We start from the raw sequence: 230,686 nt of genomic DNA, 5'->3' as shown, positions 1-230,686 counted from the left end.
AACCAACCCATCTGTATAAACACGCAACGGCAGGAATACTAGGTTTTTGAAGTTCCCTTTTGTGTAGTACATTTAGCCCGTATTTTTGAAATTGACAGACCCATCTTCTACTGTTTTTTCGTAGGTCTGGCATTTGTTAGTAAACAGTGGAAGTTAATCTTTTGCTGTCCCCCTTTAGTTTACAAGTTGCCTAACGCAGTGCTACCCTATGGAGAAAAAACAAGCTCCCATTAGCTTTACCATTGAAAAGAACTATGATTCAGAGTTTTGTGGCAGTATTCCGCTGCACTTAGTAAACCTGATTCAACCCCATGGAGTGCTGCTTACCCTAAACACCCAGAACCTGGAGGTTGTACAGGTAAGCGAAAACGCGGAGCAGCTTTTGGGCATTCCGGCCTCACAAATTCTGGAGCAACCAATTTCCCGTTTTCTACCAGACCAGCAGTTTAAAGACATCAGGGAGAAGGTGCAGGGACTAAGCAGTCAGGTGAAAATACCGTTTAGCCTCACCTTTCTGGTGCTGGGGGCAGAGAAGACCTTTACCGCCCTGGTGCACCCCAAAGAAGAGTATGTCTTGATTGAGTTGGAAGACAACCAAGACTCCTCTACTAAAGACTCTTTTCTGGAATTATACCAGCAGATCAAATACCTGACCTCTCTCATTAAACAAGCCGAGAGCACCAAGGAAATAGCCCAGATCACGGTAGAAGAATTGAAAAAACTTTCGGGTTTTGACCGGGTGCTGGCCTACCAGTTTGACCCGCAATGGAACGGAATCGTTATTGGCCAGGCCAAGGAAGAAGACATGGATGATTACATGGATCTTCGGTTTCCGGCCTCAGACGTTCCCAAACAGTCAAGGGATCTGTACTTCAGCAATCCCTACCGGTTAATCCCCACCAGGGCGTATACCCCCGTGCGTTTAACCCCGCTCATCAACCCCATTTCGCAACGCTTTACAGACCTTTCTGACTGCAACTTGAGAAGTGTGGCTACTGTGCATTTAGAGTATCTGGCCAACCTGCAGGTCATGGCGTCCATGTCCCTGCCGCTAATCATTGACAACAAACTTTGGGGGCTTATTTCCTGCCATCACAAGAAACCCAAAAACCCCAGCTACGAGCTACGCTCGGCCATGGAGTTATTGTCTGGCATCGTTTCGGGGCAGTTAGCGGCAAAAGAGCGCGAAAAAACAATGGGCTTGCGGGCGCAATTACGGGGTATCCATGCGCAGTTGCTGGAGCAACTGTACACCACCCCCTCCTTCTCTGACGGTTTACTTTCTGGCGGTACCAGCATTCTGAAGCTTCTAAACCTTTCAGGCGCGGCTGTGTTGTTTGAGGGCGGTGTCTGGACAAGTGGCGACACCCCTGCTAACCAAGATTTGAAAGAATTGATTTTTTGGCTCCGCCGGAATAAAACGGACAGGCTTTATGCCACAGATACCCTTCCCCAGCAATACATGCGGGCACGGGACTACAAAGACGTGGCCAGCGGGCTTATTGCCTTGCCCATCAATGCCGAGCAGGGCGAATATATTTTGGGCTTCAGACCCGAAGTATTGCAGACGGTGAGTTGGGGAGGTGACCCTAACCGAGCCATCCAGATGGAGCCTGACGGTAAGACCTACCATCCCCGCAATTCATTTGCCACTTACCAGGAAACGGTGAAGCATACTTCCCTCCCCTGGCTGGAAGAAGAAGTGGAGGCGGCTGAAACATTAAGGAGCGCTGTCTTAGAAAAAATCATCAAGGAAAGATATTGAGGACACCGCTTTCCCAGTTATTTCTATTAGGACAGAATCAAAGAAAGAGTACGCATGGTAAATGTAAAGCAGGCTGAACATCTCCCTAAAACGGACCATTACCTTATCGGGATTGGGGCCTCAGCAGGTGGGTTGGAAGCCATTCATAAACTGTTTGACCATTTCCCAAATAATTCAAGCTATTCGTTTGTCATCATCCAGCACCTTTCGCCAGACCACAAAAGTCTGATGGCCGAACTGCTTTCCAAGCACACCCAAATGCGGGTGCAGGAAGCCGAGGATGACATGGTGACCCGCCCCAACTGCATTTACGTGCTGCCCAGCGGAAAGCAACTGACCGTGAAAAAAGGACGGTTGCGCCTTGTAGAACAGATCAGGAACCGTGAACCCAACTTTGCCATTGACGTCTTCTTTGAATCCCTGGCCAAAGACCGTGGCCGGTACGCCATTGGCATTGTGCTTTCGGGTACCGGTACAGACGGGACCAAAGGCGTTAAAATGATTAAAGCGGCCGGAGGCATGATCATGGTCCAGGACCCCGCCTCGGCCAAGTTTGACGGCATGCCCCGCAGTGCCATTGAAACAGGGGCCGTAGATTTTGTTTTTCCCCCAGAACGAATGCCCCAGGAAATATTGGAGTTCACCCGCCAAATCCCCTTGGTTCAGACCTTGATTGAGCGGAACAATGATGACATAGAGAACGATGAAGTCTTGCAGGAAATTCTGGACCTCATCTGTACCCATACCCAAACCAATTTTAAGAACTACAAGCAAGGCACTATCTACCGCCGCATCAAAAAGCGGATGGATATATTAAAGGTGTTGGACTTGCCCGGCTACTTAGCCTACATCCATGAAAACCCGGCAGAGATAAAGCACCTTTGCCAGGAATTCCTGATTGGCGTTACCCGCTTTTTCAGGGACCCAGAGGCGTTTGAGATCTTGGAACGGGAGGTGATTCCGCAGATTATCGTGGATGTCCCTGAAAATGAGACCGTGAAGGTGTGGGTGACGGCGTGTAGTACCGGGGAAGAGGTGTACTCTATTGCCATGCTGTTTCAGGAGGCTTTTCAGAAAATGGGCCGCGAACCGCAGGTAAAGTTGTTTGCCACTGATATTGACCAAAGGGCCATCCGGCAGGCCTCTCAAGGTGTTTATCCCGCCTCCATCAACAAAGACGTGTCTGAAGAACGGCTTCAGCAGTTTTTCCACTTCAAGAACAACCGCTACACGGTTAAAGAAGACATCCGTAGGTTAGTGGTTTTTGCCCAGCATGACCTGCAGAAGGACCCGCCCTTCAGCCGCATTGACCTGATCACCTGCCGGAACATGCTCATCTACCTGAACCCAGACTTGCAGAAAAAGGTAATGTCGGTGTTTCCGTATGCCTTGAAGCTGAACGGGTATCTCTTTCTAGGGCCTAGTGAGCACATCGGGGACCTGAAAACCTACTTCGCGGAGAAGAACCGTAAATGGAAGTTCTTCCAGAAAGTAAAAGATGGCAAGGGGCACCAGCAGACGTATGGCGTAAGTACCCATTCACCAGTCAATTCCCAAGACGGTCTCCCCTCTTACCGCAACGCCCAGGCTCTGCGGTACACAGACTTGTTCATGGATTCCGTGGCCGAGGACTTGAAACTGGCCGGGGTGTTCATTGACGATAATTACCAGCTGCTGCACGGTATTGGCGATTTCAACCGCTTTCTAAAACTACCTGAGAAGCGCCTGCAGCTGAACCTGCTTAAGATGGTACCCAAGGAATTGGCCGTCACCTTGAGCGTTGATATCAGAAAAGTGCTCAAAAACCACAAAACCGTGTCAAGGCAGGTAGTGGTGAACATTGACTCCAAAAGCCAGTTGGTGCAGTTGAAGGTGAAGCCCATCTCGGTGGAGAAAGACCTGCCCAAAGTGCTGTTGGTGTTGCTCCAAGAAATAGGAAAGGTAAACCCTTCGCTCAAGAACCTGAAACCGTCGTTGGTGTCAGAGGCAGACACTGAGTACTTCCACCAGCTTTCCGTTTTGGAGGCCGAATTGAAAGAAGCCCGCGAAAGCCTGCACCTGACCGTACAGGACCTGAGCACCTCTAACGAAGAACTGCAGTCTACCAACGAGGAGCTTATGTCTTCCAACGAGGAACTGCAAAGCTCCAACGAAGAGATGCAGTCTTTGAATGAGGAATTGCATACCGTCAACTCAGAGCACCAACTCAAGATCAAGGAACTGCAGGAACTCAACGAGGACCTGGACAATTACATCCGGAGCTCCAATATTGGGCAGCTTTTCCTGGACCATCACCTCATCATCCGAAAATTTACGCCTTCGGTAAAGGAGTTGATCAACATCATTGACATAGACCTGGGGCGGCCTATCCATCACCTCTCGCACAACTTGAAGTACTCTCGCTGGCTGGAAGACATCCAGAAAGTGAACAACACCTCCGCAGAAGTTGAGCAGGAAGTGGAGACCCTGGATGGCAAGTACTTTCTGATGCGCATCATCCCTTACCTTAAACATGACGGAAACAAAGATGGGGTGGTGCTCAGCTTTGTGGAGGTGACTACTTTGAAGACCCTCAGCAACGTGGTGCAAGGCGTCCTGAACAGTTCTTTGAACAACATCATGGCTTTTCAGGCGGTGCGCGACAAAGAAAACGAGGTCGTTGATTTCAACTGGAGTTTGCTCAACAAGCAAGCCGAGCAACTGATTGGCAAGCCTCAGGACCAGTTGCTACATACAAGTATCTTGCCTGATCTGCCTTTCCTTAAAAAGACGGGCTTGTTCAAGAAGTTTGTACAGATGGTGGAAACCGGTCAGCCTTTGCACATAGAGCAACACCTGGAGTTGCAAGGAAAGCGGGGCTGGTATGAGATTGCGGCCGCTAAAATGGGCGATGGCCTTACCCTCACCATGGCCGATGTCACCGAAAAACGCGAAAGCGAGGAAAAAATCCTGCTGGCGTACGAAGACATAAAACGCGCCGAGGAAGATTTGCTGAGACTCAACGCACAATTAGAGATAAGGGTTACTGACCGCACAAAAGAGCTTTCTGAGAGTCAGGAACGCTTCAAACTGGTTTCAAAAGCCACCAATGACGTGGTGTGGGATTGGAACCTGATCACCAATGAACTGTGGTGGAGTGACACCCTGAAACCTATTTTAGGGTATGAGCCTGAGGAAATGGGGCAAGGGATCAACGCCTGGTTCAATAAAATTCACCCTGATGACAAGCAACGGATAATCAAGGGGATTAACGAGGCCATCAACACAGGGCAAGATCAATGGGTGGAGGAGTTTAAACTTATGCGGTTTGACGGCACCTACGCCTCTATTTACAACCGCGCCTACATCTTGCACAATGAATACCACATCCCACACCGGGTGCTGGGTTCCTTTATTGACATCTCTGACCTTAAGGACACCCAACTCCGCCTGAAGGACACCAACTCGCACTTGCTGCGGGTGATAGACGATCTAGATAATTTCGTGTATACCGCCTCGCATGACCTGAAGGCCCCCATCCATAACATTGAGGCCCTGCTACGTGAGTTGCAGGTGGAACTTCCGCAGGATAGGTCAGGGCTGGTTGAAGTGGAGGAGATCATGGAAATGATGCAGGGCGCCATTGAACGGTTCAAGAAAACCATTGGCAACCTCACGGAGATCACGAAGCTCCAGAACGACCACCGCACCGAGGTGACCACAGTTGACTTAGCCACCCTGGTACAAGACGTGGTGCTTGACTTGGAACCCATGATGAAAGAAACGGAGGTGAAGCTGCAGGTAGAAGTCTCAAAATGCCCGGTTGTTTACTTTTCAGAGAAGAACCTCCGCAGCATTGTTTACAACCTGGTCTCCAATGCCATTAAATACCGGTCCCCTGATCGGACTCCGGAAGTCTCATTGCATTGTGAGCAGGAAGATGGGTTTGTAGTGCTTACCGTTCAGGATAACGGGTTAGGGCTTTCCCCAGAGCAACAGGAGCATCTTTTCTCCATGTTTCAGCGCTTCCATGACCACGTAGATGGCTCGGGTATTGGCCTTTACATGGTTAAAAAGATCCTGAACAATGCCGGCGGGAAAATCGAAGTGGATAGCCAACTGGATGTAGGCTCTACCTTTAGGGTCTACCTGAAAAAGTAAACATCTATAAGGCTGTAGGTGCCGGGTTTTAGCTTCTTTTCAAGAAAAGGAGGCTAAAATCCGGCGCTCCTTTTTGGCCCTTTCTACAGGTGAGTTAATCCCAGCGAGGACTTTTCTGAAGAAAAAGAAGCTGGTACTTCTGAGGGGTGGTACGGCAAAGTAAACGAGAAGCAAGTGCCTTTGCCGCGCTCACTTTCAACGCTCATCTGACCGCCATTCTTTTCCACAAACTCCTTGCACAACACCAAACCCAAACCAGACCCAGCTTCATTCTCCGTACCCAGGGATGACGTCTTCTTACTGATATCAAACAGGTGGGCAATGGTCTTTTCTGAGATGCCTACCCCATTATCCTGCACCGTAATTTTAAGGAACAAAGTTTGACCCTCCTGGAGGTCCTCTAATTCAGTTTTGATGATCACCGCACCTTCTTGCTTGGTGAACTTGATGGCGTTGGTGATAAGATTCCGGAAGACGGTGCTTAGCATCTCCTTGTCAGCCACCACAAATTGGTTTGGTTCAACCAGGTTTTCCAGAGCAATGTGCTTCCCTTGGGCCATGAACTGAAGGTACCCGATGCTTTCCTGCAACACCTGGTGCACTTCTAACGCCTCGGGCTGGAACGGAATCTGGTTGGTTTGGCTTCTGGCCCACAGCAGCAGGTTCTCCATCAGTTTAGAGGTGTTCTGCAAACTTTTATAAAGCAGCTGAGACAAATGCGTCCGCTTTTCCCCTGGTATTTCGGAGCTGTTTTCGGCTAACATCTTGGAAAGCTGCACCGTCGTTTGGATAGGACCGCGCAAGTCATGGGCGACAATGGCAAACAGCTTATCCTTGGCAGAGTTGGCTTCAGCCAGACTTTGCGAGGATTGGCGCAGCCTCTTGTTCTTCTGCTCCAATTCTGCTTTTTGGGCCTCAATCTGGCGATCTTGACGGTAGTTGAGCATGTTGCTGCGCCATAGAACCCAGGTAAGCCCCCACCCTATGGTGGCCGCAGAGATCCCGTTCACCCGCATAGTCAACAATAAGGAGTTATCTGGTTGGGTATATTCCAGCCCCAGGTAAAACACAGTATAAGCGACCAGAAACAATACCAACGTCCTCAAAGGGCGCACCTGCAGTACTAAGGCCGGAGCGATACAAGCCACCAGGAAGGCATTGATGGAAGCATTTACCATTTGATCAATGATGGCCAGAACCGCCCCAAAAACAGGCACGATCAGGAACATCACGGTTGTCAGAACTTGGGGAAGCCGTTTTTGAGACGGAGGGTTCTTTCGAATCCAATAGGTGATGGCGGCAATAACAGCATTGATGAGAAAAAAGGAGGAGTGGGCGTAGATAATCCCTTTTTTCCAGAGGTATTCGGTGGGGCTTCCGGTATGCAGCTGTAAGTAGAATAACAGCACGTGGGCAGCAGAAACCGGTAAAATCAGCAAGGAGGTAAAAGAAATACGCTGCAGGTTGGTTTCCTTTACTTCGGTCTGAAGGATTGATTTATCCGTCTGAGTAAGGAAGAACTTTTTACTGAGGTATTTCTTGAAATTCATTTGCCCTGCCACTTTCTCCTAGTCCTACCACATCAAATAGGGTAATTAGAAGAAATCTTTTGCAAGTTAGCAGCAGGAAAGCACTTCTCCAATGGTACTACTCAGACCTTTACACCGGGTAAGCAACTTGGATGCGTCCTTTTACTGATCACTTTTTTAAAACTGGCTTAAAAGAGCTACTTTCTCGTGTTCTTAGATTAGTGGAGGTTTCTATTTACCTCCGTTTCGATAGATTCTGACCGGAAAAAGGCGGTAATCATTCAGGTTGATGGCGTACAGAAATCCTTCCCAGTGGATAACAGGCACGATGCCGGTGGGGGTGATGCCGTTGTTGTTGGGGATGGTTACCAAGGCGTTGCCCACGTAAGAGATGTCTTTTAAGCCCAACCTTAGGGAAAGGTGGTCTATAAAGGCTTCTTTCTGGTCTTTGGAAGAAGTAAAGCCCACCTCTTTGGGTACCAGCCCGTCGCCTTTCCCCTCGGTGTAGTAGACCACTTTCTCTACCGTATTGATAGATACATCCGGCAGGTACAGGCGGGGAACCGTGGCTTTGGCTTCTCCGGCATGATAGAACTGGACGGTATTGGTAATAGGCTTTACCTGGTCAGGCAGGTTGGCCATTTTCTCCAGGCGCTTCAGGCGTTCGGCCTTGCTGTGTTGCAACTTAGCCTCCACCGTGGCCCCAGATTCAGGAGAACCGTACTGGAGCAGCTCGTGCTTCTGATGAACGTCCAAAATGGTGGTAAATGTGGTAATGAAATGGTCGGTGTTTTTGAGGTGGAACATTTCCAGTTCCTGCACTTTCTTTCTGGACACCAGGTAAGCGTGGATGTTACGGGTTTTCTCCAGAACGGCCTTCATCTTACCTGCATGCGGAGTTCCCTTGTATCGGGTATTCAACTCCTGTAATAAGGTAAGCCGGCGGTTAGATTCTTTGACGTACTCTAACTCCTGTATTCCATAATCAGCTGTATCCCCTACTACCGTCCTTTGGCCATTCACCTTCATTCCGAAAAGGGAGCGCACGAAATCCATCATTCAGAAAGTATTTTTTTAAGGTGGAGCGTCTCTATCTCAACCTGGATTTTTTCAGCATTTTTCTGATTCTCGAAGAAATTATCCAGGTTGTTTAAGTACAAATCTAAAAGGGCGTCCTGCTCTTGGGTCAGGACGCCGTTCAGAGATGTACCAGTTTTGGGTTCATCAGCCATTATTCAATCTCAATTCTTTTAGATTTGCCCAAGGTACCCAGAATTTTGCTGTTCAGTTCTTCCTGCACCTGCGCGAGTTCTTTTACGGCCTCGGCCCGCTTGCGGCTACCCTCCTCCGAGATCTTGATCACGGCATCTAAGGTTTCCACCATGTCTTTGTTTACCTTTTTAAGGGTATCCAGGTCCACAATGCCCCGCTCGTTTTCCTGCGCGGCAGTTACCACGTTGGTTTTCAGTAACTGCGAGTTTTTCAGCAGCATCTCGTTGGTGGTGTCGGTCACCTTCTTCTGAATCTCCAATGCTTTCCGCTGCTTCTCTAAGCCCAACGCAATGGCAACCTGCTGGCGCCAAACCGGAATCACCGTCACAATGGAGTTCTGGATCTTCTGGGCCAGCACATCATTGGTGGTTTGGATCATCCTGATCTGCGGCATAGACTGGGTGGCAATGGTGTGCGACAAAGTGAAATCATGCACTTTCTTCTCTAACCGCTCCTTGAAAGCTACCATATCGGCAAGCCGCTGCACGACTAGTTCATCCTGGCCACTGCTTTCCACCTCAGACTGCAAAGCTGGGATGAGTTCGTTTTCTATCTCCTCAATCTTTAACCGGCCAGCGGCAATAAGGGAGCGTACCTCATGGATATACTCCACCACCTGCTTGAACATTACTTCTAACCCCGTGGAGTCTTTCAAAACACTCTGCCGGGTCTTTTCCAACTTCACCACCACATCGTCCACGTTCTCGGCGACGGAATTGTATTGGCTGGCCAGTTGCTTGGTTTTGTCTTTGATCTTGCCCACAAACGGCAGGCGTGCGAAGAACCCGGGCTTTTCGGTCTCGTCTACCTTGATCATATTGATCTGGGCCAGCAGTTCATTGATGGCTTCCCCGGCATCACCAGAGTCTTTGGCCTTCACCTTAGACAGAAGTTCATTGGAGTAGTATCCCAGTTTGCGCTGGGTTTCCACTCCAAAGGAGCTGAGGCTCTCGGGCTTGGTGGGATCTATGGTTTTAGAGATTTCCAGGGCTTTCTGCTGGATCAGCTCTTTGTTTTCAGACAAGGTGATTTCTTTGCTTTCCATAGTATTTAGTTTCTACTGGTGGGTTGGTTCTGTAATGTATCTAACTCCTTGACAAACTCACGAATATTCTGGTGCTTTCCGTTGACCTCGTACCACTCAATCTCATGTTTCGGCAGGTACTCGCCCAGCAGTCCGTGTACTTCCTGCAAAAGGTCAGCCCCTTTGCGGGTCCTGAACACGGGGTTCTTGTAGAAGGCACTCAGGTACTGCACCTTCACCTGCCCGCCCTGGGTTACGGCCAACTCCTTTACTTCCACCACCAACTCAGACGACTTCTGGTTATCGGTGACAATGGTCTTGTACACCCCTTTCTTCTCGTCTTCCAGCACCTGGGCGCATTTCGCCTGAAGTTCCTGCAGCCTTCTCTGCAATAGTTGGTTCGGCCTGATGCGGTGCCCGTAGATGTACCCTAAAATACCACCTAGTAAAAATATGAATGCGAATGTGAATGCCATAGCTGTATGTTTTTAACCCAAAAACGCAGAAACTGCCACATTCTATACGCAGGCCTGGGTGAAAGTATCAAGGTATTCTAAACCAGGCGACAGAACGATCCTTTCAAAAAATCAATCTAAGGTTTTCTTCTCAGTAATATTTATGTTTTATAGGCTATTTGTCGATAACAATTCTTAAATATTACCATTTCGGATTAACTTTTAACGGTAAACTTAAAGAGGGGCACTACCTTCCATCAGCAACCACATTCACAAATTTGCCTTGGTGCTGTAAACTCCCATTAAATAGAATAAGTGTTTATTGATCTAAAAATTAGTAGAAGCCAAGCAAGGTGATAGACGCGGCAAGAAGCCTGCAAGAATAATAGCTACCTTTACACCTAAACCTAGAACCCATGCACCAACGAATACTGGACACCCTGAAGATTTCTAGCCTGAACGAGATGCAGGAAGCTACCCTGGCCGCGGCCCAGAAAAGCGATGTGATCCTGCTCTCTCCTACCGGCTCTGGCAAAACGTTGGGGTATTTACTATCGGTGTTGCCCCGCCTTAAGCCCGAGGTACAGGAGGTACAGGCCTTGATTTTGGCCCCTTCCCGTGAGTTGGCTCTCCAGATAGAACAGGTCTTTAGAAGCATGGCTACAGGGTTTAAAGTAGATTGCCTGTACGGCGGACACGCCACTAACCCTGAGAAACGTAGCCTGGCGCACCCACCCGCCCTGCTGATTGGCACTCCAGGCCGCATTGCCTATCACCTGCGCGAAGAGAACTTTGCCACTTCCTCTATCCAGACGTTGGTGTTGGATGAGTTTGACAAATCACTGGAGTACGGGTTCCAGGAGGACATGGCTTACATCATTGGCCAATTAAAAAAACTAAACAAACGGATCTTGGTTTCGGCAACCGACATGCCCCAGGTTCCTTCCTTTACCGGCCTCAAGAACCCAGTCACCGTTAACTTTTTACAGGAAGCTGGCAATGCCCCAGACTTGCAGGTGAAAACGGTGGAGGTGCAAAAGGGAAACAAAATGCAAGCTCTGCTGGAGGTGCTTTGTTTGGTGGGTACCGCTTCTAGCATCGTTTTCTGTAACCAGCGCGAAACAGTGGAAGCCGTAAGCGACTTCCTGCGCAGCAAAGGATTGCCCCACGGGATCTTCCATGGGGGCCTGGAGCAACCCGACCGGGAAAGAACTCTGATGAAATTCAGGAATGGTACCTACCGTACGCTGGTCAGCACTGATTTAGCCGCCCGTGGCTTGGACATCCCCGAAGTGGAATTTGTTATTCATTTCCAGGTGCCCGATCAGGAGAACTACACCCACCGCAACGGCCGTACTGCCCGCATGAACGCCAAAGGCACCAGCTATCTACTTCTGCAACCCGGGGAAAAACCATCTTACCTGACCAATATTCCGCCGGTTGAAAAACTACCCGCCAAAGTAGTGTTACCCCCTGCTTCTCCCTGGGAAACCATTTACATCAGCGCCGGCAAAAAAGACAAGGTGAATAAGGTAGACATTGTAGGCTGGATGCTGCAGAAAGGCGGCATGGAGAAAACCGACCTTGGCCGCATTGAACTGCAGGACAACGCAACTTTTGTGGCGGTTGCCAAGAATAAACTAGAAAAAGCCGTCAAGCTCCTACAGCAGGAAAAGTTAAAGGGCAAGAAAGTGAAGATTGAAAAGGCGGCTTAAAAGCTATCGTCTCTAAAATCATAAAATAAGATGGGGCTGAAGTCAAAGTTTGTTTCAGCCTGGTTTCTGCAAATGAGTTGCAAAACGGAAAAGCCTCAGGGATCAAAAAACCTGAGGCAATTACTGCAGACGTCCTTCCTCTTTAAGCCAATCAAAAATGATTTGGTCTACCGGAGAAACTTTCTCGCGGTCGGCATAGCTTAGCCAGGCAACCTCCTCTATTTCCTGGTCTGGCCTGATCGTTCCCTGGTAAGAACCGGTGTAGCAGGTCATCTTTACTTCAACGCCAGCGGGGTGGTTATCGGCCTGGGCCTGAAAGGTCCCGAAGTAGTTTACCGTCTTTTCGATCAGGTCCACCGAAAGCTCTTCCTTAATTTCCCGGGCCAGGGCAGTGAAATCGTTTTCCGCTGCTTCCCGTTTGCCGCCTGGTATATAATATTTGGTGCGTCCTTTGGTTCGCGTACTCAGGATAAAACCATCCCTGATTTCAATCCAAGCCAGCTTGTCTATCGTTTCCATCTGTTTTTTGGTTACGTGAAGCGTATGGATGAATATAGTCAAACATCTCTTTCCTGCTTCAACCCTTTCCCATTTTTTGATGGGAAAGGCAAGGTGAGCAAACCAACTTGGTTTAAGGCTTTGTTTTTAGAAATAGGCCACAAACTAAAGGATACTTATCCTCTGGCTTACTTCTTGGCTTTATGAAAGGTATTCTGATTCAAGTTCCTGATGTAAGCCTTAACGGATCTGCCTTAAATAATGGCGAGATCTGCCTGCCTTGAAACTTGAATCCAGATACTTCCTTTTAGATGGGGATTGTATTACTTAACTCCTGAGGAGATCAGGAGCCTACTTTTTTTCAGGTTTTTTCTCTGGAGGCGTAGAGGAGAAATTTCCGTTCTCGTCCACGTACATCAGCATATCCTCTAGGTTTCCACCGGTAGAGTTTTCCTGGCGCTCCTGTTTGCGCTCCTCTTTGTCTTTTCTCTTTTTAAGCTTTTTCTGCTCTAATTGCTTTTTCAGGAAACTGTTCTGTGATCTTGCCATAGTGAATGTTTTAAATGGATACTAGGTTTTCTACGCCCAACTTGCGTTTTCAGAAGAGAAAGTCAAAAAAACTTACCATTCATTAGTCAAACTTGCCATCTCAGATCCGTCTTATAAAGGCGTTTTCCTTGCAAATGGCAAGGTGTACCCAAGGCGCAACAAGAAAATACCTCTGGCACTTTCTTGTTTAGAGGAGAAATGGTGGAAGGTTGGGCGGAAAAACCTTTTCAACAGGTCTTCAAGGATTATCAGAAAACTTAGAGCCAACACCGAACTCGGCGGCGAAAGAGAGGAGATAATGATTGCTTTCCGATACAAAGGTACTCATTTCTAAGCTACCGACCTATTCACTTGATGAGCATAATTGAAGGTTTTTTAAATATAATTTTACTTTTCCTAGGTTACTTTGAACTAATGTCTACCTTTGAGGGTAGTAGATATATAATAACAACATCATGAATCAAGGAACAGTAAAATTCTTCAACGACTCTAAAGGGTTCGGTTTTATCAAAGACAACAATTCAAATCAGGAGTACTTCGTACACGTTTCTGGCTTGGTAGATGAAATCAGAGAAAACGACGAGGTAGTCTATGATCTTCAAGAAGGAAGAAAAGGACTAAACGCCATCAACGTAAAACGCGCTTAGTCTTTAGACATAAAGACATAGTACAAAAAAGCCTCTCCGGTTGGGAGAGGCTTTTTTGTATGTTCATATGTGAAGGCGTTTTAAGCCGTGTTTTAAAAAAGTTGGTTAGAAACGTTAACCTTAATTCAAGAAACACCAAACACGTACCTCTCCATAAACTCATTCCTGAACTTTCCTTCAGGATCATGCTGGAGAAGCAATCGCCTAAAATCATCCATCCGTTCATACTGCGCCTGTAACACCTTAGGCTCCATTGTAAACAGTTTTCCCCAGTGCGGCCGGGCATTAAAAGGGGCTAGTTTCTCCTCAATGAGGGGCAACAATTGCATAACCACTTCCTCGTCCTGCTTCCAGGTAAAGTGAAAGGCAACGGTGGTTTGTTTGTATTGCGGGCTCAGCCACAGCTCATCTGCTTTGATGGTCCTGATTTCAGAAACAAATAGATGCGGCGAAATCTTCTCGTGCAGTGACTCAATTGCCATGATGGCTTCATAGGCATGCTCAATGGCCACGAAGTACTCACTCTGCAATTCAGCCCCGGCGCTAGGTTTAAATCCCATTTTAAAGTGCGGTAAACGCTCGTACCACTCACCAATTTCTCCCAACTGCTCAGTAGTATTCTCCGCGGATTCACTCTCAATAGGGTGCAACTTTTGAGTAGCCAGTTTTGCTCCAAACATCTCAGGATCCATAATGGCCGGCACACCCTCCTCTACTTTACTCTTTACCCAAACCTGATTAATGTTTTGGTTTTCCCAATGGGTAAACAGGCTCACGCTGTACCCTTTGGACATGATTTCTACAAAATGATCTTGTAATGCGCGCATGGGTAGATTACGGTACACTACCTGCTTCATTTTAAAAGAAGGCACTAAGTCAAGAGTGATTTTAGTCACCACGCCTAAACTTCCGAGTGCCACTACTGCCCCGTTAAACTGTTCTCCATTATTCTGACGGGAGATATTTACCAACTCACCCGCTGCATTCATAAACTCAATAGAAGAAACAGAAGTAGCTAGATTACCATTTTGTAATCCTGAACCGTGGGTAGCTGTAGAGCAAGCGCCAACTACCGTAATATGTGGCAAGGAAGCCATGTTAGGCAAGGCGTAGCCGTTATCTTGAAGGAAGGAAGCCAACTCTCCGTAGCGCATGCCACCTTCTACAGTAACAGAATGTGCTTCTTTGTCAATAGCAACCACCGCAGCCATGTTCTGAAGTGATATGAGATTTTCGCAACTATCGGCTATTCTGTTAAAAGAGTGCTTTGAACCTAAAACCCTTATCTTATTTTTCTTAATTACAATGCAATGTATATCTTCAGTAGAAGGTGGATTATGACTTTCGATTGTACTATAAATTAGATTTCCTGCCCAATTTGTAATTCCACACTGTTTTAATTTTGTCAATCTTTTTCCCTCCTTGATAATAAATTATTATTGAGCATTTTACTACATCCAAATACTTACGCCAATGAGAATAAGGCTCTTTTCTAGTAAGAAAAGAGGACTCCTTAAGTTAGTCAAGGCTCTTTGATTCTTGCTTTATAAATATACTGAATGACTTCTAATAAATGGTACAAAATTTTTACTTATATTCAGAAGCATATCGCTCCTTAAAGAGTTAAACGATAAAAATGAAACGACTTATCTCGCTTTTTTTCTTCGTCTCGTTGCTAATCATCCTTATCTATCTTCTATTTGCCGACTTGGAAAATAAAATTCAAGCTTGTTTTCAATCAACTAATTCATTATGGACCTACTCAGTTGTTAGCTTCATATTACTGTCATTAGATGTGGTATTGCCTGTTCCTTCAAGCATTCTGATGATTCTCAATGGAAATAAGCTTGGTATTATTACAGGTTCCTGCCTATCATTAGGTGCTGGTATGACTACGTCGTCAATTGGGTTTTATATTGGTCGCAAAAGTACTCTATTTATAAATAAATTTTTTACCGAAAAAGAAATTGCAAATGGGAATAACTTCTTTAAACGTTTAGGAAACTTTTCTATTACCCTTTCCAAGTTCATTCCTATCTTATCAGAAACCATTTCTATTATCAGTGGGTGCACTGAGGTGTCATTTAGAACCTTTTTATCTTACTCATTTATTGGTCATCTGTTTGTTTCCTTAATTTATGCTTTTATAGGTCGTTTAACCCTTTCATATACTTCAAACATTGCTGCGGGCTTTATAATAGGCAGTATATTAATAATAACTTGGATATTTAGACTTGTAGAAATAGATGATATTAAAAACAAAGGATAATAGATGTACCATCAAATCTAAATACGCTAATATGAATGGCTTTTTTACCAAAAGCAATTCCACTTTCTAATTGCCTACACAATTTGATAAACTTTCCCTGACATGAAAGCTATAAGTATTACTTCTGCTGTTGTACTTTTAGAGTTCAAGACTTCCACAGCTGACTTATAGGCAAATAATTTTTTTATGAATATAAACTTGCTTTATTTGGTTCTTTTTGCTTAAAGTTTCCGGGAGCGTGATATAATCTATTTCATGATGTGTTTATAATGCTTTAGAAGCTTTGTTTTCTATTTCTTAAATGTAACTCCTCAAAATTCATTATTTTCTTTCCTGATCTTACACTGGTATATTCAAGCTACCGTTCATAAAACAACATAGCGCACCTGAATCAAAGAAGCCAAATTCATTTATGTCAGCAATTTGGAATAATTAGCTGCATTTGCAGCTATAATAGTAAAGCAATAGAATCAAAATAGTTCAATATCGAATTGCTCATGATGGTCGGCCTCAAAACTCAATGCAATATTGTTCATAGTAAAGCCTTACCAAGCTCGGAACCAAACAGACACTATACTCAGCTTCTTTAGCAAGAAGAATATACAATACAACGAGCATCGTATTGAATATCGATTTTGAATCAAAAAATATTTACTGAAGTCCACGCATTGGTGGCAGGACAATTTTTATTTCAGGGATTTTCTCCAACTGTTCTGAGACCGTTTCTATTTTTGCGTCATCTTTGATATAGGCGAAAGCCATGCGCCTAATTTTTGCGTCATCAGCATTAGGCATCAAAGGAACAGCTGCTTCAATTGAACTCCAGCTACTTATGTTCTCTAGAATGGCTATTTGCCGCTCGGGCTTTACATCAGGATTAAAGGTAATTTCTATTTGACGCATAAGTAAAGAAATCTTTCAATCTTTACCTTACTGCAAAAGTCGTAATAGGTTAAGTCTTCCTGCTCCAAAATCAGGATGATGATTAAGTCCACCCATTCCAACCACTTGATCAGCGGACTGCATTAACCTCGTACGAACGCTAGCGGGACTCATTTTTCCTTTATTAGCTAACAGTAATGCGGCTGCAGCCGCCACATGTGGCGATGCCATTGAGGTTCCATCCCACGCATGGTAATCCGTTTCACGTATTTGCGGAGCTCCAATTACCGGCTGACCGTTGGGGCCGATGACTGCTGAAAAACCAAATTGACCGGGATATGTGGGCAAAGTTGACCAAATGGCAACGCCGGGAGCCGCTATAGAGATGTGATTTCCGCGGTTTGAAAAATTAGCTACAGTATCATCCAGGTTTGTCGCTCCGACAGCAATCACCCCTGAAATCGCAGCCGGATACGAAACCGGATTGCCAAACTGTCGCTCATTACCCATTGAAGCAACTATAGTCGTTCCGTTTGCCAATAGCGTATTGAACAAAGTTCTCTCCTGCGGACTCGGGGCTCCGCCCCCGCCAATGCTTAAGTTGACGACATCTACTCTCTGTTGAATACACTCGGCGAGAGCACGGTGATACATCGCCGGATTAACATAATAGACAAATTCCTGTCGTTGAAAATCATAATCCGGCGTATCATCAAAAATTTTATATGCCTGAAGCTGACAATTGCAAATACCGTTAATACCGAAAGTATTACCGAAGAGGGCGGCAATGGTACCTGCCACATGTGTTCCATGCCCAATGATATCACGGTTTCCGGATGCGCTGGGAATTCCGGTGTAATTAAATAGGTAGCGGGTAACCCGCCCGTTCAAATCTGGATGCGTATGCTCGATTCCGGTGTCCAGAACAGCAACTTTGATGTTGTTGGCGTCTCTAAAATTGGGCAAAGCTCTTGCCTGTTGCCATAATATTTTCTGCAAATTCCACATTGTAGAAGCCGAAGGTGGAGTAGCCATAATTCCTGCACCTCCTCCTGAATCAGCAGCTTCAGTTAAATCCTTATCGACCTCAGTGTCTTTTATTGTTGTTCCTCTTTTACTGGCTGCGTGTAAATAACGTACGGGAACACGAGAGACAAATTCGATATTTGGATCTTGCGCTAGGGCAATTTGCAAATCAGAAACGTCACGGTCTCGTTGAAGTTCAATGATGCTAACTCCCTCGTTAGGATCATTTGCCTTAGGAGAAGATGACGTAGCAAGCATGGAAAGCGCACTACGGCTTTCGCCGAAAGCCATAGCTCCGGCTGACACATCTTCCGCTTCAGCTGGCGCAGATAATGGAATAATGCGCTTAATCAGACCTCCTCTTTCAAAAAATGAAAGCGCTGACATTCCCGAAGTGGCTAATGGACTGGCGGCAGTAGAATTTGCGGCTAGCATTCCAGCATGAGGCGCCATGTTGCGCATTTTTACAATGAGCTGGCCTTCATGGTATTCGGGAAGCTTTTCGCTACTAATAGCTTTTTTAATAACCATATAATCCTCTTTTTGTTTATTTATAATTGTACAAGTCTTTCCTTGAGGTTAAAAGCTCTTAAGTTTTTCTTCAAGGTTAATTAAATGGATTTAAGACGATAAGAAACCCATTTAAGAAATGCCATTGAGCAAAATACCTGAAGAACTTTTAACCAAAGCAAAATCTATCATTGTTGGAATTCCCTTCATTTACAAGTTTGTCAGTTTCAAGTGAATGATTTTTAACGCCAGCTTTCTTACCACGTATATGCAGATCAGGACGAGAATCGTACTAAAACACGATTTAAGTAACTCCATAATTGGCCCTAAATGCCTCAAAGGCATTGTTACCCATCTCAAGGACTAACTCATCGAAAGATAAGTTAGCATATTGGGCGCTAAGTTTTTTCTTAAAATCATCAGTTACTTTTTTGTCTTCTCTAAAGTTGGCTGATGTATAATCATTATATCTATATGGCCCTTGTTTATTAGGTTTATAAACATTCATGAAAATAACTTGAGATTTAACAAGCTTTGGCACAATATCTTTCCAGAAATCAACGTCAATTCCATTTTCAATTGCTACCAAGGCCCATTCTGCAAAAGAAAATTCGAAGGCGCTATCTGGCTCTCCATTCCTAATCCCTGATTCAATTAATCGCAGTTCCCCATTGGCAAATAAGTCAAACGAATTTCCTATTTCTTCAATATCCAAATGTTCATTTTTTACAAAAAATTTGTTATAAATCATCTTTTGTAAGTCTGAAAGATAAATAACCCATTCTTTTTGAACACTGGGCATTTTATTAATTGGAGGAATTTTAAAATTTATCGCAAACTGCCCCCTGATTAGCACCCTATTTGTTAAAACTCCAACTGTGCTCATAATAATTTGATTGCGTTTTTGCTTTTCTAAAGTTGGAATATCAGGATTTCTATCTACAAGTGGAGGTAGAGTTTGGTTATCATAAAAGGCGAAAAACTCATGAGCATTTTTTATAATTGGATCCTGTATTCCTTCTATAAATTTTGACCTTTTAATTTGGTTATTATAAACCTCATCTGAATCAAAACTTACAGGCGTTATTCTGTCTAATGTAAAAACCTCGGAATTAACTTTCTTTGTATCCTCCTGATAATCTACGTAATCTAATCTTGGTACTTCGCCTGTAAAATTGATAATAATTGTAGTTTCTTCATTAGGTTTTAATCCTGTTTCAAACTTTAAAACAAACCCAAAATCAGAAATCTTTTGAGCTGGTGTATTATTCCTTATTATATTAAATATTTCACTTCTGGTTGGCAATAGCTGGACATACCCCTTCTTTGTATTTTTATTCAAATTATTCCGAATTGCATAAGTTATTGATTCCATAATTGAATTTAATATAACATACAAGAGATTTAAAAATCAAACAACTGCGCTTACTTCAATAAGCTCATCTGATGGGTAAATTTGCACATGAGTGTACTTTTTACTAGTTTCTTCAACATAATGAACCTCTTCTGTAGTAATCACTTCGTTAACAGGCCCATTTGGTGGATAAACAATACGTTCCAAGAGGTAGATTAATGGGTTTATTCCTTGCGAAATCATTGGCCTTAATTCAACAGAATACCCATCTGTTCGGAATTCACAACTACCTTTTACATGGAGAGCGGGTACACTCCCGGGCATAAAGTTATGCCAGGCTGCCCATCCAGCGCATTTTCCTTCTGAATCTTGCTCATTGTTTTTATATTCATTCATACTTAAAAACTTATAAATAATACCAAACACTATGCGAAATTCTTATTCACAAAACAGATTCTTTAATTTACATTTACACTCTTCAGGACTCCTTCGATTACTCTATCCTTTGGAAGCATAGGTAAAGGCTTATCTTTAAGAGAGGGGAGTTTTTTCATTAAAGATGCATCTGCTGTATGAAGGTGCGGACCATGATGATGCCCACCCGCATCTGGCATAGGTGGTCCACTCCATCCGTCGGATAAATCAGCTTTTTTACCATTTGCTTTTTCCCATAGAGTAATTTGGTTATCAATCCACCCATGCAGTTTCCAGAAATGTTTATTAACATGACTAGACCATGGGATATACAGCCAATCGTTTGTAATATCCGTTGAATTTAAATCAGTTGGTGGCGGCCCGCTCCATCTTAGGTGCATCCAGGCATGAACGGAGAACTCTAAGGTGGTACCTAACTGATCAATTGTTTGCGTTTTTAACCAAACGGGATCAGATACCCTATTTACAATGGATTGCATCTGGTTTATCGCTTCTGTAGTTCTAGCCCATGCAGCTGGCGGCTCCGGATTATTCCAGTTGGGAACAGGCCATAAGGAATCATTATCTGTCCATGGTATAGGATCCCACCCTTCCACTTTCTCCCAGAACGGATCATTGGCATGACTTAAAATATCATCTACCATTTTAATCATTTCGCGATGCATCACCAAAAAATCAATTCCTGCCCCAAATTCATTTTCAAACCTAGGAGCTTGCCAATCAGCATCAATAAAAGATTGCTGAACTTCCTTTTCTAGTTCATTCCAAGCTTCTTTGTTTCTTACAAAGTGCCAATAATGGTGATGGGCTCTTACTCCTTCAGAAGCGAGTTGATTTTTTAATAAATTGGGTAAGTCAGGTGCAGCCATTGCTATAATATATAATAATTTAACTATTTAGTTAAGGTGGCATAAAGAAATTTTATTTTTCTTACTATTTCATATTTCAGGAACCCCAACTAACTAAACAAAAAAGAAGAAATATTCTTATTTTTGAACTTTAAACGCGATTAACCAGAAGTTTTGAGGTTTAAATTTAAACTCTCTAAAGCCTTCGACTGGATTGTCTCCATAAACATGGCTTCCTCCTATTATAAGTTTAACAGGTTTATATAGAATGAAGAAATCTAAGCTAGTTCTAATAAATGGATGCCATCTTTTATCAGTATAACTTTCTCCTATCAAATCATACCTCATTGTCGCATCGACATTAAAAAGCCATAACCCATTAGGCAGCACGGGATCATCTGGATCTGGTCTACTAGCACCAAACCCAAAAACCAGTTTACCAACTGTCCGACCCACAAATCCTTTATATTTTGTACTATCTGCATCAAAATTATGCTGCATCTCAATTCCCGCTTCTGGGCTAATGAAGGAATGGAATCTGCCTGATGGGCTAAACTTAGTCGAACTGATCCAGTTGCGATAGCCGGAACCTTGCCTAAAGTAAGTTAGCATAAAAGTAGAAGCTAGTCCACTTGAACCCTCAATCTTATCTCTTCGGTATTTAAAAGTAGTATTTAAAGTAGGTGTTGAATAATCATCAATTATTGGACCTGGTTTAGGCAAGCCAACTTTGGGAGCTTTAAATATCCATCTATGCTTATATCCAATCTGAAAATTATTAACTTCAGAATCAGTAAGATTAGTGCGATGTAATTCTGTAATTAAGTATCCAGTTTTTAATCCAGTTGGATCAATTCTTGGGAGGGTATAACCTAGTCCTAAATCAATTAAATAAGATGAACTCATATCTTTAGGTACAGTTAAGGTAAGTATGGCAGGGTTCTGCTTACTTTCATCATCGTTAAAAGATTGCCTGATTTTTAGGTTCTTGAGCCAAGGAACCTTTTCAGTCTTTTGTGTACCCTGACTCTTTACACTTAAAGTGTCTTGTGAAAATGTTAATAATGGAATTATTATACAGCATATTAAGAATATGTATCTCTTCATAATTTCAGTAGCTTTTATTCTATTTTACCTGTAACAAGTTCTACAAGATCGCCAACTGTTTCACAACCTTCTATTTCAGTTATATTAATTGTACCTCCAGGTTCAAAATGTTTAATTACTTCAACTAAATATGCTCTTAATAATACAAATTGCTCTGGTCGTATCAATAAATCTGTTAAGGTAGTGTCATCTTGAAGATCTTGTGGTTTATTAGTTCTTCCTGCAGACTTAAGAACTGAAAGCTTAACTAAATAAGGTATTGAATTAGGATCCTCTTCAAAATTGCTTGCTTTCTTTATCTGGGTGCTTAATTCTAATCCATCCTTATTGACTATTTCATTCCCTGTCTCTACATTTCTGATAGCTTTAATTATAAAGTTCACATCTTTAACGGTAATTTTTAAAGGTTTAAGTTTGTCCAAGACTTTCCTAATTTCTGCTTGAGCTTCTTCGATAGTTTTACCTTTCTTTTCTTTCTTTGCCATGATTTTATTTCGCTAAAACGTAATTATTTATATAAACTTTGTTGAACTTAAAAAGAATATAGGCTCATTCATTATTCTTCCTTTAGCTTCTTAAGCTCAGATTTTAATTTTAATATCTCCTTTTCTCTTTTAAGAGTTTCCAATTCTTTATCCTGTTCAGCTTTTAAGGCTGCTTTTTTTTCGTCTAATTCCTTTTTCCTCTCTTTTTCAAGAGAATCTGATTTAGTTTTTTTATTTTTATCAATATCTCCAATCAGAGTATTTATAGCCTTAACAGAAGTATTTGAACTTTCCAATGTTTCTTTCATTTTACTTTCATTTGTCAAACTAAACTTTTGAAGCCCACCTGTATTTTTATTAAAGTTCACTATATTACCTGTCTTGTTGAAGAAATTACCGGCAGTTAATTGGATATTTTTTAGTTCCCCAATCTGAGGAAGATAGATAAAATCATCTATTACTACCTGCTCTGCAATTGAACCATTATTTTTAATTGAAATTTTAACTCTACTTAATACAGGCTCCCTGTAAAATATTTTGTTTTTTGATGCATCTCTATCATTGACAGTGTGGTTTATCCTAAGCTTAGATGGTTCAACACTAAATTCTATTTGAGGTATTTTATTGGTGTTGAAGGTATCGTCTATTGTAGGCTTCTCTGGGTTAATTAAGTACTTAACTCCATCAAAGTTTTCTTCCTTGATAATGATGAGATATGTTTCATTAATAGTTCTTTCCCGTATTTCCACTTTTTCTACAGGATCGTTGGTTGATGGCGTTAAAAACATACCAGTACCAAGCCTTACCAAAGAGGAGGCAACATCAACAGCTCCAGATATAATGTCTTTAAGTACTGGAGTGCTTTCCATATTTAAGGATTGTAATATTCCTGCACTATTGTCATCAAACACAACCTCAAAATTTATTTGATGTATCCAAGATGTAAATTCGCTGTAATCTAATTCAAATTTTTGCTTATAGTCCGGAACTAACAATTGCTCCAAAACAACATCATCATTAATGTAGCAATCAACTGCTTTAACTCTGATTAATTCATTATCTGAATTATAAGTTAATTCCTGCTTAACTAAGTATTTAACCGTAAGCTTAAAAACTTTTTCTGGTAAGTAATATTCAATTATCTTGCTCATGGTAAAATATTTTTAGGTAGCACCTATTATCAATAAAAATTTGTTTAAAGGCAGCACTTGTAATCGCCAGAATGACATGAATCAAAGTTTTTCCACTTTATCATCAATAAGGAAGTAAGCTCCGCCACTCTCGCCACCTTGAAAAAAAATGTGAGCCTGAATAGAATCATTTACTTTTAAAATCTTCTTCAATCCTGGATGTATAAGTATTGTAATCTCTTTACCCTCCAAAGTCTTAGCCATATTTCTTAAACCAGCAACACTTTCAGACTTTTCTAATTTTATTACCCAAACGAATCCAATACCTTCCGGTCCTTTTTTAATCTCTGCTAGAAGTCCTTGAATAATGCTTTCATTTGGTGCAACAGGTACACCCTCTCTTTGGAATCCATTCAAGACTTTATTATTTTATTAAAAGTATGTAAATTAAGCAGTTACCGCAGAACCAATTTCGACATCAATCACCATGTTAGGGTCGCCTGGCTTTCCTTTAACGTCAATTGTAATTCCTGTCCATTGTCCATTTAAATTTAACGGAGGTTCTGTATTCTCTCCCAATAATCTATTTTCCTTTCCATTGATAACACTTGGATAAAGATCTTCACCATCTCCTCTGTTCCCTTGACCAAATATCTTTGCTAGGTCTCGCTGGTTATCTGCTTGTATAATTTCTACAGCCAAGAAATCTTCATCATTAACATTATCTATATTTTCATCAACTGTATAAATTGCTAAGCCTTCATCAGGCAGAAAGGTATCTTGCTTACTCCGACGTCGGTATTCCACAAAAACATACTGCCCTTCCATCATCAAAGCTTTATTTCTGATAATTACAATTCCGCCGCCTTCAGATGCAGGTTCCAAAACTATATTCTTTGTGCTTTTTGTTATTATTTTAGGGGCTATCCAGCCATGGAACATACGCAGTATTCCATTAGGCAAACATGGAGTAATACCGCTATTATTCCATGATCCAGAAGCCATAAGACAATAATTACCTAACCCATTTGATTTAAAATTCTGATTTCTGCCAGTATCATAAAAATCTGCCCAACGAGCCGCTAAGTGCCCCCATTCATGCGCACAAACTCCCATCTGGCAATCTTCAGGAACAGTTAGAAAAGTTTTTATGGATAATTTATTACTAATTTGAACATCTTTATTTAGTACCCATTTCAAGCTCCAGAAATCATCAGTACCACCTGACTCCTCTGCTCCTCTTCCAGAATGAATAATAAAAAGCGCCGTAACAAAGCCTTCGCCTAATGCATCATATCCATCGAAATCAATACCTTGTGCTAATGCTGCTTTTACAGCATCTTCTGCCATTCCTTGAGCATTATTAGGATATTCACCCATACCTGATGCATCTGCAGTATAGTAGTTACTTGTCTGTGGAAGTCTTATCCAACCGTGAACTTCACCTTGAATGTCAATTCCTGTGCTACCCCCACTAGTGTTATAATTACTAATCCGCCTATAGTATTCTGCCATACTACCTGTAGGAAAAACATCCAAATCACCAAAAAGCATTTCTTTAAAATAGGAAGCAGGTCTATTAGAACTATGTGGTCTATCTTCAAAATCTACCAGCAACACGATAGTTTTTATTACTCCTTCTAAAGGCTTTTTTGGGCGGTCTATTAATTGCAAGTCTTTACTTGGAGTACTTGATATTTTACCATCATCCAAACCACCAAAGTTTTGACTTCGTCTACTTGCGCTCCAGACATAGAAAAACTCGTCGAAGGTCAATTTTTTAGGCAATCGCCCCTCCTCTTTCAATCCTTTATACCTTACATATAGCTGTAACAGGAGCTTAGGAGATGGCGGAACCTTACAAAAAGATTTATAACAATGTAAAGTTTTGAAACTTGAAGCTTTAACTAACATGCCATCTTCATTTTAGTGAAACAAAAATTGATAGTTTAATTGAGCAAGTAAACCCATTTTGAGAGCGCTCATAAACTATCCTGAACATAGTTATCTTAATCCTTTAATTATTGCCCCATTAGCAGAATTAACTTGCAATTTCTCATAAATATGCTCCAAGTGTTTTCTAACAGTTTTATCAGCAATAAACAACTCCTCAGAAATTTGCTTTACCGCTAATCCTCTCTTTAAACATTCTAATACTTCTTTTTCTCTTTTGCTTAATACATCTAAGACTGCCGTCGATTGTTCAGGTGGTACTTTCTCTTTCCTTAAAAATCCTAATACCATATTCGCCAGTGAAGGAGAAAGTGGCAGACCACCTTCAATAACTTCGTAAATAGCGTTAAGTAACTGATGTGGTTTGACATCCTTTAGCAAATAGCCTGAAGCACCAGCTTTCAATGCCTCAAATAACTTTTGCTCATCGTCCATTATGGTAAGTATAACTATTTTTAAATCTGGGTAAAGCTTTTTCGTTTGCCAAGTAGCTTCTATACCATCTACTTCTGGCATATTTATATCCATAAGCAATACTCTAGGGATAGGACCAGAAGATAAATTTTGGAGTAAAATATTCCCATTACGAACCTCAAATAATACTTCTATTTCTTCGCTTAATGCTAGCTTATCACGGATGTCTTCACCCAGACGGGCATTATCTTCCACTATTCCAACTGTTATTTTTTTCATCAAAGTAGAAATAGGCTTTGCTTCATAATTGAAAGGTATAGCATAAAATGCAGCTTGTAAATACGGCAAATGACGTATTTTTATGCATTCAATGGGAGTACTACTTTAATGTAGGTACCTGAAGCAGATGATTCTAGAAAGAAAATTCCTCTAATTTCCTCGACTCGTTTACGCATGTTACTAATTCCAAAACCATTTGTAGAGGATACAGCAGGTAGTCCTTGTCCATTATCACTAATGGTGAGTGATGCATCAATTTGGGAGATCTCTAATGTTACACTTACCTGAGATGCATGTGCATATTTTAATGCATTGTTTGTGCCTTCCTGAGCGATGCGTAATAAGTGCATTGCAATTAAAGGCTGAACCTCAGATTTATCCTGTGAATCATGGAACAGCCATTTAAGGTTGGGCACTTCTCGATCTTCCCATACTTTCAGCAATAACCCATGTATACGCTCACCTAACGCTTCTCCGGTAATTTGTTCCTGGTCAAGTAGCCAGATAGTCTGCCGAAGTGTATGATTCATCTCACGGGTGAACTCACTTAAGCGGAGAAGTTGATCAGAATTATGACCCTTATGGTAGGCAAGCAATTCTAATCGAGAGATAAGGTGAGTAAGTTGAGAACCAAAACCATCATGTAAGTCCCGTCCTAACTTTTCACGTTGCACCTGCAATTCATTTTCTAATTGCACTGTTTTCAATTCGGCGTTATAACGTCTCTGTTCGGCTTCAATTAAAGATTGCAACAAGGAATTATAAGAAACCAGTACCTCTACTCTTTTTGTTAAGTACTGAATGTGATGATTGGTCCAACTGAGTATATTGCTCAGCATGTCAGCTACAATCATAAAATATTAAGTCAAATATTTTATTGATACTTTAAAATGTAAACAAGTAGTATGCAGAGCTTCTTAGACTAAGCTTCTGAAACGTGAAGAAGAAAAACTTGGGATAGGTTATTAGCCATATATGACTGTAAAAGAGTCGGGCGTTTATCCTTGAGGATTATTAAAGAGATACTATTTTATATCAAGTTTAACTGTTTAGAATGAATATATTGGAATAGTTTTTTTATACTTCCTTCGTTACTAAACTAAAATAACTATATTTCACCTTCAATACTTACTATTAAGTATTTATTCAGAGGTTTAGTCTATAAGCAAAAAAAGGCCTTTGTAGTTGTACTACGAAGGCCTTTTTTTATAATAAGAAATCAAAAGGAAGTAATTGTGAGTATAGAAGATCACTAGTACTTCCTTTAATAAAGGATCTACAATCTTGTTAGCTACAAACTTCCTGTTAATAAACGACAAGTATTAAGCACTAAGCTGCCAAACGCTGCAGAATCACCTTGCACGGCACTTCAGAAGTCACTTTTACCATATGCCGTTTGTGCAGGGGGATAGAGAAGAAATCACCAGCAGCTAAATGGTTGGGAGTGTCTTCTACTGTGATAGTGCAAGTGCCTTCCACAATTAAAAACATCTCTAATTCGTCATGGTGCATTTCTTCTGGAGCAACGTCCGTGAGCCAGGCAATGGCAGTGGTGGCACTAGGCGTATAGCCTATGATCTTGACAAAGATTTCATCTGCCTGGGGAGGGCGCTGCAGGTCTGCCCGATTTAGCCAGTCGGCATAGTCCTCTACTTTGGATTCTGGCGAAAGGTTGGGCGGGGAAGAGACTGGCTCGCCGTTCTGTAACCGAACCATATAATCTATGGTGGCCAACACCAGTGGCTTAACCGTGCTTTTGGGCTCAACAGCATGCGCAATCGCATATGCCTCAATGCTCCGGCGTATCTGTTCAATTTCTTGTTTGATCTCTGGGTGAGCAGCGGCCATCTGTTCTACCTCCTCTGTTTCCTGCGGGGAGGTAACGCCCATGACAAACAGCTCTAAAATCCCGGATTCTATGTAGTCAGTGATGGGGGTCATGCGGTTTTCTCGGCTGCTATGTGTTTGAAGGCCATTTTTAAACGGCTTTTAAGTTGCTCTTCAGATATACCTAAGGCTTGGGAGGCCTGTAAGCAACTGTACCCTTTGAGGTAAATCAGATCTAAGATGGCACGTTCCTGAGGCTCTAGTTGGCAAAATGCCTCCTTCGTTCGGGCATCCTTTAACAAGGTTTCCTTTGCCTCTTCGTCTTGAATAGTGGAATCAGGTTTACCCTTGGCGTTCAGTTGAAGGTATTTCGCATTTTTCTGGGCTTCCAAGGCAATCCCTCGGGCTAGCGCCAAGCTCCAGGTAAGAAACCGGTTTTGGGAAGGGTCAAAGATGTTAATTCGAGACCAGATGGTGAGAAACGTTTCTTTCAGCACCTCCTCGGCTAATTCTGTTTGAGGTACCATCCGGGAAATCATTCCCATCAACACGGGGGCGTAGGTATCATACAAAAGCCCAAAGGCTTCTTGTTTCCCCTTCCTGATGGCTTCAATCAGCTTCTCTTCTGCTACTCCACCAAACCTGCTTTCAACCATAAAGTCATTTTAAAATGGACTACCTAGACCTACACTCAAAGGTAGGCGCCTCTAAGATACACCAAGGCAGCCTATCCCGCAAGGGAGTACGTTGAGAATGGATTTGCTTCCCTCCTTTTGGTAATTTACAGATTTTCTAGGAACGTTGTTTGATCCTCCAGAAAGTGAAGCCCTTCTTTTACTTAGGCAACTCCAATACAAATTGTTTGCCGGGGGCAACGGTCAGCTTGAAACTCTTGATCCAGGGATTGTAGAGGCGCAAGGTTTTGTAATTGGTGCCCTGGTCTACAGCATATTGGGCCAGATCAGGAATGGTAGAAGTCACCGTTAAGGAACGGGTAGGAAGCGGATCATACCCCTGCTCTTTGGGCAGGTCAAAGCCATACTTCTGCGGATTGCCCAACACTTCTTTCAGCGCCAAGATGCGGAACATGTACCGGGAGGTTTCGTCGTTCAGGTACAAATCATAGTAGGAGCTTACCTTCTGCTGTTCCAAAGCCCGGTCTATCCCCCCTACTCCTCGGTTATAGGCGGCGGCGGCATTGGTCCAAGAGCCGAATTTCTTCTTGGCTGATTTCAAATACCTAACAGCAGCCAATGTAGATTTCTTTACATGGAAACGCTCGTCTACTTCGGCGTTCACCAGCAAGCCGTACCCACGGGCGGTATCGGGCATGAGTTGCCAGAACCCCGAGGCCCCGGCCGGTGACGTCACCTGGCTAAACAGACTCTCGGCTAAGGACAAGTACACAAAATCGGCGGGGATGTCATTTTCCTCCAGCAGGCGTTCAATCTCGGGCTGGTACCGTTGCATCCGTTTCAGGCCAATGAGGGTGGTCGCCTGCAAATAGGAGTTTACCAGCAATTCACGGTCTAATCGCTCGGCCACATCGGGCACGTCTAAGGGTACCGGTTCCCCGGCAAACGTCATAGAAGTAGGTAATGGAGGAGCTTTAATTACATTTCCTCTGGTAAAAGTGGTGCCAGTGCTACTTTCGGGGGCATTTCCATCTTGAAAGGATTGCTGACTGCAAAGATTTAAGGTGATGGCAATGAACCCTAATCCGCCCAGATATTTCCAAATGTTATGTGTCATACGCTTCTCCTTTCCGGCTGTTTCCTTGATTAGAATAACCTTCCTATGCACGTTTTTAGTTTAAGGTTCTTCTCCTTTAACTTCCATTCTACGTGCAATCTCCCTTGCAGAGTACAAGATACGTTCCAAAAAAGTGAGAAGAAACAGGTGTATTTATTGATTCTTAGTCTTTTATAAGTTTTTGTACTCTTTTCACAAAAAGAGCATCAAAAGCGAGCGAATAGTTCTCTAAACCTGGGTAATGACGAAGAAGCCAAGGGTGTAGAATAGCCATACAGCCCTTTAAGACTTGGTAACGTTGGTAGCTTCTAGACCTCTGACCAAATCCGAAAGTCTCCCACTGAAGAGTTTACTTCTTTCACTTCTTGAAAGTGCTTGTGGTTCAAGAAGTGCCCTCCGGCATTCGGTTAAAAGCTAAAATTTAACCCAGTAAAAACCCCTTAGTACTTAACCCAATCCAGACCTCCGCGTATAGACGGTATAATTACAAACCAACAGAACACATAAAACTATGGCTAAGTTAAAAACACTAGAAGACCTGTTTGAGCACCAACTCAAGGACCTATATAGCGCTGAGAAACAAGGTATTGCCGCGTTAACCAAAATGATTAAGGCAACCGAAGATCAGAAGCTGAAGCAGGCCCTTGAGACACACTTGGAAGAAACCAAAGCCCAGAAAGACCGTTTGGAGCAAGTGTGCGAACTGGTAGGCACCAGCCCTGGACGCATCAAATGCAAAGCCATGGAAGGCTTGGTAGAGGAAGGCGAGGAAACCATTGAGGAGGATGCCACTCCAGAAGTGAAAGATGCCGGCCTAATTGCTTCTGTGCAGCGCATGGAGCACTATGAAATTGCCGGTTACGGTACTGCCGCTCACTTTGCCGAGCGTTTAGGCCATGCAGAGGCCGCGAAACTTCTAAGACAAACCTTGGAAGAAGAGCAAAAAACCGATACCCTGTTGAACGACCTGGCCAAGAGCTACATCAACGAGAAAGCTGAATAGCTTACCTCTTGAGCATAACAGGAAAGCCTGTTCTTCTAGGAGAGCAGGCTTTCCTGTTATTAGGCCTTTCTGGTAAAACCAAGGTAAAAATATCTACCGGGCACAGGTGAGTTTAAAAGAGGAATCCCGAAATTTGGGAGAACATGTCACGTACCAATTCCCTCTCCTTTTTACCTGAGTTACCTGTCAAAGAAGCCCTGCCGCGGCTGCTTACCGCGCTGGAAGATAATTCTAGGGCTGTATTGGAAGCACCGCCGGGCGCCGGTAAAACTACCCTGGTTCCCTTAGCCTTATTAGACGCCACTTGGCGGAACGGCGGAAAAATCATCATGCTGGAGCCCCGGCGTTTGGCTGCCCGCGCCGCTGCCCAGCGCATGTCCGATTTACTGGGCGAAGAAGTAGGGCAAACCGTTGGGTACTGGGTGCGCATGGAGCACATTGTCTCTGACAAAACCCGAATTGAGGTAGTGACCGAAGGGATCTTAACGCGCCTGTTGCAGAGTGACCCGGCCCTGGAGGGAGTAGCCGCTATCATTTTTGATGAGTTTCACGAAAGAAGCTTGCAAGCCGATGTAGGCCTAGCTTTGGCGTTAGATGCCCAGACCGTGCTCCGGCCCGATCTTAGGATTTTGGTTATGAGTGCCACCTTGAATGCCACCTCCGTCGCCAACTGGTTAGAAGCCCCCGTGGTGAAAAGCGAAGGGCGGCAGTTCCAAGTGGAGACCCATTACCTTTCCCCCGCTGAGATGGCCTCCGCCGGCCAAAAACCCGCCGAGCGTTTAACGAACCTTTTACCGAAATCCATCAGAAAAGCCTTACAGGAAGAACCCGAGGGTGACGTGTTGGTTTTCCTACCTGGCATGGGAGAGATGCGGCGGGTAGCCCAAGCTTTAGAAGGCAAACTTGCTTCTAACATTGACCTGCACCTCCTCCATGGCGACCTAAACCTCACCCAGCAGTTGGCCGCGATCCGACCTGCCCCGGCAGGAAGGCGCAAGATTGTGCTGGCCACCAGCATTGCCGAGACCAGTTTGACTATTGAAGGCGTGAAAGTGGTCATTGACGGCGGCTTTGCCCGGGTTCCTAAGTTTATCCCCCGTATTGGGCTAACCACGCTGGCGACTATCCCAGTTTCCCGCGCGGCCGCAGACCAACGGCGGGGCCGGGCCGGGCGTTTGGGTCCGGGGGTGTGTTACCGGATGTGGTCTTCCGCCGATCAACTTCAGTTAGCCGACCGGCAGACTCCGGAGATTTGTGAGGCCGATTTAACCGGCTTGGCCTTAGAGCTTTCCATTTGGGGTGCTCAGGAGGTCTCTGATCTGAAGTGGCTTGATACCCCACCTGCTCCCGCCCTTTCCCTTGCCCGCGACCTTTTGATTCGTTTGGAGGCACTTGATAAAACAGGCAAAGCCACCGCACACGGGAAAGCCTTGGCGGCTCTGGGGTTGTCGCCGCGATTGGGCCATTTGGTGGTGCGCGGACATGCTTTGGGGTTAGGAGCCACCGCCTGCGAGATCGCTGCCCTTCTCTCTGACCGGGATATTCTGAAGCCGATGCAAATCTCTTGGGCTGATCCGCTCCCGGATTTAACCTTGCGGCTGGAACTACTAGACGGCCAATCACCTCCCACCCCTGGCTACGTGGTGGATGGCAACACCGTCCGGAAAATACGGGAACAAGCCCAAAACCTGAGGCAGCGCATCCGGGAGAAAAGAAGCCCCATCAATTTCGGCGCCACTGGTTTATTAACGGCCCTTGCCTACCCCGATCGCCTTGCCCAGCGGGAAACCTCCGGGCGGGTCCGGTTAATCTCTGGCCAGCGGGCGGCACTGCAAACCGAGCTCTTTGGCGAAGCGGAGTTCTACGCCATCGCCCACATGGAACTGGGCACCAAACCCCGGGTCTTGACGGCGGCGCCCGTCAGCAAGGTGGAGTTGCTCACCCATTTCGCCAACCAGATGGAACGGGTAGAGGAAGTACGTTGGGATTCTACCTCAGAAAAAGTCATTGCCCGCCAGATCACCCGAATGGGTGCCCTGACCTTGGAGGAAACTACCATCACCCAACCCAACCAGGAACTGGCCGCACAGGCATTGGTACAGGCTCTAAAAGAAAAAGGGATAGAACGCCTGCCATGGTCAGAGGAGGCCCAAAAGACCTTAAAGCGGCTTACCTTCCTGCACCAGCTAGACCCGGAGCAATGGCCTGATATCAACTTTACTGCTTTGGAAGGAACGATGGAGGACTGGCTTTTACCGCATCTGGTTGGCTTGAGAACGCTGGAACAGGTTGCCCGGCTAGACTTCAAAGAAATCTTGCTGGCTGATCTTACCTGGGAGCAGCGGCAGGAGATGGACCGGTTGGCTCCATCGCACCTGGAGGTGCCCAGTGGGTCCAGGATTGGTGTGGATTACACAGACCCTACAACGCCTGTGTTGGCAGTTCGGCTACAAGAAGTTTTCGGGATGTTGGATACTCCGCGCGTTGGGGGTGGTAGGGTACCCGTGCTCATGCACCTGCTTTCCCCGGCCTCACGACCCGTGCAAGTTACCCGCGACCTGCGAAGTTTCTGGAGCACCGGGTATTTTGACGTGCGTAAAGATTTGAGAGGCCGCTACCCCAAACACCATTGGCCCGATGATCCACTTTCTGCAGTACCCACCCGAGGAACCAAGAAAAGACCACAACCCTAATCCCGGAAGAGTTGCCTTACCTCTATCAAAGTCCTTGTCAACTAGGGTACAGATTCAGTCTTGTTTTGCCTAAAAAGCCTGAAAACAACAAAGGGGAAGCAGAAGCTTCCCCTTTGTTGTTTTAGAATAAAGCCAGATTATTTTCCAGCGTTTCTAACCTCGGCGTTAGCGCCTTCCGGACGCTCTGGTCCGTCTTTTTCGCCATCAGAGCCTTTCACTTTTACTAATTTGTTGTAAAGGCCTAATAACAAGAATGGAGCTGGCCACTGTCCTACAAACAGGGCTTCATCATCCTTTTTCATGATTTTCAAGGTAGCAGACACTGCCATGGAGCCAAGGGCGGCCCACAGGAAAAGGTCAGAAGGCAACTTGGCAGTATACTCTTCAATGCTACGAGCTACTGGTCCTTCTTTATGGTCTGGGTTGTAGTTATCAGCTGCTTCTTTGATGCTTGATACGTCCATAGTTTTAATAGATTATAATTTGTGGTACATGAGTATCAAAACGTAGGAAGCATTTATAGGGTTTGAAAATTTGAACAAGAAGTGAGGTGAATACCTTTTCCTTTCCCTGAACAAGCCCCAAAATAGGATAGCTTAAGTAGAGAAACAGATTGTTTTTACCCTTAAAAACAAAAGGGAAAGAGCGAAAAATGTGCTCGGTTTTATAAAGTAAATTTTCGGCTTATCCTTCAAAAATGGTCTTTTATATCTGGTATGATTGACGCTAAAAGCCTCTTGAAAAACAAGTCCTTCTAAAGCAAAGGGACAGCCTTATACAAGCAGGATAGAAAATCGTTTTGGTAGGCTTTCTAAGAAAAGCGCCTAAAATCAGCTTCTTTCAAAGCCCAATTTGCTTCTAAAACAATTCCAGGGTTAGCTGATCTTGATTTTTGACGGGCTTCCGTTTCAGCAATGGCGTAGGTAAAGCTGGGGAAAAAGGAGGTATTACCACTGGTTCGCCGGTAATGTGGTACACCGAGGTTTCTTCATACCTGGAGGCTACCACAACCTGGGTACCGGCTGCGTGGGAAGTGAATAGGTCTTTTACCAGGGTAGGGCAATTGTTGTCTTTAGAAAGGTGCCCCAGCAGCACGTGGCTCATGAAACTTGGCTTGTACCCGGTAAACAGATTTAGTGCTTGCCGGTTAGAAAGGTGCCCATGATTCCCCCTGATCCGGACTTTTAGGTGGTACGGATAATGGCCTTTGTCCAGCAATTCATCGTCGTAGTTTGTTTCCAGGAAAGCGGCATGGCACAGTTGGAATTGCCGAATCACGTGGTCACAGGGTGCTCCAATATCGGTGAAAACCCCAATATTTATTCCTTCTCCAGAGATGAGGAAGCTGTGCGGGTCTGCGGCATCATGAAATTTGGGGAACCCTAAAACAGAAAGCCCTCCTATTTGCACAGGTTCGTAGGCCAGAAAAGAATTTACCAGTTGGTGGTCCAACCCGAACCGCATGTTGTTGAGGGTGGCCGGGGTAATATAAACAGGAATTCTATACTTCTTGGCCAGTACGGGCAGCCCTTTGATATGGTCAGAGTGCTCGTGCGAGATGAAAATAGCTTTTACTTTGTCAATGGAAAGGCCCTGCCGTTTCATCCTGGTTTCGGTTTCCCGGCACGAAATCCCCACATCTACCAACACAGCCTCCTGCTCATTACCTATGTAATAGCAGTTCCCGTTACTCCCCGACGCCAACGATGCAATGATCAACCCCATAGAGGTACAAAAGTAAGGCAAGTTTCTCTGAATCTCTACTCCTGCTTAGAACAAGCTGTTATATAAACCTTCACCTTATTAACATATTAATTAAGGCAAAGACAAGCACCGCTCTTGAATTGGCATGCTCCTAATAAAGCCCTCTTCAGAGCTTACCTTGGCTGGGAAGATTTACGCGGAATCAGGATGGGGTCTAAGACAATGCGTTCTGGGGTAGTGCCGTAGAAATCTTTGTTCCCGATCAACTTCAGGAACAGGTGAGCGGTCTCCTCTCCCATCTTTATGGTTTGCTGGTCAACGGTAGAAAGCGAAGGTGTCACGAAGGCGCCAAAAGCTTCGTTGGCAAAGCCCATCACCCCCATCTCCTCGGGCACCTTGATTCCTCTCTCCAGTAAAACCTGCAGCGCCCCCATGGCAGTGTAATCCTCAGCGGCAAACACGGCATCCACTTCTTCTTTTCCCTCTAATACCTTCAGGATTGACTCTTTCCCGAAATCAAGGGATAGCCTGCCTTTGAAGATAAGCTTCTCCTGTACCGGAAGGTTGTTTTTCTCCAAGGCATCGCGGTAACCCCTAAAGCGCTCCTTGAAAATGGTCAGGTTACGGTCTGTGGTGAAGTGCGCGATGCTTTTGTAGCCCTGGTCAATCAAGTGCTGCGTGGCCACAAACCCGGCTTGGTAGTCATTGATGGTCACTGACGGTACCGGTAATTCATTGATGGCCCGGTCAAAGAACAACAGCGGCACCTGGCGTTTACTGATCTGCTCATAGAACTCCCGTCCCTCAATTTCCCCCGAAACAGAGGAGATGATCCCATCCACCCTGGACTGCAAAAACGTCTCAATCCCTTTCTGCTCCTGCGAGAGTGACTCACCGGTCTGGAATAGGAGCATGCTGTAACCGTTCTCGTTCATAACCCGCTCAATCCCATGCACCACCGAACTAAAGAAGCTGGTATCCAGGCTGGGCACGATGATCCCGATAACGTTGGTCCGTCCCGATCGCAGCGAAGAGGCCAGTTTGTTCTGCTGGTAATTTAGGCGTTTGGCCGTTTCCAGGACGGCTGCTTTGGTAGCCGCGCTGATGGCCGGATGGTCGTTGAGTGCCCGGGCCACCGTAGAGAAGGTCACGTCTAATTCCCGTGCAATATCATGTATGGTTGTCTTCTTCAAGGGATTTACTGCGTGCAAAAAGTACTTACCTGTTCATTTTTAAGTCCTTAAAGCTATTCAAAATACTTTGCTTTTAAAGCCCCTTTTCGCAGAAAGCGCCTCAAAGCAGAAAGACAATTTAGGCAATGACTTAAAAACAAAAACTGAGGTTTGTAGTAAAACCTTAACTATAAACTACTTAATTATTTACTTAAGATGAGCTTTTCACTAGGTTTACATCCTCTTTTTCTTAAAAACTGCCGGTTTTTAGCTCAAGGATTTCATAATCTGGAATTTTTACCTTAAACTTATGCCAACGTTGGCACAAACATCGGCAGCAGACCGGTCTATTCAGAAGTTTTGCTCTGGCCTACGTCTGACATTGGTTTGAAAATATAACGTAATATATGCTCCTATTAGGAATAGACGTAGGTACCTCCTCCATCAAAGCTTCAGTGGTAGACGCGGCCACGCAGAAAAGCCTGGCTTCGGCTCAGTTTCCAGAAACTGAGTCCAAAATCAATTCCTTGCAACCAGGTTGGGCCGAGCAGTCGCCTGAGATGTGGTGGGAGCATGCCCAAAAAGCCATCCAGAAAGTAAATGCCTCTGGTGCGTACAACCCTGCTGATATCGGTGCCATTGGGATCGCTTACCAGATGCACGGCTTGGTAATTGTGGACCAAAACCAGGAGGTGCTGCGGGAATCCATCATCTGGTGTGACAGCCGCGCAGTGCCGTATGGTCAAAAAGCGCTGGAGCACATTGGCCAGGAACAAAGCCTTTCGCGCTTGCTGAACTCACCGGGTAACTTCACCGCCGCCAAATTGGCCTGGGTAAAGGAAAACGAGCCTGAAACGTTCAGCAAAATTTACAAGATCATGCTGCCCGGCGACTACATCGCTATGAAACTCACCGGCGAGATCACTACCAGCGTATCGGCCTTGTCAGAAGGTATTTTCTGGGATTTCCAGAAAGACGAAGTGTCTGAGGATGTGATGAACTTCTTCGGTTTCAGTCAGGACATCATCCCTGAGGTACGGCCTTTATTCTCTTCGCACGGCGAAGTAAAGCCTGACATTGCCTCCTCTTTATCCCTGACGGCAGGTATCCCGGTTTCCTATAAATCAGGAGACCAACCCAACAATGCGCTTTCCTTGAACGTGCTTAATCCCGGCGAAGTAGCGGCCACGGCTGGCACCTCGGGGGTGATTTACGGGGTGAGTGACCAGTTGGTGTATGACCCGCAGTCGCGCGTGAACACCTTTGCGCACGTGAACTATGCCCCAGACTCCAAGCGCGTGGGCGTGCTCATGAACATCAACGGCACGGGCATCATGAACAGCTGGGTGAAGGAAAACATGGGGCAAGGCCTCTCCTACCCGCAGATGAACGAGGAAGCCCTGAAAACCCCGGTAGGTAGTAACGGTTTGCGCATTTTCCCATTCGGGAATGGGGCCGAGCGCGTGTTCAACAACCGCATCATCGGGGCGCAGTTCCATAACTTAAACTTTAACTTACATACCAAAGCCCATATTTTCAGGGCTGTGCAGGAAGGCATCGCCTTTACTTTCCGCTACGGGTTAGACATCATGCGGGAGAACGGCATGAACCCTCAGGTAATCAGGGCCGGAAACGCCAACATGTTCCTGAGCGACTTGTTTGCCCGAGCCTTTGTCAACGCCACCGGCGTACCCGTGGAACTGTACCAGAACGATGGAAGCGTAGGAGCCGCTTTAGGAGCGGGCATTGGAGCCAAAGCCTTTAGCTCTGCGCAGGAAGCCTTCAGCCGGTTTGAGCGCCTGAAAGTGATTGAGCCTACCCAGACCGAAGCCTACGAGGCGGAGTACCAGGAGTGGAACGCTTTATTAAAGAAACAATTAAGACTAATTTTAACACCATAAATACCAAACCATGGCAAATCTAACATTAGGAGACAAGGAGTACTTTAAAGGCATTGGCCAAATAAAATTTGAAGGGCTGGAGTCAGACAACCCGTTGGCGTACCGCTGGTACGACGAAAACCGTGTGGTAGCAGGCAAAACTTTGAAAGAACATTTCAAGTTCTCTGTGGCCTACTGGCACTCATTTAACGCCAACGGTTCTGATCCATTCGGAGGTCCTACCTTGAACTTCGCCTGGGATGAGAGCTCCGATGTGATTGAGCGCGCCAAAGCCAAAATGGACGCTGCGTTTGAGTTCATCACCAAAATGGGCATGCCGTACTATTGCTTCCATGATGTGGATGTGGTTGATTATGGCAATGACATTGTAGAAAACGAGCGTCGTTTGCAGACCATGGTAGAGTACGCGAAGCAGAAACAAGCCGAAAGCGGCGTGAAACTGCTTTGGGGTACTGCCAACGTGTTCTCGCACCAGCGTTACATGAACGGCGCCTCTACCAACCCAGATTTCCATGTATTGACGCACGCTGCCGCCCAGGTGAAAGCAGCCCTGGATGCGACGATTGCCTTAGGTGGTGAGAACTACGTGTTCTGGGGTGGTCGTGAAGGCTACATGACCCTGCTGAACACCAACATGAAACGCGAGCAAGAGCACCTGGCCCGCTTCCTGCACTCCGCGAAAGACTATGCCCGTGCCCAAGGATTCAAAGGTACCTTCTTCATTGAACCTAAGCCGATGGAGCCTACCAAGCACCAGTACGACTACGATTGCGCTACCGTGATCGGGTTCCTGCGTCAGCATAACTTATTGGATGATTTCAAAATCAACATCGAAGTAAACCACGCCACTCTGGCGGGCCACACCTTCCAACACGAACTTCAGGTGGCAGCTGACGCTGGTATGCTGGGTTCTGTAGATGCCAACCGCGGCGACTACCAGAATGGCTGGGATACTGACCAGTTCCCGAATAACCTGAACGAGTTGACCGAAGCCATGCTGATCTTCCTGGAGGCTGGTGGCTTGCAAGGCGGTGGCGTGAACTTTGACGCTAAAATCAGAAGAAACTCTACTGACCCAGCAGACTTGTTCTACGCTCACATTGGTGGTGCCGATACCTTCGCCCGTGCCCTGATCACCGCTGACAACATCCTGCAAAACTCTGATTACCTCAAAATCCGTCAGGAGCGTTACGCTTCTTTTGACAGCGGCAAAGGCCAGGAGTTTGAGCAAGGAAAACTGAAGCTGGAGGATCTACGCGCTTACGCGATTGAGCAAGGTGAGCCAACCCTGCAAAGCGGTCGTCAAGAGTACTTAGAGAATCTGATCAACCGGTTCATTTAGTCTCTTTTGCTTGGAGTTCTAACTTCCAGGTTAGACTTTAAACGGTGAAGCCTAGATTGAAAACGCCTCACCTTGAATAAACTATAAAGGAGGAACATGAGCTAGCCCCATGGTGCATGGATCTTGTTCTTCCCAAATAAGAGTTGTCTGTCAACACTCAATTTGTTTTTTCATGTACCTAAATAAAAAAGGCTGCTTCTATTGGAGGCAGCCTTTTTCTTATTCTAAATGTTACTTTTGGATAGAAACCTTTCTTTCAAACAGCCCTATTTTTAATCCTTACAAGCAGTTTTAGCCCTGATTTCTACAAACCTGGCCAAAAAGGACCTGCACAAAAAAAATCGGGCTTTTCAGGGCCCGATTCTATTTACCTTACGAAAACAAAGGTTCCATCCAGCACTAAGCTTGGTGCATGATCTCCTTCATTTTTTCAGCATCTGCCACGAATTTTGCTAATCCACTGGCGGTAAGTGGGTGTGTCAACAAGCCCAAAATCGGCTCTAGCGGACAGGTGCAGACATGCGCCCCGGCCTCAGCACATTTCACGATGTGCATGGAGCTACGGATAGAGGCCGCCAGGATTTGGGTAGAGTACCCTTGAATAGCGTAGATATTAGCAATCTGCTCAATCAACTGCACTCCATCCCAACCAATGTCATCCACGCGCCCCAAGAACGGAGACACATAGGTAGCACCGGCTTTGGCGGCCAAAATTGCCTGTCCTGCAGAGAACACCAGTGTACAGTTGGTTTTAATACCGTTATCGGTGAAGTACTTAATGGCTTTAAGGCCGTCTTTGATCATAGGTACTTTCACCACAATATTGGGGTGCAAAGCCGCCAGGATTTTGCCTTCCTCTACCATGGAATCGAAGTCAGTGGAAAGTACTTCGGCACTGATGTCACCGTCTACAATCTCACATATTGCCTTGTAGTGATCCAAAGTAGCCTGTTCTCCCTTGATACCTTCTTTGGCCATGAGAGACGGGTTGGTGGTTACGCCGTCCAGAATACCCAGATCATGGGCTTCTTTGATGTGGGCCAGGTTGGCCGTGTCAATGAAAAACTTCATAGTATGCTGTTTTTAGGTTTCTTTTTTCAATCTGATCTACCCAATCTTGTTCAGATCTGGAGTTCAATTTAAAGATAAGTTTTAAATAAATGTTATAATGACAATTATTTAAAATCTAGATTAAATCGTCTTGTTTCTTTACTCCTTTTTAGAACTAAAGGATACCAAATAGCAAGATCATCACCAATCTCGTTAAACATAAATATTCACCTAGAGACATCAATGTTGATTAAAGATTTTAGACCCCAAGCCGGAGCTTCCCTTTCTCCCAAAGCGTATTGGGCCTGATTATTTAAAAACAGGCCCAATACGCATTTACTTCGCTTGCTTTGCAGATAAGTTGGCACCCTCTGGTGGTCCCAGGTAGCTGGGTTTCAACCCACCGGCATCTACTACAATCTTCTGCAGCACCACACCAGAATCTACCATCCAGAACTTGAGCACGTGCTCGCCCGGTTTGGTTAACTGGTGTTTGGAGATGGTCAGGTTGATGTTGTTGGCCACGTTCTTGTTCCACTCGCGCTCAGACTTATCAGTGTGGATGTTGATGATCTGCGGCTTTTCATCGTCAAAGGAGATGGCATAGCGCAGCCCTTGGGTGTTATGGAAATTTAGGGTTGGAGCTAGCATCACCTGTACGTTTACCTCGCCGCCTTTCTGCAGGTACACTTTGTACTGCAGGTGCGGACTGTTTCCGCCGGGTGTCTGGCTAGGAGCAGTAACCGGTACAGTGGTCATAGCCGAAGCGGTGCGACCCAGATCCGGGATCAACTGCCATTGGATGTTGTCTCCGTTCACGGCACCGGTGAAGTGCTCTGCCTCTATGGAAACGTAGCCGTTGCTCTCCACAAAGCCCTCGGAGGGGTTGGCTGTGGTTAGCGCTGGTTCCACAGTAGCTTGTACCGTCACGCTTTTTCCTTTAGGACCCGTAATGGTCAGCGAGGCGCGCTGCGGACCGGCTGGTACGTTGGCCCAATCTACGCTCACCCACAGGCGCTGCTCTTTCGCTACGGTGCCTTTCTCCTGCGATACCTTAAGCCACGGAGCGCTGGCTTTGATGGTGTAATCAAACGGTTGCAGACCGCGGTTGAAGATTTCCAGGTAATGGCCTTGTTTCTGGTACGGCGAGAAAGCCGGCAGCAGAGCAGCTTCTTTCGCCTGCGGCCACCATTGTGCGGAGCCTTCCACGGCCACGCCCATATCTGCGGCGGTAGGAACAGAAAGTTGCTTCACTTCCGGCATCACGTCTTTTTCGGGCTGCTGCCAATAGGTGTAGCTGATGTGCGTTTGTGACATCATGTGGTTCCACTTACCGCCGGCAATGTTCTTGTGGAAATACTCCGTCAGTTCAGCGTCTTTCTCAAACAAGCGCTTCACTTTGGCAGCCATGTCATTGGTAGTGTTTCTGCCCTGGCTGGCGTAAAACCGGTTGAGCCCTGTGGTCACGTGCAGCTCGTTCAAATTCGCGCAGGCTTTGATGGGGAACAGCACCAATTGGTAGTACGCATCACGGTACTCGGCCGGCAGGGCGGCGTTGATGCGCTCCGCTTCCTGAGCCAAGCGGTTATAATCGGCTACTACCCTTTCGGCTTCCTGGTAGTTGGTGAGGCTGTAGGTGTTAGGAGACAGCAGCTCTGGCTTGCGGCGGCTGTTGTATTTAGTGTATTTAGAGAGCATCTGGGCAATAGCCGAAGCGTGCTCGGGTCCAAACTGGCGCTCGGCCCACAAGCGGGTGTATTCCTCTAGGCGCTCGGCGGGCCACTTTTCTGGGTTCCAGGCGTAATCCAGGAAGAACTCCGTGGGGAACTCCATGGGTTTGATGTCGCCCACGTTCACAATCCAGATGCGGTCGGCTTTGTGCTGGTAGGCCAGGTGCATCTGTTCCCAAATACGCGGAATGGGGTTCGTATTGAGCCATTTATAGTTTCTAGGGCCGCCCACGTAGTCAAAGTGGTAGTAGATGCCGTACCCACCGGAGTGCTGTTTTTCTCCTGGTTTTGGTAGTTTACGGATATTTCCCCAGTTGTCATCGGCCAGTAACAGAGTTACGTCATCAGGAACGCGCATGCCTTTGTCATAGTAGTCCTGCACTTCTTTGTACAAAGCCCACAGCTGCGGTATTTGCGAAGCGTCTTTGCCGGTGACCTCAGAGATGATCTTGCGCTGGTCGGCCACGATGCGCTCCAGCAACCCAATGTTGCTTTCTTCGCTCATGGGTTCGTCGCCGTCGCCGCGCATACCCACGGTCACGATGTTCTCGAAGCCGTTCATGCGTTTGATGCCGCCGGTCCAGAACTCGCGCAGTTTCTCGGCGTTGGTGTTGTAGTTCCAGGGACCGCCCCCGTTGCGGCGCCACTCGTCATGGGCGCGGGCCAGCGGCTCATGGTGCGAGGTGCCCATCACCACCCCGTACAAATCGGCGGTTTGCGGGTTGATCTTGTCATCGTCGCTGAAGGCGCTGCCCCACATGGCCGGCCACAGGTAATTGCCCTTCATGCGCAGAATCAGCTCAAATACCTTCTCGTAGAACTTGTGGTTGAACCCTCCAAACTGCTGCTTAGCCCAATTGGAAAGTGCCGGGGCTTCGTCGTTGATGAAAATTCCGCGGTATTTCACCTTTGGCTCCCCTTTGGAGTGGCGGCCTTCCTGCACATACAAGTTCTGCTGCTGCTTTACCGGCACATCGGCCCACCAGTACCACGGCGACACGCCAATTTGCTGAGACACGTCATAAATGCCATAGATGGTACCGCGTTTGTCGCTACCAACAATTACCAGGGCTTCGTCAACCCCTTTCATGGGTTTCTTCACAGTCTGCACCACAAAGGTTTCCCATTTGCCAGCCAAGTCTTTTACGTCCAGCTTTTTGCTTTTCACCAGTTGATCAATGAGCGGGCTTTTGCCCAGCGTCCCCACCAGCACCAGCGTCTTGGTTATAGGAGTTTTCTTCCCAACAGTTAGAGCAGGCTCTGTTTTGGTTACGCGCTGCACATCGGCCTGCAGGTCTTTCAGGGCCCTGATAACACCCGGAAAATCCGATTCATGGATGAAGAAAGAAGCTGTTTTACCAGACTCTGCCAACGGGAAGGCATTGCCCTTTTTCTGATTGGAGACATAGGAAACATCGTCCAGCGCGAAAGCGGCCGGAGCCACGAACAAAATAAGTAGCACCAGAATCAGCTTTCGCCAAGTGGCTTTAGGCCTGATCTGCGTTTCTGAGCTGTTTTGAGTAAAAGTGACGTACTTCATGCGGGGAAATCAATTAAGAGGGAAAGTAGTTTTTGGCGTTGTAGTAGCAGATGTCCTGCACCATTTTGCCCATCCAGGGCAGGTCCATAGGCAACAAACCGCGCTCCATCTCCTCCCCTAGCAGGTTGCACACCAACCGCCGGAAATACTCATGGCGGGAGTACGACAGGAAGCTGCGAGAATCTGTGAGCATGCCCACGAAACAGCTGATGAGCCCCATGCTGGACAAAGCATCTAGCTGCTGCTTCATGCCATCCAGGTTATCCAGGAACCACCACGCCGAACCGAACTGCATCTTGCCTTTAATGCCGCCTCCCTGGAAGTTCCCGATCATGGTGGCAAAAGCTGCGTTGTCAGCGGGGTTCAGGTTGTAGATGATGGTTTTGGTGAGGCAGTTTTCCTGTTCCAGTTGGTTGAAGAAATCGGCCATGGCGTGGATCTGCGGATAATCCCCGATGGAGTCATACCCCGTATCAGGACCGTTCACTTGCAGCATGCGGCGATTGTTGTTCCGGATGGCTCCTACGTGGAATTGCTGCACCCAGCCCTTCTGGTAATACATGCGGCCCAACTCCACCAGCAGAAAACGGGCGAAGGCATCGTGGTACTGAACCGCTTCCCGGTCATCGCCCTGCAGTACATCGGTAAACACCTTGTTCAATTGGTGCAGCGATACCTGTCCCAAGGGCAGGTTGGTCAGGCCATGGTCTGAGATGCGGCAGCCGTGCGCGTGGAAGTAGTTGACCCGGTTTTCCAAGGCTTCCAGCAGGCTGTCCAGGTTGAAGATCTCGGAGCCGGTAACGCTGGCCAGTAGCCGGATGTAGTCGCGAAACGCCTCTCCGCCGGAAAGATTCAGGACTTTATCGGGCCGGAAGGAAGGCAACACTTTGGTCTGGAAAGAAGACTCTACCAGCTGCTCATGGTACGCCAGATCATCAGTAGGGTCATCGGTGGTGCCCACCATTTCAACCCCAAAGTGCGTCAGGAGGCCTTGCGGGGTAAATTCTGGTTTCTGCAGCAGCCCGTTGCAGTGCTCGTACACCTCAAGGGCATTGAACTCAGTGAGCAACTCGTCTACCCCAAACGGGTTCTGCAGTTCCATGTGGGTCCAGTGGTACAAAGGATTGCGAACGGTATACGGCACCGCCGAGGCCCACTTCACAAACTTCTCTTCGTCTGTGGCCTTGCCGGTGATGTATTTTTCCTCCAGGCCCAGCGTGCGCAGCGCCCGCCACTTGTAATGGTCACCTGCCAGCCAGATCTGGGTCATGTTGGCGTAATTGACATTGGCCGCGATGGCCTCTGGCGACAGGTGACAATGGTAATCAATGATGGGCAGGCCTTTGGCATACCCATGGTACAGTTGCTTGCTGGTTTCGGTCTGCAAGAGGAAATCTTCATTCAGAAACGTGTTCAATGAAGGCTGCGGACTACGAGGAGCAACGGAAGACGGGAGAATGAAGCTCTCTTGCATAAGAAATTAGCTGTTACCGTAAATAGTTCTTTCAATACCCATCTCTAATCCGCGCAGCTCTGCCAGTCCTCTCAAACGACCAATGGCCGAGTAACCCGGGTTGGTGACTTTGTGCAGGTCATCCAGCATCTGGTGCCCGTGATCTGGCCGGAACGGAATGGGCTCCTGTCTCTCGCGGTTAATGGCCACCAGCTCACGCATCACGCCATACATGTCTACATCGCCGGCCAGGTGGTCAGACTCATAGAAGTTGCCCATGGCGTCTTTCTTCACGTTGCGCAGGTGCGCAAAGTACACGCGGTGCCCCACTGATTTCAGGATTTCTACCGGGTTGTTGTGCGGCCCGGCTCCCAGGGAACCCGTGCAGAAACAGATGCCGTTGGGTTCGCGGTCTACCCGCTTGATGATGAACTCCAGGTCTTCTTTGTTGGAAGCGATGCGCGGCAAGCCCAGAATTGGATAAGGCGGATCATCTGGGTGAATGGTCATTTTGAGGCCGTTTTCCTCACAAACGTCCATAATCGATTCCAGGAAGTAGGCCAGGTTCTCGCGCAAGCCCGCGTGGCCTATGTTCTTGTAGATCTCGATGCTCTGGGTTAGGTGCTCCAGCTCAATGTAGCCTTCCATGGGAACGCCCATCCGGATGATCTCGCTCAGTTCATCCAGTTGCTGCTGTGAGTATGTGTTGAATCTTTCCTTGGCCTGTTGCACCACTTCAGGCGCGTAGTCCTGCTCGGCTCCTTCTCTTTTCAGGATAAACAGGTCAAACACGGCCAGATCAGACCAGTCAAAGTAGAGGGCTTTGGCCCCGTTCCACATCTCCAGCGCCAGGTTGGTTCTGGTCCAGTCAAGCACGGGCATGAAGTTGTAGCAGATGGTCTTCAGGCCGCAGGCAGCCAGGTTGCGCAAGGATTGGCGGTAATTTTCTAAATACTGCTCATAATTGCCGGTGCGGGTTTTGATGGATTCATGTACCGGCACGCTTTCCACCACAGCCCAGGTAAGGCCGCTTTCCTCAATAATGCGTTTCCGCTCCTGGATTACCTCCAGGGGCCAAACGGCGCCGTGGGGAACATGGTGTAAGGCACTCACAATACCGGTAGCCCCGGCTTGTTTCACATCCTGCAGAGTCACTGGATCATTGGGTCCGTACCATCTCCAGCTTTGAAGTAATGACATAAAATGGTTCTTTAAATATGACTTGATCTTACCTGTTTGAGGTAAAACTGGGGTAATCTAGCACTTATTGGTTTGCCTGGGTTTTCAGGAAAATAGCCTAAAAGCACCCGCTTTCAGCTACTTTGCTTTTACCGATGCAGTGTTTTCGTAAATAGGGTCTTTGCCTTCGTAATGGAACCAGTCAAAGGTGGCTTTTCCGTTGGAGGGTTTTCCTTGGGAGGTGGCGTACATGCCCAGGGTTACACCCACAAACCCGCCAGCCGCACGCGTGCTCAGGAAGGTTCCGTCTACGTTGTCTTGCAGCAGCGTCCAGTCGCCTTCTTTGGTGCCATAGTAAAAGGCGTACTTACCGGCTTTGAAATCCACCTTCAAGTAAAGTGGCATGTTCAGGTCTTTTGGGTTTAAAGGAGCCTCGGCCAGCACGGTATTTTCCGGTGTGTTTGGCTTCGTCACGTCCTGCGACTTGCGCAGCTGCACTACTTCTTTGCCGTTTGCGATGGTTTTACCCAAGGCATAATAATGCGTCTCGCTCTGCAGGGCCACCAATCCGGCGAACTCATCGGAAGAAGCGGGCTTGAACTCCATTTTGGTGCTGGCATTGCCGTAAAGGTGCTGTTGCCTTCTGGCGATAAACGAAGGGTTATCAAGTCCGGATACCGTCTCGGGTCTTACATCCAGCGTCAGGCTTCCCGAGGGTTTGCTCAGGCTATACCACTGGGTACCTGGTGCCCGAAGCGTCAACCAGTACAAAGGCAGTTTGCTCTCCTTGAAATCTTCTCTAAACGTGAAGTTGCCATTCACCGGAAGCTTGGGTGCTTTGCCCAAGGGGAGCTTTGGCCGTTGGTAAGCGTACTGCACCTCCTCATGGCCGGGATTGATGATGGGCCAGCCATCTTTCCACTCCACAGGCGCCAGGAAAGTTTCGCGGCCGATGTTATAATGATCCTCGGTATCGTAAGGTCGGGTAGCCAGGAAAACGGCCCACCACTCGCCATTCTGCGTCTGCACCAGATCGGCGTGGCCGGTGGCTGAGACAGGATTCTTCCGATTGGCGGGCAGATGGCGCTGCGTCAGGATAGGGTTATTAGGGTTGGGAATGTACTCCCCGTTCACTTTTCTGCTTCTGAGAACTACTTCGGAGTGGTTCACGCTGGTACCGCCCTCGGCTGCCATGAGGTAGTAGTAGCCATCTTTTTTGTAGAGGTGCGGCCCCTCAATCCAGACCGGTTTTTTGGAGATGTCCACGCCCCCGTTTACCAAGATGATGGGCTCACTGGTGGTTTTAAGGTTCTTGTAGTCAAACTCCTGCATTTTGATGGTGCGGTGGCCCTCATAGAGCGGTTTGTTGTCTGGCGCATCGCTGTTGTAGATGATGTAGGCCTTGCCGTCGTCGTCAAAAAACAAGGAAGGGTCAATGCCATGCACATCTTTCAACCAGGCCGGGTTTGACCAAGGACCAGCCGGATTGGTGGCAGTCACCACAAAATTCCCACCCCTGTCAATAAGGGTGGTGACCATGTAATAGACGCCATTATGGTAAGAAATGGTTGGGGCGAAGATGCCTCGGGTGATCCGGTGCTTCTCCAGGTTAAGCTGCTCGGGCCGGTCCAGGATATTGCCGATCTGGTTCCAGTTCACCAGGTCTTTGCTGTGGAAAATGGGCACCCCGGGGAAATAAGCAAAAGTGGAAAGAATGAGGTAATAGTCTTCCCCTACCCGGCAAATGGCTGGGTCTGGGTAAAAACCTGCCAAGATAGGGTTCTTAAACTTTTGGTTGTCCTGCGCAAAGACGGCCTGGTTTAGAAGACCGAGGCAACAGGTAAAAATTAAAAACGCTCTTGTAAGAAGGCTTCTTTGTTTCATGGGTGTTTTTATAAAAATGACCACAAAGGGACTAGGGGTTTACTTTTGCAGAGGGTACTTTACTTTCATTACTTATCTGATTGGTGATATGGAAGTAATCAAAATCCACGTAACCGCCTGAGGTTTGGGTGGCGTAATTGAAAAGCCCAAACCTGTAGCCCATAAAGTGCGGGATGGTGTAGGCCATCTTTAAGGGTTGGCCAAGCTTAACCCAAGTCTTCCCATCCAAGCTATAGTAAAAATTGGCCACATCGCGGCGGTCATGGAAATCACATTCTGCTTTCAGGTACACCGTTTTCTGATGGAGAGGCACCCTTGCTTCCTCGGTTGGGCTCCCGGATTGGGCATTCACTTGCACTAGGTACTTAGCGCCCTTCTCCATTTTAACCCCAACCAACCCGTATTTCTGCTGCAGCAGGGCAAGGCCGGCGAAATCTCCTTCTTTCATCCGGGAGATATCCAGAGCGGTGGCGCCGGTGCTTTCTGGCCCAATGGTGCGTTGGGTGAGGGTGTTGCGGGCCAGCAAAAAGTCGTTGGTCACTGAGCCCGTTTTCAGCCTAAGATAGCCATTTCGCTCTGAAAAAGACCAAAGGGTATTATCTGGGTTGTGGTTCCATTGCCACACCAAGGGCAAGGCAGGTTCGTTTTTTCTACGGCTGAATTCATCAGAGGCCACAATACCGGGGATCAGGCCTTTGCTAGCGGGTAGGTTCAGTTCATCCTGCACTTTTCCATTAATGCCTAAGACGGGCCAGCCGTTTTCCCATTTTACGGGTACCAAATACGGAATACGGCCCACGGCACCATAATCCCGGAACAGGTAAGCAAACCATTCCCCGTTAGGAGTATCAATCAATCCACCCTGCGCTACGCCTTTGTCCTGCAGAACTACTTTCCCTTCATAAGGTCCGGTGATTTTATCAGCCCGATGCACTACCACGGTCCGCATGCCGTCTTTAGGCCAAGCGATGTTGAACAGGTAGTATTTTCCGTTCACTTTGAACAACTGAGATCCTTCAGAGGGAAGGCCAACGTTGGGTCCGGCCGGTGCACTCGCATTTTCAATCAATACCCGGTCAGTTTCTTCTTTGGCACCGGAAAGGTCCTCTTTGAGTTCCACTAATCTCAACTTGCCACCCCCATACACCAGATAAGTGCGTCCGTCATCATCAAAGAACAGTGTATGGTCATGGTAGGAAGGTTTAAACGAAGACACTTTCCAGGGTCCTTTTTCTATGTTTTGGGTGGTATAGATATAGGTTTTACCGGTTGTCTGGGCGAAGGTAGTGACGTAGTACGTACCCTTATGAAACCGCAGACTGCTGGCCCAGGAACCTCTTCCATAGGTGCTTTTCCCATTTTGTAGATTCAGTTCCTCCACATTGGCCAGCGTATCATAAGCATAATTGACCAACCGCCAGTTTACCAGGTCTTTTGACTTCATGATGGGCAAGCCCGGGCTCATGTGCATGGTGGTACTGCTCATGTAATAGGAATCGCCTACCCGTATCACCGCAATGTCGGGCACATCGGCAAACACAATGGGGTTTATTGCTTTTTGACCTTTGGAAGGCAAAGCCATGCTGAGGCAAAGCAGCATAAGAAAACCAATCTGTAGAAGTTGTTTTTTCATTCTTATGAATCGTTTTCTTAAAAACAGAGCTGTTTTTGAATTCACCTTTGTATGAAAGTTATTGGGTGGAGATGACTGGCAAGGTAATCATCCATGAGCAATTGGGTTTCACCACAAGTGAAAAGCCTTAGTAAAGAAAAGCAATCAATGGTACTGGCAAAGCAAAACCTTAAGGATTTCACCTACCACCCACTAAGTTTTACCTTGGTTCCAAAAAACACTACTAAAACAGAGTTTAAGAAGCTTATTAAAAAGATTGGCTGCTTCTTTAGGGCAGCCAATCTTTTTATAATGGTAATTTAAATTACATGTATTCAGGGTTTTGGTAAGCAGCCTTTTCAGCCGCGCTCATTTCCATCGCATCTAACTGCCCTTGTGGGATAGGGCGTAGATAATGGAATGGTTGGATGTTACGCGTTACTGTTATAGGCGTGTGCTCTCCGTAGTTGTTACCGCCAATCTGGTAAGTGGAGGCAAGTTCCTGCCATTTCTGGGTACGCACCAGGTCAAACCAACGGTAGCCTTCGCCATAGTACTCCCGCGAACGCTCTGCCAGGATGTAGTTAATGTCTATGGTGGTAGGTGTGGCAGCGATCATGGCAGCACTGTTGTCCTGCACCTGAGCTGTGTTTCCGTTGTTGTTCCAACGCCACTTTCCTGCCCTTGCCCGGATCACGTTGATCAGATCATAGGCACTTTTCCCTGGCTGGGTGGTAGCTCCCTTCACTGCGGCCTCTGCGGCTATAAAGTAGAACTCAGAGAACTTGGCGATGTTGAACGGACGGGTACTACCAGCGTTTGGCTGTCCTAACCCACTTCCATTATCGGTACGGTAGGTACCTAATTTCCATAGTTTTGGATAGACTATTCTGCTGATACCTCGTGGTCCAATCACGTAATCGGCTCTTCCGGGTAATTCCCCAGCCCCAATGTTGCTTTTACCTGCCCCAGTAGGATAGGCAATGGGAGTAGCTGGTTCTTCGTTCAGGAAAGTCAGGATTGGCTCACCCGGGCGAACCGGTAGATTGTTGGCATTGTACACTACCTGAGGAATGTTGTTTCCACCTCCTTTTGGCCAGTTTGCCCGGTAAACGGTAGTAAAGGTACCATCGTAGCGGGAGTCATTGGTTTTATCTGCGAAAGTGTTCTCAATCACGTTGATGGTAGGTGCCATACGCGTCCAGGGACGTCCCAAATCCTGAGAAGCTTCCCGCTGCACAGAACTGATAGGCGCGCTTCCGTCTGGATTGGTTCCACTTCTGATGTTAGTGTAGTTCCAGGTCATCATCCAGCCGGCGAAGTTATCAGGAGCCCCGCCACTTCCGAAGGTAAGGCTACCCCCGTTGTAGAACTCGCTTTTCTCAGTATGGTCAGCGTACAACAAAATTTCGCTGTTCCGGTCGTTTGATCCCAGGTTTACATCATAATAGGTATTCTGCAAACGGAACGGCCCCGGGTTGTCAATAGCGGTGGTGGCAAGGTCATAGGCCTGCTGGAAATACCACTGGGCATTATGTCCATCTGGGTCTACCCGCTGGGTGGCAGGATACGTTGGAATGTTGTTGGGGTTCTCCAACCACCAACCGTAGGTCAGGTACGCTTTTGCCAGATACAGGCGGGCAAGCGTTTTGGTAGCGCCGCCGGTTACCCGGCCTCTTTCAGGCAGATCGTTGATGGCTGTTAGTAGATCTGGGAAGATGGCTTTGGTATATACTTCGGGAACGGTATTGCGCACTGAGGTTCTTACCGGGTTTCTGTTGAACTTCAACTCCCCTGCCCCTAAATCCAGAGGCACTCCCCCGAAGGTTTGCACTAGTTGGAAATAATCAAAAGCGCGAAAGAATCTGGCTTCGGCAATGAGCGCTGGTGAAATGGTCCCTACCGCAGCCGCGTTTTCAATGATACCACTGGCGGTGTTGATGTTAGGGAAAGCAGCTCCCCAAAGAACATCGGCCCGGCTGTTGGTAGCGGTAATGTTGCCCTGGTTAGACAAGTCCATTACCCGGAAGTTTTCATCCGCATCTCTGGCATAGGTCACCTCATCGGTACCAGTGAGAGTGGCATTATAGTAGTACGCTTGTCCGTAGATGTAGCGCAGGTGTGCGTACATAGAGGTAAGCCCCCCGTAAACCCCTTTCTCTGTTTGGAAGAAACTTGGCTCGTAAATACTGCGTGGTTCTTCTTCCAGAATATCAGAGCACCCCACCGAAAACATCGAGATCACGGCCGCTCCTACAAATGCTTTTATATTAATTCGTCTCATTGAAGTCTAATTTAGAAAGTAACATTTAAACCAACCAGGTAGCTGCGCGTGGCAGGCGCGTTAGTACCCAACGTTAACAGACGTCTCTGGTAAGAGGTGGTCACTGCCGCATTCTCGTCGCCATACGAGTTGGTCTCAGGATCCATTCCGGACTCTTTGTGGTAAGGCGAGAACATCACGAATGGGTTCTGGGCAGTGGCGTACACGCGCAGTCTGTCAAAGCCAACCCCTTTCAACCAGGCATTGTTATCAAAGTTATACCCTAGTGAGATAGTGCGTATTTTCAGGTAAGAGGCGTCAAAGTACCCTAAGGTGCTGCCATATTTAGGGTTATCACCGCTCATGACACCACCTGGTTTTGGATATGTCGCATCAGTGTTCTCAGGAGTCCAGTAGTCTACTTTCACATTTCCGCGGCGTCCGCTCATCATGTTCAGGTAACCAGAAGAACCGTAAAGCGTGCTGATCAGGATACCACCGTTCTGGAAAGCACCTACCGCGCTCAGGTCAAATCCTTTGTAAGACACGCGGGTGTTGAAACCTCCCTGGAAGTTAGGATTCACGTCCATGATCTGACGGTCCTGCGGTCCGATTTGTCTTACTGGCGTACCATCTGGGTTGAAACCACCGGTGTATTTCACCTTGATCATACCCACGTTTCCGCCTGGCTCCAGAATGTTCCGGTACGGGTCTTCTTCTTGCCACAGGCCTATTTTCTCGTAGTCATAGATAACGTTAATAGGTTGGCCGACAAACCACCAGTTGGCTTCATCGCGCTCCTGGCCACCGGCAAGGGCTACCAGTTTGTTGCGGTTACCATACAAGTTCACCCCTGCTTCCCAGGTCCAGCCATTCAAGTTGTCCAGGATGACACCATTCAAGGAAAGCTCCAAGCCTTTGTTCTGGGTTTTACCAATGTTGGCCACGTAGCTGCCCACGCCGGAGGTTGGAGGCAGACCTACTCTCAGCAAGATATCGTTGGTGTTGGTAACATAATACTCCACGGTACCAGACAGTCGGTTGTTCAGGAGGGCGAAGTCTACCCCGTAGTTCCAGGTTTCAGAGAACTCCCATCCTAAGTTAGGATTAGGAAGCTCGGTTACGTACAAACCAGTTTCGTAATCATCTGGCCCGAAGTTGTAAGGTCTGGTGCTCAAACGACCAAGCGTCGCATACGGATCAATAGATTGGTTAGAAGTTTGACCATAACCGGCGCGCAGTTTCAACATGTTCACCAGTTTCACACCCTCCATGAATCTTTCTCTGGCAATGTTCCAGCCCACGGAAACAGCTGGGTAGGTGTGCCACTTATGACCGGGAGCCAATCTAGAAGATCCATCAGAACGTACCGTAGCGGTTAACATGTAACGGTCGTCGTAAGAGTACATCACCCGACCCATCCAGGACATTAAACCGCTTTTCCAGTATTGCTGGTCACCAGGGGCAACTGTGATTTCGCCGGCAGCTAACCCCAAGTTGTAGAACTGGAAAGCATCAGCAGGAATATCTCTGGCTGCTATGCGTGATCTGTTGAATTTGCTATCAGAGGCAGAGTACAAACCAACCACGTTCACGATGTGCTTTTCAGCAAAGGTGCGGTCATAGGTTAACAGGTTTTCGATGGTCCAGTCGGTAGTATGTGAGTTGCTTACCGAGGCAGTGGATGGGGTGGTAGCAGTGGCGCTGCCGATTCCCTCACCGGTATAAGCCCCGCCATTGCTCTGGCGGTAATTTAAGCCAAGGTTGGCACGATACTTCAAACCTTCCACTCCTGGGATTTGTACCTCGCCGTAAAGGGTGTTGTACGTACCAAAGGAACGAGTTTCGCTTAACCATCTATCACTTAAATCCTCCACGATGTCTCTTGAATACACCCACTGCTCGTCTAATGGCATCTTCACCGTTCTTTTCCAGGTGCCATCCGGGTTGTACGGGTTGGCAATAGGAGACATACTCAGGATACCATAAAGGCCCACGTTAGAACCCTGAGAAACGTTGTAGTTATTGTAGGTAGTGAAGCCAAAGCGAAGATTCTTGCCCACGCCTTGATCTAAAGCACCGCGCACAGAGTAACGGGTGTACTGCTGCGTTGGCACTACTCCTTTTTCATTGTAGTAACCGGCATTGAAGTTGTAGCTTCCTTTCTCAGTTCCGCCTGAAACGCCCAGGTCATGGCTGTTTACCATGCCTTTTTTGAAAAACAGGTCTTGCCAATCGGTGTTCACATCATCTGATTCATCCAAGGCATTGTTGTAGGTACCAGCCGCTTTCCGAAGAGCCACAAACTCAGGGCCGTTCATCATCGGGTATTTGGCAAACACATCTTTTATCCCGGCAAAGCTGTTGTAGCTTATTTTGGCCTCCTGGCCTTGTTTTCCCCTATTGGTAGTGATCAGAATAACCCCATTGGCCCCGCGCGAACCGTAAATAGCAGTAGCAGAGGCATCTTTCAAGATGTCAATGCTCACAATGTCATTGGGGTTGATGTCACTGATTGAACCGGCAAATGGAATGTTGTCCAATACCACCAGCGGGTCGTTGCTGGCATTCAGCGAGCGCGCACCCCGTACCCGGATTTGCATGGCGGCTCCTGGCTGGGAGGATGACTGCGAAAACTCCACACCTGGCAAACGGCCTTGTAAGGCCTGCGAAATGTTAGCTGCTGGCACCTCGCGCAACACATCTCCCTTAATGGAAGCCACTGAACCAGTTACTGCTTCCGCGCTCTGGGTTCCGTACCCCACTACAACCACCTCGTCAATGGTTTGTTGGTCGGTGGCCAAGGTCACATTGATAGAGGTTCTGTTGTTGATGGCTACCTCCTGGGTGATATACCCAATAAACGAGTACACCAACGTTCCGGTACCATTAGGTACCGAAATGGAGTAATTACCTTCTACGTCTGTAGGAGAAGCAGTAGTGGTACCTTTCAGGAGGACAGTCACCCCGGGCAAACCTGCGCCGGTGTTATCGGTTACTCTCCCTTTCACCGTCAGGTTCTGCGCCATGGCTTGCACACTTACCAGCAGAGAAACCACCAGCAGCAAGGCTAGCTTAGAGATTTCGGGCTTCCTCAGAAGCGAAATCGTTGATCTGGGATTTTGGGTAATATTACCTTTCATACATAAGTAGATTTGAAGTGTAGTGGTAGTAAGAGTAAAGTGATTGTATAATGTTGTTTACATGCTCGTTTGCCTTGATCTACTTTTTCCAGAGCGAGCACCTTCTTCTGTTTCGCTTACATTTAAAACCGATTGCATTCCTGCTGCGCAACCCTTGTCAACTATTCAACCATTAACAATTTCTCAAATAGGTTTTAGCAACTCCATCAGCAAACCCCTTCTAAAAACCACCTAAAAAGGCCTAAAAAAAGGCTATAAGTGGTACAAGCTGCGTTTTAAAGGTGTCTTCATTCCCCTAAACTCCCTTGTCACCCTACAAACATGAATATTATTTTCAAATATTACAACCGATTTCATAAACTTTTTCAAAAATATTGGCAATTGAAAACCCTATATTTTTGAATTATGTAAAACTTAGCTACTTTTAGATCAACAACATTGAAACAAAACCCTTGAGAACGGGCAGAAATCTAGTTTTCCTCTACTTACATAAGGGTCTCAGTTCTATTTCAAAAGCGTTTTTTATAAAATTGTTAAAAAACAAGGCAAGAGCAGCAGGCACGTACCAACAATTGGAGCTATATTAAAGATTAGACACAATGCAATTTTGAAACCGATTTCATACATTTGCTTTGAATGAGATTAGCAGCATGGAGAAGGACATCACTATTTATGATATAGCGCGGGAACTTGATTTGTCACCAACTACCATCAGTCGGGCACTGAATGACCACCCGGCGGTAAACAAGAAGACAAAGCAAAGGATCTCGGAGGCTGCGACTCAAATGGGGTATCGGTCAAATATGTTTGCCAGTAACCTGAGGAAACAGCGCACCAATACCATTGGCCTGATTGTGCCCAGACTGGACAGTCCATTTCATTCGGCGGTAATTGCCGGTATTGAGAAGATCGCCAACGAGGAGGGATATAACCTGATCATTAGCCAGTCCCTGGAAACCGTCCATAAGGAAATAGCCAATGCCAAGACTATGTTTGATAGCCGGGTAGATGGCTTGCTGGTCTCCTTGTCCTTTGAAACAGACACGCTGGATCACTTTGAGCAGTTCATCAACCGGGGGATTCCCGTGATCTTTTATGACCGGGTAGCCGATCATAAGAATTGCACCAGCATTATCATTGACAACTTACAGGCCGCTTACAAAGCTACCTCCCACCTGATAGAGCAGGGTTGCACCAACATTGTGCACATAACCGGTAACCTGAAGCGCAACGTGTACGCAGACCGCCTCAAAGGGTACAAGTACGCCCTTATTGATCACAACCTGCCCTTTAAAGAAAGCAACGTACTTACCGGCCAAATGACCGAGGAGGCCGGGAGGTTGGCGGCCAACCAAATTCTGGCCATGGACCCGTTGCCCGACGGAATCTTTGTCTCTAATGATACCTGCGCGGTTAGTTGCCTCAAAACCCTGAAACAGGCTGGAGTCTCTATCCCCAAGGACATGGCTATTATCGGGTTTAATAATGATTTGACCTCCAGGGTGGTAGAGCCAAATCTTACTACTATCAATTATCCTGGCCAGGAAATGGGAGAAGTAGCCGTGCGGGTGCTGCTCATGCAGATCAACGGCACCAGCGAAGGCATTCCCAGCAACACCATCAACCTGCGGTCAGATCTGGTAATCCGGGAGTCTTCTTTAAAGCGAAAAGTAAGTTCCAAGCAGAAGCTGCCCCTGGTTTAAGTTACTCCCTTTCCCGTTTAAGGACCGCTTTTTAGAAACGGACCTTCTTTCAAGATGTCTTTTCAAACCTTTTGCCTTATACCATGAGCAAGAACATAGTTACGCGTTTCGCTTTCCTGTTTCTTCTGATCTTCTGCCAGATCGCCGCGCAGGCAGAGGATGGATACCGTCTTTGGCAGCGGTATGATCTTATCCAGAACAAAGACCAACTAAAGCAATATCGGAAGACCCTGGCTTCAGTCACCGTGGAAGGCTCCTCTCCTACCCTCTCGGTAATAAAAGAGGAATTGGAGATGGGCTTGAGCGGCCTTTTAGGTTCTAAAGTTACCGTCTCCGGCAATGCCTCCACCAAAGGCGGGCTGGTGGCCGGAACCCCAGAAACGTCTTCGCTCATCAAGGACTTAGGCTTAACCCAGAAACTAACCCAAGTAGGGCAGGAAGGTTTTCTGCTCTTTTCGCAAAAACACAAAGGAAAAGCCTACACTGTTATTGCCGCTAATTCTGAAAAGGGCGTGTTATACGGCACTTTCCACCTGTTGCGGTTGCTGCAAACCCAGCAGAACATCAAAGACCTGAACGTCAGCAACAGCCCCAAGACCAAACTGCGCATCTTGAATCACTGGGATAACCTGGACCGCACCGTAGAGCGCGGGTACGCCGGCTTCTCCATCTGGGACTGGCACAAACTGCCCGATTACATTGACCAGCGCTACATTGACTACGCCCGCGCCAATGCCTCTATCGGGATCAATGGGACAGTTTTGACCAACGTGAACGCCAACTCCCTGGTGCTTACTCCCGAGTATCTGAAAAAGGTAAAAGCCCTTGCCGATGTGTTTCGCCCGTACGGCATCAAAGTGTATTTGACAGCCCGCTTCAGCTCGCCCATTGAGATTGGAAAATTGAAGACCGCTGATCCGTTGAACCCCGAGGTAAAAGCCTGGTGGAAAAACAAGGTGAACGAGGTTTACACCTACATTCCTGATTTTGGCGGTTTTACGGTGAAAGCGAACTCAGAAGGACAGCCTGGCCCTCAGAACTACAACCGTTCCCACGCCGATGGCGCGAACATGCTGGCCGAAGTTTTGGTTCCTAAAGGCGGTATCGTGATGTGGCGCGCCTTCGTGTATGACAACAATGTGCCCGATGACCGCCACAAGCAAGCGTACACCGAGTTCAAACCTTTGGATGGTACGTTCCAGGGCAATGTGATGGTACAAGTGAAAAACGGCGCCATTGATTTCCAGCCACGGGAGCCGTTCCACCCGCTGTTTGGCGCTATGCCTAAAACGCCTTTGATGATGGAGTTCCAGATTACGCAGGAATACCTGGGTCAAGGCACGCACCTGGCCTACCTGGCCCCTATGTTCAAAGAAACCCTGATGTCTGACACCTACGCCAAAGGCAAAGGCTCTACCGTGGCCAAAGTAGTGGACGGCACCCTGGACAACCACGCCATCTCGGGCATGGCCGGCGTGGCCAACATCGGGAACGACATCAACTGGACCAGCCATCCGTTTGGACAGGCCAACTGGTACGCCTTTGGCCGTCTGGCTTGGGACCATGCCTTAACTTCGGAAGACATCGCGGATGAGTGGATTAAAATGACCTTCTCCAACTCCCCTGCCCAGATAGCTCCCATCAAACAAATGATGATGGGTTCCCGGGAGGCGGTGGTGAACTACATGACGCCTATGGGCTTGCACCACCTTATGGGCTGGAGTCATCACTATGGTCCGGGTCCCTGGATCAAAGACAAACCCCGCGCCGATTGGACCTCCGTGTACTACCACCGCGCAGATGAAAAAGGTATTGGCTTTGACCGTACTAAAACCGGCAGCAACGCCCTTTCACAGTACGCCCCGGAAGTACAAGCCCAATGGGGCAACCCTACCAATTGCCCCGAGGAAGTGTTGCTATGGTTCCACCACGTGGCCTGGGATGCCAAAACCAAATCGGGCAGAACCTTGTGGGATGAACTGTGCTACCGCTACTCAGGCGGTGTGGACTCGGTAAGAGCCATGCAGAAAACCTGGGATGCTTTGCAAGGGCAGGTAGACAAGGAAAGATTTCAGCAGGTAAAACAGTACCTTGCCATTCAGGAGAAAGATGCCCGTTGGTGGCGCGATGCCTGTCTGCTGTATTTCCAGACCTTTTCCAAAAGACCTATTCCGCAAGGACTTGAGCAACCCCAGGGCACTTTGGAGGAGTATATGAAAATAGAGCCCAAATTCGCCCCTGGCATTTAATATTGCATAAAAACAAATAACATGACCCAACCCACCACTCCCGCTACCAAAACAGCTATTGTTACTGGTGGCGCTTCAGGAATAGGCCTGGCCATTGTAGAGAAGTTTATCCAGCAAAATATCAAAACCATTGTCATTGGACGGGATGAGCAAAAGCTTCAGAATGCCAAAGAGACGTTTGGCGAGCTATGCATCACCATTTCTTATGATTTAAGTGATTTAACCGGCATTCCGGCGCTGGTAGAGCGTATCACCCAGGAGCATGGCAAAATAGATATCCTGGTGAACAACGCGGGCATCAACCAGAAAAAACCTTTTGTGGAGGTAACCGATGAAGAGTTCCAGCGCATCAACACCACCAATGTAACGGCCGTGTTCGCTTTGAGCCGCGAGGTGGTGAAAGCGATGCTGCCGCACCGCGAGGGTTCCATCATCAACATCAGCTCTATGGCATCTCAGTACGGCATCCCGAAGGTAATTTCCTACACCGCTTCCAAATCGGCAATTGAGGGCATGACCCGCGCCATGGCCACCGAACTCTCCCCTATGGGCATCCGGACTAACTGCGTGGCACCGGGTTTTATCAGAACTGCTATGTCAGCTACAGCTATGAATAGTGACCCGGAGCGGATGAACAGGGCCTTGAGCCGTACTCCAATGGGTGATTTCGGTTCCCCGGCCGATGTGGCCGAAGCGGTGTATTTCTTCGCCTCAGACGGAGCCAAATACGTGACCGGCACCGTGTTGCCCGTGGATGGCGGAAACTCTATCGGGTTCTAAGCCTTTCATTTTAAATACTTTACAAATCTCACCTATTTCAGCCTTGTTTCACTAAATCAAGGCAGAAATGGGTGAGATTTGTCTTTTTCTTCAAATTTTCTGCTTCTTTATTTGTTTATGCCAACGTTGGCATTTATTATTACAGAATACATCAGCTGATTGATTACGAAGCCCATGAAAAAGAACAGATTCATAGTAGCGGCCGGAGTCGCGTTTGCGGCCTTGGGTTGCGTGGCCACTACGGTCAACCAAGGAGAGCCTTCCCTGAAACAGGTGTTCAAGGATGACTTCTACGTGGGTGCGGCCCTGAACTACCAGCAGGCCAGTGGCAAAGATCCTAAAGCCGAAGCCATCATCGCGAAGCACTTCAGCACCATCACCCCCGAAAACCTCTTAAAGTGGGGAAACGTGCATCCGCAACCTGATACCTACAACTTTAAACCCGCCGATGATTACGTGGCCTTAGGCAAGAAGTACAAGCAGTTCATTGTGGGCCATACCCTCACCTGGCACCAACAAACTCCAGACTGGGTGTTTGAATCGGAGCCCGGAAAGCCGGCTACCAAAGAGCAGCTCCTGAAACGCCAGACGGAGCACATCATGACCGTGGCCGGAAGGTACAAAGGGCAGATCAACGGCTGGGATGTGGTGAACGAGGCTCTCAACGATGATGGTACCATGCGTCAAAGCAAGTGGTACAAGATCGCCGGGGAGGAGTTTCTTTCCAACGCTTTTGCCACCGCCCGTAAAGCAGACCCTAAAGCCGAACTGTATTACAATGACTACAACCTATGGAAGCCTGCCAAAGCCGATGGTGCCGTTAAACTGGTGAAAAGCCTGCAGGCGAAAGGTCTGAAGGTAGATGGCATAGGCATGCAGGGCCACTATGGCCTGGAGCATCCTTCCATCCAGCAGATTGAGGAAAGCATCATCAAGTTTTCCAAAGTGGGCAAGGTGATGTTCACCGAAGTGGATATTGACGTGCTTCCTAACCCCAGCAATCGCCAGGGCGCAGACATTGACGCCACTTTTGAATTCGATCAGAAATACAACCTGTACACCAAGGGCCTGCCTGAGGAGGTACAGCAGAAACTGGCCAAACGGTATGCCGAGCTTTTCGCCCTCTTCCACAAGCACAGAGACAAAATCACCCGGGTAACGTTCTGGGGCGTAACTGACGCGGACTCCTGGTTGAACGACTGGCCCATCAAAGGCCGCACCAGCTACCCGCTCATATTTGATCGGAACTACCAGCCTAAGCCAGCTTTACAAGCTATTGTGCAGGCAGTCAGCAAAAAGTAAAGCTGACTTAAAGTAGAACGCTTTACCGCTAATGACAAAGAAGCCTTCCGTTTGAAGGTCGTTTTTTTGAAAAACGGCCTTCAAACGGAAGGCTTCTGCTTTGGAAGTACTTTAGTAGAAAGATTTTAGAAGCCCCTTGTTCATTAGAGCAATAGAAGGGCAACCACAAGGGATTGCCCCTACTCTATTCTACCAAACTCAATGAAGTAAGCTTCAGTAAGCTACCGTTTTGAAAATTATATTTCCTGTTGCGCCTCTTCCAATCGAATCAAGTCCTGAAGCAAGTCAAAAGACACTTCCCCCGGCTTTCCATTTCCAACCGGTTTGCCGTCTACTTCCACAATGGGCAGAATGCGTTTGGTGGTGCTGGTCATAAAGGCTTCGCTGGCTTGGGCAACATCCTCCAGGGTCACAGCTCCTTCCACCACGTTGTACTTTTTGCGGGCCAGGTCCAACACGTTTTTACGGGTGACTCCTTTTAGGATTTCCTGAGCCGGAGTTACCAGCGTGTGGTCGTCTTTGACTAGAAAGAAATTACTTCTGGGGAATTCTGAAACTACGCCTTTTTGGTGATACAAAACGTCGTCGGCGCCCTTGGCTTTCACCTCCTGAATTAACCTGATGCCCATGGTGTAGTTGATGGTTTTGGCTTCGGCCAGTTCCCGTACGTACTCATGGGTAATCACCTTGATGCCAGAGGTTAACTGAACTTGAGTGGGCAACGTGAGGGGCTGTTCAATCATCAGCAGGTTGGGCGGACCCGGATTATAGCCGTTTTCTGAATACCCGCCGGTCAAAATCATTTTCACCCCTGACTGGGAAAGGCCGTTCATCTGGATCAACCGGGTAATGGTGGCCTTCAGCTCTTCGTCCGGAAGCGGCACTTCCAACCCCATCAACTTTGCTGATTGGTGAAACCGCTGAAGGTAATCGTCCAGGAAGAGGGGCTGGCCGTTCTGCGTTTTGAAGAAGTCAAAAATGCCGTAGCCACGCTGGATGGCCAGGTCACTCACGTGCAGGTAGGCACTCTCTAAAGGCAGAATCTCCTCGTGCAGGTAGGCGTACAATTTATGGTCTGATGACATGGTGTTTCTTTAGTATTTCAAGGGTTTTATCAAGGGGTAACGCCTCCACTCTGTTCTTGTCGCGGCCGATGGTGGTGTCGGCTTTGAACAGGGAGTTGAGAATGGCTTCTTCGGTGGCTTCAATGGTGGCCATAAACAGAGGAGACATTTCATCGTTGCGCAGCAGCGTCACGGTTTGTGTTTTCTCCCGGGTTTCGTAGGGCACCCGTAATCCGGGGTTGGCTGAGAAGGCGATGACGTAATCCCCGCTGCCGTTAGAGGCGATGCCACCTGTCTTTCCCAGCCCCAGCATGGCGCGCTTGGCAATCCGCTCCAGGTTACGGGAGTCTACCGGCGCATCGGTAGCCACGATGATCATGCAGGAGCCATCTGCTTTCTCCAGAATCTGCTGCCGAAAAGAGAATCGACCCAACTCCTCTCCCACCGGGGCCCCGGCCACCTGCAGCACCCCACCAAAGTTGGTTTGCACCAGCACCCCCACGGTATAGCCGCCCATACTGGCGGGCAACTTACGGGAGGAGGTGCCTATACCACCTTTAAAGCCGAAGCAGATGGTGCCAGTCCCAGCGCCTACATTCCCCTCTTCTACCACGCCACCTTTTGCTTTCTGGATGGCTTCCAACACGTTTTTTTCGGTGACATGCCGGCCTCTAATGTCGTTCAGGCCGCTGTCGTTGGTTTCACCCACCACCGCGTTCACCGACTGCACCTTCTCGTTGCCGGGCTGTTGCAAGGTATGGGTAATGACCGCGTTCATGGCGGTGGCCACACTGAGAGTATTGGTCAACAAGATGGGGGTTTCCAGATTGCCCAGTTCCTGCACCTGGGTGGTTCCGGCCAGTTTCCCGAACCCATTGCCCACGAACACCGCCGCCGGCACCTTCTCCTGAAACAGGTTGCCTGAGTGCGGCAGAATTGCGGTAACGCCGGTTCTGATGTCGGCGCTTTTGCTCAAGGTCACCTGCCCTACTTGCACCCCGGCCACATCGGTAATGGCATTTTCCTTGCCGGTAGGCAGCACGCCAATTTTGATTCCGTATTCCCGCACCCGCTTCCGTTCCTGGGCCTGGGTAGAACTAGTTACTACTATCATCAGAAGGAAAAACAAAACAGGTTTCATTCGCAGAAGAGAGTTGCCAGGGTAAATCTATTGGTTCTGCCGGAATTATATCTGCCGAAGCTTTAAATCCATACTACTTTAAGGACAGATTTCGGGAAACTCCCCTCAAAGAAGCTTTTCATTTTTAACCCGGAAGAAGTATCTTTCTACAAAATCCAAACTGATGAACAGACGAAATTTCTTAAGAACCGGTTCTTTGGCCGGGATCACCTTATCGGCTTTAGGGTTGGGCGCCTGCGCGGCTACCCCTTCGGCCACCGCTACTGCTGATACAGGCACCAGCACCCCAACAAATGACACAAAGGCCGAAGCCACTACGGCTAGTACTGATCCTACTAATTTCCCGCTGAACGAGGTGACCATCCAGGAACTGCAACGGAAAATGCAGTCCGGTGAAATGACCTCCAAAGCCATCACCCAGTTGTACCTGGACCGCATCCAAGCCGTAGACAAAAGCGGACCTAAAATCAACTCGGTCATTGAAGTGAACCCAGACGCTCTGCAAATTGCCGAGGCCATGGACCAGGAGCGCAAAGCAGGGAAAGTACGCGGACCGCTGCACGGGATTCCGGTGATGGTGAAAGACAACGTAGATACTCACGATAAAATGTCCACCTCGGCCGGAGCATTAGCCTTAGCCGAAAACAAAGCAGCCAAAGACGCTTTCATCGTAGCCCAGCTAAGGGCCGCCGGAGCCGTTATTATTGGCAAAACCAACCTGAGTGAGTGGGCCAACTTCCGGTCTACCAACTCCTCTAGCGGATGGAGTGGCCGGGGCGGACAAACCAAGAATGCCTACGTATTAGACCGTACCCCCTGTGGCTCCAGTTCTGGTTCTGGGGTGGCTGTGGCCGCTAACTTATGCGCCGTGGCCGTAGGTACCGAAACCAACGGGTCCATTGTTTGCCCGGCCGCGGTGAGTGGCGTGGTGGGCTTTAAACCCACGGTTGGTTTGGTGAGCCGCTCAGGCATCATTCCTATCTCCCACACCCAAGACACCGCCGGACCTATCGCCCGGACCGTCACCGATGCAGCCATTCTCATGAGCGTACTTGCCAGCGTAGACCCGAATGATGCTGTCACCAAAGAAAGCACCGGAAGAGCGAAACCTGATTACACCCAGTTCCTGGATGCCAACGCCCTGCAAGGCAAACGTATTGGCGTGGAGAAGTCCTTCCTGGAAGGGCACGTAGCCATAGATGCCATGCTTAAGCAAGCGCTGGACCAACTGAAAAGCAAGGGCGCTACCATTGTGGAGGTGGAAGTGATGAAAAGCATCAGAGATGCTTCAAAAGACAGCTTTAAGATTCTGCAGTACGAGTTCAAAGACGGCGTGAACAAATACCTCTCCACCGCCAACGTAAAGGTGAAGACCCTCAAGGACGTGATCGAGTTCAACAAGCAGAACGAAGCGACCTCCATGCCTTTTTTTAAGCAGGAGATTCTGGAAATGTCTGATAAACTGGGCGACCTGAACACGAAGGAATACAAAGACGCGGTTAAGAAACAGGTTTCCGGCTCCCGGGCTGCCATTGACAAGATCATGAAGGACAACAACCTGGATGCCATCACCGGCCCAACCTATGGCCCATCCTGGTGCATTGACCTGGTGAACGGTGACTCTTTTACAGGTTATGGCATGTCTACACCAGCGGCAATTTCAGGCTACCCGCACGTGACGGTGCCATTGGGCCAGGTACAGGGACTACCGGTGGGTATCTCTTTCTTTGGGGCTGCCTACTCTGAGCCAAAGCTTTTCGGGATGGCATATGCCTACGAGCAACTCTCCAAGCACCGCAAAGCTCCTCAGTTCCTGAAAACCACCAATCCTTCATAGGTATCTGGTTTTTGGCTTGTTTTCTGAAAGGAGGACTGAAACTAAATATGCCGAATGCTTTAAAAACAGAAAGGCCTGCATCGTTGCAGGCCTTTCTGTTTTGATGGTTTAAATGTGTTTTAAATTCCTGAGTTACCTCTATTTAAGAGTCATTTTGATCAAATGGGTCAAAAATCGAAAATAAGCTAAGCTCTGGTAGCCACTGGTCTGCCGGTAGCTACTTGTTTCTTGTTTTTCTTCTTCAGTTTGTTCCACCAGATAAGGGTACCGGTAATCGGCAAGCTGGTGGCAATCAGACAGCAAAGAAAGTAGATGATCTTGGAGAACGTACCGAAGATCTCACCAAGGTGCAACCCTCTAACCGAAGCCGCGATTTTCTCATTAAACTTCTTGTCTGCGAACTTCTCCACTTTCAGCGGCTTACCGGTGTACTGGTCTAACTGCACTTTATCAGATGCTGACAAGGCAAAGAACCCACTTTTTGATTTATTCAGTACCACGGCGCCAGATGAGTCTGCCGGTAAGGAGATGCGGTAATTTCCTTCGTAGGGCAAGATCCCGTCGGTGATTTTAATGTAATCTGCCAAGGCAGGCTTTTGGGTGGTAAACCCGGGAAGGTCAGAGGAAAGAGGCTTTTCGGAGCGTTGTTTAAAGATCTGGTCACCCAAAACGGCACTGGCTCCTTCGCGGTACCAGTCAAATGACCAGCAAAGTCCGGTTAACGCCATAATCAAAAGAAGGAAGGAGGAATAGAATCCCAAGGAGTTATGCAGGTCGTGGTTGATGCGCTTCCAGTTGCCGCTGGTTTTCACCTTCAAGCCTTGTTTCCAGTTCTTCAGTTTTTTAGGGAACCAGATCACCAAACCGGTAAGGATGATGAAGACAAAGATGATGGTAGACGCTCCCACAATGATTTTACCCGGATTCAGGGCGCCAGGCTCGCCTTTCACCAATAGCGAGCGGTGCAGGCGTTCAACCGTTTCAAAGAACTCGTGGGCCGGACCTTCGGTCGTGCCTTTGATCTCCCCCGTGTATTGGTTTACCAGGTACGTTTTACCGCGGCCTCCGCCAGGGCCTCCCCCACCGGGGCCACCCTTCCCGCCTTTACCGGCGGCAGGCCCCCCCGCCATGGCTTGGGGCGCACCTTCTCTTTTGGCCTTTTCCCCCTCGGGTTTGCCACCTTTGCCGCTTTCCTCCTTTTTAAGAGTCAGGCGGTACGGTTTAGTAGGGTCTTGCGGAATCTGAAGCGCCGTTACTTTTCCTTTATGGGCAGCCTGCAGTTTCAGGATCAATTCATCTGGCGAAAGAGTGGTCGCAGTGGCGGGTACCTCTACCTTGTATTTGGCAGGCTCCAGCATCTCCTCAATCTCGGTGTGGAAGGTAAAGATGGTACCGCTAAGACAAACCAGGAACAACACTAATCCGCTGGCCAAGCCTAACCAAAGGTGGATGTCGTTGAACAATTTTCGCCAGGTGAACTCCTTTTTCATGAATGATATAACTTTATAGATAGTGTGATGATGCGATTGCTACCAGGTTTCCTTTTCACACCAAAAAGGCAAAAACTGGTGTAAAAGAGATGCTTAGACAAGGTTGGCTTAAAGCCTCACCTGTATAGGTTAGCAAACTAACCATCTATTTAGATTAAATCCAAATAATGCACACCATTAAATAACAGCATTTCACCATATTCTTTAAGTACTCATCTCTCTCTGCAGAAATATCCTGCTTTATCTTTTTTAATTAGCAGAAAGGGGCGTCAAGAGGCATTTCCCTTCTTTTATATCAAGCTTGCACTCCGTAACTTACTGCGCATTTCTATCAATCTATGCTTAAGAAACTCTTCTATTCCGGAGCTTTGCTAGCCACCTCTTTGGGGGCGGCACAGGCCCAGAACGCACCTTCCTGGTTGCGTTATTCCTCTATTTCGCCAGACGGGCAAACCATTGTCTTCACGTACAAGGGGGACCTGTACCGGGTTCCTGCCAGCGGCGGCACCGCCCTGCCACTCACCGTACATGAAGCCCACGATTTCATGCCAGTTTGGAGCAAAGACGGCAAAACCATTGTGTTCGCCTCTGACCGTTACGGCAACTTTGACTTGTTCCAGATGCCGGCCACAGGCGGTGAGGCGCAGCGCATGACGTTCCACTCGGCCAATGAGTATCCCTATGAGTTCAGCCCAGACGGTAAGACGGTTTACTTCGGGTCTACGCGCATGGATCAGGCGGCCAACCGGCAGTTCCCCACGTTTGCCTCCCCTGAGCTCTACAAAGTAGCGCTAGGCGGTGGTCGCGTGCAGCAGGTGCTGACTACGCCCGCCGAAGAAGTGAAACTGAGCAAAGACGGCCAGATCATGCTCTACCAGGACAAGAAAGGCGGCGAGAACCAGTGGCGCAAGCACCACGTCTCTTCCGTGGCCCGTGACCTGTGGAGCTTCGACACTAAAACCGGCAAACACACCAAACTTACTTCCTATGCCGGCGAAGACCGTACCCCGGTGTTCACGGATAATGACAAGACCATCTATTACCTGAGTGAGGAAAGCGGCACCTTCAACGTGCACCGCATGGCCGCCGATAAGCCCGGCACCTCCACCAAGGTGACCAACTTCGCCAAACATCCGGTACGTTTCCTCACGGCCTCCAACAACGGAGTGCTGTGCTTCGGGTTTGACGGAGACCTGTACACCCTGCAGGGCAACGGCACTCCCCAGAAAGTGAACGTGATCATCGCCACAGATGCCAAATCCAACAATGAGCGCATTGTGCCCGTATCGGGCAACGGTGTGCAGGATCTGGCTGTGTCGCCTAACGGCAAAGAAGTAGCCTTTATTTACCGGGGCGAGGTTTTCGTCTCGGCGGTGGAAGGAAACGCCACCAAGCGGATCACCAACACCCCAGAGCAGGAGCGCCACGTGAGTTTCTCGCCAGACGGCAAAACCCTGATCTACGCCACCGAGCGCGGCAAAGGCTGGAAAATCTACCAGACGCAGATCACCCGTAAAGAGGAGCCTTATTTCTATGCCTCTACCCTGCTCAACGAGACCCCGGTCATCAACAACGACAAGGAAAACTACGAGCCCCAGTTCTCACCAGACGGCAAAGAGATCGCGTTTGTGGAAGACCGCATGACCCTGAAAGTCTACAACATCAAAGACAAACAGGTCCGTACGCTGCTCACCACCAACGAGCTGTTCTCCATGCGCGACAACGACCAGTACTTCACCTGGAGCCCAGACAGCAAGTGGATTGCCTTTGACTTCTCCGAGCCGGGTTTCGCCAACGGCGAGGTAGGCCTGATCTCCGCAGACGGCAAAAGCAAAAAGATCAACCTCACCGAGAGCGGCTACCAGGATGATTCTCCTCAGTGGATGGCCGGCGGCAACATGCTCATCTGGAACAGCACCCGCGAGGGCATGCGCGCCCAAGCCAACAGTGGCGGGGCCCAGTCAGACATTTTCGCGATGTTCATGACCCAGGCAGCGTATGACAAATTCCGGTTAAGTAAGGAAGATTACGCCTTGGTGAAGGAAGCCGATGAAAAAGCCGCTAAGGAAAACGAAAAAGATAAAAAGAAGAAAAAGGACGAGGAACTGACCATTGACTGGGAAGGCCTGAAAACCCGCAAAGCCCGCCTGACCCTGCATTCCTCGCAACTAGGCGATGCCTTAGTGTCTAAAGACGGCGAGACGCTGTATTACCTGGCCCGCTTTGAGAGAGGCTATAACCTTTGGAGCACCAACCTGCGCACGAAGGAAACCAAAATGGCCGTGACCCTGAATGCCAACCGCGCCAGCATGGACTGGGACAAAGACTTCAAGAACCTGTTCCTATTGGCCGATGGCCGGGTGATCAAACTGGACCCTACCGCGAACAAGCAGGAAAACGTGGCCATCAGTGGCGACATGAACCTGAACGTGGCTGCCGAGCGTGCCTTCATGTTTGAGCATGTGTGGCGTCGCACCAACAAGACCTTCTACACCGCCGGATTCCACGGTGCCAACTGGAATGCTCTTAAAACCGATTACGAGAAGTACCTGCCGCACATCAGCAACAACTACGAGTTCTCCGAGATGCTCAGCGAATTGCTGGGCGAGCTGAACGTGTCGCACTCAGGCTCCAGTTTCTCCAACGTGCCGGTGAACGCCGATGCCACTGCCTCTTTGGGGGTATTCTATGACCCTGCTTTTACTGGAAACGGCCTCAAAATAGACGAAGTCATTCTGGAAGGTCCGCTGCAAAGAGCTGGTTTCGATGTGAAGCCTGGTATGGTGATTGAGAAAATCGATGGGGAGACTTTATCTTCAGACAAAGACTACGCCCAGTTCCTGAACCGCAAAGCGGGCAAGAACACCTTGCTGACCATCTTTGATCCGGCTACTAAAAAACGCAGAGACATTACCGTGAAGCCTATTTCACAAGGGGAGGAAAGCAGCCTGCTTTACAAGCGTTGGGTGCGCCGCAACGCCGAAGAAGTGGACCGCCTGAGCAACGGGCAGTTGGGCTACGTGCACATCCCGGGCATGAACGACCCAAGCTACCGAACCGTGTACGAAGAAGTGATGGGGAAATACGCTAACCGCAAAGGCATGGTGGTAGACACCCGCAACAACGGCGGAGGTGACCTGGTAGCCGACCTAGCCATGTTCCTGAGCGGCAAGATGTTCCTGAACTACACCACCGACAACCGTTCTACCGGTATTGAACCATCTTTCCGCTGGAACAAGCCTAGCATTGCGCTGGCCAACGAAGCCAACTATTCAGACGGCCATTGCTTCGCTTTCAGCTACCAAGACTTGAAACTAGGCAAACTGGTGGGCATGCCGGTACCGGGTACCTGTACCTTCGCTGGTTGGGAATCTCTGCAGGACAACAGCGTGCGCTGGGGCGTTCCACCACTGGGCGTGAAAGACGTGCAGGGCCGCTACCTGGAGAACCTGCAGACCGAACCAGACGTGAAGGTGATGAACGAGTACGAACTGGTGAGCAAAGGCAAAGACCAACAGTTGGAAGTAGCCGTACAGGAACTCCTGAAAGAAGTGAAGTAAACAACATACTCTTAAAGAAAAGCCCGGTTCAGCCGGGCTTTTCTGTTTTCAGCCTTTTAGCAAGTCAATCCAAAAACCTTTCTTTGTATAGTTTAGGGTTCCTTTACCAAAATAGTCCGTAAAACGGAAGGCTTCCTCCCTTTACCTAAGGTACCATGAAAGACCGAGACATCAGCAAATTTCTGAGTTTAATATTGCGACATAAACCAGAAGTACTAGGTATTGCCCTAGATACAGAAGGCTGGGCCAACGTAGACCACCTCTTGCAAAGAATGAAAGAGACTGGGCGGCAGCTATCTCAGGAAAAACTGGAGGAAATTGTCTCTACCAATGACAAGCAGCGCTTCGCTTTTAACCAGGCACGTACCCACATCAGAGCCAGCCAGGGACATTCCTTGGCCGTGGATTTAAAGTTTAAACCGGTTCCCCCACCACCGGTCCTCTACCATGGCACGGCAGAAAACCACGTGTCCGCTATTGAAAAGGAAGGGTTACAGCCGCAAACCAGGCAGTATGTGCATCTTTCTGCGGATGTAGAGACCGCCAGAAAAGTAGGTTCAAGACACGGAAAACCAGTGATCTTTTTGGTATCTAGCGGGCAAATGCAAGAAGATGGAATACCGTTTTACCTGTCAGAAAACAAGGTCTGGCTCACAGACCTTGTTGCACCAAAATATCTGGAAAAGTACAAAGGCGGATAAACGCGACGAAGGAGGTTTAAGTCTTCCTGTTTAGGGGCAGTTTTCACAAAAAGGGAGGTAACGCTGGTACCTACAATTAAAACAGGTACGTTCCATTACATTTATCCTTAGCTCTCGTTTCCAAATATAGGAAATAGACTGTATTTTAGTGAGCAGGCACTTTGGGATAACTTTCACAAACCGCTACAAATTATCCAAAAAGTCCAACACTATTGCGACACTTACTGCGTATTAGATTTAGCAAGCCTTGAAATAGAGGTGGCATAAGCCATTTTCCAGGTTGCAAACGGCCCGCCTTCTATTTATGGGCCGATCATCCCAACAAGTCATCTTTTAACTTCGGAAAGAAACGAACTGGACATGCAGGTTACTGAGAAACTAAAGACATACTACCATTACTACCAGGACTTAAAAGAGAAAGGCGGCCCCGAGGAGAATACGGAACTGTTTGAAGCCGTCATTGAACTGGAAGAAGAGATTATGGCGGCGTATGGACTTCCGCCCTCGCATACCCATCTTCAAATCTTATGGCAGTTAACGGAGATGACTCCCCTCTCTGAGGAAGTGCTGGCAGAAACGCAGGAAAGGTTAAAAATAGCCGCCACCGAGCACCTCATGGCCCCGGTAAAAACCAACTTGGAAGTACTGCAGGAAGCCAAATCCGGGAAGATGAGTGCCTTCAATGTGTTGCCTGAGATTGGCCAACCCACGCACGACTACCCTATTTTCTTGTTTGAGGAAATGTTGCTGAAGGAAAAAGCCACCCCTGAGGCAGTTTTGCAGGAAATGGAATTGGTGAAGGAACTGGACTGTTACGGCGAAGTCGCGACGTTGCTCTACTATCACAGTAAAACCTACCGGAGAACCAAAATCTACAAATCCCTGAAGCCCCACCTTCAGTTCCTGGACACGTACCTGCAGCAACTGAAGACCTTAGGGGAAAGCGAGGAGCATAGCGTCTTTGTATCCAGTCTCATCCAGAAAGATGCTGGCGAGGAGACCTCCACCGCATCGCCCATTTATCCAGAAGATGAGTTGCTGCCCCTTATTGGTATAGATCCGGCCTCCTACGCACCTGAGTCTATCCTCCTCACCGATGTTTTTGAGATGGAGGAGATAGTATATGATATCGACACAGCCGTGACGGTGAACGGAAAACTTTCAAACGGATCAGAACCCAAGGCTGTCTCCCTGGGGTTTGACTTGAAGGAACTTGCCCAAATGTTTGCTAACTACTCGGGCCAAGGAGAACAGATCCTGGAGTTTTTCGCCAATGCCCCGGAAAACTCCATCCCAGATTCACCCATCGTCATTAACCTGAAAGACAGTACCGGCAGCACTTTCCTTGCTGACCAGCATTATTTCAAAGTCTACAAGCCCTTGGTCTTGGGAGAAGACGGCAGCCACCAAGTGATGCAGGAAGAGTTTTACCTGGTAGAAGAAGTACTGGAGAGAACTTCTTATGATGAAGCGCAACTTAAAATTTCAAAGGAGTCTTTGAAGGACCTGTTTCAGCACCTCCGAGACTGCTACCAACAATATACAGTCCAGCTGAAAGAAGGAAAGGAAGATAAAAAGGCCCGCAAAGACCTAGGTCTGGAGAACCCTATCACCTTTGAACTGGCCCGGCACCTGTACACCCTTGAAAACCACGGAGGCAAAATAGATTTTGAATGATTCAGGTGCTATACCATGAGGTTTTGTCGATTTCTGTATCGCAAATACGCATCCGCAAACCTGGTTTTGAGTTCTTTCACGTTAAATGAGCTTAAAACCAGCAGAAGCCGTTAAAATTTTTAAAATATTTTCCTCCTCAAATTCAACCACTTAAAAGCCTAACCTAGTAAAAAAGGGTAAATTCCTAACTTTTTTTTCTCAAGAGGTTTTGCAGATCAAAATCATCCCTCTATATTTGCACCATCAAAACCGAAAGATGGTCCGTTCGTCTAGGGGTTAGGACACCAGATTTTCATTCTGGTAACAGGGGTTCGATTCCCCTACGGACTACAGAGTAACAATTCAAAAGCCAGAAGTAGAAATACTTTCTGGCTTTTTTGCTTTCCTGTCCGTACGAATTTGCGTACAAATTCCATTTTCTAAGCTTAATAATAAAAGCCTGTGTGAGTTGGGGCACCCTTTTCCTTCCGATCTAAACATCATCCTTAACAAAGGTTTTATTTCAGCCACTGCATATTAAAGAAAGAGTGCAATGGAAAGAGGATAAGGTCCCCAACTTAAGTTCACACGTCCTCGGAACTGAAAAGCAGGTTTACCAATGTTTTTCTCCTGATTCTGGATTAAGCTTCTACCAACTCGGCTTGATCTTCCAGTTTGAACAGCATCGCAAGTCCGTCTAACAAAGCGTCAGACTCACCCCGCCGGCACGCCGCCTTCAGTTCTAACACCGGCAATTTCATGATTTTGTTCAAGATGTTTTTAGTGACGCTTTCCAGCAGTTCCTGTTCCTGGCCGCTTGCTTTCTTTAGCGCCCGAGCCACTTCCTGCTTCCTAATTTCCTCCAGTTTATTTTTGAATTGCTGAATAACTGGGGAAAGCTCCATTTCCTTTTCCCAGGCATTGAACTCGGCCATAGACTCAGAGATGATATCCTGGACGTCCGGCACCGAAGCCAATCTTCTGGTCACCGCTTCAGTTGCCCTGTTTTTGATAGTGTCCACGTTGTACACTCTAACGCCTGGTAGAGAGACCAGATCGTCTTGAATACTGCGGGGCATGGAAAGGTCCAGGAAGAATTTGGGCTTTTGGAAAGCCTGGTCCTGGAATCTTTCCTTGCCCAAGGAGAAGCAATCGCCGGGGACCGAGGAAATCACCACGTCTGCTTGCTGTAACTCTTGGTTGAGGTCTTCCCAGTACACCGCCTGGGCATTGGCTCTTCTGGCTAAATCTGCTGCTTTTTGGTGCGTACGGTTCACCACCACAACGTTTTTGAGGCTGGTTTTTTGAAAGTTCAGGCAAACGGTGCTGCCCATCTCCCCTACCCCAATCATCAATATTCTTGGGTTATCTAACCCCTTCGTCACTTCCTCCACCAGTTCAACGGTAGCATAGGCCACCGAGGCAGCCCCGTCTCTGAAAGCGGTTTCATTGCTGACTCGTTTGTTTGTGGCAAAAATGGTGTGTAGTAACCTATGCAGAAAAGGCCCTACTGCCCCTGCCTCTGCCGCCCAAGTGTAGGCTTTCTTTACCTGGTTCAAAATCTGGAAATCACCCACCACCTGCGACTCCAACCCGATGGCCACGTTAAACAAATGCCGCACCGCCTCCTGGTGGTTCAGGATGGGCAGGAAATAGGGTGCAACGGAACTGGTGGCTAAAAAGCCCTTTTCTATGGCGATGAGTTTGACGATTTCTTTGGACAAGTCTTTATCCGCGCTGTAATACACCTCGGTACGGTTACAGGTAGAGAGTACCAACACCTCTTGGGCAGAAGTGAATTCTTTTACCTTGTCCAATAAATTCTTACACCCAATCTCGTTCAGAGAAATCATCTCGCGGATGCCGATGGGTGCATTCTTGTAAGATAAAGAAAGGGCTTTGAATTGTGGCTGCATGGTTTCCTGATTACCCTACAAATTTCGGGGTACAACCGCTGACAGAATATGACCTTTGTCATCCTTTTAGAGGACTTATATCAAGTAAACTGCTTCTTATTTAAAGAACATTAAATCTCAGTTTAGGGGCTGTTTTCGGAAAATAGGCCTGAAACATTTTTACTGTAAAACTGGGAAGTATAATCAAATACCCACTTTTGTGTTGGTTATTCACCCCATTGATAAGTAAGGAGATGATTACTCGTGCAGTTCATGGCATTCTCGAAATGTAGGGGCAATCCCTTGTGGTTGCCCTTGTCCTGTAGCATGGGAGAAGGTCCTTTAAACAACTTGGTCATCCCCCTACCCCCTTCAAAGGGGGACGGAATGCATGAGGTTTTAAGATCTTAACTAATGTATCCTGCGCTTTGTACGGAGCACCTTAGTTGCGCATTTTAATGAGCTTTTCCAGGTTGAGGATGGTGATTTTGCCGCCTTTGATGCTGATGAGCTTTTCGTCTTTGAAATCTGAAAGGGTTCTGATCACCGTCTCTTTTGAAGCCCCCACAATGTTGGCAAGGTCCTCACGGGAGATGTTCACCTGCGTGTTTTTACCTTCGTCTTGCTGGTACTGTTTCTCTACCAGCAACAAGGCTTCGGCTACCCGTTTGCGTACTGAGTTGTAGGCCAACTTCAGGAGGCGTTCTTCCCTGTCTGCCAGGTTGCCAGAAAGGATTTTGATGAATTTGTTGGCGACGTCGCGGTTCTGGTAGAGCAGCGAGTTAAAATCGTCTTTGTTGATGATACAGACCTCAGAGTCTTCCAACGCTTCCGCTGATTCACGGTAGGTTTGGTCTTCTACCAGGTCCAGGTAGCCAATGAATTCCCCTTCTTTATACAAATTCGTGATGTATTCGCGGCCTTCCTCGTTTGTTTTGTAGGTTTTGATTTTGCCTTTATTCAGGAAGAACAGAGAATGCGGGTACTGACCTTCGGCGAAGAGCTGCTGCTTTTTCTTGAAGACCGATATCTTGCGTTCATTGGAGATGAGGTTGTTGAGTTCCTGCATCCCTTTGGCCTCTTGCAAGAAATCGCTCAGCCCCTGGGCGTTCTTCTGGAAATCGGCCCGCAAGATCTCGTTTTTCTTTAGGCGCATCTCCACCGCATCCAGTAGTTCCAGGTCGTCAAAGGGCTTGATGAGGTAATCATCCGCGCCCAAGTTCATGCCCTTTCTGAAATCTTCTTTCTCTGATTTGGCCGTCAGGAAAATGAACGGAATGCCCGAGGTAGCCGGGTTCTTGCTCAACATATGCAAAACGCCATAGCCATCTAACTGCGGCATCATGATGTCACAGATGATCAGGTCTGGCTTTTCATTCTTGGCAACCTCTACTCCGGCTTTGCCATGTTCCGCCTCCAGCACTTCATAGTTAGCCAAGGACAATATCTCGGCTATGTTTTCCCGTATCTCGTGGTTGTCTTCTATGAGCAGAATCTTTTTCATACGCTGGGGTTATAAGAGAATTGAACTGTAAAAGTGGTGCCTACATTTTGCTGGCTGGTGTAGGAGAGCGCTCCGTTCATGATGTCTACGTACCGCTTCACAATGTTGAGCCCTAAACCCGTCCCTTCATAATTGGCTGCATTCTGGGCCCGGAAAAATGGCGTGAACAAATGGTTCTGGTCCGCTTCCGGAATCCCGATTCCTTGGTCCTGGACTTCAATTTTCACCTTATCTGCCTCCACCACCGTGGTTAAGTGGATTTCTTTCCCCTCGGCGGAATACTTGCTGGCGTTGGAGAGCAGGTTGAGCACAATGTTCTTGATGAGTTGCTTGTCTAAGGTAACGGTAGCTGGCGTTCCTTTGTGGTCATACCGGATGACCTGGCCCATTTTGATATATCCTTGCATCTCATCTATGATCTCCTCCATGAAGGCTTTGAGGTCAAAATCGGTGGGAACATTATAGATCTTTCCTTCTTCAATCCGGCTCAAGGATAGAAAGTCGTTTAAAATACCCGTAAGGTTATTCACCGCCGATTTGATGCGGGTCACATGTTTCTGCCGTTTGTCATCGTCTTCGGTGAGTTTGTATTTCCCTATCAAAGAGGCCGATGACAAAACGGTGCTTAACGGGGTTCTGAACTCATGCGAGGCAATGGTGACAAACCTGGACTTCAACTCATTCAAGTCTTTCTCCTTTTGCAGGGCTTTCTTTATTTCCTGCTGGGCCTCAAACAGGCTTTTGTTTGTTTCTTTCAGCTGACTGATAGTCTGAGCCAACTCCTGGGTCCGGACCGCTACTCGTTGCTCCAGCTCCGCGTTGAGCGTCTGGATTTCTGCCAAGTTTTTGGCGTGCTCCATGCTGTAGCGGATAGAACGCTCTAAATCAAAGGAAGTAAGCCGCCCTTTGATCAGGAAATCAGAAGCACCCAAACGCATGGCTTTCTCGTCTGTTTCTCGGTCAGATTGCCCAGTCAATAGAATAAAGGGAGCAACGGCGCCGTTTTGGAGGGCCTGGGTAATCAGTTCCAGCCCATCATGCGCGCCCAACCGGTAATCTACCAGATAAACGTCATGCTGTTTCAGGGCTATTTTCTTTAAAGCACCTTCAAAAGAAGGCTCCCATTCCAAGGAATACACCCGTGCCGGAATATCATGGATGATATCACTGGTGATAATAAAATCATCCTCATCATCGTCTACCAGCAACACCTTGATAGGTTCAGGATCTGTCTCTGCCATGTGCATGGGTTAGATTAGAGCTTCGGGTTTTTAGGCAGTTCTACCAAATCAAACCAATAATCGGCTAAGGTTTTGATCATTTCCACCAGGGAGGCAAACGTCACCGGTTTGGTGATAAAGGAACTTACCCCTAAATCATAGGTCTTTAAGATGTCTTCCTCGGCCTTGGAGGTAGTGAGCACCACCACCGGTATATGCTTCAGGTTCACGTCTTCTTTGATTTCCTTCAGCGCCTCGCGCCCATCTTTCTTGGGCATGTTCAGGTCCAAAAGAATGAGGCCGGGTAAAGGGTAGCCTTCCTTGTCTGCATAGTTGCCTCGGTGGCACAGGAAATCCATCAACTCTTCGCCGTTCTCTACAAAGAAGAGTTCGTTTGGTAAGTGATTTTCCTCCATGGCCTCCCTTAGGAGCATGCGGTCTTCGGCATCGTCATCGGCAATGAGAATAGCTATGCTTTTACTTTGGGTCATAGTTCTTGGTCTTGAGGTTGTTTCAACGCCAATGTGATGAGGAAGGTGGTGCCTACCCCGGGCTGACTCTGGGCGGTGATATCGCCTCCGTGCCGCACGGCAATCTTGCGGCAGATAGCCAGGCCAATGCCAGAGCCTTCGTATTTCTGCCCCTCCAGACGCTGAAAAATATTGAAGATACGGTCCAGGTATTTCTCCTGAAATCCTATTCCGTTGTCCTGAATGGAAATCTGTACTACTTCATCACCGGGGGTAGCGGTTAAGTGCGCCTTGTGTTGCACAATCTTGGCGGAGATAGAGATCACCGGCTTTTCACCTTCTTTCCTGAACTTGATGGCGTTGCTGATGAGGTTCTGAAAAAGCTGCCGCATCTGGGTGGGCTCCGCCTCTATTGATGGCAGCGGCGACCGGATGATCTGCGTGCCTGTCTGCTCAATGGTCACCTCTAAATCTGACAACACCCCGCTTAGAATGGCGTCTAAACTCACTTTCACAAACGGATTGGCTTTGCTGGTTACCCTGGAGAAAGAAAGCAGGTCATTGATGAGGTTCTGCATGCGCGAAGCCGCGTTGAGCATCCGGTCTACATAGTCTTTTCCCTGATCACTTAGGTTAGCATACTCTTTGGTCTTGAGCCGGTCCCCGAAGGCCTGAATCTTGCGCAGGGGTTCCTGCAGGTCATGGGAAGAAACGTAGGCAAAATCCTGCAACTCCAGGTTACTGCGCTCCAACTCGGCGGCATAGCGTCTCAGCTTTTCCTCGTTTAGTTTCTGTTGGGTAATGTCATGAATAAAGCCGGTGTACACTTTACGGTCGGCTAGTTCTACCTCACTTATGCTTAAATAGAAAGGAAACGTAGACCCATCTTTGCGTAGGCCGGTCACCTCACGGCCAATCCCGATGATTTTTCTGTGGCCCGTTTCATGATAGTTATCCATGTACCTGTCATGCTGGCTATGATCAGGCTCAGGCATCAGTACATTAATGCTGCGGCCCAATAACTCCCCCGCCTCGTACCCGAAAAGCTTCGCCGCCGAGGGGTTCACCATTTCAATGACGCCGCGGGTATCAATGGTGATAATGCCGTCTACCGCTGCCTGGATAATGGAGTTGATTTTATTTTCACTTTCCCGCAGGGCCGCTTCGGCTTTCTTCAGGTTGGTGATATCATGAATAATCCCGGTGAAAATCTTTTTATTCTGCAGGTTTACCTCACTAATACTTAATAGAAACGGAAAAACCGAACCGTCTTTGCGCCTGCCCAACACCTCGCGGCCTTTGCCAATGATCTGGCCTACACCGGTGCGCTGGTAATTCTCAATGTACTGGTCATGCTGGCTGCGGTCAGGCTCCGGCATGAGCAACTTAATGTTCTGGCCAATGACTTCCTCGGGAAGGTACCCAAAAATGCGGGCCGCTGCCGGGTTCACGCTTTCCACAATCCCCCGCTCATCAATGGTGATGATACCATCAATGGCCGTATCTATAATGGCTTTCAGCCTATTTTTATCATCTATGCTTTGTTGCCATGAGTTGGCAAACCCTTCAAGGTCTTCAGTCATGCACGTCTGGTTTTCTCTCCTCTGGTACTCTTTCCCAAATTCAAAGTTAGCCTTTCTGCTGACATGAAAATGATGACCAATGTCATCCTAGCGGCTGTACAAGGTCATTTCTTACCAACTTGGTCTAGGATAACTTGTCTTATCAATCAATTGTGAACTCCTATAAATCAATAAAGCCCATGAAAACGATCTTAGTCCCTACTGATTTTTCTGCCATCGCGTCCAATGCCTTGGATTACGCCCTGTCGGTAGCCACTGTTTCCCAGTCCAGGATTTTGTTGGTTCATGTGGTGGATCGGGCTACTAAATTCTATGACTTTACCACAGAAATTGAGCCAATCGCTACCCAGCTTTTTGTTGATGCTGAACAAGAACTTAAAGCATTGGCAGAGAAAATCCGCGTCTCTGCACCTTTAGAAATGGAGGCCGTTTGTAAAGCAGGGAATCTAGTGGCTGAGATTAATAGCTTGGCTACGCAAAATGCCGTTGATTTTGTGGTCATGGGTACCCACGGCCAAAGCGGTTTTCTAGACAAGATTTTTGGCACCAACGCACTGGCCTTTATGAACCATGCCCAATGCCCTGTGCTATTGGTTCCGCAAAATGCAACGTTCAAGGGTATTCATCAAATTGCATTCGCTTACGACTTGGATAGTGAGGTGACGTCAGTTTTACAGCAACTCTTCCAATGGGCAAGTCCTTTCAAAGCTCAGGTGTCTATCATCAATTGTTTGTCTGAGCGGCAACTGAACCTTGTTCCAGATTTTTCTTTGCTCCAATCTATCATCAAAACTTATCCAGTAGAAAACTACAGTCTTATTCAACGGAAGGAGGATGACGTGGTCAAAGGCATTTTTGATTTTGTGCAGGAGAATCAAACAGAGATATTGGCCATTGCTACGCATGAGAAGGTTTTCCTGGAAGAACTGCTGCACAGAAGCATTTCAAAAAGGCTGCTGTTCCAAACGCAGGTTCCCTTGCTGGCCTTTCAGGAAACCAGGAACTATCCAAAAAAGCTAAACCTACATGAGCAATTAAGCCAGGAAACGTATTCCTGAAATAACTCCTCTTTTTCAACTGCTCACTTCCTTAACTACTGAAGCATGCGCATCACGGTTTATAGTGCTCATCCGTTTGAGCAAGATTTTTTAGCCAAGGCCAATAAACAGAAACACCAGCTAAAATTTGTAAACAAAACGCTAACCATAGAAACAGCACCGGAAGCCATCGGTAGCCAGGCAATTGCGCTTTTTACTTCTGATGATGCGTCCGCCGAAGTATTAGAGTACCTGCACAACCTGGGAGTGCGGTATGTAGCCCTGCGGTCGGCGGGTTATGACTATGTAGACTTACAGAAAGCAAAAGAACTGGGCATTCTGGTTGCCCGGGTACCTGCTTACTCGCCCTACGCCATTGCAGAACACACGGCGGCTCTCCTTTTGGCCCTTAACCGCCACCTGATCCCGGCCCACCAAAGGATTGAACAGAATAATTTCTGCTTAGACAATCTCATTGGGTTTGACCTGAACGGAAAAACCGTTGGCATCATAGGACTAGGGAAAATTGGGGCTGTGTTTGCCAGAATCATGCACGGTTTTGGCTGCCGGATTTTACTGTATGATATTGCTGAGCCTGCGCCACAGGGCTTTCCAATAGAATCTGTCTCCTTTGATACCCTCCTGCGCGAATCAGATATCATTTCCCTGCATGCTCCGCTTAATGCTGCTACCCGTTACATGATCAAAGCTGAAACGCTGGCTAAAACCAAAAAAGGAGTACTCCTTCTGAATACCAGTCGGGGTGGCTTAGTCAATACCGCTGACCTTATCCAAGCGCTGCAAAACGGACAAGTAAGCGCCGCCGGCCTGGACGTCTACGAAAATGAAAGGCATCTTTTCTTTCAGGATTTATCAAACCAGCCCGTAACAGACAAATTATTCGCCCAACTGAAAGCATTACCCAACGTTCTGATTACAGGCCACCAGGCATTCCTCACCCAAACGGCGCTCAGTAACATTGCTGATACCACTCTGTATAATCTAAACTGTTTTGAAACCGGAGCAGCGTGTGAAAACGTGCTGTCTGTAGGATAGTTCTAAAGCAAGCTGAGGCAATTATAAAACAGAACCCCCTTTTCGCTTTAAGCCTGTTTTCCTGAAAACGGGCCAAAAGCGCAAAGGGGGTTTTACGCGCTTACTCTGGCTTACTTTAGATGGCTTTGCTGAAAGTAGAGGAGAATTCCTGCTCGGCTTGTTTCACCTTTTGATCAAAGAGCATGCAGATGTTCCGGAGAAAAGCTTGGCCCAAAGAAGAAATGCGTATCATCCTATCCTCCATGGAAAGCAATCCTTCTTTCTCCATCTGCCACAGATTTGCCATGGTAGGCTCATCTAACATGAACAGGTTTTCTGAAGTAAGTTGCAACTGCCCTTTACAGGCCAAATCTAAGATAGCTTCCTTCCGAATTAAGTCTTCTTGGGTAAGCAAATGACCTTTCAGAATAGCCAGATTGCCGTTGGCAATGCCCGCTTTGTATTCTTCTACTTTCTTCAGGTTCTGCAGGTAGCCGTACTTAGCATCACTGATAGACGAGGCACCCAGCCCAATCAGCAGATCGGTATGGCAGGTTGTGTAGCCCATGAAGTTACGGTGCAGCGTTCCTTTCTGCTGGGCCAGATACAAGGCATCCTGTGGCAAAGCGAAATGATCCATGCCAATGTCATGGTAGCCCAGGTCTCTGAATAGTTGCAGCCCAAGTTCATACAAAGCTCTTTTAGCGGGTCCAGCGGGCAGATCCTTCTCTGAGTACCCTCTCTGGCTTGGTTTCACCCATGGCACGTGGGCATAGCTATAGAAAGCAATCCGGTCTGGTCTGAGCAGGGCCACCTGGTGAATGGTATCCTTCACGCTGGCGGGGGTCTGGTGCGGCAACCCGTAAATCAAATCAAAGTTCACCGACTCATATCCAATGCGGCGGGCTTCTTCTGTAGCCACTTTCACCTTCTCAAACGGCTGGATGCGGTGGATGGTCAGTTGCACCAAGGGGTCAAAGTCCTGAATTCCATAACTTACCCTTCTGAAGCCCAGATCATACAGCGTTTGCAAATGCTCTGTAGTGGTGTTATTGGGGTGCCCTTCAAAGCTGAACTCCCCTTCTGGGTGAATCTCCGCCGAGGCGTAGATACCTTCCAGCAAAATCCTCAGGTTCTCTGGGCTAAAGAAGGTAGGAGTTCCCCCACCCAGGTGCAGTTCCCGTATAATAGGCTTTTCAGAAAAATGGCTTACATACTGCTGCCACTCCGCCAACAGGGTTTCTATGTAACCCAACTCTACTCCATGATTTTTGGTGATGCGGGTATTGCAGCCACAGTACGTGCAAAGCGACTCGCAAAACGGAAGGTGCAGGTACAGACTAATGCCTTTGGTAGCATTGGACTCGTTAAAAGCCTTCTCCACCACCTGGAACCATTGCTCGGCGGCAGGTGCCTCCTGGTCCCAGAACGGAACTGTAGGGTAGCTGGTATACCTGGGCGCGGAGACATTGTATTTCTGGATAAGCTTTTCTAAGGATTGTTCCTGAAGGGGGTTCTCTAAAACGTTCATCTTGCCTTCTCAACTGTAAAGTACAAGACAAAGGTAGAGCGGTGGCCTGTCGGGGGGAATGACAAGGGCAACCTGAAAAAATGAGATTCATCATCTTTTCAGGTTGCCCTACAATTCTAAGGCACTGATCCGTTTATAAAGCCATTTTCTGAAAACAGCCTGAAAAGGCCGGCTCTTCTAGAGCTGATGGCTTAAAGAAGCCTCTGATGGTGCATGATAGGCTTGGCAATGGGTGCAAGTTCTGGCGCAAGGGTTATTCTTGGCCTGATACAGATTAAGCAGCGGAATACTGTTCTGGCAGGCATCCGTTTTCCGGTACACCTGGTGCAGATACTGGTGCGTTACATGGGTATCGCGGGTTGCGATCAGGAACAAATCTACCGGGTACTTTTCTGTATATTCTTCCAGGCCTTCAATGATATCTTCCTCCTCCAGCATATGGCAGGCTCCTTGACTACCTAGTACCCAACTCAGTTCAGCCCCTTGCTTCTTGATTTCGGCCAGATTTCCTCTTTCTGCTGGTGAGTAGAAATGCACAGAAGATACTTCCGCTTCAAAAGCTTGTGCGTACCTCTTGACCAAGTCAATTACCTCGGGGTCCTGATCTAAGAAATCGGTTACAAACACCAAGTGCTTCAGCGGCTGGTACAAGGCTTTCTCCGGAATCCAGAGCACAGGGCTACCGGCTATTTCCTGTAGATTCAGTTGTTGGCCTCCGCACTCCATCACCTCCAGTAAACCTGATCCTGCCACTATCAGATCTGGGTTATGAACCGAGGCCATGGTAGGCAGCAAACTCACCCAGGTGTCTCCGCTGATCAAGCACTCCGTGTGGTTCGGGTTTTGCTGCCGGCGCGAATCACAGGCGTAACGCTTGGCAAAGCTGTGCAACTGTTGGGAGTATTGCAGCTGGTTGGTGAGCGACAAGGGGGTTCCGTTGGTACTGAAAAGCAGAAGAATCTCGGCTTTTAGCTGGCAGGCCATCTTCACGGCATAGCCATAAGCATTAATGCTGTTTTGGGAAAAATCAGTGAGGACGAGTATTTTTTTCATTTTAAAAGAGAAAATCTGAGTTAGGGATTCACAGTAGCAGAATGACAAGTAGCCATGGACGAATCGGCCAGGCTTGAAGTAGGGGTAGCGGGGCTCACGTAAGGAATCCCCAGGTTCAGGCCACGCAGGATAAACAGAATAGCCAGACAGGCGGCGGCATACGGAATCACTTTGGTAAAGAATCGGCGCAGGCCCAATTGAATGTATCTTCCTGAGAGGGATAGCAAGAACATCAGCGGGAACGTGCCTGCCCCAAATAACAGCATGTACAGCATAGAATCTGCCACGGAGGGCATGCTCACAGCGCCGGCCAGCGCGAAGTAGACAAACCCACAGGGCAGCAAGCCGTTCAGCAGGCCCACCGCACCCAACGCCCACACGCCTTTCTTCTGGAAGAAAAAGCCCATAGACACCTTCACCCTCTGAAGCATGCTCTCCAATCCGGTCGCCTTCCTGAATTTGGCAGAGGTGGTGGCAGGCACTACTACAAGCAACAAAATCAACACCCCAGATACAATGGAGAGTGTTTGTTGCAGACCCGCCAGTTGCAGGCTTTTGCCCAATAACCCCGCCCCTGCCCCTAGAAGACTGTAGGTGACCAACCTGCCAAGATTATATAGGAACCGCCCGGTTACAAAGGACCAGCCGCTCCCCTTACCCACCGGCAAAGACAAGGCAATGGCGCCGCACATGCCTACGCAGTGAAAACTGCCCAGAATGCCCAGTATAAACCCCGTCCAGATCATGTTATTCTATGGTGAAATCTTTTTGTAGGTAATAGGCTTTGCCCGCCTGTTTCCAGTTCAGTTGAATGCGCCATAACCCTTTTGCTAGTTCAGCGGTTCTGATGTGCTGCTGCCCGTCTTCGTTCAGGTTCAGGGCCAAGGTAAAGTCTAGTTTCGCATCTGATGGCCGGAAAAAGTTGATCTGCCCTTCCACCTCTGCGGCCTTCACCCCCGCCGGAAACACAATGCTGAGCTGTTCAGCGGCCTGCACGTGGGTGAGCAATACCTGTGATTCCAGGGTATGGGTGGCTTTTACCTGCTCCATGTGCTGCTGAAAGGCCAGTTCTTTCTGGTAGTAATCCTGGCTTACCAGGTTCACATCAGATTTCATCGCCTGCCGTACCATGTTCCCGATGAACAGGGCAAAGAAGACAAAGGCGGCAATGATCAGCTTAGGCCACCAGGAGGCTTTTTGGGGAAGTGCTTTTGTGTTCATGATTTAGAGTTCTGAGTCCTGAGTTGTGGTTGATTAGTGGCTTGGCCCCAGGAACTTGGTTTTCTCGGTGGCAATGAGTTTGTCTCCGCTGAAAACGCCAATCTCAATTTTAGAAGAAGCCGATTTAAGACTGTTTTTGGGAATCTCCGCGAAAAACACACCTTCCACCAAGCCTTGCTTTGGCAGCACCAATTCGTTGCGCACCACCTTGATAGAACCTTCTGAGGAAAGCAGTTTCAAGGTGATGGGCAGCTCTTCGTCGGTTTTGTTGATGAGCGTGATGTTGTAGAGGTTTGTGACGGTGCCTTTGTCGGTTTGCTGGTAGAGCATGCCCGGCGTGCGGAGAATGGTAGCGTCTATGTTGCTGCGGGTAATGAGCAGCGTAGCGAAAGCGCCTATCAGCAACACCAGCACCGCCGTATACGCTTTCATGCGGCCAGTAAATGTCCAGGTCTTCTTCTCAGAGATGCTTTCTTCCGAGGCCACCCGAATCAGCCCGTGCGGCTTATTCACCAGATCCATGATGGAGTTACAGATGTCAATGCAGGCCGTGCAGTTGATGCATTCCATCTGCTGCGCCCCGTTCCGAATATCGATTCCTGTAGGACAAACTTGCACGCATTGGTGACAGTCAATACAATCTCCCTCGGTGCGCACCTGGTTTTTACGAAGTTTGCCCCTGGGTTCACCACGCTCGTAGTCATAAGCTACGGTCAGGGATTTCTTATCCAGCATCACACCCTGCAACCTTCCGTAAGGGCACACAATGGTACACACCTGCTCCCGGAACTTCGCAAACACGAAGTAGAAAACGCCGGTAAACAGCACCAGGGAAAACAAGCCACCCGCGTGGGCAGCAGGACCTTCACTCACAATTTTCTGCAGTTCTTCTACGCCAATGATGTAGGCCAGAAAGGTATGGGCAATGAAGAAGGACACCAGCACGAACAAGGTATGCTTGGCCGTTTTCTTCCAGATTTTTTCCGTAGTCCAGGGCGCTTTGTCCAGGGCTTTCTGCTTGGGCGCATCGCCTTCAATCCAGTACTCTATGCGGCGGAACACCATCTCCATGAAGATCGTCTGCGGGCACACCCAACCGCACCACACCCGTCCGTACACCACCGTGAACAGGATGATGAACAGGATAAAGGCCATGAACCCTACTAAAAGGATAAAGAAATCTTGTGGCCAGAAAATCATCCCAAACAAGATGAACTTGCGGGCCGGAATGTTAAACAACAGCAACGGCAGCCCATTTACTTTCATAAACGGTCCCGTAAACAGAAGCGTCAGAAGCGCATAGCTCACGTATTTGCGGTACTGGTACAGTTTGCCGCTCGGCTTCTTAGGGTACAGCCACACCCTTTTCCCGTCTTTATCTACCGTGGAGATGGAGTCTCGGTAGGTCTCTGGATCTGTTACTAGTGTGCTCATGGCCTTTTACCGGTTGAGCGCCCGGCAGCGAGAAGGGGATTAACTTTCAACGTGCTTTGTTTGTGGGTTTTTACCCTTCGAAGCACATTGTAAAATTACCTGTACCTGCTGCCGTATGCCACCTCGTACATCATTGGCTTAAATGATCTTGGTCATCTTTTGCCAGACTGGTGGTGTTTTGGAGGTGTTTTGAGGAAACAAGGTTTGAAGTTAGGTTTGCGCAGGGCAGGATACACTTTAAAGAGGACAAGCAAATTTCTGGAAACGCGTAGTCTGTTTGTGCTGGAGGAGGACCGCCGATTGCGTTAGCTCATGAGCTTTATTGTTCCATAGCGGGGCTCCGTGCGCTCACGGCCGCGAGGCCCCGCCTTCCGGCCTCGCGCTGCGCCAGCTTCCTTTGCTCCCTTCGGTCGCAATGCCTCGCGGCACCGGAACCTGACAAGGCGCTCAACCGAAAGGCTGGAAACGGGAATGCGTGGGAAGGAACGCCCCACACCTCACAGATTTTGAAAACCAATTAGGTCTACTATAAATGGCATAGTTCAAGTCTGTGACTTGGACCCACGATGATGGCAGTTTGTAACTGCCGACTTTCGATTCCTTCGCATTCTTTCGCTGGCGCGAGCTTGCAGCTCGTGTCCGCACGCATACCTGATCTGTTTCATTTGTTCCTGAAGAAGTAAGGAACGTGAAGGCACGAGCTGCAAGCTCGCGCCAGCGGATCAGCAATCGTAGCTTTGATATTAGCGCCTCACGGCAGTTACAAACTGCCGGTCATTTTGGGTCCAAGTCACAGACTTGAACCATGGAAACAGGAGAGGAGACGTTAAGACCGGCAGATGTAAACACCCCTCTTCGGAGCTTCGCTCGCTGCCTCAAACTCTCGTTTGGGCAATCCTCAAGGCGAGAATCTCTGCTTAGTTGGCGCATTCCCAATTCCAGCCTTTCGGTTGAGCGCCTTTGTTTTAGACCTGGTGCCGCAGGCAGGCCTACTGGCCAAGGCTAAAACAGCAGCGCGAGGCCGGAAGGCGGGGCCTCGCGGCCGCGAGCGCACGGAGCCCAGCGATGCAACAACCACGCTCATGCACCTACGCAAACTGCGGCGCTCCGCCAGCACAAGCGGACTACGTGCACAGAAAAGCTTATAGTACGGCACTCCTCCGCCAGCACATACACACCACGCACACAACCATCCATAAAAACAAACTCATTTAAAACGCAAAAGCCTCTACCATATGGTAGAGGCTCCGCTGAAACTAAGCTAATAAAGGGTGTAATGTACTTTACTTCTTAGGCACGTATTTCTCGCCTTGCGGGGCTTTGGCGTTGGCGGGTTTGCTGCCCTGGATACTTAGGATATAGCTGGACACTTCCAGGATCTGGTCATCGCTGAGCTTTTTCTGCCAGGCCACCATGCCTTTGCTGGTCACGCCGTATTTGATGGTTTTGTAGATGTCGTTCACGTCTCCACCGTGGAGCCAGAACTCATCCGTTAGGTTAGGACCAACTACCCCTTGTCCTTCCTGACCATGACAAGCGGCGCAGTTCTGAATAAAGGCGGCTTTTCCGGCTTCCAGTTTAGGGGCCTCGGTGAGCGGTTTGAAGTGGGTGACTTCGTTTACGTTGCCTTCGCTGCTGCCGGCGGGGTTCAGGAGAGAAGCTTGTTGTACTTCGGCTTGGTACTCGGCGATCTGGAGGTTACCGCTCTGGAACACGTGGTAGTGCAGCAGGTAGGCCACGCCAAACACGATGGTCGCGTAGAACATGTACTTCCACCAAGGCGGCAGGTCGTTGTCAAACTCAAAGATACCGTCATAGGTATGGTCTTCCATGAGAATGTCTTTGTGTTTGCCCGTGATGGTAGAGGTATCTCCACGCAGTAAAGCTACAAAGCGGGCCATCGGTGTGTTCCGGAGGGCGGGCTTGTCATACAACTGACTTAGCAAAGGCAGTGCCTGGATGAACGTAAAGACCATCCCCACCAGCACTAACACCAGCAGAAAACCTACGAGTACCACCAATACCTGCGTAGTAGGCGGCAGGGCTTTAAAACTGAAGCGGGCTTCAGCGGGTGCAGCGCCATCTACTTTACCGTGATCAGCAGGGGCGGTTTCCTCTACTTTGGCCTGGGCAGGTTTTTCGCTTTCTTCTTTGACATAGGCAATCACGTCCTTAATGTCACCATCAGAGAGGGTGCCTTCAAAGCTGGTCATCTGCACTTTCCCGAACTTCTCAAACACCTCTACCGCTTGCTTGTCACCACTGCTGATGACTTTGGTGGAGTTCTTGATGAAGTTGGTGATCCATTTCTCGTCGCGGCGTTTGTGCACGTCTTTGAGGGCGGGACCTACCACCTGCTCCTGCACGGCGTGGCAGGCGGCGCAGTTGGCATCAAAAACGGCTTTGCCTTTTACGGCGTCCTGCGCGACGGCTGGCTGGCTGGCAATGCCGGCCAGTACCAGCGCGGATGCCAAATAGGGTATCAATCGTTTCATGACCGTAGGTCTAGTGGGTGGTCAAATCCGTTTTCGTTCTGCAGGGGCATTGCTTTCATGCTCTGGATATGTTCCTTCTTCACCACCACCACGTAGGCCAGCAAGCCAAGGAAGAAGGCGAAAAATATGACGAAGGAGATAATTGGGTAGATCTCAATGCCGTCAATGGATTGTAAAACGCTTTTGTACATGGCTCTTTTCTTTTGGGACGCTGGATGTTAGATACTAGATATTAGATTGCGGCAATTTGATTTTAGATATATGACTTAGAAAAGGGTGATACTATTCTGCTTTATATTGACTTATCTATCTTTCTATATCTATTGTCTAGCATCTAACATCCAGCGTCTTAAAACCTATTTTTCTTCTTTCACTTTAATGTCGGTACCCAGGCGTTGCAGGTAGGCAATAAGGGCCACAATCTCTTTCTCGGGTTTCACCTCAATGTTTTCCTTTTTGAGCTCGGCGGTGATTTCGCGGGCCTGGCGCAGGAGGTCTTCGTTGGCTCTTTCGGCGTAGCCGGGGGCATACGGAGCTCCTAAGCTGGCCAACGTCTCTATCTTAGCCTGGGTGTCTGAGGTGTCCAGGTCTTTCTCCAATAACCATGGGTAAGCCGGCATGATAGAACCCGGAGACATGGAGGTGGGGTCCAGCATGTGGTGGTAGTGCCAGCTGTGCGGGTACTTCCCTCCTACCCGGTGCAAATCTGGACCGGTACGTTTAGAGCCCCAGAGGAACGGACGGTCATACACAAACTCGCCGGCCTTTGAGTACTCGCCGTAGCGCTCGGTTTCTGAGCGGAACGGCCGCACCATTTGGGAGTGACAGTTCACGCAACCCTCTTTGATGTAGACATCGCGGCCCTGCAACTCAAGGGAGGTGTATGGCTTCACAGAGTCAATGGTAGGCACGTTAGATTCTACCAGGAACGTTGGGATCATCTCCACCAGTCCGCCAATCAGGATGGCTACGGTGGCGAACACGGCCATTTGAACCGGACGGCGCTCAATTAATCTGTGCCAGTGGCCTCCGGTGTGTTCGCCGGCATTGATTTTGGTGGCGGGCATCAAGGGTGCGGCCTGAGCTTCTTCGTTGGCTAAGAGAGAACCGGTTTTCACGGTTTTCACCACGTTGTAGATCATCAGGAACACGCCACCCAGGTAGAGCACCCCGCCAATACCGCGCAGGTAGTACATAGGTACAATCTGCAGCACGGTTTCCAGGAAGTTAGGGTACTGGAGCAGGCCTTCGTTGTTGAACTGTTTCCACATTAAACCTTGGGTGAACCCGGCCCAGTACATAGGTACGGCGTAGAACAGGATGCCCAGCGTGCCTAACCAGAAGTGCCAGTTGGCCAGTTTAGTAGAGTACAGTTTGGTTCTGAAGATGCGCGGCAGCAACCAGTACAGAATCCCGAAGGTCAGGAAACCATTCCAGCCCAGGGCGCCTACGTGTACGTGGGCCACTATCCAGTCTGTGTAGTGGGCAATGGCGTTCACGTTTTTCAGGGACATAAGCGGCCCTTCAAAGGTGGCCATGCCGTAGGCGGTGATCGCGACTACCATGAACTTCAGCACCGGCTCTTCGCGCACTTTGTCCCAGGCCCCACGCAGGGTTAAGAGACCGTTGATCATCCCGCCCCAGCTGGGCGCCAGCAACATCACAGAGAACACGACGCCTAATGACTGTGCCCAGTCTGGCAAGGCAGTGTACAGCAAGTGGTGAGGTCCGGCCCAGATGTAAATGAAGATCAAAGACCAGAAGTGAATGATAGACAAGCGGTAAGAGTACACGGGGCGGTTCGCGGCCTTGGGCAGGAAGTAGTACATCATGCCCAGGTACGGCGTGGTTAAAAAGAACGCAACCGCGTTGTGGCCATACCACCACTGCACCAGCGCATCCTGCACCCCGGCGTAACCAGAGTAGCTTTTCATGAACGTCACCGGAATCTCATAAGAGTTCACAATGTGCAGCACGGCTACGGTTAAGAACGTGGCAATGTAGAACCAGATTCCCACGTACATGTGGCGCTCGCGGCGTTTGATGATGGTCCCGAACATGTTCCAGCCGAACACCACCCACACCAGCGTAATGGCAATGTCAATGGGCCACTCCAGTTCAGCGTACTCTTTAGAAGTAGTGTAGCCCAACGGAAGCGTGATCACGGCAGAGACAATGATCATCTGCCAAGCCCAGAAATGAATCTTGCTGAGCACGTCTGAGTACATGCGGGCTTTGCACAAACGCTGCAAAGAGTAGTACACTCCCATGAAAATACCGTTGCCCACAAACGCGAAAATCACGGCATTGGTGTGCAAAGGCCGTACCCGCCCGAAGGTGGTGTACTCGGTGCCCATGTTGAGTTCGGGGCGCGCCAACTGGAACGCGATGATCACCCCAATGAGCATTCCGGCCACACCCCAGAACAGGGTGGCATAGGCGAAATCGCGGACAATCTTGTTGTCATAATAGAATGTTTCAACGGTCCGGACGCGGTCTTTGAGCGCTTCGGCCGGTGATTTTAGAACCTCAGCTAACATGTGCAATGTCCTCCATAGGTTTAGTAGAAATTGAAGTAATAGGCTGTCTTTTAGTTAATTCGTTGTCAAAGAGAATGCGCACCGAGGGCGTGTAGTCGTCCTCGTACTGGCCGGAACGCACCGCCCACAGGAATGCCCACAGAAACAGAATAGCCACCAGTAGACTGATGCAGATAAGAAGGAAAATGATGTTCATGGCACTGCCGGTTTGTCTCTCCTGAAACAGGCGGCAGCGGTAGAGAAGTGAATGTATCCGCTTCGGCGCTTACCTGGCCCTTTCAGTTGTTACAAAGGTCAGCGATAGGTTGCGCGGAAAAGATGACGTGCGTCAGTTTAGGGGGTGATTGATGTCAAAGTGGGTTAAAGGAAATTGAAGGTAGGTTACCTGTCAATTTGGACAATAAACCGTATGTTTAGCAATAGATATATTGTAGATAAACGGAGTAACTCCATTTATACAGTAGTTACTTGCAAATAATAATTTATGAATTCAGATACAAATTGGATAAAGGAATTGATAAGCATTTGCGAGGGGAGTACATTAGCAAAAACCATCGATTGGTTAGGTCAGGTCTATGAAACTGATTTTAATCACAAAAACGAGCCGAAATATTTTCTCATGCCCAATAATCCTCGGATAGACAGGATAATTGTAAATGAAGAGAAAGGTCAATTAAGTAGAATTAGAATAGAAGGGAAAGAATTTTCACTTTCATTTTCATTCGTTAGCGGACTAGCAGAGGGCTATAAGAGAACTTTTAATACCTATGACCCAATTGATGAGGAACAGTTCATGTTCTACCCAGCTAAAAAAGAATACCCCTTTGTAGCTATCGACAGTTGGATTCCAAAAACAGAGCAGAATAAGACTCTGGATAATATAGAGTTCAAGAAGGTTAGCCTCTATTTTGGCCAAGACAAAGTTCCAAACCATCATAGAAACGGGTGGGTTTTGGAGAATCGGCAAGCAAAGTAAAATTTATAGCAAGCAACAACACCTAAAGGTCAGCATCGGCCGACGGCCTTCGCCGCCGTTTAGCCAAGCTTTTAGGCTTAATAATGCATTAGCTAAACCCAAGTAAACCAAAACCATGACAGCAATTGAGGATAATCACCTGTATTTTCTTTTCAGAAGAGGTAAGCCGGAGCATATCAGAGCTCTTTATGAAGAAGGAGAGGTTTACCTTAACTCTATTGATTTTATCCGAAGATGCGATGACAACGAAGAACGAACTGATAAAGATGATGGCATTTACAGTCGAAAGTTCATTGGAGATGCTAAAATTACCATTTGTGAAGTAGGTAAAGATCTTGATAAGGATGGTTTAACTTTAGATTCTTTTAATGTTATATTTAGAAAAGACTACAAAGAAAAAGGTAACATATATTGCCTAACCGGGATATTCTCTGATCATCTTTCTGGAGAACGGAAAGACATCACCTTTGAAACAAAATCGTTTGGAGAATCAATTATCCTTATTCATAATCCAAAAGCATTTCTTGAACGACTACAGACAGCTCTAAAAGAAAATGGTTTTCCAGATGTAGAATATGGAAAGGTTTCCTATTATAATCATGAATACACAGGTGGTATAGGATTTTTCAAAAAACATGAAAAATTCAAGCATCAAAGTGAATATCGAATTTTTGTGCCTAATGAAATAGATTCACCAATCAAAATCAAAATTGGGCCACTGAATGACATTGCTAGCCTTAACACTGGAATAATGAAACTAGCTTATTCAGACAGGAAAGTTCAACTTATCAGATTATGAACATACGCCTAATATGGTGTTTATGAAATAGCGGCCTGACTGCATAATTGAAATTAGGAACAAGGTTGAGGCTGAAGAAAGGCCAATTCTGCTACTTCATTAATCCCCGTTCCGTTGGAAACAATTCTCTCTATGTCGCGGAAGTTACTTCCGTGACTTTCAACATTGCAGAAGTAACCTCATCTTATTTAAAAGCCAATTTTCCAAAACCAGGCTTAAAACCTTTATTGTTGTTTCAAGAGTCACGGAAGTAACTTCCGCGCCATAGTAAATGAAGTACTTTTCAAAAGCTTAAAGACAAATCAAATACTTCATCGTATTCTTTTCTGATGAGTGAGAAATACAAGGTTAAGGACCAGGAGAAGGTTTACTTTATCACGTTTGCCGTTGTGCAGTGGGTGGATGTTTTTACCCGTCGAGAATACAAAGACTTACTAGTAGAAAGCCTGAACTTCTGCCAACGGGAAAAGGGATTGGAAGTATATGCATGGTGTATTATGACCAACCACCTCCACCTAGCTGTAGGAACAGAAGGCCGCTTCCCATTACAAGATATTATCCGAGATTTCAAGAAATTTACTTCTGTCGCATTGGTGCGGGCTATTGCCCAGAACCCTCAGGAAAGCCGAAAAGACTGGATGCTGGAGTTATTTAAACAGGCAGCGGAAGACAGCAACAAACACCAGAAATACCGCTTTTGGCAAAATCAATACCATCCGGTAGAACTTTCCGAAAATGAAAAACAGCAACGTTGCCTGGACTATATCCACCATAATCCGGTAGAAGCAGGTCTTGTTGGTGAAGCAGCACATTACGTCTATAGCAGCGCTATAGATTATGCTGGAGGGAAAGGGTTAGTTGAAATTAAGTTTATACAATGATGTCTAAAGGCAAGGAAGTAACTTCCGCGCCATAGTATTGTTTAGGGACTGCAGTACCAGCGGCTCTATGACAGCTGGATCTAGGGCATCTTTCTAGTATTGGAGTATTTTAGGAAGACTAGCTTTGAGGCTGTTTCTAGAAAACAAGAATCAAAAAGCTCTTCTGAACTTAGCTTAGTTTAAAAAAACTAGTTAGAAATTAATTAGCTAGTCATTGTGTTTCCAGCCTATTTTACAGAAACTAAGCCGAAAACTCCAAAGCCTATGTGGACCTGCCCCACCTGCACCCAATCGTTCCTGCGCACCAACCAGACCCACTCCTGCCTGGAGAAAACCGAGGCTGATTTTCTGCGCGGCAAGTCTAACGTGACCGTATCGTTGTACCATCATTTTCTAGAACAGTACCGTAGCATTGGGGATTTCAGAATTCACCCATCCAAATCTATGCTCTCCTTGGCCAAGAACACCCGTTTCTGCATGATTTATAAACTGGGTAGAAACTTCATAGACATTTATATTCCGCTGAATTGGATTTATGCTGATACGCTGTGCTTCCATAAAATTGGCCATATAGGCGAAAAGCTAACCAACCACTGGTTAAGGCTTTATGACAAAGAAGACATCAATGAGGAAGTGCTCCACTACATGCGGCTGGCGTATGAGTTGGATGCGGAGAAGGGAAAGTAAGCCGCACCACCTTGTTTAAACAAAAAACATTTAGGGTCTGTTTTCCCAAAAACAGGCCCTAAATGCATCATACTAATTCACTTACTTCTCCCCTTTTGCCTTCATCAATCCCATTCGCAAGGCCACCCACCGCACGCCCAGCACAGAGCAGAGAATCACGCTCAGGGAACTGATGGGCATGAGAATGGCCGATACCACAGGGGTGAACTGTCCGCTTACCGCCATGGAAAGCCCGATGATGTTGTAGAAGAAAGACACCATAAACGAGCCCAGTATGACGTTGAGGCTGCGGCGGGAGAACCGCAGGAATAGGGCCAGTTTGGTAAAGGAACCCGCATCCAGAATGGCATCGCAGCCGGGCGAGAAACCGTTCACCGAGTTAGTCACCGAGATGCCCGCGTCACTCATCTGCAAGGCCCCGGCATCGTTCAGCCCATCGCCCACCATGATCACCTTGTTGCCTTCCTTTTTCAACTGTTCAATAAACGCCAGCTTATCGGCGGGTGACTGGTTAAACCGTAGCTCGGCTTCCGTCCCGAAGATGCGTTGCAGGTTTTCGAGTTCGGCATCATTGTCACCGGAGAGCACGGCCAGCTTTTTGCCCTGCCGTTGCAGTTCCTGCACCAATTGCGGCAACCCTTCGCGGTAGTGATTGGAGAACGTGAAGACGCCGCTCCGCTCCTCCCCTAGCTGCACGTACACCCGGGTGGCCAACCCAGCAGATTCGGTGGCGTTCTGCTTGCCGCCCGCAAAACTGCGGGAACCCACTTTTACCAGCACGCCGGCCACCACGCCCTGCACGCCTTCACCGGAAATCTCCTGGTACTGCGCTACGGGTTGCACCTGGGCCGTCAGGAACTGGTACAAGCCCTGGCTCAACGGGTGCGTGGAATGCTGCAACACCGAGCGTAAAAGACTTTCCTCCTGAGCGCTGAGGGTATCTCCCACATAGGCGATATCGGTTTGGGCACTCTCGGTTAAGGTACCGGTTTTATCAAAGACCAGGGTGTCTGCTTTGGCCAGCGTTTCGGCTACATCGCCGTTTTTGAGGTAGAATTTCTGTTTGCCAAAAATGCGCAGGGCATTGGACAAGGTGAACGGCGCACTCAAAGACAAGGCACAGGGGCAGGCAATCACCAGCACCGAGGTAAAGGCTTTGATGGCCATATTGGTATCACGCGGCACCCAGTACACCAAAGCGCCCAGGGCAATGAGCAAAGTCACCGTGATGAAGTAACCGCCCACCTTATCGGCGTAGGTGCCCACGCCAAAGTAGCTTTTCTCTTTCTTGAACACATCGTTGTTCCAGAGCTGCGTAAGATAACTCTGCGATACGTCTTTGATCACCTCCAGCTCAATGCTTTCGCCCACCTGGCGGCCGCCCGCGTAAATGATCTCCCCGGCCACTTTCGGCATCGGCGCCGATTCACCGGACACAAAGCTGTAGTCAATGAACGCCGAGCCGCGAAGCAGAATGGCATCAGCGGGCACCAGTTCCTGGTTTCTAATACGGATGCGCTTGCCCGGCGTGAGTTCTTTTACCGCCATTACGTTTTCGGCCCCTTTTTCCAGAACCGTCACCGAAATAGGAAAGTAGGCTTTGTAGTCGCGGTCAAAGGCCAGGGCGTCATAGGTCGTTTTTTGCACGTATTTGCCAATCAGCATGAAAAACACCAGTCCGGTGAAAGAGTCCAGGTAGCCCGGTCCGCTTTGCATCAAGATATCGTACACGCTCACGCTGAAAAGCGAGGCCAGTCCCAAACTGATGGGCGTGTCCAGGTTAATGTGCCGCTGCTTCAAAGACTGCCACGCCGATTCAAAGAAGCCCCTTGCGCTGTACAGCAACACCGGCAACGACAGCGCAATGCTCACCAACCCGAAGAAAGCCCCGAACTGATGCTTCACCTCCTCGCCAAATGCGAAATACTCCGGGAAACTCAACAGCATGGTATTCCCGAAACAGAAGCCAGCCAGCCCCAGCTTCAGGTTCACCCCGATGTCTCGCTTCTGCTTCTCCCCAGACAAATTCGATAAGTTCAGCGTGGGTCCGTACCCAATTTTGTACAACAGCGTGACAATGTTGCTGAGCTTGGTTTTCTGCGGATGGTAGGAAATAGAGACCTCTTTGCGCGGAAAATTCACCCGGCTCTCCACCACGCCCTGGTCCAGCTTGAACAGGTTCTCCAAAAGCCAGATGCAGGAACTGCAGTGCATGTTGGGAATCTGGAACAGCACTTTGCACAAAGTGTCGCTCTGGAAAGTGAGCAGTTGGTTAAACGTGGCGGGTTCATCCAGGTACACGAACTGGTTTGCCTGCACGTCCTCGGTGCTGACCGTTACGCCCGGCTTCTCGCCTTCTTCCAGGTTATAGTAGGTGCACAGATTGTTGGCGTACAGCAGTTCATACACCGCCTGGCAACCCGAACAGCAGAAAGCCTTATCATCGGTATAGATGGGTTCACTGGTGCACTCGTCACCGCAGTGGTAACAGTGTTCTTTTTCTTCAACAAGTATGGTGGCAGATTCCCTCATGGCCTTACAGTACTTTTATCACCTACAAAAGTACCTAGGCACTCTGGCCAGAAGGATGATGGTGGTCATTTCCGCACATGATGCATCTCATTGAAGAATCAGTCCGTGCAACAGACATTTGCATCATTCCTGCCGCCTTTAAAGCGGTTTGTTTCTCTTAAAGACCCAGCGTATGAGATCTACATTTTTAACCCAGGTCATTCTTTTCTCCCTGCTCTTATGGGCGGGCATGGTGTTGGGCATCTCCTTTCTGGAAGCCCCGGTAAAGTTCACGGCCCCGCAGGTCACGCTCGCCATTGGGTTGGGGATTGGCCGGTTGGTCTTCGGGTTTCTGAACAAGTTTGAATTGGTGTTCTGCAGCGTGGTGCTGCTCGGGCTTTTTTACAACCAGGCTTCTTTCAAGATATTCTTTCCGGCTCTTCTGCTGGCCTTGGTGATGGCTTTGCAAACCCTTTGGCTCTTACCCGCGCTGGATGCCAGGGCGCTGCAGATCATTGCGGGGCAGGTGCCCACTCCCTCTAACCTGCACCATGTCTATGTAGGCCTGGAGGTCTTCAAACTTGGCATGTTACTGGGCACGGCCTCGGCGGTTTTCCGGCTGCGCACCGCTATAGATTCTATTCAAGCCACCACCGTTCATTCTTAATCCTCTAAACCGATGGCACACCCAATACAAGCTCCTGAACAGGTACGGTTAGAGAACCTGGCGGCCAAACTGGAGTATCAGGCTACCAGATTTGCCCACCAGATTTTGTTAGACCAGGAACACCAGAAAACGCATTTGTTCGCCTTCGCCAAAGGACAGGGCCTGAAAACGCATACCACTACCACCCCGGCCCTACTTATCATGCTGGAGGGTACCTGTTCCTTCCACATCCACGGCTCCTCGCAATTGCTCCAGCCGGGTGCTATCATCATGATTCCGGCTACAGTTCCGCACTCCCTCATCGCAGAAACTGATTTCAAGATGGTTTTGGTAAAGTAGTGCTTAACTGAAAACAGAATAAGCTTTTCCGGTTTTTGGGTCAGATACCCCGCCCGCGGATCGTTTTCTCCACTTCCTGCCGGTAGTTGCGGCCAATAGGAAGTTCTTTTCCCATGACTTCTACATGGAATGGGGAGAACGAATCTATTTTGTCTAAGGCCACAATATAGGATCGGTGGATCCGGGCGAAGCTCTCCTCGGGCAGCATCTCTTCCAGGGAGGAAATGGTCTGTTTGGGGACGATCTGCTTGGAGGTGGTCACAATGCGCACGTAGTCCTTCAGACTTTCAATGTACAGGATCTCAGATACCATCACCTTCACCATCTTGCGGTCTACCCTGAAATACAGGAACCTGTCGCTGGAGGCATGTTGGGTTTGCGGAAAGGCCGGAGCAGTGGACAGTTCTGGTTGCTGAATTTTCTGTATGGCCCGCAGGAATCGCTCAAAGGAGATAGGTTTCAGTAAGTAATCCACCACATCCAAGTCAAACGCTTCCAGGGCATACTCTGGGTACGCGGTGGTGAAGATCACTTTGGGCGGGTGGCGCAGGGTTCTCAGGAAATGGGTTCCCAGCAGCTGCGGCATTTTAATATCCAGAAACATGAGGTCTACGTGTTGCCGCTGAAGCTCTTCCAACGCCGAGACGGCATTATGGCACTGCCCCACCACCTGCAGCATGGGCAAGGAGGCGATATGGGCCTGCAGCACCGCCTGGGCGGGCGGCTCGTCGTCAACCAAGAGGCATTTTATTTTCATAGCGAGGAGTGGTAAAGCGGTTCTTCTGCGGTTGGCCTGACCGTCTTCTTTGTCTCGGCAAGCTCGTTTTCGTGTTCTTCTACTTCCAGCGTGAGGGTCACCAGAAAGGTTTCTGACTCCTGCCGTATGCTCAGTTCATGGGCCCCGGGGTACAGCAACTCCAGCCTTTTCCGGACATTCGCCAGCCCGATGCCCTGCGTTGCCGGGTGCCCCTCTGGCAGGTGCGTCTCCGGCACGGCGTTCATGATCTTAAACTTCACCGTGTGACCCCGCACCAGAATATCAAGGCTTACCCAAGCCTGGTCCAGTTGCTCGCTTGCCCCGTGTTTGAAGCTGTTTTCCAGAAAAGGCAGCAGAAGCAAGGGCGCGATCCGCTTTCCTTCCAAGTTCCCTTCAATGTTCACCGACAAATCCAGCCGATGCCCGTACCGTAGCCTTTCCAGGGCCAGGTAGTCCTGCAGCATCCCAATTTCTTTGGCCAGCGGCACTTTGGCCACGTTGCATTCATAAAGCATGTAGCGCAGCAATCCAGACAGTTTTAGCACCACCTCGGGGGCTTGCGCCGATTGCACCAAAGTAAGGGAATACAGGTTATTGAGCGTGTTAAACAGAAAATGCGGATGCACCTGTGCTTTCAGCAACTGTAGCTCTGCTCTCAGCTTCTCTCCTTCCAGTCGAATAGAAAGCTGGTTTTTGTTGTACCAATGTTTCGCCAGTTTGAGGGCCCCCGCAAACCCCGCAATACTCAAGCCGCCCCGTAACCCCGCCATCAGCCCATAATAAAAACTGCTGGTTGGTTTCGCTACTTGGAAATAGTCCCTGAAAAAGATGACCAGGGTATCTGAGATCAGGTAGGAAAGCGAGGAGGCGATAAAAATGGTGGCCGCTAACCCCAGCAGGAATTCTGCATAACGGGCCTTGAACAGAAACCGGGGAATGAGCAGGTACATGAAGGTATAGCTCAGCAGCATGTGCGTGGGTAAAAACGCCAGCCCTTCTAAAAAAGAAAGTTTATACACCTTCGTCAGGAAGAAGGGCGAGGGCGGGGTACTGCCCACGGGTTTGCTCCCATAGACAAGGGTAAAAAAGACCACGCAAGCCGACCAGAAAACCACGTGCCTGGCTACCCGGTACTTGGGTTCCTCCGCGAAAATAAACTTTGTCCCAAAGTCTGACATAACAAGCTCCCTTTTTCACCTTAAGATACAAGAAGGCACCTCAAAAATCTACTGGTAAATGACTTTGTAGACAAACGGATGGGTTCTGTCGCTGAACGGCGAAAAAGGCCTTCTTTTTGCAAACATCCTTTAAAACAGGTTGAGTATCGATGGGCCGTTTACGCCCGGCGAATAGCTCAGCAAAGTGTTTTTCAGCTGTTTACCTTTCTTTCATCAATCAAGGCAATAAACACTAAACCTTACTACGATGAAGAACACCATCCTGAAAATCGTCCTGGCAGTTGGGCTTTTCTCGTTCCTGCCCAGCCTCAACCTATCCGCCCAAGCCCCGACACCCGCCAGCTCCTGGTACTGGGTAGTAGAATCTAATACCCGGCAGAAAAGCACCAGCATCGTGCGTTTCTACAACCCTGAGCACCAGTTGGTCTACGAGGAAAGGGTTACCGGCCGAAAACTGGACATCAGAAAGCCTAAAAATAAAAAGCTGCTGGACAATGCCCTTCAGCAGGTGATGGTCACCCCTCCCACCTACGCCATTCTGGGCAGCAAGAAAACCCAGAAAACCGGGTTGGGAGTGACGGATTAAGGTTTGCTTTTTCTCACCCTTAACACCTATTTGAGGTTTATTGCGTGGATAGAGCTGTAGCACAAAGTAAAGCGGTTTAGGATCTGTTTCAGAAAAACAGGCCCTAAACCGCTTTACTGTATAATAACAGGTAATGCGTTTACTGTTTGGTATCAAAAACCTTTGCCTACACTACAGGTGCCAGCAACCTACCAAGGCACACTTGGGAAATGTATGTAATACAATTTCCAGAAAGGTCTTACTTGCTTTCTAAGACTTGCAATTGCTTCATAGCACCAACGTTCTTCGGGTTTAAAGCCAGGGCTCGCTTGTAATTCTGAATGGCTAATTCTTTTTGTCCGTTTTCCAGCAGGGCTTCGGCGTAACTGTCATAGGTGTTGCCGCTGTTGGGGTAAAGAGCAATGTTGAGCTTGAACACGGCAAGGGCGTTTTGCAATTGGCCCTGTTTCCAGAGCAGATAGCCCCATGCGTTTAGATCGTCCTCTGACACTTGGTAATTCTTGTCTTTCCGCTTTAACTCCCGCACAACCTCTGGGGCATGCTGGAAGCCTCTTTTGTACAATGCTTTGTGCAGCACCAACACCTCCGGTGGCAGCCCAAACCCGGTGGAGGGTTTCATGGCCGGAACATAGAAGCCCGCCAGTTCATCTATAAAACTCTCTGGCGCGCACCCCAGGCGATTGGTCAGCACAACAATGGTGAGGCTATCCTTAGGGTAAATGAAAACCGCGGACCTACCGCCCCCAATGCCGCCTACCGCAGGATGCTCGGGTCTGCTCATGACCGGCCAGCCCAACGCATACCCGTTCAGCAGCTTGGAGAACCCTCCTATTTTGTGGTTGTTTAAAGGAACAGGGCTCCAAAGCGTGTTTAGGCTGCCGGCGTTTTTCAAGAGTTTTCCGGCTTGCAGGGCGATGGTCCACTGGGCTACCTCTTGGGCGGTGCTGTACATACCGGCGGCGGTTCTACCGGCTACTGGAAACGTTTCGGCCACATTCTGGTGCTTCCGGTTGGGGACGGAATAGGGTTTGGCCAGGTTGGGTACGACATCGTTGAAATCACCGAAACCAGTTTTACCCATACCGACAACCTTCAATTGACGCTCCGTTATATATTCAAGGAAGGGTTTGCCGGCCAATTTGTTTATGAGAAGGCCCAACAGTACGTAGCCCGTTTGGTTGTAACGAAACTTTTCGCCGGCGGCAAACTCATGGGACATGGTTAGGGTTTTCGCCCAACCAGCGTCACCTAGGCTCTGGAAAGTCCATTCGCCGGTTTCGGGTCCAATTACATCGGGCAGGCCCGAGGTATGGGAAGCCAGTTGCTTCACAGTGAGTTGCCTCCAGGTTTGGGGCAAGTCTTGTAAGTACGTGGAGATAGGCGCGTTTACATCCAGCTTCCCTTCTTCTAACAGTTGCATCAATGCCACCCCCGTAAAGGATTTGGTGATGGAGTTAAGCGAAAAAACCGTCTGATTGGTCACCGGCACTTCGTATTCCAAACTAGCTACCCCATACGCCCCCAATTTGATGATCTGACCATGGCGCACCACCGCTACTTGCATGCCTGGGATAGCGCGTTCCTGCATGATCTTTTTCAGGAATACATCCACGCTATCAGTTTGCGCCCACGCAGGCAGGCTGTGCAGCCCTATGGTTATTACTGAAAAGCAGAAAAAAAGCCACAAAACGGTAGAGGTAGATCTCTGTGGTTGCATAAAGGGGTTAGGGGTTTAGGTTCGTAAGCGGTAGCGGTTGTCGCTGGCCTTTCACTTTTTAGATGCGGGCTTTTGAAAACAGGTTGCCTGAAGGAAGCAGCTTGTTTTGCAACTACGGTCAGGAGAACTCATTCAGAACCACAGGCCAATGATTGGGTACCCCACCAATGTAGTTCCTGTGTTTTCTCGGACTATAAAATGACCACTTACAAGCGCATAACCCCTATCAGGTTCACTCCCCTTTAACGGGGAAGAAACACCTAACGCGCTAATGCCTAGTAACAAGTACTACAAATCAAATGTATCTGATTGGCCATCTACAAAAAGGCCCCTCGGTGTTTACCGAAGGGCCTTTAATGCTAAACTAAAAGAACTAACTTCTTACTTATCGGTTCGGAAAGGAGAAGCGGGTAATTTTTCCTTGTTGTAGAGGTTGGCTTCGTCGGGGTTATCAGCCCAGGCATAGCGCACGAACTTCGGTTCCGGTACTTCGTCGCTCCAGACCACCACTTTGTCGCCCTCAATTTTAGCGTTGGCCCAGACAAACTTTTTATCTGCTCCGGCAATGGCAAACTGGCTGAGCTCTTCATCGTCAATGGAGATCAGGCCGCTTCCCACGTTCGTGAAACTCAAGATGATCTTATTCCCCTCAATCTTGGAAGACTGGTACAGCGGACCGGAGGAAACAATCTTTTTATCGCCGTAAATCAGCTTCATGGCAGCCAGAGCCAACCGCTCGCCCACGTCTTTTTTGTTGTCCGGGTGGATGTCGTTCCACTCACCCAGTTCAATGGTGACTGCCATGGCCGTGTTAGGTACTGAAAGGGTTTGCAGCGCCGCTTCCCGCATCATGGCCCAGTTGCTTTCAGTGGGCAGATAATTCCTTTCCATGAAGTTGGGAAGTTGCACAAACAGGAACGGAAGATTGCCTTGTCCCCACTTGGCGCGCCAGTCTGAAATCAAAGCCGGTAACAGCTTCTTGTACTCGGTAGGGTTGCCGGAATTGCTTTCGCCCTGGTACCACAAGATTCCTTTGAGGGTGTAATTGATGGCCGGGGCCACCATGGCGTTGTACAAAGCCGTGGGTTGGTTTTGAGCGCTGATGCCACCTTCAAATGGACCAGTAGCAGGACGGTACACATCGCCCACCTTGTATTGCCAGGTGCCTTTCAGGTCAAGGGTTTGGCCATTTTCAGATTCAATGTAGTAAGGCTTGTCTGGCACAAAGCCGCCTTTGCCGCCTTGGTTCAACACGCGTACCACAAAGAGGTTTTTTCCGGCTTTCAACGTACCGGCCGGTATGCTGTATCTTCTCTGTGGATACTGGTACCCAGTGCTTCCCACCTGTTTCCCGTTGATGTACAGGAAATCAGCATCCACTATGCGGCCCAGGAACACCTTGGCCGGCACGCCCACCAGGGAGGCCGGAACCTCAATCTCGCGGCGGTACCAAACGGCTCCGTTCAGGTCCCTGATGCCCTGGTCTTCCCAATAGCCGGGAATGTTGATGTTGCGCCACCCTTTGGGTACGTATGCCGGGTCAAACCATTTCACTGCTCCCGTAAGGCCTTTGTCCAGCTCGGGTTTCTGCCGGTTAGCTGCTGCTACGGCGGCCGCCCGGCGCTGAATGGGGTTCACGTAGCTGGTGTCGCGGTTCTTGTTAATGGTGGTCATGAGAGCCGGAAATTCTTTCAGGCCTTCTTCGCTGGTCCAGGCTTCAATGGGCGTACCGCCTACGCTGGCGTTGATCAACCCGATGGGAATTTTGTATCGGTCGTACAGTTTCCTAGCGAAGAAATAGGCCACGGCGGAGAAGTTGTTCACGTCCTGCGGGTTCGCCCACTTCCAGGCCGCAGCCGCAGGTAAATCCTGCACAGGACCTTCCATGTTGGCCGTGGTGGGAATCCAGAAATGCCTGATCTGGGGATAATTGGCGTTTATGATATCGTTGGCATAAGTGATGTTATGCAGCGACATCTGGTGTACCATGTTAGACTGACCGGAGCAGAAATACACATCGCCAAACAGGATGTCTTTCACCGTGATCTGGTTACTGCCCTTGATGTCCATGGTGTAAGGACCGCCCGCCTTCATAGGCGATAGGGCTACCTCCCATTTCCCGCTGGGGTTGGTGGTGGCTTTGTAGTTTTTCCCCCGGAAGGTAACGGTCACTTTTTCGCCGGGAGCGGCCCAGCCCCAGATATTGGTTTTGGCATCGCGCTGCAGCACCATTCCGTCGCTTACCAGTTTGGGCAGTCTTACCTGGCTGAAGGCCTCGGCCTGAAATAGGCACAGAAGGGCAACAATTAACTTTACTTTCCCGCGGAACATGTTTCTTCTACTCATTCTTAAATTAGGGTGGAAAATCAGATGAGCAATCTACAATTAAATAGTTTTGTTAAAAAGGCCCGTTTGTTTTGAGAATGTTTTACCAAAACATTCTCAAAACAAACGGGCCCTTGAGTACTAATCCCAAAGAATGACCTAAAAGCACATCCAAAAGGGATTACTTCAAGCTTATTGCTTATGCCCTTTGATGTCTAAGGAGATATCCACTTTGGGGAGAATATGGTGTTCGCCTAAAGCAGGGTCTGCGGCGTACATCATGCCCCATTTGGTTCTGTCTAATTGGAAATCCGCTTTCATCTCAATTTTGCTTCCTTCCATCGTGATCCTTGCCGGAAAGGTGATAGCATGCGTCTGGCCTAACATCGTAAAATCTCCGGTAATGGTATAGTTGGCGTTTGCTGCTCCCTCACCGGTGGATGAAGCCAACGGCTGAACATTCGTGATTTTGAACGATGCATTGGGGTGCAGGACCATGTTGAAGAAATCAGGGCTTTTGAGATGCTCCAGCAAGGCGGGCTTCACGTGGTCAGGTAAATCAAAGTTCTGGATGGAGGCAATGGGAATGGTAAACGTCCCGGATTTCACTTTACCGTCTACCACCTCCACACCCGTACTGGCTACTTTAAAGGAGCCGTCGTGGTATAAGGTGGGACTGAAGCCTTTCCATTTTACGGTAGAATTTTCTTCTTCTATGGCGTAAGGTGTTTTGGTAATCTCTTCTGTCTCTTCGCAGCTGGTCAGGTTCAGGGCGAAAGAAAATGCAAGCAGGGATAAAAGTACTTTTTTCATGGCGTTTATAGACGTATTGTTTTGGGGTTGATTTTAAATTTTCAGGCAAGAAATAGCCGGTCACTTCCTGAGGAGAAGTTGCAGCGGGTTTGTAATAAAAAGGATTGTTGATGTGAAGGGGATTACTCCCGAAGACGTTCTCCTTGCGGAGGCACTTGGTTAAGCATTCTGGTATTCGGCAGGCAGGGTGGCCCAATCATGAAGGCAGCCCATTTGCTGGATGAGGTACGTGACATCTGGGTACTCAACCAGGCTACTTCCTCTGTTTTGCAGGCTTGTTTCCAGATGTACTGCTACCTGTTCCAGTTGGCTACTCAAGAGGTGCTTTGACCGGTGGGTAGCCGTGAAGTAAGATCTCAGGATTCTCAGGTAACCCACCAGCACCTCGGTAGCAGCGGCATCCAGCGGAATGGTCACCCTTAATGTGGTGAGTACTGCCTTTGCCGGTGAAGCAGTCCCGTCCCCCAGCCCCGCCCTTTCGTGCACGGTTACCTGAGGCGATTTGAAAAGGACGGCTTGCTTCATTCTGACTATTCTAATTTCTGGTGAGAAAGGTGCGCTTACACAAACAGCACCCCATATTTTCCTATTAACTGCGAGGTCATGTGCATGATCACTTCGGCGGGTGGCGGCCCCTGCGGCGGTACAATTTTCAATTCTTCGGCGGCCGGAAAACTGAATTCCAGAAAGTAGTTCAGGAACTGGCCCGGCGTGATCAAGGTCAGGAAGCGCGCGCTTTCAGACTCAATACTGAAGAGGTGCGGAATCTGACGAGGGGCGAAGATGGCATCGCCGTCTACCGCCTTGATGGTCTTGTCTCCTATTTTAAAGGTCATTTCGCCAGAAAGCAGGTAAAACGTTTCGTCTTCCCGGCTGTGCACGTGTACGGGTGGTTCAGCGCCCTTGGGTAGGGTCATGTCTACCAAGGCCATGCTTTCGCCGGTTTGCTCTGGCGAAAGAAGCACTTTGAAGAATCCTCCCTGGTAGTTTCTGTAGGCCTGGGTGGTGGTTACCGTGGCTAATTTTTGTAATGTTTCCATGTCTTTATTGGTTATGATTAACATTACAAAGATGGGACACCGCTCAACTTGAAACTTGTACAAAAACGACCTACAACCTTCATACCTATCTATTTACAATTACCTTATTATTAATAAAAACAGAACACCCCTTCTTCACCTGTGTGGTATCTAAAGGAATATTCTGCAATAGAATAAGTAGAGTTAAACAGTGATCTTAGTGCCAGCCTGTTTCATAAAGCACTGTCCGTGCGTCACGAAAAGTTCTTTGGAGCTTTCGGCTAGTAGTTTGGTAGGACTTACCCCCGCAATGCTTTTAAAATCGCGGGAGAAATGCGATTGGTCATAGTAACCGGCATCTACCGACAAGGAAGTCATGGAGATGGCCGGTTCGGCTTCCAGGCAGGAGAAAGCATTGTTCAACCGAATCAGTTTCGCCATTTCCTTGGGCGATAAGCCAATCTTGTACCGGAACACTCTTTCCAGTTGCCGGGTACTGATTCCCAGTTTTTGTTCCAGACCTTTGATGGGCACGTTGCCGTTGGTCATTTTCATCTGCTGGATGGTGTAGTCCACGTAATCCACCAAGTCTTGCTGGGGCAGAAGGCGTTTTTCCAGGAAGCTGTTCAACCGGCTAATGCGTTCGGCGTCTGAGCCAGCCTCCTCCATCTGTTCTAATAAGAAGTGGATGGAACCTCCCCAGACCGCCTCCAGATCCAGGCTGGGTACGTTCTTGAATTCCTCCATGTTGATAGGCAGAAACTTCTGAGCACCGGAAGACTTAAACTGAATTTTAATCAGGCGCGTGTGGCCGGTGAACTTCAGCCAGATGGGTTGCGTGAGTTGCCCCACCAGAAAAGCCTGTCGGGTGCGCTGCATGGTGTCTGCAGAACCGTTAAGGCTGTATTCATGGGGTTCGCCGTATAAAAACAACATAGACACCTTGCCATACGGAATCAACCGCCAAACGGTAGAGACGGACTCAGTGTTCCTCCAGTCAATATCCACCAGCATGTAATTGTCAATGTACTTGCTCAGGGCGGGACTTGGTTTGTAGAGTTCTGCTTTCATAGGTTTACCGGCAATTCTATCTAAATGACAAGTAAAAGTACATGTGCTGTTACCTACAGACTTGTACAAAAGCGACATCCCCTACCCTGACACCATTTATAATTCCTTCTAAAGCAGCTTTGACACGCTCCTCTGGTTAGTAACTCATTGACAATCTAGTACATCAAGATAGAAAACTACCTACGCAGATGCAAGCCAAGTTGCTTATCATCATAAGAATCAATCTTAGAGCAAACACTACTCTAGGCCAAGTACTACCCCCAAGCATACCACTTCTCGTCTCCCCGGAAACGATTAAATCCTTTTCATTCCCGTATTCTCAGAGGTAGTTAAGGACACTAACCAGAAAACCTAAGAGAATATGAGTATCAAGAGAACAGCGCTGGTGGCCGGCGCCAACGGGATCATTGGCAGAAACCTCACCGAATACCTCACCCAAACGAGGAACTGGGACGTGATTGCAACTTCCCGCACGCCGCTGAACTTTGAAACCACGGCCAGGTTTGTGGCGCTGGATTTACTGGATGCTAATGCCGTGCAATCCAAAGCCGAGGATTTATTCCCCGTTACGCACGTATTCTTCACCTCATACATTGAAAACAAGACTCTGACGGAGCAAACCAGCGTGAACCTGGCCTTGCTAGAGAACCTCATCAACGGCCTTGAGCAGGTAGCCCCCAATCTGGAACACGTCACCTTCATCCAAGGCGGTAAGGCCTACGGGGCGCACCTGGGCATCTATAAAACGCCCGCCAAAGAAACCGATCTGCGCACGTTCCCGCCTAACTTCTATTACAGCCAGGAAGATTTCTTAAGCAAAGCCTCTCAAGGCAAAAAGTGGAACTGGACGGCATTGCGGCCGGATATTGTGATCGGGTTTACCATTGGCAACCCGATGAACTTGTCTAACCTCATTGCGGTGTACGCCAGCATGTGCAAAGAACTAGGTGTAGCCTTCCGTTTTCCGGGTACGCCAAAAGCTTACAAGGTGATTGTGAACGTGACGGGCGTAGAGGTGCTCTCCAAAAGCATGGAATGGGCGGCCTTGAACGAGCACGCCCGCGAGGAGATCTTCAACATTACCAATGGCGATGTGTTTCGGTGGGAACAGGCCTGGAAGAAATTCGGGGAGTTCTTTGGAGTAGAGATTGACGAGCCGCAAACGTTCTCCCTGCAAGAATACATGGCCGATAAAGGCGCGCTGTGGGACGAGATGGTTCAGAAATACGGGTTAGAGCCTATCCCCCTGAACAAGCTGGTGCAGTTTGGCTTCGGGGAATTTATCTTCAACACCAAGTACGACGCGTTCATGGACGTGAACAAAGCCCGGCGGTTCGGTTTCCATGAAATGCACATTGACAGCATTGACTACATGTTAGGGACCTTCCAGATGCTCCGAGACAAGAAAATCATTCCATAAGCAAACCTCTCTTTTTAATTCATCTAAAATGATTTCAAGACGAGATTTCATCACCAGAACGGCCCTGGCAACTACGGCCATGGCCTTTGCCCCCCTGATGCCCTCGGCGTTTGGGACGGAAAACGTAACTACAAACCTGAATACTATGTCTGAAGTAGAATTTGAGCAACTGAAGGCCGGTTTCCGGCTACCCAATAAATCAGGCTTTGGCGGCGTAGCAGCCGGCAATGCCTTTCACGTGAATACCAATGAGCAGATACACGATGCCTTGGAGGCAGCCTGGAACGCCGGGGTACGCTATTTAGACACCTCGCCTTTCTACGGCTATGGGTTGAGCGAGCGCCGGTTCGGGCATTTCCTGTTCAACAAAAACCGGAATGACTTTGTGCTTTCCACCAAGGTAGGCCGCGTGTTTGAACCGGATACCAAGTTCAAGGAGAACCCCAACGATATCTGGAAAGGCAAGCTAAATTTCAAGTTCAAGTATGATTACTCGGCGGCCGGGGTGCGCAAATCGGTTGAGGACAGTCTGCTGAGGCTAGGCTTATCCAGCATCGATATAGTGTTCATCCATGACCTCTCCCCAGACAACGGCGACATGGGCGACAAATGGACCGAGTATTTTCAGGTGGCCCAGAAAGGCGCTATGCCGGAACTGACCAAAATGCGCGAGGAAGGCATTATCAAAGCCTGGGGCATGGGCGTGAACCGCATTGAACCCATCCTGAAAACGCTGGAAGTAGCCGAGCCCAACATCATGCTGTCGGCCACGCAATACTCCCTCATGTACCACCAGGATGCCCTTACCCGCCTGTTCCCGGCCTGCGAGGAAAAGGATGTTTCCATTGTGGTGGGGGCTCCGCTCAACGCTGGTTTCCTAGCCGGCAAAGATCGGTACAACTACGGGCCTACTATCCCTCAGGAGTATTTGCAGAAGCGCAGCAAGATGGAAGCCATTGCCAAAAACCATAAAGTAGACCTGCGTACCGCAGCCCTGCAGTTCTCGGCGGCCCCGGGAATTGTTACCTCGGTGATACCAGGTGCCAGTAACCCCAAACAGTCCGCTGACAACGCGGCCTCTTTCAAAACCAAAATTCCTGCGGCTTTCTGGAAAGAACTGAAAAGCGAAAAACTGATCTCAGCCAGCGCACCCGAGCCGAAGGTGAGTTAAATTCTTCTAGAGACGTACACAAGGTTCCCCGTTTTAGAGAGCATATTTTGAAAGCCGCCTCTAAACGGGGAACCCTGTTTTTAATTGGTAGCTGATTTTAAAACTCTTAAGTAAGTTTTACTACAACCCTTACCAAAAACTTGAGTAACTAAGTATCAATTGGTTTAACCACAACTTACTTTACATCAGGCTGAATGGGCAAGAAAATAGCCATCACAACGCTGGGCACGCTGGGTGACATAAACCCGATGGTGGCACTGGCTTTGGAGTTAAAGAAACGGGGCCACCAGGTAAGCTTCTCCACCTCTAAGTACTTTCAGCCTTACCTCCAGAAACAGGGGCTTTTTTTTCAAGAGGTGTACCCCAACCTTGACCCCAACGACCAGAAGATGATCCAAACCGTTCTGGACCCCAAAAACGGTCCCGAGCGGTTTCACCGGGAAATCATCTTCCCCCGGGTGGCAGATAGCTACTATTCGTTTTTAGAAACCGCCAAAGACGCGGATCTGATCATCAGTGGCATCCTTTCCTACTTTGCCCCGCTTTGCTCCAAAAAGCTCAAGAAACCCTGGGCATCGGTGATGCTGTCTCCTATGACGTTCTGGTCTATCTATGATCCGCCGGTAATCCCCACCATGGAGTTCATGAAGCACACCTACCGTTTCGGGCCAGAGTTTAACCGTTTCCTGTTCCGGGAGATCTTCAGAGTATCCAATGAATGGACTAAACCGGTGCAGGAACTCAGGGCGCAGGAAGGAGTTTTGGATGACTCGAACCCGCTCACCAACGGTGCTACGTCAGAATACCTGAATCTGGGGATGTATTCCCGTTTACTGGGAGACGTTCAGCCCGACTTTCCGGCCAATTCGGTGCTTACAGGCTTTGTCTTGTTTGACCAGAACCTCACGCACCAGGTTCTTTCCCCGGGGCTTCAGAACTTTCTGGCCAGCGGCCCGCCGCCTGTGGTGTTTACCTTAGGTTCTAACAGCGTCATGAAGCACCGCGGGCTTTTTGACCTGTTTTATGAAGTTGCCCAGAAACTGAATCACCGGTCTGTCATCTTAACCGGGGCTGCTAACTTTTCCAAGTACCAAGGTAAGAGCAACGATAAGATCTTCTTTGATGACTATGCCCCCTACTCCCAGTTGTTCCCCCATGCTTCCTGTATTGTGCACCAAGGCGGGATTGGAACCACCGGACAGGCCATGTACAGCGGCACCCCCATGATCATCCTCCCAGAATGTAACGATCAGCACGACAACCTGGAACGCGTCCAACGACTTGGCATTGCGAAGGGAATTCCTATGAAAGAAGTAAGTGCCCGCAAACTACGGAGAGCCATTAAAGCACTACTTTCAAATGTTGCCTTTACCTCCAACGCAGCTCAGGTGGTTCAGGAACTGAAAAAGGAAAACGGCCTTAAAACAGCAGCAGATGAAGTTGAAAAGCTGCTCTATAAAACTGCACATCCTTCTTTTCCCCAACCGTCCAGCACCCTTCACCACCAACAGATTTTGAATCAACCCTATGACACTCCACGAGTAAGAATGTGAAATTGTTTACCATGTCGGAATTAAAAACTTAAACTACTACAAGCCAAATTCCTGTGAAGTTATTGCTTTATTGGTATTTCAAACCACCTGGTCATTACCCTCGATCATCTTCTTACCAGAGGCGTTGGCCAGCATGTCATCAGATTGGTGCTTCAAGTCCACCAGGGTGGCCCTAAGCTCTTTGTACTTCTGCCAATCAAACTTGAGCAGGAAATTGGCGGCTCCTTTTACCCCTATCTCAAACAGGCGCAGCTTTTCCTGGTCGGCCATTCTAAAGTCGATCCACTTAAAATCCTCCGTTTCCAGGAAGGCCACCAGATGCCGGTAATCGGGGTTTCGGGCCACAAAGTCATAGTCATGCACATGGCGGGCCGAGTCAAAGATGGCTTCCACCAGATGCTTGACCTTTTTAATTTGCCGTGGCTTGTCACGCTCAACGCCCAGTTTCACGCCGAAGGTGGGTACTTTGGGCACCCGGTTGTGCACATGAAAGAGGTCAATGGGGAAGTTGGAATTGATGCCGCCGTCCACAAAGAACACTTCCTGGGGCACGTTTCCGGTGTAGCCCACGTCTCTCCACTTTCGCAGGACTGCCTCTCCTTCCGGAAGGTTCTTGAGCCGGAAAGGGTGAAAAAAGAACGGGATAGACATGGAAGCCCGCACAAAATCGGCGGGGTTTACCTGGTCGGGGTTAGCCCAGTACAGGTCGGCCATAGCGGGGAAATCCACCTTGGTCTGGGTGGTGACATCGGCGGCCACCAAGGCGATTTGGCGGCCTTTTTCAGGAACGTAGGGAGAACCATCTCGCAGCTGAAGCAACCCGGGGGCTGGTTTTCTAAGTTCCCGCAGTTTGCCCCAGGTGTCCGCCTGTTTTTCATGTAAAAGCCTGGTCAGCCATTCATGGAAATGCCTGCCCGGGTTCAGCCCTAAATCGTTTTTGAGGTTGTCTACCACCTGAGCCCCTTTCCAAGTCAGTTTCACCAAGTTGCTATTTTTGGTTAAGGCTTCCACAAAGTCTCTGGCGTCTTCGTCCCCGTCTACAAAATCATAGAAGTTTTTATTGGCTAAGATCTGCAGTAACCAGCTACTGGCCTCTTGCTGCATGGGTCCGGCAGCGGCCATCAACACCGCATTGACAGAACCGGCCGAGGTGCCCCCCAGCCTCCGAAATCGCAAGCCCATCATCTCCAGCACGTAAGCATACCCCACCAGGGCAATGCCCATCATGCCCCCTCCTTCCATGACCAGATCCACGTACTGGTGCCCCTCCGCATCAATGACGTCCGAAAATGCTTTTCCCTGCACCCTCTCCCTAAGCTCGGCCAAAGTAGCCTGCACATTTCCGTTCTCGGTGGTAAACTGTTCAATTCTCATAGCTCACTTTGTTTGATGCGTCACTCAGGACTCGTTGGGGGAAGGATTTTCTACTTCAGAGATGTTCTTCAGGTTTGTGGTTATTATAGAAACAAGGTCTTTGTTCGATTAAAAAAACGTTATAAAAACACAGGCAGAAATCCTCCTTTGCTCACCTAATATAAAGACTTACTTAGACTTATAAAGTCCAGGAAAACAAAAAGCCTCTGCGCGCAGGTGGCAAACAGAGGCTTTTCGTCTACTTTAGGCGATTTGGTTAGAAAATGTACCGGATGTCACACCAGGGAATCACTTCTTGTTGCAGCTTCTTGAATTCATTGATCCAACCGGCTTTCAACTGGTACTGGTACCGGACGTTAATCCCGCCAAACTGGCTCTTTTTGGTCTCCTGAATGGCCGGGGCCCAAATCATATCTTCAGCCTTGGGGTTGATGGAGAGGTTGATCTCGTGCTGCCATTGGTTATGTGTCAGGAAGATCACCTCACAACTCATGGTCTCCTTCAGTTTAGGAGGCACAACCTGGTTCAACTGTTCAAATAGCTCGCGGTAATCCTCCAGCCAGCCTTCGTACACAATCACCGGGGAGAAGTTCACGTGCACGTCATAACCGGCCTGGTAGAAGTCGTTGATGGCGGCTAAGCGCTTGGCCAAGCTATCGGTACGTACATCTACCAGTTTGCTTACTTTCTGGGGCAGGAGGCTAAACCGAATGCGGGTCTTGCCCTGCGGATCATAGGTCAACATTTCGGGGTTCACGAACTTGGTAGCAAAGGTGGCAAACGCTTTAGGGTGCTCCCGGAAGAAATGCACTGCTTGTTGTACCCCATCCGAAATAGAGGCATCCACCGACACATCAGAGTTACACCCAATGTCATAGGTGTAGAACTGGGCATGCGTTTGGTTGGGAACTTTAGGCCAGGGCTGCTTCTGGACGTGTTTGTTTACCGCAGCCAAAATTTCCTCGGTGTTGGTGAACAGGGTGATGGGGTTGACGGCCTTGTTGCGGTCTACGTAGCAGTAGGCACAAGCCCCCATACAGCCGTTGGCCAGGCTGGGCGAAATAAAATCTGAACTTCGGCCGCTTTCCCGGCACACCAAGGTTTTCAGCCTCCCTAACACCAGAACATCTGATTTCACCTGGTAGTGGTTTCCCTCCAGAACGGGTAGCCGGTTGTGCTGCACAATCTCCTGATGCACCGCATCCGGATAGGTGATCAAGGCCTTCATACCACGCTCGTTCAGGGCATCAGGGGTGTAAAGAATGGTAGTTGGATTGAATTTCTGCATACGTATTTACAACAGCTACCCAGCCTGTTAGGTTCAGGTAAATATTTATTTAACATCTTGATAACCAGCTATTTATAAACTATTTTCAAGCTTAAAAACTGAATCAAATAGCGGATGCTTCTGTTTACCTAATAGCGCCAGACAGGCCATTTCAGGGCTTGGTGAACGGCTTGATACACTCTAAATAAGCAGAAGAAAATAGATGGAAGCACTTCAGGAGATAAAGAACCCCAAATCAGAAATCCGCTCTAAAATATGGATGCCCAAACAGGTTCTGATCACCCCGGCTGCCTTGGAAGAACCTTGGGGTCAGCAGATGTACGAGCGGGTGAAGGCCCTGGGTTTACCTGTGCAGGAGTTGAAGAGCAACCGCTTGGTGGGCTTGCGCGGCGAAGACGAGCGTGAAACGTACCGAAAAGCCAAAAGCACACTGGCCATTGTAACCGCACCGCCTAGTGCGCTTAAGTTGCAGCCCATCCCTCCTTCCGCAGACTATCAGTTCCACCTGGCCGAAGGGTGCCCCGCGCACTGCCAGTATTGCTATCTGGCTGGTAGCTTGCAAGGGCCGCCTGTGATCAGAGCCTTTGCCAATCTGCCTACTATCCTGAACAATCTGCTGAACTACCGCAAACCTAATGAGGTGACCACCTTTGAAGCCAGCTGTTACACAGATCCGTTGGGGATTGAGCACGTGACCGGCAGCTTGTCAGAAACCATCCGCTTTTTTGGCGAGCATGAAGGCATGAACCTGCGTTGGGTTTCCAAGTTTGACCAGGTAGATGGCCTGCTGGACGTTCAGCACAACGGTCACACGCAACCGCGCATCAGCATCAACTCAGACTTTATCACCCGCCGCATGGAAGGCGGTACCGCTTCTTTAGAGGCCCGATTGGCTGCCATCCGCAAACTAGCTTTACCTAAATCTGAAGGCGGCGGTGGGTACAAAGTAGGTCTGGTGATTGCCCCTATCATGCCGGTACCAGATTGGGAAGAGCAATACACCTATCTGCTGGACCGACTGGAGCAGACCCTGGATTTCCCTTGCGACCTGACCTTTGAGTTGATCAGCCACCGCTTCACGCCGGGTTCAAAGGCCCTGCTGCAGGAGTGGTATCCTAACACCATGATTGACTTTGACGAGAGCAACCGATCTCTCAAGTACAATAAGTTTGGCGGCAAGAAGTACGTCTACAATGCGGCTACCATGCACCAACTGCGCAGCTTCTTCTACAGCGAACTGAAAAAACGCTTTCCAGAGGCTCCCATCCTATACTGGACCTAAGAAACTCATAACTTCCAAAAGCAAAGGCCGGTAAGAACTTTCTTACCGGCCTTTGCTTTTATTTTATACTCTCCCAATTGTCAGCAAACAGCTCCAATTACTTTGTCAGATTTGGGGCTACTTTAAGCAAATCGGCTTCAAAGCATAAATCTTAAAGTTGGAAGGACGGCATCCGTCTCCTACTTCAGGGTAGCAGTTAGGCTTTGGCGGAAGGCTTCGCTCAGGGGGATGGTCTTGCGGTTGATGGTCACCTGGTGCCTTTCCACTTTATCAATTTTGTTGACGGCCACCACATACGAACGATGCACCCGCACGAACTTGTCTTGCGGCAGAAGGTTGATGGCTTCCATAAAGGTGCTACGCGAGAGAATGTTTTTGTCTTTGGTAGCAAAGGTGACGTAGTTGCCCGTGGCTTCCAGGTACAAGATGTCATCGTACATCACCTTAATCTGCTCATACCCGGTTTTGATGTACAGGTGATCGGTCGTTTCAAAGGCGTTTCTGAAATTATACAGTTCAAACGCCTTGTTGCAGCCTTTGATAAACCTGGACAATGAAAAAGGCTTTAACAGGTAGTCTACCGCATCCATCTCAAAACTAGTGACCGCGTGCTCTGAGTAAGCCGTGGTGAAAATGAGCAGCGGCTTTTTGCTCAAAGAGTTAAAGAAATCAATGCCCGAGATATCGGGCATCTTGATGTCCAGGAAAAGCAAATCAATGCTTTCTTTTTGCAGGTACTCCAGGGCTTCAAAGGCATCGGTAAACTCAGCTTTCAAATCCAGGAACGGGACCTTGGAAGCGTGCGACCGGATGATGTCAAGGGCAATAGGTTCGTCGTCTATGGCAATGGCTTTCATACAACTTTAGGACTTTCTACGTACCGGCACTAGGCTAGCTGCAAGGTAAGGTGCACAAAGAACTCTTTTCCGGTTTCCCTTATAATTAGTTCGTGCTTTTGTGGGTATAGAAGCTGGAGGCGCTGTTTCACGTTGCTCAGGCCAATGCCGCTTTTGTCTTTCTCGGGGTCGGTTCCCTGCTTTAGGTGCTTGCTGTTATGAACATCAAAATACAGCTTGTTTTCCTTCACCTCCAGAGTAATGTTGATGTGCGAGGGCTCCCGCAGGCTGATGCCGTGTTTAAAGGCATTTTCCACAAAAGGGATCAATAACATGGGCGATATCTGAACCGGCGTGGCCGGATGCTCAATCTCCTCCTTGATCTTCACGTTGGGGCTAGAATCGGTCCGGAGCCGCTGCAAGGTGATGTAATTTTCCAGGTATTCAATCTCGCGGGCCAGGGAAATCCGTTCCTGCATGTTTTCCTGGAGCATGAAGCGCATCATGTTTCCCAGGCGCTCAATTCCCTCGCTGGTGCGCTCGGCGTTTTCCTGGATTGCGGTGCCGTAAATGGTGTTCAGGGCATTGAACAGGAAGTGCGGGTTGATCTGGGACCGGAGAAAGTCAAAGTTGGCCGTTGACTGCCCCAGTTCCTTCTTCAGCACGTGAATCTCGGCGTTACCCTGCATCTGTCTTTTGTAAAGCACCCAGGACAGCGGGACCGTGATCAGCAGCTGGAAGACCGCGTTGAACAGACTGATGGAAAAACCTACTTCGGCATCATGGGCAAACAAAAACGTCAGAAAAGCAACGGGTACAATGGAGACAATCAAGACTAGGGCTGCCCGAAGCAAATAGGCCCTGAAGGGTTTCTTTTTGGTGAAGGAAATCGGAATTAAGGTGTAAAAAGAATAGCAGTAAAACAGGATGCTGCAAGGCCCCACTATTCCCCAACCCAAGATCAACTCCCCTTCGGCATCCACCACCAGCAACAAAAACATACTGATCATCCAGAAGACAAAAGCCGACACCCCGTCGCGGGTGATAATCCGGTATTTTGATTGGATGGCCTCTGTGCTGGACAACAGGTAAATGGCGACATACTTGATGAAAGAGTAGAAGCCGAACAAAATCAGTAGCCGGAAGGCATTGAAGAAGCTGCTCTTGAAAATGGCGTCAAAGGTTTCTTCCTCACTGTTATACCGGGTAAACAAGTAGTTTTTGGCGTAGGTATCGGTGATGCCGAACGCTATCCCAATCACTAGAAACGGAATCAGAATCATACTTAGGTGCAGCACCAGCTTTTCCCGGGCCATCAGTTTAGGCACCACTTTCAGATTCAGGAACAGAAACGCCAGGTACAGCAGGATATAGCGGATTAACTGAGGGAAATAGTAGTCCTGGAAGTAATCAAAAGGGACCCTGGCTTCTTCAAACAATCTCCTTTCAGGAACATTTGCGTTGGAGTTCAGGAAAAACACCGCAAACACGAAGATGGTGGTAGCCGCCCAGAATTCCACCTTTCTGAAGTAAGAAGGGTTTGAAATCAGATCATTCATTGTATGTTCATTTTGGAACAATGATATAGGAAACATAGGAGTATAAATAAAATTTGTGATGAACGCCTTGGAAAATGTGATGAAGGACAGGGTTTACCTGAACGTTTGGCAGAATGGAGTTTGAGTTTCCCCGGCCGGAAGGGTTTATGCAAGGGAAGGAGGATGCAACGCTCTCTGGTAAGTCCCCCCAGAAGTAGGTTCTTATCTTTTCAGCCTGAATTAATTAGGGAAGTGCCCATGCTCGTTTGTGCTTTTGGTAAACTTTCTAAACTAATGATGGGCAAGAGTAAAGAGCTTTTCTAAAGGCAGAAACTAAATGTGATGAAAGGCCGCTAAAAAGGGATAGAAACAAAAACAGCCATCATAAGATGGCTGCTGTGTTTTGGATTAGAGAGAGAATACTCCCCTAAACCATACCTGTTTGAGACCCAAGAAGGCCTATGAATCCTGTTTCTTTTCTTTAAGTGCAGAGTAAAGGACTGGGCTGAAGTACCGCAGGTTCTCCAGCAAGCACGTCATGGTGTAAAATTTTTCCAGGTCCACATCCGGGCTTTCGGCCATGGTCTCCAGGAAAGTATCCAAAGTCTCCACCAGTCTTTCATCAAACTCTTCTTCTGTCATTTTCATTAGATGGTTCCTTTTCTTTACTTCTGGTTCCTGTTTAGGTGGTAACACCTCTAGGGCACAGGTAATTCATTCCCGCAGTATTTTATCGCTATTGAATTCCCTTTCAGCTGGGCTTCCTTACCAATATAATTTGCAAGAGACCAACTTCATTTTAGGCTTGTTTCAACAAAAACCTCATTAAAACGCAGCTCTGCTGTTACTGGCTCAAACGTTACATTACCAGTTGCTGGTACAAACGGGCAAGGGTATCCTGCGGATCAGTGCACAGGCCAGGGTGTACGGGTGAGGTCTGCACAATAGTGCTCCGGGTAGCCGTTAACCAGCGGAAGCGCGAGGCAATGGGCAAGCGGCCGATAGTACCCCCGGTTTTGCCCCCGGTACAGATCTGCTCAAAGGCTTTCAGGCGTTCATGTAGTTCGGCCACGTCAACCGGGCCGGCAAACGCCTGCAGGCGGGCTTCATTCAGGTGAAATTGCGTCTGCAGAAATCCCTTAGACGAGCAATAGAGAATGACACCAACATTGAGAAATTCCTCGCGTTCTACGCACGGAACCACCCTTAAAACGGCATACTCAAATAAGTGCTTTTCTTGCATGTTGGGCTTCCTTGACAAAGATTTCTGTATGGGCCAGGCGGGTCTCTAAAAACTGGGCGTACGCCTGACGGTGTTCATCTGGAGAGGCAAACGGCGCATCGCCGGTAAGCCAGTCTTCAGGGATCAAAGATACAATGGATTGAATTCTTTCTGGCGTAAGAATGGCTTTGTACGCCGCATCTACGGCCTCTAGTTCGGTGGCCTGCGGAAGCAGCACATGGTCTTTCACCTGCACAAAGGGGCGCTTGGCTTGCTCCTGCCAGTTTTGCCAGGAGTGATGGAAGTAAAAGGCCGCTCCATGGTCAATGAGCCACAGTTCTTTGTGCCACATAAGCATGTTGGTATTGCGGGCCGTACGGTCTACGTTGGTGATGAGGCAATCAAGCCAGACAATCTGGGAAGCTAACTGTGGGTCAACGGTGGTGACCAGGGCATCAAACGTGATGGCTTTTGAGAGGTAATGCAACCCCAGGTTCAGGCCCTCGCTGAAGCGGAGCAAATCCTGGATTTCCTCGTCTGGCTCGGTGCGCCCGAAACTTTCGTCTAGATGGGCAAACACCAGCTCGGGGATCCGTAACCCTAAGGCACGGGCAATCTCGCCGGCCACCAGTTCGGCAATGAGGGCTTTCACCCCCTGCCCTGCCCCTCTGAATTTTAAGACATAGAGAAACTCATCATCGGCTTCTACAATGGCCGGCAGAGAACCGCCTTCACGCAGCGGGGTCACGTACCGCACCACATTCACCGATCTAAGGTCTGGTTTTGTATCGTTCATAAATGGAAAATTCCTTTAATAACCGCTGGCTCTTGCCCTTAACGGTTTACTATTCTGGGGGTACTCCAGCGTTGTTACTGGTTTCCTGCCTGTGAGTTTTTGTACGCCCTCCGCTGAATTGCTAGTTTTCTAACAGCCATTCAAAAGCGGCTTCCTGCGCGAAATGCACTTTGATGTTTCCAGCCAAAGGTACCTCTTTTTCGGTAACGGGCTTTTCATACACTTTGTGCGGATTGGTCATGACAAAGCATTCGGGTGCCATCACAATGGCAAACTTCTTTAGTTGGGAGGAAGCGAAGAGAGGTGCCATCTTTTGCTTTAACCAGCTTTGGTTCTCGGGCAGCATGGCTTTGATTTTCTGGGCATCGGTTAGCCATAGCCTTACTCCTTTTGCCCCAGCCCGATCAAACGCCAGTTCATACCGGCTCCTGAATTGCTCCAGGCTGGGCTGTTGCAGAAAGGTTAACTGGAGCATGGCGTTCTCCTTGTCTAGCTGGATCTGGACAACCTCATCCTCGTAAAGAATTTCCAGTTTAAGGGTAACCATTTTATAGTTCCTGATGTGCCTGTAGACCAGCGTTTGCTTATAAAATCGCCTATTTAGGTTATTTTACTCTCTGCGCACACAAAAGTTATAACAGTTTGCAAGCCAAAGTCCTATAAAGCCATTTGTGCTCTTGTTTTGCAGCACCTAATTAGCCTTTGCTTACTTCCCTTTCTTTCTGCCTTTCCAGTTTTTCTGGGATTTCTCTTTCTCCTTCTCGGTTTTGAACTGCGTGAACTCCTCATTAGACAAGGTCACGTAATAAGAGGCAGCAGACAGAATGGTTAGGTTCTCGTCAAAGTCATACAACACAGTCAGGTACAGTTGCTTGTTAGGGTTCAGGACATACTCGTCCCCTACCTTGTCATAGACCCTAAACTCATATTCGCCATCCTCGGCCTTCTTTGAACTCACCCGGGCCAGGCAATCGCCGGTTATCACCAAAGGGGTTTCCAGTTCATCCAGGTACTCGAAATCCTGGTAATACCGGCCGTCTTTCTTGCTGGTCAGGTATTCAATGGAATCCAGGTACACCTCTATGTTTTGATGTTTGCTGTCTCGTTGGGTACTGATGTCTAAGATGTTGCCTATTACTTTCATAGTCTTCTGCAAGTCAATTCCTATGCTACGGTATTTTGCAGCACAGGGCTTTGGAAACAATAAAGGTAAGGCTTAATTAAAACAACCCACGGCCAGGACCAAAATCAGTTCAGAAACAACCACTAGCTTGTAAAGCGGCCTTATTGATTTGAGGGCATTTTAGTGAAACTAGCTTTAAATTAGTAGAAGCCCAGCTGGATCCCGCTCAACAAAGTTGGGGAAAGGCTTAACCCTAGTTGTACCTTCCTCTGCGCTGTGGGTCTTGCAGGAAAAGTTGCAGGAAGATTTTCTGATCAGTGATAACAGCTCGTTGGGTGGGGTAAGCCTCCAGACGACGGTTGGTGGTATAGCCAAAGTGTTCGTAACCCAAACTCAGGTTCTTATATACCTGCACCGTAACCCGCGGTCTGATAATGCCGATAGAGTTGCTGCCTTCCAACCCCTCAAACGTTTTAAGCCAATAGTGATAGTACACAAAGGCAGCAGTGGCGTAACGACCTAAACTCAGAGTACTTTCTATTTTTCCGTGCAAACCGGTGGTATAGACGTAATCCCGCAGGCCGTTTTCATCGGGGGCGAAACGGGTACTGTTCCCGGCCAAGGGAATAACGCCCAGGTGGGCATTGGTGTACAGGTTCAACTGGTTTGTGAGCGGAAGCCTAGTGAACACGCCTCCCCCAAACCCAAGGGCCCCTAAATCAAAGTTACGCGTGTTCCAATAGTCATAATACTGGAAAACCCCGGTGAGTAGGTCCAATTTTCCTAATTGGCTGTTCCGGCCCACCAATATCCCATAGCCTGTGATGTTGTTGATGGTTCCAGCAAGGGTGTCACTTCCGCCCTTGCTGAATTCGGCCCGAAGACGAAATAAATCAAAAGGTTTGCGTTTTTGGAGTTCAAAGGGATTGCCGTAATCCAGTTGCACGTTAAGCATTCCCTTGTTCTCGGCCGGACCGAAGACGTCATCCTGTTGTTGGTTCTGCCGGTGCACCCCCGCAAAGAGGGTAATGTTGATGGGTTCTTTTTCGTACACCTCTTTGTTGGTGACCTGAAACGTTTTCCCCTGCAGCAACCGGTTCAAGCCCCTGACCGGATTCACCACCCCGGCCGCAATCTCCCGGATCACCCTTTCCCGTCCTCGGGTACGGTCATCCAGGATGTTGGAACTTAATCGGTACAAAATCTCGCCCAAGGCCGCCCCGTTCAAAGGCGTATAAATCATGTCATTATAGGATGGAAGCGTGTTTTCGCCCAGGTACTCCCAGGTCAGGCTTCCGCCCACGGCAAAGGGCAACGACTGCCAGTAGTTGTACCCTTGGGATCGGGCGGCGTTGAAGTACAGCGTGCCTTGATACGGGTGGCCGATGAAGTTAATGCCAAATTCATCGGTGTCCCACTCCGGTTTAGACTTGAAATTGGTTTTCCAGGTACTGGGGCTCACGTAGCCGTATTCCGCTTTGGCCACGTAGCGGTTGAATCCCATGAACAAGGCATTGACACCCAAAACCTGGGCTGTTGGCTTCCAAAGGGGCTGGCGTTTGTTGTACACCGGGTCATCGTTGAGCAGGTCTCCGTACTTATTGAAAAGCGTAGTGTCTAGCAAGAACGCGTTGGCGGGCTCGGTGCCGCCTTGGGCATCGGTGAAGAGCGTCTTTTTTCGTTCCTTGATTTGCAGAAGCTGTTCTTCCCGGTTGCCCCGGTTGGGTTTGATGGAGTCTGGGGCAGAGATCAACTGGGCTTGCAGCCCCGATACAAGAAGACAGAAAAGAATAGTAAGGCTATATTTCATGGGCAGTGGTAACGTTCAGCAGGTATGTGTTTTAAGCACAGTTTCGTGGAAACGTCCTATAAGCTACATTCCTGTACCTACACGCGTCATACGGCAAAACCCTGAAAAGGTCGTATTTCTACTAAAGTTGGGAGCTAGCAGGGGATTTAAACAAAGCCTTAAATGGCTGCTTTCCTCCTGATTTTAAGAAACTATGCTTTAAATGGAAAGACACGACTTAGCTGGCAACTGACCAGAAGTGAAGTTTCGGCCAAAACATTTAGGCCCTGAGCATAAGAAAAGAAATATTAATAAGACACATCATTATACCTATTTGAATTCTTGCACTTTTCCAAACACCCGCAACGCTAATAAAGAGGAACCTCCCTAAGATTCCCCGTGTTCTGCAAAACCAAAGCCTTTTAAAAAACCAGTATGATCCAGTGGGGTGACGTTATCAAATATGCCAAGTACAGCAACCCTGAACCGTACCACCGGGTGGAGAAAACGGAACAGGAATGGCAGCAGCAACTCACTCCGGCCCAGTTCAGAATCCTGCGCCAGAAAGAAACCGAATCGCCGTACCGGAACGCTTTCTGCCGCTCGTATGAGCCCGGAGTGTATGCCTGTGCCGGCTGCGGCAGTCCTTTGTTTAACTCCACTGAGAAGTATTACGCCATCTCGGGTTGGCCCAGTTTTACGCAACCTTTGACCAAAGGAGCCATCAAATACCTCTTTGATGATAGCCACCACATGCAACGGATAGAGGTGCAATGCAACGTTTGCGATGGCCACCTAGGTCACATTTTCCATGACGGTCCTCAACCCTATGGACTGCGTTATTGCATCAACTCTGAAAGCCTAATGAGATTAGAGCCTATTTCTGGAAAAGAAGCGTAAAACTCCTGAGAAGAAATTTGATCAAAAGGAAATACCCCCATGCGCCACCAGGTAAACAGGAGCACATGGGGGTATTTTCTTTAGAGGTAGTACGGCTACTTCTTACTTGTCTTCTGGACCGGAACCGGGAAGCCCCGGTCACGCATAAGGGCATCTATCTTGGCATCCCGGCCACGGAACAAGCGATAAGCCTCGGCAGGGTCCATGGAATTGCGCGGGGCAAACAGGTATTTCACCAGGCGGGCCGCTACTTCCTTGTCGTAGAAACCGCCGGGAGCCTTCTCAAAGGCCTCGGAAGCATCGGAGGTCAGTACATCGGCCCACAGGTAACCGTAGTACCCGGTGGCGTACCCTTCTCCAGAGAATACGTGCGTGAAGTGCGGCGAACGGTGGCGCATCACAATCTCCTTAGGCATGTTCAAGGCCGCTAAAGTCTCCCTTTCAAATTTATCGGGGTCCAGGCCGATAGGATCAGGAATGGTATGGAATTTCATGTCCATCAACGCCGAAGCCAGAAATTCTGTGGTTTCAAATCCTTGGTTGAACGTGGCCGCCTTCTTGATTTTGGCCACCAATTGGGCCGGCATCACCTGTCCGGTTTTGTGGTGCTTCAGGAACTGGTTGATCACCTTATCAGTAGACAACCACCGCTCCAGCAATTGGGAATGGAACTCGGTGTAGTCGCGCACGCCGCTGTTCAGGGTTGGGTATTTCACGTTGGAAGCCAGGAAGTGCAGCGCGTGGCCAAACTCATGGAAAAACGTGGTGGCATCATCCCAGGAAACCAAAACTGGCTCACCCGGAGCGGGTTTGATGAAGTTGGAGTTGTTAGAAGCCAGCACCGTTTTCTTCCCGTTGAAGGTGGTATGGCTGCGGTACGGCGAGGCCCAAGCCCCAGAGCGTTTTCCTTGGCGGGCAAACGGATCAAGGTACCACAAGCCAATGTGCTCCCCGGTGGTCTTGTCGGTAACTTCCCACACCTTCACGTCTTCGTGGAAGACCGGCACCGATCCGGCGGGTACAGGCTTGAAGGCGAAGTTGAACAACTCACCGGCCGTGAAGAAGATGGCTTGGGTAAGGTTGCCCAGTTCAAGGTACTGCTTCACCTCGTCAGAATCTAGGTCGTATTTCTTTTTCCGCACTTTTTCGGCGTAGTAGCGGTAATCCCAGGGAGCAATAGTGATCTTGGCTCCGCTGGCGTTGGCAACGGCCTGCATGTCTTTCACCTCTTGTTTCACCCGGGCCAGGGCGGCGGGCCAAACGGCATTCATGAGGTTCATGGCGTTCTGCGGGTTCTTGGCCATGCGGTTCTGCAGGCGCCAGTCAGCGTAGGTGTCATAGCCCAGCAGCTTCACCCGCTCGTCGCGCAATTCCAGAATGCGGGTGATGTTTTTGTTGTTGTCGTTGGCATCGCCGTTGTCCCCGCGGGAATAGTAGGTGTTCCAGACTTTCTCGCGCAGGGCCCGGTTATCGGAATAAGTCAGGAACTGGTCCATGGAGGAACGGGTGTTGGTCACAGCGTACTTGCCGGGCTGTCCGTGGTCCTCGGCGGCTTTGGCGGCTGCTTTCACAAAAGACTCGGGTAAACCGCTCAGTTGGTCTTTGGTGAAATAGGTCACATACTTCTCCTCGTCGGCTAAGACATTGTTGCCATAGGAGGTGTACAGCGACGACAGTTCTTTGTTGATGGCGGCGTAGCGTTGTTTGGCTTCGGGGCTCAGGCCCGCTCCTTCCATGGCGAAGTCTTCATAAATCAACTGCACCACCCGCTGCTGGTCATCGGCCAACGCAGTTTTGCGGGAGTTGTCATAGACGGCCTTGATACGTTCAAAAAGCTTGGTGTTCTGCGAGATCTTAGATCGGAAATCAGAAATCTTGGGTGCCAGCTCGCCCTGGATTTTCCGGAACTCGGGCGAGGACATATTGCTGCCCCAGATGCCGTAGTAGATGAAAGCCCGGTTCAAAGCCTCGCCGGCTTTCTCGTAAGGCACAATGGTGTTTTCAAACGTTGGGGCCTGCGGGTTGTTCACGATGGCTTCAATGTCTTCCAGGTGCAAGGCCATGCCTTGTTCCATCGCCGGTACAATGTCGGCCAGGTTCATCTTGTCAAAGGCCGGTACCCCACCGTAAGGTCCGGTCCACTCCGCTAACAGCGGGTTGGCGGGGGCTTGTTTGGTTTCAGTGGGAGTAGGGGCAGCTGGGGTAGAGGCGGTGGGTGCCTGCGGCTGGGTGGAGGTACAGCCCACCAAGGCCAACAGCACTAAAAAGCCGGGTTTCTTTCCTGCCCACATCAATGGTTTATGCATAGTCTTCTTAAAAGCAGAAGCCTGTGTGAAGCTTCTTTGGGTGTATTTTCCTTAAAGTTACTAAAAAACGCAGAACCCGAGGGGACATTGCCTTCTTCCTTAACTGAGGGCTTAAAGCTCAGAAGGACGCTCTCCTTCCCGCCTAATTGCGTAACTTCACCCCTTAGACATACAGGGCGAAATGGCAGACAACGTACCGGCACAGAAAGTAGAGCGCATCCCTCCCACCGATTATCTAATACCCAACATTTCTGTTTCAGAGTTGACCTACGCCACCATTGCACGGCACTCCTCGGCGGAGGCCATGGCGGGCGGTACCCTGGGCTTTGACTTGCATCCCCTGCACATAGAAATCAATGCCGCCTCCATTTCGGGCACTTCTCCGTTTGGCCGTTTCCCTACAGTGGCGGTGGTGCAGAACCAGAGCGGTTTGTTGCTTTCCTGCGGATGCCCGGCTCCCAAGAACTCCCTGTGTGCCCATCAATCGCAAGTGCTGCAGGTATTACTCACCAAACAAGACCTGCAGGTTTTCTTTAACGAGAGACTGCGCCACGAAAAGATAAAGCCAGTTGCCGCCGCGTATGGGCTGCACCACGAAAAAAACCTGGATCAGTATTTCGCCCTGGAGTACGCAAATAAAGCCCTTCAAATCAAACCCAGATTGCCGGAGCTTTTACCTATAACAGAGGAATCACAGGCTTTTTTGAAGGAGAAGCTGGTACCTAAGCCAGGACTGCCTTTTCTCCCGGCCCAGGTCAGCAGGAAAGACAGTGCGCACCATATCTTAGTGTTGGGGGAACATAAATATTACAAGCACCTGAACGTGGAATTGGTGGAGGCGGCCATGACCCAGACTGGCAAAGTAAAGAACCCGCTCAAAGCCCTCAGCCCCCTAGATTTTGTCTGGAAAACGAACGAGCCCGAGGAGCTCAAGTTTTACACCGCCCTCTCCCGTTTCCAGAATAACTACAACACAGAACCCACAGAAGCGGACCTGGAAGCTTTGAAGGCGCTGGTGCAAAACCCCTTAGGCCTGGAGGTGTACCAGCATAACCCAGAAGTGTCCTCCAACATTACGGCGAGCTCGGTCTCTCTGGTAGAACTAAAGAAAGCCCCTTTGGATCTGGTGCTGGAGGTGCAGGCCAAAGACAGCTTCTATTCCATTACCGCTCAGCTGCACATTGAAGACCAGCCGTACCCTTTGAAGAACCTGCAATTGAAGTACGGACACTTTCTACAGATCCAAAACCGCCTATATCTGCTGCACAATCCCGACCTGCGCCGGGTACTTGATTTCTTTCAGAAGCGGGGCTACTACTTGCTGGTGCATGCCTCCAAATTTGAGGAGTTCCGGCAGAACGTTCTTTCCAACCTGGAAGCTCGGATCAAGGTTTCGTACTCGTTCCTGAAACCGGCCACTCCCCAGCAGTTAGAAGAACAAGGCTTTGACGAGGGTCAGGAACGGATCATTTACTTATCTGAGTCAGAGGATTTCGTGCTGATTACGCCGGTGATGCGGTATGGCCACGTGGAGATACCGGTGCTCTCCAAAAAACAGATTTACGGCACCGATGTGCTAGGCAACTCCTTTACCGTGGTTCGGGACCAGGAAGCCGAGGTTCAGTTTACGTCCGTTATCCTGAAACAGCACCCTTTTTTCAGGGAGCAACTTCATCTGGACTGCTTTTACCTGCACAAAGACCGCTTTCTGGATCACGAGTGGTTTCTGGACGCGTTTGAGGCTTGGCGAAACCACAACATCACCATCCTAGGCTTTAAGGAACTGAAAGACAACCGGTTCAACCCGCAAAAGGTTAAGGTGAACATTCTGGTTACCAGTGGCATTAACTGGTTTGACACCGCCTTAGACGTGCAGTTTGGCAAACAGAAAGCCTCCCTCAAGAACCTGCATAAATCCCTCCGCAGCAAAAGCCGCTTTGTGCAGCTGGATGACGGTACCCAAGGCATCTTGCCGCAGGCCTGGATAGAGAAACTGAAATCCTTCTTTGAAGCCGGAGAGGTAGTGGGTGAACGCCTCCGCACCCCCAAGATGAACTTCGCCAGCATTGAAGAACTCTACGAGACTGAGGTCCTGAGCCAGGAAGTGCGGGAAGAGCTTTCCGTGTACCGGAAAAAACTGGCAAACTTCAAGGCCATACCGGAGGTGAAAGTCCCCAAAGAACTAAAGGCCTCCCTTCGTCCTTACCAGAAGCAGGGCCTGAACTGGCTTAGCTTCCTGGACCAGTTCAACTTCGGAGGCTGCCTCGCCGATGACATGGGGCTGGGAAAAACCGTACAGGTGCTGGCGTTTTTGCTTTCGCAGCGGGGAAAGGTAGCCCAAAACACCAATTTGGTGGTGGTGCCCACCTCGCTACTGTTCAACTGGCAAGACGAGGCCGCCAAGTTTGCGCCATCGCTCAAGATCATGACACTTTACGGCAGCAACCGGGCAGACTCCCTGCAAGATCTGGATGCGTACGAGATCGTTCTGACCACCTATGGCACCTTGTTGTCTGATGTCGCCCCGCTCAAGGAATACCGGTTCAACTACGTCATCCTGGACGAGTCACAGAACATCAAGAACCCCGAGTCGCAACGATACCGGGCGGTGCGTCTGCTGCAAGCCCGCAACCGGCTAATTCTCACCGGTACGCCCCTGGAAAACAACACCTACGACTTGTACGGTCAGTTTTCCTTTGCCTGCCCCGGGCTTCTGGGAAACAAGCGGTACTTCCGCGACCACTACTCCAAACCCATTGACCAGTTCAAAAGCTATAAACGCGCTGAGGAACTGCAACGAAGAATCAGTCCGTTTCTGCTCAGGAGAACGAAGGAACAGGTAGCCAAGGAACTGCCCGAGAAAACCGAGATGGTGCTTTACTGCGAGATGGGCACCAACCAGCGCCAGGTGTACGCCGCCTATGAGCGCGAGATCAGGGAGTTTATCTCGGCCCAGGCCGAGGAAGAAATCCAGAAGAACCCCATGCACGTGCTGCGCGGCCTCACCAAACTCCGCCAAATCTGTAACTCCCCCGCCCTGCTGCCCGAGGAAGCCTCTTCCGGGGAAACCTCCGCGAAGCTTACCGTTCTGCTGGAGCAGATAGAAAGCAAGGCCCCACATCACAAGATTCTGGTGTTCTCGCAGTTTGTGTCCATGCTGGAGTTGATTCAGAAAGAACTTCGTGCCAGAAGCATCAAATTCGTGACCCTTACCGGGCAGTCCAAAGACCGGCAGGGTGCAGTAAAGGCGTTCCAGGAGCAGGAAGACGTACGGGTGTTCCTCATCAGCCTGAAAGCGGGCGGAACCGGCCTTAACCTCACCCGCGCCGATTACGTGTACCTGGTAGACCCTTGGTGGAACCCCGCCGTAGAAAACCAGGCCATAGACCGCACCTACCGCATTGGACAAGAGAAGAACGTAGTGGCCGTCCGCCTCATCTGCCCTAACACCGTGGAAGAAAAAATCATGAAACTGCAGGCCACCAAAAAAGAGCTGGTGCAGGACCTGATCAAAACCGATGGCGGCATGCTGAAATCCATTTCCAAACAAGGGTTATTGGCCTTGCTGAGGTAAGAAGGCCTGCTTTGTTGAAGGCTTGTTTAGGGTCTGTTTTCCTGAAATCAACCAGAAAATAAGCTAGTTCTTCAAAATTCCACCATAAAACCCAGGGCCTGCTTTGTGCCTGTTCTTTGAAAACTAAGCACAAAGCAGGCCTTGGGTGGGTTCTTTCTATTTTATCAGAACAGCACCGAATGCTTCTTCTATTGTTTCTGGGTGAGGTCTAACAAGGAAATAGTGTACTCCTTGGTGTTGGCGTTATAAGAATAACTGTACCGGTGCGGATACAAGCCAGGCTTTTGGTAAGCTGTGGGTTGCGGAATGGCCATGGTCTGGGTTCCAATGGTTGGTAAGGTATTCAAAAAAGCCAGGGTGAACATGGGTTCGTGGAAAATGAATTCTCCATCTATTGACCCGTAGATAAAGGTTTTGGCGAAATTTCCGGGCGAGTTATTGATATCGGTGATATCCACCCAGTGGGCTCCCATGCTGGGCACCACGCCTGGCGTAAGCATGTAATTCTGCGGCCTGAACTGCTCTGCCGGCATTTCGTCCATTTCGATTTGGGCCTCAATGCCTGCCACCTCTACGGGTGGGATCATGTAAAAATGCAGATCAAAGTGAGGAAGTCCGTAAAGGGGTGCAGGATCATGCCCCTGCGGGTTCCAGTCCAGCATGACATGATCATACAGGGTCTTATCCGCTTGCTGCGGCAGGTTAAGTGTGTACATTCTCATAGCATTTCCCAAGCCACTGGCATTCACTGCCTGCTCTGAGAAAGTAACCCCAATGGAGATTGGGTCGCCTTCCGCATCTGTGGTAACCCAGGTTCTGGCATTTCCCTGCCCCACTACTACGGGCTGTCCATAAAAGGTGCCCGCCAGTTCTTCTTCGTCATCGTCTGAACATGTGGTAAAGAGTGCCAGACAAGCCAAGGCACCGCACCAGGTCATCACTTTCGTAAAGGACGGATTAAAATGAATATTTCTTAACATAATTATTGAGATAAAGAAAATGAACACAAAATGCCTTAGATAGAGGATGCAGCAGATCTCGCTGACAGGAGCGCGGGAAGGCAAAGAAGGACTTCGAAAAAAACAGGCAGAGAGCCAGGTGTAGGGCAGTAAGCTCCTCTCAGGGAGAGTTAGGTAAGGATAATCAAGGTTCCGCTCTTGGGGGTGACGCGGGAGAGGTCAATTTACAGCCTGTTTTCTAAAAACAAGCTCTTTTCAGAAACAACCCATGTGGAGTTGTTCCATTTTTGTGGCTCCTTTTTCTAAAAAGGGCCTTTATAAATACTACGTAGCAGGCAAGTGCTTAATGAAGGTAGCAACTACTTTGTTAAAACCAAATTTATACTGGATTTATCTAAATACCCTAATAGTAATTAAGGCTTAAATCAAGTTGAGAGAACGTGTCTTGGTTCAAGGTCCTGTTTAGGACTATTCTGAAATAAAGTAAACCTCGGCGGCGGCAATCAGGTAAAGACTAACATTCTTTTGTTTTTCAATCAACCAGCAACGCGTGTTCTTCCGGAAAATCAGCTTCCTTTTCCTTTTTGTTAGCCTGACGGGCTGTACCCATCAGAGCCTACAGAAGCCAGGTTTGATTACCCACAAAGCCATGGTGGTTTCTGCGCATCCGCTGGCCTCCGAGGTGGGGGCCCAGGTGCTCAAGCGCGGAGGCAATGCCGTAGATGCTGCGGTAGCTGTTCAGTTTGCCTTGGCTGTGGTGTACCCTGATGCGGGAAATATTGGCGGAGGCGGTTTCCTGGTTTTGCGGCAGCAAGACGGCACCCTCAACACTTTGGACTACCGCGAAAAAGCCCCTGGCGCGGCCCACCGCGATATGTATTTGAACGGCCAGGGAGAAGTCATTGAAAACCTAAGCTACAAAGGCCACCTGGCTCCTGGGGTGCCCGGCACCGTAGACGGGATGGTGCAGGCGCACGAGAAGTATGGTCGACTGCCGTGGGCCGAACTTGTGCAGCCTGCCGTGCTGTTAGCCGCCAAAGGCTTTCCCCTGACCAAAAAGGAAGCCAAAAAGCTGAACGAGCAACGGGAGGATTTCCTAAACTACAACACCCAAAAACCTACCTTCATCCTGAAAGATTACTGGCGCGAAGGAGACACTTTACGCCTCCAAGACCTGGCCAAAACCTTGGAGCGGATAAGGGACAAAGGTCGGGCAGGTTTCTACGAAGGTCCTACCGCCGACCTGATTGTGGCCGAAATGAAACGAGGCACCGGCATCATCTCCAAAGCGGATCTTGCAAATTACCGGGCCGTTTGGCGCCAACCCATCACCGGGCAGGTAGGCGATTACCGCATCATCTCCATGCCTCCCCCTTCCAGCGGCGGCATCGCCCTCATTCAACTGCTCACCATCACCAAAGATTATCCCTTGAAAAGCTGGGGTTGGAACTCCGTGAAAACGGCTCACCTTATGACCGAAGCCGAACGACGGGTGTACGCTGACAGGGCCCGGCATTTTGGTGACGCTGATTTCTACGAGGTTCCGGTAAAAGGGCTCCTAAACCCAGTTTACATCAAAAGCCGCATGCAAGGGTACACTCCTAAAAAAGCCACTCCCAGTGAGAAAGTCTCGGCCGGGGTCCCGCCCCTGCCCGAAGGCCCTAATACCACCCACTACTCCATTGTAGACGCCGAAGGGAATGCCGTCTCGGTGACCACCACGCTAAACAGCAGTTTCGGGTCAAAGGTGTTTGTAGGCGGGGCCGGTTTCCTGTTGAACAATGAGATGGATGATTTCAGCATCAAGCCAGGTTATCCGAACAGCTACGGGTTGGTGGGCGAAGAAGCCAATGCCATTGCCCCCGGCAAGCGGATGCTCAGTTCCATGACCCCTACCATTTTGGAGAAAGACGGGAAACTGTTCATGGTCATCGGGGCCATGGGCGGTTCCACCATCATTACCACCGTTTTCCAGATCATCCAGAATGTCACCGTCCATGGGCATACCATGCAGGGTGCCGTATCGGCCGGCCGATTCCATCACCAATGGAAACCTAATTGGATCCTCTCTGAATGGGGTGCCCTGGGCTTTGGCACCGGAGCCGGACTCTGGATTAAAGGCCACAAAATCGCTCCAAAATACGGAGGTATTGGCCGGGCCGCCGGTATCTTGGTTTTGCCCGATGGCCGCTTAGAAGGTGGTGCTGACCCCAGAGGTGATGACGCCGCGGCCGGGTTTTAAAGGAAGTTGACTCTAAGGGAGAGTAGTCCTTTGCGGTAAAAAACAATAAGGGCAACCACCAGGGTTGCCCTTATTAATTCATAGCCTTTTTTAGCAAAATGCCCTCAAATCAGGCTACTTCCTTGGCTCCCACTTCATACGCCCCGGCGGTGGCCAACTCCATTTTGAAGAACAACCGCGCAATGGGGATGAGCATAAGGCCCGCCAATGCAAAGGCAATAAAGGAAACTTTCAGGTTGAAGGCATGGGCCAGGTACCCAATCATGGGCGGGCCTATGAGCATGCCCACAATCCCGAAGGTGGCAATGAGGGAAATAACAATGCCCGGGGAATACGTTTTGGAGGTTCCGGCCAGGGTATACGTCATAGGAATGACGGATGCCGTGCCAAACCCAACCATGGAAAAGCCGATCATGGCGGGCCAGAAACTCGGGAAAAGTATGGCCAAACTGATGCCGGAAAAGATGAACAACCCGCTAAGCATGTACGTGGTGGCCATACCAATGCGGTCAATAATAATATCAGACACAAACCTGGACAAGGCCATAAACGACATAAACGTGAGGTAGCCTACCGTGAACACATCCTCCTTCACCACCTGCTGGAAGTAGATGCCGCTCCAGTCAAACATCCCGCCTTCGCAAACGGCGGCAAAGAAAACCAGCAGCCCTAAGTACAAAATGAACGGATCTGGTTTCTTGAAGGTGAGCTTGTTGCCCGAGGTAGCCTGGTCGTTCTGGATTAAAAATCCAAATGAAACGAGGGTGGCCAGAATGCTGACGATAGATACCGTGATCAGGTGCGGCACCATGGGCACATCCAAGGAGATGAGTGAGGTAGTGAAGCCCACGCCAATGATGCCGCCGGTACTCCAGAGCCCGTGAAAAGAGCCGTTGATTTTCTTCTCAAATTGCTTCTGAACGGTAATGGCCTGGGTGTTCACTGAGATGTTGAAGATGCGCATGCTCAACGAGAACAGAAACAGCACCATAGACAAAGCCACTGGCGTAGAAGCCAACCCGATAAAGGATAGGGCGATGGAGTTCAGCAGAAAGCCCACGGCCAATGGTATCCTGGTTTCAAATTTAGAGACCAGCCACCCAGACAACGGCACTCCAATCAAAGAGGAAATGGGCATGGTGAGCAGGATGGTGCCCAACTCGGCCTCGTTCAGGTGTAAGGCTTGCTTGATGGTAGGAATCCGGGATGCCCAACTGGCAAAATTGAACCCAGATAGAAAAAAGAAGACGCTCAGCGCGACCCGCTGCTTTTGTATTAACTGCATTTCAAAAATATATCGGCGCAAAGATGCGCTATTTTATCCGGCTACGGATATAAAACCAGGCTTTATACCTGGTCAGGTTAAACAAGGAATTTAAAATAAAGATATGCCTAGGTACCAGATGGGTAAAGATCAGGGGGCTCGTTTCTGACCGTGATGGACTGGATCGGGCGCAGCGCCCGGGTACTGTCCAGGTAGATAAAGGCATCGTACCGCTTAGGCATGACAGAAGGCACATAGTTGCCTAGATGCTCCAGTTTAGGGTTATACACCACTCCTATCGCCCGGTGCCCTACCGGTCTGTTCAGCACCTTGTTTTCCCGGATATCTTTTGAAAAGATAATCTTATCTGTGGGGCTTAACTGGTGTAGTATCTGCTCCCAACTGCCCTGGGTGGCGGGTGGCACCTGAATGGTTTTCATGGGCGCTCCCCAACTACCAGCCGCAATGACGGTACCCCGGTGAGAGCCAAAACCCACAATGAACACATTCTGCTCGCCGTACTCCTTGCGCACCAGTTGCCCCACGTTTACCTCGCCGCTGCTGGCCATATCGGTGTAGCGGGCGTCGCCTACGTGGGTGTTATGCTCCCAGACAATGGCTTTGGAATCGGGCCCGTGGAAACTGAGCAGACGGCTTAAGGTTTGGGCCATGTGGTTATCCCGGATGTTCCAGGACTCGGTGTTGCTGCTCACGGCCGCCCGGTAATAGCGTTCGCCGTTCAAGGCTACTAAAGCGTTTTGCTCTGCCACAAACTGGGCTTCGGTGGGCCGGGTGCCTTCAGCGGGAGCCAGCTTCTGGATTTCCTTCCAGAGGCGGCTGGTTTCTGCGCGGCAATTGGCTGAGGCGTTGGCGACCGCCTGGGCATACTGCATGGCATCGGCGCTGTACGGTTGGAAACACTGGTGTACTCCCTTGGCAGCCTTGGTGAGGTCTGGGTTGTTTTTCACGTAGGGCATGAGCTCCGTCATAGATTCCCAGAGGCAATACACATCCAGGCCATAAAACCCCACTTTCTCGGGGGCGGGTTTGCCCTGGTTATAGCCGTTCAGCCAGGTTACCAATGAGGCTACCTCGTAGTTTCCCCACATCCAGGTGGGCCATCGGTTGTATTGTTCCAGCAAAGCCACGGCAGCGGTGCTGTCTTTCCGGGGACCTTTGATGAATTGGTTTACCCGGTAAGAATCGGCCCACTCGCCTTCCACCGCCACAAAGTCAAAGCCTTTCTCTTGCATCAAGCGACGGGTAATAGCTGCTCGCCAGGTATAGTATTCTGACGTCCCGTGCGAGGCCTCCCCTAGTAAGACAATCCGGGCATCGCCAATCTGCTGCAGCAGAATGTCCAGGTCCTGCTCGTTCCTGAGCGGGTAATTGGGGATGGTCAACGTGACGGACTTGTCTTTCTTCTGGGCAGTCTGCTGCCCCACCGCTGCCCTGTTGGTTTGGCCTGCCTGTTGCGGAGGGGCTTGTTTACACCCTAAAACCAGAAAACAGATTAAAAACAGGAGCCCGCTTTGCCGGGCAATACACTTTCCCTTTTTCATACAGCACTTCCCTTCTTACTTACTTAAAATTACTGCTGGTGAAAAGTCATTAACACCCGCCGAGCCTTTCACTTAAAGCCCTGGCGGGTGCTACACTAACTGTATCTCAAATTGCTTTGGTGCTACACTCCTCCCTGACCCACACCTCCGGTTCCGTAGATGTCAGGGGTTCCTCCCAGTCCACCAGTAGGGTTGTTTTGGTGGCTTGTATCAGAGCGCTTGTCAATGATGATGCTTCCTTCATCCTGATCTGGAACACTCCCGAAACCCTCAGTAACCGCCAGATCCGCCGCGGCGCTGCTGGGCGAGGTAATACTATGGTCAGAGGGAACAGGTGTAGTGGTAGTGTAATCTGCCGCCACAGGGTAAGTTGCGGGCCGGGCAGTGACGGCACCATACCCACTATCAGACTCGTGGGCCGTGTTTTTCCGTTGTTTAGTTAAATAAACCCCCAAAGCACCCAATAAGGCCACTCCGGCCAGCACCGAAATGGTTTTCATCTTGCCTTTGCCTGAGTCTTCGGGCAGCCACCCACCATTTACTTTATTCCAGTTCGTGAGCGGTTCATACAGATTGCCCTGGAACACCCTTGAAGGTTTCCGTTTGAAATGGTTATGGGCAATCATTTTCTGCATGTACTTGTCAAACAGCAAAGGCGGCGACACCATCCGCTGGAGCCGCATCATGCGGGACATGTTGCCCACTTGCACCTGCTCCTGCGGCTTTTTGGTAAGTTGGTAAATCGCTTTGGCTACCCGTTTGGCCGGAATCACCGGATTAGGGGCTTTAATCGCTTGGCCCATGTAATTACCGGCGTGCTGAAAAATGGGCGTGTCAATGACCGCCGGCAGCACACAGCACACATGAATGTCTTCTTCATCGGCTAGTTCCTGGGCCAGGCTGATGCTCATGCCTCGGACGGCAAACTTACTGGTGGTATAAGGAATCGAAAACGGCTGGCCCACCAGAGCCACCATGGAAGACACGTTGATGAGCATGCCATAGCCTTGTGACCTAAACTGCCGCACCGCCGCGCGGGCCCCGTAGATGTACCCAAAAAGGTTGATGTCCATTAACCGCCGGATGTCTTCGGTGGGGATTTCCTCAAAATGGCCAAAAAGCCCCACAGCAGCGTTGTTCACCCAGACATCAAACCCGCCAAAAGATTCCCGGGCCCGGTCGGCCAGGGCGTTCACGTCTTCTTCCCTAGACACGTCGGTGGGCACGGCAATGGCCTGCCCGCCCAACTCATTGCACTCCTGGGCCACTTCTTCCAAACCAGCCCCAAAACGGGCGGCCAGTACCAAATCATAGCCTTTGCGGGCAAACTCAAGGGCCGTAGCCCTACCAATTCCACTGGATGCTCCTGTGATAACTGCTATCATATCTCTAAATTTTTTAAGCCGATGTAGGTAATGAGGTACGCCCCTTAGTGGCTTAAGTTTATAGCGATAAGTGATTTAGGTATTTTCCGCAGGTGATAATGCGCCCTTTCCGCAAATCCGAAATCAGCTTGAGGTGCCTTCACCTTTCTACCTGGTCATCAAACCTTCAGTAAAAAGAAAGCTCCCGTTTAGGGCTTGATTTGAAAAATCAGGGCTTAAACGGGAGCGAATGCGGTAAGTGAGCCAACGATTAAAATTTTTTCTTTTTGTACTGAACGTCGCCGCTTAGGAGTTCATGCCGGAAAATGTTGTCATGGATAACGCGCGCCTGTTTCCCGGCTTCCTCGGCTTTCTGGAGAAAAAGCTTGGCTACCTCTTGTTGCTTCGTTTCCTGGAAATGGTCGGCCAGGTGCTCCAGGAGCATCTTGGTTTCTTCCAGGCCCCGCATGCCCTGGTAGAGCATACTTTCCACCGATTCGGTGACCTCGGCTAACAAGCTACTGATGGTGTAGGCGTGGCCAGTGTGGCATCTGAACCGAATCAGGTCTCCCTCAATCAGCTTGGTTAAGGCCCCGTGGCAATCTGGGCAGGTGAACGCCGTAAGGCTCCCCTTGTCTATGATGCCCATCTCAAAGGCGTTGTCTTGCCGAGCGATGGTGATCTCTATTTTGATTTTCTCCAGGTCATTCTTGGAAACCTTGGGAGCGGCCGGGGCATCTTCTGAGGTCAGCCGAACGAGCAACGCCGAAAGCTCTGCCAGGGGCACTACATGGTCTGCTTCCACAAACTCCAGGGCATTGGCGGGCATATCGGGGAAGGGAGCGTCTTTGGGGTCCTGCACAATGGTGAGACCTCCCAGCCGCTGCACAGTCCACAAACCCGAGGTCCCATCGTCTAAGTAGCCGGTGAGTACCACGCCAATCACGCGGGGACCCAGCACGTAGGCCGCGGAACGGAACAACGCGTCTACCGATGGGCGGAACTTGTTTTCTTTGGGGCCTTTGGTCACCAGTACTTTGTCTCCCTCAATCAGGAGATGGTGGTCTGGGGGAGCCAGGTAAATGTACCCCGGCTTGTATTTTTCGCCCTGTTTGGGATACTTGGCTTTTAAAGGGCAGACCCTGGAAATAAGGTCAGGCAAGATGCTGTGGGTGTACGGGGCCACGTGCTGCACCACAAATATAGGAGCAGGGAAATCACTTGGTAAGGTTTTCGCCAGCTCCAGCAGGGCCGTTACGCCCCCCGCCGAGGACCCAATGACCACAATATCCCGTTTAGAGGCTTTTTTCAGCGTTTTAGCATAGTTTGGCATGGGCAGTTGGTTATGGTTGAACAGTATGGACCCGTGCCCTCCATTTCCTTCTTCGCAAGTCCATAGGTGTCGCTTGGGTCTACTCTAATACCGAGCTACAGGTTGTGGGCGGGCCTCCCGTACTTAGGCCTTTTCCCCCGAGGTCCACCCTTCCCGTGCGTCCGGGTCCTGGTCAGGACCTTCCAGAAGGGCATCGGCCACCATGCCGGTGGTAAACGCGTAAATGGCCTTGTGCAGCAAGTCAATGGCCTGTTCGTCTTTGGGCCAGGTCCAGGGAAGAGCCCCTACCCCGGTAGCGTTCTCCTGGGTCTGATCTGCCAGTAATCGCAGGTTCAGGAACAGGAATGAGCCTACCGGACCTCTAAAGCCTTTGGTAGCCATGATGCCCCGCACCACGCCCATTAAAATGCCCTGCCCCCAGTGCATGGTCCAGTTAAGGCCCAGCCTTTCAGAATCAGGTTTATAGGTGAGCCCCAGGAGCCGCTCCAGGGTGTGGGCGGGCACATACGAGTTGGGACGCTTGGTAAACTGCTGCTCTATTTTCTCGGCCAGGGTCATGGCGGCTGCTCCGGCGGCCCCTGCCACCAACCCGTAAAGAATTGCTTTTCCTGTCATAACTCTTTTCTATAAGTGGTTATTTCTGTACGCTCCCGAATGAATAGAAAGGAGCGTATTGTTTCTGCATTCGTACTCCAAGGAGAGCTTCGTTTCCTTGTTCTACGTCTGATACCAAAAGATTGATGTTGAACAATGTTGGGTTGCCCTCTCCAGGTCTTTCCACCAAGTTTGTGCCCAAGCCAAAATCAGATTTCGTAATGCGTTTTCAACACCTCCACAAACGCCTTCTGGTTGTGTGACCACGGAATGTGTCCGCTGTCAGGAATAATGTAAGTAGAAGCCGTTGGATACCGCTGCAGCACATATTGCCTGCTCTCCCCCATGATGTCCTGATCGCCGTAGACAATGCTGATCTTGAACTCTGGCTGCGGCATCTCAGAAAGCAACGGACTGGAGATAATCTCTTTCACCGTCTGGTTAATGGCTTTGGCTTTGACGCAGTCCAGGGCAAATGCTTCCGGGTGTGATTCTTTGAAACCCCGGCTGAAGTTCTCCAGGGCCTGGCTGTAAAACTTCCGGTAGCCGCTGTCACTGCCTACCCCACCTGCCGCAGAATGGAGCAACATGGCCATCCACTCGGTGAAACTGCACTTGGCTTTGTTGTATTTGGCAATCTCATAAGACATTTCCACCCACTGCTTTCCCGTACCTGAGGCTGGGCTTCCCAAAAACAAACTTTTTAACCGGTCTGGGTTTTGCTGGGCATACACCTGGGCATACAAGCCACCCCAGGAATGCCCTAACAAATGAAACTTCTCCAGTTGGAACAGCTCCGCGATGCGGTTGATGTCTGAGTTGTACGCTTCCAGAGTATAGTCATTGGACGGGTTGGGAGACTTAAGCGTGCCTCTCTGGTGGAAAGAGATCACCTGAAAGTACCGGGCCAGATACTGAACCAGGAACGTCAGGCCGTTAGGCACCCCCGGCCCTCCGTGCAGCAGAATCAGGGTTTCTTTGTCCCGGTTAGGGAAAGCCGAGGTAAACAGTTGGGTATCCTGGTTCCGGATGAGCATTTCCATAGTCGCAGCTTTTGGGGGTTCTGGTGTGGTAAATGCCGCCTTTAGACCGGCACAAGTCTTTCCTACTCCTAAACCGCCCAGAAGTTTACGTTACCCCGCAGGAAATCACCTGCTACTCGTGCTTTAAAACCGCTTTTACCGCGGCAGCCATTTCGTGCAGAACCTGCTGCCAAACCTCAGGATCGCCGTTCAGGAAGAATTTCTGGTTTATCTCCAGTTCAAACCCGGCGTATTGGTCATCTCTGAATTTTGTGCGCAAGTAGGTTGGCAGGCCGTCATCTACCCCGGGGTACGGTGAGTTGTCTAAAACTTTGCGGTCTGGGTTCTGATTCAGCAGCTCGGCTTTCAGTTTGGCCGCGATTTCGGTTTCCCAATGTCGGGCGGGGTCAAACAGAATCCCTATTTCGGCTTCGCGCACCTCGCCCTCCTTCACCGGCGTAAACGTGTGCACCGCCAGGTGCAGCACCTTGTTCCCGGCTTCCACCTCTTCCCTTACTTTCTCCTCTACCTCCTCCCGGTGCGGGGCATAGTACTTCTCCAGAATGGTGTTCTTCTCTTCCTCCGAAAGGTTTTTGGTGTACTCAGAAAACAGTTCCTCGCTGTCTAAGGACCGGTTGTGTTCTACCAGCAGCCGCGAGATGGAAGTGGAATACAAAGGCAGGTAACACGCGGTAGCCAGGTGCCGGGCTAGCCGCAACGCGCCAAAATCAATGGCTTTATGCGAGTACAGCACTTCCTCTTTGCCCTTGAACACATGCTCAAACTCTGAGGGAAGGTCATTGCCCGCGTGTTCGCAGGTGAGAATACAAGTGATGGACATAACGATGGCAATAAATGTTTCATCTTGTTTTACAGCAGTTTCCCGAAATCAGAAGGAAAGCCTAGTTTTCCCGCCGGCTTTCCTGAACCAAGCTCTACACATTAAAGCGGATGGCTGCGCCCTTCTCAGAGACCTCCAGGTGCACCAGCGTCCCGAAGATCATGGCTTTGTTTACTTTCCCGTGGCCGGCCTGAAACCCGAAACAAACCGGGAAGTCAAATTCTTTAACCGCATCCAACACAATCTCCTCAGGCGTTTTCCCAAAAGGAGGTTCGTCTTCTTCTATCTCCACCAGGTCGCCCACCAGTAACCCGCGCACGTAATCAAACTTGCCTGCCTTCTTCAAAGAGGTGAGGTAACTGTCTAACCGAAATTTGTGCTCGCCCACTTCCTCCAGAAACAGGATCTTCCCGTTTGAATTCACCTCAGAAATAGTGCCTTTGGCATTGCACAGCACGCTGGCGGTACCGCCCACCAACATCCCTTCGGCGGTACCAGCCCGGTTTAAAGGGTGCGGTTTGACATGGTATTCCAGCTTCTCGCCAAACAACGCTTTGCGCAGCGATTCCCAGGACTGGGTCTGAAACCCGGCTTCCAGATCGGCGGCCATGGTACCGTGGATGGTAGCGGTACTGAGCATGCCCTGCACGTGGCTGTGCAGAAAAGTGGTGTCGCTGTAGCCCACCAGCCACTTGGGGTTGTACTTGAAGGTACTGAAATCAATTTGGTCAATGATCCGGATGATGCCGTAACCGCCGGTGGTCTGCAACACAGCCTTGATCTGAAGATTGTCCAGCATCTTCTGCAAGTCCTTTCGCCGGAGATCGTCTGACCCCGCAAAGCTACCGTGCCGTGCCCCAATGGTTTTACCCAGAACGGGCTCCAATTTCCATTCTCTCAGAATCTCTACCAATTGGTCTATGTACGCTTGCTCGGTGTAGCTACTGGTACTCAAAACGCCAACTTTGTCACCTGCTTTCAGGAAAGGGGGAATTATCATGGGCTATCCTTTTTCTTTCGGAACGAGAGATACCGTTTCTGAGTTGAGCTGCCCTGTCAAACTTGTAGTTCTCCTGAAAAGGTGCCGTATTATTTCGGATTGCCATTAAAAAAAGGGACTTTGTTTATCGTCCTTTACAGAAAAACGCCTTTTAAACGCTTAAACCTTTGTCTAAGCTGATCTTTTCTACTACAAAGCCTACGGTAGAATGTGTAGTTTTGCGGCCAGTTAACCAAGAGGCAAGCAGCATTGACGGAGGCAGAAGAAAAGAAAGCGGGCAAGGCAGAAAGAAACGGCATCAACATCCAGAATGAACGATCGCTGCACATTGGGTTGAAGCAGTGGTATGCGCAGCCAGAGGATCGGTTTGAGGTGCCTGTAGGCGGATTCGTGATTGACCTGGTGCGTGGAAACCAATTGGTGGAAATCCAGACCCGTAACTTCACGGCTATCCGGCCTAAGCTAAAGGCCTTGCTCCAGGAGCATCCGGTGCATCTAGTGCACCCCATCACCTATGAGAAATGGGTGGTACAGGTAGACGGCATAGGAGCCTCAGTACTTTCACGGCGCAAATCTTCTTACCGGGGAGCGTTAACCGATATCTTTGAGGAATTGGTGCGCCTGCCGGAGTTGGTTTTGCACGAAGGATTTACCCTGGAGTTTCCCTTCATCAGAGAAGAGGAAGTCAGGTGCCGCGACGGCAAAGGCAGTAAGCACCGCAAAAAGGTCAGCATCAAAGACCGAAAGCTCCTGGAGGTCATCAGCACCCACCGCTTCACCACCGCCCAGGATTTTTTGCAGTTCCTCCCCTCTACCCTTTCGCAGCCCTTCTCCAACAAAGACCTGGAGAAAGCCCTGCGGTTGCCGTTGTACCGGTGCCGCCAAATCACCTACTGCCTGCGCAAGATGGAAGCCATTGCCGTGGTGGGCAAAAACCGAAATGAACTGCTCTTTTGTGTAGCCTCTTCCCCAGCGCAGGACAGCCTGGAAATACTGCCCGCTTCCTTACCCAAGTAACCAGCAGGCGCTTCAGGGCTATTTCCTGAAAAAGCGCTCCTAAACACCCTCTGCATAAAAGGCAACCGTATACCAGAACTGTCTTTGGTTTCTGGCGCAGCCCTTATGCCTTCATATCCTTTTTTTTTCTGCGGTTCGCGGGCGATTGGTGCATAACTGTCTGGCTTTTTGCCGTATGCATCATTTTGTCTAACTGCAAAGGAGGAAGTCAGATGAAGCCCATCAGAGATAGTTACAGCACCGGACGCCTGACCGTCCGCCCCGCGGCTCCTACCGCTGAGAAAGAGATTCAAACCGGTCTGCTTTCTTTAGGCCTGGATTCGGTCAAAGATGGGCTGCTGTACGTTCCTCAGAAGTATACCCCCAGTAAGCCAGCGGCCTTGGCGGTGATGCTGCACGGCTCGGGCGGCAACCCCGAACAAGGGATGTGGCTCCTCCGGCAGTACGCTGATGCCCACAACCTGATCCTGGTGGCACCCCCTTCCCGCAAGTACACCTGGGATGTCATAGTGAGTGATTCCTTCGGCCCCGATGCCATTTACATAGACCAGGCCTTGAAGCTGGTTTTTGAAAACTATGCCGTAAATCCTGAGAAAGTAGCCGTTGGGGGCTTTTCAGACGGAGCCTCTTACGCCCTGTGCATGGGCTTGACCAACGGCGACTTGTTTTCCCACATCATCGCCTTCTCGCCGGGATTTGGCTTTACCCGCGAGAAAAATGGCTCACCCCAGGTATTCATCTCGCATGGCGTGCACGATGGAGTTTTGCCTATTGATCCCTGTGGGAGGTCCGTAAATCGTGATTTAAAGCGGCAGGGCATGCAGGTAAACTACCTGGAGTTTGACGGCGAGCACGAGATCCCGGCTAACATTTCCCAGGCAGCCATTGATTGGTTTCTGAAATAAGTTCTGCCCTCCTTTCCTGCGCTGTACCTTGAGAGGTGCCTTTTTCTTATCCCCTAAAAACACACTGGGTCTCTTGGCAGGTGCCTAAACCATGCGCACTACCTCTCGTTAAAAACGAGGTAGTGTTTTGTTCACCTTAATCTGCGAACCATGAATAGAGACAACAGAGATTGGAATGACCACGGCCATGACCAACACCATAACAGACACCACTTCCATCAGAACGATTGGCCCGGCCGTGACATGAGCCACGACTACCAGCACCTGCACCAATACCGCCATAACCAGCAGCACCAGCATGCCCCATATGGGCAGCGCCACGACCAACACCACGGAGCAGCCAACCAGTACCGGCAGCACGACCAACACCAGGATCGGCATTATGGCTCCGCTAACCAATACCGGAACGACCAGAACGGACACCATCCGTACCAGGGTAACTACAGCCATGACCAGGATCGGTTTGGGCAGAACTACCAGGACAATTTCCGGCACGACCCTACCCTGCCCCGAGGCGGGGAAGACGAGGACTTGATGGGTAACATCCGGCAGGGCTACGGCATCTCCAGCTATGACGGCACCTCAGACCGCTTCAACACCTTGAACAGCGAACACCGGTACGGCTCCCGGCAAGATGAACAGGCCTACTACTCAGGTGACCGCGATGGCTACAACCGCTCCCAGTTTGGCGGTGGTTTAGGTGAGTCTGGCCTCCATTCCGATAGAGGCATCCCGAACTACGGCATCCGGTCTTACTCTGACCGGTACGGCTCCGGCATGGGCAGTTCTTACGGTGGCACCAACTACGGCGGCGGACAGGGCTACACTGGCGGTCACCAAGGCGGTACCTGGGGAAACAACTCCTACGGCACTACCTCGGGCAACATGACGGGCTATGGACCAGGAGGCGAAAGCACCTACGGCGGCGGCATGGGCAGCACCGGCGACACCTCTTCTTCCCAGAACTCCAGCCGCGGCAGTAATGAGCTCGGAGGTTTTTAGAAGGGTCTAAGCTTTGTAATATAAAACCAGGTGGAAATACCGTATACCAAATAGAAAGGCGGCGGAATGGGTATAGTACCCATTCCGCCGCCTTTCTATTTTAAATGCTGTAAATGAAACCTACTCCACTTACTCGCAGACATAGGCGTAGGTGGTACTGGTGCCATCTGCCCCCATGCGGGTTAAAGGCCAGTTCTGGTCTGAATAGGTGTGCGTAAAGGTGCGCGAGTAGTTGAAAGGCCTCATATCAGAGGTCCCCGGTCCTTTCTGGGTACCTTCCGTGGAAGTGGAAGAAACCACCGTCACCGAGTTATTCTTAGACAAGGTAAACGCCATGGAAGCAGGATACGTGTACAGCAGGTAAGGCACCCTGTAGTGCGGGTTGACCTTGTCATCATGCGTGTACTGCATAGTAATCACCACATCGGCCAAGACCTCGGCTCCCCTGAACGAAAGAATCCGGTACTCCCGACTACTGATCATATTTCCTTTCGCATCATAGGTGTAGGTGATGTCATTGGTGAGGAGGGGCGCCTGCCCTAACAAAAAGTAATTTTTGGAGGTGATGATCTGTTTCTGGGCATTATACCCCAACTCCATAGAGGAATTCAGGCCCAGCGTACCGTTCCGTTCGGTGAACAAGTTGATCTTCCGCAGCGGGTTCTGGTTGTCGTATTCAAACGTTTGGAACTGTGTTTCCCGGCCATTTTGCAAAGTAACTGTTCTGGATACTCTCCCCTGGGCATCATACTCGGCTACCAAGTTGAGTGTAGTGGCCGTGGGCAGGTTGGTGGTTTCATTGATCACCTCCAGGCGGTCATTGCCATAGACAAACTCACGGGTCCGGGTCTGCCCAGAGTTCGGGTTGGTAAACACCTCCCGGGTGAAGAAGCAGGAACCCTCCTCTACCACAGGATCTGGGTCTTCTTCCTCTGAACCACAGTTCACAGTCAGGAAAGCAAGGGCAGACACAACGGCGTAAAGGCGTAAAGTTTTTAGCATAAAATGCGTTTTAAGATTGAGAAATCAAGATGGGCGGGGGCATCCAAATTAGCAAATTGTGCTTGTAAGTAGCGGCTACTTTACATAAAAAATTTACATTTCTGCTGCCTCATTGCCGTTTCATTACCTTCAATGCCGCAAGTTTGAACGCAGTGGTAACTTGTGGCTCCCGTTAGTTGCCAGTTTGCAACTGGCGCCAGTTGCAAACTGGCCATTGTTTCTCCTCCAAGTTACCGCTGCGCTCAAACTTGAAGTATTGAACCTCAAACCTGAATTAATGAATTCGTATAGATGGAAACAAAACACACCTCCTTCACATGAGCCGCCACTACCGCATCCATGATCAGGAAAAGCTTCATTTTGTCTCCTTCTCCACGGTGAACTGGGTTGATGTGTTTGTTCGTCCTGTGTACAAAGACATTCTGGTAGATAGCTTTAACTACTGCATCCAGCACAAGGGTCTGGAAGTGTATGCGTGGTGCATCATGACCAGCCACGTACATGCCATACTGGGTACTAGCGGACAAAACCGGTTAGAGGAAATCTTGCGTGACTTTAAAAAGCACACGGCAAAAACCATTCTAAAAGCCATTGCCGATAACCCACAGGAAAGTAGAAAAGAATGGCTGTTACAGATGTTCGAAACGGCAGGCCGCAGCAACAGCAACAATCAGCAGTACCAATTCTGGCAGCAGCACAACCATCCCATCGAACTCAACACCAATTTTCTGTTAGAGCAGAAGCTAAACTACATTCATCAAAACCCAGTAGAAGCGGGCTTTGTGCGTGAGCCGCAGGAGTATTTGTATTGCAGTGCTATTGATTATGCTGGTGGTAAGGGAATGGTAAAGCTTACCTTGTTGGATTGATTAAACTTTGACATTAGTTGAACCGATAATTTGCGGCAGGCTGGCATGTAAGAGGAAGCTTAGAGGCTTGCCCCTCTTTATAGGCCATTTCGTGAAAACAGTCTTAAAAGAACCCATACTTCAAGTTTGAGCGAAGCGGTAACTTGGAGGGGAAACAATTGCCAGTTTGCAACTGGCGCCAGTTGCAAACTGGCAATTAAAGCAAGCCACAAGTTACCACTTCGTTCAAACTTGCGGCATAGCTTTAGGGCATAGTTTAGGCCAATTACAAGTGACATGCTTTAAGCCCATTTTCCCGAAACCAACTCTAAAACCCAACTCACCCCTCCAACGCCCTACTCAGAAACGGAGCTGTCTTACTCCCCTCCACCCCTGCTACTTCCTCCGGGGTACCGGCGGCGACAATTTGACCGCCTGACTCCCCTGCTCCCGGTCCAATATCCATGACCCAATCTGAAGCGGCGGCGACGCGCATGGTGTGTTCTACCACGATGACGGTGTTGCCCGCGTCTACTAACCTTTCCAGCTGGGTCATGAGTTTCTCTACGTCTGCGGGGTGCAGGCCGGTGGTGGGTTCGTCTAGGACATACAGGGTGTTGCCGCGGGACAGGCGTTGGAGTTCGGTGGCGAGTTTGATGCGCTGGGCTTCGCCGCCGGAGAGCTCGGTGGCGGGTTGACCGAGGCGCAGGTAGCCCAGGCCTACTTCCCGCAACACAGTGAGGGCGCGGTGGATGGCAGGTTCTTCGTGGAAGAACTCATGGGCAGCGTCTACGGTGAGGTTCAGGACCTGGGCGATGTTGAGATCGCGGTAGGTGACTTCCAGGGTGGGCGCGTTGTAGCGGGCGCCGTGGCAGACGGGGCAGGGCGCGTACACGCTGGGCAAAAAGAGCAGTTCCACCATCACGAAGCCTTCGCCTTGGCAGTTCTCGCAGCGGCCTTTGGCGACGTTGAACGAGAAGCGGCCTGCGTCATAGCGGCGCTGTTTGGCCAGCGGTGTGGCAGCGAAGAGTTTGCGCACGTGGTCAAAGAGGCCGGTGTAGGTGGCCATGTTGGAGCGGGGCGTGCGGCCGATGGCTTTCTGGTCTACCCGCACCAGCCGCTTGATATACTCCAGGCCGCTCACAATTCTGCCGCCGGTGGTTTGTGGGGCGGGGCGTTCCAGGGCATCGGCTTCTTCTTCCTCGGGTGAAATTTCCTGGCCCAGGGCTTCGGCAACCAGTTCTATCAGCACCTGGCTCACCAGGCTACTCTTGCCTGAACCCGATACGCCGGTGACGGTGGTGAACACGCCCAGCGGAAAGGCGGCAGACAGGTTATGCAGGTTGTTGCGGGTGACGCCGCTTAGTTTGAGCCAGCCGGTGGGCGTGCGGCGCGGCCGGGTTTGCACCGGGGCGGCACCGAACAGGTAGGCGGCGGTTTGGGAGTTGTTGATGTGTTGCAGGCCTTCGGGTGGACCGCTGTAGAGGATTTCGCCGCCTTTCTCCCCTGCCGCCGGGCCAACGTCCACGAGCCAATCGGCTTGCCGAATCACGTCCAGGTTATGCTCTACCACAAACAGCGAGTTGCCCGCTTTCTTCAGGTTCTCCAGGGCGGTGAGCAGGGCCACGGTGTCACTGGGGTGCAGGCCGGCCGAGGGTTCGTCCAGCACGTACACCACGCCAAACAAGTGCGAGTACAGTTGCGTGGCCAGCCTCAGGCGCTGCAATTCGCCGGGCGACAAGGTAGGGGTGCTTCGTTCCAGGGACAGGTACCCAAGGCCTAAATCCAGCAGCACTTGTATGCGGGCGGTCAAATCCTGGGCGATGCGCTGCTTCACCAGCTGTTGCTCGGGGTGGGCTTCGTCTGGGAAGGGGTGGCCGGGGGCAGCGGGTTGGGCAAACGGGTACAGCAAATCCCTTACGCGTTGGAGAGGCAGGCGCGAGAACTCGGTGATGTCATACCCCGCGAAGTGGACGGAGAGCGAAGCGGGGTTCAGGCGTTTGCCGTGGCAGGTGGGGCAGTCTGTGTGGAGCATGTACTGCAGCACCCGCTTTTTCATCTGGGGGCTGTTGGTGCTGGCGAAGGTATGGAACACGTGCCGCCGGGCGCTGGTAAAGGTGCCCATGTAGTTGGGTTCTTCTTGGCGTTGCAGGGCACGCCGGGTTTGCGCTGGGGTATAGCCGGGGTACACGGGCACCACGGGTTGCTCCTGGGTGAACAGAATCCAGTCGCGGTCTTTCTGGGGCAGCTCGCGCCAGGGGGTGTCTACGTCATAGCCCAGGGTCACCAGAATGTCGCGCTGGTTCTGGCCACCCCAGGCGGTAGGCCAGGCGGCAATGGCCCGCTCCCGAATGGTGAGCGAGGGGTCTGGCACCATGCTTTCTTCGGTGACGTCATAGATGCGGCCCAGGCCGTGGCAGGTGGGGCAGGCGCCCTCGGGGGTGTTGGGCGAGAACGCCTCGGCGTAGATGATGGATTGCCCCGGCGGGTAGTCTCCGGCGCGCGAGTACAGCATGCGCACCAGGTTGGAGAGCGTGGTCACGCTGCCCACGCTGGAGCGCGTGGTGGGCGTGCCGCGTTGCTGCTGCAGAGCCACGGCCGGGGGCAGGCCCTCAATGGCGTCTACCTCGGGCACGGCCATCTGGTGGAACAGCCGCCGCGCGTACGGACTCACACTCTCCAGGTAGCGGCGCTGGGCCTCGGCGTACAGCGTCCCGAACGCCAGCGACGACTTCCCCGACCCCGACACGCCCGTGAACACCACCAGCGCATCTCGGGGAATGGTGAGGTCTACGTTCTTCAGGTTATGTTCGCGTGCCCCACGAACGGTGACGAAGCCGGTGAAATCTTTCTCGCTGCTCTTGGTAAGTTCTTTTGCCATTTGGCGAAAATAATGGAAGGAGCTTGGCTAAACAGAATAATCACTAGAACATCCTATAAATTTCAACTTGTAAGAACAACTATTTTATCTTTACTCTAATAATGATATTTCAGGAATACAAACAGATGAGCCAACATTACTCTTTTATTAACTACTTTATTCTCTTTATCTTTTTTCACTTTTTTAATCTCACCTATAAAACTCAAGCGCAAAGCAAGAGAGCCAATAACTGGTACTTCTCACATAATGCTGGAATTGATTTTAACCAAACTCCACCTGCTCCTGCATTTGGAGGACAAGTAGAATCTACTTTTGCTGGATCTGCCACCATTAGTGATGAAAATGGCAATCTGCTTTTTTATACCGATGGTAATTCAGTCTGGAACAAAAACCATGTTCAAATGCCAAATGGGTTTGGATTGACAAAAGGGATAATAGGCAGTTTCAAACAAACACCTTTAATTGTACCCAAGCCTGGCTCCCCCAATATTTACTTTATTTTTACTACAAACCAATCTAGCGCCAATGTAGAACATGGGCTTTTCTATGCTGTAGTGGATCTTTCCTTACAAAATGGCCAAGGAGATGTTACACAGAAAAACATCTTTCTACAACAACACATGAACCTGGGCTTAACTGCAGTACAACATGCAAATGGAAATGATTATTGGGTAATTGGACACGAATGGGAATCATTCAATTACTTGAGTTATAAAGTAACGAGTGATGGTGTTAACCCAGAACCTGTTGTAAGCAAAGGAACAGTAAATCAAACTTGGTGGGGAGGATGGACAGGCGGGCAACTAAAAACCTCCCCAGATGGGGCTTGGCTTGCCTCAGTTGTTGAGAACGGAATTGAGTTTGCAAAGTTCTCCACTCATTCTGGGAAACTGCAGGACCCTTTCATTATCAAAGACCCCGAAGTGTTTTACAATCCCTTCAGAGGAGTAGAATTTTCTCCTAACTCAAATGTACTATATGCAGCAACTCTGTATGAAGGCTTCCTTCAATTTGATTTAACTAAACAAACTCAAAACGAAATTATCGGGTCATTTAAAAGAATTATAGATCCTCAAAGAAACATTAGCGAAGATTTACAATTAGCACCTGACGGAAAGATTTATGTGGCTAAAGGAGGCGGACAATGGGACGGAGCACTTACCATAGGTATTATCAATAATCCCAATTCATTAGATACAAATAACAAGTACAACCAAGATGCTATGCACATGCAGGGGTTAAGAATTGATCAAAGGTTACCAACTTTTATCACTTCCTATTTGGCTACTCCAGCAGCTATAAGTTATTCGAATGTTTGTTTAGGTGAACCAACTATCTTCTCAGCAGCTGGCATAGGAAGCCGCGACTCTCTTAGATGGTTCTTTTCAGATCCTGCTTCAGGCAACTCTAACACATCAACTACCTTAAACTCTGTTTATACATTTACTGTGCCTGGTTCCTACAACGTAACGCTGCGGGTCTATTTAGGTGGTTCTTACAAACAGTTGGAACAGCAGGTAACCATTATTGAAAAGCCAATAGTTAATCTTGGTTCAGATGTGAGGGCTTGTTCTAATGAAACTATAACGCTAGATGCAGGAGAAGGCACTACTTATCTATGGTCTACTGGAGCAACTACCAGAAAAATAAATGTAACCGTCTCAGATGAGTATTGGGTAGAGGTAAGCAATGGGTTTTGTTCATCCAAAGACAATATCAAAGTAGAAATCACCCAACTTCCAGTTTTAGCCTTAGGACCTGATCAGCAACTCTGCTCAACTTCTCCTATTACCTTGTCTGTGGGCACCACAAACCAACACTATAAGGTTAGGTGGTCTACAGGAGAAACTACCCCTTCTATCCAGGTAAAGGAAAGTGGCCTTTATTGGGCCGAAGTAACCAAAGAAGTATGCATGGTAAGAGATGAAATTCAAATCAGTTACAATGGCTTAACTAACCTTGCAATCAAAGCATCTACTACTTCCCCCAAGTATGACGAAATGATATCCTTAGAAGCTACTGGTGATCGCCTGACCTCTTTCAGATGGGATTTAGGTGATGGCACTTCATCAGATGCAACAACCCCTTTTCATACGTATGAATTTGCTGGCACCTACCCAATTACGCTTACAGCTTATAATGCTTTTGGCTGTACGGCAGAAGCTTCAACCCAAGTGGTCGTAGCACCTTACATCTTCATCCCTAATATTTTCACACCCAACGGTGATGGAAAAAATGAGGCTTTCCAAATCACGTACAACGGCAGAGGCCCTTTTGACATAAAAATCTTCAACAGATGGGGTAAACAGGTGTACCAAGCCCAAAACAAAGACTTCCAATGGGATGGAAAAGGATTTAGTGATGGGGTTTACTTTTATATGATTAATTCAGAAACCGGCCCCTACAAGGGGTATGTAGAAATAGTTCGCTAGAGCGTCCCGAACGCCAGCGACGACTTCCCCGACCCCGACACGCCCGTGAACACCACCAGCGCATCTCTGGGGATGGTGAGGTCTACGTTCTTCAGGTTATGCTCACGCGCCCCGCGAACGGTGACAAAGCCGGTGAATGGAATATCTGATGGGAAATTGGAGTCCTTGGTCATAAAAATAAGTGGTAGATTCCTCCCCCTAAATCTTAACGGGTAGGAAAATCAATACTTAAAGAAGGTACCTATTTGCTACCTTTATTGTTTCTGAATACATTTTACCGCTTCTAAAGCCCTATGAACAAATCTGCTTTGGCTGTTTCTAATCCTATGTATTGGGTAGGCACCTTACTGATTATTTTTATGGGGTTGTATATGGTGTTCAAAGGCAAAAAGGAGTTGTCTAAATTTGAAAAGGTTACAGGGCCAATCACAGGTATCTTAGAAAAGCATCCAGATTTTCCAAGGAGAGCGGGCCCTAAAGACCGGTACATTCAGGTGGCAGGGTTTGAAAAAGCCTTTGAGGTCTATTTAGGGGGCGAATCAGGAGATTTTCTTCCTGATTTCCAATCCATCACCAAACTAAGACCAGGTGATACGGTGACGGTGTACTATGATGAAGCGCCGTTTTTTGCTCAATCAAATGGAGAAGCAGACAAAATTATCTTTTTCACCCAACAGATTGAAAAAGAAGGGAAGGCACATTACATTAGGGGAGACTTCGATCTTTTCTTGGGCAATTTCATGATGATTGCCGGGGGCCTCATTGCAGGTTTTCTTTTTATATACAGAAACCAATGACAGAGTTAAAGCAACGCGCGCAGTTTACTAAGAAGGAATTTTACCTGGAAAAGGCTGGGGTGAAAGTGGTTTCTAAAACCTTGCAGGAAAACCTGGAATACATTATTAAGTACGAAGAACTTGGTTTTGACCAGGTAAAGAAACAAGAGAAAGGTGCAATGATTGGGGTCATATTTTTTGGCCTTCTGCTACTGCTTGATCTATACCTGCTCTTGGATGCCCTAATCACGGGAGAACGTTTGGTGGAGGTTCTCATATGGGCGGCCAGTGCTGTTTTCTTTGGGTTCTTAACTGTATTTGCGGCGCAGAGCATCAATAAAGAGGTGGTGTATTTGACAGGTGGCACCAAGGTGCTAGAATTGTTTCGGTCCTCTCCTTCTAAGGCAGAAGTAGATGCCTTTATCCAAGCGGTACATGCACGAGTGCGGGAGTATTATAAAAAGAAATTTGCTGTTGTGGACCCCAACCTCCCCCAAGAAGTGCTACTTGCCCGATTCAACTGGTTACTGGAAATTGGGGTTATTGACCAGGAAGAACTGGAAGACTTGTACATGCAGATCCAAATCAAAAATTTACTTTCCTAACCTTCTGGTTTGGCTTCAAAAAGCAAAGGCTTTGGTTGTGTATCGTTTAAAAAAAACTGCACACAACCAGGGCCCTTGCTTTTATACGTTGCTCAGGAGATTTCTTCTATGGCCTTTACCAGGGCACCCAAGGCCTCTTCCAAGCCTTCATAACTTCCTCCGGCTTTCAAAACTTTCTGAAGACGAAAGAGACCTTCCCGCTCTACATGTAAGAACATTTTGGTGTCTTCTTCTGGCTTGCCGGTGAAGCAGTTGACATAGCAGGAAACAGGCTCATTTGGCTTAATGTTGACATTTAAGGCTCCTGAAAACTGACGAAGGCAATCCAGGTAGCCGTCTACCAGGTGATCCAAAACCTGGCAATAAAAGCTTTTGTATTCTTCTTGCCAGGTCTCAACTTCTGTATGAAGGGAATGACAGTACTGCATGGTCTCCCTGCTTATAGCAATACCCCTCCAGAGGGCAGACCACAGAAAATTGCTGGAGAGTCCGTTGGCATAGGATTCTCGTGAACAGATGAAGTACATACGTTTGGTGAGGACCAAAGAATGGGCGTACCCCAAGTAATTTAGCTGGTTGAATTCTTGGAGAGAGGATGCATTTGGGCTTGCCCAGGAGTACGAAAGCATGTCATGCCGAACCAACCGGTTCTCTGCTCCTACGAGTTCATGGGCAAGTAACTGCATCAGGATCTCAGCATCCTGGGCTAACCGGAGAGAGACATAGGTTTCTGCTTGCTGATCGGTTACTAGGGCCAGGGACTCTATTCCGTCCAATATTGCCTCAGCATACGTCCACCAACCTTCTGGGTCATCCCTTTCTAATTTGTAAAGCGTGCGCTTAAAGAGATCAAACGTTTCCCCGTCTACTCCCCCATCTAGTTCATTTCCTTCAGGGTAGAACCCTTGCACAAAGGAAAGCAAATTTCTTTCGGATGCTGAAAGCTGAGCAATACGGTTTAATAAACGATTTTTAGTGATGGCTGCTTTGTTGAACAAGCCCACCAGTCCACCCCAGTAGCTATGGTGTTCCCGGCGGCTGATCGCTGCTAAAATTTGGGCCATCTCGTTTTCTGGCGCAAGGGTTTCTACGCTCTGTATCCATTGGGTCACATCCATCTTTGCCAGGGCCAGCACCAGCGTGGTCAAGAGAAGCTCCTGGCCTGTTGCAGGCTGGGCATTCAAGGGTGAAACCTCACTGAATGTTAGTTTACTTTGGTTTGTAACCTGTACGGTAAGTTTATACGTTGCCAGCACCTTCTCTACATCCAGGCGCTGCTCACGGGCCTTGGTAACGGAGAGAATGGGGCCGCTTACAAGGTGTTTTAGAAAAGTATCTGTAAAACCAGGATACGTAGGATCTAATAACTGGTAGGCTCTCCGGACATACCCACCCAATAAGCCTACTATCACGTCTTTGCCGGGCCCACGTAAAGCGTCCCGAAATTGCCAGCTTGCTACCTCGGGGTCTACTTCGGTTTTATGCAGATTTCCGTGCTTATAAATCATCCATCGTCCCCTTCTACCATCAAAGATGAGGTTACGGGGAAAGTCTGGGTAGTAGAAAACGCCACCCCAATTAAAATCTGCCAACACCTCTCCTGTTAAGTAAAACGCATCTCCTGCCCTATTCAACTGCATCTCACTTAAGTGCACAGGGCCTTCTAGTACCGGAAGAGACATGGCAACCGTAATTAAGGTTTTAAAAAAAGAAGTAGAATTAAGCAACTAGGCGCTAAGTAGCTGGCTTTTAGGGAAGTTACATAAAATATCCTGTTACTTCCAAAGCTTAGTCTATACTCTGTTGTATAGGTTCTAAAGAAAATAGGCTCTAAACAGAAAAAGGGGAGATAATTAAAAGAATTCCTGTTGCAGCGTCCTGAACTCCAGCGACGATTTTCCCGACCCCGACACGCCCGTGAACACCACCAGCGCATCTCGGGGAATGGTGAGGTCAACGTTCTTCAAGTTATGCTCGCGTGCCCCACGAACAGTGACGAAGCCGGTGAAATCTTGGTTGGAATTCTTTTGCTGCGGTAATTTGTTTGCCATGGCCGAAATTAGAGAAACTACCCCTTTTACGGGAAACTCGGCCTAAGTTCACGCAGACGGCTTTTGCCTCTATGATCACTGTTATGGCTTGTTTTTCAGAAATGAGACCAAAAACGGAATTTTTGTTGCACTCTTGCCAATTGGTTTGAAGGAGTTCTGTATTTTAGCCGACCATCATCCAAAAGAACGGCAAAGACCCCCTCCTCGCCAAAGCCATTGGCCAAGACCTGAAAGGCAAACTCTCTCCGCTCTTGTACCTGACCGGCATAACCCTCTCCTTCTGGAGCCCCTAGGCAGCGAACGGTGACTATGTGCTGGTAGCGTTGATGTGGTTGATACCTAATAAGAGAATTGAACGGGTTTATTAGACTTAAATCTTAAATTCACTTTTAATCAATTTTAAATTTAACATTTTTTTAAAACTTAAATAGTTGTTGTTTTTCATTTTTGAAACACATAAATAATGAATAAAAAATTTACAATTCTTCATATTTCAGATTTACATAGAAGTAAAGGAAATGAAATTTCTAATTATGCTTTACTTTCATCTTTACTAAATGATAAGGACAGATACTCTAAAGTAGAAACACCTATAATAAAAGTTCCTGATATAATAATTGTTAGTGGAGACATCATAAGAGGCTCAAACAGGCTTGATGATTTTAATGAAGAAATAGAAATTCAATATAAAGAAGGATTATCTTTTTTAAACGATTTAACTAAAGATTTCCTAGAAGGTGACAAATCAAGAATTATTATAATTCCTGGAAACCATGATATCAGTTTCAAACATTCAATAGATAGCATGGAAAAAATTGAATTTTCAGATTCAGACCCTAATAAAAAAAGTCTTATAATAGAAAGTGTAAAGAACTCAACAAATCAAAATTCAGCCATTAGATGGTCTTGGAAAGACTTATCTTTTTACAAAATAAAGGACCAAGTTAAGTACAATAAACGCTTAGAAGCTTATAGCAACTTTTATTCTGAATTCTATGAAGGGAAAAGAGAATTTAAATTAAGTCCAGAAGACCAATTTGACATATTTGACTTTCCATTATTCAATACAACCATTGTAGCGTTTAATAGTTGCTTTAATAATGACCATTTAAGATTTGCTGGGGATATAAATCCCGACTGCATAGCTAAAGCAAACCTAGCCTTAAGAATTTTCAAAGAGCAGGGCCGTTTGATTTTAGGCACTTGGCATCATAATACGAAAGGCCTACCTTATGAATCAAACTATATGGATAGTAGCCGCCTTAAAAACTTTATTGAGTCTGGAATTGTACTTGGTTTTCATGGACATCAACATAAAACTGAATTAATTCATGAATATAGTGATGTTGTGGAGAAGAAGAACATTATTATATTTAGTGCAGGCACCCTATGTGGAGGACCTAAAGAATTGCCAACAGGAAGTAACAGACAATATAATTTGGTTGAAATTGATGATAATATTGAGGAGGAAAACATACAAGTTACACTACATGTAAGGGAAAAAACCGAATCTTCTTCATTTGAAAACCCTATTTGGACCCCTGGGAGGATAGACTCTAAAAATATTAGCCATTATTCAATCAGACTTGACAGACCAAAGGTAGATTATACAGTTGCATTAATTAAGATTGAAGAACTAATGCAAAACAAAAATTATAAAGAAGCAAAAGAGGCCTTATTACTATTAAGTCCTCATGATACTTTTGTGAGAAGGTTTTTAGCAGAATGCATAGTTCAAACAGAAGATTTTCCACTAGCAATTGATTTTTTTTCTAAACCTAAATCAATAGAGGAAGCTGTAGCTGTATTAAACGCAGGAATACAACTAAGAGATAAAATTACATTGGCCAAACTTCTTAACGAAATAACAGAACCAATGTCATTAAACCCTATTATAAAAGATTTACTAAACAAAGCTGAAGCAATCTTAAAATGAGCAATATAGGCAAATTATCATTTCAAATAGAAATAAGGAGAGTATTAGAAATATTATCAAATGACATCTATGACTCTCCTTATGCATTGCTTCGGGAAAACATTCAGAATGGCTATGACGCTATTCTAATGAGAAATCAAATAACTAATTCAGGTGCTTATCAGCCAAGAATAGTTGTAAACATAGATCCCAAATACATCACGATAGAGGACAATGGAATTGGGATGGATAGAGAAGTTGTTAGTAACAATTTTTGGAAAGCTGGTTCTAGCGGCAAAAATAATGAAATCGCTCAAAAAGCTGGAGTTGTAGGCACATTTGGTATTGGAGCAATGGCAAATTTTGGTGTTTGTAAATCCATAAAAGTGATAACACATTATGCGCAAGGAAATGAAACAATTGAAACCTTCGCTAATAGAGAATCTTTATCAATAACCGAAGAATGTATTGAAATCAAAACTTATGCAGATGTTAGAGAACCAGGAACTTTAGTAATAGCGGAACTTGACGATTCACTAAACCTAACTGTACAAGGAGCAATCCAATATCTTACTCCCTACCTTAAATTTTTACCTATACCCATTTTAATAAATAACCAAAACATTAGTCTTTATGATTATTCAATATACCATACTGTAAAGCAAGACAGTATTTACCATACAGAATTCCATGAAATATTAACTAATAATAATTCAGGATGCAAAGCCTTAATTACTATAACCAACCAAAATATTGTCAAGGTACACTGTATTGATATACACAGAGATTCAAAAATTTTAAAAGGAGAATTTTCTCTTTCACAAGGTGTAGGGGGAATTTATGGTTTGAGGAATTATTTTGGTTTAGCTCCTATACCTATTTCTAGCTATTTTAACTTAGGTGGAATTGTAAACCTTTCGAGCTTACATCCTACTGCTGGAAGAGAAGCTTTAAACAGAGATAGCATTGAATTTGTATCACAAATAATCAGAGCAGTAGAGACTAAAATCGCAGAAGTTTTTTCAAATTTAGAAATTTCAGATACTAATACTGGATTTCTAAATTACATTTCTTCATATAATAGAATAGATTTAGCGAAGAATTTGAAAATAGTAGTTCAACCTAACGATGAGAGGTGGCCATTATCTAAAATTTCTCAAAGTTATAATGAAAAGAAAATTTACTATTACTCTGGGCGCGACCAATCTACTATACTTCAATTCGGCAATGAGAATTCTTATTTATTATTATTAAGTCAAGATAATCCAAGAAGAAAGATACAACAAGAGTACATAAAGCGATTAGGTATAGAAGAAGTACCAGACAAAGCAAGAGTATTATCGGTATACGACAATAAAGACCTTCCCTTTCCAGAAGTTTCTCTTCTTCTACGTGTTACAAATATAATTTCAGAAGATTACTTAATAGCTGATTCTAAAGTTTACATAGCAGAAATTAGCCATCAAGTACCGAGTTTAGTTGGGTATAAAGACAACATTTTGTATATCTATATTTCGAGAAATTCAAGTGCTGTTCAACAGGTATTACAAATTTACTCTACTGATTGGTCATTATTCGGAAGTTTTGTTAAAGATTTTGTCAGAAATCATTTATATCAAAAATTTTCACAGTATGTTCCTTCTTCTACAAGACAAGGCGCAGATGCCTTGCAAAAAATCTTAATGAAGAACCGTGAATTGTATAAATATGAATTTTCAGATTTAGGCGCTTTGGAATCTTTATTGACTGAATATGCATCTGGCGAGATAGATTTTCCTGAGGTTTTAAAAAAGTCTACTACTATTACCAAAACGCATTCTCAATTTGTAAGAAGAAGTCAAGTCGGAACAGTTGAACAAGAAATTCCTAGTATTTTAGAAAATAACACGGCTGATAAGGCATCTTTTGATGAATATGGCGCTGTACCTCCTATTCTTAGACAAGAAACAAAAACTGATAAAAAAATATTAAAAACTGACAAGCCATATCCTCATTTAAACAGCTTTTCTTTATTCTTAAGTTTATCTGACAAAATTTTTAAAAGTCAGTCTGAATTCTTTTTAGAACCTCATACAACAAAAGTGATTTGGAGCATGCATAAAGTAGTTTACATCTTTACACATGCATCTAAAAACTTATCTCTTTATTATGACATTGAATTGAAAGAGAAGTTATCAGATGATTCAACTGGAGGTACTGCTATACCTACTACAACAGTTATTACGGAAAATAGAATCTTTATTCCTATAATTCCTGAACTCAATAATTATTTTGATATCAATGAAGGAACTAAAGAATTTTATGTACGGTATGATTTAATAACTGATTTTAGTTCAAATTAAAACATTCATAAATCAGGTATTTTCCAATAAAGTACTTTTAATGAATCAATTAGAATTAATTTCTTACTTTCTCTGAACTTTGGGTAAAATGTGCTTAATCATTTTTATCAATATGACCGAGCACATTTTACCCAAAGTCTATTTCCTATTGACTTTAAACCCATTTACCTTAGACCTGCCCGTTCGGGAAAGAATTATAGGTATTTTGGAATACCTTGCCAAGAAGAACACTTACTCACCAATTTAACCGCCTATGCTCCGCACTGAAGCTTCTACTCCGCTGGGGCAAGCCCGCCAAACCCGGGTTTCCTCCATTGATGTGGTGAGGGGCTTGGCCATTGTGCTCATGGCGCTGGACCACGTGCGCGATCTGTGGCACACCACCTCGCTGGCGCAAGACCCGCTGTCGTTTGACACCACTACCCCGGCCCTGTTCCTGACGCGCTGGGTCACACATTTCTGCGCACCCACCTTTGTGTTCCTGGCGGGCACCTCGGCGTACCTGTCGCTGCACCGCGATGGAGACTTCGGGCGCGCCCAGCGGTTCCTGCTATCCCGAGGGGTCTGGCTTATGGTGCTGGAGGTCACGGTCATCAGCTTCGGGATCTGGTTTGACATCCTCTTCCGGACCACTATGTTCCAGGTGATTTTTGCCATTGGGTTCGGGTTTGTGGTGCTGGCGGCGTTGCTGCGGTTGCCTGCCCGGGTATTAGGTGGCATTGGTCTGGCCATTATCCTGCTGCACAACCTGCTGCCGCAAGTAGGCCCTGCGGAGGGAATGGCGGGTAAATTCGCCTATTCCCTCTTGTTCCGCCAGGGGTTCTTCCAGGCCACCGAGCATTTTGCCTTTCTGGTGGCGTACCCCGTGATTCCGTGGTTGGGCATTCTGCTGCTGGGCTTCGGATTTGGGCCTGTTTTCAGGAAAACAGCTCCAGAACGCCGGAAGCTGCTTTGGCTCAGTGCGGCAGTGGCATTGGGGGTATTTGCCGTGCTGCGGTTGGTGCAGGTGTACGGTGACCCCAACCCCTGGAAGGTGCAGGCCACGCCGGTGTTCACGTTACTGTCGTTCCTCAACGTGACCAAGTACCCGCCTTCGCTTCTGTACGCGGCCTTGTTTCTGGGGGGTATGTTTTTAGCGCTGTTTTTGCTGGAACGGGCCCAAAACGGCTTTGCGCGCTTCCTCACTATCTACGGCCGAGTGCCGCTGTTCTTTTACCTGGCACACTGGTTTCTCATTCACACGGGCATGCTGCTGCTCATGTTCTGGCAAGGCCTCACCTGGCAGCAGCTCCCCTTCGGGACCCTGGAGTTTGGCCGGCCCAAAGTAGGTGTGGGCGTTGAGCTGCCTTATGTGTATCTGGTCTGGATCACGGTGGTGCTGGTGCTCTACCCTGCCTGCCGCTGGTACAGCCGCTACAAAGCCGCCCACCCAGAGAAGAAGTGGTTGAGTTATCTTTAGAAATCTATACTTCAAGTTTGAGCGCAGCGGTAACTTGGAGTAGCCATTTTGCCAGTTTGCAACTGGCTTTTTACACATCATCTGATCATGGAGTACGCCAGTTACAAACTGGCAATCATGGTAAGCCACAAGTTACCGCTTCGCTCAAACTTGCGGCATGAGAAGGCTTACCGGCAGAAGTGGTGCCTGCGGGTTCCTTCCTGAAGGACCTCCGGAGATAAGGATCTGACGCGTGCCGCACCTGACCTCTCCTTCCCATTAACTTCTTCTATTATCTTTCTGCCCGCAATTACCCCACCCTATTTTTTGAGTGACACCGCCCCATTATGAACAAAGGAAGATTAGAAGCATTTAGTGACGGCGTTTTAGCCATCATCATTACCATTATGGTGCTGGAAATAAAAGTGCCGCACGGTACCGACTGGGAGGCCCTACGCCCGCTCTTGCCTGTGTTCCTGAGCTATGTGCTTAGTTTTATCTACATAGGCATTTACTGGAACAACCACCACCACATGCTGCACAGCACGGGCAAAGTGAACGGCGCCATCCTGTGGGCCAACCTGCACCTGCTCTTCTGGATATCCTTGATTCCCTTTACCACCGGTTGGATGGGCGAGAACAGTTTCGCGCCGGCGGCTACGGCCCTCTACGGGCTGGTGCTGCTGTTCTGCTCCATTGCCTATTGGATTTTGGAGCAGATGATCGTTCGGAAAAACGGGAAAGATTCTTTGCTGTCCAAAGCCATCGGCAAAGACCTGAAAGGAAAGATTTCTCCCCTGTTGTACCTGGTGGGTATTGCCTTGTCTTTCTGGAGTTCACTGGCGGCAAATGCGGTGTACGTACTAGTGGCTTTCCTGTGGCTTATCCCAGACCGGCGCATTGAAAAAGCCTATGAACAGGCACAGTAGAAACGCTGTTTCTTTGGTTCTATCCACGTGAAATAATTAGAACCATTGTCCACCACGGCTTCCCCACACTGCACGTTATCACTGTCTTACTGGACCACCTTGCGGTTCAATACCTTGCTCTATGTAACCCATGGTTTAGAGGCTACTATCTCAAACAAGCCCAAAGTAAGTATCCCATACTTCAAGTTTGAGCGCAGCGGTAACTTGGAGTAGAGATAATGGCCAGTTTGCAACTGGCGCCAGTTGCAAACTGGCAAATTGGAAAGCCACAAGTTACCACTTCGTTCAAACTTGCGGCATGTAAACTCAAACTTGTTACATGTAAATTATAAAGCGTTTCGGAGCTGATTTTTACCAATCAACCCCGAAACGCTTTATCATAGAATTACATTTACCTCTAAGCCCTGCTGGCGCGAGCCTTAACTCCTAACACAAAAAGCTTTATTCTTTCTCTTTATAAGGAATGGTGTTGCGCAGGCTTTCAATGCGTTCTGGGCTAAACCGGGGAAGCGGCAAATCATCGGCGTTGCGCCATTGGTTTACTTTTTCCTGCGCGGCCTGGGTTTTCTCTTCAGACAAGCCGGTGTCGCGGCCCAGGTAGATGGTTTGCGACGGGAACGCGAAACTGGTGCCGCTGGCTTCGATCACGTCCATCATGCGTAGCAGCAGGTCTTCCTGAATCTCCAGGAACTCATTGTAGTCGCTGGTCATCACGTAGGAGAACACCTCCAGGTTGTACGACGAGGCTCCCACGCCCACAAACCGCACCCGGGCAGATTCTGGATCAATTTTAGGATGGGCGTACAAAATGGTTCTGAGTTCTACCAGCAGGTACCGGATCTGGTCGGGGCTGGTGTCACAACGCACCCCAAAGGTGGGGTGAAACCACACGCGGTCACGGTGCGCGAAGTTCTCAATACGCTGCGACGAAAAATCACCGTTGGGGATAGTCACCACCGTGCGGTCGTTCGTCCGGATGCGGGTAGAGCGCATACCTATCTGCTCCACGGTGCCCACCGTCTCGCCCACCTTGCAGAAATCTCCTACCCTGATGGGCTGATCGGCAATGAGCGTCACGCTGCCCACAAAGTTCTCTACGGTCTTCTGCGCCCCCAGCGCCAACGCGATACCACCAATCCCCAAGGCAGCCAATCCGGTGGTTACATCAAAGCCTAAGGTGCCCAGAAACGCAATCACCCCAAACACCACAATCGCGATCTTGGCTCCCCGGCGCAGAAACAGCACCGCCGAGAGTGCCGCCTGGTTCCGCCTGCGGGTCAGACGCCGCTCCAGGTACTGTGACAGTACTTCAATAAGCCGCCACAGCAAAAGCAAAAACACCATGAGGCCAATCAGCACCGTCAACTGACTGAACTGCTGGCGCACAATGATGGAGATACCCACCCGCTGGGTGGTGGCAATGAACAGCCACAAGGCCAGGTACAGTTGAATGGGCAAACTAAACGCGTGGATGATGCCGGCAATGTGCTCTTCACGGGCCCGCCGCCAGGTGCGCATCAAGACAAACACCACCAGTTTTATAATCACCCAGGAACTTGCGTAGGCCAGACCGGCAATCATAAGCAGGAACAACCATTGCCCCACAGGTACGCCGTTCCATTTGGTGTCCACGGCAAATTCGGGCATGACCTTATCGGCGAGGGGTTTGTCAGCTTCCTCTATGATGGGAGGAATGCGCTGCACCGTTTGCGAGGAGAAAAGCCAGATAGGGCCGCCCTCCGCGTCTTCCAGTTTCTCCAGGAACAAGTCAAATTCCTCGCCGTTGACGGTGGCCTCCCCTACCCGGTCCAGGTTGGGACCCAGGTTGTCATCTTCGCGACCGTCATAGGTGTCACTTAACAAGGAATAAGGTACAATGTCGCCGCTCTGGTCCAGGAGGCGTTGCAGGGCATGCGCCAGTTTGGCCCCGTTCTGTTTTTGGTCCAGGGTGCTGTCCAGGTTCAGGTACAGGGCGGCCCGTTCATAGTTCTCATCGGCAATGGACTTGATAAACCCCTGCACCGCCCCACGGGGCGTGCGCCGGCCCAGGGTGTCAATGGGCCAATCGGGTTCCACCGCCTCAGCCGCCGTGGTGTCTTTGGCTGGCTCCTGCGCCTGCCCCGGCAGAGCCAACAAGGTCATACCCAGCAGTAAAAGAAAGAATACGTCTCCCCTGGCTTGTACCAGGTTTCTATGAAGGAAAAGAAGAAAAGTTGAATGCATTGAAAAGGTCATGAAAGGCATCTGTGGTTAGATAAGAACAGAAGCGTTGGGGCAAACACCCAAGAGCATATGGGCGCGCAGGTCAACACGCTACCCCCGCCTCTGGAGAAACCCGGCCCTTATAAAACGAACCCACGGCAGTGAGGTTATACCTCGGGCAAAAGCCGCTCCCTCAGAACCTATTTCTACCTATAGTAAAGTGCACTACTTCTCCTCCCAATCAAACCTGGCAATGAAAACTAGAACCACAAAGGATTTTCTACCCTTTTAAAGTAGGGTTCTTTCCGTTTCTCTGCGGCAAATACGAGGCTCTATTTTGATAAATACTGATTTTCATCCATACTCCTTCTTTATGCCGTATAGCGGCGAACAAAGGCCTATCCTTTTTCCGTAAGGGGCAGTTTAAAAGGGAACAGGGCAAGCGATTTTACCTCCTGTTATTTGACTTTTACGCAAGGTATTCCGGCTGAACGAAGCAGGACAAACACGGTGAAGAAAGCAGAGATGCGGAAGTACACGTCGGGGCTTTGCCCCTCTTTTCATGAAAACACGCGCAAAGCAGGATGGTAGACCATTCCCGCCTTGCTAAGCAGAAGGATTACCACTTAAAACATTAACGTTTTTAGACCTACAGATATGGATGCAGCTGTGCGCCAGAACCAGACAAGTGAAGTATTCTCGAATTATCAGATCCCGCCAAATTTCTTAGATGAAGTGTTCCGGACCCCCGGCGAAGTTCATCCGCATTACCAGGCGGTATACCAGCAATTCCTGGAGTTTTCTAAAGAAGAATTCAAGGCCCTGAATGAACACGCCAAGATGTCTTTCTTTAACCAGGGCATTACCTTCTCTGTGTATTCAGACAAGGCCAAAGGCGTTGAGCGTATATTCCCGTTTGACCTGTTCCCCCGCATTATTCCGGCCGCGGAGTGGGCCAAAGTGGAGAAAGGCATCTTGCAGCGCTGCGTGGCCATGAACCTGTTCATTCAGGACATCTACTCAGACCAGCACATTCTAAAAGACAAAGTAGTACCCGCAGACCTGATCTTCTCTTCCAAGAACTACCTCAAGGCTATGATTGGGGTGAAGCCCGTAGGTGGCATTTACAACCACATCTCGGGCACTGATTTGATCAAGCACAGCGATGGCGAATACTATGTGCTGGAAGACAACCTGCGCTGCCCGTCTGGTATCAGCTACGTGCTTTCTAACCGGGTAGCCATGAAACGTACCCTGTTCCAGATGTTCAGGCAGTTCAATGTGCAAACCGTGGGCGAATATCCACAGGAGCTGTTAGCCACTATGCAGTCAGTGGCGCCTAAAGGCATTGATGCCCCTACGTGCGTGGTGTTGACCCCGGGTGTGTACAACTCAGCGTACTTTGAGCATGCGTTCCTGGCCCTTACTATGGGCGTGCCGCTGGTAGAAGGCCGCGACCTGTACGTAGAAAAGAACTTTGTGTACATGAAGACCATCAACGGCCCTAAGCGGGTAGACGTGGTGTACCGCCGCCTGGATGATGACTTCCTGGACCCCATGGAATTCAAGCCAGACTCCATGCTGGGCGTGCCAGGTATTATGGCCGCTTACAAAAAAGGAAACGTCAACCTGCTCAATGCCCCTGGTACCGGCTTCGCCGATGACAAAGCCGTGTACACCTACGTGCCAGACATTATCAAGTACTACCTGCAGGAAGAACCCATCCTGAACAACGTCCACACCTACCGCTGTGAGAAAGACGATGACTTCAAATATGTTTTGGAGAACATGGACAAGCTGGTGATTAAGCCGGTAGATGAAAGCGGCGGGTACGGCATTTTGATTGGTAGCAAAGCTTCCAAAGAAGAACTGAGCGAGTTCAAGAACTTGGTAACCGAAAACCGTCGCAAATACATCGCGCAGCCTATTATGAACTTGTCTATGCACGCCACCTTCATTGAGGGCGAAGACCAGTTTGAACCTCGTCACGTAGATTTAAGGTCGTTCTGTCTTTTGGGCAAAGACCGCCAGTTTGTTTTAAAAGGAGGATTGTCTCGCGTAGCCCTTAAAAAAGGTAGCCTGATTGTAAACTCCTCTCAAGGCGGTGGTTCCAAAGACACCTGGGTCATGGCTGAAGACGGTGCCGGCATGTCTATGCAACAAAACGGTTCCATTGAACAAAGCATGACCATGGACGGCCAAACCATGACCATGGGCCCGCAAGGCATGTCAATTGGTACTCAAGGCACCATGTCCATGGGCAAGCCTGGCGTGGAGTAGAAATGCAGGGGAATGATCAGCAAAAGAGGGTCATCCCCCTACCCCCTTCAAAGGGGGACTTACCTGCTAATGTTTTAAGAACACTCAAAAGAACTCGGGAAAGAAGATAGTCCCCCTTTGAAGGGGGTAGGGGGATGAAAAAGCAGCACGAATGAGCGAAAAGCAGCAACTATGAAATATATGAGCTCCATAACCTAAGAACTGCATGCCTTCAAACCACCACTATAACAAGAACTTAAAACAGTTTGCCAGAGCAAATCGGTTAGATTCTACCAAGGCAGAAATTAGGTTATGGTGTGAGGTGTTAAGCAAAGGCAAATTGGGATACACCTTTTTGAGGCAGCGCCCGACAGACAGCTACATCGCTGATTTCATGTGCCAAGAATTGAGTTTGATTATTGAAGTAGATGGGTACACCCACAATTTTAAAACCGAGGAAGATCAGAAGAAAGACAAAGCGTTAGCAGAGTTAGGCTTCACAGTCTTGCGGTTCACAGATGAAGAAGTGATGAAAGACTTGTCAAATGTGCAACGGACGCTTGAGCACTGGATTGAGGAAAACAAGCCTCAAACGCAAAGTTTTAAAATAATGAAAGTGCCTGGGGAAGATGATAAGCAGAAGAGGATCATCCCCCTACCCCCTTCAAAGGGGGACAATCTGATAGAGTAAGATAAAAACAATAAATACCTCTGAGGAAGAACTCAGGGATTCAAACATAACACGAACACAAACGAACGACTATACATGCTTTCACGAATTGGAAACAGCTTGTTTTGGATGGGGCGCTACATTGAGCGGGCCGAACATATTGCCCGTTACGCCAGGGTACAGTATGTGTCTTCAGTAGATGCGCCACTGGGTCAGAACCGCGAATTGATTCTGGAGTCAATCCTGGACATGGCGGGCAGCAAAGACGCGTATTTTGGAGTACATGAAAAGTTGGAAGACGACAAGGTCATTGATTTTATCTCCATCTCTGAGTCAAACCAGTTTTCTATCCTCAGCTACATCGGGCGAATCCGCGAGAATGCCCGTGGTTCCCGAGATAGCATTTCTATTGAATTATGGGAGGCCATCAACCGGTTTTATCACAAGGCCAACGAAATGATGACCTCAGAAATGGCCGCCGAAGAGATTGAGTTCTTTGCGCGCCGTATTGAGGAGAACAGCTACATCACCAAGGGCTACATTGAAAACACGCTGCTCCACAATGACGTTTGGATGCTGATCTCCCTGGGCATGCACCTGGAGAGGGCCATTCAGGTGATCCGGATTCTGCAAACCAAGTTGGAAGACATTGAGAAGTTTGAAGACTTAAAGCAGGGAGGCGCCCTTGAAAACTACCAGTGGAGCACCACGCTCAAGAGCACCGAGGCCTTTGACATGTTTATGCGCTGCCATAAAACCAGCCCTACCCGGTCACATGTCATAGATTTTTTACTTTTTGATACCCAATTTCCTAAGTCTGTTGCGTATAGCATGGAGTGGATCAAGAAGTGTATTGAGGGAATCTCTTTTTACCAGGAAGAAACCCGCAAAGAAACGCTGGAGTTTATGGCCGGTAAATTGGCCTGCCGCTTCCAGTACTTGACCATTGAAGAAGTAGAAGACCGGGCTCCTCAGTTCCTGCAAAGAACCTTGAATAACATTTATGAGATTGCCGGTTTACTAGATGTTAAATATTTAAAATACCATTAATGCCAGTTTTGGCCTTTCATCTATGAAAACAGAATACGAGGTGGTGTACAAAACCCACAACACGTATGAAGAAAATGTTAGGGAGGCCTTCTTTTCTTTCTTGATTCTTCCCTGCCAGAACGAAAATCAGGTAGTGCGGAACGTTACGTTCAGCAACTCCCTTGATGCTGAGACTTTTCAGCACACCAATCCTTTTGGATTTGAGGTGATCAACCTGCATACAGTTGAGCCCTTCAACGCATTTGAATTCCAGATGCGGGCCATTGTGGAAAAGGAAATGACCGATTTTCCGCTGGAAGGTATTTTTACCGTGGAAGAAGAGCAACAGCAACTACAGGACCACCTATTCTATCTGGAAAACCATCAGTTTTTAGGTTTTGGCCATTATACCCACATTAAGGAGATGTACCACAGCAAGCTGCTGATGCGGGCACCAGATCAAGGAGTGTATGACTACCTGCAGAACCTGAACGCCTTTATCAATGATCTGTTGGAGTTTGACCCCAAGCCAACTACGGTCTGTACCTCGGCGAACGAGGTGCTGAAGATAGGCCGCGGGGTGTGCCAGGACTATACCCATTTGTTCATCGGCATTGCCCGCATGAACAAGATTCCGTGCCGGTATGTGTCTGGGTACCTGAACCAGGGACTGGAACTGGAAGGTTCGGCGGTGATGCACGCCTGGGCCGAGGCCTATATTCCGGGTTTTGGGTGGCAAGGCTTTGACCCTACCAACAACCTGCTGGCTGATGTGCACTACATCAAAGCATCGCATGGGTCAGACTACTCAGACTGCAGTCCTTTGAAAGGCACTCTCAAAACCAACGGAAAGCAAAAAACAAGTTACGGCGTAAGTGTTCATCCCCTTCAGGAGGCAGAACCTGTACAGCAGGAGCAAATGCAAACGCAATCTAATTTTTAGGCGTAAGCGATGGTAGCTCTCAAGGTAAAAGTGGCTGGCGTAAGCTAGTCACTACTTAACATATAAAACAAAATGAAAACATTTCACTGCACTTGCGGCAACAAGTTATTCTTTGAGAATTCTTTCTGTGTGTCTTGCAACAGAGAAGTTGGCTGGTGCCCGGTATGTAAAGGCATGCACGCCATGGAATTGGATGGGAAAGGTGGATATGTTTGTACCAATCCAAAATGCCAGTCACACGTGGTAAAATGCTTCAACTATTCGGCGCATAATGTGTGTAACCGCATGGTTGAATCACCGCAAGACTATGCCCGGAACTTCCAGCAACTGTGCAGCTATTGTCAACTTACGGAGACCATTCCGGATCTTTCTGTAGAAGGCAATGCCCAGAAATGGTACGACCTGGAAGTAGCCAAACGCCGGCTCCTTTACCTGTTAGATGAACTGGGCCTGCCCTACGGCTCTAAATCCTCTAACTTCGAGTTGCCCCTCTCCTTTGACTTCAAAGAAGACGTAGAAGCCTCTTCTGTTTTGGGATGGATAGGGCTTGAAAAAGGCGAAAAAGTGTTTACCGGCCACGCCGATGGTAAAATCACTATCAACTTAAGCGAAGCCGACCCGGTAGAACGCGAAAAGCTGCGCGTATCTTTCGGGGAGACACACCGCACCCTGATTGGCCATTTCCGGCATGAGGTGGGTCACTATTATTGGCAGTTATTAGTACAGGGCAAAGACGAGGAAGCCTACAAAGCTGTCTTCGGCGACCATGAAAACCCCACCTATTCTGAGGCCATGGACCACTATTACAAAAATGGTCCTAAAGCTAACTGGCGGAACAGTTACATCAGCGCTTACGCCACCATGCACTCCTGGGAAGACTTCGCCGAAACCTGGGGTACTTACCTGGACATGATGGCCGTCCTGGACACCGCCGATAACCATGACCTATTAGATCTTCCCAGCGAAGACCTGGTAGATACCCAACTGGAGGAAATGTTGCTCCGCTACGCAGACCTAAGCCTAAAAGTGAACGAGGTAAACCGCTCTCTTGGCCTCCCAGACCTGCTCCCCGAAACGTTCTCAGCCCCGGTCGTAGAAAAACTCACCTACATTCACCGCCTGATCCAACGTAACCGGGTGCAGAAATAAGGCTTTTTAAGTTAAGTTGTTCTGCAACTATTCAACTGCAGTAACATGGAAAACCCATTTAGAGGCTGATTTGGTTAAAACAGCCTCTAAATGGGTTTTCCATGTTTGACTTTTATTTCTACTATGCCCCATTATGCCGCAAGTTTGCAACTTGTGGCTTTTTTATGGCCAGTTTGCAACTGGCGCCAGTTGCAAACTGGCCATAACTCCTACTCCAAGTTACCGTTTCACTCAAACTTGAAGTATTCCTTGCGCCAGCGTTCGAAAACGTTTAGGCCCTGTTTTCTTCAAAACAGGGCCTAAACGTGCTTTTTAATTTAGAATGTACTAGAAATCAGTAAGCTTCTAAGACCTTCTTTTACTTACAAAAGCTTCTTAAAAAAAGGCTCTAGCTCTGCAGCCATAATTCCATGCTCTGCCACGCTCGGGTGACCGGTACAGCCGCTGGCCTCCATGGGCTTGAAGAAGTGCACGGCTACAGGTTTATCTGAAGCATATGCCTTGTCTATTTGGGTCTTCACCGCAGTAAGGCAGTTCTCCAGCTTTTGCTTTCGGGCACCATTCATCATGGGGCTACTTAATAAAGCAATTTGCGCTTTAGGGTACTTAGATTTCACGTTCTTCACGAAACTGATGTACTTACTTACGAAAGCAGCGCTGTCAAAGGGCAACCTAGGCGTTTTGCCGTCTCCATCACTGAAGTCGTTGGTGCCTAAAGCAATGCTCACTATTTCTGGGATGAATTTATTGAAGCCCCAGCGCTGGGTGGTCTTGTCTTGGAAATCCACTTTCTCGTAGACCTCGGGCAGAGTGGGTCCGTTGCTGTTCCAGTTTCGGTAGGCGCCATAACCGCTCACGCTGCTTAAGACAAAGTTGGCGTTTACTGCGCGGGCTACTCTGGGTCCGTAAGCCATGTAGGCGTTGTGCTGATCATGGTATTCGCCAGTGCCGCACGGGACCTCAGACGGATCTGCCGCTGCACCACAAGTAATACTGTTCCCGATAAACTCTATTAAAGGTGCCGCGGGTCTCTTTAGGGACGTCACTTTAGAAGCGACTACCTTCTGAATCACTAAGGGGCCGGTATGAGCTTCGGTGGTTTTGTACACCCAAACAGTGTGTTTACCCGCCGAGGGTGCGGTGATCACCAGGGTGTCTTGCAAGCCTTCAATTCTTACTCTTCTCTGGTAGACCCCGTCCAACTCGTACTGGAGATAGCTGTGCGCACCCGCATAGCCAGCAGCTGCCACTACCCTTGCCTCTCTCCCTTCAAAACTAAACCCGAAATGCGCCGCAGAGGAAATCAACTCTAGGTTCCGGGCATTGTTTACCTGGTATCTTCCCAAGGGCTGCAACGCGGTGGCAGGCAGTTCCTGGTGATTACCGCCAGTATCTTTGAGGGTGGTACAGCCAACATAAAAGGCGCATATCGCGCCCGCAAGAATAGCAAATCGAATATTCATAGATGAAGGGTCTGAATGGATTCTACAAGAATACAGATATTCCGGTTTGTTTCCATACGGCTGTAACCAGGTACGTCTAGGCGCCTCTCCTGTTTTCCCCTTCAATTTCAAAATATGTGCTATAAATGCATCGGAGGCTTCAAACAAAACGCCCTTTCTAGGCCAAGCTAGTAAGGGCGTTAAGAGAGTAGTTAAACTACTTAGCTAATATCAATCAATATCAATCATCGCAATGACCGGGGCCAATTTTACCTTCATTGTAAGCACCTAGAATACCAGCCCAGGTGATGAGCGTATTTCTGTTTACGGTGGTGTAAGGAGACGAAATGGTGTTCCGGTAATTACCACCCGACTTAGCACTAAAGTAGGCGGTGGCACTGTTGAACGCCGCCATTACCTCAGGAGTAGCAGAAGCTTGCATCATGTTCAGTTTAGCAGCAATATACTGGTGTGCCAGGATGATGTAAGCATTGCCTCCTTTTGGCGGGGTGTTCATCAAATTCAGGTAAGTGGTTCCGCTGCCGTAGAAAATATCATCATGCAGGCTTCCCCAGGTGTTGTCTCTTTTCTTGCCCACCGCATGGTTTTTCCAGTAGCCTTGGGTGTAGGTACAGCCATACACTTTAGGTGGGCAGTTGAAGACAATGTTATCCACGGCACCTGAACCGGTAAGGGCACTTCCGGGTCCCAGGAACACCACCATTTTAGCCACTCCCATGGTTCCTCCCAGGTCAACAATCTGCTTGCCGTTATCGCCGCTTACTTGCAGCATCACGGTTTTAAGCACCTGGCCCGAGGTACCGTACAACACCACTTTGCCGCCCGCTTCATAAGAGTCTACGTCCATGACGGTGATGGAAGTAAGCGAAACAGTTCCGTAGGAAGAGAAGTCAAACACCATCTTACCGCCAGTGTTGGAGTCGTAAGCCTGAGACGGATCATCGGTTCGGTTAATGATCATCATCTCGCCCAGCGGCACATTGTTCACGTAAGGCCCGGCTGCGCCACCTTCCCCTACGCCCCCGCCACCAAAGTTTTCGTGCGGAGTTAGAATATCATCAATCTGGTTCACATCCGGAATTGGTCTTGGCTGACCAGAGTTGAAGATGTTGGCCACATCAGAAGTGCTGTAAGTGTTAGGAGCGGTTCTTCTGTAAGCACTCACGTAGATAGGAGTATTGGACTGGTCGCTGGTGACATAGCTCAGGAACCCATCAGCTCCTCTTACATACCGGTTGAAAGTAACAGTTTCGCATTCAGATTTAGGTAAACAGTTGAAAACGATATTGTCTACTGCACCAGAACCGGTTAAGGCACCACCTGGCCCCAGGTACACTTCCATTCTAACCACGCCAGCGGTATTGCCCAGGTCTACTACCTGCTTTCCATTGTCGCCGCTTACTTTCAGCATTACGGTTTTAAGCACGTTTCCTGTAATGCCGTACAAAACCACTTTTCCCCCGGCTTCATAGTTGTCCACGTCCATTACGGTGATGGAATTCATGGTCACAGTTCCGTAGCCAGAGAAGTTAAAAACCATTTTACCACCGGTATTGCTGTCATAGGCATTGGCCGGATTGGTGGAACGGTTAATGATGAAAAGGTTACCCAGAGGTTTGTCGTTGGCAAATAGGCTGCCAGCAGCCCCACCTGCTCCCATGCCACCGCCACCAAAATCTTTGTGCGGGGTAAGAATGTCATCTATCTCATTCACATCCGGAATGGGGGTTGGTTGGGAAGAATCAAAGACGTTTGCGACATCAATGGGATCATAGGTGTTAGGCGCCGTTCTCCGGTAGGCACTAACATAGATAGGGGTAGCTGCTTTGTCACTCATCACCGCATTCACAAAGCCGTCTGCACCTCTGGTATACTTGTCAAAGGTCACAGTTTCGCAGCTTTCAGTAGTCCCTGCATTTTTGCTGACGCTTCCAGATAAACTTGGTTGGGCCAACTCTTCTTCCTCTGGGTTACACCCAAATACCACAGTAGCCGCAGCAATCAACATGCTGAATTTGAATAAATTTGCTTTCATAATAGCTTACTGTTTTAGGTTGATAATGAAATTAAGAATAGATGATTTAATATAATACTTCTTCTAGATCAAAGGCAAGATTTAACATAATTATTAACTCCAACTATTTAAAATTCCGTATTTTATACATGATTTAGGTTTACTTATTTCAAAATTTACTTTAATTATCCAATATTTATTGCATTCTTTTCACGGACTACTTAGAAGTAAGTAGTCTAAAAACAAGCCCTAATTACTCTAAACAAATAAGCTATATTTCTACATTTAGTGTAGCTAAATTACTTGTAAGCACAAGAATTAATGCAGGTTATTACTCCTGTCTTTTAGACACGAATAAATAAATAGGTATGCCCCTTTTGCGGGAAGTAGAGTACTAACATCCAGGCTTGAGTAAAAAAGAAACGCCGCCGTCAGAGATCCTGACGGCGGCGTTTCTTTCAAATACTATCCTTTAGGATAGGGTAAGCTTTACATAGTAGGCACGCAGTTGAACATGATGTTATCAATTGCACCAGAACCGCTCAGGCCACCATTTGGAGAAATTCCATTTGGCCCTAAGATGATCTCCATTCTGGCTACTCCCATGGTGTTGCCAAGATCCACCAGTTGCTTGCCGTTGTTGCCACTTACTTTCATCATCACCTCTTTGATCACCTGTGAGTTGGCACCATACAATACTACCTTAGTTCCGGCTTCGTAATCATCTATATCCAATACGGTAATGGAACTCAAGCTAACGGTTCCATAAGAAGAGAAGTCAAAGACCAGTTTACCGCCCAGGTTGTTGTCAAAGGCTTTCATTGGGTCTGTGGTTCTATTCACGATGAGCATGTTACCCAATGGAGTATTGTTTACAAAAGGTCCGGCTGCGCCACCGTCCCCTACACCTCCACCACCAAAGTTCTGGTGCGGGGTAAGGATGTCGGTCACTTGGTTCCCGATTGAGGTAGGCTGGGCAGAGTTAAAGATATTGGCCGCGTTTACTTTACTGTAGACGTTGGTAGCCGTTCTTCTGAATGCACTTACTTTGATTGGCATGGAAGACTGGTCACTAGTCACTGAGTTCACAAAGCCATCCTGTCCTTTGGTAAACCGGGTGAAGGTGATGGTTTCGCACGGAGGCTTTGGACCACAGTTAAACATGATATCATCAATGGCTCCAGAACCCACTAATCTGTTGTTTACCCCTAAAGTCACTACCATTTTAACTACTCCGGGGGTGTTACCCAGGTTCACGATCTGTTTCCCGTTATTACCCGATACCGCCATAGGAACGGTCTTAATCACTTTACCGGTGAGGTCTAACAGTTCTACTTTGCTCCCAGACTCATAAGAGTCTACATCTAGCACAGTGATTGCATTCATGGTAACACTGCCGTACCCAGAAAAGTCAAAGGACAGTTTTCCGCCATTGTTTGAATCATAGGCAGGTGTTGGGCTATCCGTACGGTTGATGATCAAGAGGTTGCCTAGGGCCGTGTTGTTGGCATAAGTTTTCCCTTTGCGTCCGCCATCTCCTACACCAGAACCGCCAAAGTCTTTGTGGGGGGTGAGAATGTCATCCACATCATTCCCTAAGGGTCCCATCTGCCCTGAGTCAAAGATGTTAGCTGAGTTGTTGGGGCTATAAGTATTAGAAGCGGTTCTTCTGCTTGCCGTCACCATAATGGGGGTAGATGATTTGTCGCTCATAACTGCCGTTACAAAACCGTTCCCTCCTCTAATTACCTTATCAAAGGTGATGGTTTCACAACTTTCGGTTTGGTTTTGTATGCCCTCGCCAAGAACATCTGGTTGAATTGATTCCTCTGAGTCGGGGTTACACCCAAAGGCAATTGCTGCAGCTGCCAGCAACATGCCGGATTTCAGTAATTTTACTTTCATGATACATTAAAGAATTTAAAATGAACAAAATGTTAGAATCACTATATATTTAATTTTGTTAGTGCAATTTAAGACTAATATTATATAATTCTTAAAATTAAAGTTATTAATTTTTTAAGTTTTAGGGTAGTATTCATAAAAACCCCTCTCATTTGCAATTACAGCTGGTTTTCAATACTTTACAGGATTTTACCTAAGTAGCTCAAATTGAAACTAGCTAAGTTCAGGACCTTAGCAATAGCACATACGCCGCCCTGCCTCCAAATTTGTAGAAGCTGAGTAACAAGGAGGTATAACAACCTGGCAGCAAACTATCAGGTAGACCTCTTAGCAACATTACCGATGGTGGAGGGAAGCAGGGTTTGTTCTTCCTCTCTTAGGGTAGGGAAAAGTTTGGGGGACTATCTTCTCTTCAATAGGCAGGCTTTATTTAAGTGATATAATTTCTTAAACAGATACAAATACGGACACTAAAGGGCTTCGGTTTCTTCCCCGCTGGATTTCCTGTAACTTTGCGGGCAGGCCTAGGAGTATAAAAGCCTGTTTGCCACCTTCAAAACCACACCACCCTTGCCGTTTAACCCATTTACCATAGATTTACCTGTACGCGAGATTATCCCTGCCGTGCGGGAAAACCTTGCTGCTCAGAATACCCTCATTGTGAACGCACCTCCGGGAGCGGGAAAGAGTACCTTGCTGCCCCTCGCCTTACTTGACGAAACCTGGCTCCAGGGTAAGAAAGTCATCATGCTGGAACCCCGCCGCTTGGCGGCCCGAACCATTGCCGAACGATTGGCCGAACTGCTGGGAGAAGAAGTGGGCCAGACTGTAGGCTACCGGATCCGGTTTGAGAACCGCATCTCAGAAAAAACCCGGCTGGAAGTGGTCACCGAGGGCATTCTCACCCGCATGCTGCATTCAAACAACTCCCTGGCAGGGGTTGGACTGGTAATTTTTGACGAATTTCACGAGCGCAGCATCCACGCCGACGTAGCCATGGCCCTCAGCCGTGAGGCTCAGGCCACTAACCGCCCCGACCTGCGCATCCTAGTCATGAGTGCCACCCTCAACATGCCCCAACTCACGCGTTTGCTCAACGCCCCTGCCGTGCAGAGCGAAGGAAGGCAATACCCCATTGACGTGCAGTACGCAGGCGAAACCGACGCTCAACTGTTGCATGAAATGACCGACCGCGCCATTCGCAAAGCCCTTCAGGAAAAGAAAGGGGATGTGCTGGTATTTCTGCCCGGCGAGCAGGACATCAGAAAGGTAGAAGCCCTGCTCCGGCGCGGTTTGCGGGATATTGCCATCCACCCGCTGTATGGCATGCTGCCTTCCGGTAAGCAGTACGCCGCCATTATGCCCAACCGAAGCGGCAAGCGCAAAGTGGTACTGGCCACCTCCATTGCTGAGACCAGCTTGACCATTGAAGGCGTCACCGTTGTTATAGATACCGGCTTTGCGAAAACCCAGCGCTTTGACCCCGGTACCGGGCTTAGCCGTTTAGAGACGGTGCGTATCTCCAAAGACGCTGCCGACCAACGCGCCGGACGGGCGGGGCGTTTGGGCCCAGGTACCTGTTACCGCCTCTGGACCGAAACCCTGCACGCCCGCCTGGCGCCGCACCGTACCCCTGAGATACAGGAAGCCGACCTGGCCCCGCTAGTTCTGGACATGGCAGCTTGGGGCGTAACTGACATTAGGGCGCTCACCTGGCTTACGCCTCCGCCTAAAGCCGCCTTGTTGCAAGCCCAGGAAACCCTGCACCAGCTCAACGCCCTGGAAAATGGCCGTATTACGGAGCATGGTCGCAAGATGCACGCCCTGCCCACCCATCCGCGCCTAGCCCACATGCTGCTGGCTGCCCAAGAAAGTGATCAAGTGGCTTTGGCTACTGACATTGCCGCTTTGCTGGAAGAGCGCGACCCGCTGCCCCGAGAAGCTGGGATAGACCTGAACCTACGCATTGAAGCCCTGCGACGCTACCGCAACGAGCAGATGCACAACAAACGCTTCTCCAAGATTGACAAGATTGCCGCCTCGTACCGCCGCATGTTCCAGATTGAGCCGGAGAACACCGCTGTGGACCCGTATGAGACGGGCGTGCTGCTGGCCAACTGCTACCCCGAACGGATTGCTTACGCCCGCCCGGGCAACAATGCCCAATTTCAACTAGCGAACGGCAAATACGCCAGTGCGGGGCACCGCGATAATTTGGCCCATGATCCTTGGTTAGCCATTGCGCACCTGCACGCCGGCGGTGATGGACCGGGGCGCATTTTCCTGGCTTCGCCGCTCAACCCCAAAGACCTGGCCCCACTGGTGAAGCAGAAAGATGTCGTTACCTGGGAACCGGAAGAAGGCGAGCTGACCGCTTCCCGCGATATGCGCATTGGCTCCATCGTGCTCCAGAGCAAACCTCTGCCAGAACCAGATGAACGTTTCTTGATTCCTGCCATCTGCGAAACCATTAAACGCGAAGGCGAGCAATGGCTTAATTTCTCAGAGGAAGTGCGGCAGTTTCAAAACCGGGTCCTTTGTTTGCGTAAATGGCACCCCACCGAGGGCTTCCCAGATCTCAGCACCCCTACTCTGCTTATGACCTGCAACGAGTGGCTCGCCTACCATTTAGAAGATGTGGAAATTGGTCAGGATCTGTTTGACATTGACCTGCTGCAGCTGTTGCAAGGCATGCTGAACCGAGAACAACGCCAGCGCTTAGAGGAACTGGCCCCGGGGATGTTGACGCTGCCTGACGGCCATCAAATGGAACTGGTTTATCCTGGCAACGCCAAGCCGCCGCTGCTGGAAATCAGGTTGCAGGATGTGCTGGACTGGGAAAACAACCCTACGGTAGATGCCGGAGATGTAGGCGTCGCCTTGCACCTGCTCACTCCAGACCTAAAGCCTTTGAAAGTAGTCAACAGCTTGCATTACTTCTGGCAAGAGGAATACCCCACCTTAAAGCCCAGGTTGATGCAGAAGTTCCCAAGGGTGAAGTGGCGGTAACTACTTTCATCTTTTGAGAGCCTTCTGGCACTAGAAGAGTTTAACCCATTTCAAAAGGAAACCAACAGGTAAGGCGCTCTTGTGTATTTCCAGCTTTAGAAAAGGTGCATAAGGACTTTCTGCACCTTTTCTAATTTGATTCACTTCTTTACCTCTTGGGTTTGATTTTTGGCTTGTTTTCGAAAACTACCTCATAAAACCTCACACCTTTTCTTATCAGGTAGAATTCGCACTTAGATACTTCTGTGAAGGTAGAAAGGTGCATTATCCTTCCAACCTCTCTTAAGTAAAACTATATCCCCACTTTAGGATTGGAACAGCTAGAGGCTTACTTCTATTTTAAGCCTTGTTTGCAGAAATTAACTTTAAAAAGGAATTAGGCTTTCTATAAATATGAGTCAAAGGCTTTTCTTTAATGCGCTACATTATTTTAAGGAGAAGGGGGCATCGGTCTTACAAACTATTTACTATTTTGCTTCTTCATTCCACTTGTAAACTACGTGGCGTACCCCGTCTTAAGTAGCTTTAACTTATGCTTCAGTCTTGCCGAGTTTTCATTTCCATTTTACTTCTTGTAATCCCCCTTTCTCTTCAAGTACAAGCACAAGAAAGTACCTCCTCTGGTAAAGAACCCTGGTCATTTGGGGCAAACGGGTACTATGGCGCCTTTTTCCGCTATCGGGCAAGTCTTTCGCTGCTTAACTATTCGGGACTTCATGGGGTGGAGCTTTATGCGAATCGGCAGACGCTGGGCAAACGGTTCTGGGAACGGAAATACAAGTTACCGGCCATTGGGTTTGCCCTCTCCTACTTTAATTATGGCATGCCTGAGGAATTAGGAAAATCTGTTTCGGTGACCTCTTATCTGGATGGACCCATCACCAAGATTGGCCGAGGAAGCCTTCGATACAACTTGGGCACCGGACTCGTTTACTCTACCCGCCATTATAACTCAACCACCAACGAGAACAACAAAGCCATCGGGAGCCCTGTCACTTTCTCGCTGCGGGGAAACCTTCGGTATGAGTACCCCATGGCGGACCGTTGGTTTTTAAACCTCATCTTTGCGTTCAGGCATTTCTCCAACGGAAGCCTGAATCAGTCTAACAATGGCATGAACATGCCCCTGGTGGGGCTTGGGCTTCGGTACCAGCCTAGGGTCACCCCAAGTATTCCGCAGCAGGATACCCTTGCCCCTGCCTTAGACAAACGGTTACAGGTAAATGTCAGAGTTGCCGCCGGGGTTAAGGAGGTCTTGCGCGATGATTTTAAGCACCCGGTGTACATGATGTCTTTTTACGCCAGTAAGCGGCTTACCCACACCAACTCGCTGCTGGTTGGGGTGGATGCTATCCATGACACGGCTATCGGCGAGGAGTACTTAAACAAGGCCATGAACATCCCAGAAGGATATCTGGACAAACGATCGGCTGGAATCCATGTGGGGCACGAACTGCATTTGAGCAAACTATCAATGGTTTTCCACTTTGGCCGCTACCTCTACCAGCCGCACCAGTTGTTCCCTGATTTCTACCAGCGGTATGGCCTGAAGTACATGATCCATAAAAACCTTTCGGCTAGCGCATTGCTCATGGCCCATGATGGGCACGCGAATGTTATAGAATGGGGCTTGGGCTTTCATCTGTAAAGCTAGCGTTTCAGGCAGCTTTTCTGTAAAACGAGCCTCAAACGCTGCTTACCTAAATTTCTCATTAGAGCCCTTGCCTCAATAACCTGGATTGGTCCGCTAAGGCTACTGCCCTTCAACTGGGATTACCTATATTTACGCCCGCAACCAAAAATAGAAAGAATGTACACAGGATTACAACACGCGCACTCTGGCTTGGCATATCTGGTGCTTTTAGGCGTAGCCATTGCGCTGATCACCGCCTTGGCCGGACTTTTCTCCGGGAAAACGTTTACTGACAAAAATAGAAAATTGGGCTTGCTAGGGTTGATCCCTACTCACCTGCAGTGGGTAATTGGCTTGATCCTGTACTTTGTGTCTCCTCTGGGTATTAACAATGCTTCTGGAGCTGCCATGAAAGACGCCACCTCCCGTCTTTACTTTCTGGAGCACCCGTTGACCATGGTCATTGCCGTGGTGCTTATTACCATTGGTTATTCAAAAGCGAAACGCCAGGTTGGCACCACTCAAGGGTTCAGAACCATGGCTATTTTTTATGGCTTAGGCTTGCTGCTGATCTTGAGCCGCATTCCCTGGAACGCCTGGTTGGGTAACTAATCAGAAATCTACCTATTAAAAGAAAAGCCGGTCCTCCTCTGAGAAGACCGGCTTTTCTTTTATGCTTTTGGTAAACACTTACTTCACCGAGGCCAGTACCTGCGGAGTTCCTTCTACTTTGCGTAATACCCACTCGCCTACCTGTAAGCCTTGTTTGCGCCCATTATCTATGGCATCCATGAAGTGGATGCCTCCATAGAACCGGGAAAGACCGGCTTCAATGGCCGCTTCCTGGAATGAGTTGAATGTGCGGGCAGGCAATCCGAACCGCTCTTCCACGGTATCGGTGTAGTTAAACTGGTCCCCAAAGTAGTGACTGAGAATGACAGCCGAAGCCGCCGAAATAGTAGAGTGTCCGCTTAAATATTCAGGAAAGGGCGGTGTCTGCAGGAGGGGTTTGAACGAAGGGTCAATGTACTTGCGGATAGCCGTCTCCGGACGGATGCGGTTACTGCGGAATTTCTCATCCCAGCAGGAGATGAACCCGTCCATGAGTGCCACCGAGACCAAGGTGTGCACCTTCATGGCTTTGGCAAAATCAACCTTCGCTTTTTTACAGGCAATGCCCGTGATGCCCAACCAGTGCGCGCCCGGAGATATTTTCTTCAGCCCCGCCTGTAAGTGGCCGTTGTCTTGCAGCGCAAACGGGTTGCAATCCCAGAAAGAGGCAATCTCCTGCTGTTCTTGGGACAGATTGGTGCTCACGGCATAGTTCTGCTGCATCAGTTTATAGAAACCAGACCCTTTTTCTTTGGAGAAAGAGATCGGAGGGGCGGGCTTGAACTGGGTGCACGTGTCCAAAGTGAATGACCTAACGGTGCTGAAATAAGGCTCAACGGGTGCAAAGTAGGCCGGCGGCGTAGGATACCAGTTTCCCTCGCCCTCTATTGGGGTGTACCTTGGGAAGTTACTTATGCGGTTGTACTTATCGGCTTTAGCATACGCCAAAATTCCCTTACTCACGGCTTTGGCGTATTTTAAGGAAGATGTGATGACTTCCTCTGCCAACCCTTCGCGCCGGCAGGAATCCAGGAACTTCACCTCAAGGCTGTCCAAAAGCTTACCCGAGGGCTGCATCTTTTTAGCGGTTTCCATCATGGCCAGCACAGCGCTAAGCTCAGTGGAGTATCCATCAATGCTATCGGGTTTGGGGATCTGCGGATACTTTTTCAGGATACCGTGCATGCTCTGGTAGCTGCTGTCGTTTTGGGAGACCACCTCGTAGCCAGCCAGTGTGGCGTAGGAAAAAAACCGAGAGGCGAGGGGCGGGTTGGTGACGTCGTTCACCATGATATCCGTCATCTTATCAATCACCAGGCTAATCTGCGCGGTGCTGAACTCCAGGCTTTGTTTTTGCTCCTGCCCCGGGGTTGCACATCCCCAAAGGGCCACCAAGAACATGAGTACCGGTAAAAACTTCTTCATTATTGTAAACTGTAAGCTTTTATAGGCATCTGATTCACCCCAAACAAAACGGTATTTTTGAGGGGCATAATACTGCGAACATCACCCGTCAGCCGGAAGCCAGATTTACTCTGGGGCACATAGCTGAAGTTACCTTTTCCGTCATTCTGCAACAACAGACCATAGTTTGCATCGGCTTTGCCGAAACGCAGACGGGCTTTGTTCAAGTTGCCTCCAATCAGCAGGTCAGGCGCACCGTCTTGGTTGTAATCAATAGGGGCCAAAGCAAACACCGGGGAAAACTGGGTCTCTAAAGGCAACTTCATTTCTTTAAACTTTCCGTTTGCACTTCCCTGAAAATAAGCTGTTTGCAAGTAATTGCAAGACAAACGGCCGGCTCCTTTAAGTTCCTCAGGGGTGAAGATGTTCCCCAGGGTGGCCTCGGCAAAGCTGGCGTAATCCTGGAACCGGGTTCGCATCATGCTTACTTGGTCCAGCAACTCGTCACGGGTCACGTACGGGTAACTCTTCCCTTGCATGTAGAAGCAAAGGATGGGGTCCACGGCACCGTTGTCGTCAAAGTCTTTAAACACCATCTCGGCGGGTTCCTTGTCTGAGGCCTTGCACTGGGTGTTCATGCCTTGGTTCCCGATCAGCAGGTCTGGGCGGTTATCCCGGTTAAAGTCCCCGATGAGCAGTTTATTCCACCAACCGCTGTACTTTTTGGCGAAGAAGGCGCTGGTGTTTTCAGTGAGGTTTCCATTGTTGTTGCTGAAAACGGTGATCGGCATCCACTCCCCTACTACTACCAGTTCTGGTTTACGGTCGCCGTTCAGGTCATGCCAGGCGGCATCGGTGACCATCCCTATGTTCTGGAGCTTTGGGGCTAATTTGGTGGTTTGATCACTAAACTGGCCTTTGCCGTTGTTGAGGAGCACGTAGCTTCTGGGTGCCTCTGGGTAGCGGCCCGGTATTACCCGGCCTCCAACAAACAGGTCCTGGAAACCGTCGCCGTTGATGTCGGTTGCCCGGGCGCAGCTTTTACTTGTCCGCATGACAGGCAAGGCATTGGGGCTCTTGGTGAAGTTGCCTTTGCCATCGTTCAGGTACAGTCGGTCTTGCAGGGCGGCATCATCGGGCAAGAAGTTATGGTACCCGCCACTCACCACATACAGATCCAGGGCCTTGTCATTGTTGGCGTCAAAGAAGAGCGCATCGGTGTCTTCGCTGGCTTTATCTACCGCAAAGGCCGAGGAGGGCTTCAAGGTGAACTTGCCATTCTTAGATTGAAGGTAGATAGCCCCGGTTTGTCCAGCCGCTCCGCCCGCGAACAGATCCTCTAACCCATCTCCGTTCACATCGCCTTTCACCAAGCACGGCCCTGAGAAAGACATAGGGTTGATCATGAGTGGTTGGCGCTTGAAGTCGTTTACGTTGGCTTTCTGGTGGGCAAACGTGACAGGGGAAGCCGTTTCTGAAAACAGTGGCTTTGTGTTTCTAGGGGAACTATAAGTGGAGCTTGCGTTTATCTCTTCCAGGGTAATCACCTGGTTGGTTTTCACGTTCTGCAGCACCTGCTGTTTACCACCCAACCAAACCACCCGAACCGAGTCAACGGTGGAGTTTGTACCCAACCCGAAATGAAGCACCGGTGAAACACTGGATTGGAAGCCGCGGGAAGTCATCTGTTCCTGGTACTGCTGTTTGCCTTGGTGGTACAGAATCACCTTAGCACCCAAACCATCAGTGTTTTTACCAGCTCCGGCCAATTTCACCTGTAGGTACTGGTGCTTTAATTGTTTATCGGCCTGGTTCTGGTACACAAAGGCGGGTTGGTTCACATTGTTGGTGACCAAGTCTACATCACCATCATTGTCCAGATCGGCGTAGGAAGCACCGTTGCTGTTAGAAGGTTGATCAAAGCCCCAGTTTTTGCCCATGTTGCTGAACTGCAGGTTGCCGGTATTCTTGAACATGTAGTTGTTCACGTTGGAAGCCGGCATTTTGGAAAGCAGGTTCATCACGCTCTCGGGTGTTACCTTTCCCCTGAGGTATTGGAAGTAGGCACTCCTGAACTTAATGAAGTCCATGTTGGTAAAATCTTTCAGGAAGCCGTTGCTCACGAAAAGATCCTTCCAGCCATCATTGTCATAATCGGCTAACAACGGAGCCCAGCTCCAGTCGGTGTTGGAGACGCCGCTTAACTGGCCTACCTCGCTGAAGGTACCGTTGCCGTTATTTACCTGCAGCATGTTGCGCATGTACTGGTGGTTGAACCCAGCCCGTACCAACATGTCAAAATACTCGTAGTTGTCTGGCCCGAAGAGCAGTTTCTGTCGTTTGTTATCCTCGGGGAGCATGTCCAAGGTCATGATATCGGGGGCTCCATCATTGTTGATGTCCCCAATGTCGTTGCCCATGGAATAGATTGACGTATGCTGGATGCTAGCCTTGGCCTGATCGGTGAAGGAGCCGTTTTTGTTGTTAATCAAAAGAAAATCAGGGGCAGAGTAGTCATTTGACACATAGATATCAGGCCAGCCGTCCTGATTGATGTCTGCGATGCCCGCTCCCAGGCCATAGGAAAACGCTGAGGCATGAAGCCCCGCTTTGTCTGACACATCCTTAAAGGAGCCTTTGTTGTTCTGGAACAACTTTGCCTGCATGTTTCGGGCAGGCTTTTTCTTGATTTCCTGAATAGTGACCTCGTCCAGGTTGTTGAACTGCATGGGGTTGTGGTTCAGCAGGAACATGTCCAAGTCCTGGTCACGGTCATAGTCAAAGAAGGCGGCGTGGGTACTGTAAGAAGAATCAGCCAGGCCCATTTCTTTGGCCTGGTCCAGGAAGGTAGGAACGCCATTCTTCCCTGGGCCCTGGTTGATGAACAGTTGGTTGACCCGGGCAGCGCCGGGCAAGTTACCCGAGTAGCATTGGTAGATATCGGGCAGGCCATCTCCGTTAACGTCGGCAATGGTGGTTCCGGTTTTCCAGGTGTTGGGCCTGCCACCCACGCCGGCAGCGGCGGTGATTTCTTCAAACCGCATCTGGCCTTTGTTCAGGTACAGCTTGTTTGGCACAAGGTTTCCAGAAAAATAGATATCCTGTAAACCGTCTTCGTTTACATCACCTATGGCTACCCCTCCACCGTTGTAGAAGTATTGATAAGCCATGATGTTGGCGAAAGGGGTTTCTTTTAGGGCGTTGTTAAACCCTACATTGGTTTTTTCTGGGGCAAGTAACGTGAATAGAGTAGGCTGAGCGGGGGTGTCGGCTTCCTGTATTGTTTCCGTTTCTGAGCTTTTGTCTTTACAACCAAAAGCTACAAGCATGGTAAAGGTTACCCCTATCAGGGAGGTACGTTTAAACAAATACATGATGAAGTAGTAAAAAAGCCTATAATAATACAGAAACTAATCTGATTCATCACAGCCTACCCTTCAAAATAAATTATTAAAGTTATAACAAAACAGTACCTAGTAGCTTTCTAAAGGCTTATAATTCTCTTATGATGTGACACTGTTTATGAAACTTACAAGCGTTCTGTTCTTATGTAAACCTATGGGTTTGCTGGATGGGCTTTGAAGTTGTTTTGTCAGAATGGTCTTAAAAACTGCTGTACGATCTGCAGGATATTGGCTATTAATCTGGCCTTCTATCAAATAGAATTATTGTTAACTTTTGTCTATGCCCTGGATTATCTCTGTTGAATTTGCCTTCTGTTTATAGCCTAGTTTTCTGGAAAAGGCCTTAAACAAACTGGTTGGCGCTGCTAGAATGTTTATTTAGCTCTTGTAGGAATCTTTCAAACAGATTAGCCGTACCTAAAACCTCATAAACCTTTATAACTATGGAAGATAATAATCAAGAAACCAAAGCCCTTACCGACCTCATCCAAAACCCGCAGGAAATCTCTAATATCATTAACAACCCAGCTGATTCTGGAGTGAAGTTTTACCAACAACTTCGCAACAAAGACAAGCAGTATGTAGCTTTCGCAGCCGGGTTAGGATTGATTGCCTATGGCTTTTTCCTGGGCAGAGGAAGCAAGAAGTCAACCACTGGACAATTTGGTGGCGGAAAGAAAGGAAAAAATAAGGGTGGTCAATCTCAAGCAGCTAGCGCTAGCTTAGACCAAGGCACTGCCACTGGATCAGGCGCAGGCTACGGTGGCGACTACACAGGCACCCAACATGACGGTGACTTCCAAGGTGGCGGGAACCAGAGCTACTAAGCGTTGGTATTCCTTCAATTGAACCATTACCTCTTCAAAGGGTGCGAGAGTAAATCTCGCACCCTTTTTGTTCGCCCTTGCCTCAATAAACTTCACCAAGTACATAGGCCTAGGTTTTCACCCCTTCACGTTTAAAGGCTCTTTTTTGCAAATACCATTGAAAGCTGCAAAAAAGAGCCTGTTCAACTCTGCTTTTAGTACTAAAAACTTTATAACAGGTACTTCTAATAGTATCTGACAAACCCATTACATTAGTTACTTTTGTACCAAGCTATTTATACAGAACTGCAAAAGGGCTTTGCCAGAATAACTTTATTTTTTTGTTATCCTAACCCTATATATACAAAATCCTATCTAAGTTGCTTTTATACTCAACAGAGATGATCCTCAATCTTCAAGACCTGAATAAAAAAGAAAAAGGCTTTTTCGTACTCGTTCTTCTTTTTTTTGTTACTCTCTATTTTGCTAAACTAAGCGGCGTGAACTCTGTAGTAACTGGGTTGCTGGTGATCTATAGTTTTTCCATGAGTACCCTTCAGGAGAAAAGAGAGGTCTTAAAGCAACGGCCCTATATACTGGGAATGCTCGTGTTTTTCCTGGCACTGGTGGTCAGTACGCTTCTATCTGAAGATGTTGCAAGGGGTTTGCACCATTTGAAAATACGGCTTCCGCTTTTACTTTTCCCCGCCAGCATTGGGCTGCTTCAACTCAAGAAAAGCTTGAAAGAAAGAATACTTTTATTTTTTGCCTTCATCACCACATTGTTAGCGGTGTTGTGTTTGATTACCAGCATTCATACCTCTGGCTACTTAGAGCGACCTGAGTTCCTTTACAATGACTCCCTTACGGCCTTTACGAGGCAACAGTCCATATATGTAGCTTTAGCTGTGAACCTAGCCACCTTCATATTGGGGAGGGCTATTTTCTTTGGCAACAGCATGTGCAAATGGCTCATGCTCTTAGCGGTCATATTCCTATTTGCTTTCAGCTACTTACTAGCAAGCCGAATCATGTTCGCCGTGTTGCTATTGGCTACCTTAGGGTTTAGCTTTTTCTACATCATTCAGGAAAGAAAAGTAGTTATTGGAATTTCCTTGATTTTAGCCTTGCTGGCGGGCACTTTGGTTATCCATAAGTTCATGCCTTCTACCTTCAACCGCTACAGAGAGCTTACTTACAGAAGCTTTGACTTTGAGAGCCGCGGGAAAGAAAGCCATTACAACATGGAAGTAACCCCTGATCAATGGAATGGGGCAAACTTCAGGCTGGCAGCCTGGACCTGCGGTTTAGAGGTTTTTCTAACTAGCCCGATAACGGGAGTTAACCTTGGGGATAAGGATGCCGTGCTCATAGAGAAGTACAAGGAAAAGAAATTTTTTATGGCCATTGAAACAGACAAAAACGTCCATAGCAACCACTTAGACATTTTGTTTAGCTTGGGCGTGATAGGTTTCTTGATTTACCTCTTTGGTTGGTTACTACTTCCCTTTACTTACGCCATCAAACACAAAGATGGGATAGCAATTCTGGTCATCCTTACCTTTGCTGCCGCCTGGACAACAGAAGTATATTTTGGGAAGAACTTTGGTACTATGTTGGTTGGGTTTTTCATTCCTTTTATACTTACATCAAGCAAAACAGGGAAAGAAACCAGCATAAAAAACCCCTAAGAACCTGGTAAAAAGTAGGTGCTTAGGGGTCTCATTAATTTTCATTAGTGCTCTGCCTCCATTTAAGCAAGACCGGTGAAGAAAGAAAGTAATTCCAAGGTGTTTCTAACCATTACATCAGCAAACTGACTTTCCTTTGAAGAAATAAAAACAGTCTTCAACCCTAGCTCTTTAGCAGGAATCAAATCAGTTTCTGAGTCGCCAACCATCCAAGAGGAAGAAAAATCAATATTATAAGTTTCAGCAGCTTCTAAGAAAAGGCCTTTTTTTGGTTTTCTGCAATTACAGGCATCTTCCTCCAAATGAGGGCAGAAAAAAAACTGTGAAATTTTATTCGCTGTTAGGTTATTTATTTCTGAATTAATTTTTTTCAGCTCCTCCTTAGAAATAATCTGCCTCCCTACGCAACGCTGGTTAGTTACGACAACAATTCTGTTGAATTTAAGATGAGCTGTAGCCAAAAACTCCGGAATACCCGGTAAAATTTCTATTTCTGAGAGCTTGGTTACATACCCGTTTTCTATTTTGAGGTTTAAAACGCCATCTCTATCCAAAAACAAAGTGTCAAGCTTTTTACTGGATAACATCTTTTAGAAGAGTTTGGGCTAATTGATAATCTTCCGGAACCCCAATGTCTATGAAGGTCCCGTCAAAAACCCTTCCGAAAGCATTTAGCTTTACAGGGTCTTTTTGCAGGAAATCTGTTTCAAAAGAAAACTTGAGGGGCATTGAAGAAGCCTCTATCATACCTTTGTTCATATAATAGATACCTCCGTTTATCAGAAGATCTTCCTTTACACCTGGTTGTTTTTCTTTGAATGAAATGATCTTGTGGTCTTCAGAACAAATGACACTTCCATACCTATCAGAGTGAGGCATCTTTTTCAAGGCGATAGCCAAGTCAGCAGTTGTCCCCCTTGCAAAAGATTGGAGTTCAGCTAAATCCACTTCAAAAAAAGTATCTCCATTGAGAATGAAGAAATTGTCACTAAGTACCTGCTTGGCCGCTTGGAAAATGGCCCCTCCAGTTCCTAGGAGTTCTTCTTCAATACTAAAACTGATCTCAATGCCAAAACTGTCACTCTTGCTCTTGTAATAGTCTTGTATTACTTCATGCTTATGCCCAACCGCAAAAACTACTCTTCCGATTTTATTCTTTTTCAAGGAATAAAGAATAAAATCAAGAAAAGGCCTGCCGGCAACTTCTGCCATTGGCTTAGGAACATCTTGAACAACAGATCTTAACCGGGTGCCTAAACCTCCGGCCAAGACAATGGCTTCTTTAGTCATTTCTTTCTACAAAAAGCTCCTTTTCCACAATCTCACATATAATGTGCCCTATTAAAATGTGAGCTTCTTGAATACGAGGGGTATCATTGGAGGGAACGTTAATAAGGAAATCCACCTCCTCTTTCATAAGTCCTCCTGATTCGCCGGTCAAGGCAATGGTAAGAACTTTATTCTTTCTGGCTACCCTAAACGCATTGATGATGTTCTTTGAGTTGCCCGAGGTTGAAATGCCCACCAATACATCGCCTTCTCTTCCTTTTGCTTTGATCAATCTTGAATACACTTCATCATATGAGTAATCATTTGCGACAGCAGTTAAATAGGACGTATTCACATGCAAGGCTTCTGCAAACAAGGGGTCCCGGTCTATATAAAACCTTCCTGAAAACTCTGCGGCTAAATGCTGTGCATCGGCTGCGCTTCCTCCGTTTCCACAGAAGAATACCTTTTTGTCAGATTTAAAAGCAGAAGCTATAGCCTCTGATACTTTCTCGACTATGGTTAATAAGGATTGATTATCAAGTATTTTAGATTTAACATCTATACTTTCTTGAATTTTAGAAGAGATAAAGCTTTGCATATTACATGTATTTCGTTTTCCAGGTGATGGCACCTTGGTTATAGAAGTTGACTCTTTCAACTAAGCCCCCAAATTGGTTAAGCTTATTAATGACTTGATAGAGGGAGCTATTACGCACATAGAACATCATGTATCCACCACCGCCAGCACCAGAAATTTTCCCTCCAATTGCTCCGTGTTTGATGGCAGTTTCATAAATCTCATCCACCACCGGGTTGGTAATTTCATCGGCCATGTTCTTCTTCGAAACCCAGCTTTCATGGAGCAAGTCCCCAATCTCATCTAATTTCCCTCTTAATAAGGCTTCCTTCATGTTAAATGCAAGCGCTTTAAGAGAATGCATGGCTTCAATAGATTTAGAAGACTTATTGTGCACGTTTTTCACTTGGGCATCAATGATCTTTGAAGACAATCTTGAAGTACCGGTATAGTATTGGATCAAGGAAAACTCAAGCTCATGAATGTATTCTTCCTTGATCCGAAGGGGGTTCACCACTACTCTATCGGCATGGAATTCCATGAAGTTGAAGCCTCCAAAGGTGGCGGCATATTGGTCCTGTTTTCCGCCTGATAATCCCAAATCTTCCCGCTCAATGCTATATGCCAGATGGGCAATGTCATACTCACCTAGGGGAAGCCCCAACCATTCGGCAAATGCCGCAACAATAGCAACCACCAACGTGGAAGATGACCCAAGCCCAGAACCAGGAGGAGCGTCTACAAACGTTTCAAGTTGGTAATGAAGAGGGGTTTGAATGTTGAATTCAGATTTGATTCTGTTATGGATTCCCTTTAATAATCTAAAAGAATCATTTTCTACCGGGAAATAATTTACGTCTTCAAAGACCGCACTTTGGTCAATGTCAAAGCATTTGAAAATAACCTGAGAAGAGGTAAGCGGGACTAAGGTAGCGTAGGCAAATTTATTGATAGTGGCATTTAGAATAGCCCCTCCATAGGTATCACTATATGGGCTTACATCAGTGCCTCCTCCTGCTAAACCTAGTCGTAAAGGAGCCTTTGAACGGATTAACATTTAATTGGGTAAAATGTGCTATAAACGGGTTTTAACTAAGTTTAATGGTTGTCTTCCATATACATTTCAATGGCTGTTTCAGTATCTCCAACATACTTCAATTCGCCATTTTTCATAAAGACTGCTCTATTACAATACTGTTTAATGACATCCATGCTATGGCTTACCAAAATAACGGTTCTGCCTTTAATCCAAGAACTCTCAAAGACCTTGATAGCTTTTTCTTGAAACTTCACGTCCCCTACTGCAAAAATCTCATCCAGAAACATGATATCAGCACCTGCATTCACCGCTATGGAAAAGCCCAATCTAGCCACCATCCCAGATGAGAAGAACTTGATTTTAGTGTCTACAAACCCTTCCAACTCGGCGAATTCAACTATCTGATGGAAGATGGCATCTATCTCTTTTATCTTCAACCCTAAAACCGAACCAGACACATAGATATTTTCGCGGGCAGTTAGCTCGTGACTCATGCCTACCCCAAGGTTCATGAGCATGGTAGTGCCTTGAATGTTCACGTATCCGCTATCAGTAGGATAAACACCTGCCAGCAACTTTATCAGGGTTGACTTCCCAGATCCATTCCTACCTAGCAAACCAATGCACTCTCCTTGCATAATCTCCAAGGATAGATTTTTGAGGGCAGGAACATACTTGGTTTTTGGAGGATTGAAAAGGTTGAATAACCGATGCTTTACTGTGTTATGGCTATCCTCTGAAATTTTGAATGTCTTGCTTATGTTTTTAGCTTCAATTGCTATTGACTTCTTCACCAATGTTTTTTCCATACCATGTCAATTTTAAAGCTTTTCAGCCGCCTTTGAACCAATCTTATTCAGCAGAATCAATCCTAATAATAAAAATACAAGGGCGTATCCGTAGTCAAATAACATTAAGTTAAAATCAGGTTGCAGCCCCTGCATCATTACTCTCCGGGCATTGATAATGATCCCAGCGATTGGATTAGCATAGTCAAAGGAGGGCAACGCTTCTTTGAAGCTGGTAAGCTTGTAGAAGATGGGAGATGTAAATAACAACAGCGTCGCAATAACTTGCCAAATCTGAGTTATGTCCTTCGCGTAAATAAAAATGTTTGAAAGGATCAAAGAGATACCTAATGCCATCAAAAAGATATTGAGGAATATAGGAACGATCCACAGGTTCTGAACTGATAAACCTATTGACTCAGCTTCTAACAAATTGTAGAAAATCATAAACATGATGAGGTTAAAAGAGAAGCCTATCACGTTACTCATCAAGGTGGAGATGTAAATCTCAAGTTTGTTCATGTTGCTATACTCATACAGGTATTTCTTTGTATGAAGCAAGCTAATGGTACCGGTGGTACTCTCAATAAAAAAGTTGTAGAGGATTAAGCCAATAAATAAGTAAGAGGCAAAAGCTGGAATGTCTTGCTTTAAAACCACTTGAAATACCAAATAATAGATGCCTATATCTAAAATAGGTTTTAAAAGAGCCCAAAAGAGGCCGAGCCTATTTTCGTAATAACGTAGCTTAAACTCAATTTTGGCTAGAAGCCAAAGCCTTTCCAGTTTATTGTTTTTCCTAAACCAAGCAGTTGTACTTTGTGATAACATTATTTCTTTAAAAATGAACTATATACTTTGTAAGCTATGGTTCTAGCGAGTTTATTTCTCTTTATGAAAGAGATGGCTTTCTCAGAGTATTGCGCCCCAAATGGCAGCTTACTTAATAGATTATAATCTTTTGACGGATTATCTATGGCAGTTACTGGTTTATTTGCAATAGAAAGATTGAAAACATCTGCTGCAAACGCTCCATATAAGGCAGGATACTTCCGGGTCATATATTCATACAACAATTGTTTTTTGTTTTGGGAGATACTTCTGATCATGGAGTTCTTTCTTACCCGATAGTAAAACAAAGGCTCTGGCAGCACTACTCCTCTAAAGCCATTATTCACTAAGGACAAGACACTGTCATAGTCCTCTAACCCCTGAAAAGGCATCTTCCCGTCATTCAGTCCTCCTGTTAAGTAAGATTTCCTTTTATAAACTAGCGAACTGGAGTTTATGGTATTATGAAATAAAATAACAGGTGGTTCTGGCACAAAGGTAGGCCAAATAGCTTTAGCCTCATCAAAATATTGGGTCCAGGCACCTACAAAATGAACATTGGGGTAGCTTTCTAAGACTTTCACAGCTTTGGAAAAGTAGTCTGAAGCCACTTTATCATCTGCATCAAGAAACGCCATGAATTGTCCTTTTGCAGAAGCAGCACCAGTGTTCCGGGCAGCAGCAAGACCTTGATTTGGGGTATCAATAACTACAAAATTTGGTAAACCTCGATAGGAGTCCAATTTAGATAAGCTTACCGGGTCAGTACTGCCATCATTAACGATGATAATTTCCTTCCTAGTGTAATCAGATGCCAGAATAGAAGTAACCGTTTCCTCGAGAAAAAGGCCAAGGTTAAAATATGGGATAATGACAGAAAGCAAACCCTCCACTTCCTTTTCATTCCCTGTTGGTAATAAAGAGGTTAGTGGTTGCCCCTTTCTTATAAAAGGGAAATCACTTTTAGATTTATTCTGAGAAATAACATTTTCTAGTGCAGCCTTCTTTTTTGAGTAGATTGCCTTTAAGCTATAGTTTTCCTTTACTTTTCTGATTGCCTTCCCAGAAACAGCAACTCTCTCCTCTTTAGTTAAAGCAAGAATTTTCTTCAACTGGATAGCAAAGGTCTCAGGCTTAAAATGATCAAAAATGAAGCCGTCTACCCCATCTTCAATTACTTCAAAGTGCCCGCCCTGCTTGGAAGCAAGTACTACCTTACCCAAACTCATCATTTCGAAGACTACATACGGCAGGTTGTCATTCAAACTAGGAACGATTACAACCTTGGCAGCGGCTAAACGATGCTTGATGTCAGAAGGGCTTATCCGGTCCTCTAGCTTAAGAAGGCCTTTGTCAATATAAGTTTTGTACTCCTTCCTAACAAGATCACCCATAGTCCTCCCTTCTGGATGGTAGACAATATCCTGCCCCCCCACCAGAAACAAAGTCTCTCTAAAACCACTATCCCATAAATCTTTGAAGTATTTAAGGAGCTTAGATGCTCCTTTCTGGAAGGTTAACTTCCCGAAGAAAACGATTTCAGAGGGGTCATTACTCTTTAATTCAGGTTCTTCAGAGTCTTGGTTTTCGTAAGGATTAGGAATGATCTCCAACTTATCATTATTAAGCTGAAATCGTTCCGCTAACTCTCTTACCATGAATTGGCTTGGAGATATAATAAAATCTGCCGCTTGCAGGCAAAATCGTTCCATCTCACAAATCCAGTAATTGGGGTATTTGTACTGTTGCACATGATTATACTCCATATAGAGAAATGATGGAGAATGCATGGTAATAACAACAGGTACATTCTTGCACCAATCATATTGTAGGTGCTTAAATTGAAGTAGATAATAGGCAATCCCTAAATATTCCTGTGCTTCAATAACATCAGGGATTCCCTCCCTCTCAATAAAGGTCTTAACTATAAAAGCAAACTCATAACTTATATTAGTCACATGCCCCAAGTGGGAAGAAGAACCTGTTTGGATAGGGTTAAAACGAACTAGTCTTACTCCTTCTCTTTCTTCTGTAACAATGTTATGAACAGAAGTATCATTGACAAATACAGTAACCCTATGCTCGTTACTAACCAGCATTTTTGCTGTATGGTAACAATAGGTACTTATTCCGCCGCCAAAGAAAGGGGGGTACTCTGTTGTAAGGAGCCAGTAATTCAAAATATTGAAATATATAAACTAGAGGTGCAACCTCCTATTACCTGTTATAATCTTAATTATATGACCTAAACGCTTAAACCAAGTAGGAAGTACCTCATACTCATGGTCATAATACTCTTGTAGAAGTTTCGCTTGGTGGTTTTCCTTTAGAAGTCCGTTGTAAGTCTTTTCATTATTCAATCTTTCTGATAAATTCTGAACTTTACTTTGAAGATTTAAAACTTCCTTCTGTAGTTTCCTATTAGAAACCAACAAGGAGAAGAACTGAGGATTGCTCTCATATAACTCCTCTTCGTATTTTTTTACCCAATAGATAAAATCGTATATATCGTCATTTGAAGTGACAGAAGCTCCCACTAAGAATTCTTGTCCATCCAGCCAATTTTGCCCGAAAATCATATTTCTAAAAGCATCAACTTTTTCCTCATGAGGAATCTCACCCTTACTATAATCAAAGTGGTTATACAAAGTTAACTTATTAGCGATTAACCCGCCAAACCCTTGCCTAGTAGATATGTTTATCAAAAGATCAACAACCGATTCAGAGCTTTCATTCTGAAAAGGCAGGAGATTTACAACCGGGTTACCATTCAACAACTTATAGTTTGGTAGGAAAAAAAAAGCTGCAATGTCAAAAGGAGAAATAATTTGAGGATCTAAGGAACTAAGATTAAAAGTCAGGGAGACTCTTATCTCACTGTCTTTATTATTTACATACTTATAAATTTTAGAAATATCCTTAAGATTGGTTTGGTCAATTAGAAAAGAGTAGTGTACATCTGGATAACGAAGAGTTAAATCCTTTTCAAATAAGCCTATATCAGTTTTAAATATGATGCAGATGTCCTCAATTAATTTCATAACTCTTTAATGTAGTACCCCTGCGAGGTAGCTATCCAAGATAAGAGGCGCTCCCACGAATGAGTAACAGTACCTGCTTCATTATCCAATACATTCCCCTTTTCCAAACTCTCTCTAATTTCAAGGGGATTATAACGAATGAAGAATTCGGTTAGGAGTTCAGCTCTAACCCAAAACATGGTTCCCGCCACATAAGCAGGATCTTTGGGGTAAATGTCATATTTCCTTTGTAGCTCAGAAAGTAATTGACCATTGTTGCTTTCAAAACACCCAACTGAACTACTTTCTTGCATAACGGAACCCTTAGAAGCAATAATGCCAATCTGTTGGTCATTCAAAAAAAATTTAAGGATAGTTTCAACAAGGGAAGGTTCTATTATTCTGACAAGGTTATTGAACCATTTCTTTCCATCAGCTAAGTGGGGACTCTTCTTATCATGTATGAAAACCAAGTACTTAGTCTTTAAACCTATACGAAGGTAGGTGTCTAACAAAACTAGCTTTCCGCCTATATCTTTCCCAACATTGGTTGACCTTCTAGAAATGAAGTTTCCATTAAAGAGCTTGCCTAAATAATCATGAGAAACTTCTTCATCAATGGAAGATTGAATTGTGTTGTTAAAGAAGAGTAGATAAGGAAATGAATTATATAAAGATAGAAGCTTATCTAGAAAATTCTCTTCTAATCCATAATAACAATGAAACATTAAAGAAAAAAGAGGGGATTCTTTCATGACATAAAAAGATGCCCCATATAAGGCATCTATGCTTTCTTATTTTAGATGTAGGCTCTTGTGGTATCTAGCCCAAGAACGTACATAAGATTTCCGGTAAGCTTATCAGATAATATATCTTTATTAGCTGGGAGTGCACTCCATATTCTATCAGTTATAGGCTGTTCTAAGTTGTCGTCAGACATGAACTCAGCAATAAAAGCCCAAGTTTTTCCTGGAATAGAAATTATTTTAAAACCAAGTGGTTCTGCTAAAATTTGAATTGCTTTCAAAGACCACCCCATCACATGTCCCCTAATGATAGGATCTAAATAACCTGGATCCTCGTTTTTAATGTAATCTACTAATCCGGTATTAAAAATATAGATAGAGTTTGGCTTTGACTTTTTTGACAGGCTCTGAAAAAGAGACTCTACCATTTTCGGTGTCAAGTGCTCAATCACTTCAATACAACATCCGGCATCAAAATGGAAATCAAGATCTAAGATATCTCCCTTATGATAGTTGGGACTTTTAGTGCAATACTCTTCGGCAGGCGGGAAAAGCTCCGCTCCATAAAATACTTCTTTTGAAGATGGTAATTGGTAACTTATTGCATCCAGAAAATAGCCAGGACCTGAACCAACATCAATGTATTTAGTTATGGGCAGTTTTGCGTATAGGAATACTTCGGCGGTTCTAGCCAATGCGGTTCCCCATGACCTCTCCCTAGCGGCTTCTAATTCTTCTTGCCAATAATTATTGTTATAATTTATCAGAAACGTTCCATTGTCCATTTTCTCCAACACATCTAGGGAAATAAATAGTACTTCACAATGCTGGCATTGAAAATAATTGTACTGTTTTACTTCTTTAAACAGTTCTCCTGAAACATTCTTACAAACAGGGCAATGACTTAACTCCATCATTTATTTTGTTTAAGCCTTAATACTACTATTGTTCACAAGGCTCTTAAAAAATCAGTTATTAATTTAAGAAAAGAAGAACTTCTTCAACTATTATCAATTCAACCTTCAGGCTTTAGAACTATCAGGATTTAGTTTACGACTTTATCGATTATAAATAAAGGCCTTTGTCTAACCTGATTATAAGTTCTGTAAACATACTCACCAATCAAGCCTAAGGAAATAAGCTGAACCCCGCTGAAAAAAGTAATAGCAAAGATTAAAGTAAAATATCCTTGTGGAAGGTAAGAACCTGTAATCTTTTGCCAGCCAAGATATAAAAGATAAATCACAGCAATGATAACACTGGAAAACCCTAGAGTGTATATAAATTTGATTGGAAACTGAGTAAAGTTAAAGATCCCATTAAAAGCCAATTCTAGGAGTTTCTTCAAGTTGTATTTAGACTCACCTGCCTGTCTTTCTCCCCTATCATACTCAAACCCATATTGTTTGAAGCCTACCCAAGACCGGATACCTCTAAGATACCTGCTGTTTTCTGGCATAGAAACCATTACATCATTAACCCTTTTTGTAATCATGCAGAAGTCGCCACTATCCAGAGGAATATTATAATTACTAACCATGCTTTGAACACGGTAGTAAAGCCAATACGAAGCCTTCATCAATAAACTGGCTTTTCTAGTCTTTCTGATGGCATAAACTACATCATACCCTTCTTTTATCTTTGAGTAGAAATCTGAAATTAGCTCTGGGGGGTCTTGTAGATCACCATCAATAATCATTACTGCTTCTTCGGCATCCGCATAACTCATTCCAGCAGAAACAGCAATTTGATGCCCATAATTCCTTGACAAAAAGACGGATTTGAAGCGGGTATCTCTATCTGACAAATGTTGCATTAAATAAGGGGTATTGTCTTTACTCCCATCATTTACTAGTACTACCTGAATCTTCATATTCAAAGAGTCCAGAAGCGCCAAAATCCTTTCAACAAGTATATTAAATGATTTCTCCTCATTATAAAGAGGAATCACTATTGAAATCTGAGGAGATTGCATGTATTTAGTTAAGCTGTGCTCTTAAGTTACACTAAATGAATTTTAATTATAAAAGGTTAAAGAATGAAAAATCAACCCAAGAGTTCTGTTATCCTGGGAATCCTTTTGCAGTTCCTGAGGCTTGAAACTCCTATTATTAATTTCAACCTTGTATATCACCTTCTGTTCTTGAAATGCAAATGAGAACAAATATCCATCATTTTGTTTTTCCATTTGGTAGGGTAAAAACCTATCATTCAAAATAACACTAGGTGTATCAACAAGTGGTACATAACACTTAAGCTTTACTTCAATGGAATCACCTGAAGTATATAGATTAGGCAACTCAACCACTCCCTTTCCATTTGTCCACCTGTAAGCACCACTTTCACTTTGTTCTAAATCATAAAAGCCTGAAATCCCCTTAAATGAATTTTGATCAACATTGAAATTATTTAACTTCGTTTTGGGCTTAAAAACATTTAACTTATTTCTTATCATCATTTCCCTAGCTTTACCAGAAATGACATCATTATACCCCATTAGGCTCTCCAAATTCTTATTAGCCTTTAAGTTTTGCTCCATTTTTAAATAGGCTTCCTTTCTGTAAGGAGCAATTTGCCATTGGTTTTTATAAGTGATTACCGTGCAACAAATAATAAATAATAAGGGAACAACATAGGAGTACTTTAGAATACTACTTTTCTCCTTAAGGTCATTCAGCATAATCATAAAAAATGTAGCCAATCCTAAAACGCCCGTAAAGGTTGCTGCTGAATAGCGCGAGGAGGCTCCATAATAAACATCATTGAAATGCAACCGGCCCATTAAAACAGTACCGTAGAATATAATTGTGCAAAGGATTAGATTAATGGCAACAGTTCCTTCTATTTTCCTATTTTTAACAAACGAGTAAATAGCATATGCATAAAACAAAAGAACCAACAACCCTGCAAAAGGCATTACATTGTGTCCAAAGGAGTTAATACTGTATGAATCTTTGTCTATCAAATTACCCGCATTCGCAATTAAGAAGAATTTCACAACAAACATGGGTTCTTTCGTCAGCTTCTCTACCGCGGCTCCAATGTTATTTGAAAGATTTACTTTGCCATATACTTCATAAGGATGCTGTATTGAATATAATTCTGCCATATAATTGACTAAAAATGAAAAAGCAAGCAACCCTATAGTCACACCAAACGCGATTACAAATCTTTTAACATCTACCTTTTCTTTAAATAAAAAGTAATTAACCAACATTAACAAAAGCAACGAAAGTTGGAAGGGCAAAAAGTATGCTGTGGCCTCCAAAATGGAGATACAAGACAAAACAATGTAAAGAACTAAGGAATTCTGGCTTCTATAACTTCCGCCTTCTTGAACAATGTAAAACCTATGGGTTATGTTCAAACAAACAAAACCAAAGGCAACCACCATGTAATGGCTGAATCCACCACCCCACAAAGACATTTCCCATTTGGTAAGACTAAAAACAATTAGTCCCACCAGAACTGAAAAACAAAACCTCGCCTTCTTAGCAAAATATAGGTTGTTAAATTTTAAAAAATGAAACCCAATAAACAACAACAGGGAGCCACTAATGATGTTTTCATAAAAGGAATTATATGCAAAAAGCTTGCAATTAACATAAGTAATGATGGTAGAAATTAGAAACAGAAAGGGAGGCCGGTAATAGTAGTCTTGTAATGAAGCGTCACCGTTATATATATTGTTTATATTACCCGCTAAAATTTGAATAGTATCCAAATAGGCAACATCATGGTAGGCTCTAAAAAGCCACAACAAATAAATTCCAAAGAAAAAAACAATAGGAACAAAAAGGATGTACTTCTTATATATATTACTCATAAACAATTTGGGGACATTGAATAGAACTCAAAACAAACCATTGTCTTGATCTATATTTTTTGTCACCCCACTTAAAACCTGATAATAAAAATTTAACAGAGTTGATTAGTATTTTAAATACTAATCCCACCTCCTTGGACTTGATACACTTTGATTACATAAAATCATTGTCTATTACTCTAGACTATTCATTCTTTCTTTAGATATGCTTCTAAAGTTGTAGACTATTAAGCCCGTCATTCAGTTGCTAATACATCCACCAACACTTTTTCTACTGCCTTTTTATAAAAATACTCCTTGACATAATTGATCTCTGCCTTACTCAATTGCTTTAGCTCTTCTTCTGATTGATAATACCTCAAAATACGCTTAGAAAGCTGTTCAGCCTCATTTTCCGGTTTGATAAAGGACACATCACCAGGCAAACCATCAATCCCTTCAGTAGTCGTCGCTAAAGGAACACCGAAATGCATTGCTTCCACTAATTTCCCTTTTACTCCGGCCCCATACCGCAGAGGAACAACTACCATTCTTGCTTCTTTATAGGCACGTTCCAACTCCCCATCACTCACAAAGCCTTTTACAAGGATGTCAGTGGTGTTCAGTTCCTTTACTTGCTCTGGAGGATTAGAACCAATAATGATGAATTTCGCCTCAGGTATTTCCTTCTTTATACTAGGCCAAACCTCTTTGGCAAACCACAAGACGCCATCAACATTGGGCTTGTGTCCAAAGCCGCCCACAAAAAGCAGGTCCTTCCTTTTTGAGAAATCTACCACAGGCTCATTTAGGCTATTGTAAATAAAGGGCCTTATCACCTGTACATTGTAATTAGAATTCAACGCACCAATTATCTTTTTTTCTTCCTCACTTGGTGTTAGAATGATATCACTGCGATCAAACAGGAACGTTTCTGTTTCTTTCCATTTCTTGGCTTCTTTAAGAATAGCAGGATCTTTCTCTATCTCATACCTCCTCTGCTCCCTTAAATAGTGTAAATCGTGGCCATAATACAATACCCGGGCATTTGAATTCTGTTTGATGAATTCTATGTACTTAATGGATATATGGGGCCTGTTTAAATAGATATAATCAAATTTGTCACTGTTATCAATAAACCATTGCTGCCAATTTTCATGGTACCAAAGGCCGTAAAGTACTTCAACTCCCATTTGCTGGAGCACGGAGGTGTAGGGCTCATGTTTGTAGAAATTATCGCCCAGGAACTTGACATTGTACCCAAGGTTCACCAGAAGTTCTAAGTAACCAAAGGTGGTTCTTGATCCGGCATCTTTATCAAACTGCGGCACATAATGGTCAATCATGAGCATTGTTTTCTTATGCTGGCTTCTTTCACGGGCCCAGAAAACGTTTTCTGCATTAGGAAATTGGTCTCTCTGCAGAACCGTCTTCCATTTTTCAAAGAACTTTTGGTTGTTGACCTTTTGGTATTCCTTTATAGAACTGATGGCACTTTGCTCTCTGTCATTGCCATGAGAATAGCCTTCGTAGTGAATCACTTCTGACAAAGGTTGATATACTACCTTATAACCTTTCTCTCTTATAGCAAAGGCTATATCTGAATCCTCGCAGTAAGCAGGGGTGTAGCGTTCATCAAATCCTCCCAGTTCGTTCCAAAGGCTTTTTCTAATAATAATGCTAGCCCCCGAGACGTAATCTACCTCTTTAACATAGTTAAACTGTGGCAAATCAGGATCTTGTCTGTAACCGAAGTTCCAGCCAGAAGCATCATTCCAAATGATGCCGCCTGCTTCTTGTAAACGTCCGTCAGGATACACCAATTTAGACCCGGCCATACCTATGGTTGCATCCTTTTCCATTAAGTCTACCAAAGAAACTAACCAACCCGGCGTTACTTCTGTATCGTTATTCAGGAACAGAACATATTTCCCCTTTGCAAAGGAAGCTGCATGGTTACAATTAAGAAGAAAACCTAAGTTCCGCTCATTTCTAACGGCGTTGATGTTCTTAATGTAATCTCCAATATTCTTTGTTTCGTCTGAGGAACAATCATCAGCAAGAATTACCTCATAACTTACTCCCTGTGTATTTTCTTTGATAGATTTAATACAGGTATAATTCATCTCCCAGGCGTTGTAAGCAGGGATTATGATGGAAACCTCAGGAAGCTCATAGCTGGGTAATTCAAAAGGCAGGAAGCTTATTTGTTTCTGGACCTCAGATTGCTGCACTACTTTTTTGTTATCTGGTAACGCAATGCTGATTGGGTAGTCTTCCTTTTTCCCGCGCAAGGTATTTACCGCTTTTTTAAGGGTTTGGTACCTTCTAGAGTTTTCAGGCAAAGCTTTTCCTTTGAAGTTGTAGTATATGCTCAGAAGCTTCCAACCTTCTGAAACATATATTTCTTCTAACCTGCCCCTTAAAGCATCGATTTCCTGGTAAAGTTGATGGGTCTTTTGCTTCAGCCCCTGAATTATATCTTTGCTGTCAACTAGTTCTTTTTGAAGCTTTTCAATAAATTGATTTTGCTTTTGAGCGTTCTCTTCTAGACTTGAGATTAAATCAATCCTCTCGTCTAATTCTCTCTCCAGTTCTTTCTGCTTTTTGCTTAGTTCCTGAAGTAAAAGGGCTTGGTGCTGGTTTTCTGTTTCCAACTTTGTCTGGTTCAGCACAACTTGCCCTAATTGTTCGGTTTGACTTGAAACCTCTTGTTGGTATCTCTTAATTATATCGTTTTTATCAAAAATTTCTTGGTCTAATGATTTCCCCCAAGACCCAAGTTCCACAATATGAGCTTCCTTCTCAACCATTCTATCAGAGAGCTCAAAGTAGCTTTTATTTACATTGAAAACGACCGAAGCCAAGTTTAAAGACTCACTTGTTTTGACATCACTGCAAACGGCTATTAGATATTTTGTATCGTTAGAAGGAGAGCCTTGATTCCAGTCTGTAACTTTTATACTGGATAGGTTTCTTGTATTGGGCTTGGTAATGGCACTGATAATTTCAAATCTTTGATGAAATGTCTCAACGTTTGTAAAATATGCAGTCAGGAATTTAGAAAACTCACTTGAACTAAACTCCTTCACGTGGAATTCGTTCTTATAAGAATATCTTTCAGAATAGTTTATTCTATCTGGAGTAGAAATGATTAGCTTCCCTCCTTCTTTCAGGACCCGTTTAACTTCTTTTAGGAAGGCGTTTTGCGTTGCTTCATCAACGTGCTCAATTGTTTCAAAGGAGACAACAACATCTACTGATTGATTTGGAAGTGGAATACTAGCAACAGAACCTTGGGTGAAATTTAGGTTTGAAATCCTTCCTCCGTAAGCCTCTTGTGCATATTTAATACTGGAAGCATCGATATCCACCCCGTAAACTGTTTGGGAGTACTTTGCCAAGATGGCTGAACCATAACCTTCTCCGCAAGCTATATCTAAGACAACTTTGTCTTTAACTATTTCTACGATTGTATGATACCTATGAAGATGCTCAATCCCGATCTCTTCATTTAACAATTCACTATTTGGAACAAACCTTTCTCCTGTAAACTCCACTCTATAAACTATTACTTTAAAACAAAAAAAATTAAAATAATGCGTTAGCATTACGCCTTTCCATTCTATAAATAAGAATATTGAATCAACTCTTTCCGGAACCTTCAGAAGCTTTTTTAAATTAAAACAGCTTTTTAAACAATTTTTGTTTTATGGTTCCTAAAAAGCTCCTTTGTTCATAAGTTCTTTTATACCACTCTAAATCCTGCTGCTTTCTTACTATTTCATTTATCAGTTTCTTATTCATTTGTTTGTTCCCTTCATTATTTCTTTCCAACAAAGCAACTCTTGCTTTCAATTCTTCAACCTCCCGGTCTTTGCTGTTTAAGGAAATTTTCAAAGCGTTGATTTCTTCTTCTTTTGATCTAAGAAGCCCCTGCTTGAAATTAAGTTCTTCAACAAAATGGTTTTGAATAAATCTTAAAGACTTACTTATATCTTCTAGCGGTTCTGAATCGGAAATAAAATCTTGTATTGATAATAAATTTCTCATATTTAATCAGTAAAAATCTTTAACAATCTGCCGTACTGCCCTTCTACACTTGTTTTACCAAAGGTGCTAGACCCTGATAAGCATTTTTGTATTCTTTGAAATTGATGTTAACGTCAAAATTTGCGGTGCAAATGTCAAAGGAGTAATCCCCCATTACTTCCAGCATTTCCTGGTTATTGAAATAATCAAGAATCTTAACAATGGCATCAGTTTCATTTTTAAATACATCCCCGTTCAAACCCGTTTTAATAATATCTGCGTTGCCAACACAGTCACTCAGGAGAACAGGTTTCTTCAAGGCCAATGCTTCCAGTACACTAAAGGAAAGTCCCTCAAATAAAGAGGTGGAGATAAACACGTCGGCTTGGGCTACCATTTCTTTGACAACTTGAGGGTCTTGCCAACCTGTAACGGTTATGTTTTTAGAAATCAAGGAAGGGCGTTCTTTTCCATCACCTGCCCATATAAATTCAATTTGGTCAAAATCTTCAAAGAAGGCAGCTATGCTGTTAAACAGAAGGGGGTTCTTCTGTTCCTCAATTCTTCCGGTGGTTATCACCTGAAACTTCTCTTTCTTTAGGTGAGCCGTGAATTGCAAGGCAGTATCTTTCAGAGACACCCCATTGTTGATATATGAAGCGTTGATTCCCAGTTTTTGATATTCGGCAAGTTCAGACGCGGAGCAGCAAACAACTTTTCCGCCCACTCCATTCCCAAACTTTTCAATCTGTTTGAAGAGAAAGTTCAAGACGGGGTTCCCTCCTGAAAGAAAAGGAGCGCCATTTGGAGTGTACACAACGTTCTGGATCCCGGCAAACCGACAGGCTAGTCTTCCTAACAGACCACTTTTGGAGGAATGCAAATGCACCGCATCCACAAAGCCTCTTCTGTTTAGCCTTTTAAGGATGTTGTGTAGTTCCGAGAGGGCTAATAAGTCTTTAAAGGGATGAATAGACCGCTGCACAGATTTCCACCGGATGAAGCGTACGTTTTGTTTAGGGAAGGTTCGCTTAACGTCTTTTGCAGACATTACCTGCTTCCGCTCGCCATGAATGATGATGTGGAGGTCATCTGGCATTGTTTCGGTAAGCGACTTCACGAATACGGCAACCCCAGAAGCAAAAGGTTCTATTACGTGTACTATCTTCATTAGCCTGGGGGATTCAGCACTAAAAACTTCTATTGGTACTTCTATCTTTAATAAACCAAAGATAGCTATAATTCTTCAAGACCTATGAAATGAACGGTATTTATACCAAATCTATATAGATAAGACCCCGTTCGCTGCATACACCCCTATTTAGATCGTAGAAAAACTTCATTCTTGAATTATATAAACAATAAAAAACTTCTGCTCAACTGCTTCATCACGAAAATTCAATATTCATGAAATCAAATGAATCAAGCCTATCATTAGTAGCTACAATTTCATTTTATTACAGGAGGAGAATAAATTTTGATTAAAAAAGATTCCTACCCTTTTCGTTGGCTGCTTTTGTTTTTCAAATACAAGATCAATTTATAGGGCAACAACTTTAAAACCAGCAACTTGCCTTTCCCCAATTTTTTACCTAAGAACGTAAAGCCAAACTCGGTGACTACTCTTTCACGACCTTGTAATTGGGCACGGCGGTTTGCAATGGAAATCCCTTGGGCATTTATCTCACATATTACCAGGTATTGATCTAAGATAGCCCCTTTGGTTTTGTGCAACATTTTGAAAAACAGGGCATAATCTTCTACATGTGAATAATTTTTAGGATAATTTCCTACGGCTTTCACCAAATAGGCCCTGAACATCACAGTGGGATGAATGAATACGTTCCTGAAGTGCATTTCTGATAGTATGGCGGAATGCTCTGTAGGAGTGGTATAGGTGTAACTAAAACCCGAGTTGTGGTTCTTGAAAACACACCAACTTCCCAGTAACCCTACCTCGGGGTTCTGGTCTAAAAAGGCAGCTTGCTTGTAAAATCGGTCTTGATGGCATAGGTCCCCGCAGTCTAAACGCGCTATATACCGGACGTCAAGATTAGCCTCTATCCATTGAAGGCCGGTGTTCAATGCATGGGTAATTCCCTGATTTTGCTTTAAACTGACAACGTAGGTGCGGAATCCGGTCTTCTCATGCTCAAGCAAATCCGACTCTTTAACCGGAACCAGGCTTCCGTCATCTACCACTACAACACAAAGTTTATCAGGAAAGTAGGTGATGCTTTGGAGCGACTTGACAAGACCATTCAGGTTATTATAGCACGGGATGAGTACGCAAATATCAAACGTAGTTTTTTCTACGGTTTCAAAAACTTCCAATGTAAAGTATTAAATAGGATTATTTATAAAAATATTAGAAAGGAATTGTTTAGTAGCCTTCTTCTTTTACTTTACCAAATCTACAGCCGGCTAAAGTCAAATACAATGAATTTTCCAATTACTTGCATTTAGACCCAGCTACTTGATGGCTCAAATTTCTTTTTACCCAAGCTATAAAAATCCTGCCTTTTAGTAAAAGGAATCAGAAAACGCCAGTCTTCGTACCTCTGCTTAGCAAGGCAACCACTTAGCGACAAAAGGATTAACGTACCAACCTAAAGAGTGATTCATGGAGTGTTTTGTTAAGGAAGAATCAGTAGTGCGGGAAATCTGGGGTAAAGGAGATACGGTGCTCTTCATTTTCGCGGGATCTTCTGCTGAGTTCGCCTTGAACAAAGCGGTAGACTGGCTTTACTTTACCGGGCGGCTACCGGCAGATCCTCTAGGAAGGCTTTTCTCTACCGTGGCCTACGCCCGCCAGATTGTTTTCTCCTCTTTGGAAGGGGCCAACAAAACCATAGACAGAATGGCTAGCATCCATGCGGGAGTTGAGGCCAAACGAGGTGCCTCCATCCCCGATTGGGCTTACCGTGATGTACTGTTCATGCTGATTGACTACTCCATCAGGTCTTTTGAAGTGCTGGAACGGGAACTCTCTGAGCCAGAGAAAGCAGAAGTCTTTGATGTCTTCTATCGGGTAGGTGATCGGATGGGGTTGAAAGGGCTTCCGGTCACCTTTCAAGAATGGCTAACCATGCGGGAGGAGCACCTGCAGCAAGACCTTGATATGAGCCATTACACCAAAGATCTGTTTCTACAGTACCGGAAGCATCTGGGCAGCCTTAGGTACAGATTGCTTTTGGAAGCCCAGATTCTGGTGGTGCCAGACAGGGTGAAAGAATTGTTAGGCTTCCGGAAGATTTCACTCATTACCCCGCTTTTACAGGGGTATAAAGTCAGCAAGGTTTTAAAACTGGACTGGTTTCTAAAATCCATCATTCTTCCTTCTGCTTACAAAAAGGAAATAAGAGACCTAGACCAAGCCCCCACGAAGAGCTAACGCCTTCTTTGAAAAGGAATTTCGGAGGTTCCTTATTCCTTAAGTCTTTTTTAGTCTAGTTTCTGAAAACAAAGGGTAAAACACTCTTAACCTTCACCTGAAAACTGGAGAACCACTCACATGCTTCCGCGTACATCCCTGAGGAGTTTCAAACCCTTAAGCCAGACCTAGCATGAATACTAAAAGCTTCTCCTTTGGATATCATTGTTCGCACGAGCAGTTCAAGCCAAGCCATTTGTTGTCCTTGGTGCAGAAAGCGGAGCAAGCAGGGTTTGGCAATGCCCTTTCCTCTGACCATTTCTACCCCTGGAGCGAGAACCAAGGCGAAAGTGGCTACGCCTGGAGTTGGCTTGGGGCAGCCATGCAAGCTACCTCGTTACCATTTGGGGTGGTTTCGGCCCCGGGGCAACGGTACCACCCGGCCATTGCGGCTCAAAAAGTGGCTACCTTGTGCGAGATGTTTCCCCATCGGTTCTTTATTGCGGCGGGCAGCGGGCAGTTTCTTAATGAGCGCATCACCGGTCAGAAGTGGCCCAACAAACAAGAGCGAAACGAGCGTCTGAAGTTGTGTGTAGACATCATGCGAGCCCTTTGGCAGGGTGAAACCGTTACCCACAAGGGCTTGGTGGAGGTAGAAAACGCCAAACTCTACACCTTGCCAGATTACATCCCTCCTGTTTTCGGGGCGGCTATCACTCCCGAAACCGCCGAATGGGTTGGTAGCTGGGCCGATGGATTGATCACCATTTCCAATTCGCCGGATAAGCTGAAAGAAGTGGTGGAGGCCTTCCACCGGGGCGGCGGCGAAGGCAAGCCCATGCACTTAAAGGTGCAGCTGTCTTATGACACCTCCAAAGAGAAAGCCAGGCAAGGGGCCCACGAGCAGTGGAAAAACAACGTCTTCCCTTCTGCCCTGCTTTCAGACATACCCACCGTAAAAGGATTTGACGCCGCAGGCAGCATGGTGAAACCCGATGAACTGGAACCGGCAGTACGCATCTCAGACAGTGCCCAGGAGCATCTTGATTGGCTGGCCAAAGACATGGAGCTCGGTTTCACGCGTTTCCACCTGCACAATGTAAATCTGGAGCAGGAACAATATATTGAGTTCTTCGGGGAAAGGGTCTTGCCTGAACTTAAAACTATGGCTGAGCGAGTTTAAGTCATCCATTAGATTTAGGCACCTTTTCTGAAAAAGACATTAAAAACGATGGATGTTAAATTACAGGCGGAAGTTGGGTCATTGCCATACATCCAACCGTAGGTTTAGCATCAAACCTATTCAGCAAAGCTCTTATCATCCCGAACGCTAAAAGCTAAACTTTGCTTTTGGCCTCTTTCCCAAAGGACACCGCTAAAATTGCCTGGGGCAAATGACAGTTTCTCTAGCGTGCTTTTGCAGAAAGGTTAACAACACTTTTTCAACTTTAGAAAAGAGATAATTCCCCTGGTTTCTTTCCAGAGACAATGAGACGGAAAAAGGGCGTGCCTCACTTGGACTGGGAGCCTTTCAGAATCTTTAAACTCTGTTACCTTTGCGACCTTCTTACCAATAATTTTAAAGGCTAACAAACTCTTTCTTAACCTCCATCAGGGTACAACCCTTTCTTATCAATGAGATTTTACAAACCACTTGCCCTCCTCCTCTTTTCCATTGCATTGCTATCCTGCCAGCGGCAAAGCGCCTCTAAAACAGCCAAGCAGGAATTTAAAGTTGACTATGAGAAATTCACCTTGGACAATGGGTTAACCGTGGTCTTCCACGTGGATAAATCTGACCCGGTGGTTGCGGTGGCCCTTACCAGCCACGTGGGTTCTGCCCGCGAGAAGGAAGGCCGCACGGGCTTTGCCCACCTGTTTGAGCACCTCTTATTCCTGGAATCGGAGAACTTGGGCAAAGGTGGCCTGGACAAAATGAGTGCCCGTATTGGAGGCTCAGGGGCCAATGGTTCCACCAGCCGAGACCGCACCAACTACTACCAAACCGTGCCAAACGATGCCCTAGAGAAAATGATCTGGGCCGAGGCCGACAAACTGGGCTTTTTCATCAACACCGTAACGGAGCAGGTCCTCTCCAAGGAAAAACAGGTGGTGAAAAATGAGAAGCGCCAAAGCTATGACAATGCGCCTTACGGCCATACGTCCTATGTCATTGACCAAAATCTCTACCCAAAAGACCATCCCTACCATTGGCAGGTCATTGGGTCGCTGGAAGATTTGCAGAACGCTACCTTAGAAGATGTGAAGGAATTCTACCGTAGATGGTACGTTCCCAATAACGTGACGCTGGTGGTTTCTGGTGACTTTGAGCCGGGACAGGCAAAAGCCTGGGTTCAAAAGTATTTTGGCGAAATAAAGAAAGGCGAGAAAATCCCCGCTTTAGAGAAAAAGCCGGTAGTGTTATCCCAAACCAAGAAGCTGTACCACGAGGACAATTTCGCACGCCTGCCTGAGTTGACCATGGCTTGGCCTAGCGTGTACACCTACCACAAAGACTCCTATGCGCTCAGAACCCTGGCCACCCTGTTGGCGGACGGCAAGAAAGCCCCGTTCAACAAACTGATTGTGGACGAGAAACAACTGGCCGGCCGCGTGAATATGTACCAGAACAGCGCCGAGTTGGCCGGGCAATTCATGCTCAGCATCAGAGGGTACGAGAAGGTGGATCTTAACCAGGTCCATGCCGCAGTGGAAAAGGCTTTCCAAAGGTTTGAGAAAGAAGGCTTCACCGATGCCGACCTAAACCGCATCAAGACCTCCCAGGAAGTTAGCTTTTACAACGGCTTGGCCAGCGTGCAGGGCAAAGGCTTCCAGTTGGCGCAGTACCAGATTTTCACCGGTGACCCTGGGTTCATCAGCAAAGACATCCAGAACATGCTGGCCGTCACCCGCGAAGATGTGATGCGCGTGTACCAGCAATACCTCAAGGGCAAGCCTTACGTGGTGACCAGCTTTGTGCCCAAGGGACAAGTAAACCTGGCGCTGAAAGGCTCGCAGAAGGCCAATGTGGTAGAAGAGAAAATTGTGGAAGGCGCCGAGGAGAAGTTTGACGCTTCGGCCAAAGCCGACTATCCCCGCACTCCATCCAGCTTTGACCGTACGGTGGAGCCGGCCTATGGCAAGTCGCCGGAGACCAAGGTACCTAACGTTTGGGAAAGCAAACTGGAAAACGGCCTTAAAACGCTGGGCATCACCGACCGCGAAGTACCCCTGGTTCAGTTTAACCTGCGCCTGAACGGCGGCCTTTTGCTGGAAGACTCCACAAAAGTTGGCGTTTCTAACCTTCTTTCTGAATTGTTGCTCAAGGGCACTCGTACCAAAACGCCAGAGCAGTTAGAAGAAGCAATAGAAGCCTTGGGCGCCTCCATCAGCATCAATGCGGGCGAGGAAAGCTTCACCATCAGCGGACGCACCCTGGCCCGTAATTACATTCCTACCATTGCCTTGGTGCAGGAGATTCTTCTGGAGCCGCGTTGGGATGCGCAGGAATTTAAACTGACCAAGCAGCAGGTTGAAAGCCAGATCAAGCAGCAGAAAGCCAATCCCAACTCCATTGCCGACAATACCTTCCGTAAACTACTATACGGCAAGAACCACATCCTCTCCCGTAACATCTTAGGTACTGAGGCCTCTTTGCAGGCAATTACCTTGCAAGACCTTCAAAATTACTACGCGGCCAACCTCTCTCCGTCAGTAGCCACGTTCCAGGTGGTAGGCGCCGTAGACCAACAGGAGGTCCTGAATTCATTGGCCGGTCTGAACCAGAACTGGAAAGCGAAAGCCGTACAGATGCCACAATTCCCTGCCCCACAGGCTCCGGCGGCTTCCAAAATCTATTTTTATGATGTACCCGGGGCCAAGCAGTCTGTTTTGCGGTTTGGATATTTGGCGTTGCCTGCCACACACCCAGACTTCTACCCGGCGCAGGTGATGAACTACATTCTGGGCGGCGGAGGTTTCGCTTCCCAACTGACCCAGCAGTTAAGGGAAGGAAAAGGTTATACCTACGGCATCAGTTCTTCTTTCTCTGGCTCGGTACTGCCAGGTCCGTTTGTGATCCAGAGTGGGGTTCGCTCTAACGTTACCTTTGAGTCCACGGATCTTGTCAAGCAGCTCCTGCAGAACTACGGACCAACGTACACCGCCAAAGACCTGGAAGTCACCAAAGGCTACCTGATCAAGAGCAACGCCCGGGCCTTTGAAACCATGGGCGCGAAACTGAATATGCTCAACAACATCAGCACCTTCGGATTGCCTTACAACTATGCCAAGCAGCGGGAAACTCTGGTTCAGGAAATGACCTTGGACAAAATTAAAACCTTGGCCCAGCAGTACGTCAACCCCAACAAGATGTATTACCTGATTGTAGGCGATGCCACTACCCAACTCAAAAAGCTGGAACAGGTAGGCTTCGGGAAACCGGTTCTGTTGAACTAACTGCCTTACATTTCATTAAAGAAGAAGCCCCTTTCAGATAAATCCGGAAGGGGTTTCTTCTTTGATGCTGTTTTAAGCAAATCAGCTTTAATTCAGCAAATGGTTTAGGAAGATGCCTTGCCTTAAGCTAAATACTTGAGTCATAGGGTTGAAGTTTAATACAGAATTTACTATGTTTGATTAAAACGAAGTCTCTTCCTTAGCTCTGGTGTCTATGCTACTTTACAAAGACAGTATACTGCTACTTGAGTATGATCCGGCCACGGACATAGCGGAAATGACTTGGCCCGATTTAGCCCCAGAGGCACTGCCTGAGGCAAAGCAAGCCTTTCAGGTGGTGGTGGAAACCATCCGGGATTATGACGTGAAAAAGATGTTGGTAGACAGCAGCAAAGCCTCCATCACCATTCCGGATGAAGAAAACACGTCCCTAATGCTCAAAATTGCGCAAGATTTCAACGCCACTCGCATCCAGAAAATAGCCCGGGTAGAGTCTACCGATTTAAAAACGGAAACAATGGCAGCCGAAAACATTTCCAAGATACAACATGATTTGAGGGTCCATTTTCAAATGCTTAACTTCTCTGACCGTCCCTCTGCGTTAGCCTGGCTCAATTCTCCCTCCTAACCTTATCGCAACCTTTACAAACGGACGCTGTTAACGGAGCCTCACCTTTTTGAAGAAAAAACCTCTGGCGAGAACTGACAAAAGGTTATGTAACATCTAAGCTCACCAGGCATGTTTTAGGTGTCTTTTCTGAAAACCCGCCTGAAACATTCCGAAGACCTAGGAACCAAACTGATCATATGAAATGCAAAAAGGCCTTGGTAGTAGTACCTAGGCCTTTTGTTTGGGCTATAAAACTACAGGTTAGATTGAGTCTGTGACCACCAAAAGGGCGTAAATTACTCCTGGTATGAAGAACAGCAGGGTAAGCAGCAGGCTTATCCAGAATCTGCTACCAATTCCCTCATGCAGGAACACGGCCAAAGGCGGGAGCAGAATAGCCAAGATGACTTTCACTACGGTTCCTACCTCATTTGTATCTCTCAGTACATTCCTGATCTCTTTCTTGAATTCCTTTTTCTCGGCTTTGGTCATGCTGGCCAACCGGTTTTTGGCAGATTCCAGGACTTTGTTCTCCTCGGCATTTAGAACGGGGTTGGCTACCGGAACTGTCTTGTTTACCGCAACTGCTTTTTGAGTCTCAAACAAAACAGGTTTGGCTGGTTTGGCAGAGGCTTCCAGCACCGGTTCGGTTTTCTTCACCAAAGCGGTTGGTTCCTCTTTAGTAGGTGCAGTTTCGGGGGAGGTAGTTTGAGTGCTTTCCTGAACAGTGATTACGGGTTCAGTCTTGGCTACCGATTTATGGTAGGTCTCTGGTTTGGCAGAAGAGAACCGGTAATACTCGGTGGAGCTACAGGCAAAAAGAAACTGACCTACCAATGCCACCAGAACATACTGTAGTAAACTTTTAAATTTCATAGTACTAAAGGTTAAGTGAATAAAACATGCTCTAAAAGCACCTTCCTTTGTACTATGCTTATCTACTATTTGTTCTAATTCTAATTGAATTCTAATATGCAGAGGCTAACAGGTACAGAATTTAGAACCCGGTAGGTCCTCGACTTGGCATATCTAAATCTAAGAGCCTACCGGGTTCTATTATGATTTAGTGGATACTTCGCCGGGAATGTAAATAGCCACTTGGGTTCCTTCATTCAGTTTACTTTTCATCTCTATGGTGCCGCCCATACTCTCTACATGGGTTTTCACTAAGAAAAGCCCCATTCCTCTCCCCTTTTTGTTTAGGTGGAAACGCTTGTAAAGCTTGAAAATATTGTCGCCGGCTTTTTCCATGTCAAACCCAGACCCGTTGTCTGAGAAGTCAATGCGCAACCCGCCTTCAGGGGAAGCCTTGCACTTAATTTTCACCTGTAGCGCTCTGCCTTCTGCCTTGTACTTGATGGCGTTGGAAAGCAAGTTGTAGAAAATGCTATAGAGATAAGCCCGGTTAGTGTTCAATTTGATATCCGGGTCAATGTCTAGAATCAGTTCGCATTTATGATGGGTCAAAGACTCCATAAAGTACTGCCGTACCTGGTCAAAGACCTCTGCTAAGCCTACCATTTCCCTTTCCAGAATGTCTTGCTGATCTCTAAGGGAAAGAATCATGTTCAAATCGCGCAGCACGGTATCCAACTTGAAGACGCTAGTCTTAAGGTGCGCCAGGGAAGTGTCATACATGGCTGAATTCTTATCCAGCTTTGTAAGGAAATCGGCCAGTCCCATGGCGTTGGCCACCGGCGCCCGCAGGTTATGCGACACAATGTACGTGAATTGCTGAAGGTCGCGGTTTTGCCGGAACAAGTCACGGGTCATCTCCATCTGGCGTTCTTCGGCCTCTTTCCGGAAAGTAATGTCTTTCTGGATGACAATATGCTGCGTGATGGCGCCGTCTTCATTAAAGATAGGCGTGAAGTCCATAGAGAGCCACACGTTATTGCCATTCTTCTTTTGATGAAGGCCCATCAGGTTGAACGGAAGCCCGCGCTTTAGTTTCAACCCGAGTTCCTTGCCTGCATCCTCCTTCGCCAATGGTCCTGCCAGCAAGGCCCTGAGGTGCCGACCTTGGGCTTCCTCAAACAGGTAGCCGGTATTGCGGGTAAAAGCGCTGTTTACCCATTCAATTGTACCTTTGGCATCGGTAATGATGACCCCGTTTGAGATTTTGCTGGCCACCAGAGAAAGTTTCTCCCGCTCCTGCTTGGCGAACACCCGCTCAGTGATATCAGAGAAATACACCGAGAGCCCTTCTTCAGACGGATACGCTTTCACTTCTAACCAGATTTTAGATACCTCCAGGTAAGATTCAAATCTGATGGATTGGCCGGTAAAGATGGCTTTCTTGTAATAGTGGTAGAAGTTTCCGTTGATCAGTTCCGGAAAAACCTCCCAAATGGTTTTCCCGATACACTCTTCCCGGGTTAGCCCTAACACCCGCTCAAATTCTGTATTTACGAGTTTAAAACGCCAGTTTTTGCCCAACATGAAGAAAGCATCGGTGATACTCTCAAATATGGTGGTAAGGGTATCGGTCTGTTTCTTAATGGTGAGTTGGGCGGCATTTACCTCTGTCACGTCTTTGGCAATAGAATGCACTCCTACCACTTCACCGTTCACCACCAAGGGGATCTTGGTGATTTGGTAATTCGTTACCAAATTCTCATTCAACGGTAACTCTAAGTCAAAGGTAGAGATATTGCCCTGAAAGGCTTGATCATGGTAGTGTTGGCATATTTCAACTGCCCCAGGCGGCAGGAATTCAAATATCTTTCGGCCAAGTACCTGCTCTTTGGGGAGCCCCAAATAGGAAAGGTATTGGGGGTTAGCATCCAGAATGGTACCATCATGGTCCTCAAAAAGGACAAGGTCTGGATTGTTATCGAACAGCGACCTGAACCGCCGTTCACTTTCTTCCAGTTGCAAGGCGATTAGCTTCCTTTCTGTGATATCGCGGGAACTTACCACTAAGGCGTTAACAGCCGGGTTGTGCAGCTGATTACTGACAACAGCATCAATCCATCGCCATTCTCCATTGGCAGACCTAAACCTAAAATCAGGTACCTGCACAACATCCTGCTGTAGTATTTGCTGTAGTGTCTCACTTGCCATGGGAACATCATCCGGATGGATGAAGTCAAATACATTGCAGCCAATCAACTGCCCGGGCTCATAGTTCAACAACCTTGAAACGGCGCCCCCTACATAGATGTATTCGCCCGCTTCATTGAGCAAACCCAACATATCTGAGCCATGCCGAAGTAAGGTGCTGTTTAACTCGTCCTTATGGGCTAGCTTTTGCTGCGCCAGCATTTGGTCCCTGGCATCTCTCCCTATACAGTAGATAAGCTGTTCTTCCTCTCTCCAAACCGCAGACCAGGATAGTGGAACCTCTGCACCGTTTTTATGCAGATACCGGTTAAAGTAATTGCGGGTAGGAGTTCCACCCATGACCCGCCCTAAAGACTCCAGCGTCTCAGCTTTATCATGGAATGAAACATAATCTATGAAATTTTGATGCAGTAATTCTGCAGGTGTATAGCCTAGTACTTCTTCACTTGTAGCACTTATATGGACAAACTTCCCATCTTCATCAATTACACACAAAAGGTCAGTTGAGACTCCAATCACATTCTCAATGATTAACTTATCCCATTGCACTTTAGATACCTCCACCTTATTCAGCTCCACGGGTTCCGTTCAGAATTTATCTTTGATGCAAGTTACATCATTTCATGCCATTAAATAGCATTATTGCTATAATACCCTTTACAATCAAAAATAATCATTTTAAAATCTTACTTGTACCAAAACCCCTCAGAACCCTTTTTGCCTTTACTTAATTATATTATCTAATTCTTTTCTTAAACAAAACGCATTGTAATTATCATGTATGTACATCAAGTAATAAGCTGCAAAACGTACGGAGATTAACCCCTGGAATATACAAAAACAACCTTTTGCCTAAAAAGCTAAATAATGACTATTTTAAGAAGGGAAGTAGGGAATTTTCCTAATAACATGGGATGCACCCTAACCTATGTCTAGGAAGCTAGAACTGGGATCAAATACCGGAAAGAACTATAAAAGGGTCAAGGCATTCTAATAAAGAAGCCTAACCGGAGACTTCCTTGCAGATAAACAGCATACTACTTTTATGCTTGTAGTAGGAATTCTTTCCAGAAAGGAATTTCACTAGTGAATGGAGGTAATCACCTAAGTGCCTTCAAAAAAGTAGTACTAAGGGGAACCGAGGTTCTGGTGAATGATAAGTCTGAAAAGGAGGGTTAAAGTTCTGCGACAACCTTTCTGAAATCGTGCTCATTTAGCGGCTTCTGAAGGCAAGTGGTGATGCCCAAAGACCGCATCTGGTTCATATCTGACGCATTGGAAGAAGTAGACAGAACCACAATTTTAGTGGGTACACTTTCAATCAAAGGCAATTGGTGATACTCCTCTAGAAAGGAGAAGCCATCTAACACGGGCATGTTGATGTCTAACAGAATCAAGGAAGGGAAGTCTTCAGGACGTTGCAAGCTTTGCAGGTACGCCAAGCCTTCTAAGCCATTCAACGCTACGATAATTTCCTCGGCAATACCGGTTTCTTCAATTACCGTTTGGTTAAGGAAATTAGTTATCTCATCGTCCTCAATAAGCAAAATTGACTTAACTCTCTTCACTTGCAGTATTGTTCTTAAAATAGGGCTATGTCCTTTGTAACGTAAATAAACGTCAAACTCACCAATAAATACGTATTGGCCTTACAAGTTTTTAAATAAAATCAGAAAAACATAGTAATCTATCTTTCTTTTTCTTTCCACCAAGAATGAACAGACCTGCTTTGCCGCAAATGGAATTTAGAGTATAAAACGGAATGAAATCTTTGGCTAGGCGCTTTGGACTGAATGCTGCAGAAAAGAAGTTTCTTTTTAACACCGTTCTCACCCACAGGCTTGTCCCATTGAACCTGCTTATATAAAAATAGTCATCGGTGCAGATGGTTTAGGGAAAACAAGTATCTTGAATTCACTTTACAACCAGCTAAATTTCTGCTAATTATGGAAACAGGATCTGTATTACCAGTATCTTTTCTGCAGCAACTTCCCTTTCCTTTACAGTCGGAGCTCTTAAACCTTCCACCAAACTTTCAGAGTGACTTCTTCACTCTATATGTGCAGCGGAAAAAGTCAACCGGGTTTGCGTATCTGCTTTGGGTCCTATTTGGGCTGCATTACGCCTATGTTAACCGGTGGGGAATTCAGGTCCTTTTCTGGATAACCGCCGGCGGTTTAGGTGTCTGGTGGTTTATTGACCTTTTCAGAATACCGGGTATTGTGCGGTGCTACAACCAAACACAGGCCCTGCAATGCCTGGCAACCCTGAAGATGATGCACAGCAGGCAACATCCTTCGTTTTAACCATTGTTTCTGGAAAACAGCCTTAAAGAGTTTAAGGTTTTCTGTTTTCCTGGTGCATCAGCAATTTAAGAAGCACTCCGTTGGTCCAGCCAAATCCGTCCTGGTTGGGGTACTCCCCTCCACCCCCTTCGGCGCCGGGTTTTTCCACGTTGTATTTCTCGGTCAACTTTCTGGTTTGTCTAAATACCCCAACATTCTGTTTAATCCAGTTAGTGGCAATGGTGTTGGCCAGTTCATGCTGCTGGTAAGCGCGAAGCCCTTGGATGCTCATCCATTGCAAAGGAGCCCACCCGTTAGGCGCATCCCACTGCTGGCCTGAGTGGGTTAAGGTAGCCGGCAGCCCTCCCTGCTTTAGGAAATCACGCTCAAGTTTTACGGCCACCCCTTTGGCCTGGGCTTTAGAAGCGATACAGAAGAACAGCGGCGTTACCCCCGCCAAGGTGGGGATGTTGGTGGTTTGCTGCTTGGTGAAATCATAATCATAGAAGAACTGCTCTTTGGGATTCCAGCAATAAGTTAGCAGCGCCTTTTTCCGGGCTGCGGCTTTCTGCCGGTAAAGCCTTTCCTGAGGTTTGTCTTTTTGGAGTTTGGCCATGTCTGCCAGCGTCACCTCCATATGGTATAACAAGGCATTCAGGTCCACCGGAATCAACTGCGTCGTTCTGATGGTTTGGAGGGACTTCTGATCCAAAAACCACCTGCTGCTGAAATCCCAGCCAGATTCTGCCGCGGCCCTAATGTCCCGGTAAACTTCCTCCGGATTTCGGCCAGAGGCGTGGGCGACCTCCACATCTTCCTTGTATGCCTCGGGTCTCGGCGTCGGATCATCATCCCAGTACCGGTTCAGGATACTACCGTCGGGCATTTTGACCACTCTTCTATGGGCAGATTGAGAGGCGGTAAGGCTTTCCTGGCCTTGCATCCAAAAGTTGTATTCCTTCTGCAGGGCGGGCGCGTACTTTCTCAACACCTCAGGGCCTTTTTCCTGGGCCAGCACCCGCACCATCAGCGCGTAGAAAGGAGGCTGCGACCTGCTCATGTAGTAGCTCCTGTTGCCGTTGGGAATGTGCCCAATGGTGTTGATGAGATACGTAAAATTGTCTACCATGCTCTGAATGAGCTCGGTTTGATGGCTCTCCTGCAATCCTAGCATAGTGAAATAGCTGTCCCAGTAATAGATTTCCCGAAATCTTCCGCCCGGCACCACATAGGCGTGCGGTAAGGGAATGAGGGAGCTTTGTTCAGGCTTGGGTTGACGCGTTAGAATGGGCCAAAGTTGGGAGATGTGCTGCTCCACGGTCAAATTTTCGTTTGATTGGAATTGACCTGCAGGTGCCACTGGAAGTTCAAAGTGACGCAGCACAAAAGCCTTCAACTCAAACCCGGGCTTGCCTTTTTCCTGCTCATACGCCCTCAGGATTTGGTAAGGGGAAGTTAGAGGCCGGCAATCTGGGAAAGTTTTGGAGTCTGGGAAAACCGCTGCCATCTGCACATCCTTAAACAAACTGCCCAGTTCTTCATGCGGCTTGAATTGCGCCTGCACGTGGGCTGCCAATCCCCAGAAAAGAAAGACAAGCAGGAAAAGGTTTTTGTAAATTAATCGGGAGGCAAACGGAGATGGGTACTTCATTAGTTTGGTGATTGCTCGAAAACCCTTTTTACGTAGAAGCTACCTTAAACGGACAGGAACCCATTCTAAGCAACCTTTCGAAACACCCTCTGAACTGCCTTTCAGCCTGTTTTCCTAAAAAGAGGCTGAAAGGCAGATGGCAACACAAGAACCCAGCAAATGAGCTTCTACCGCATGTGCAGCAAACGGTCAATATCCTGAATCTTTCCGAAGACCACCAGTATATCACCAGCCTCAAACACAGTTTCGGCCTTTACCACGCCTAGTACGGTAGGTTTCTGGTACACTTTCCCGAAAAGGTTCTTAGACTCGCGGTACCGCAGAATAGTAAGCACGTTTACCTGGTACTTCGCCCTGAAATCAGATTCAGCAATAGTTTTGCCCACGTACCTGTCTGGCACGGTGGCCTCAATGATGTTATAATCCTCGGTTAAGTCAAATGAATCAATCACGCCGCGCATCTCCAGCTTTTTGGCGAGTCTTTCGGCGCTTTCCTGTTCGGGCCTTATAATCTGGTCAACCCCAATTGCCTCCAGAACCGTTTGGTGCAGCGGTGAGATGGCCCGGCTCATGAGTCGTTTCACGCCCAATTGTTTGAAAACGGCTGTGGCCATGACCGAGGCTCCAAAGTCTTCTCCTATCCCCACTACTACTACATCTGTCTCGGCGGTAGGCAGGGTGGCAATGGCCTGCGCATCGCTGGCATCCAGGCAAATAGTATGGGTCACCGTGTCTTTGTAGGTTTCCACCTTTTGCATGTTCTTATCCACCGCAATGACCTCATGCCCCATCTCGGTCAACTTCATGGATAGCGACGAGCCAAAATAACCTAACCCAATAACGATGTAGCGCATTTTAAACGTTGTTTATGTAATGATGATAGTTTCTTTAGGATAACGGTACCGTAAGGTAGACACCTTGCGCAGTAGCCCAATGATCAGCGTCAAAGTTCCTACTCGGCCTAAGAACATGGTGGTAATAAGCACCACTTTGCTGGGGGTGCTCAACAATCCCGTGATGCCCACAGTCAACCCCACCGTAGCGAAACCAGAGAAACACTCAAAGGCCACGGCGGCCAACTCCAGTTGCGGATCGAAGATAGTCACCAAAAATACCGCTAGCCCAATTACCAGCAACGAAAGAATGATGATGGCAAAGGCTTTATCAACCGACTCATTGCCTATTTCCCGCTTGAACACCTCCACCCTGTCCTTCCCCCGGGCCAAGCTGATGATATTCAGGATAGCGACGGCAAACGTAGTCGTTTTGATCCCACCTCCTACCGAAGCCGGCGAGGCCCCGATCCACATCAACAGCAGATAAAGCAGCACGGTAGGGGCCGTAAGCGCAGCCATGTTCACGGTGTTAAAGCCAGCAGTGCGAGGGGTAACCGACCCAAAGAAAGCGCCAACAATTTTCCCTGTAAGGCCGTGCTCTGCCAGAGTATTGTGGTACTCCAGCAAGAAATACAGGATCATTCCCACCACCAATAAGATGGAGGAAGTAAGGGTCACAAGCAGGGTATTCACATTCAAGAGACGGGGAGTATGTTTGATGGGCTTATTGGGGGTAAGCCGGTCAATCCAGTCCAGGACCTTATACCGGGTGTAGCGGAAGAGATTGAACACAATCGGAAACCCTAATCCACCTACAATAATCAGAACTGCTACAATGATCTGCAGCGGATAATTAAAACGAACAATAGGATCATATAACCCCAAGGTCAAAGTAGAGAAACCGGCATTACAGAACGCGGAAACGGAATGGAAAAGCGAGAAGCTAAATTTATCGGGCAAAGCTGCCTCGGGAATATCGGTTAGGGCAATGTACATCAACAGCGCACCAAACATTTCAAAGCCCAAGGTAAAGCTGACAATTTTGAAGAGTGTGCTGGTAATCTGGCCCAGGTTATCTTCACTCAGCCAGTCTTTCATGAAAAGCGCCCCCTTCCAGGAGGAACCCTGGAAAAAGATCCCAAAGAAACTGGCGAACGTCATAATGCCCAACCCGCCCACCTGGATTAAGAGCAAGATGATTACTTTACCAGTGGGTGTGAAGACCGTAGCCACGTCAAGTGTCACCAAACCCGTAACGCACACAGCGCTAGTAGCCGTGAAAAGGGCATCAATAAACGTGATGCCTTGGTAGGTAGCTTGTGGCAACAAGAGCAGAAACGTTCCTATTGAGATCAGAAACAGAAAGCTTAGCACAAACATCCTGGCCGGATGCACCGAACTGCGGTAAAAGAGCAGGGTCTTCTTAGAAACTTCTATAAAGAAGATATAGAAGATGATGACGTAGATGGGTTGCTCACTGTCAAAGAACCGTAACAGGGTGCTGGCGCTGGTAAGGCTGTTTAAAAGCAGGAATCTTGAAACCAGCCCCAAAGACATAAAGAAAAGCAACAGCCCTTCAAATATCAGCGAGGGTCTTCTTACTTTTTCCCGTAACAGCACCAAGATCCGCAGTCCTACACAGCCATATACCACCAGGAAAAACAGGTGGTAAAAGTAGTGCAGGAGTTTTGGTTCGTATTCAGAATGTTCAAACCCGATATCATATAGAAAGACCATCAGTCCCAGCCCTCCCAGGTACAGCAGAAAAGTGTCCAGCAAAGAAACCAACCAAGGGGTATTCTGGAAAGCTGCCTGAAGAAGTGGTGTTACAGGAAAAGGATTATTCTTTTTGTCCATTGGAGACGAAAATACCGGATTACGCAAGGCCTTCGCGGCCCATGGCAGGCCCCTTTTACGGGACAATTCCCTTCATGGTGGAACATTTTCTGCTCACCAAAGTACTTAAAAAGCAAAAGGAAACTACTAACCCAGACAAATATGGATACCTATAATCTTAAACCGGAGAACATGCGTGCCCCCGAGCACCTGAATGAGAACGAGATACGCAAGAGTTTAAATGAATTGGATGCCAAGATAAAGGTGTTGCAAGGGCGGGCCCACGCCACCACCGCCGATTCGCAGAACACCTACCACGAGCACATAGCGGCCTTGGAGGCCAAACGAGCCCTCATCGCGCAAAAGCTTGACAACTCTTCCTCTGCTACCGACAGCACCTGGAATGAAATCAAACGCAGTTTAGACGACCTCACAGACGGAATCAAGAAACTGTTCTAGATTTCACCTGTTAAAGAGGTGGTTTTTGCTAAAGCCATAGGTTCCTCTATTTTTCAATAAAAGGGTAGTAACAGCCCTTTGATTGAACGTTAGAAAAAGGCCTGTTTTTAGGAAAACTGTTATGAAAAAGTCGTTTCGGGGCTGCTTTAATCAAAGCAGCCCCGAAACGACTTTTCTATTGTAGAACAAGCAGACACAAAGCTTTCTGAAACCTCTTACTGGCTTTAAGAAACTTTGATTTCTAGATGGCAGAATACTGTTCTGAGATAATATGAAGGATCTCAGTGGTCAAAGGCTTTGAGAAGAAGTCGTTCACCTCCGAGAGATTCCGGGCATGGGTGATGTCGTTTTTGTCCACCGCAGATGACAGTACAAAAAGCAGGCACTTCTCGGTTAATTCAAGCGGAAACTTGCGGTACTCTTCAATGAACTCCCACCCATCCATGCCGGGCATGTTAATGTCCAGGAAGATGATCTCGGGGAATTCCTGCGGGGCGTTGTTCACCAAACCACGCAAGGCATCCAAAGCTTCTTCGGCCCACAAAAAGCTGTTCACGTTTTCAGCAAACTGCTGACTTTTAATCACACTTTCGCAAAGGAAATTGTGGATTTCATCATCATCAATCAAGAATACTTTTTGGTATTTCGTCATTTTATGGTGCTACTTGAAAATAAACTTTAAACGTGGATCCCTGCCCTACCGCACTTTCCAGTTCTACCCAGCCCCCCATGGACTCTGCCTGGGTTTTAATCATGTGCAAACCTACACCTTTGCCTTCAATATGCGGGTGAAAACGGCGGTAAAGGCCAAAAACTTTTGCGCCTTGTTTAACCAAATCAATGCCTAAACCATTATCCTGTATTTGGAGACACAAATACCCCTTTGAAAATAGGGTTTTAATATGGATTTCCAAACGGCGGGAAGGCGCCTTGTACTTAAGGGCATTGGAAAGCAAGTTGAAAAAAATACTGTGCACGTAGCCTTTTACCCCCAGCACGTATTGCCCTGCGGTAAAGTCAAGGGTGAGGGCTGCCATCTCTTTGGCCAGTTGCACCGCCATACTATCATTTACCTCTTTGAAAACCTGCTTCAGATCTACCTTTTCCAAAGCCTGATCAGCCTTACCCCTAATTGTAAGAATATCGTTCAGGTCCCGGATGGTAGAATCTAAAAGTTGAGTGGTCCGCTCCAGTTTTGAGAGAAGCACCCCATTGAAGGGGTCTGCCAGATTTTGCCGGTTGTACAGGCTGGTGAGCCCCACAATGTTAGCCACGGGAGCCCGTAGGTTATGCGACACAATGTAGGCAAACTGCCGCAGGTGTTCGTTTTGGCGGGCCATTTCCTCAGTGAGCCTAGCTTTTTCGGCCTCGGCCTGTTTTCTTTCGGCAATCTGCCGGATGGAGGTAAAGCTGAACGTTTCGTGCTCGAAATTGAAATAGTTAAGGTGAACCTCTACCGGATGCAGTTGCCCGTCTTTGGCCCTGAACTCCGTTTCCAAGGTCAAGCTTTTAAGCCCTTCCAGTTCAGCCCAACGTGTCCGCCACACCTCCTCCGTAAACTCTGGAGCAACATCAATGAACCGAATCTGCAACAGTTCTGCCTCAGTGTAGCCCAGAAGCGCACAAGCGGCCCGATTTGCCCGTAGAATTTGGGCGTCTGAACGGCTCCAGAGGAAGGCATCAGAAGCGCGCTCAATAGAGAAGTCAGCGAAGCGCAGTTTTTCCTGCATTCGCTTGCGGCGGGTAATGTCATTGGCGCTACCGTCAATCCTGAACATTCTACCCTGGTCATCAATCTGGGCCGTGCACCGGGTAATCAACCATTTTTCTTCCCCAGAAGCCGCCTTGATTCGGTACTCCAAAAGGAACTGCTCCCTGGAAAGCTTTATTTTAGGCAGGGATTCCTCAAACAAAGCTCTATCCGCGGGATGCACCAGGTTAAACCACAAATACTTGTCCGCAAAGAACTGTTCAGGGGAATAGCCCAATATTTGTTGGCATTGAGGGCTGATGTAGGTCATCTCCATCTTTTCATTAAAGGAGAAAACCACCTCCACAATGTTGTTCAGGATAGATTGGGCATATTGCTCCGCCTCAGACAGTTGTTTCTCTGCTAATTTCCGGGCCGTAATATCGTGCACCACCACCAGGCGCCTTCCGGAGGTTCCTTCGATGGGGGCTAGTTCATGCGAGACAATCTCTACTTGCAGTTCTGTTCCGTCTTTCTTTAGGTGTACCCACTCCCCGGCATGGTGAAGCACCTCTCTGGATTGGCCCACCAGCTTAAGAATCTGGGGGTGATGATAGTCGGGTCGAATGTCTTTGATGGTCATCTGCAGGAATTCTTCCCTTGAGAACCCATACAGCCTCACCGCCGCCGCATTCACCATCAAAAACCGGAGGCTGTCTGTATCAAAAACCCACATAGGCAATGGGTTATGATCAAACAACAAGCGGTAGTCATCCCCTTGCTCAGGAACTGAAATGCTATCCAAAGAATCTCTTTTCATTTGCGCATCAGGTTCTCTCCCCCTGCAGCAGGTAAACTCTACACAAAACTAGGATATAAGCTGGTTTTCTTTCTAGAATACAACCCTGCTTGTAAGCGCTCGCTTTAAATCCCTGTCTTGAACGGTGGTTTTTAAATATTTTTTAAAATTAAGTCGATAAATATTATCCTCCAAAAAAATATAACTCTGCCTTTATCACTAGCTTTGCAAAAACTTTGAGAAATGAAGTAAAAGCTAGGCATATTCTTCAATATCTGAACAAAAATTACCAAAACTTAAAGCAACTATAATTAACAATTTATAACAAAAACAATATGAAACTTACTTCCCAAATATTCCCCAAAGAAACCAAACTTTTAAAACCATATTTTTAATTGAAATTTTTATATAGATTAGGAATATCTTAATAAAAGTCTATTATCTTTCTAACAATCGTCTAAAAACACCAAAATAGGATATACTTGACCTCCCCCTGTTGCGTATGGATGTAAGAACCCCACAACACGAGTATCTACCAAGTGATTAGTTAATTAGAACAAAAATTTAAAGTTGCCTTTGATACTACTTATACTTTAGAATAAATGAACTACCGCCCTTACCTACTTTCCCTTATCCTGCTTTTATGCTGGGGAAGCCCGAATACAGCTGCTTGGGCACAAAACGTACCTAAGACAGAACCCAATACCCTTGTCTTCAAACTAAAGCCTACCGCATCTACTGCCTTGAACAGGGCTGCGGGCCCGTCTGCCATTCAACAGGTGGTACAACGCGTCGCCTCCGGAAAGGTAGAGCAGAAGTTTCCTAAAGCCTCTCCTGCGTTGGCTAAGACCGCAAAGAAAAACGCGGTAGATCTTTCGCTGGTGTATGAGATGCGCTACAACAGTGGGCAATCCTTTATGCAGATCAAAAAGCAACTGCTAGGCACAGGGTTGGTGGAGTACGTTGAGCCTTTGTATTTGCATGAGCCTTTACACTTGCCCAATGACCCAAGGGCAGACTCTGTCTCTGGTGCCCAGGATTATCTAAAGAGAATCAAAGCCTACCAGGGTTGGGATGTAAGCAAAGGCGATACCTCTGTCGTAATTGGCATCTTGGATACGGGTGTGCGATTAACGCACGAAGACCTTAAGAACAACTTGAAATACAACTATGCTGACCCAATGGACGGCATAGACAATGATGGCGATGGGTTTGTAGATAATTTCAGAGGATGGGACATGGCCGATGGAGACAATAACCCGACGGCAGATGCCAATGGCCATGGCACCATTGTAACGGGGATTGCGTCGGCCCAGGCAAATAACGGATTAGGGATCACCGGTTTGGGGTACAATGCCAAGTTCCTTCCTGTAAAGGTGTTCGCTTCAACTTCAAGTGGTTCGTTCAGAGGGTATGAAGCCATTGTGTATGCCGCCGACCATGGATGCAAAGTAATCAACCTATCTTGGGGCGGGGCGAGCTTTGCGTCTTCTTTTGAACAAGACGTGATAAATTACGCCGCCATCAACCGGGACGTGGTTATCATAGCCGCTGCCGGCAACACCAACGACGAGCTTGATTTTTACCCTGCTTCTTACCAAAACGTGGTTTCGGTTGCAGCTCTGGACGCTAATGACGTGAAAGGCGCCCAGCACACCTATAGCCACAACATAGACATGGGTGCCCTTGGGGTAGGAGTATATTCCACTGGCAATGGAAGTGACGCCCACTACGGACATGGCACCGGATCTTCGTATGCTTCGCCTATGGTAGCAGGGGCAGCAGCTCTATTACGCAGCCATTTTCCTTCGCTTAACGCTTTACAGATAGCAGAACGTCTACGGGTGACCTCTGATGACATATATGCCATCGCCGGAAATGCCAATTATAATGAGAAATTAGGCAAAGGCCGATTGAATGTATACCGCGCTTTAACGGAGCCCTCTCCTATCTCGGTGAGATTGACCACCTGGAACCTGAACAGCGATGCTGGCTTAGAACCCGGAAGCGAGGTAAACCTTATCGGTAGTTTCACGAACTACCTGGCTCCTGTTTCTGGGTTAACGGCCAACATCACCTCTACCAGCCCTTACGTGCAGATTCTACAAGGAGGCTTTTCTATACCCAACTTGGGAACTCTGGAAAGCATTGGAAACGGATCAGCTCCCTTTAGTTTTAAGATCAAACCCAACACCCCCGCCAATACACAGGTAACCTTCCGCGTAGGGTTCTCCAACGGCTCTTACTCAGACTTCCAATACATCACTTTGATCCTCAACCCCGACTTCTTAACCACGGATGTCAATAATCTGAATGCGTCTGTGATGAGTACCGGTAACGTAGGGTACAACGGCTTAAATTACAGCCAAGGCAAGGGAGTGGTTTACCGGGGAAGCGCTCCGCTGTTAGCAGAGGGAGGCTTACTGATCGGGTATTCTGAGACGCATGTGTCTGACAATATCAGAAATGAAAAAGGCACCACAGACCGTGACTTCTACGCCGTGACCAACCTGCAGCGCAAACGCAATGTACCGCAAGCAGACTTCTTTGGGTCCAATGTCATGGAAGACTCCCTGACTTCCATCAAAAAGAAGAGCCTAAGAATTCAACAGAATGTCTATGCCTGGTCAGATGCGCCCAACCGTGATTTTGTAGTATTAGAGTACATTCTGACGAACCGCTCATCCGATTCCATCTCTGCCGCGCACGCAGGCATGTTCGCCGACTGGGATATTATCTCGGCCTCCAAAAACGTAGTCGAATGGGATAATGAATTGAAGATGGGCATCATCCGGCACAAGACCGATACCAGTCTCTGGACGGGCATCCAACTCCTGACCACCGGTGCTCCCAGCTTCTACGCCCTTGACAACACCACCGGAACCGGAAACATTAACATGGCCGATGGGTTCTCCACCCAAGAGAAATACTTGGCACTTTCTAGCGGCATCCAGCGGGAAAAGGCCGGGTTTGAGGAAGGCAAAGACGTGTATTACATCATCTCTTCCGCCATCAAAACCTTAGCACCCACTGAGAAAGATACCGTTGCTTTTGCGTTGGTGGCAGGGCAAACAAGAGCGGAATTAAGAAAGAACGCTAAAGCCGCCCTACTTAAATATGATCGCATTCAGGGTTCCGGAACGGTTACTTCTACTCCGGGCCTGATCGCCGATAAAGCGGTCACGCTGTTCCCTAACCCATCCCAAGGAAAAGTGACTGTTTCTTTTACCTCACCCATGCAGCAGTCAGGCGTTTCTTTACAGCTGGTAGATAGCCGGGGCCAAGTAACTCCACTAGGCACCTTCCAGAGAAAAGAAAAAGTTGACTTTGACTTCTCTCACCTAACTTCAGGAATGTACTACCTCCGGTTTGTCTCCGCTGCAGGAACAACCACTCAAAAACTGGTGCTCACCCGATGAAAACTTGCTTCTAGCCTGTTTTTCTAAAAGGTGGCTAAAAACAAAATGCATTATAAAACAGAAGAGGCGGCCAAATGGCCGCCTCTTCTGTTTTATAATGCATAAGCTACTTAAGCTTGTTGCTGTTGCTGTAAGCGAATCAAATTCAACGCAGCTCCAGCCTTGAACCACTCAATTTGTCCTTGGTTGTAGGTGTGGTTCACCTCAAAGGTATGGGTAGTACCATCTTGGTGCGTTAATCTCACCTGCAACGGAACACCAGGAGTAAAGGAAGTCAACCCGATTACGTCAATCAGGTCATGCTCCTGCACGTGGTCGTAGTCTTCCTTGTTCGCGAAAGTCAACGCCAACATTCCTTGCTTTTTCAGGTTGGTTTCGTGGATACGGGCGAAAGACTTCACCAACACCACTTTCACACCCAAGTGACGCGGCTCCATGGCAGCGTGCTCACGCGAAGAACCTTCGCCGTAGTTCTCGTCTCCAACTACTACGGTACCAATACCAGCAGCTTTGTAAGTACGGGCCACTTTAGGCACTTCGTCATGTCCTTCTCCAACTACCAACAGGTTTCTCACTTTGTTGGCTTCGCCGTTGAACGCGTTGATGGCACCAATTAGCATGTTGTTGGAGATGTTATCCAGGTGACCACGGTATTTCAACCAAGGTCCTGCCATAGAGATATGGTCGGTGGTACATTTCCCTTGGGCTTTGATCAACAATCTCAAACCCGTCAGGTCTTGTCCGTTCCAAGGCTCAAACGGCTCCAGCAACTGAAGACGGTCTGAAGTTGGGTTCACCACTACACTTACTTGGCTTGGATCAATGGCCGGAGCCACGTAACCAGCGTCTTCAACGGCAAAACCGTTTACTGGGAACTGGATACCGGTTGGCTCATCCAGTTTCACCTGCTCACCGTTTTTGTTAGTAAGGGTGTCAGTTAATGGGTTGAAGGTTAAGTCACCGGCAATTGCGAACGCCGTCACGATCTCAGGCGAAGCCACAAACGCGTGGGTGTTCGGGTTACCGTCGTTCCGTTTCGCGAAG

At 47.6% G+C, this 230,686-nt stretch carries 177 protein-coding genes, 1 tRNA gene and 1 pseudogene (1 of these 179 only partly in view); 63 read left to right on the top strand and 116 right to left on the bottom strand.

Annotation, left to right across the window (positions count from 1 at the left end):
* Window positions 1-208: 208 nt before the first annotated feature.
* Window positions 209-1,765 (top strand): GAF domain-containing protein, encoded by a 1,557-nt coding sequence (locus ACW9SV_RS18265; RefSeq protein ID WP_479558204.1) that lies wholly within the window; start codon window positions 209-211, stop codon window positions 1,763-1,765.
* A gap of 54 nt (window positions 1,766-1,819) precedes the next feature.
* Entirely contained in the window at window positions 1,820-5,905 is a 4,086-nt protein-coding gene (locus tag ACW9SV_RS18260; protein WP_479558203.1) for a chemotaxis protein CheB, read from the top strand.
* A gap of 83 nt (window positions 5,906-5,988) precedes the next feature.
* On the opposite strand, the gene ACW9SV_RS18255 is transcribed toward ACW9SV_RS18260, so the two are convergent.
* From ACW9SV_RS18255 to ACW9SV_RS18235, 5 genes are all read right to left on the bottom strand, one after another.
* On the bottom strand, window positions 5,989-7,455 hold the full coding sequence (locus ACW9SV_RS18255; RefSeq protein WP_479558202.1) for a sensor histidine kinase: 1,467 nt from the start codon (window positions 7,453-7,455) through the stop codon (window positions 5,989-5,991).
* Between the two features lie 210 nt (window positions 7,456-7,665).
* Window positions 7,666-8,493 (bottom strand): hypothetical protein, encoded by an 828-nt coding sequence (locus tag ACW9SV_RS18250; protein ID WP_479558201.1) that lies wholly within the window; start codon window positions 8,491-8,493, stop codon window positions 7,666-7,668.
* The gene (locus ACW9SV_RS18245; RefSeq protein WP_479558200.1) at window positions 8,490-8,666 is read right to left on the bottom strand and encodes a hypothetical protein; all 177 of its coding nucleotides are present in this window, start codon (window positions 8,664-8,666) and stop codon (window positions 8,490-8,492) included. The genes ACW9SV_RS18250 and ACW9SV_RS18245 overlap by 4 nt, the downstream gene beginning before the upstream one ends.
* The gene (locus ACW9SV_RS18240; RefSeq protein WP_479558199.1) at window positions 8,666-9,751 is read right to left on the bottom strand and encodes a toxic anion resistance protein; all 1,086 of its coding nucleotides are present in this window, start codon (window positions 9,749-9,751) and stop codon (window positions 8,666-8,668) included. The genes ACW9SV_RS18245 and ACW9SV_RS18240 overlap by 1 nt, the downstream gene beginning before the upstream one ends.
* Window positions 9,752-9,756: 5 nt before the next feature.
* Window positions 9,757-10,206, bottom strand: coding sequence for a hypothetical protein (locus tag ACW9SV_RS18235; protein ID WP_479558198.1), 450 nt, complete (start codon window positions 10,204-10,206; stop codon window positions 9,757-9,759).
* Between the two features lie 395 nt (window positions 10,207-10,601).
* Here ACW9SV_RS18235 and ACW9SV_RS18230 point away from each other — a divergent pair, with 395 nt between their 5' ends.
* Window positions 10,602-11,900: a DEAD/DEAH box helicase gene (locus tag ACW9SV_RS18230; protein WP_479558197.1), complete on the top strand. Its 1,299-nt coding sequence runs from the start codon at window positions 10,602-10,604 to the stop codon at window positions 11,898-11,900.
* A gap of 120 nt (window positions 11,901-12,020) precedes the next feature.
* Here ACW9SV_RS18230 and ACW9SV_RS18225 read toward each other — a convergent pair whose 3' ends face one another.
* Window positions 12,021-12,419, bottom strand: coding sequence for an NUDIX hydrolase (locus ACW9SV_RS18225; protein WP_479558196.1), 399 nt, complete (start codon window positions 12,417-12,419; stop codon window positions 12,021-12,023).
* Between the two features lie 330 nt (window positions 12,420-12,749).
* The gene (locus ACW9SV_RS18220; protein WP_479558195.1) at window positions 12,750-12,947 is read right to left on the bottom strand and encodes a cold-shock protein; all 198 of its coding nucleotides are present in this window, start codon (window positions 12,945-12,947) and stop codon (window positions 12,750-12,752) included.
* A gap of 455 nt (window positions 12,948-13,402) precedes the next feature.
* On the opposite strand from ACW9SV_RS18220, the gene ACW9SV_RS18215 reads away from it, so the two are divergent.
* Window positions 13,403-13,594, top strand: a complete 192-nt coding sequence (locus tag ACW9SV_RS18215) for a cold-shock protein (RefSeq protein WP_062542011.1) — start codon at window positions 13,403-13,405, stop codon at window positions 13,592-13,594.
* A gap of 125 nt (window positions 13,595-13,719) precedes the next feature.
* Here the strand turns inward: ACW9SV_RS18215 and ACW9SV_RS18210 are convergent, their stop codons facing one another.
* A complete protein-coding gene (locus ACW9SV_RS18210; protein ID WP_479558194.1) occupies window positions 13,720-15,003 on the bottom strand; it encodes a D-arabinono-1,4-lactone oxidase in 1,284 nt (427 codons plus the stop codon).
* A gap of 299 nt (window positions 15,004-15,302) precedes the next feature.
* Here ACW9SV_RS18210 and ACW9SV_RS18205 point away from each other — a divergent pair, with 299 nt between their 5' ends.
* On the top strand, window positions 15,303-15,863 hold the full coding sequence (locus ACW9SV_RS18205) for a TVP38/TMEM64 family protein (protein ID WP_479558193.1): 561 nt from the start codon (window positions 15,303-15,305) through the stop codon (window positions 15,861-15,863).
* Window positions 15,864-16,514: 651 nt separating this feature from the next.
* On the opposite strand, the gene ACW9SV_RS18200 is transcribed toward ACW9SV_RS18205, so the two are convergent.
* The 15 genes from ACW9SV_RS18200 to ACW9SV_RS18130 all read right to left on the bottom strand — a co-directional run bounded on the left by ACW9SV_RS18200 (window position 16,515) and on the right by ACW9SV_RS18130 (window position 29,865).
* Complete coding sequence (locus tag ACW9SV_RS18200) at window positions 16,515-16,766, bottom strand: hypothetical protein (RefSeq protein WP_479558192.1); 252 nt, start codon at window positions 16,764-16,766, stop codon at window positions 16,515-16,517.
* Window positions 16,767-16,793: 27 nt separating this feature from the next.
* Window positions 16,794-18,302 (bottom strand): S8 family peptidase, encoded by a 1,509-nt coding sequence (locus ACW9SV_RS18195; protein ID WP_479558191.1) that lies wholly within the window; start codon window positions 18,300-18,302, stop codon window positions 16,794-16,796.
* Window positions 18,303-18,585: 283 nt separating this feature from the next.
* Window positions 18,586-19,656, bottom strand: a complete 1,071-nt coding sequence (locus tag ACW9SV_RS18190; RefSeq protein ID WP_479558190.1) for a hypothetical protein — start codon at window positions 19,654-19,656, stop codon at window positions 18,586-18,588.
* Window positions 19,657-19,692: 36 nt separating this feature from the next.
* Window positions 19,693-20,031, bottom strand: coding sequence for a hypothetical protein (locus ACW9SV_RS18185; protein ID WP_479558189.1), 339 nt, complete (start codon window positions 20,029-20,031; stop codon window positions 19,693-19,695).
* 62 nt (window positions 20,032-20,093) lie between these two features.
* Entirely contained in the window at window positions 20,094-20,939 is an 846-nt protein-coding gene (locus ACW9SV_RS18180) for a hypothetical protein (protein ID WP_479558188.1), read from the bottom strand.
* A gap of 117 nt (window positions 20,940-21,056) precedes the next feature.
* The gene (locus tag ACW9SV_RS18175) at window positions 21,057-22,025 is read right to left on the bottom strand and encodes a hypothetical protein (RefSeq protein WP_479558187.1); all 969 of its coding nucleotides are present in this window, start codon (window positions 22,023-22,025) and stop codon (window positions 21,057-21,059) included.
* 14 nt (window positions 22,026-22,039) lie between these two features.
* A complete protein-coding gene (locus ACW9SV_RS18170) occupies window positions 22,040-22,510 on the bottom strand; it encodes a hypothetical protein (RefSeq protein ID WP_479558186.1) in 471 nt (156 codons plus the stop codon).
* Window positions 22,511-22,581: 71 nt separating this feature from the next.
* The gene (locus ACW9SV_RS18165) at window positions 22,582-23,661 is read right to left on the bottom strand and encodes a hypothetical protein (RefSeq protein WP_479558185.1); all 1,080 of its coding nucleotides are present in this window, start codon (window positions 23,659-23,661) and stop codon (window positions 22,582-22,584) included.
* 81 nt (window positions 23,662-23,742) lie between these two features.
* On the bottom strand, window positions 23,743-24,057 hold the full coding sequence (locus tag ACW9SV_RS18160; protein WP_479558184.1) for a hypothetical protein: 315 nt from the start codon (window positions 24,055-24,057) through the stop codon (window positions 23,743-23,745).
* Window positions 24,058-24,087: 30 nt separating this feature from the next.
* Complete coding sequence (locus ACW9SV_RS18155; RefSeq protein WP_479558183.1) at window positions 24,088-25,554, bottom strand: M6 family metalloprotease domain-containing protein; 1,467 nt, start codon at window positions 25,552-25,554, stop codon at window positions 24,088-24,090.
* Between the two features lie 90 nt (window positions 25,555-25,644).
* Window positions 25,645-26,355 (bottom strand): response regulator, encoded by a 711-nt coding sequence (locus ACW9SV_RS18150; protein ID WP_479558182.1) that lies wholly within the window; start codon window positions 26,353-26,355, stop codon window positions 25,645-25,647.
* Window positions 26,356-26,366: 11 nt separating this feature from the next.
* Window positions 26,367-27,140 (bottom strand): sensor histidine kinase, encoded by a 774-nt coding sequence (locus ACW9SV_RS18145; protein ID WP_479558181.1) that lies wholly within the window; start codon window positions 27,138-27,140, stop codon window positions 26,367-26,369.
* Window positions 27,141-27,615: 475 nt separating this feature from the next.
* Window positions 27,616-28,227, bottom strand: coding sequence for a cupin domain-containing protein (locus ACW9SV_RS18140; protein ID WP_479558180.1), 612 nt, complete (start codon window positions 28,225-28,227; stop codon window positions 27,616-27,618).
* On the bottom strand, window positions 28,224-28,769 hold the full coding sequence (locus ACW9SV_RS18135) for an RNA polymerase sigma factor (protein WP_479558179.1): 546 nt from the start codon (window positions 28,767-28,769) through the stop codon (window positions 28,224-28,226). The genes ACW9SV_RS18140 and ACW9SV_RS18135 overlap by 4 nt, the downstream gene beginning before the upstream one ends.
* Window positions 28,770-28,947: 178 nt before the next feature.
* A complete protein-coding gene (locus ACW9SV_RS18130; protein ID WP_479558178.1) occupies window positions 28,948-29,865 on the bottom strand; it encodes a lytic transglycosylase domain-containing protein in 918 nt (305 codons plus the stop codon).
* Window positions 29,866-30,376: 511 nt separating this feature from the next.
* Between ACW9SV_RS18130 and ACW9SV_RS18125 the strand changes: the two genes are divergently transcribed.
* Entirely contained in the window at window positions 30,377-30,868 is a 492-nt protein-coding gene (locus ACW9SV_RS18125) for a YciE/YciF ferroxidase family protein (protein ID WP_479558177.1), read from the top strand.
* 143 nt (window positions 30,869-31,011) lie between these two features.
* A complete protein-coding gene (gene hrpB / locus ACW9SV_RS18120) occupies window positions 31,012-33,561 on the top strand; it encodes an ATP-dependent helicase HrpB (RefSeq protein WP_479558176.1) in 2,550 nt (849 codons plus the stop codon).
* 137 nt (window positions 33,562-33,698) lie between these two features.
* Here hrpB (ACW9SV_RS18120) and ACW9SV_RS18115 read toward each other — a convergent pair whose 3' ends face one another.
* The 3 genes from ACW9SV_RS18115 to ACW9SV_RS18105 form a co-directional block, all read right to left on the bottom strand.
* A complete protein-coding gene (locus ACW9SV_RS18115) occupies window positions 33,699-34,025 on the bottom strand; it encodes a hypothetical protein (RefSeq protein ID WP_479558175.1) in 327 nt (108 codons plus the stop codon).
* Between the two features lie 394 nt (window positions 34,026-34,419).
* Window positions 34,420-35,286, bottom strand: coding sequence for an MBL fold metallo-hydrolase (locus tag ACW9SV_RS18110; RefSeq protein ID WP_479558458.1), 867 nt, complete (start codon window positions 35,284-35,286; stop codon window positions 34,420-34,422).
* A gap of 152 nt (window positions 35,287-35,438) precedes the next feature.
* Window positions 35,439-36,458 (bottom strand): LacI family DNA-binding transcriptional regulator, encoded by a 1,020-nt coding sequence (locus ACW9SV_RS18105; protein ID WP_479558174.1) that lies wholly within the window; start codon window positions 36,456-36,458, stop codon window positions 35,439-35,441.
* A gap of 386 nt (window positions 36,459-36,844) precedes the next feature.
* On the opposite strand from ACW9SV_RS18105, the gene ACW9SV_RS18100 reads away from it, so the two are divergent.
* Both ACW9SV_RS18100 and xylA read left to right on the top strand, forming a co-directional pair.
* Window positions 36,845-38,338, top strand: coding sequence for a xylulokinase (locus ACW9SV_RS18100; protein WP_479558173.1), 1,494 nt, complete (start codon window positions 36,845-36,847; stop codon window positions 38,336-38,338).
* A gap of 10 nt (window positions 38,339-38,348) precedes the next feature.
* Window positions 38,349-39,680 carry a xylose isomerase gene (xylA, locus tag ACW9SV_RS18095; RefSeq protein ID WP_479558172.1) on the top strand — a complete coding sequence of 444 codons (1,332 nt, stop codon included), beginning with the start codon at window positions 38,349-38,351 and terminating at the stop codon, window positions 39,678-39,680.
* 399 nt (window positions 39,681-40,079) lie between these two features.
* Here xylA and fsa read toward each other — a convergent pair whose 3' ends face one another.
* The 8 genes from fsa to ACW9SV_RS18055 form a co-directional block, all read right to left on the bottom strand.
* Window positions 40,080-40,751, bottom strand: a complete 672-nt coding sequence (fsa, locus tag ACW9SV_RS18090; protein WP_479558171.1) for a fructose-6-phosphate aldolase — start codon at window positions 40,749-40,751, stop codon at window positions 40,080-40,082.
* Window positions 40,752-41,066: 315 nt separating this feature from the next.
* Entirely contained in the window at window positions 41,067-44,000 is a 2,934-nt protein-coding gene (locus ACW9SV_RS18085; protein WP_479558170.1) for a glycosyl hydrolase 115 family protein, read from the bottom strand.
* A gap of 13 nt (window positions 44,001-44,013) precedes the next feature.
* The gene (uxaC, locus tag ACW9SV_RS18080; RefSeq protein ID WP_479558169.1) at window positions 44,014-45,474 is read right to left on the bottom strand and encodes a glucuronate isomerase; all 1,461 of its coding nucleotides are present in this window, start codon (window positions 45,472-45,474) and stop codon (window positions 44,014-44,016) included.
* A 6-nt stretch (window positions 45,475-45,480) separates the two neighbouring features.
* Entirely contained in the window at window positions 45,481-46,653 is a 1,173-nt protein-coding gene (gene uxuA / locus ACW9SV_RS18075; RefSeq protein WP_479558168.1) for a mannonate dehydratase, read from the bottom strand.
* 117 nt (window positions 46,654-46,770) lie between these two features.
* Window positions 46,771-48,516, bottom strand: coding sequence for a glycoside hydrolase family 43 protein (locus tag ACW9SV_RS18070; RefSeq protein ID WP_479558167.1), 1,746 nt, complete (start codon window positions 48,514-48,516; stop codon window positions 46,771-46,773).
* A 31-nt stretch (window positions 48,517-48,547) separates the two neighbouring features.
* Complete coding sequence (locus ACW9SV_RS18065; RefSeq protein ID WP_479558166.1) at window positions 48,548-50,149, bottom strand: glycoside hydrolase family 43 protein; 1,602 nt, start codon at window positions 50,147-50,149, stop codon at window positions 48,548-48,550.
* A 304-nt stretch (window positions 50,150-50,453) separates the two neighbouring features.
* A complete protein-coding gene (locus tag ACW9SV_RS18060) occupies window positions 50,454-52,412 on the bottom strand; it encodes a RagB/SusD family nutrient uptake outer membrane protein (RefSeq protein ID WP_479558165.1) in 1,959 nt (652 codons plus the stop codon).
* 11 nt (window positions 52,413-52,423) lie between these two features.
* Window positions 52,424-55,534, bottom strand: coding sequence for a SusC/RagA family TonB-linked outer membrane protein (locus ACW9SV_RS18055; RefSeq protein WP_479558164.1), 3,111 nt, complete (start codon window positions 55,532-55,534; stop codon window positions 52,424-52,426).
* Between the two features lie 650 nt (window positions 55,535-56,184).
* Here ACW9SV_RS18055 and ACW9SV_RS18050 point away from each other — a divergent pair.
* The 4 genes from ACW9SV_RS18050 (at window position 56,185) to ACW9SV_RS18035 (ending at window position 61,568) form a co-directional block, all read left to right on the top strand.
* Window positions 56,185-57,237, top strand: a complete 1,053-nt coding sequence (locus ACW9SV_RS18050) for a LacI family DNA-binding transcriptional regulator (RefSeq protein WP_479558163.1) — start codon at window positions 56,185-56,187, stop codon at window positions 57,235-57,237.
* An 83-nt stretch (window positions 57,238-57,320) separates the two neighbouring features.
* The gene (locus ACW9SV_RS18045) at window positions 57,321-59,486 is read left to right on the top strand and encodes an alpha-glucuronidase family glycosyl hydrolase (protein WP_479558162.1); all 2,166 of its coding nucleotides are present in this window, start codon (window positions 57,321-57,323) and stop codon (window positions 59,484-59,486) included.
* A 21-nt stretch (window positions 59,487-59,507) separates the two neighbouring features.
* Complete coding sequence (locus tag ACW9SV_RS18040) at window positions 59,508-60,266, top strand: SDR family NAD(P)-dependent oxidoreductase (RefSeq protein ID WP_479558161.1); 759 nt, start codon at window positions 59,508-59,510, stop codon at window positions 60,264-60,266.
* A gap of 174 nt (window positions 60,267-60,440) precedes the next feature.
* Window positions 60,441-61,568 carry an endo-1,4-beta-xylanase gene (locus ACW9SV_RS18035; protein WP_479558160.1) on the top strand — a complete coding sequence of 376 codons (1,128 nt, stop codon included), beginning with the start codon at window positions 60,441-60,443 and terminating at the stop codon, window positions 61,566-61,568.
* A gap of 236 nt (window positions 61,569-61,804) precedes the next feature.
* Here ACW9SV_RS18035 and ACW9SV_RS18030 read toward each other — a convergent pair whose 3' ends face one another.
* Window positions 61,805-62,653: an aminotransferase class IV gene (locus ACW9SV_RS18030; protein WP_479558159.1), complete on the bottom strand. Its 849-nt coding sequence runs from the start codon at window positions 62,651-62,653 to the stop codon at window positions 61,805-61,807.
* Complete coding sequence (locus ACW9SV_RS18025) at window positions 62,637-63,746, bottom strand: DmpA family aminopeptidase (RefSeq protein ID WP_479558158.1); 1,110 nt, start codon at window positions 63,744-63,746, stop codon at window positions 62,637-62,639. The genes ACW9SV_RS18030 and ACW9SV_RS18025 overlap by 17 nt, the downstream gene beginning before the upstream one ends.
* A 190-nt stretch (window positions 63,747-63,936) precedes the next feature.
* On the opposite strand from ACW9SV_RS18025, the gene ACW9SV_RS18020 reads away from it, so the two are divergent.
* A complete protein-coding gene (locus ACW9SV_RS18020) occupies window positions 63,937-65,610 on the top strand; it encodes an amidase (protein ID WP_479558157.1) in 1,674 nt (557 codons plus the stop codon).
* A 185-nt stretch (window positions 65,611-65,795) separates the two neighbouring features.
* On the opposite strand, the gene ACW9SV_RS18015 is transcribed toward ACW9SV_RS18020, so the two are convergent.
* Window positions 65,796-67,100: a PepSY-associated TM helix domain-containing protein gene (locus ACW9SV_RS18015; RefSeq protein ID WP_479558156.1), complete on the bottom strand. Its 1,305-nt coding sequence runs from the start codon at window positions 67,098-67,100 to the stop codon at window positions 65,796-65,798.
* A 338-nt stretch (window positions 67,101-67,438) separates the two neighbouring features.
* Between ACW9SV_RS18015 and ACW9SV_RS18010 the strand changes: the two genes are divergently transcribed.
* The 4 genes from ACW9SV_RS18010 (at window position 67,439) to ACW9SV_RS17995 (ending at window position 73,368) form a co-directional block, all read left to right on the top strand.
* Window positions 67,439-70,660 (top strand): S41 family peptidase, encoded by a 3,222-nt coding sequence (locus ACW9SV_RS18010; protein ID WP_479558155.1) that lies wholly within the window; start codon window positions 67,439-67,441, stop codon window positions 70,658-70,660.
* Window positions 70,661-70,815: 155 nt separating this feature from the next.
* Entirely contained in the window at window positions 70,816-71,361 is a 546-nt protein-coding gene (locus ACW9SV_RS18005) for an RNA 2'-phosphotransferase (protein WP_479558154.1), read from the top strand.
* Between the two features lie 360 nt (window positions 71,362-71,721).
* Window positions 71,722-73,038, top strand: coding sequence for a hypothetical protein (locus ACW9SV_RS18000; RefSeq protein ID WP_479558153.1), 1,317 nt, complete (start codon window positions 71,722-71,724; stop codon window positions 73,036-73,038).
* Between the two features lie 258 nt (window positions 73,039-73,296).
* A tRNA-Glu gene (locus tag ACW9SV_RS17995) sits at window positions 73,297-73,368 on the top strand.
* Between the two features lie 290 nt (window positions 73,369-73,658).
* On the opposite strand, the gene hemA is transcribed toward ACW9SV_RS17995, so the two are convergent.
* The 5 genes from hemA to ACW9SV_RS17970 all read right to left on the bottom strand — a co-directional run bounded on the left by hemA (window position 73,659) and on the right by ACW9SV_RS17970 (window position 79,689).
* A complete protein-coding gene (gene hemA / locus ACW9SV_RS17990) occupies window positions 73,659-74,933 on the bottom strand; it encodes a glutamyl-tRNA reductase (protein WP_479558152.1) in 1,275 nt (424 codons plus the stop codon).
* Between the two features lie 421 nt (window positions 74,934-75,354).
* On the bottom strand, window positions 75,355-76,416 hold the full coding sequence (locus ACW9SV_RS17985; RefSeq protein ID WP_479558151.1) for a response regulator: 1,062 nt from the start codon (window positions 76,414-76,416) through the stop codon (window positions 75,355-75,357).
* Complete coding sequence (locus ACW9SV_RS17980) at window positions 76,413-77,657, bottom strand: sensor histidine kinase (RefSeq protein WP_479558150.1); 1,245 nt, start codon at window positions 77,655-77,657, stop codon at window positions 76,413-76,415. Before ACW9SV_RS17980 ends, ACW9SV_RS17985 begins: the two co-directional genes overlap by 4 nt.
* 14 nt (window positions 77,658-77,671) lie before the next feature.
* Window positions 77,672-78,127, bottom strand: coding sequence for a response regulator (locus tag ACW9SV_RS17975; RefSeq protein WP_149093076.1), 456 nt, complete (start codon window positions 78,125-78,127; stop codon window positions 77,672-77,674).
* Window positions 78,124-79,689 carry a sensor histidine kinase gene (locus tag ACW9SV_RS17970; RefSeq protein WP_479558149.1) on the bottom strand — a complete coding sequence of 522 codons (1,566 nt, stop codon included), beginning with the start codon at window positions 79,687-79,689 and terminating at the stop codon, window positions 78,124-78,126. Before ACW9SV_RS17970 ends, ACW9SV_RS17975 begins: the two co-directional genes overlap by 4 nt.
* Window positions 79,690-79,868: 179 nt before the next feature.
* Here ACW9SV_RS17970 and ACW9SV_RS17965 point away from each other — a divergent pair, with 179 nt between their 5' ends.
* Both ACW9SV_RS17965 and ACW9SV_RS17960 read left to right on the top strand, forming a co-directional pair.
* Window positions 79,869-80,747, top strand: coding sequence for a universal stress protein (locus ACW9SV_RS17965; RefSeq protein WP_479558148.1), 879 nt, complete (start codon window positions 79,869-79,871; stop codon window positions 80,745-80,747).
* Between the two features lie 45 nt (window positions 80,748-80,792).
* Window positions 80,793-81,782 carry a 2-hydroxyacid dehydrogenase gene (locus ACW9SV_RS17960; protein WP_479558147.1) on the top strand — a complete coding sequence of 330 codons (990 nt, stop codon included), beginning with the start codon at window positions 80,793-80,795 and terminating at the stop codon, window positions 81,780-81,782.
* 115 nt (window positions 81,783-81,897) lie between these two features.
* On the opposite strand, the gene hemN is transcribed toward ACW9SV_RS17960, so the two are convergent.
* The 9 genes from hemN to ccoS all read right to left on the bottom strand — a co-directional run bounded on the left by hemN (window position 81,898) and on the right by ccoS (window position 92,231).
* Window positions 81,898-83,292, bottom strand: a complete 1,395-nt coding sequence (gene hemN, locus ACW9SV_RS17955) for an oxygen-independent coproporphyrinogen III oxidase (protein WP_479558146.1) — start codon at window positions 83,290-83,292, stop codon at window positions 81,898-81,900.
* Between the two features lie 177 nt (window positions 83,293-83,469).
* Window positions 83,470-84,345, bottom strand: a complete 876-nt coding sequence (locus ACW9SV_RS17950; protein WP_479558145.1) for a universal stress protein — start codon at window positions 84,343-84,345, stop codon at window positions 83,470-83,472.
* Between the two features lie 20 nt (window positions 84,346-84,365).
* Window positions 84,366-85,091 carry a sulfite exporter TauE/SafE family protein gene (locus tag ACW9SV_RS17945; RefSeq protein WP_479558144.1) on the bottom strand — a complete coding sequence of 242 codons (726 nt, stop codon included), beginning with the start codon at window positions 85,089-85,091 and terminating at the stop codon, window positions 84,366-84,368.
* A 1-nt stretch (window position 85,092) separates the two neighbouring features.
* Window positions 85,093-85,566, bottom strand: coding sequence for a FixH family protein (locus tag ACW9SV_RS17940; RefSeq protein ID WP_479558143.1), 474 nt, complete (start codon window positions 85,564-85,566; stop codon window positions 85,093-85,095).
* 33 nt (window positions 85,567-85,599) lie between these two features.
* Window positions 85,600-87,000 (bottom strand): cytochrome c oxidase accessory protein CcoG, encoded by a 1,401-nt coding sequence (gene ccoG, locus ACW9SV_RS17935; protein ID WP_479558142.1) that lies wholly within the window; start codon window positions 86,998-87,000, stop codon window positions 85,600-85,602.
* Window positions 87,001-88,283: 1,283 nt separating this feature from the next.
* Window positions 88,284-89,495, bottom strand: a complete 1,212-nt coding sequence (locus ACW9SV_RS17930; RefSeq protein WP_479558141.1) for a c-type cytochrome — start codon at window positions 89,493-89,495, stop codon at window positions 88,284-88,286.
* Entirely contained in the window at window positions 89,492-89,686 is a 195-nt protein-coding gene (locus ACW9SV_RS17925; protein WP_123129119.1) for a hypothetical protein, read from the bottom strand. The genes ACW9SV_RS17930 and ACW9SV_RS17925 overlap by 4 nt, the downstream gene beginning before the upstream one ends.
* Window positions 89,687-89,851: 165 nt before the next feature.
* Window positions 89,852-92,035, bottom strand: a complete 2,184-nt coding sequence (gene ccoN, locus ACW9SV_RS17920) for a cytochrome-c oxidase, cbb3-type subunit I (protein WP_479558140.1) — start codon at window positions 92,033-92,035, stop codon at window positions 89,852-89,854.
* Window positions 92,025-92,231: a cbb3-type cytochrome oxidase assembly protein CcoS gene (ccoS, locus tag ACW9SV_RS17915; protein ID WP_479558139.1), complete on the bottom strand. Its 207-nt coding sequence runs from the start codon at window positions 92,229-92,231 to the stop codon at window positions 92,025-92,027. Before ccoS ends, ccoN begins: the two co-directional genes overlap by 11 nt.
* Window positions 92,232-92,519: 288 nt before the next feature.
* Here ccoS and ACW9SV_RS17910 point away from each other — a divergent pair, with 288 nt between their 5' ends.
* The 4 genes from ACW9SV_RS17910 (at window position 92,520) to ACW9SV_RS17895 (ending at window position 95,378) form a co-directional block, all read left to right on the top strand.
* Window positions 92,520-93,011: a hypothetical protein gene (locus tag ACW9SV_RS17910; protein ID WP_479558138.1), complete on the top strand. Its 492-nt coding sequence runs from the start codon at window positions 92,520-92,522 to the stop codon at window positions 93,009-93,011.
* A 115-nt stretch (window positions 93,012-93,126) separates the two neighbouring features.
* Window positions 93,127-93,810 (top strand): hypothetical protein, encoded by a 684-nt coding sequence (locus ACW9SV_RS17905; RefSeq protein ID WP_479558137.1) that lies wholly within the window; start codon window positions 93,127-93,129, stop codon window positions 93,808-93,810.
* A 329-nt stretch (window positions 93,811-94,139) separates the two neighbouring features.
* Entirely contained in the window at window positions 94,140-94,691 is a 552-nt protein-coding gene (locus tag ACW9SV_RS17900; RefSeq protein ID WP_479558136.1) for an REP-associated tyrosine transposase, read from the top strand.
* A 264-nt stretch (window positions 94,692-94,955) separates the two neighbouring features.
* Window positions 94,956-95,378: a DUF5655 domain-containing protein gene (locus ACW9SV_RS17895; RefSeq protein ID WP_479558135.1), complete on the top strand. Its 423-nt coding sequence runs from the start codon at window positions 94,956-94,958 to the stop codon at window positions 95,376-95,378.
* Window positions 95,379-95,459: 81 nt separating this feature from the next.
* Here ACW9SV_RS17895 and ACW9SV_RS17890 read toward each other — a convergent pair whose 3' ends face one another.
* Window positions 95,460-97,910, bottom strand: a complete 2,451-nt coding sequence (locus ACW9SV_RS17890) for a heavy metal translocating P-type ATPase (protein ID WP_479558134.1) — start codon at window positions 97,908-97,910, stop codon at window positions 95,460-95,462.
* Between the two features lie 172 nt (window positions 97,911-98,082).
* On the opposite strand from ACW9SV_RS17890, the gene ACW9SV_RS17885 reads away from it, so the two are divergent.
* Both ACW9SV_RS17885 and ACW9SV_RS17880 read left to right on the top strand, forming a co-directional pair.
* The gene (locus ACW9SV_RS17885; RefSeq protein ID WP_479558133.1) at window positions 98,083-98,556 is read left to right on the top strand and encodes a hypothetical protein; all 474 of its coding nucleotides are present in this window, start codon (window positions 98,083-98,085) and stop codon (window positions 98,554-98,556) included.
* Between the two features lie 12 nt (window positions 98,557-98,568).
* Window positions 98,569-98,895 carry a cupin domain-containing protein gene (locus ACW9SV_RS17880; RefSeq protein ID WP_479558132.1) on the top strand — a complete coding sequence of 109 codons (327 nt, stop codon included), beginning with the start codon at window positions 98,569-98,571 and terminating at the stop codon, window positions 98,893-98,895.
* Between the two features lie 40 nt (window positions 98,896-98,935).
* Here ACW9SV_RS17880 and ACW9SV_RS17875 read toward each other — a convergent pair whose 3' ends face one another.
* Window positions 98,936-99,652 carry a LytR/AlgR family response regulator transcription factor gene (locus tag ACW9SV_RS17875; protein WP_479558131.1) on the bottom strand — a complete coding sequence of 239 codons (717 nt, stop codon included), beginning with the start codon at window positions 99,650-99,652 and terminating at the stop codon, window positions 98,936-98,938.
* A complete protein-coding gene (locus ACW9SV_RS17870; protein WP_479558130.1) occupies window positions 99,649-100,830 on the bottom strand; it encodes a sensor histidine kinase in 1,182 nt (393 codons plus the stop codon). Before ACW9SV_RS17870 ends, ACW9SV_RS17875 begins: the two co-directional genes overlap by 4 nt.
* A 247-nt stretch (window positions 100,831-101,077) precedes the next feature.
* Here ACW9SV_RS17870 and ACW9SV_RS17865 point away from each other — a divergent pair, with 247 nt between their 5' ends.
* The gene (locus tag ACW9SV_RS17865; RefSeq protein WP_479558129.1) at window positions 101,078-101,416 is read left to right on the top strand and encodes a hypothetical protein; all 339 of its coding nucleotides are present in this window, start codon (window positions 101,078-101,080) and stop codon (window positions 101,414-101,416) included.
* Window positions 101,417-101,654: 238 nt separating this feature from the next.
* Here ACW9SV_RS17865 and ACW9SV_RS17860 read toward each other — a convergent pair whose 3' ends face one another.
* The 6 genes from ACW9SV_RS17860 to ACW9SV_RS17835 all read right to left on the bottom strand — a co-directional run bounded on the left by ACW9SV_RS17860 (window position 101,655) and on the right by ACW9SV_RS17835 (window position 108,361).
* Window positions 101,655-103,133 carry a serine hydrolase gene (locus ACW9SV_RS17860; RefSeq protein ID WP_479558128.1) on the bottom strand — a complete coding sequence of 493 codons (1,479 nt, stop codon included), beginning with the start codon at window positions 103,131-103,133 and terminating at the stop codon, window positions 101,655-101,657.
* 381 nt (window positions 103,134-103,514) lie between these two features.
* Window positions 103,515-105,479, bottom strand: coding sequence for a sialate O-acetylesterase (locus ACW9SV_RS17855; protein WP_479558127.1), 1,965 nt, complete (start codon window positions 105,477-105,479; stop codon window positions 103,515-103,517).
* Window positions 105,480-105,650: 171 nt separating this feature from the next.
* Complete coding sequence (locus ACW9SV_RS17850; RefSeq protein WP_479558126.1) at window positions 105,651-106,271, bottom strand: YceI family protein; 621 nt, start codon at window positions 106,269-106,271, stop codon at window positions 105,651-105,653.
* A 159-nt stretch (window positions 106,272-106,430) separates the two neighbouring features.
* Window positions 106,431-106,796: a hypothetical protein gene (locus ACW9SV_RS17845; RefSeq protein ID WP_479558125.1), complete on the bottom strand. Its 366-nt coding sequence runs from the start codon at window positions 106,794-106,796 to the stop codon at window positions 106,431-106,433.
* 35 nt (window positions 106,797-106,831) lie between these two features.
* Window positions 106,832-107,311: a cupin domain-containing protein gene (locus ACW9SV_RS17840; protein ID WP_479558124.1), complete on the bottom strand. Its 480-nt coding sequence runs from the start codon at window positions 107,309-107,311 to the stop codon at window positions 106,832-106,834.
* A 183-nt stretch (window positions 107,312-107,494) separates the two neighbouring features.
* Complete coding sequence (locus ACW9SV_RS17835) at window positions 107,495-108,361, bottom strand: AraC family transcriptional regulator (RefSeq protein ID WP_479558123.1); 867 nt, start codon at window positions 108,359-108,361, stop codon at window positions 107,495-107,497.
* 361 nt (window positions 108,362-108,722) lie between these two features.
* Here ACW9SV_RS17835 and ACW9SV_RS17830 point away from each other — a divergent pair, with 361 nt between their 5' ends.
* The 3 genes from ACW9SV_RS17830 (at window position 108,723) to ACW9SV_RS17820 (ending at window position 112,505) form a co-directional block, all read left to right on the top strand.
* Complete coding sequence (locus ACW9SV_RS17830; protein ID WP_479558122.1) at window positions 108,723-109,781, top strand: SDR family oxidoreductase; 1,059 nt, start codon at window positions 108,723-108,725, stop codon at window positions 109,779-109,781.
* A 28-nt stretch (window positions 109,782-109,809) separates the two neighbouring features.
* Window positions 109,810-110,952 carry an aldo/keto reductase gene (locus tag ACW9SV_RS17825; protein WP_479558121.1) on the top strand — a complete coding sequence of 381 codons (1,143 nt, stop codon included), beginning with the start codon at window positions 109,810-109,812 and terminating at the stop codon, window positions 110,950-110,952.
* Window positions 110,953-111,146: 194 nt separating this feature from the next.
* Window positions 111,147-112,505, top strand: a complete 1,359-nt coding sequence (locus ACW9SV_RS17820; RefSeq protein WP_479558120.1) for a glycosyltransferase — start codon at window positions 111,147-111,149, stop codon at window positions 112,503-112,505.
* Between the two features lie 78 nt (window positions 112,506-112,583).
* Here ACW9SV_RS17820 and ACW9SV_RS17815 read toward each other — a convergent pair whose 3' ends face one another.
* Together ACW9SV_RS17815 and ACW9SV_RS17810 are read right to left on the bottom strand one after the other, a co-directional pair.
* The gene (locus ACW9SV_RS17815) at window positions 112,584-113,879 is read right to left on the bottom strand and encodes a patatin-like phospholipase family protein (protein WP_479558119.1); all 1,296 of its coding nucleotides are present in this window, start codon (window positions 113,877-113,879) and stop codon (window positions 112,584-112,586) included.
* Between the two features lie 256 nt (window positions 113,880-114,135).
* Window positions 114,136-115,167, bottom strand: a complete 1,032-nt coding sequence (locus tag ACW9SV_RS17810; RefSeq protein WP_479558118.1) for a spore photoproduct lyase family protein — start codon at window positions 115,165-115,167, stop codon at window positions 114,136-114,138.
* Between the two features lie 202 nt (window positions 115,168-115,369).
* Here ACW9SV_RS17810 and ACW9SV_RS17805 point away from each other — a divergent pair, with 202 nt between their 5' ends.
* On the top strand, window positions 115,370-116,449 hold the full coding sequence (locus ACW9SV_RS17805) for a spore photoproduct lyase family protein (protein ID WP_479558117.1): 1,080 nt from the start codon (window positions 115,370-115,372) through the stop codon (window positions 116,447-116,449).
* A 179-nt stretch (window positions 116,450-116,628) separates the two neighbouring features.
* On the opposite strand, the gene ACW9SV_RS17800 is transcribed toward ACW9SV_RS17805, so the two are convergent.
* From ACW9SV_RS17800 to ACW9SV_RS17765, 8 genes are all read right to left on the bottom strand, one after another.
* On the bottom strand, window positions 116,629-117,306 hold the full coding sequence (locus ACW9SV_RS17800; RefSeq protein ID WP_479558116.1) for a LytR/AlgR family response regulator transcription factor: 678 nt from the start codon (window positions 117,304-117,306) through the stop codon (window positions 116,629-116,631).
* A gap of 29 nt (window positions 117,307-117,335) precedes the next feature.
* Window positions 117,336-118,844, bottom strand: a complete 1,509-nt coding sequence (locus ACW9SV_RS17795) for a sensor histidine kinase (protein ID WP_479558115.1) — start codon at window positions 118,842-118,844, stop codon at window positions 117,336-117,338.
* 438 nt (window positions 118,845-119,282) lie between these two features.
* On the bottom strand, window positions 119,283-119,471 hold the full coding sequence (locus ACW9SV_RS17790; RefSeq protein WP_479558114.1) for a hypothetical protein: 189 nt from the start codon (window positions 119,469-119,471) through the stop codon (window positions 119,283-119,285).
* 211 nt (window positions 119,472-119,682) lie between these two features.
* Window positions 119,683-120,066 (bottom strand): DUF3037 domain-containing protein, encoded by a 384-nt coding sequence (locus ACW9SV_RS17785; protein ID WP_479558113.1) that lies wholly within the window; start codon window positions 120,064-120,066, stop codon window positions 119,683-119,685.
* Window positions 120,044-120,841, bottom strand: coding sequence for a HipA family kinase (locus ACW9SV_RS17780; RefSeq protein WP_479558112.1), 798 nt, complete (start codon window positions 120,839-120,841; stop codon window positions 120,044-120,046). Before ACW9SV_RS17780 ends, ACW9SV_RS17785 begins: the two co-directional genes overlap by 23 nt.
* Window positions 120,842-120,962: 121 nt before the next feature.
* The gene (locus tag ACW9SV_RS17775; RefSeq protein WP_479558111.1) at window positions 120,963-121,388 is read right to left on the bottom strand and encodes a hypothetical protein; all 426 of its coding nucleotides are present in this window, start codon (window positions 121,386-121,388) and stop codon (window positions 120,963-120,965) included.
* Between the two features lie 159 nt (window positions 121,389-121,547).
* A complete protein-coding gene (locus ACW9SV_RS17770) occupies window positions 121,548-121,985 on the bottom strand; it encodes a hypothetical protein (protein WP_479558110.1) in 438 nt (145 codons plus the stop codon).
* Between the two features lie 232 nt (window positions 121,986-122,217).
* Window positions 122,218-123,774 (bottom strand): DUF3943 domain-containing protein, encoded by a 1,557-nt coding sequence (locus ACW9SV_RS17765; protein WP_479558109.1) that lies wholly within the window; start codon window positions 123,772-123,774, stop codon window positions 122,218-122,220.
* Between the two features lie 414 nt (window positions 123,775-124,188).
* Between ACW9SV_RS17765 and msrB the strand changes: the two genes are divergently transcribed.
* On the top strand, window positions 124,189-124,653 hold the full coding sequence (gene msrB / locus ACW9SV_RS17760; RefSeq protein ID WP_479558108.1) for a peptide-methionine (R)-S-oxide reductase MsrB: 465 nt from the start codon (window positions 124,189-124,191) through the stop codon (window positions 124,651-124,653).
* 95 nt (window positions 124,654-124,748) lie between these two features.
* On the opposite strand, the gene ACW9SV_RS17755 is transcribed toward msrB, so the two are convergent.
* Complete coding sequence (locus ACW9SV_RS17755) at window positions 124,749-126,959, bottom strand: M3 family metallopeptidase (protein ID WP_479558107.1); 2,211 nt, start codon at window positions 126,957-126,959, stop codon at window positions 124,749-124,751.
* Between the two features lie 181 nt (window positions 126,960-127,140).
* Here ACW9SV_RS17755 and ACW9SV_RS17750 point away from each other — a divergent pair, with 181 nt between their 5' ends.
* Complete coding sequence (locus tag ACW9SV_RS17750; RefSeq protein ID WP_479558106.1) at window positions 127,141-130,533, top strand: DEAD/DEAH box helicase; 3,393 nt, start codon at window positions 127,141-127,143, stop codon at window positions 130,531-130,533.
* A 188-nt stretch (window positions 130,534-130,721) separates the two neighbouring features.
* Here ACW9SV_RS17750 and ACW9SV_RS17745 read toward each other — a convergent pair whose 3' ends face one another.
* Window positions 130,722-131,513: a DUF5602 domain-containing protein gene (locus ACW9SV_RS17745; protein WP_479558105.1), complete on the bottom strand. Its 792-nt coding sequence runs from the start codon at window positions 131,511-131,513 to the stop codon at window positions 130,722-130,724.
* 628 nt (window positions 131,514-132,141) lie between these two features.
* On the opposite strand from ACW9SV_RS17745, the gene ggt reads away from it, so the two are divergent.
* The gene (gene ggt, locus ACW9SV_RS17740) at window positions 132,142-133,734 is read left to right on the top strand and encodes a gamma-glutamyltransferase (protein ID WP_479558457.1); all 1,593 of its coding nucleotides are present in this window, start codon (window positions 132,142-132,144) and stop codon (window positions 133,732-133,734) included.
* Window positions 133,735-133,843: 109 nt separating this feature from the next.
* Here the strand turns inward: ggt and ACW9SV_RS17735 are convergent, their stop codons facing one another.
* The 8 genes from ACW9SV_RS17735 to ACW9SV_RS17700 form a co-directional block, all read right to left on the bottom strand.
* The gene (locus ACW9SV_RS17735; RefSeq protein ID WP_479558104.1) at window positions 133,844-135,019 is read right to left on the bottom strand and encodes an MFS transporter; all 1,176 of its coding nucleotides are present in this window, start codon (window positions 135,017-135,019) and stop codon (window positions 133,844-133,846) included.
* 107 nt (window positions 135,020-135,126) lie between these two features.
* The gene (locus ACW9SV_RS17730) at window positions 135,127-136,560 is read right to left on the bottom strand and encodes an erythromycin esterase family protein (RefSeq protein ID WP_479558103.1); all 1,434 of its coding nucleotides are present in this window, start codon (window positions 136,558-136,560) and stop codon (window positions 135,127-135,129) included.
* Between the two features lie 122 nt (window positions 136,561-136,682).
* The gene (locus tag ACW9SV_RS17725; protein ID WP_479558456.1) at window positions 136,683-138,020 is read right to left on the bottom strand and encodes an SDR family oxidoreductase; all 1,338 of its coding nucleotides are present in this window, start codon (window positions 138,018-138,020) and stop codon (window positions 136,683-136,685) included.
* Between the two features lie 175 nt (window positions 138,021-138,195).
* Complete coding sequence (locus ACW9SV_RS17720; RefSeq protein ID WP_479558102.1) at window positions 138,196-139,257, bottom strand: chemotaxis protein CheB; 1,062 nt, start codon at window positions 139,255-139,257, stop codon at window positions 138,196-138,198.
* Window positions 139,258-139,380: 123 nt separating this feature from the next.
* Window positions 139,381-139,872 (bottom strand): hypothetical protein, encoded by a 492-nt coding sequence (locus ACW9SV_RS17715; protein ID WP_479558101.1) that lies wholly within the window; start codon window positions 139,870-139,872, stop codon window positions 139,381-139,383.
* A 188-nt stretch (window positions 139,873-140,060) separates the two neighbouring features.
* Window positions 140,061-140,894, bottom strand: coding sequence for an alpha/beta fold hydrolase (locus tag ACW9SV_RS17710; RefSeq protein WP_479558100.1), 834 nt, complete (start codon window positions 140,892-140,894; stop codon window positions 140,061-140,063).
* Between the two features lie 112 nt (window positions 140,895-141,006).
* Window positions 141,007-141,714 carry an N-formylglutamate amidohydrolase gene (locus ACW9SV_RS17705; RefSeq protein WP_479558099.1) on the bottom strand — a complete coding sequence of 236 codons (708 nt, stop codon included), beginning with the start codon at window positions 141,712-141,714 and terminating at the stop codon, window positions 141,007-141,009.
* Between the two features lie 94 nt (window positions 141,715-141,808).
* On the bottom strand, window positions 141,809-142,714 hold the full coding sequence (locus ACW9SV_RS17700; RefSeq protein WP_479558098.1) for a S66 peptidase family protein: 906 nt from the start codon (window positions 142,712-142,714) through the stop codon (window positions 141,809-141,811).
* A gap of 249 nt (window positions 142,715-142,963) precedes the next feature.
* On the opposite strand from ACW9SV_RS17700, the gene ACW9SV_RS17695 reads away from it, so the two are divergent.
* The 3 genes from ACW9SV_RS17695 (at window position 142,964) to ACW9SV_RS17685 (ending at window position 145,638) form a co-directional block, all read left to right on the top strand.
* Window positions 142,964-143,731 (top strand): DUF8091 domain-containing protein, encoded by a 768-nt coding sequence (locus ACW9SV_RS17695; protein WP_479558097.1) that lies wholly within the window; start codon window positions 142,964-142,966, stop codon window positions 143,729-143,731.
* Window positions 143,732-143,943: 212 nt separating this feature from the next.
* The gene (locus ACW9SV_RS17690; protein WP_479558096.1) at window positions 143,944-144,636 is read left to right on the top strand and encodes an alpha/beta hydrolase; all 693 of its coding nucleotides are present in this window, start codon (window positions 143,944-143,946) and stop codon (window positions 144,634-144,636) included.
* 150 nt (window positions 144,637-144,786) lie between these two features.
* Entirely contained in the window at window positions 144,787-145,638 is an 852-nt protein-coding gene (locus ACW9SV_RS17685) for a hypothetical protein (protein WP_479558095.1), read from the top strand.
* 129 nt (window positions 145,639-145,767) lie between these two features.
* On the opposite strand, the gene ACW9SV_RS17680 is transcribed toward ACW9SV_RS17685, so the two are convergent.
* A complete protein-coding gene (locus tag ACW9SV_RS17680; RefSeq protein ID WP_479558094.1) occupies window positions 145,768-146,640 on the bottom strand; it encodes a hypothetical protein in 873 nt (290 codons plus the stop codon).
* A 317-nt stretch (window positions 146,641-146,957) separates the two neighbouring features.
* Between ACW9SV_RS17680 and ACW9SV_RS17675 the strand changes: the two genes are divergently transcribed.
* The gene (locus ACW9SV_RS17675; protein ID WP_479558093.1) at window positions 146,958-147,509 is read left to right on the top strand and encodes an REP-associated tyrosine transposase; all 552 of its coding nucleotides are present in this window, start codon (window positions 146,958-146,960) and stop codon (window positions 147,507-147,509) included.
* Between the two features lie 319 nt (window positions 147,510-147,828).
* On the opposite strand, the gene uvrA is transcribed toward ACW9SV_RS17675, so the two are convergent.
* The gene (gene uvrA / locus ACW9SV_RS17670; RefSeq protein WP_479558092.1) at window positions 147,829-150,369 is read right to left on the bottom strand and encodes an excinuclease ABC subunit UvrA; all 2,541 of its coding nucleotides are present in this window, start codon (window positions 150,367-150,369) and stop codon (window positions 147,829-147,831) included.
* 125 nt (window positions 150,370-150,494) lie between these two features.
* Between uvrA and ACW9SV_RS17665 the strand changes: the two genes are divergently transcribed.
* A complete protein-coding gene (locus ACW9SV_RS17665) occupies window positions 150,495-152,801 on the top strand; it encodes a PKD domain-containing protein (protein WP_479558091.1) in 2,307 nt (768 codons plus the stop codon).
* Here the strand turns inward: ACW9SV_RS17665 and ACW9SV_RS17660 are convergent.
* A complete protein-coding gene (locus ACW9SV_RS17660) occupies window positions 152,798-152,974 on the bottom strand; it encodes a hypothetical protein (RefSeq protein WP_479558462.1) in 177 nt (58 codons plus the stop codon). The genes ACW9SV_RS17665 and ACW9SV_RS17660 overlap by 4 nt on opposite strands.
* 222 nt (window positions 152,975-153,196) lie before the next feature.
* Between ACW9SV_RS17660 and ACW9SV_RS17655 the strand changes: the two genes are divergently transcribed.
* Together ACW9SV_RS17655 and ACW9SV_RS17650 are read left to right on the top strand one after the other, a co-directional pair.
* Window positions 153,197-153,598: a hypothetical protein gene (locus ACW9SV_RS17655; protein ID WP_479558090.1), complete on the top strand. Its 402-nt coding sequence runs from the start codon at window positions 153,197-153,199 to the stop codon at window positions 153,596-153,598.
* The gene (locus tag ACW9SV_RS17650) at window positions 153,595-154,182 is read left to right on the top strand and encodes a hypothetical protein (protein WP_479558089.1); all 588 of its coding nucleotides are present in this window, start codon (window positions 153,595-153,597) and stop codon (window positions 154,180-154,182) included. The genes ACW9SV_RS17655 and ACW9SV_RS17650 overlap by 4 nt, the downstream gene beginning before the upstream one ends.
* 92 nt (window positions 154,183-154,274) lie before the next feature.
* Here the strand turns inward: ACW9SV_RS17650 and ACW9SV_RS17645 are convergent, their stop codons facing one another.
* A complete protein-coding gene (locus ACW9SV_RS17645; protein ID WP_479558088.1) occupies window positions 154,275-155,864 on the bottom strand; it encodes a hypothetical protein in 1,590 nt (529 codons plus the stop codon).
* 180 nt (window positions 155,865-156,044) lie between these two features.
* Window positions 156,045-156,233: pseudogene (locus tag ACW9SV_RS17640) on the bottom strand (hypothetical protein); the annotation flags it as partial.
* A 463-nt stretch (window positions 156,234-156,696) separates the two neighbouring features.
* On the opposite strand from ACW9SV_RS17640, the gene ACW9SV_RS17635 reads away from it, so the two are divergent.
* The 5 genes from ACW9SV_RS17635 (at window position 156,697) to ACW9SV_RS17615 (ending at window position 163,070) form a co-directional block, all read left to right on the top strand.
* Window positions 156,697-158,169: a metallophosphoesterase family protein gene (locus ACW9SV_RS17635; protein ID WP_479558087.1), complete on the top strand. Its 1,473-nt coding sequence runs from the start codon at window positions 156,697-156,699 to the stop codon at window positions 158,167-158,169.
* On the top strand, window positions 158,166-160,490 hold the full coding sequence (locus tag ACW9SV_RS17630) for an ATP-binding protein (protein ID WP_479558086.1): 2,325 nt from the start codon (window positions 158,166-158,168) through the stop codon (window positions 160,488-160,490). The genes ACW9SV_RS17635 and ACW9SV_RS17630 overlap by 4 nt, the downstream gene beginning before the upstream one ends.
* A gap of 253 nt (window positions 160,491-160,743) precedes the next feature.
* Window positions 160,744-161,949 (top strand): acetyltransferase domain-containing protein, encoded by a 1,206-nt coding sequence (locus ACW9SV_RS17625; protein ID WP_479558085.1) that lies wholly within the window; start codon window positions 160,744-160,746, stop codon window positions 161,947-161,949.
* A 326-nt stretch (window positions 161,950-162,275) separates the two neighbouring features.
* Complete coding sequence (locus ACW9SV_RS17620; protein WP_479558084.1) at window positions 162,276-162,857, top strand: TMEM175 family protein; 582 nt, start codon at window positions 162,276-162,278, stop codon at window positions 162,855-162,857.
* A gap of 45 nt (window positions 162,858-162,902) precedes the next feature.
* Complete coding sequence (locus tag ACW9SV_RS17615) at window positions 162,903-163,070, top strand: hypothetical protein (protein WP_479558083.1); 168 nt, start codon at window positions 162,903-162,905, stop codon at window positions 163,068-163,070.
* Window positions 163,071-163,298: 228 nt separating this feature from the next.
* Here the strand turns inward: ACW9SV_RS17615 and ACW9SV_RS17610 are convergent, their stop codons facing one another.
* Window positions 163,299-165,080: a mechanosensitive ion channel family protein gene (locus ACW9SV_RS17610; protein WP_479558082.1), complete on the bottom strand. Its 1,782-nt coding sequence runs from the start codon at window positions 165,078-165,080 to the stop codon at window positions 163,299-163,301.
* 636 nt (window positions 165,081-165,716) lie between these two features.
* On the opposite strand from ACW9SV_RS17610, the gene ACW9SV_RS17605 reads away from it, so the two are divergent.
* From ACW9SV_RS17605 to ACW9SV_RS17585, 5 genes are all read left to right on the top strand, one after another.
* Window positions 165,717-167,339: a circularly permuted type 2 ATP-grasp protein gene (locus ACW9SV_RS17605; RefSeq protein WP_479558081.1), complete on the top strand. Its 1,623-nt coding sequence runs from the start codon at window positions 165,717-165,719 to the stop codon at window positions 167,337-167,339.
* 205 nt (window positions 167,340-167,544) lie between these two features.
* Window positions 167,545-168,009 (top strand): endonuclease domain-containing protein, encoded by a 465-nt coding sequence (locus ACW9SV_RS17600; protein WP_479558080.1) that lies wholly within the window; start codon window positions 167,545-167,547, stop codon window positions 168,007-168,009.
* Window positions 168,010-168,084: 75 nt separating this feature from the next.
* Entirely contained in the window at window positions 168,085-169,038 is a 954-nt protein-coding gene (locus ACW9SV_RS17595) for an alpha-E domain-containing protein (protein ID WP_479558079.1), read from the top strand.
* 22 nt (window positions 169,039-169,060) lie between these two features.
* The gene (locus ACW9SV_RS17590) at window positions 169,061-169,960 is read left to right on the top strand and encodes a transglutaminase domain-containing protein (protein WP_479558078.1); all 900 of its coding nucleotides are present in this window, start codon (window positions 169,061-169,063) and stop codon (window positions 169,958-169,960) included.
* 72 nt (window positions 169,961-170,032) lie between these two features.
* Window positions 170,033-171,109 (top strand): zinc-binding metallopeptidase family protein, encoded by a 1,077-nt coding sequence (locus tag ACW9SV_RS17585; protein ID WP_479558077.1) that lies wholly within the window; start codon window positions 170,033-170,035, stop codon window positions 171,107-171,109.
* 362 nt (window positions 171,110-171,471) lie between these two features.
* Here the strand turns inward: ACW9SV_RS17585 and ACW9SV_RS17580 are convergent, their stop codons facing one another.
* The 3 genes from ACW9SV_RS17580 to ACW9SV_RS17570 form a co-directional block, all read right to left on the bottom strand.
* Window positions 171,472-172,572 (bottom strand): SGNH/GDSL hydrolase family protein, encoded by a 1,101-nt coding sequence (locus tag ACW9SV_RS17580; protein ID WP_479558076.1) that lies wholly within the window; start codon window positions 172,570-172,572, stop codon window positions 171,472-171,474.
* 220 nt (window positions 172,573-172,792) lie between these two features.
* On the bottom strand, window positions 172,793-174,607 hold the full coding sequence (locus ACW9SV_RS17575; protein ID WP_479558075.1) for a hypothetical protein: 1,815 nt from the start codon (window positions 174,605-174,607) through the stop codon (window positions 172,793-172,795).
* 468 nt (window positions 174,608-175,075) lie between these two features.
* The gene (locus tag ACW9SV_RS17570; RefSeq protein ID WP_479558074.1) at window positions 175,076-176,491 is read right to left on the bottom strand and encodes a hypothetical protein; all 1,416 of its coding nucleotides are present in this window, start codon (window positions 176,489-176,491) and stop codon (window positions 175,076-175,078) included.
* 570 nt (window positions 176,492-177,061) lie between these two features.
* Here ACW9SV_RS17570 and hrpB (ACW9SV_RS17565) point away from each other — a divergent pair.
* The 3 genes from hrpB (ACW9SV_RS17565) (at window position 177,062) to ACW9SV_RS17555 (ending at window position 181,745) form a co-directional block, all read left to right on the top strand.
* Complete coding sequence (gene hrpB / locus ACW9SV_RS17565; RefSeq protein ID WP_479558073.1) at window positions 177,062-179,500, top strand: ATP-dependent helicase HrpB; 2,439 nt, start codon at window positions 177,062-177,064, stop codon at window positions 179,498-179,500.
* 532 nt (window positions 179,501-180,032) lie between these two features.
* Window positions 180,033-181,148: an acyloxyacyl hydrolase gene (locus ACW9SV_RS17560; RefSeq protein ID WP_479558072.1), complete on the top strand. Its 1,116-nt coding sequence runs from the start codon at window positions 180,033-180,035 to the stop codon at window positions 181,146-181,148.
* A gap of 162 nt (window positions 181,149-181,310) precedes the next feature.
* The gene (locus ACW9SV_RS17555; RefSeq protein ID WP_479558071.1) at window positions 181,311-181,745 is read left to right on the top strand and encodes a hypothetical protein; all 435 of its coding nucleotides are present in this window, start codon (window positions 181,311-181,313) and stop codon (window positions 181,743-181,745) included.
* 78 nt (window positions 181,746-181,823) lie between these two features.
* Here ACW9SV_RS17555 and ACW9SV_RS17550 read toward each other — a convergent pair whose 3' ends face one another.
* Both ACW9SV_RS17550 and ACW9SV_RS17545 read right to left on the bottom strand, forming a co-directional pair.
* Window positions 181,824-183,170: a vanadium-dependent haloperoxidase gene (locus tag ACW9SV_RS17550; RefSeq protein ID WP_479558070.1), complete on the bottom strand. Its 1,347-nt coding sequence runs from the start codon at window positions 183,168-183,170 to the stop codon at window positions 181,824-181,826.
* On the bottom strand, window positions 183,170-186,478 hold the full coding sequence (locus ACW9SV_RS17545; protein ID WP_479558069.1) for a VCBS repeat-containing protein: 3,309 nt from the start codon (window positions 186,476-186,478) through the stop codon (window positions 183,170-183,172). The genes ACW9SV_RS17550 and ACW9SV_RS17545 overlap by 1 nt, the downstream gene beginning before the upstream one ends.
* 518 nt (window positions 186,479-186,996) lie before the next feature.
* Between ACW9SV_RS17545 and ACW9SV_RS17540 the strand changes: the two genes are divergently transcribed.
* On the top strand, window positions 186,997-187,380 hold the full coding sequence (locus ACW9SV_RS17540) for a hypothetical protein (protein WP_479558068.1): 384 nt from the start codon (window positions 186,997-186,999) through the stop codon (window positions 187,378-187,380).
* A gap of 479 nt (window positions 187,381-187,859) precedes the next feature.
* Window positions 187,860-189,050: an O-antigen ligase family protein gene (locus tag ACW9SV_RS17535; protein ID WP_479558067.1), complete on the top strand. Its 1,191-nt coding sequence runs from the start codon at window positions 187,860-187,862 to the stop codon at window positions 189,048-189,050.
* A 62-nt stretch (window positions 189,051-189,112) separates the two neighbouring features.
* Here ACW9SV_RS17535 and ACW9SV_RS17530 read toward each other — a convergent pair whose 3' ends face one another.
* The 16 genes from ACW9SV_RS17530 to ACW9SV_RS17455 form a co-directional block, all read right to left on the bottom strand.
* The gene (locus ACW9SV_RS17530) at window positions 189,113-189,637 is read right to left on the bottom strand and encodes a D-glycero-alpha-D-manno-heptose-1,7-bisphosphate 7-phosphatase (protein WP_479558066.1); all 525 of its coding nucleotides are present in this window, start codon (window positions 189,635-189,637) and stop codon (window positions 189,113-189,115) included.
* Window positions 189,624-190,340, bottom strand: a complete 717-nt coding sequence (locus tag ACW9SV_RS17525; RefSeq protein WP_479558065.1) for a nucleotidyltransferase family protein — start codon at window positions 190,338-190,340, stop codon at window positions 189,624-189,626. Before ACW9SV_RS17525 ends, ACW9SV_RS17530 begins: the two co-directional genes overlap by 14 nt.
* Entirely contained in the window at window positions 190,333-190,920 is a 588-nt protein-coding gene (locus ACW9SV_RS17520) for a D-sedoheptulose-7-phosphate isomerase (RefSeq protein WP_479558064.1), read from the bottom strand. Before ACW9SV_RS17520 ends, ACW9SV_RS17525 begins: the two co-directional genes overlap by 8 nt.
* 1 nt (window position 190,921) lies before the next feature.
* Window positions 190,922-191,956: a GHMP family kinase ATP-binding protein gene (locus ACW9SV_RS17515; RefSeq protein ID WP_479558063.1), complete on the bottom strand. Its 1,035-nt coding sequence runs from the start codon at window positions 191,954-191,956 to the stop codon at window positions 190,922-190,924.
* A 41-nt stretch (window positions 191,957-191,997) separates the two neighbouring features.
* Window positions 191,998-192,747, bottom strand: a complete 750-nt coding sequence (locus tag ACW9SV_RS17510; protein WP_479558062.1) for an ABC transporter ATP-binding protein — start codon at window positions 192,745-192,747, stop codon at window positions 191,998-192,000.
* 12 nt (window positions 192,748-192,759) lie between these two features.
* Complete coding sequence (locus tag ACW9SV_RS17505) at window positions 192,760-193,557, bottom strand: ABC transporter permease (RefSeq protein ID WP_479558061.1); 798 nt, start codon at window positions 193,555-193,557, stop codon at window positions 192,760-192,762.
* The gene (locus ACW9SV_RS17500) at window positions 193,557-195,737 is read right to left on the bottom strand and encodes a glycosyltransferase (protein ID WP_479558060.1); all 2,181 of its coding nucleotides are present in this window, start codon (window positions 195,735-195,737) and stop codon (window positions 193,557-193,559) included. The genes ACW9SV_RS17505 and ACW9SV_RS17500 overlap by 1 nt, the downstream gene beginning before the upstream one ends.
* An 18-nt stretch (window positions 195,738-195,755) precedes the next feature.
* Entirely contained in the window at window positions 195,756-196,598 is an 843-nt protein-coding gene (locus tag ACW9SV_RS17495) for a hypothetical protein (protein WP_479558059.1), read from the bottom strand.
* Window positions 196,595-197,332 (bottom strand): rhamnan synthesis F family protein, encoded by a 738-nt coding sequence (locus ACW9SV_RS17490; RefSeq protein WP_479558058.1) that lies wholly within the window; start codon window positions 197,330-197,332, stop codon window positions 196,595-196,597. The genes ACW9SV_RS17495 and ACW9SV_RS17490 overlap by 4 nt, the downstream gene beginning before the upstream one ends.
* Window positions 197,333-197,376: 44 nt before the next feature.
* Window positions 197,377-198,240 (bottom strand): class I SAM-dependent methyltransferase, encoded by an 864-nt coding sequence (locus ACW9SV_RS17485; RefSeq protein WP_479558057.1) that lies wholly within the window; start codon window positions 198,238-198,240, stop codon window positions 197,377-197,379.
* Between the two features lie 128 nt (window positions 198,241-198,368).
* Entirely contained in the window at window positions 198,369-199,298 is a 930-nt protein-coding gene (locus ACW9SV_RS17480; RefSeq protein ID WP_479558056.1) for a glycosyltransferase family 2 protein, read from the bottom strand.
* A gap of 42 nt (window positions 199,299-199,340) precedes the next feature.
* Entirely contained in the window at window positions 199,341-201,149 is a 1,809-nt protein-coding gene (locus tag ACW9SV_RS17475) for a hypothetical protein (RefSeq protein WP_479558055.1), read from the bottom strand.
* 236 nt (window positions 201,150-201,385) lie between these two features.
* Window positions 201,386-204,688 (bottom strand): glycosyltransferase, encoded by a 3,303-nt coding sequence (locus ACW9SV_RS17470; protein ID WP_479558054.1) that lies wholly within the window; start codon window positions 204,686-204,688, stop codon window positions 201,386-201,388.
* 121 nt (window positions 204,689-204,809) lie between these two features.
* Entirely contained in the window at window positions 204,810-205,181 is a 372-nt protein-coding gene (locus ACW9SV_RS17465) for a hypothetical protein (protein WP_479558053.1), read from the bottom strand.
* Window positions 205,182-205,224: 43 nt separating this feature from the next.
* On the bottom strand, window positions 205,225-206,331 hold the full coding sequence (locus tag ACW9SV_RS17460) for a glycosyltransferase (RefSeq protein WP_479558052.1): 1,107 nt from the start codon (window positions 206,329-206,331) through the stop codon (window positions 205,225-205,227).
* Window positions 206,332-206,654: 323 nt separating this feature from the next.
* A complete protein-coding gene (locus ACW9SV_RS17455; RefSeq protein ID WP_479558051.1) occupies window positions 206,655-207,494 on the bottom strand; it encodes a glycosyltransferase in 840 nt (279 codons plus the stop codon).
* Between the two features lie 289 nt (window positions 207,495-207,783).
* Between ACW9SV_RS17455 and ACW9SV_RS17450 the strand changes: the two genes are divergently transcribed.
* The 4 genes from ACW9SV_RS17450 to ACW9SV_RS17435 all read left to right on the top strand — a co-directional run bounded on the left by ACW9SV_RS17450 (window position 207,784) and on the right by ACW9SV_RS17435 (window position 213,619).
* Window positions 207,784-208,554: an oxygenase MpaB family protein gene (locus tag ACW9SV_RS17450; protein ID WP_479558050.1), complete on the top strand. Its 771-nt coding sequence runs from the start codon at window positions 207,784-207,786 to the stop codon at window positions 208,552-208,554.
* A gap of 172 nt (window positions 208,555-208,726) precedes the next feature.
* Complete coding sequence (locus tag ACW9SV_RS17445) at window positions 208,727-209,716, top strand: TIGR03885 family FMN-dependent LLM class oxidoreductase (protein WP_479558049.1); 990 nt, start codon at window positions 208,727-208,729, stop codon at window positions 209,714-209,716.
* Window positions 209,717-210,168: 452 nt separating this feature from the next.
* Entirely contained in the window at window positions 210,169-212,991 is a 2,823-nt protein-coding gene (locus ACW9SV_RS17440) for a M16 family metallopeptidase (protein ID WP_479558048.1), read from the top strand.
* A 214-nt stretch (window positions 212,992-213,205) separates the two neighbouring features.
* Window positions 213,206-213,619: a hypothetical protein gene (locus ACW9SV_RS17435; protein ID WP_479558047.1), complete on the top strand. Its 414-nt coding sequence runs from the start codon at window positions 213,206-213,208 to the stop codon at window positions 213,617-213,619.
* A gap of 243 nt (window positions 213,620-213,862) precedes the next feature.
* On the opposite strand, the gene ACW9SV_RS17430 is transcribed toward ACW9SV_RS17435, so the two are convergent.
* The 3 genes from ACW9SV_RS17430 to ACW9SV_RS17420 all read right to left on the bottom strand — a co-directional run bounded on the left by ACW9SV_RS17430 (window position 213,863) and on the right by ACW9SV_RS17420 (window position 218,235).
* Entirely contained in the window at window positions 213,863-214,477 is a 615-nt protein-coding gene (locus tag ACW9SV_RS17430; RefSeq protein WP_479558046.1) for a YqaE/Pmp3 family membrane protein, read from the bottom strand.
* Between the two features lie 180 nt (window positions 214,478-214,657).
* Window positions 214,658-217,246 (bottom strand): PAS domain S-box protein, encoded by a 2,589-nt coding sequence (locus ACW9SV_RS17425; RefSeq protein WP_479558045.1) that lies wholly within the window; start codon window positions 217,244-217,246, stop codon window positions 214,658-214,660.
* A gap of 596 nt (window positions 217,247-217,842) precedes the next feature.
* Complete coding sequence (locus ACW9SV_RS17420; RefSeq protein ID WP_479558044.1) at window positions 217,843-218,235, bottom strand: response regulator; 393 nt, start codon at window positions 218,233-218,235, stop codon at window positions 217,843-217,845.
* Between the two features lie 378 nt (window positions 218,236-218,613).
* Between ACW9SV_RS17420 and ACW9SV_RS17415 the strand changes: the two genes are divergently transcribed.
* Window positions 218,614-218,973 carry a TM2 domain-containing protein gene (locus ACW9SV_RS17415; RefSeq protein ID WP_479558043.1) on the top strand — a complete coding sequence of 120 codons (360 nt, stop codon included), beginning with the start codon at window positions 218,614-218,616 and terminating at the stop codon, window positions 218,971-218,973.
* A gap of 31 nt (window positions 218,974-219,004) precedes the next feature.
* Here ACW9SV_RS17415 and treF read toward each other — a convergent pair whose 3' ends face one another.
* The 3 genes from treF to ACW9SV_RS17400 form a co-directional block, all read right to left on the bottom strand.
* The gene (gene treF / locus ACW9SV_RS17410; protein WP_479558042.1) at window positions 219,005-220,603 is read right to left on the bottom strand and encodes an alpha,alpha-trehalase TreF; all 1,599 of its coding nucleotides are present in this window, start codon (window positions 220,601-220,603) and stop codon (window positions 219,005-219,007) included.
* A gap of 167 nt (window positions 220,604-220,770) precedes the next feature.
* The gene (locus tag ACW9SV_RS17405; protein ID WP_479558041.1) at window positions 220,771-221,457 is read right to left on the bottom strand and encodes a potassium channel family protein; all 687 of its coding nucleotides are present in this window, start codon (window positions 221,455-221,457) and stop codon (window positions 220,771-220,773) included.
* A gap of 12 nt (window positions 221,458-221,469) precedes the next feature.
* On the bottom strand, window positions 221,470-223,296 hold the full coding sequence (locus ACW9SV_RS17400; protein ID WP_479558040.1) for a TrkH family potassium uptake protein: 1,827 nt from the start codon (window positions 223,294-223,296) through the stop codon (window positions 221,470-221,472).
* A 141-nt stretch (window positions 223,297-223,437) separates the two neighbouring features.
* Between ACW9SV_RS17400 and ACW9SV_RS17395 the strand changes: the two genes are divergently transcribed.
* On the top strand, window positions 223,438-223,734 hold the full coding sequence (locus ACW9SV_RS17395; RefSeq protein ID WP_479558039.1) for a sll1863 family stress response protein: 297 nt from the start codon (window positions 223,438-223,440) through the stop codon (window positions 223,732-223,734).
* A 241-nt stretch (window positions 223,735-223,975) separates the two neighbouring features.
* Here ACW9SV_RS17395 and ACW9SV_RS17390 read toward each other — a convergent pair whose 3' ends face one another.
* A complete protein-coding gene (locus tag ACW9SV_RS17390) occupies window positions 223,976-224,386 on the bottom strand; it encodes a response regulator (protein WP_479558038.1) in 411 nt (136 codons plus the stop codon).
* A gap of 1 nt (window position 224,387) precedes the next feature.
* Window positions 224,388-226,244 carry a PAS domain-containing sensor histidine kinase gene (locus ACW9SV_RS17385; RefSeq protein ID WP_479558037.1) on the bottom strand — a complete coding sequence of 619 codons (1,857 nt, stop codon included), beginning with the start codon at window positions 226,242-226,244 and terminating at the stop codon, window positions 224,388-224,390.
* Between the two features lie 581 nt (window positions 226,245-226,825).
* Here ACW9SV_RS17385 and ACW9SV_RS17380 point away from each other — a divergent pair.
* Window positions 226,826-229,642: a S8 family serine peptidase gene (locus tag ACW9SV_RS17380; protein WP_479558036.1), complete on the top strand. Its 2,817-nt coding sequence runs from the start codon at window positions 226,826-226,828 to the stop codon at window positions 229,640-229,642.
* Window positions 229,643-229,752: 110 nt separating this feature from the next.
* Here the strand turns inward: ACW9SV_RS17380 and ACW9SV_RS17375 are convergent, their stop codons facing one another.
* Window positions 229,753-230,686, bottom strand: the 3' portion of a protein-coding gene (locus ACW9SV_RS17375; RefSeq protein ID WP_479558035.1) for an aconitate hydratase. It continues 1,346 nt past the right edge of the window; 934 of the gene's 2,280 nt are visible here — the last part of the coding sequence; its start codon lies off the right edge, out of view — the gene reads right to left on this strand; the stop codon is at window positions 229,753-229,755.

This window comes from Rufibacter sp. JT20002, assembly GCF_056491185.1.
The sequence above is the reverse complement of the archived record's forward strand: the minus strand, read 5'-3'. Positions and strand labels throughout refer to the sequence as shown.

What these genes read in the sequence shown, in the direction of transcription:
- ACW9SV_RS17855 (WP_479558127.1), bottom strand. Translation starts at nt 105,479, where the DNA reads ATGAGTAGAAGAAACATGTTCCGCGGGAAAGTAAAGTTAATTGTTGCC.
- ACW9SV_RS17635 (WP_479558087.1), top strand. Translation starts at nt 156,697, where the DNA reads ATGAATAAAAAATTTACAATTCTTCATATTTCAGATTTACATAGAAGT.
- ACW9SV_RS17440 (WP_479558048.1), top strand. Translation starts at nt 210,169, where the DNA reads ATGAGATTTTACAAACCACTTGCCCTCCTCCTCTTTTCCATTGCATTG.
- ACW9SV_RS17895 (WP_479558135.1), top strand. Translation starts at nt 94,956, where the DNA reads ATGTGGACCTGCCCCACCTGCACCCAATCGTTCCTGCGCACCAACCAG.
- ACW9SV_RS17605 (WP_479558081.1), top strand. Translation starts at nt 165,717, where the DNA reads ATGGATGCAGCTGTGCGCCAGAACCAGACAAGTGAAGTATTCTCGAAT.
- ACW9SV_RS17805 (WP_479558117.1), top strand. Translation starts at nt 115,370, where the DNA reads ATGGAAGCACTTCAGGAGATAAAGAACCCCAAATCAGAAATCCGCTCT.
- ACW9SV_RS18170 (WP_479558186.1), bottom strand. Translation starts at nt 22,510, where the DNA reads ATGGCAAAGAAAGAAAAGAAAGGTAAAACTATCGAAGAAGCTCAAGCA.
- ACW9SV_RS17510 (WP_479558062.1), bottom strand. Translation starts at nt 192,747, where the DNA reads ATGGAAAAAACATTGGTGAAGAAGTCAATAGCAATTGAAGCTAAAAAC.
- ACW9SV_RS17860 (WP_479558128.1), bottom strand. Translation starts at nt 103,133, where the DNA reads ATGCAACCACAGAGATCTACCTCTACCGTTTTGTGGCTTTTTTTCTGC.
- ACW9SV_RS17435 (WP_479558047.1), top strand. Translation starts at nt 213,206, where the DNA reads ATGCTACTTTACAAAGACAGTATACTGCTACTTGAGTATGATCCGGCC.
- ACW9SV_RS17905 (WP_479558137.1), top strand. Translation starts at nt 93,127, where the DNA reads ATGACAGCAATTGAGGATAATCACCTGTATTTTCTTTTCAGAAGAGGT.
- ACW9SV_RS18230 (WP_479558197.1), top strand. Translation starts at nt 10,602, where the DNA reads ATGCACCAACGAATACTGGACACCCTGAAGATTTCTAGCCTGAACGAG.
- ACW9SV_RS17405 (WP_479558041.1), bottom strand. Translation starts at nt 221,457, where the DNA reads ATGCGCTACATCGTTATTGGGTTAGGTTATTTTGGCTCGTCGCTATCC.
- ACW9SV_RS17645 (WP_479558088.1), bottom strand. Translation starts at nt 155,864, where the DNA reads ATGTCTCTTCCGGTACTAGAAGGCCCTGTGCACTTAAGTGAGATGCAG.
- ACW9SV_RS17835 (WP_479558123.1), bottom strand. Translation starts at nt 108,361, where the DNA reads ATGAAAGCAGAACTCTACAAACCAAGTCCCGCCCTGAGCAAGTACATT.
- ACW9SV_RS17980 (WP_479558150.1), bottom strand. Translation starts at nt 77,657, where the DNA reads ATGGCAGAGACAGATCCTGAACCTATCAAGGTGTTGCTGGTAGACGAT.
- ACW9SV_RS18155 (WP_479558183.1), bottom strand. Translation starts at nt 25,554, where the DNA reads ATGTTAGTTAAAGCTTCAAGTTTCAAAACTTTACATTGTTATAAATCT.
- ACW9SV_RS18045 (WP_479558162.1), top strand. Translation starts at nt 57,321, where the DNA reads ATGAGCAAGAACATAGTTACGCGTTTCGCTTTCCTGTTTCTTCTGATC.
- ACW9SV_RS18070 (WP_479558167.1), bottom strand. Translation starts at nt 48,516, where the DNA reads ATGAAACAAAGAAGCCTTCTTACAAGAGCGTTTTTAATTTTTACCTGT.
- ACW9SV_RS17630 (WP_479558086.1), top strand. Translation starts at nt 158,166, where the DNA reads ATGAGCAATATAGGCAAATTATCATTTCAAATAGAAATAAGGAGAGTA.
- ACW9SV_RS18035 (WP_479558160.1), top strand. Translation starts at nt 60,441, where the DNA reads ATGAAAAAGAACAGATTCATAGTAGCGGCCGGAGTCGCGTTTGCGGCC.
- ACW9SV_RS17610 (WP_479558082.1), bottom strand. Translation starts at nt 165,080, where the DNA reads ATGCATTCAACTTTTCTTCTTTTCCTTCATAGAAACCTGGTACAAGCC.
- ACW9SV_RS17495 (WP_479558059.1), bottom strand. Translation starts at nt 196,598, where the DNA reads ATGAAATTAATTGAGGACATCTGCATCATATTTAAAACTGATATAGGC.
- ACW9SV_RS17590 (WP_479558078.1), top strand. Translation starts at nt 169,061, where the DNA reads ATGAAAACAGAATACGAGGTGGTGTACAAAACCCACAACACGTATGAA.
- ACW9SV_RS17780 (WP_479558112.1), bottom strand. Translation starts at nt 120,841, where the DNA reads ATGAACGATACAAAACCAGACCTTAGATCGGTGAATGTGGTGCGGTAC.
- ACW9SV_RS17700 (WP_479558098.1), bottom strand. Translation starts at nt 142,714, where the DNA reads ATGATAATTCCCCCTTTCCTGAAAGCAGGTGACAAAGTTGGCGTTTTG.
- ACW9SV_RS17620 (WP_479558084.1), top strand. Translation starts at nt 162,276, where the DNA reads ATGAACAAAGGAAGATTAGAAGCATTTAGTGACGGCGTTTTAGCCATC.
- ACW9SV_RS17560 (WP_479558072.1), top strand. Translation starts at nt 180,033, where the DNA reads ATGCTTCAGTCTTGCCGAGTTTTCATTTCCATTTTACTTCTTGTAATC.
- ACW9SV_RS18100 (WP_479558173.1), top strand. Translation starts at nt 36,845, where the DNA reads ATGCTCCTATTAGGAATAGACGTAGGTACCTCCTCCATCAAAGCTTCA.
- ACW9SV_RS17800 (WP_479558116.1), bottom strand. Translation starts at nt 117,306, where the DNA reads ATGAAAGCCATTGCCATAGACGACGAACCTATTGCCCTTGACATCATC.
- ACW9SV_RS17665 (WP_479558091.1), top strand. Translation starts at nt 150,495, where the DNA reads ATGAGCCAACATTACTCTTTTATTAACTACTTTATTCTCTTTATCTTT.
- ACW9SV_RS18040 (WP_479558161.1), top strand. Translation starts at nt 59,508, where the DNA reads ATGACCCAACCCACCACTCCCGCTACCAAAACAGCTATTGTTACTGGT.
- ACW9SV_RS18265 (WP_479558204.1), top strand. Translation starts at nt 209, where the DNA reads ATGGAGAAAAAACAAGCTCCCATTAGCTTTACCATTGAAAAGAACTAT.
- ACW9SV_RS17515 (WP_479558063.1), bottom strand. Translation starts at nt 191,956, where the DNA reads ATGTTAATCCGTTCAAAGGCTCCTTTACGACTAGGTTTAGCAGGAGGA.
- ACW9SV_RS17570 (WP_479558074.1), bottom strand. Translation starts at nt 176,491, where the DNA reads ATGAAAGTAAAATTACTGAAATCCGGCATGTTGCTGGCAGCTGCAGCA.
- ACW9SV_RS17585 (WP_479558077.1), top strand. Translation starts at nt 170,033, where the DNA reads ATGAAAACATTTCACTGCACTTGCGGCAACAAGTTATTCTTTGAGAAT.
- ACW9SV_RS17595 (WP_479558079.1), top strand. Translation starts at nt 168,085, where the DNA reads ATGCTTTCACGAATTGGAAACAGCTTGTTTTGGATGGGGCGCTACATT.
- ACW9SV_RS17675 (WP_479558093.1), top strand. Translation starts at nt 146,958, where the DNA reads ATGAGCCGCCACTACCGCATCCATGATCAGGAAAAGCTTCATTTTGTC.
- ACW9SV_RS17460 (WP_479558052.1), bottom strand. Translation starts at nt 206,331, where the DNA reads ATGAAGATAGTACACGTAATAGAACCTTTTGCTTCTGGGGTTGCCGTA.
- uxaC (WP_479558169.1), bottom strand. Translation starts at nt 45,474, where the DNA reads ATGCAAGAGAGCTTCATTCTCCCGTCTTCCGTTGCTCCTCGTAGTCCG.
- ACW9SV_RS17550 (WP_479558070.1), bottom strand. Translation starts at nt 183,170, where the DNA reads ATGAAGAAGTTTTTACCGGTACTCATGTTCTTGGTGGCCCTTTGGGGA.
- ACW9SV_RS17415 (WP_479558043.1), top strand. Translation starts at nt 218,614, where the DNA reads ATGGAAACAGGATCTGTATTACCAGTATCTTTTCTGCAGCAACTTCCC.
- ccoG (WP_479558142.1), bottom strand. Translation starts at nt 87,000, where the DNA reads ATGAGCACACTAGTAACAGATCCAGAGACCTACCGAGACTCCATCTCC.
- ACW9SV_RS17930 (WP_479558141.1), bottom strand. Translation starts at nt 89,495, where the DNA reads ATGAAACGATTGATACCCTATTTGGCATCCGCGCTGGTACTGGCCGGC.
- ACW9SV_RS17660 (WP_479558462.1), bottom strand. Translation starts at nt 152,974, where the DNA reads ATGACCAAGGACTCCAATTTCCCATCAGATATTCCATTCACCGGCTTT.
- ACW9SV_RS17625 (WP_479558085.1), top strand. Translation starts at nt 160,744, where the DNA reads ATGCTCCGCACTGAAGCTTCTACTCCGCTGGGGCAAGCCCGCCAAACC.
- ACW9SV_RS18175 (WP_479558187.1), bottom strand. Translation starts at nt 22,025, where the DNA reads ATGAAGAGATACATATTCTTAATATGCTGTATAATAATTCCATTATTA.
- ACW9SV_RS17540 (WP_479558068.1), top strand. Translation starts at nt 186,997, where the DNA reads ATGGAAGATAATAATCAAGAAACCAAAGCCCTTACCGACCTCATCCAA.
- hrpB (WP_479558176.1), top strand. Translation starts at nt 31,012, where the DNA reads ATGTCACGTACCAATTCCCTCTCCTTTTTACCTGAGTTACCTGTCAAA.
- ACW9SV_RS17525 (WP_479558065.1), bottom strand. Translation starts at nt 190,340, where the DNA reads ATGACTAAAGAAGCCATTGTCTTGGCCGGAGGTTTAGGCACCCGGTTA.
- ACW9SV_RS17940 (WP_479558143.1), bottom strand. Translation starts at nt 85,566, where the DNA reads ATGAACACAAAAGCACTTCCCCAAAAAGCCTCCTGGTGGCCTAAGCTG.
- ACW9SV_RS17815 (WP_479558119.1), bottom strand. Translation starts at nt 113,879, where the DNA reads ATGAGAATTGAACAGTTTACCACCGAGAACGGAAATGTGCAGGCTACT.
- ACW9SV_RS17850 (WP_479558126.1), bottom strand. Translation starts at nt 106,271, where the DNA reads ATGAAAAAAGTACTTTTATCCCTGCTTGCATTTTCTTTCGCCCTGAAC.
- ACW9SV_RS17580 (WP_479558076.1), bottom strand. Translation starts at nt 172,572, where the DNA reads ATGAATATTCGATTTGCTATTCTTGCGGGCGCGATATGCGCCTTTTAT.
- ACW9SV_RS17945 (WP_479558144.1), bottom strand. Translation starts at nt 85,091, where the DNA reads ATGATCTGGACGGGGTTTATACTGGGCATTCTGGGCAGTTTTCACTGC.
- ACW9SV_RS18195 (WP_479558191.1), bottom strand. Translation starts at nt 18,302, where the DNA reads ATGGTTATTAAAAAAGCTATTAGTAGCGAAAAGCTTCCCGAATACCAT.
- ACW9SV_RS18245 (WP_479558200.1), bottom strand. Translation starts at nt 8,666, where the DNA reads ATGGCTGATGAACCCAAAACTGGTACATCTCTGAACGGCGTCCTGACC.
- ACW9SV_RS17485 (WP_479558057.1), bottom strand. Translation starts at nt 198,240, where the DNA reads ATGATGGAGTTAAGTCATTGCCCTGTTTGTAAGAATGTTTCAGGAGAA.
- ACW9SV_RS18260 (WP_479558203.1), top strand. Translation starts at nt 1,820, where the DNA reads ATGGTAAATGTAAAGCAGGCTGAACATCTCCCTAAAACGGACCATTAC.
- ACW9SV_RS17690 (WP_479558096.1), top strand. Translation starts at nt 143,944, where the DNA reads ATGAAGCCCATCAGAGATAGTTACAGCACCGGACGCCTGACCGTCCGC.
- ACW9SV_RS18020 (WP_479558157.1), top strand. Translation starts at nt 63,937, where the DNA reads ATGAACAGACGAAATTTCTTAAGAACCGGTTCTTTGGCCGGGATCACC.
- xylA (WP_479558172.1), top strand. Translation starts at nt 38,349, where the DNA reads ATGGCAAATCTAACATTAGGAGACAAGGAGTACTTTAAAGGCATTGGC.
- ACW9SV_RS18200 (WP_479558192.1), bottom strand. Translation starts at nt 16,766, where the DNA reads ATGCGTCAAATAGAAATTACCTTTAATCCTGATGTAAAGCCCGAGCGG.
- ACW9SV_RS17450 (WP_479558050.1), top strand. Translation starts at nt 207,784, where the DNA reads ATGGAGTGTTTTGTTAAGGAAGAATCAGTAGTGCGGGAAATCTGGGGT.
- ACW9SV_RS18145 (WP_479558181.1), bottom strand. Translation starts at nt 27,140, where the DNA reads ATGATTGTAGCTGACATGCTGAGCAATATACTCAGTTGGACCAATCAT.
- ACW9SV_RS18240 (WP_479558199.1), bottom strand. Translation starts at nt 9,751, where the DNA reads ATGGAAAGCAAAGAAATCACCTTGTCTGAAAACAAAGAGCTGATCCAG.
- ACW9SV_RS18055 (WP_479558164.1), bottom strand. Translation starts at nt 55,534, where the DNA reads ATGAAAGGTAATATTACCCAAAATCCCAGATCAACGATTTCGCTTCTG.
- ACW9SV_RS17965 (WP_479558148.1), top strand. Translation starts at nt 79,869, where the DNA reads ATGAAAACGATCTTAGTCCCTACTGATTTTTCTGCCATCGCGTCCAAT.
- ACW9SV_RS18250 (WP_479558201.1), bottom strand. Translation starts at nt 8,493, where the DNA reads ATGATGGATTTCGTGCGCTCCCTTTTCGGAATGAAGGTGAATGGCCAA.
- ggt (WP_479558457.1), top strand. Translation starts at nt 132,142, where the DNA reads ATGGTGGTTTCTGCGCATCCGCTGGCCTCCGAGGTGGGGGCCCAGGTG.
- ACW9SV_RS18000 (WP_479558153.1), top strand. Translation starts at nt 71,722, where the DNA reads ATGCAGGTTACTGAGAAACTAAAGACATACTACCATTACTACCAGGAC.
- ACW9SV_RS18215 (WP_062542011.1), top strand. Translation starts at nt 13,403, where the DNA reads ATGAATCAAGGAACAGTAAAATTCTTCAACGACTCTAAAGGGTTCGGT.
- ACW9SV_RS17745 (WP_479558105.1), bottom strand. Translation starts at nt 131,513, where the DNA reads ATGTTAAGAAATATTCATTTTAATCCGTCCTTTACGAAAGTGATGACC.
- ACW9SV_RS17465 (WP_479558053.1), bottom strand. Translation starts at nt 205,181, where the DNA reads ATGAGAAATTTATTATCAATACAAGATTTTATTTCCGATTCAGAACCG.
- ACW9SV_RS18220 (WP_479558195.1), bottom strand. Translation starts at nt 12,947, where the DNA reads ATGGCAAGATCACAGAACAGTTTCCTGAAAAAGCAATTAGAGCAGAAA.
- ACW9SV_RS18115 (WP_479558175.1), bottom strand. Translation starts at nt 34,025, where the DNA reads ATGGACGTATCAAGCATCAAAGAAGCAGCTGATAACTACAACCCAGAC.
- ACW9SV_RS18235 (WP_479558198.1), bottom strand. Translation starts at nt 10,206, where the DNA reads ATGGCATTCACATTCGCATTCATATTTTTACTAGGTGGTATTTTAGGG.
- ACW9SV_RS17390 (WP_479558038.1), bottom strand. Translation starts at nt 224,386, where the DNA reads ATGACGAAATACCAAAAAGTATTCTTGATTGATGATGATGAAATCCAC.
- ACW9SV_RS18025 (WP_479558158.1), bottom strand. Translation starts at nt 63,746, where the DNA reads ATGATAGTAGTAACTAGTTCTACCCAGGCCCAGGAACGGAAGCGGGTG.
- fsa (WP_479558171.1), bottom strand. Translation starts at nt 40,751, where the DNA reads ATGAAGTTTTTCATTGACACGGCCAACCTGGCCCACATCAAAGAAGCC.
- ACW9SV_RS17875 (WP_479558131.1), bottom strand. Translation starts at nt 99,652, where the DNA reads ATGAAAATAAAATGCCTCTTGGTTGACGACGAGCCGCCCGCCCAGGCG.
- ACW9SV_RS18125 (WP_479558177.1), top strand. Translation starts at nt 30,377, where the DNA reads ATGGCTAAGTTAAAAACACTAGAAGACCTGTTTGAGCACCAACTCAAG.
- ACW9SV_RS17445 (WP_479558049.1), top strand. Translation starts at nt 208,727, where the DNA reads ATGAATACTAAAAGCTTCTCCTTTGGATATCATTGTTCGCACGAGCAG.
- ccoS (WP_479558139.1), bottom strand. Translation starts at nt 92,231, where the DNA reads ATGAACATCATTTTCCTTCTTATCTGCATCAGTCTACTGGTGGCTATT.
- ACW9SV_RS17970 (WP_479558149.1), bottom strand. Translation starts at nt 79,689, where the DNA reads ATGACTGAAGACCTTGAAGGGTTTGCCAACTCATGGCAACAAAGCATA.
- uxuA (WP_479558168.1), bottom strand. Translation starts at nt 46,653, where the DNA reads ATGTCATTACTTCAAAGCTGGAGATGGTACGGACCCAATGATCCAGTG.
- ACW9SV_RS17685 (WP_479558095.1), top strand. Translation starts at nt 144,787, where the DNA reads ATGAATAGAGACAACAGAGATTGGAATGACCACGGCCATGACCAACAC.
- ACW9SV_RS17775 (WP_479558111.1), bottom strand. Translation starts at nt 121,388, where the DNA reads ATGGTTACCCTTAAACTGGAAATTCTTTACGAGGATGAGGTTGTCCAG.
- ACW9SV_RS17840 (WP_479558124.1), bottom strand. Translation starts at nt 107,311, where the DNA reads ATGGAAACATTACAAAAATTAGCCACGGTAACCACCACCCAGGCCTAC.
- ACW9SV_RS18085 (WP_479558170.1), bottom strand. Translation starts at nt 44,000, where the DNA reads ATGAAGTACGTCACTTTTACTCAAAACAGCTCAGAAACGCAGATCAGG.
- ACW9SV_RS17735 (WP_479558104.1), bottom strand. Translation starts at nt 135,019, where the DNA reads ATGCAGTTAATACAAAAGCAGCGGGTCGCGCTGAGCGTCTTCTTTTTT.
- ACW9SV_RS17715 (WP_479558101.1), bottom strand. Translation starts at nt 139,872, where the DNA reads ATGACAGGAAAAGCAATTCTTTACGGGTTGGTGGCAGGGGCCGCCGGA.
- hemA (WP_479558152.1), bottom strand. Translation starts at nt 74,933, where the DNA reads ATGCAGCCACAATTCAAAGCCCTTTCTTTATCTTACAAGAATGCACCC.
- ACW9SV_RS17490 (WP_479558058.1), bottom strand. Translation starts at nt 197,332, where the DNA reads ATGAAAGAATCCCCTCTTTTTTCTTTAATGTTTCATTGTTATTATGGA.
- ACW9SV_RS17765 (WP_479558109.1), bottom strand. Translation starts at nt 123,774, where the DNA reads ATGAAATATAGCCTTACTATTCTTTTCTGTCTTCTTGTATCGGGGCTG.
- ACW9SV_RS17820 (WP_479558120.1), top strand. Translation starts at nt 111,147, where the DNA reads ATGGGCAAGAAAATAGCCATCACAACGCTGGGCACGCTGGGTGACATA.
- ACW9SV_RS17825 (WP_479558121.1), top strand. Translation starts at nt 109,810, where the DNA reads ATGATTTCAAGACGAGATTTCATCACCAGAACGGCCCTGGCAACTACG.
- ACW9SV_RS17960 (WP_479558147.1), top strand. Translation starts at nt 80,793, where the DNA reads ATGCGCATCACGGTTTATAGTGCTCATCCGTTTGAGCAAGATTTTTTA.
- ACW9SV_RS17910 (WP_479558138.1), top strand. Translation starts at nt 92,520, where the DNA reads ATGAATTCAGATACAAATTGGATAAAGGAATTGATAAGCATTTGCGAG.
- ACW9SV_RS18030 (WP_479558159.1), bottom strand. Translation starts at nt 62,653, where the DNA reads ATGTCATCAGACCATAAATTGTACGCCTACCTGCACGAGGAGATTCTG.
- ACW9SV_RS17950 (WP_479558145.1), bottom strand. Translation starts at nt 84,345, where the DNA reads ATGAAAAAAATACTCGTCCTCACTGATTTTTCCCAAAACAGCATTAAT.
- ACW9SV_RS17790 (WP_479558114.1), bottom strand. Translation starts at nt 119,471, where the DNA reads ATGAAAATGACAGAAGAAGAGTTTGATGAAAGACTGGTGGAGACTTTG.
- ACW9SV_RS17755 (WP_479558107.1), bottom strand. Translation starts at nt 126,959, where the DNA reads ATGCATAAACCATTGATGTGGGCAGGAAAGAAACCCGGCTTTTTAGTG.
- ACW9SV_RS17845 (WP_479558125.1), bottom strand. Translation starts at nt 106,796, where the DNA reads ATGAAGCAAGCCGTCCTTTTCAAATCGCCTCAGGTAACCGTGCACGAA.
- msrB (WP_479558108.1), top strand. Translation starts at nt 124,189, where the DNA reads ATGATCCAGTGGGGTGACGTTATCAAATATGCCAAGTACAGCAACCCT.
- ACW9SV_RS17830 (WP_479558122.1), top strand. Translation starts at nt 108,723, where the DNA reads ATGAGTATCAAGAGAACAGCGCTGGTGGCCGGCGCCAACGGGATCATT.
- ACW9SV_RS18135 (WP_479558179.1), bottom strand. Translation starts at nt 28,769, where the DNA reads ATGGTTGAAAGCAGGTTTGGTGGAGTAGCAGAAGAGAAGCTGATTGAA.
- ACW9SV_RS17900 (WP_479558136.1), top strand. Translation starts at nt 94,140, where the DNA reads ATGAGTGAGAAATACAAGGTTAAGGACCAGGAGAAGGTTTACTTTATC.
- ACW9SV_RS18010 (WP_479558155.1), top strand. Translation starts at nt 67,439, where the DNA reads ATGCTTAAGAAACTCTTCTATTCCGGAGCTTTGCTAGCCACCTCTTTG.
- ACW9SV_RS17680 (WP_479558094.1), bottom strand. Translation starts at nt 146,640, where the DNA reads ATGCTAAAAACTTTACGCCTTTACGCCGTTGTGTCTGCCCTTGCTTTC.
- ACW9SV_RS17380 (WP_479558036.1), top strand. Translation starts at nt 226,826, where the DNA reads ATGAACTACCGCCCTTACCTACTTTCCCTTATCCTGCTTTTATGCTGG.
- ACW9SV_RS17395 (WP_479558039.1), top strand. Translation starts at nt 223,438, where the DNA reads ATGGATACCTATAATCTTAAACCGGAGAACATGCGTGCCCCCGAGCAC.
- ACW9SV_RS17890 (WP_479558134.1), bottom strand. Translation starts at nt 97,910, where the DNA reads ATGAGGGAATCTGCCACCATACTTGTTGAAGAAAAAGAACACTGTTAC.
- ACW9SV_RS17770 (WP_479558110.1), bottom strand. Translation starts at nt 121,985, where the DNA reads ATGAAAGTAATAGGCAACATCTTAGACATCAGTACCCAACGAGACAGC.
- ACW9SV_RS17400 (WP_479558040.1), bottom strand. Translation starts at nt 223,296, where the DNA reads ATGGACAAAAAGAATAATCCTTTTCCTGTAACACCACTTCTTCAGGCA.
- ACW9SV_RS17705 (WP_479558099.1), bottom strand. Translation starts at nt 141,714, where the DNA reads ATGTCCATCACTTGTATTCTCACCTGCGAACACGCGGGCAATGACCTT.
- ACW9SV_RS18165 (WP_479558185.1), bottom strand. Translation starts at nt 23,661, where the DNA reads ATGAGCAAGATAATTGAATATTACTTACCAGAAAAAGTTTTTAAGCTT.
- ACW9SV_RS18255 (WP_479558202.1), bottom strand. Translation starts at nt 7,455, where the DNA reads ATGAATTTCAAGAAATACCTCAGTAAAAAGTTCTTCCTTACTCAGACG.
- ACW9SV_RS17810 (WP_479558118.1), bottom strand. Translation starts at nt 115,167, where the DNA reads ATGCAGAAATTCAATCCAACTACCATTCTTTACACCCCTGATGCCCTG.
- uvrA (WP_479558092.1), bottom strand. Translation starts at nt 150,369, where the DNA reads ATGGCAAAAGAACTTACCAAGAGCAGCGAGAAAGATTTCACCGGCTTC.
- ACW9SV_RS18050 (WP_479558163.1), top strand. Translation starts at nt 56,185, where the DNA reads ATGGAGAAGGACATCACTATTTATGATATAGCGCGGGAACTTGATTTG.
- ACW9SV_RS18185 (WP_479558189.1), bottom strand. Translation starts at nt 20,031, where the DNA reads ATGAATGAATATAAAAACAATGAGCAAGATTCAGAAGGAAAATGCGCT.
- ACW9SV_RS17430 (WP_479558046.1), bottom strand. Translation starts at nt 214,477, where the DNA reads ATGAAATTTAAAAGTTTACTACAGTATGTTCTGGTGGCATTGGTAGGT.
- ACW9SV_RS17505 (WP_479558061.1), bottom strand. Translation starts at nt 193,557, where the DNA reads ATGTTATCACAAAGTACAACTGCTTGGTTTAGGAAAAACAATAAACTG.
- ACW9SV_RS17720 (WP_479558102.1), bottom strand. Translation starts at nt 139,257, where the DNA reads ATGCCAAACTATGCTAAAACGCTGAAAAAAGCCTCTAAACGGGATATT.
- ACW9SV_RS17885 (WP_479558133.1), top strand. Translation starts at nt 98,083, where the DNA reads ATGAGATCTACATTTTTAACCCAGGTCATTCTTTTCTCCCTGCTCTTA.
- ACW9SV_RS18015 (WP_479558156.1), bottom strand. Translation starts at nt 67,100, where the DNA reads ATGAAAAAGGAGTTCACCTGGCGAAAATTGTTCAACGACATCCACCTT.
- ACW9SV_RS18110 (WP_479558458.1), bottom strand. Translation starts at nt 35,286, where the DNA reads ATGGGGTTGATCATTGCATCGTTGGCGTCGGGGAGTAACGGGAACTGC.
- ACW9SV_RS17650 (WP_479558089.1), top strand. Translation starts at nt 153,595, where the DNA reads ATGACAGAGTTAAAGCAACGCGCGCAGTTTACTAAGAAGGAATTTTAC.
- ACW9SV_RS18140 (WP_479558180.1), bottom strand. Translation starts at nt 28,227, where the DNA reads ATGACCCCCATCACTGACTACATAGAATCCGGGATTTTAGAGCTGTTT.
- ACW9SV_RS18130 (WP_479558178.1), bottom strand. Translation starts at nt 29,865, where the DNA reads ATGACACATAACATTTGGAAATATCTGGGCGGATTAGGGTTCATTGCC.
- ACW9SV_RS17880 (WP_479558132.1), top strand. Translation starts at nt 98,569, where the DNA reads ATGGCACACCCAATACAAGCTCCTGAACAGGTACGGTTAGAGAACCTG.
- ACW9SV_RS17925 (WP_123129119.1), bottom strand. Translation starts at nt 89,686, where the DNA reads ATGTACAAAAGCGTTTTACAATCCATTGACGGCATTGAGATCTACCCA.
- ACW9SV_RS18060 (WP_479558165.1), bottom strand. Translation starts at nt 52,412, where the DNA reads ATGAGACGAATTAATATAAAAGCATTTGTAGGAGCGGCCGTGATCTCG.
- ACW9SV_RS17985 (WP_479558151.1), bottom strand. Translation starts at nt 76,416, where the DNA reads ATGAAAAAGATTCTGCTCATAGAAGACAACCACGAGATACGGGAAAAC.
- ACW9SV_RS17475 (WP_479558055.1), bottom strand. Translation starts at nt 201,149, where the DNA reads ATGAGTAATATATATAAGAAGTACATCCTTTTTGTTCCTATTGTTTTT.
- ACW9SV_RS17975 (WP_149093076.1), bottom strand. Translation starts at nt 78,127, where the DNA reads ATGACCCAAAGTAAAAGCATAGCTATTCTCATTGCCGATGACGATGCC.
- ACW9SV_RS17865 (WP_479558129.1), top strand. Translation starts at nt 101,078, where the DNA reads ATGAAGAACACCATCCTGAAAATCGTCCTGGCAGTTGGGCTTTTCTCG.
- ACW9SV_RS17530 (WP_479558066.1), bottom strand. Translation starts at nt 189,637, where the DNA reads ATGTTATCCAGTAAAAAGCTTGACACTTTGTTTTTGGATAGAGATGGC.
- ACW9SV_RS17385 (WP_479558037.1), bottom strand. Translation starts at nt 226,244, where the DNA reads ATGAAAAGAGATTCTTTGGATAGCATTTCAGTTCCTGAGCAAGGGGAT.
- ACW9SV_RS18005 (WP_479558154.1), top strand. Translation starts at nt 70,816, where the DNA reads ATGAAAGACCGAGACATCAGCAAATTTCTGAGTTTAATATTGCGACAT.
- ACW9SV_RS18190 (WP_479558190.1), bottom strand. Translation starts at nt 19,656, where the DNA reads ATGGAATCAATAACTTATGCAATTCGGAATAATTTGAATAAAAATACA.
- ACW9SV_RS17480 (WP_479558056.1), bottom strand. Translation starts at nt 199,298, where the DNA reads ATGCAATCTCCTCAGATTTCAATAGTGATTCCTCTTTATAATGAGGAG.
- treF (WP_479558042.1), bottom strand. Translation starts at nt 220,603, where the DNA reads ATGAAGTACCCATCTCCGTTTGCCTCCCGATTAATTTACAAAAACCTT.
- ACW9SV_RS17870 (WP_479558130.1), bottom strand. Translation starts at nt 100,830, where the DNA reads ATGTCAGACTTTGGGACAAAGTTTATTTTCGCGGAGGAACCCAAGTAC.
- ACW9SV_RS17555 (WP_479558071.1), top strand. Translation starts at nt 181,311, where the DNA reads ATGTACACAGGATTACAACACGCGCACTCTGGCTTGGCATATCTGGTG.
- ccoN (WP_479558140.1), bottom strand. Translation starts at nt 92,035, where the DNA reads ATGTTAGCTGAGGTTCTAAAATCACCGGCCGAAGCGCTCAAAGACCGC.
- ACW9SV_RS18180 (WP_479558188.1), bottom strand. Translation starts at nt 20,939, where the DNA reads ATGGCTGCACCTGACTTACCCAATTTATTAAAAAATCAACTCGCTTCT.
- ACW9SV_RS18065 (WP_479558166.1), bottom strand. Translation starts at nt 50,149, where the DNA reads ATGAAAAAACAACTTCTACAGATTGGTTTTCTTATGCTGCTTTGCCTC.
- hemN (WP_479558146.1), bottom strand. Translation starts at nt 83,292, where the DNA reads ATGAACGTTTTAGAGAACCCCCTTCAGGAACAATCCTTAGAAAAGCTT.
- ACW9SV_RS17730 (WP_479558103.1), bottom strand. Translation starts at nt 136,560, where the DNA reads ATGAAAAAGGGAAAGTGTATTGCCCGGCAAAGCGGGCTCCTGTTTTTA.
- ACW9SV_RS17575 (WP_479558075.1), bottom strand. Translation starts at nt 174,607, where the DNA reads ATGAAAGCAAATTTATTCAAATTCAGCATGTTGATTGCTGCGGCTACT.
- ACW9SV_RS18225 (WP_479558196.1), bottom strand. Translation starts at nt 12,419, where the DNA reads ATGGAAACGATAGACAAGCTGGCTTGGATTGAAATCAGGGATGGTTTT.
- ACW9SV_RS17750 (WP_479558106.1), top strand. Translation starts at nt 127,141, where the DNA reads ATGGCAGACAACGTACCGGCACAGAAAGTAGAGCGCATCCCTCCCACC.
- ACW9SV_RS17710 (WP_479558100.1), bottom strand. Translation starts at nt 140,894, where the DNA reads ATGGAAATGCTCATCCGGAACCAGGATACCCAACTGTTTACCTCGGCT.
- ACW9SV_RS17785 (WP_479558113.1), bottom strand. Translation starts at nt 120,066, where the DNA reads ATGCAAGAAAAGCACTTATTTGAGTATGCCGTTTTAAGGGTGGTTCCG.
- ACW9SV_RS17520 (WP_479558064.1), bottom strand. Translation starts at nt 190,920, where the DNA reads ATGCAAAGCTTTATCTCTTCTAAAATTCAAGAAAGTATAGATGTTAAA.
- ACW9SV_RS17795 (WP_479558115.1), bottom strand. Translation starts at nt 118,844, where the DNA reads ATGAATGATCTGATTTCAAACCCTTCTTACTTCAGAAAGGTGGAATTC.
- ACW9SV_RS17545 (WP_479558069.1), bottom strand. Translation starts at nt 186,478, where the DNA reads ATGCTTGTAGCTTTTGGTTGTAAAGACAAAAGCTCAGAAACGGAAACA.
- ACW9SV_RS17600 (WP_479558080.1), top strand. Translation starts at nt 167,545, where the DNA reads ATGCCTTCAAACCACCACTATAACAAGAACTTAAAACAGTTTGCCAGA.